The 225932-nt window shown below is 64.7% G+C and carries 203 protein-coding genes, 1 tRNA gene, 1 other RNA gene and 6 pseudogenes (1 of these 211 running past the window's edge); 122 read left to right on the top strand and 89 right to left on the bottom strand.

The genetic code is table 11. The annotated features are described in order from the left end of the window. Positions 1 to 21: 21 nt before the first annotated feature. Positions 22 to 1152: a site-specific DNA-methyltransferase gene (locus tag I6F33_RS15245; protein WP_275970751.1), complete on the bottom strand. Its 1131-nt coding sequence runs from the start codon at positions 1150 to 1152 to the stop codon at positions 22 to 24. 418 nt (positions 1153 to 1570) lie between these two features. Here I6F33_RS15245 and I6F33_RS15240 point away from each other — a divergent pair, with 418 nt between their 5' ends. Continuing rightward, a complete protein-coding gene (locus tag I6F33_RS15240; RefSeq protein ID WP_036006315.1) occupies positions 1571 to 2512 on the top strand; it encodes a neutral zinc metallopeptidase in 942 nt (313 codons plus the stop codon). Between the two features lie 35 nt (positions 2513 to 2547). Beyond that, positions 2548 to 3111, top strand: a complete 564-nt coding sequence (moaB, locus tag I6F33_RS15235) for a molybdenum cofactor biosynthesis protein B (protein ID WP_036037229.1) — start codon at positions 2548 to 2550, stop codon at positions 3109 to 3111. A gap of 191 nt (positions 3112 to 3302) precedes the next feature. On the opposite strand, the gene I6F33_RS15230 is transcribed toward moaB, so the two are convergent. Together I6F33_RS15230 and I6F33_RS15225 are read right to left on the bottom strand one after the other, a co-directional pair. Further along, the gene (locus I6F33_RS15230) at positions 3303 to 4262 is read right to left on the bottom strand and encodes a helix-turn-helix domain-containing GNAT family N-acetyltransferase (RefSeq protein WP_225143145.1); all 960 of its coding nucleotides are present in this window, start codon (positions 4260 to 4262) and stop codon (positions 3303 to 3305) included. A gap of 63 nt (positions 4263 to 4325) precedes the next feature. Then, the gene (locus tag I6F33_RS15225) at positions 4326 to 4901 is read right to left on the bottom strand and encodes a glycosyltransferase (protein ID WP_225127822.1); all 576 of its coding nucleotides are present in this window, start codon (positions 4899 to 4901) and stop codon (positions 4326 to 4328) included. Positions 4902 to 5154: 253 nt separating this feature from the next. On the opposite strand from I6F33_RS15225, the gene I6F33_RS15220 reads away from it, so the two are divergent. Continuing rightward, positions 5155 to 5997 carry an RMD1 family protein gene (locus tag I6F33_RS15220; protein ID WP_225143143.1) on the top strand — a complete coding sequence of 281 codons (843 nt, stop codon included), beginning with the start codon at positions 5155 to 5157 and terminating at the stop codon, positions 5995 to 5997. A gap of 88 nt (positions 5998 to 6085) precedes the next feature. Here the strand turns inward: I6F33_RS15220 and I6F33_RS15215 are convergent, their stop codons facing one another. Together I6F33_RS15215 and I6F33_RS15210 are read right to left on the bottom strand one after the other, a co-directional pair. Beyond that, entirely contained in the window at positions 6086 to 7258 is a 1173-nt protein-coding gene (locus I6F33_RS15215) for an acetate/propionate family kinase (protein WP_225143140.1), read from the bottom strand. Between the two features lie 2 nt (positions 7259 to 7260). Next, a complete protein-coding gene (locus I6F33_RS15210) occupies positions 7261 to 9675 on the bottom strand; it encodes a phosphoketolase (RefSeq protein WP_225143138.1) in 2415 nt (804 codons plus the stop codon). Between the two features lie 210 nt (positions 9676 to 9885). Between I6F33_RS15210 and I6F33_RS15205 the strand changes: the two genes are divergently transcribed. The 4 genes from I6F33_RS15205 (at position 9886) to I6F33_RS15190 (ending at position 14179) form a co-directional block, all read left to right on the top strand. Continuing rightward, positions 9886 to 11049 carry a PA0069 family radical SAM protein gene (locus tag I6F33_RS15205; protein ID WP_225114537.1) on the top strand — a complete coding sequence of 388 codons (1164 nt, stop codon included), beginning with the start codon at positions 9886 to 9888 and terminating at the stop codon, positions 11047 to 11049. Positions 11050 to 11073: 24 nt separating this feature from the next. Beyond that, the gene (locus I6F33_RS15200) at positions 11074 to 11529 is read left to right on the top strand and encodes a VOC family protein (RefSeq protein ID WP_225143136.1); all 456 of its coding nucleotides are present in this window, start codon (positions 11074 to 11076) and stop codon (positions 11527 to 11529) included. A gap of 77 nt (positions 11530 to 11606) precedes the next feature. Continuing rightward, entirely contained in the window at positions 11607 to 12464 is an 858-nt protein-coding gene (locus I6F33_RS15195; RefSeq protein ID WP_225143134.1) for a ribonuclease HII, read from the top strand. 206 nt (positions 12465 to 12670) lie between these two features. Then, positions 12671 to 14179 carry a glycosyltransferase family 39 protein gene (locus I6F33_RS15190; protein WP_225143132.1) on the top strand — a complete coding sequence of 503 codons (1509 nt, stop codon included), beginning with the start codon at positions 12671 to 12673 and terminating at the stop codon, positions 14177 to 14179. 122 nt (positions 14180 to 14301) lie between these two features. On the opposite strand, the gene I6F33_RS15185 is transcribed toward I6F33_RS15190, so the two are convergent. Beyond that, positions 14302 to 15117: a uracil-DNA glycosylase family protein gene (locus I6F33_RS15185; protein ID WP_225143131.1), complete on the bottom strand. Its 816-nt coding sequence runs from the start codon at positions 15115 to 15117 to the stop codon at positions 14302 to 14304. Positions 15118 to 15252: 135 nt separating this feature from the next. On the opposite strand from I6F33_RS15185, the gene I6F33_RS15180 reads away from it, so the two are divergent. The 3 genes from I6F33_RS15180 to I6F33_RS15170 all read left to right on the top strand — a co-directional run bounded on the left by I6F33_RS15180 (position 15253) and on the right by I6F33_RS15170 (position 19969). Then, complete coding sequence (locus I6F33_RS15180; protein ID WP_225143129.1) at positions 15253 to 16914, top strand: electron transfer flavoprotein-ubiquinone oxidoreductase; 1662 nt, start codon at positions 15253 to 15255, stop codon at positions 16912 to 16914. Between the two features lie 289 nt (positions 16915 to 17203). Continuing rightward, positions 17204 to 19000, top strand: coding sequence for a tetratricopeptide repeat protein (locus tag I6F33_RS15175; protein ID WP_225143127.1), 1797 nt, complete (start codon positions 17204 to 17206; stop codon positions 18998 to 19000). 84 nt (positions 19001 to 19084) lie between these two features. After that, positions 19085 to 19969, top strand: coding sequence for a 4-(cytidine 5'-diphospho)-2-C-methyl-D-erythritol kinase (locus I6F33_RS15170; RefSeq protein WP_109144972.1), 885 nt, complete (start codon positions 19085 to 19087; stop codon positions 19967 to 19969). Here I6F33_RS15170 and I6F33_RS15165 read toward each other — a convergent pair. From I6F33_RS15165 to I6F33_RS15145, 5 genes are all read right to left on the bottom strand, one after another. Further along, positions 19966 to 20841, bottom strand: a complete 876-nt coding sequence (locus tag I6F33_RS15165) for an alpha/beta fold hydrolase (protein WP_225143125.1) — start codon at positions 20839 to 20841, stop codon at positions 19966 to 19968. The two genes, I6F33_RS15170 and I6F33_RS15165, sit on opposite strands and share 4 nt — an antisense overlap. Next, positions 20834 to 21466, bottom strand: a complete 633-nt coding sequence (locus I6F33_RS15160; protein WP_225143123.1) for a LysE family translocator — start codon at positions 21464 to 21466, stop codon at positions 20834 to 20836. Before I6F33_RS15160 ends, I6F33_RS15165 begins: the two co-directional genes overlap by 8 nt. A 44-nt stretch (positions 21467 to 21510) precedes the next feature. Further along, positions 21511 to 22773 carry a beta-ketoacyl-ACP synthase II gene (gene fabF / locus I6F33_RS15155; protein WP_225143121.1) on the bottom strand — a complete coding sequence of 421 codons (1263 nt, stop codon included), beginning with the start codon at positions 22771 to 22773 and terminating at the stop codon, positions 21511 to 21513. Position 22774: 1 nt separating this feature from the next. Further along, positions 22775 to 23290 carry a helix-turn-helix domain-containing protein gene (locus I6F33_RS15150; RefSeq protein ID WP_225143119.1) on the bottom strand — a complete coding sequence of 172 codons (516 nt, stop codon included), beginning with the start codon at positions 23288 to 23290 and terminating at the stop codon, positions 22775 to 22777. A 383-nt stretch (positions 23291 to 23673) separates the two neighbouring features. Further along, positions 23674 to 24681, bottom strand: coding sequence for a polyprenyl synthetase family protein (locus I6F33_RS15145; RefSeq protein ID WP_036006386.1), 1008 nt, complete (start codon positions 24679 to 24681; stop codon positions 23674 to 23676). A gap of 133 nt (positions 24682 to 24814) precedes the next feature. On the opposite strand from I6F33_RS15145, the gene I6F33_RS15140 reads away from it, so the two are divergent. From I6F33_RS15140 to glyS, 6 genes are all read left to right on the top strand, one after another. Further along, positions 24815 to 25042: a DUF2007 domain-containing protein gene (locus tag I6F33_RS15140; protein ID WP_008562067.1), complete on the top strand. Its 228-nt coding sequence runs from the start codon at positions 24815 to 24817 to the stop codon at positions 25040 to 25042. Beyond that, positions 25035 to 25799, top strand: a complete 765-nt coding sequence (locus I6F33_RS15135) for a tRNA1(Val) (adenine(37)-N6)-methyltransferase (protein WP_036006371.1) — start codon at positions 25035 to 25037, stop codon at positions 25797 to 25799. Before I6F33_RS15140 ends, I6F33_RS15135 begins: the two co-directional genes overlap by 8 nt. A 216-nt stretch (positions 25800 to 26015) precedes the next feature. After that, positions 26016 to 26924, top strand: coding sequence for a S49 family peptidase (locus tag I6F33_RS15130; protein WP_036006373.1), 909 nt, complete (start codon positions 26016 to 26018; stop codon positions 26922 to 26924). Positions 26925 to 27028: 104 nt separating this feature from the next. Then, positions 27029 to 27220: a hypothetical protein gene (locus tag I6F33_RS15125; RefSeq protein ID WP_036006375.1), complete on the top strand. Its 192-nt coding sequence runs from the start codon at positions 27029 to 27031 to the stop codon at positions 27218 to 27220. Between the two features lie 213 nt (positions 27221 to 27433). Next, complete coding sequence (locus tag I6F33_RS15120) at positions 27434 to 28372, top strand: glycine--tRNA ligase subunit alpha (RefSeq protein WP_036006377.1); 939 nt, start codon at positions 27434 to 27436, stop codon at positions 28370 to 28372. After that, the gene (gene glyS / locus I6F33_RS15115; protein ID WP_225143117.1) at positions 28372 to 30471 is read left to right on the top strand and encodes a glycine--tRNA ligase subunit beta; all 2100 of its coding nucleotides are present in this window, start codon (positions 28372 to 28374) and stop codon (positions 30469 to 30471) included. Before I6F33_RS15120 ends, glyS begins: the two co-directional genes overlap by 1 nt. Before the next feature lie 275 nt (positions 30472 to 30746). Here glyS and I6F33_RS15110 read toward each other — a convergent pair whose 3' ends face one another. Beyond that, positions 30747 to 31100 carry a DUF1236 domain-containing protein gene (locus I6F33_RS15110; RefSeq protein ID WP_036006381.1) on the bottom strand — a complete coding sequence of 118 codons (354 nt, stop codon included), beginning with the start codon at positions 31098 to 31100 and terminating at the stop codon, positions 30747 to 30749. 223 nt (positions 31101 to 31323) lie between these two features. On the opposite strand from I6F33_RS15110, the gene I6F33_RS15105 reads away from it, so the two are divergent. Both I6F33_RS15105 and ppdK read left to right on the top strand, forming a co-directional pair. Next, positions 31324 to 31479 carry a DUF3096 domain-containing protein gene (locus tag I6F33_RS15105; protein WP_008562090.1) on the top strand — a complete coding sequence of 52 codons (156 nt, stop codon included), beginning with the start codon at positions 31324 to 31326 and terminating at the stop codon, positions 31477 to 31479. 96 nt (positions 31480 to 31575) lie between these two features. Further along, the gene (gene ppdK, locus I6F33_RS15100) at positions 31576 to 34491 is read left to right on the top strand and encodes a pyruvate, phosphate dikinase (protein WP_036024905.1); all 2916 of its coding nucleotides are present in this window, start codon (positions 31576 to 31578) and stop codon (positions 34489 to 34491) included. A gap of 170 nt (positions 34492 to 34661) precedes the next feature. Here ppdK and I6F33_RS15095 read toward each other — a convergent pair whose 3' ends face one another. Beyond that, the gene (locus tag I6F33_RS15095; protein WP_225143115.1) at positions 34662 to 35936 is read right to left on the bottom strand and encodes a multidrug effflux MFS transporter; all 1275 of its coding nucleotides are present in this window, start codon (positions 35934 to 35936) and stop codon (positions 34662 to 34664) included. Between the two features lie 232 nt (positions 35937 to 36168). Further along, positions 36169 to 37998, bottom strand: coding sequence for an aminopeptidase P family protein (locus I6F33_RS15090; protein ID WP_225143113.1), 1830 nt, complete (start codon positions 37996 to 37998; stop codon positions 36169 to 36171). A gap of 187 nt (positions 37999 to 38185) precedes the next feature. Here I6F33_RS15090 and I6F33_RS15085 point away from each other — a divergent pair, with 187 nt between their 5' ends. Then, on the top strand, positions 38186 to 38365 hold the full coding sequence (locus I6F33_RS15085) for a hypothetical protein (protein ID WP_036037320.1): 180 nt from the start codon (positions 38186 to 38188) through the stop codon (positions 38363 to 38365). Positions 38366 to 38404: 39 nt separating this feature from the next. Here the strand turns inward: I6F33_RS15085 and I6F33_RS15080 are convergent, their stop codons facing one another. Next, on the bottom strand, positions 38405 to 39292 hold the full coding sequence (locus I6F33_RS15080) for a 50S ribosomal protein L11 methyltransferase (RefSeq protein ID WP_225143111.1): 888 nt from the start codon (positions 39290 to 39292) through the stop codon (positions 38405 to 38407). Between the two features lie 154 nt (positions 39293 to 39446). Here I6F33_RS15080 and I6F33_RS15075 point away from each other — a divergent pair, with 154 nt between their 5' ends. Beyond that, complete coding sequence (locus I6F33_RS15075; RefSeq protein WP_036006397.1) at positions 39447 to 39611, top strand: Flp family type IVb pilin; 165 nt, start codon at positions 39447 to 39449, stop codon at positions 39609 to 39611. A 274-nt stretch (positions 39612 to 39885) separates the two neighbouring features. On the opposite strand, the gene I6F33_RS15070 is transcribed toward I6F33_RS15075, so the two are convergent. After that, the gene (locus I6F33_RS15070) at positions 39886 to 41496 is read right to left on the bottom strand and encodes an NAD(P)/FAD-dependent oxidoreductase (protein ID WP_225136592.1); all 1611 of its coding nucleotides are present in this window, start codon (positions 41494 to 41496) and stop codon (positions 39886 to 39888) included. Positions 41497 to 41726: 230 nt separating this feature from the next. On the opposite strand from I6F33_RS15070, the gene I6F33_RS15065 reads away from it, so the two are divergent. After that, on the top strand, positions 41727 to 44006 hold the full coding sequence (locus I6F33_RS15065; protein ID WP_225143109.1) for a fused MFS/spermidine synthase: 2280 nt from the start codon (positions 41727 to 41729) through the stop codon (positions 44004 to 44006). Between the two features lie 106 nt (positions 44007 to 44112). Here the strand turns inward: I6F33_RS15065 and I6F33_RS15060 are convergent, their stop codons facing one another. The 4 genes from I6F33_RS15060 to I6F33_RS15045 form a co-directional block, all read right to left on the bottom strand. Continuing rightward, the gene (locus I6F33_RS15060; protein WP_225143107.1) at positions 44113 to 45108 is read right to left on the bottom strand and encodes a glycerophosphodiester phosphodiesterase; all 996 of its coding nucleotides are present in this window, start codon (positions 45106 to 45108) and stop codon (positions 44113 to 44115) included. A 37-nt stretch (positions 45109 to 45145) separates the two neighbouring features. Next, the gene (locus tag I6F33_RS15055; RefSeq protein ID WP_225143104.1) at positions 45146 to 45955 is read right to left on the bottom strand and encodes a L,D-transpeptidase; all 810 of its coding nucleotides are present in this window, start codon (positions 45953 to 45955) and stop codon (positions 45146 to 45148) included. 163 nt (positions 45956 to 46118) lie between these two features. After that, on the bottom strand, positions 46119 to 46880 hold the full coding sequence (locus I6F33_RS15050; protein ID WP_036006407.1) for an ABC transporter permease: 762 nt from the start codon (positions 46878 to 46880) through the stop codon (positions 46119 to 46121). Further along, positions 46877 to 47800 carry an ABC transporter ATP-binding protein gene (locus tag I6F33_RS15045; protein WP_036006409.1) on the bottom strand — a complete coding sequence of 308 codons (924 nt, stop codon included), beginning with the start codon at positions 47798 to 47800 and terminating at the stop codon, positions 46877 to 46879. The genes I6F33_RS15050 and I6F33_RS15045 overlap by 4 nt, the downstream gene beginning before the upstream one ends. Before the next feature lie 285 nt (positions 47801 to 48085). On the opposite strand from I6F33_RS15045, the gene I6F33_RS15040 reads away from it, so the two are divergent. Next, entirely contained in the window at positions 48086 to 48805 is a 720-nt protein-coding gene (locus tag I6F33_RS15040) for a hypothetical protein (protein WP_036024916.1), read from the top strand. A gap of 30 nt (positions 48806 to 48835) precedes the next feature. Here the strand turns inward: I6F33_RS15040 and I6F33_RS15035 are convergent, their stop codons facing one another. Further along, on the bottom strand, positions 48836 to 50014 hold the full coding sequence (locus I6F33_RS15035) for a cytochrome P450 (protein WP_225143102.1): 1179 nt from the start codon (positions 50012 to 50014) through the stop codon (positions 48836 to 48838). 16 nt (positions 50015 to 50030) lie between these two features. Next, positions 50031 to 51239, bottom strand: a complete 1209-nt coding sequence (locus tag I6F33_RS15030) for an ABC transporter substrate-binding protein (protein WP_225143100.1) — start codon at positions 51237 to 51239, stop codon at positions 50031 to 50033. Positions 51240 to 51346: 107 nt separating this feature from the next. Here I6F33_RS15030 and I6F33_RS15025 point away from each other — a divergent pair, with 107 nt between their 5' ends. Beyond that, positions 51347 to 51826, top strand: coding sequence for a MarR family winged helix-turn-helix transcriptional regulator (locus I6F33_RS15025; RefSeq protein ID WP_225143098.1), 480 nt, complete (start codon positions 51347 to 51349; stop codon positions 51824 to 51826). A 41-nt stretch (positions 51827 to 51867) separates the two neighbouring features. On the opposite strand, the gene I6F33_RS15020 is transcribed toward I6F33_RS15025, so the two are convergent. Further along, positions 51868 to 52719 (bottom strand): alpha/beta fold hydrolase, encoded by an 852-nt coding sequence (locus I6F33_RS15020; protein ID WP_036006423.1) that lies wholly within the window; start codon positions 52717 to 52719, stop codon positions 51868 to 51870. A 123-nt stretch (positions 52720 to 52842) separates the two neighbouring features. Between I6F33_RS15020 and I6F33_RS15015 the strand changes: the two genes are divergently transcribed. Together I6F33_RS15015 and I6F33_RS15010 are read left to right on the top strand one after the other, a co-directional pair. After that, complete coding sequence (locus tag I6F33_RS15015) at positions 52843 to 53457, top strand: ABATE domain-containing protein (protein ID WP_036006426.1); 615 nt, start codon at positions 52843 to 52845, stop codon at positions 53455 to 53457. Between the two features lie 149 nt (positions 53458 to 53606). Next, on the top strand, positions 53607 to 54542 hold the full coding sequence (locus tag I6F33_RS15010) for a LysM peptidoglycan-binding domain-containing protein (RefSeq protein ID WP_225143097.1): 936 nt from the start codon (positions 53607 to 53609) through the stop codon (positions 54540 to 54542). A 208-nt stretch (positions 54543 to 54750) separates the two neighbouring features. Here the strand turns inward: I6F33_RS15010 and I6F33_RS15005 are convergent, their stop codons facing one another. Beyond that, on the bottom strand, positions 54751 to 55824 hold the full coding sequence (locus tag I6F33_RS15005) for a tartrate dehydrogenase (RefSeq protein WP_225143095.1): 1074 nt from the start codon (positions 55822 to 55824) through the stop codon (positions 54751 to 54753). Between the two features lie 272 nt (positions 55825 to 56096). Between I6F33_RS15005 and I6F33_RS15000 the strand changes: the two genes are divergently transcribed. After that, entirely contained in the window at positions 56097 to 57014 is a 918-nt protein-coding gene (locus I6F33_RS15000) for a LysR family transcriptional regulator (RefSeq protein WP_109144957.1), read from the top strand. 47 nt (positions 57015 to 57061) lie between these two features. Continuing rightward, on the top strand, positions 57062 to 57886 hold the full coding sequence (locus I6F33_RS14995; RefSeq protein ID WP_225114912.1) for an aspartate dehydrogenase: 825 nt from the start codon (positions 57062 to 57064) through the stop codon (positions 57884 to 57886). Between the two features lie 4 nt (positions 57887 to 57890). Here I6F33_RS14995 and I6F33_RS14990 read toward each other — a convergent pair whose 3' ends face one another. From I6F33_RS14990 to I6F33_RS14950, 9 genes and pseudogenes are all read right to left on the bottom strand, one after another. Further along, on the bottom strand, positions 57891 to 59195 hold the full coding sequence (locus I6F33_RS14990; RefSeq protein ID WP_225143092.1) for a sorbosone dehydrogenase family protein: 1305 nt from the start codon (positions 59193 to 59195) through the stop codon (positions 57891 to 57893). A 139-nt stretch (positions 59196 to 59334) separates the two neighbouring features. Next, a complete protein-coding gene (locus tag I6F33_RS14985; RefSeq protein WP_157284748.1) occupies positions 59335 to 59544 on the bottom strand; it encodes a hypothetical protein in 210 nt (69 codons plus the stop codon). A gap of 133 nt (positions 59545 to 59677) precedes the next feature. Beyond that, positions 59678 to 60304: an isoprenylcysteine carboxylmethyltransferase family protein gene (locus I6F33_RS14980; protein ID WP_036006440.1), complete on the bottom strand. Its 627-nt coding sequence runs from the start codon at positions 60302 to 60304 to the stop codon at positions 59678 to 59680. Positions 60305 to 60330: 26 nt separating this feature from the next. Beyond that, a complete protein-coding gene (locus tag I6F33_RS14975) occupies positions 60331 to 61362 on the bottom strand; it encodes an NAD-dependent epimerase/dehydratase family protein (protein WP_225143090.1) in 1032 nt (343 codons plus the stop codon). 28 nt (positions 61363 to 61390) lie between these two features. After that, positions 61391 to 61909, bottom strand: a complete 519-nt coding sequence (locus I6F33_RS14970; RefSeq protein WP_225143087.1) for a DUF962 domain-containing protein — start codon at positions 61907 to 61909, stop codon at positions 61391 to 61393. Between the two features lie 171 nt (positions 61910 to 62080). Continuing rightward, the gene (locus I6F33_RS14965) at positions 62081 to 62746 is read right to left on the bottom strand and encodes an OmpA family protein (protein ID WP_225143085.1); all 666 of its coding nucleotides are present in this window, start codon (positions 62744 to 62746) and stop codon (positions 62081 to 62083) included. Next, positions 62746 to 63162 carry a hypothetical protein gene (locus I6F33_RS14960; protein ID WP_036006450.1) on the bottom strand — a complete coding sequence of 139 codons (417 nt, stop codon included), beginning with the start codon at positions 63160 to 63162 and terminating at the stop codon, positions 62746 to 62748. The genes I6F33_RS14965 and I6F33_RS14960 overlap by 1 nt, the downstream gene beginning before the upstream one ends. Before the next feature lie 88 nt (positions 63163 to 63250). Beyond that, positions 63251 to 63537, bottom strand: a pseudogene (locus I6F33_RS14955) (type II toxin-antitoxin system HicB family antitoxin). Positions 63538 to 63545: 8 nt separating this feature from the next. Then, on the bottom strand, positions 63546 to 66125 hold the full coding sequence (locus tag I6F33_RS14950) for an ATP-dependent helicase (RefSeq protein ID WP_225143083.1): 2580 nt from the start codon (positions 66123 to 66125) through the stop codon (positions 63546 to 63548). Between the two features lie 236 nt (positions 66126 to 66361). Between I6F33_RS14950 and I6F33_RS14945 the strand changes: the two genes are divergently transcribed. Further along, a complete protein-coding gene (locus tag I6F33_RS14945; RefSeq protein WP_036006471.1) occupies positions 66362 to 66535 on the top strand; it encodes a DUF1328 domain-containing protein in 174 nt (57 codons plus the stop codon). 64 nt (positions 66536 to 66599) lie between these two features. Here the strand turns inward: I6F33_RS14945 and I6F33_RS14940 are convergent, their stop codons facing one another. Next, entirely contained in the window at positions 66600 to 67106 is a 507-nt protein-coding gene (locus I6F33_RS14940; protein ID WP_225143081.1) for a thioesterase family protein, read from the bottom strand. 87 nt (positions 67107 to 67193) lie between these two features. Here I6F33_RS14940 and I6F33_RS14935 point away from each other — a divergent pair, with 87 nt between their 5' ends. From I6F33_RS14935 to I6F33_RS14925, 3 genes are all read left to right on the top strand, one after another. Continuing rightward, positions 67194 to 68618, top strand: a complete 1425-nt coding sequence (locus tag I6F33_RS14935) for an FAD-linked oxidase C-terminal domain-containing protein (RefSeq protein ID WP_225131712.1) — start codon at positions 67194 to 67196, stop codon at positions 68616 to 68618. 100 nt (positions 68619 to 68718) lie between these two features. Then, on the top strand, positions 68719 to 70023 hold the full coding sequence (locus I6F33_RS14930) for a Spy/CpxP family protein refolding chaperone (RefSeq protein ID WP_225143079.1): 1305 nt from the start codon (positions 68719 to 68721) through the stop codon (positions 70021 to 70023). A 34-nt stretch (positions 70024 to 70057) separates the two neighbouring features. Further along, the gene (locus tag I6F33_RS14925) at positions 70058 to 70423 is read left to right on the top strand and encodes a hypothetical protein (protein WP_036006488.1); all 366 of its coding nucleotides are present in this window, start codon (positions 70058 to 70060) and stop codon (positions 70421 to 70423) included. A 51-nt stretch (positions 70424 to 70474) separates the two neighbouring features. On the opposite strand, the gene I6F33_RS14920 is transcribed toward I6F33_RS14925, so the two are convergent. Next, positions 70475 to 71944, bottom strand: a complete 1470-nt coding sequence (locus tag I6F33_RS14920) for a caspase family protein (protein ID WP_225143077.1) — start codon at positions 71942 to 71944, stop codon at positions 70475 to 70477. 187 nt (positions 71945 to 72131) lie between these two features. On the opposite strand from I6F33_RS14920, the gene I6F33_RS14915 reads away from it, so the two are divergent. Next, positions 72132 to 73109 carry a hydroxyacid dehydrogenase gene (locus I6F33_RS14915; protein ID WP_225143074.1) on the top strand — a complete coding sequence of 326 codons (978 nt, stop codon included), beginning with the start codon at positions 72132 to 72134 and terminating at the stop codon, positions 73107 to 73109. Positions 73110 to 73115: 6 nt separating this feature from the next. On the opposite strand, the gene I6F33_RS14910 is transcribed toward I6F33_RS14915, so the two are convergent. Further along, entirely contained in the window at positions 73116 to 74282 is a 1167-nt protein-coding gene (locus I6F33_RS14910) for an ABC transporter substrate-binding protein (protein ID WP_225143072.1), read from the bottom strand. 288 nt (positions 74283 to 74570) lie between these two features. Here I6F33_RS14910 and I6F33_RS14905 point away from each other — a divergent pair, with 288 nt between their 5' ends. The 3 genes and pseudogenes from I6F33_RS14905 to I6F33_RS14895 all read left to right on the top strand — a co-directional run bounded on the left by I6F33_RS14905 (position 74571) and on the right by I6F33_RS14895 (position 81122). Beyond that, entirely contained in the window at positions 74571 to 77000 is a 2430-nt protein-coding gene (locus tag I6F33_RS14905; protein WP_225114923.1) for an EAL domain-containing protein, read from the top strand. Between the two features lie 88 nt (positions 77001 to 77088). Then, positions 77089 to 78384: an MFS transporter gene (locus tag I6F33_RS14900; RefSeq protein WP_225143222.1), complete on the top strand. Its 1296-nt coding sequence runs from the start codon at positions 77089 to 77091 to the stop codon at positions 78382 to 78384. Between the two features lie 156 nt (positions 78385 to 78540). Beyond that, positions 78541 to 81122 (top strand): annotated as a pseudogene (locus I6F33_RS14895) (EAL domain-containing protein). 52 nt (positions 81123 to 81174) lie between these two features. On the opposite strand, the gene I6F33_RS14890 reads toward I6F33_RS14895, so the two are convergent. The 3 genes from I6F33_RS14890 to I6F33_RS14880 form a co-directional block, all read right to left on the bottom strand. Next, positions 81175 to 81396, bottom strand: coding sequence for a hypothetical protein (locus I6F33_RS14890; RefSeq protein WP_036006506.1), 222 nt, complete (start codon positions 81394 to 81396; stop codon positions 81175 to 81177). Between the two features lie 51 nt (positions 81397 to 81447). Next, complete coding sequence (locus I6F33_RS14885) at positions 81448 to 81690, bottom strand: transcriptional regulator (protein WP_225114925.1); 243 nt, start codon at positions 81688 to 81690, stop codon at positions 81448 to 81450. 96 nt (positions 81691 to 81786) lie between these two features. Then, complete coding sequence (locus I6F33_RS14880) at positions 81787 to 81996, bottom strand: cold-shock protein (RefSeq protein WP_109145937.1); 210 nt, start codon at positions 81994 to 81996, stop codon at positions 81787 to 81789. Here I6F33_RS14880 and I6F33_RS14875 point away from each other — a divergent pair. Further along, a complete protein-coding gene (locus tag I6F33_RS14875; protein WP_225143070.1) occupies positions 81977 to 82309 on the top strand; it encodes a hypothetical protein in 333 nt (110 codons plus the stop codon). The two genes, I6F33_RS14880 and I6F33_RS14875, sit on opposite strands and share 20 nt — an antisense overlap. Here the strand turns inward: I6F33_RS14875 and I6F33_RS14870 are convergent. Beyond that, a complete protein-coding gene (locus tag I6F33_RS14870; RefSeq protein WP_109144943.1) occupies positions 82306 to 82917 on the bottom strand; it encodes a TetR/AcrR family transcriptional regulator in 612 nt (203 codons plus the stop codon). The two genes, I6F33_RS14875 and I6F33_RS14870, sit on opposite strands and share 4 nt — an antisense overlap. A gap of 130 nt (positions 82918 to 83047) precedes the next feature. On the opposite strand from I6F33_RS14870, the gene I6F33_RS14865 reads away from it, so the two are divergent. The 4 genes from I6F33_RS14865 (at position 83048) to I6F33_RS14850 (ending at position 89827) form a co-directional block, all read left to right on the top strand. Continuing rightward, complete coding sequence (locus I6F33_RS14865; RefSeq protein ID WP_109144942.1) at positions 83048 to 84277, top strand: cytochrome P450; 1230 nt, start codon at positions 83048 to 83050, stop codon at positions 84275 to 84277. A 133-nt stretch (positions 84278 to 84410) separates the two neighbouring features. Next, the gene (locus I6F33_RS14860; RefSeq protein ID WP_225143068.1) at positions 84411 to 88100 is read left to right on the top strand and encodes an AsmA-like C-terminal region-containing protein; all 3690 of its coding nucleotides are present in this window, start codon (positions 84411 to 84413) and stop codon (positions 88098 to 88100) included. 334 nt (positions 88101 to 88434) lie between these two features. Next, on the top strand, positions 88435 to 89553 hold the full coding sequence (locus I6F33_RS14855) for a DUF2336 domain-containing protein (protein ID WP_225143066.1): 1119 nt from the start codon (positions 88435 to 88437) through the stop codon (positions 89551 to 89553). A 31-nt stretch (positions 89554 to 89584) separates the two neighbouring features. Beyond that, entirely contained in the window at positions 89585 to 89827 is a 243-nt protein-coding gene (locus I6F33_RS14850) for a hypothetical protein (RefSeq protein ID WP_225143065.1), read from the top strand. A gap of 51 nt (positions 89828 to 89878) precedes the next feature. On the opposite strand, the gene I6F33_RS14845 is transcribed toward I6F33_RS14850, so the two are convergent. The 10 genes from I6F33_RS14845 to ssrA all read right to left on the bottom strand — a co-directional run bounded on the left by I6F33_RS14845 (position 89879) and on the right by ssrA (position 99554). Beyond that, positions 89879 to 91585: an ATP-binding protein gene (locus tag I6F33_RS14845; protein ID WP_225143063.1), complete on the bottom strand. Its 1707-nt coding sequence runs from the start codon at positions 91583 to 91585 to the stop codon at positions 89879 to 89881. Continuing rightward, complete coding sequence (locus I6F33_RS14840; RefSeq protein ID WP_225143061.1) at positions 91582 to 93096, bottom strand: ATPase domain-containing protein; 1515 nt, start codon at positions 93094 to 93096, stop codon at positions 91582 to 91584. The genes I6F33_RS14845 and I6F33_RS14840 overlap by 4 nt, the downstream gene beginning before the upstream one ends. A gap of 228 nt (positions 93097 to 93324) precedes the next feature. Next, positions 93325 to 93822, bottom strand: a complete 498-nt coding sequence (locus tag I6F33_RS14835; RefSeq protein ID WP_225143060.1) for a GNAT family N-acetyltransferase — start codon at positions 93820 to 93822, stop codon at positions 93325 to 93327. Between the two features lie 197 nt (positions 93823 to 94019). Then, complete coding sequence (locus I6F33_RS14830; RefSeq protein ID WP_225127759.1) at positions 94020 to 95891, bottom strand: ferrous iron transporter B; 1872 nt, start codon at positions 95889 to 95891, stop codon at positions 94020 to 94022. Between the two features lie 37 nt (positions 95892 to 95928). Continuing rightward, a complete protein-coding gene (locus I6F33_RS14825) occupies positions 95929 to 96204 on the bottom strand; it encodes a FeoA family protein (protein ID WP_036006563.1) in 276 nt (91 codons plus the stop codon). Between the two features lie 115 nt (positions 96205 to 96319). Continuing rightward, positions 96320 to 96571 (bottom strand): ribbon-helix-helix domain-containing protein, encoded by a 252-nt coding sequence (locus I6F33_RS14820; RefSeq protein ID WP_025038043.1) that lies wholly within the window; start codon positions 96569 to 96571, stop codon positions 96320 to 96322. Further along, on the bottom strand, positions 96568 to 96756 hold the full coding sequence (locus I6F33_RS14815) for a DUF4169 family protein (protein WP_036006566.1): 189 nt from the start codon (positions 96754 to 96756) through the stop codon (positions 96568 to 96570). The genes I6F33_RS14820 and I6F33_RS14815 overlap by 4 nt, the downstream gene beginning before the upstream one ends. A gap of 275 nt (positions 96757 to 97031) precedes the next feature. Further along, positions 97032 to 98465 (bottom strand): class II fumarate hydratase, encoded by a 1434-nt coding sequence (gene fumC, locus I6F33_RS14810; RefSeq protein WP_057026499.1) that lies wholly within the window; start codon positions 98463 to 98465, stop codon positions 97032 to 97034. An 88-nt stretch (positions 98466 to 98553) separates the two neighbouring features. Further along, positions 98554 to 99072: an SspB family protein gene (locus I6F33_RS14805; protein WP_036006568.1), complete on the bottom strand. Its 519-nt coding sequence runs from the start codon at positions 99070 to 99072 to the stop codon at positions 98554 to 98556. A gap of 115 nt (positions 99073 to 99187) precedes the next feature. Further along, positions 99188 to 99554, bottom strand: a transfer-messenger RNA (tmRNA) gene (ssrA, locus tag I6F33_RS14800). Positions 99555 to 100155: 601 nt separating this feature from the next. Here ssrA and I6F33_RS14795 point away from each other — a divergent pair. The 10 genes from I6F33_RS14795 (at position 100156) to I6F33_RS14750 (ending at position 109651) form a co-directional block, all read left to right on the top strand. Beyond that, the gene (locus I6F33_RS14795; protein ID WP_036006570.1) at positions 100156 to 100917 is read left to right on the top strand and encodes a tripartite tricarboxylate transporter TctB family protein; all 762 of its coding nucleotides are present in this window, start codon (positions 100156 to 100158) and stop codon (positions 100915 to 100917) included. A 7-nt stretch (positions 100918 to 100924) separates the two neighbouring features. Continuing rightward, the gene (locus tag I6F33_RS14790) at positions 100925 to 102439 is read left to right on the top strand and encodes a tripartite tricarboxylate transporter permease (RefSeq protein ID WP_036006571.1); all 1515 of its coding nucleotides are present in this window, start codon (positions 100925 to 100927) and stop codon (positions 102437 to 102439) included. Positions 102440 to 102577: 138 nt separating this feature from the next. Continuing rightward, positions 102578 to 103558 (top strand): tripartite tricarboxylate transporter substrate binding protein BugD, encoded by a 981-nt coding sequence (locus tag I6F33_RS14785; protein ID WP_036006574.1) that lies wholly within the window; start codon positions 102578 to 102580, stop codon positions 103556 to 103558. Positions 103559 to 103731: 173 nt separating this feature from the next. Beyond that, complete coding sequence (locus tag I6F33_RS14780; protein ID WP_225114695.1) at positions 103732 to 104526, top strand: thymidylate synthase; 795 nt, start codon at positions 103732 to 103734, stop codon at positions 104524 to 104526. 6 nt (positions 104527 to 104532) lie between these two features. Beyond that, the gene (locus I6F33_RS14775; RefSeq protein ID WP_036006580.1) at positions 104533 to 105018 is read left to right on the top strand and encodes a GNAT family N-acetyltransferase; all 486 of its coding nucleotides are present in this window, start codon (positions 104533 to 104535) and stop codon (positions 105016 to 105018) included. Then, a complete protein-coding gene (locus I6F33_RS14770; RefSeq protein WP_109144932.1) occupies positions 105018 to 105527 on the top strand; it encodes a dihydrofolate reductase in 510 nt (169 codons plus the stop codon). The genes I6F33_RS14775 and I6F33_RS14770 overlap by 1 nt, the downstream gene beginning before the upstream one ends. A gap of 153 nt (positions 105528 to 105680) precedes the next feature. Next, positions 105681 to 106817 carry an FtsH protease activity modulator HflK gene (hflK, locus tag I6F33_RS14765; RefSeq protein ID WP_036006585.1) on the top strand — a complete coding sequence of 379 codons (1137 nt, stop codon included), beginning with the start codon at positions 105681 to 105683 and terminating at the stop codon, positions 106815 to 106817. Further along, complete coding sequence (hflC, locus tag I6F33_RS14760) at positions 106814 to 107710, top strand: protease modulator HflC (RefSeq protein WP_225143058.1); 897 nt, start codon at positions 106814 to 106816, stop codon at positions 107708 to 107710. The genes hflK and hflC overlap by 4 nt, the downstream gene beginning before the upstream one ends. A gap of 72 nt (positions 107711 to 107782) precedes the next feature. Continuing rightward, positions 107783 to 107989, top strand: coding sequence for a DUF2065 domain-containing protein (locus tag I6F33_RS14755; protein ID WP_025038031.1), 207 nt, complete (start codon positions 107783 to 107785; stop codon positions 107987 to 107989). 144 nt (positions 107990 to 108133) lie between these two features. After that, positions 108134 to 109651, top strand: coding sequence for a Do family serine endopeptidase (locus I6F33_RS14750; protein ID WP_225141601.1), 1518 nt, complete (start codon positions 108134 to 108136; stop codon positions 109649 to 109651). Between the two features lie 144 nt (positions 109652 to 109795). Here I6F33_RS14750 and serB read toward each other — a convergent pair whose 3' ends face one another. Further along, a complete protein-coding gene (gene serB, locus I6F33_RS14745) occupies positions 109796 to 110701 on the bottom strand; it encodes a phosphoserine phosphatase SerB (RefSeq protein WP_074448134.1) in 906 nt (301 codons plus the stop codon). 11 nt (positions 110702 to 110712) lie between these two features. On the opposite strand from serB, the gene miaA reads away from it, so the two are divergent. The 8 genes from miaA to ilvC all read left to right on the top strand — a co-directional run bounded on the left by miaA (position 110713) and on the right by ilvC (position 118686). Continuing rightward, positions 110713 to 111654: a tRNA (adenosine(37)-N6)-dimethylallyltransferase MiaA gene (gene miaA, locus I6F33_RS14740; protein ID WP_225137973.1), complete on the top strand. Its 942-nt coding sequence runs from the start codon at positions 110713 to 110715 to the stop codon at positions 111652 to 111654. A 327-nt stretch (positions 111655 to 111981) separates the two neighbouring features. Beyond that, positions 111982 to 113757 (top strand): acetolactate synthase 3 large subunit, encoded by a 1776-nt coding sequence (locus I6F33_RS14735; protein ID WP_225143055.1) that lies wholly within the window; start codon positions 111982 to 111984, stop codon positions 113755 to 113757. A 4-nt stretch (positions 113758 to 113761) separates the two neighbouring features. After that, positions 113762 to 114733 (top strand): threonine dehydratase, encoded by a 972-nt coding sequence (locus I6F33_RS14730; RefSeq protein ID WP_225143053.1) that lies wholly within the window; start codon positions 113762 to 113764, stop codon positions 114731 to 114733. 22 nt (positions 114734 to 114755) lie between these two features. Beyond that, the gene (gene ilvN / locus I6F33_RS14725; protein WP_018640841.1) at positions 114756 to 115298 is read left to right on the top strand and encodes an acetolactate synthase small subunit; all 543 of its coding nucleotides are present in this window, start codon (positions 114756 to 114758) and stop codon (positions 115296 to 115298) included. A 3-nt stretch (positions 115299 to 115301) separates the two neighbouring features. Continuing rightward, on the top strand, positions 115302 to 115997 hold the full coding sequence (locus I6F33_RS14720; RefSeq protein WP_036006616.1) for a class I SAM-dependent methyltransferase: 696 nt from the start codon (positions 115302 to 115304) through the stop codon (positions 115995 to 115997). A 49-nt stretch (positions 115998 to 116046) separates the two neighbouring features. Further along, a complete protein-coding gene (locus I6F33_RS14715) occupies positions 116047 to 116922 on the top strand; it encodes an EamA family transporter (RefSeq protein WP_036006618.1) in 876 nt (291 codons plus the stop codon). A gap of 8 nt (positions 116923 to 116930) precedes the next feature. After that, positions 116931 to 117533 (top strand): LysE family translocator, encoded by a 603-nt coding sequence (locus I6F33_RS14710; RefSeq protein ID WP_036006650.1) that lies wholly within the window; start codon positions 116931 to 116933, stop codon positions 117531 to 117533. Positions 117534 to 117666: 133 nt separating this feature from the next. Continuing rightward, positions 117667 to 118686, top strand: a complete 1020-nt coding sequence (ilvC, locus tag I6F33_RS14705; protein WP_036006621.1) for a ketol-acid reductoisomerase — start codon at positions 117667 to 117669, stop codon at positions 118684 to 118686. 243 nt (positions 118687 to 118929) lie between these two features. Here the strand turns inward: ilvC and I6F33_RS14700 are convergent. Further along, positions 118930 to 119532 (bottom strand): annotated as a pseudogene (locus I6F33_RS14700) (hypothetical protein); the annotation flags it as partial. Between the two features lie 105 nt (positions 119533 to 119637). Here I6F33_RS14700 and I6F33_RS14695 point away from each other — a divergent pair. Both I6F33_RS14695 and I6F33_RS14690 read left to right on the top strand, forming a co-directional pair. Further along, on the top strand, positions 119638 to 120291 hold the full coding sequence (locus I6F33_RS14695; RefSeq protein ID WP_225141606.1) for a TetR/AcrR family transcriptional regulator: 654 nt from the start codon (positions 119638 to 119640) through the stop codon (positions 120289 to 120291). A 210-nt stretch (positions 120292 to 120501) separates the two neighbouring features. Next, positions 120502 to 122214, top strand: coding sequence for a sulfatase-like hydrolase/transferase (locus tag I6F33_RS14690; RefSeq protein WP_225127745.1), 1713 nt, complete (start codon positions 120502 to 120504; stop codon positions 122212 to 122214). 70 nt (positions 122215 to 122284) lie between these two features. Here I6F33_RS14690 and I6F33_RS14685 read toward each other — a convergent pair whose 3' ends face one another. Both I6F33_RS14685 and I6F33_RS14680 read right to left on the bottom strand, forming a co-directional pair. Beyond that, a complete protein-coding gene (locus I6F33_RS14685; RefSeq protein ID WP_225143051.1) occupies positions 122285 to 123841 on the bottom strand; it encodes an ABC transporter permease/substrate-binding protein in 1557 nt (518 codons plus the stop codon). Next, complete coding sequence (locus I6F33_RS14680) at positions 123838 to 124620, bottom strand: ABC transporter ATP-binding protein (protein WP_225143048.1); 783 nt, start codon at positions 124618 to 124620, stop codon at positions 123838 to 123840. Before I6F33_RS14680 ends, I6F33_RS14685 begins: the two co-directional genes overlap by 4 nt. 278 nt (positions 124621 to 124898) lie before the next feature. On the opposite strand from I6F33_RS14680, the gene I6F33_RS14675 reads away from it, so the two are divergent. The 15 genes from I6F33_RS14675 to I6F33_RS14605 all read left to right on the top strand — a co-directional run bounded on the left by I6F33_RS14675 (position 124899) and on the right by I6F33_RS14605 (position 141070). Beyond that, a complete protein-coding gene (locus I6F33_RS14675; RefSeq protein ID WP_225132242.1) occupies positions 124899 to 125717 on the top strand; it encodes an ABC transporter ATP-binding protein in 819 nt (272 codons plus the stop codon). Continuing rightward, the gene (locus I6F33_RS14670) at positions 125717 to 126505 is read left to right on the top strand and encodes an ABC transporter permease (RefSeq protein WP_036006641.1); all 789 of its coding nucleotides are present in this window, start codon (positions 125717 to 125719) and stop codon (positions 126503 to 126505) included. Before I6F33_RS14675 ends, I6F33_RS14670 begins: the two co-directional genes overlap by 1 nt. 151 nt (positions 126506 to 126656) lie before the next feature. Continuing rightward, the gene (locus tag I6F33_RS14665; RefSeq protein ID WP_036037483.1) at positions 126657 to 127682 is read left to right on the top strand and encodes an ABC transporter substrate-binding protein; all 1026 of its coding nucleotides are present in this window, start codon (positions 126657 to 126659) and stop codon (positions 127680 to 127682) included. 28 nt (positions 127683 to 127710) lie between these two features. After that, positions 127711 to 128415, top strand: a complete 705-nt coding sequence (locus I6F33_RS14660; RefSeq protein ID WP_225143047.1) for an NUDIX hydrolase — start codon at positions 127711 to 127713, stop codon at positions 128413 to 128415. A 93-nt stretch (positions 128416 to 128508) separates the two neighbouring features. Next, positions 128509 to 129831: an ABC transporter substrate-binding protein gene (locus tag I6F33_RS14655; RefSeq protein WP_036006653.1), complete on the top strand. Its 1323-nt coding sequence runs from the start codon at positions 128509 to 128511 to the stop codon at positions 129829 to 129831. Positions 129832 to 129843: 12 nt separating this feature from the next. Further along, the gene (locus I6F33_RS14650; RefSeq protein ID WP_036037489.1) at positions 129844 to 130611 is read left to right on the top strand and encodes an ABC transporter ATP-binding protein; all 768 of its coding nucleotides are present in this window, start codon (positions 129844 to 129846) and stop codon (positions 130609 to 130611) included. Between the two features lie 3 nt (positions 130612 to 130614). Continuing rightward, entirely contained in the window at positions 130615 to 131319 is a 705-nt protein-coding gene (locus I6F33_RS14645; protein ID WP_036025019.1) for an ABC transporter ATP-binding protein, read from the top strand. Positions 131320 to 131324: 5 nt separating this feature from the next. Further along, on the top strand, positions 131325 to 132206 hold the full coding sequence (locus I6F33_RS14640) for a branched-chain amino acid ABC transporter permease (RefSeq protein ID WP_036006719.1): 882 nt from the start codon (positions 131325 to 131327) through the stop codon (positions 132204 to 132206). Then, on the top strand, positions 132203 to 133222 hold the full coding sequence (locus I6F33_RS14635) for a branched-chain amino acid ABC transporter permease (protein ID WP_036006667.1): 1020 nt from the start codon (positions 132203 to 132205) through the stop codon (positions 133220 to 133222). Before I6F33_RS14640 ends, I6F33_RS14635 begins: the two co-directional genes overlap by 4 nt. After that, complete coding sequence (locus I6F33_RS14630; RefSeq protein WP_225143044.1) at positions 133182 to 134111, top strand: polyphosphate kinase 2 family protein; 930 nt, start codon at positions 133182 to 133184, stop codon at positions 134109 to 134111. The genes I6F33_RS14635 and I6F33_RS14630 overlap by 41 nt, the downstream gene beginning before the upstream one ends. Continuing rightward, positions 134108 to 135145 carry a patatin-like phospholipase family protein gene (locus I6F33_RS14625; protein ID WP_225143042.1) on the top strand — a complete coding sequence of 346 codons (1038 nt, stop codon included), beginning with the start codon at positions 134108 to 134110 and terminating at the stop codon, positions 135143 to 135145. Before I6F33_RS14630 ends, I6F33_RS14625 begins: the two co-directional genes overlap by 4 nt. Positions 135146 to 135909: 764 nt before the next feature. Continuing rightward, the gene (locus I6F33_RS14620; protein WP_225143040.1) at positions 135910 to 138234 is read left to right on the top strand and encodes a mechanosensitive ion channel domain-containing protein; all 2325 of its coding nucleotides are present in this window, start codon (positions 135910 to 135912) and stop codon (positions 138232 to 138234) included. 206 nt (positions 138235 to 138440) lie between these two features. Then, positions 138441 to 140093: an NAD-dependent malic enzyme gene (locus I6F33_RS14615; RefSeq protein ID WP_074448138.1), complete on the top strand. Its 1653-nt coding sequence runs from the start codon at positions 138441 to 138443 to the stop codon at positions 140091 to 140093. 199 nt (positions 140094 to 140292) lie between these two features. Beyond that, complete coding sequence (locus I6F33_RS14610) at positions 140293 to 140811, top strand: septal ring lytic transglycosylase RlpA family protein (protein WP_036025042.1); 519 nt, start codon at positions 140293 to 140295, stop codon at positions 140809 to 140811. 103 nt (positions 140812 to 140914) lie between these two features. Continuing rightward, complete coding sequence (locus tag I6F33_RS14605; protein WP_167361678.1) at positions 140915 to 141070, top strand: hypothetical protein; 156 nt, start codon at positions 140915 to 140917, stop codon at positions 141068 to 141070. Positions 141071 to 141389: 319 nt separating this feature from the next. Here I6F33_RS14605 and I6F33_RS14600 read toward each other — a convergent pair whose 3' ends face one another. The 3 genes from I6F33_RS14600 to I6F33_RS14590 form a co-directional block, all read right to left on the bottom strand. Next, positions 141390 to 141710 (bottom strand): hypothetical protein, encoded by a 321-nt coding sequence (locus tag I6F33_RS14600; RefSeq protein WP_036006679.1) that lies wholly within the window; start codon positions 141708 to 141710, stop codon positions 141390 to 141392. 84 nt (positions 141711 to 141794) lie between these two features. Then, positions 141795 to 142067, bottom strand: coding sequence for a hypothetical protein (locus I6F33_RS14595; RefSeq protein WP_036006682.1), 273 nt, complete (start codon positions 142065 to 142067; stop codon positions 141795 to 141797). Positions 142068 to 142204: 137 nt separating this feature from the next. Then, positions 142205 to 144892: an alpha/beta hydrolase fold domain-containing protein gene (locus I6F33_RS14590; RefSeq protein ID WP_225143038.1), complete on the bottom strand. Its 2688-nt coding sequence runs from the start codon at positions 144890 to 144892 to the stop codon at positions 142205 to 142207. Positions 144893 to 145083: 191 nt separating this feature from the next. Here I6F33_RS14590 and I6F33_RS14585 point away from each other — a divergent pair, with 191 nt between their 5' ends. Both I6F33_RS14585 and I6F33_RS14580 read left to right on the top strand, forming a co-directional pair. Further along, positions 145084 to 145332 (top strand): hypothetical protein, encoded by a 249-nt coding sequence (locus I6F33_RS14585; protein WP_036006688.1) that lies wholly within the window; start codon positions 145084 to 145086, stop codon positions 145330 to 145332. A gap of 77 nt (positions 145333 to 145409) precedes the next feature. Continuing rightward, positions 145410 to 146894: a carboxylesterase/lipase family protein gene (locus tag I6F33_RS14580; RefSeq protein ID WP_225143036.1), complete on the top strand. Its 1485-nt coding sequence runs from the start codon at positions 145410 to 145412 to the stop codon at positions 146892 to 146894. Between the two features lie 7 nt (positions 146895 to 146901). Here the strand turns inward: I6F33_RS14580 and I6F33_RS14575 are convergent, their stop codons facing one another. Further along, a complete protein-coding gene (locus I6F33_RS14575; RefSeq protein ID WP_036006694.1) occupies positions 146902 to 147081 on the bottom strand; it encodes a hypothetical protein in 180 nt (59 codons plus the stop codon). Between the two features lie 154 nt (positions 147082 to 147235). Here I6F33_RS14575 and I6F33_RS14570 point away from each other — a divergent pair, with 154 nt between their 5' ends. Next, positions 147236 to 148030 carry a class III extradiol ring-cleavage dioxygenase gene (locus tag I6F33_RS14570; RefSeq protein WP_036006697.1) on the top strand — a complete coding sequence of 265 codons (795 nt, stop codon included), beginning with the start codon at positions 147236 to 147238 and terminating at the stop codon, positions 148028 to 148030. Between the two features lie 176 nt (positions 148031 to 148206). Here I6F33_RS14570 and I6F33_RS14565 read toward each other — a convergent pair whose 3' ends face one another. From I6F33_RS14565 to glgC, 3 genes are all read right to left on the bottom strand, one after another. Beyond that, positions 148207 to 148467, bottom strand: a complete 261-nt coding sequence (locus tag I6F33_RS14565; protein WP_025037992.1) for a SemiSWEET transporter — start codon at positions 148465 to 148467, stop codon at positions 148207 to 148209. Between the two features lie 221 nt (positions 148468 to 148688). Continuing rightward, positions 148689 to 150143, bottom strand: a complete 1455-nt coding sequence (glgA, locus tag I6F33_RS14560; RefSeq protein ID WP_225143034.1) for a glycogen synthase GlgA — start codon at positions 150141 to 150143, stop codon at positions 148689 to 148691. Further along, a complete protein-coding gene (gene glgC, locus I6F33_RS14555) occupies positions 150140 to 151402 on the bottom strand; it encodes a glucose-1-phosphate adenylyltransferase (protein ID WP_036006706.1) in 1263 nt (420 codons plus the stop codon). Before glgC ends, glgA begins: the two co-directional genes overlap by 4 nt. Positions 151403 to 151743: 341 nt before the next feature. Between glgC and I6F33_RS14550 the strand changes: the two genes are divergently transcribed. Continuing rightward, positions 151744 to 152205: a hypothetical protein gene (locus I6F33_RS14550; protein WP_109144913.1), complete on the top strand. Its 462-nt coding sequence runs from the start codon at positions 151744 to 151746 to the stop codon at positions 152203 to 152205. A gap of 119 nt (positions 152206 to 152324) precedes the next feature. On the opposite strand, the gene I6F33_RS14545 is transcribed toward I6F33_RS14550, so the two are convergent. Then, positions 152325 to 153305: an ABC transporter substrate-binding protein gene (locus I6F33_RS14545; RefSeq protein WP_225143032.1), complete on the bottom strand. Its 981-nt coding sequence runs from the start codon at positions 153303 to 153305 to the stop codon at positions 152325 to 152327. A gap of 476 nt (positions 153306 to 153781) precedes the next feature. On the opposite strand from I6F33_RS14545, the gene I6F33_RS14540 reads away from it, so the two are divergent. From I6F33_RS14540 to I6F33_RS14505, 8 genes are all read left to right on the top strand, one after another. Beyond that, positions 153782 to 154882, top strand: a complete 1101-nt coding sequence (locus I6F33_RS14540; protein WP_225143029.1) for an ABC transporter substrate-binding protein — start codon at positions 153782 to 153784, stop codon at positions 154880 to 154882. Beyond that, positions 154860 to 155882, top strand: coding sequence for an ABC transporter permease (locus tag I6F33_RS14535; protein WP_109144911.1), 1023 nt, complete (start codon positions 154860 to 154862; stop codon positions 155880 to 155882). The genes I6F33_RS14540 and I6F33_RS14535 overlap by 23 nt, the downstream gene beginning before the upstream one ends. Then, positions 155876 to 156673 carry an ABC transporter ATP-binding protein gene (locus I6F33_RS14530; RefSeq protein WP_036006715.1) on the top strand — a complete coding sequence of 266 codons (798 nt, stop codon included), beginning with the start codon at positions 155876 to 155878 and terminating at the stop codon, positions 156671 to 156673. The genes I6F33_RS14535 and I6F33_RS14530 overlap by 7 nt, the downstream gene beginning before the upstream one ends. Next, entirely contained in the window at positions 156667 to 157839 is a 1173-nt protein-coding gene (locus tag I6F33_RS14525) for an acyl-CoA dehydrogenase family protein (protein WP_074448139.1), read from the top strand. The genes I6F33_RS14530 and I6F33_RS14525 overlap by 7 nt, the downstream gene beginning before the upstream one ends. A gap of 20 nt (positions 157840 to 157859) precedes the next feature. After that, entirely contained in the window at positions 157860 to 158960 is a 1101-nt protein-coding gene (locus tag I6F33_RS14520; RefSeq protein ID WP_225143028.1) for an LLM class flavin-dependent oxidoreductase, read from the top strand. Continuing rightward, complete coding sequence (locus I6F33_RS14515; RefSeq protein ID WP_225143027.1) at positions 158957 to 159895, top strand: ABC transporter substrate-binding protein; 939 nt, start codon at positions 158957 to 158959, stop codon at positions 159893 to 159895. The genes I6F33_RS14520 and I6F33_RS14515 overlap by 4 nt, the downstream gene beginning before the upstream one ends. A 332-nt stretch (positions 159896 to 160227) precedes the next feature. Then, entirely contained in the window at positions 160228 to 161073 is an 846-nt protein-coding gene (locus I6F33_RS14510; protein WP_225143026.1) for a CmcJ/NvfI family oxidoreductase, read from the top strand. 113 nt (positions 161074 to 161186) lie between these two features. Continuing rightward, positions 161187 to 162356, top strand: a complete 1170-nt coding sequence (locus I6F33_RS14505) for a Gfo/Idh/MocA family protein (protein WP_225143025.1) — start codon at positions 161187 to 161189, stop codon at positions 162354 to 162356. A 199-nt stretch (positions 162357 to 162555) separates the two neighbouring features. Here I6F33_RS14505 and I6F33_RS14500 read toward each other — a convergent pair whose 3' ends face one another. Both I6F33_RS14500 and I6F33_RS14495 read right to left on the bottom strand, forming a co-directional pair. Continuing rightward, positions 162556 to 163866, bottom strand: coding sequence for an ABC transporter substrate-binding protein (locus tag I6F33_RS14500; protein ID WP_225143024.1), 1311 nt, complete (start codon positions 163864 to 163866; stop codon positions 162556 to 162558). A 145-nt stretch (positions 163867 to 164011) separates the two neighbouring features. Further along, positions 164012 to 165245, bottom strand: a pseudogene (locus I6F33_RS14495) (SMP-30/gluconolactonase/LRE family protein). A 182-nt stretch (positions 165246 to 165427) separates the two neighbouring features. Between I6F33_RS14495 and I6F33_RS14490 the strand changes: the two are divergent. The 5 genes from I6F33_RS14490 (at position 165428) to I6F33_RS14470 (ending at position 169798) form a co-directional block, all read left to right on the top strand. Beyond that, positions 165428 to 165691 (top strand): hypothetical protein, encoded by a 264-nt coding sequence (locus I6F33_RS14490; protein WP_057026371.1) that lies wholly within the window; start codon positions 165428 to 165430, stop codon positions 165689 to 165691. 385 nt (positions 165692 to 166076) lie between these two features. Next, positions 166077 to 167639 carry a 2-isopropylmalate synthase gene (locus I6F33_RS14485; RefSeq protein WP_036037552.1) on the top strand — a complete coding sequence of 521 codons (1563 nt, stop codon included), beginning with the start codon at positions 166077 to 166079 and terminating at the stop codon, positions 167637 to 167639. Between the two features lie 118 nt (positions 167640 to 167757). Then, positions 167758 to 168762 (top strand): TRAP transporter substrate-binding protein, encoded by a 1005-nt coding sequence (locus I6F33_RS14480; RefSeq protein ID WP_225143023.1) that lies wholly within the window; start codon positions 167758 to 167760, stop codon positions 168760 to 168762. 198 nt (positions 168763 to 168960) lie between these two features. After that, the gene (locus tag I6F33_RS14475) at positions 168961 to 169557 is read left to right on the top strand and encodes a Spy/CpxP family protein refolding chaperone (RefSeq protein WP_109144901.1); all 597 of its coding nucleotides are present in this window, start codon (positions 168961 to 168963) and stop codon (positions 169555 to 169557) included. Between the two features lie 165 nt (positions 169558 to 169722). Further along, positions 169723 to 169798, top strand: a tRNA-Lys gene (locus I6F33_RS14470). A 389-nt stretch (positions 169799 to 170187) separates the two neighbouring features. On the opposite strand, the gene I6F33_RS14465 is transcribed toward I6F33_RS14470, so the two are convergent. Together I6F33_RS14465 and I6F33_RS14460 are read right to left on the bottom strand one after the other, a co-directional pair. Continuing rightward, a complete protein-coding gene (locus I6F33_RS14465) occupies positions 170188 to 170424 on the bottom strand; it encodes a hypothetical protein (RefSeq protein ID WP_036025141.1) in 237 nt (78 codons plus the stop codon). Positions 170425 to 171407: 983 nt separating this feature from the next. After that, entirely contained in the window at positions 171408 to 171749 is a 342-nt protein-coding gene (locus I6F33_RS14460) for an H-NS family nucleoid-associated regulatory protein (RefSeq protein ID WP_074448231.1), read from the bottom strand. 722 nt (positions 171750 to 172471) lie between these two features. Here I6F33_RS14460 and I6F33_RS14455 point away from each other — a divergent pair. From I6F33_RS14455 to I6F33_RS14385, 15 genes are all read left to right on the top strand, one after another. Then, on the top strand, positions 172472 to 172942 hold the full coding sequence (locus I6F33_RS14455) for a hypothetical protein (RefSeq protein ID WP_225114734.1): 471 nt from the start codon (positions 172472 to 172474) through the stop codon (positions 172940 to 172942). Between the two features lie 1721 nt (positions 172943 to 174663). Then, the gene (locus tag I6F33_RS14450) at positions 174664 to 174873 is read left to right on the top strand and encodes a hypothetical protein (protein WP_036008144.1); all 210 of its coding nucleotides are present in this window, start codon (positions 174664 to 174666) and stop codon (positions 174871 to 174873) included. A gap of 104 nt (positions 174874 to 174977) precedes the next feature. Then, positions 174978 to 175484 carry a prepilin peptidase gene (locus tag I6F33_RS14445; RefSeq protein ID WP_050996277.1) on the top strand — a complete coding sequence of 169 codons (507 nt, stop codon included), beginning with the start codon at positions 174978 to 174980 and terminating at the stop codon, positions 175482 to 175484. 1 nt (position 175485) lies between these two features. After that, positions 175486 to 176454, top strand: coding sequence for a Flp pilus assembly protein CpaB (gene cpaB, locus I6F33_RS14440; RefSeq protein ID WP_036031705.1), 969 nt, complete (start codon positions 175486 to 175488; stop codon positions 176452 to 176454). Further along, positions 176454 to 177656 (top strand): AAA family ATPase, encoded by a 1203-nt coding sequence (locus tag I6F33_RS14435; protein WP_225143022.1) that lies wholly within the window; start codon positions 176454 to 176456, stop codon positions 177654 to 177656. Before cpaB ends, I6F33_RS14435 begins: the two co-directional genes overlap by 1 nt. Then, positions 177653 to 179035 carry a CpaF family protein gene (locus I6F33_RS14430; protein WP_036008135.1) on the top strand — a complete coding sequence of 461 codons (1383 nt, stop codon included), beginning with the start codon at positions 177653 to 177655 and terminating at the stop codon, positions 179033 to 179035. Before I6F33_RS14435 ends, I6F33_RS14430 begins: the two co-directional genes overlap by 4 nt. Beyond that, positions 179032 to 179964: a type II secretion system F family protein gene (locus tag I6F33_RS14425; RefSeq protein ID WP_225143021.1), complete on the top strand. Its 933-nt coding sequence runs from the start codon at positions 179032 to 179034 to the stop codon at positions 179962 to 179964. Before I6F33_RS14430 ends, I6F33_RS14425 begins: the two co-directional genes overlap by 4 nt. Beyond that, positions 179961 to 180869 carry a type II secretion system F family protein gene (locus I6F33_RS14420; RefSeq protein ID WP_036008129.1) on the top strand — a complete coding sequence of 303 codons (909 nt, stop codon included), beginning with the start codon at positions 179961 to 179963 and terminating at the stop codon, positions 180867 to 180869. Before I6F33_RS14425 ends, I6F33_RS14420 begins: the two co-directional genes overlap by 4 nt. Before the next feature lie 2 nt (positions 180870 to 180871). Beyond that, entirely contained in the window at positions 180872 to 181519 is a 648-nt protein-coding gene (locus I6F33_RS14415; RefSeq protein ID WP_057026672.1) for an isoprenylcysteine carboxylmethyltransferase family protein, read from the top strand. Between the two features lie 30 nt (positions 181520 to 181549). After that, on the top strand, positions 181550 to 182044 hold the full coding sequence (locus I6F33_RS14410; RefSeq protein WP_225114733.1) for a hypothetical protein: 495 nt from the start codon (positions 181550 to 181552) through the stop codon (positions 182042 to 182044). Between the two features lie 8 nt (positions 182045 to 182052). Then, the gene (locus I6F33_RS14405; protein WP_225143020.1) at positions 182053 to 183426 is read left to right on the top strand and encodes a pilus assembly protein TadG-related protein; all 1374 of its coding nucleotides are present in this window, start codon (positions 182053 to 182055) and stop codon (positions 183424 to 183426) included. Beyond that, positions 183426 to 183842, top strand: coding sequence for a TadE family protein (locus tag I6F33_RS14400; RefSeq protein WP_225143018.1), 417 nt, complete (start codon positions 183426 to 183428; stop codon positions 183840 to 183842). The genes I6F33_RS14405 and I6F33_RS14400 overlap by 1 nt, the downstream gene beginning before the upstream one ends. Before the next feature lie 452 nt (positions 183843 to 184294). Beyond that, complete coding sequence (locus tag I6F33_RS14395; protein ID WP_225143016.1) at positions 184295 to 185950, top strand: type II and III secretion system protein family protein; 1656 nt, start codon at positions 184295 to 184297, stop codon at positions 185948 to 185950. 14 nt (positions 185951 to 185964) lie between these two features. Next, positions 185965 to 186369, top strand: coding sequence for a hypothetical protein (locus I6F33_RS14390; protein ID WP_036008116.1), 405 nt, complete (start codon positions 185965 to 185967; stop codon positions 186367 to 186369). A gap of 202 nt (positions 186370 to 186571) precedes the next feature. After that, positions 186572 to 186988, top strand: coding sequence for a tetratricopeptide repeat protein (locus I6F33_RS14385; protein WP_036008114.1), 417 nt, complete (start codon positions 186572 to 186574; stop codon positions 186986 to 186988). A 37-nt stretch (positions 186989 to 187025) separates the two neighbouring features. Here the strand turns inward: I6F33_RS14385 and I6F33_RS14380 are convergent, their stop codons facing one another. From I6F33_RS14380 to I6F33_RS14340, 9 genes and pseudogenes are all read right to left on the bottom strand, one after another. After that, the gene (locus tag I6F33_RS14380) at positions 187026 to 187796 is read right to left on the bottom strand and encodes a hypothetical protein (protein ID WP_109145690.1); all 771 of its coding nucleotides are present in this window, start codon (positions 187794 to 187796) and stop codon (positions 187026 to 187028) included. Between the two features lie 691 nt (positions 187797 to 188487). Next, a complete protein-coding gene (locus I6F33_RS14375; protein ID WP_083235141.1) occupies positions 188488 to 189501 on the bottom strand; it encodes a TetR/AcrR family transcriptional regulator C-terminal domain-containing protein in 1014 nt (337 codons plus the stop codon). Then, complete coding sequence (locus I6F33_RS38320; RefSeq protein ID WP_225143220.1) at positions 189498 to 190154, bottom strand: TetR/AcrR family transcriptional regulator C-terminal domain-containing protein; 657 nt, start codon at positions 190152 to 190154, stop codon at positions 189498 to 189500. Before I6F33_RS38320 ends, I6F33_RS14375 begins: the two co-directional genes overlap by 4 nt. Positions 190155 to 190184: 30 nt before the next feature. Continuing rightward, positions 190185 to 191762 (bottom strand): annotated as a pseudogene (locus I6F33_RS14365) (DHA2 family efflux MFS transporter permease subunit); the annotation flags it as partial. Beyond that, positions 191759 to 192787: an HlyD family secretion protein gene (locus tag I6F33_RS14360; protein ID WP_141697701.1), complete on the bottom strand. Its 1029-nt coding sequence runs from the start codon at positions 192785 to 192787 to the stop codon at positions 191759 to 191761. The gene I6F33_RS14360 and the pseudogene I6F33_RS14365, both read right to left, overlap by 4 nt. 105 nt (positions 192788 to 192892) lie before the next feature. Next, positions 192893 to 193540: an NAD(P)-dependent oxidoreductase gene (locus tag I6F33_RS14355; protein WP_036041924.1), complete on the bottom strand. Its 648-nt coding sequence runs from the start codon at positions 193538 to 193540 to the stop codon at positions 192893 to 192895. Between the two features lie 317 nt (positions 193541 to 193857). Then, positions 193858 to 194787, bottom strand: coding sequence for an MBL fold metallo-hydrolase (locus I6F33_RS14350; RefSeq protein WP_225143015.1), 930 nt, complete (start codon positions 194785 to 194787; stop codon positions 193858 to 193860). Positions 194788 to 194883: 96 nt separating this feature from the next. Continuing rightward, on the bottom strand, positions 194884 to 196101 hold the full coding sequence (locus I6F33_RS14345; protein ID WP_225130245.1) for an NAD(P)/FAD-dependent oxidoreductase: 1218 nt from the start codon (positions 196099 to 196101) through the stop codon (positions 194884 to 194886). Between the two features lie 1153 nt (positions 196102 to 197254). Continuing rightward, positions 197255 to 198100 (bottom strand): AraC family transcriptional regulator, encoded by an 846-nt coding sequence (locus I6F33_RS14340; protein ID WP_225143218.1) that lies wholly within the window; start codon positions 198098 to 198100, stop codon positions 197255 to 197257. Positions 198101 to 198591: 491 nt separating this feature from the next. On the opposite strand from I6F33_RS14340, the gene I6F33_RS14335 reads away from it, so the two are divergent. Next, on the top strand, positions 198592 to 199524 hold the full coding sequence (locus I6F33_RS14335) for an AraC family transcriptional regulator (protein ID WP_225143013.1): 933 nt from the start codon (positions 198592 to 198594) through the stop codon (positions 199522 to 199524). 27 nt (positions 199525 to 199551) lie between these two features. On the opposite strand, the gene I6F33_RS14330 is transcribed toward I6F33_RS14335, so the two are convergent. Together I6F33_RS14330 and I6F33_RS14325 are read right to left on the bottom strand one after the other, a co-directional pair. After that, positions 199552 to 200412, bottom strand: a complete 861-nt coding sequence (locus I6F33_RS14330; RefSeq protein WP_225143011.1) for a catalase — start codon at positions 200410 to 200412, stop codon at positions 199552 to 199554. Positions 200413 to 200604: 192 nt separating this feature from the next. Further along, positions 200605 to 200850, bottom strand: a complete 246-nt coding sequence (locus I6F33_RS14325) for a hypothetical protein (RefSeq protein WP_109142908.1) — start codon at positions 200848 to 200850, stop codon at positions 200605 to 200607. A 154-nt stretch (positions 200851 to 201004) separates the two neighbouring features. Between I6F33_RS14325 and I6F33_RS14320 the strand changes: the two are divergent. Further along, positions 201005 to 201196, top strand: a pseudogene (locus tag I6F33_RS14320) (type III glutamate--ammonia ligase); the annotation flags it as partial. Between the two features lie 14 nt (positions 201197 to 201210). Here the strand turns inward: I6F33_RS14320 and I6F33_RS14315 are convergent. Beyond that, a complete protein-coding gene (locus I6F33_RS14315; RefSeq protein ID WP_249789893.1) occupies positions 201211 to 202314 on the bottom strand; it encodes a murein L,D-transpeptidase family protein in 1104 nt (367 codons plus the stop codon). Here I6F33_RS14315 and I6F33_RS14310 point away from each other — a divergent pair. Further along, positions 202254 to 202742, top strand: coding sequence for an energy transducer TonB (locus tag I6F33_RS14310; protein ID WP_225143009.1), 489 nt, complete (start codon positions 202254 to 202256; stop codon positions 202740 to 202742). The genes I6F33_RS14315 and I6F33_RS14310 overlap by 61 nt on opposite strands. A gap of 129 nt (positions 202743 to 202871) precedes the next feature. On the opposite strand, the gene I6F33_RS14305 is transcribed toward I6F33_RS14310, so the two are convergent. Next, the gene (locus I6F33_RS14305; protein WP_225143007.1) at positions 202872 to 203732 is read right to left on the bottom strand and encodes a helix-turn-helix domain-containing protein; all 861 of its coding nucleotides are present in this window, start codon (positions 203730 to 203732) and stop codon (positions 202872 to 202874) included. 211 nt (positions 203733 to 203943) lie between these two features. Here I6F33_RS14305 and I6F33_RS14300 point away from each other — a divergent pair, with 211 nt between their 5' ends. Genes I6F33_RS14300 through I6F33_RS14275 form a run of 6 tightly spaced genes read left to right on the top strand, consistent with a single transcriptional unit; the run spans position 203944 to position 211005 of the window. Next, positions 203944 to 205521, top strand: a complete 1578-nt coding sequence (locus I6F33_RS14300; RefSeq protein ID WP_225133261.1) for an ABC transporter substrate-binding protein — start codon at positions 203944 to 203946, stop codon at positions 205519 to 205521. Then, the gene (locus I6F33_RS14295; protein ID WP_225143005.1) at positions 205518 to 206519 is read left to right on the top strand and encodes an ABC transporter permease; all 1002 of its coding nucleotides are present in this window, start codon (positions 205518 to 205520) and stop codon (positions 206517 to 206519) included. Before I6F33_RS14300 ends, I6F33_RS14295 begins: the two co-directional genes overlap by 4 nt. Then, positions 206519 to 207352, top strand: coding sequence for an ABC transporter permease (locus I6F33_RS14290; protein WP_225143003.1), 834 nt, complete (start codon positions 206519 to 206521; stop codon positions 207350 to 207352). The genes I6F33_RS14295 and I6F33_RS14290 overlap by 1 nt, the downstream gene beginning before the upstream one ends. Then, positions 207349 to 209037 (top strand): ABC transporter ATP-binding protein, encoded by a 1689-nt coding sequence (locus I6F33_RS14285; RefSeq protein WP_225143001.1) that lies wholly within the window; start codon positions 207349 to 207351, stop codon positions 209035 to 209037. Before I6F33_RS14290 ends, I6F33_RS14285 begins: the two co-directional genes overlap by 4 nt. After that, positions 209034 to 210329 carry an ArgE/DapE family deacylase gene (locus I6F33_RS14280; RefSeq protein WP_225142999.1) on the top strand — a complete coding sequence of 432 codons (1296 nt, stop codon included), beginning with the start codon at positions 209034 to 209036 and terminating at the stop codon, positions 210327 to 210329. The genes I6F33_RS14285 and I6F33_RS14280 overlap by 4 nt, the downstream gene beginning before the upstream one ends. Positions 210330 to 210369: 40 nt before the next feature. Continuing rightward, on the top strand, positions 210370 to 211005 hold the full coding sequence (locus I6F33_RS14275) for a pyridoxamine 5'-phosphate oxidase family protein (RefSeq protein WP_036029306.1): 636 nt from the start codon (positions 210370 to 210372) through the stop codon (positions 211003 to 211005). Positions 211006 to 211159: 154 nt separating this feature from the next. Here the strand turns inward: I6F33_RS14275 and I6F33_RS14270 are convergent, their stop codons facing one another. Together I6F33_RS14270 and I6F33_RS14265 are read right to left on the bottom strand one after the other, a co-directional pair. Then, positions 211160 to 211393 carry a hypothetical protein gene (locus I6F33_RS14270; protein WP_036008072.1) on the bottom strand — a complete coding sequence of 78 codons (234 nt, stop codon included), beginning with the start codon at positions 211391 to 211393 and terminating at the stop codon, positions 211160 to 211162. A 9-nt stretch (positions 211394 to 211402) separates the two neighbouring features. After that, positions 211403 to 211657: an EamA family transporter gene (locus I6F33_RS14265; RefSeq protein ID WP_225142997.1), complete on the bottom strand. Its 255-nt coding sequence runs from the start codon at positions 211655 to 211657 to the stop codon at positions 211403 to 211405. Positions 211658 to 211904: 247 nt separating this feature from the next. On the opposite strand from I6F33_RS14265, the gene I6F33_RS14260 reads away from it, so the two are divergent. Beyond that, entirely contained in the window at positions 211905 to 212762 is an 858-nt protein-coding gene (locus tag I6F33_RS14260; RefSeq protein WP_225142994.1) for an SDR family oxidoreductase, read from the top strand. A gap of 64 nt (positions 212763 to 212826) precedes the next feature. Here I6F33_RS14260 and I6F33_RS14255 read toward each other — a convergent pair whose 3' ends face one another. After that, complete coding sequence (locus I6F33_RS14255; protein WP_225142992.1) at positions 212827 to 213342, bottom strand: ferritin-like domain-containing protein; 516 nt, start codon at positions 213340 to 213342, stop codon at positions 212827 to 212829. 87 nt (positions 213343 to 213429) lie between these two features. Between I6F33_RS14255 and I6F33_RS14250 the strand changes: the two genes are divergently transcribed. The 4 genes from I6F33_RS14250 to msrA all read left to right on the top strand — a co-directional run bounded on the left by I6F33_RS14250 (position 213430) and on the right by msrA (position 217516). Continuing rightward, on the top strand, positions 213430 to 213624 hold the full coding sequence (locus tag I6F33_RS14250; protein ID WP_036029310.1) for a hypothetical protein: 195 nt from the start codon (positions 213430 to 213432) through the stop codon (positions 213622 to 213624). A gap of 484 nt (positions 213625 to 214108) precedes the next feature. Then, a complete protein-coding gene (locus I6F33_RS14245) occupies positions 214109 to 216430 on the top strand; it encodes a molybdopterin guanine dinucleotide-containing S/N-oxide reductase (RefSeq protein ID WP_225142990.1) in 2322 nt (773 codons plus the stop codon). A 20-nt stretch (positions 216431 to 216450) separates the two neighbouring features. Next, a complete protein-coding gene (locus I6F33_RS14240; protein ID WP_036029314.1) occupies positions 216451 to 216873 on the top strand; it encodes an OsmC family protein in 423 nt (140 codons plus the stop codon). Between the two features lie 127 nt (positions 216874 to 217000). Next, positions 217001 to 217516 carry a peptide-methionine (S)-S-oxide reductase MsrA gene (gene msrA / locus I6F33_RS14235; RefSeq protein WP_036008049.1) on the top strand — a complete coding sequence of 172 codons (516 nt, stop codon included), beginning with the start codon at positions 217001 to 217003 and terminating at the stop codon, positions 217514 to 217516. A gap of 70 nt (positions 217517 to 217586) precedes the next feature. Here the strand turns inward: msrA and I6F33_RS14230 are convergent, their stop codons facing one another. The 7 genes from I6F33_RS14230 to I6F33_RS14200 form a co-directional block, all read right to left on the bottom strand. Continuing rightward, the gene (locus tag I6F33_RS14230) at positions 217587 to 218747 is read right to left on the bottom strand and encodes an MFS transporter (RefSeq protein ID WP_225114627.1); all 1161 of its coding nucleotides are present in this window, start codon (positions 218745 to 218747) and stop codon (positions 217587 to 217589) included. A 116-nt stretch (positions 218748 to 218863) separates the two neighbouring features. Beyond that, positions 218864 to 220090 carry a Zn-dependent hydrolase gene (locus tag I6F33_RS14225; RefSeq protein WP_225142988.1) on the bottom strand — a complete coding sequence of 409 codons (1227 nt, stop codon included), beginning with the start codon at positions 220088 to 220090 and terminating at the stop codon, positions 218864 to 218866. Continuing rightward, positions 220083 to 220868: an ABC transporter ATP-binding protein gene (locus I6F33_RS14220; RefSeq protein WP_225142986.1), complete on the bottom strand. Its 786-nt coding sequence runs from the start codon at positions 220866 to 220868 to the stop codon at positions 220083 to 220085. The genes I6F33_RS14225 and I6F33_RS14220 overlap by 8 nt, the downstream gene beginning before the upstream one ends. Further along, on the bottom strand, positions 220865 to 221638 hold the full coding sequence (locus I6F33_RS14215) for an ABC transporter permease (RefSeq protein WP_036008029.1): 774 nt from the start codon (positions 221636 to 221638) through the stop codon (positions 220865 to 220867). Before I6F33_RS14215 ends, I6F33_RS14220 begins: the two co-directional genes overlap by 4 nt. Before the next feature lie 61 nt (positions 221639 to 221699). Continuing rightward, positions 221700 to 222644, bottom strand: coding sequence for an ABC transporter substrate-binding protein (locus tag I6F33_RS14210; RefSeq protein WP_225133239.1), 945 nt, complete (start codon positions 222642 to 222644; stop codon positions 221700 to 221702). A 105-nt stretch (positions 222645 to 222749) separates the two neighbouring features. Continuing rightward, positions 222750 to 223475: a histidine utilization repressor gene (hutC, locus tag I6F33_RS14205; protein ID WP_036008026.1), complete on the bottom strand. Its 726-nt coding sequence runs from the start codon at positions 223473 to 223475 to the stop codon at positions 222750 to 222752. Continuing rightward, positions 223472 to 224830 carry a formimidoylglutamate deiminase gene (locus I6F33_RS14200; protein WP_225142984.1) on the bottom strand — a complete coding sequence of 453 codons (1359 nt, stop codon included), beginning with the start codon at positions 224828 to 224830 and terminating at the stop codon, positions 223472 to 223474. The genes hutC and I6F33_RS14200 overlap by 4 nt, the downstream gene beginning before the upstream one ends. Positions 224831 to 224917: 87 nt before the next feature. On the opposite strand from I6F33_RS14200, the gene hutI reads away from it, so the two are divergent. Continuing rightward, on the top strand, positions 224918 to 225932 hold the 5' portion of the coding sequence (hutI, locus tag I6F33_RS14195) for an imidazolonepropionase (protein WP_225142982.1). The gene runs 200 nt beyond the window's last position; the window shows 1015 of its 1215 coding nt (coding positions 1–1015); the start codon lies at positions 224918 to 224920; its stop codon lies off the right edge, out of view.

The following is a 225932-nucleotide window of genomic DNA, read 5'->3' as shown; positions in this document are numbered from 1 at the left end:
GGAATGACTTAGGAGAGGAAACTACTCCGCCGCCATTCCCGCGCGGATCTCGGCGCGGAGCTCGTCGATCAGCTTGAGGCCCTTCTTGGTCTCGACGTGCCAGAAGGTCCAGCCGTTGCAGGCCTGCGCGCCTTGCGCCACCGCGCCGATCCGGTGGATCGAGCCGACCTTGTCGCCAAGCATGATGGCGCCGTCGGCGCGCACCAGCGCCCCTAACTTCTTCTTGGCGTCGAACAGCTTGGTGCCGGGCATGATCATGCCGCGCTCGATCAGCTCGGAGAACGCAACGCGCGGCGCCTCGCGCGCGGTCATGAACGGGGCAAGGCTTTCTTCCGGCAACGGTTCGACCTTGGCGATGCGCGCCTCGGCCGCCCTGGCGTAGGTCTTGTCGCGCTCGAAGCCGACATAGGAGCGGCCGAGGCGCTTGGCGACCGCGCCGGTGGTGCCGGTGCCGTTGAACGGGTCGATGACGAGATCGCCGGGCTTGGACGAGGACAGCAGCACGCGCGCCAGCAGGCCTTCCGGCTTCTGCGTCGGATGCACTTTCTTGCCGTCGGCGCCCTTGAGGCGCTCCTCGCCGGTGCAGAGCGGGATCAGCCAGTCGGACCGCGCCTGCACGTCCTCGTTGGCCGCTTTCAGCGCCTCGTAGTTGAACGTGTAGCCCTTGGCTTTTTCGTCACGCGCGGCCCAGATCATGGTTTCGTGCGCGTTGGTGAAGCGGCGGCCGCGGAAATTCGGCATCGGATTGGTCTTGCGCCAGACGATGTCGTTCAGCAGCCAGAAGCCGAGGTCCTGCATGATGGCGCCGACGCGGAAGATGTTGTGATAGGAGCCGATCACCCAGATCGTCGCCGACGGCTTCATGGCGCGGCGTGCGGCGAGCAGCCAGGCGCGGGTGAAGTCGTCGTAGGCGGCAAACGAATCGAACTTGTCCCAGTCGTCGTTGACGGCATCGACATGGGATTCGTCGGGACGCTTGAGGTCGCCCTTGAGCTGCAGATTGTAGGGCGGATCGGCGAACACCAGGTCGACGCTGCCTGCCTGCAGCTTCGACATCTCGGCGACGCAATCGCCGACGATGATGCGATGCGAAGGGGACTCAAAATTTGTGCGGGGCGCCCTTGCAGACGCCCCGCGACGCGACTCTACCATGACTCAAGAACTCTGACTCAGGCGACGCTGTCGGCGACGCGGGACCAAACAACCGACTGGCCGTTACATTGAAGGGGCAAAGTAAAAATCGACTTAACCCGCCGCTTTCGTGAGCGCTCCTCGCATCATCGTTCGCGCACACATTGCTGCGCGCATTCGCCTTGTTTTACAGTGCATTTCGTACTTGCGCGGTTCGCTGGAGCGATCGTGGCGGGAAAAAGGCTGTAAATTTCTCTCGGAAAAAACTGCTCGGTCCTCGGAAAAATTTGCTGGCATCGACAGGCTGTCGCACTAGGCAATTTTTGCCGGCCACGATATTGATAAAAGCAACGGAAATTTTACGTATGTGGCGCGTTGAGCTTTCGCGTTTCTGTGCGCCGTCGAAACTTGAATCAGGGACCCCAGAGGAAAGGCCGCCATGCGCTACGATGACTTCCGCCGCAGCGACGACATCGAGGATCGTCGCGACGAAGGTGGTGGCTTTGGCGGCGGTGGAGGCGGCGGGTTCGGCCTGCCGATGGGCGGTGGCGGGCTTGGCATCGGCACCATCATCATCCTCGGCCTGGTCGGCTACGCCTTCGGCATCGATCCCCGCATCCTGATCGGCGGCGCCGAGATCCTCTCCGGCGGCGGCCATGCGCCGACCTATCAGACCGATCGTCAGGCCTCCTCCGGCAAGCGCGGCGCGCCGACCGACGAGATGGGCAGCATGATCTCCGGCATCCTCGGCGAGCTCGACGATCGCTGGAGCGAGATCTTCCAGGCCAACGGCCAGTCGTACACCGGTCCGAAGATCGTGCTGTTCCGCAACGCCACCAATGGCGGCCGCTGCGGCATGGCGCAGTCGGCCATGGGGCCGTTCTATTGTCCGCCCGATCGGACCATCTTCCTCGACACCGCCTTCTTCCGCGAGGTCGAGACCCGCTTTCGCGGCTGCTCCGGCAAGTCGGCGTGCAATTTCACCACCGCCTACATCATCGCGCACGAGGTCGGCCATCACATCCAGAACCTGCTCGGCATCATTCCGCGCGTGACGCGGCTGCAGCAGCAGGTCGGCTCGAAGGCCGAGGCCAATGCGCTCCAGGTCAAGGTGGAGTTGCAGGCCGATTGTCTGTCCGGCGTCTGGGTCAACCGTGAGGCGAAGAAGCGTCCGAACTTCCTCGAGCCCGGCGACATCGAGGCCGCGCTGACCACGGCAAGCGCGATCGGCGACGACACGCTGCAACGCCAGGCCACCGGCCGTGTGGTACCCGACTCCTTCACCCACGGCTCGGCGGCGCAGCGCAAGCAATGGTTCATGATCGGGTACCAGCAGGGCACGGTCCAGGCCTGCAACACGTTCGGTGCGGGGGCGTTGTAACGCGTCAGCCCCGGAAAGACGAGCGAGGGTGAAGAATGGCCTCCATCGACGAATCCAAACAATTCATCCCGCTCAACATTGCGGTGCTCACGGTGTCCGACACGCGCGCGCTTGCGGACGACAAGTCCGGTCAGACCCTCGCCGATCGTCTCACCGCTGCGGGTCATCATCTTGCCGCGCGCGAGATCGTCACCGATGATGTCGAGGCGATCCGCGCTGTGATCCGCCGCTGGATCGCCGATAGCGGCATCGACGTCGTCATCACCACCGGCGGCACCGGCTTTACCGGGCGCGACGTCACGCCCGAGGCGATCGAGCCGCTGTTCGAGAAGCGCATGGACGGCTTCTCGATCGCCTTCCACATGCTGAGCCACGCCAAGATCGGGGCGTCGACGATCCAGAGTCGCGCCACCGCGGGCGTCGCGGGCGCGACCTACATCTTCTGCCTGCCGGGCTCGCCCGGCGCCTGCCGCGACGGCTGGGACGGCATCCTGGCGGCTCAGCTCGACTACCGCACGCGCCCCTGCAATTTCGTCGAGATCATGCCGCGGCTGGACGAGCATCTGCGCCGGCCGAAGGCGCAGGGCGCGACGGTGTGAGTTCTTGCTTTTCTTCCCTTCACCCCTTGTGGGAGAAGGTGGCGCGAAGCGCCGGATGAGGGGTTCTCTCCGCGCGCACCAATGCTTGTGGAGACATACCCCTCACCCAAGCGAGCTTGCGTTTGCTAGTTGATATGCCCTCTCTCGCAAGGGGAGAGGGCGCAGCAACGCGCATCTCGCTCGCTGCGAGATCAGAGATCCAGCTCCCACGTCTCGCCGACCAGGTCGGCACCGAAGCTGTGATGCGGCTCCGTCGCGACCAGCTTGAATCCCGCGCTTTGATAAATCCCGCGCGCAGCCACCAAAATGCTCTGCGTCCACAGCGTCATCTTGCTGTAGCCGCGCTCGCGGGCGCCCTGGATGCATTGCTCGACGAGGGCGCGGCCGACGCCGAGGCCCCGTGCTTTCTTCTCAACCTGCAACAGGCGGAGTTTGGCGATCTCGTCCGTGGCCTTGACCAGGAACACCGAGCCGACCGGCTCGCCACCGACCTCCGCGATCCAGCAGTGCTCGCGCGCGGCGTCGTAATTCCTGATGAACTGTGCGCAGATCTCGGCGACCAGCGCCTCGTAACTGATGTCCCAATTGTAGTCCGCAGCATAGGCGGCGCCCTGGCGGGAGATCACCCAGCCCATGTCGCCGACGCGATGGCTGCGCAGCATGAAAGAGGCGGGCGAGCTTCGGCGTTGCTCCAGCACGGCCTCGATCGTGGCCATCGCCTGCGTGAGCCGGGTCGCATCGCCAGGCGAAAGCTGAGCCAGCATCGCGGCGACCTCGTTTTGCGAGTCCAGGTTCAGCTTGGCGAAAGCCTGCCGGCCTTTGGCGGTCAGGCTGAGCTGGTACTGCCTGCGGTCCGCGGGCAGCGGCTTTCGCGTGATCAGCCCCTTCTCGTCGAAGCTCTGGACGATGCGGCTGAGATAGCCGGGATCGAGACCGAGCTCGTGTCCGATCTCTTTTGCGGCAAGGTCGTCGCGATGGGCGAGCTCGTAGAGCACCCGTGCCTCGCTGAGCGAGAACGGACTCTTGCCGAGGTGCTGGTCGAGCACACCGAGCTTGCGGGTGTAGAAGCGGTTGAAGGCGCGAACCGCTGCGACGTGGTCGTCGGCAGCCTGTTCGGCCACGGCGCTTGACGGCAAAGCTTTCGATAGCATGGGATCACCTCGATATTTGCCATTGTCAATTAATTGATTGACGTTGGCAAGTATCTCGGCGCTTCAGCCGACCATGACAATCCGGCTGCGCAGCATGGTCCGGGACGACCGGCCGAGCCGCCGGAGCAGCCGCGCCTCGGAATGCCGGGCGTGGGGCGGGTAGCCGCCGATCCGGTCGTAATGATCGCGCGCGATCAGCAGCCCTTGATCGCCGAGCGGACCGACGAGCCTGCGCGCCACCGCCCAGAGAACGTCGCGCACTGCGGTATTTGCGTAAGGCGAGCGGGCATAGCGGAACACCGCGGCACGATCCCGGCCGCTGGTGGCGACGGCTTGGATGAACTGGGTCGTTTCCTCGATCCAGCCCGTTTCCAGCACCGCGCCGGCAGGCAGGAACATCAGCCAGGGCGATCGGGCCTGGCGCGCGCCGGCAGCGAGCGCAGCGCCTTGCGAATGCCCTTCGAAGCCGATGAAACGGCAGCCCGCGACGTCGGCAACGCGCTCGATGACGCCGTTGCGCGTGCCGTCGACCAGAAGCACTTCCCGGATTACGCCGGCTGTGGCGCCGGGCACTAGCGCGGCCAGGGTTGCGACCGCCGTCTGCTCGACACCTTCGGTCGGAATGATGACGCTCAGCATGATTGAGGCTTCAGTTTCCGCACTTCGGGAGAAGCGTAGCGTTGCATGATGTTGTCATAAACCCGTCGCGCTGCCGAGTGCAACTTTCGGAAGGGGCTTCGGCGTGCGATGGTAAACTGCCGCGAGTTCATCGCGGCCAGATGTGCCAGGCGCGGGCTGGTAATATTGCCGAATGTTTCGGCACAAGCCGATCCTGACGGTATTAACCCCGAATGCTTCGTGGCGACGTTTCGCTGCCCGGGAGAGACCTTGCATGAACGCCGATCACCTCGCCGTTGGCACCGCGCCAACATCGCCGAAGCAGGAGGGCGCGCCGACCTTGCGGATCCGGGCGCTGATGCTGGGCGACCGCATCAACGCGTCTGGCCTCGAGATCGGCACGCTGGTGTCCTCGACGCCGGCCGCCTTCCGCGTTCATGCCGGCCTTGCCGTGATCTTTCGCTACGGCGTCGTCGTGCTGATCGGGCTGTTGCCGTCGGAGGAGAAGGTCCTCGTCGACAACCTGAGATCGCGCGTGACCGGAGAGTTCAGCCCCTACGAGGAGGAGATCGCGCAGGCGCAGCTCTGCAACGAGGAAGCCGGCGAGACGATCCAGCCGGGCGGGCCGATCTGCCTCGCCAAGTTCTCCGACGACCGGCTGCTGCTGGTTGCGGACGCACTCGCCAAAAGCACGTCGCTGGCGCGCGATGAGCGCCGCGTCGCCGCGGTGTTCGACGTGATCGAGCCGTTTGCACGGGAGCTCGCCGAGCGCGGTCGCACGCCGCAACGGCGCAAGGGCATCCTGCAATTGATCGGCAACGCGCTGCTGGTGCAGCAGCGGGTCGCCGGCCGCGTCGCGGTCGCCGAGAAGCCCGACGTGCTCTGGGAGAAGCCCGAGCTCGACCGGCTCTATTCGCGCCTGGAGGACGAATACGAACTGAAGGAGCGCCTCGACACGCTCGAGCGCAAGCTTGCCGCGGTGTCGGAGACCGCCAACGCGCTGACCGATATCATCGACACCCAGCGCTCGCTCCGCCTGGAGATCGCCGTCGTGGTGCTGATCCTGATCGAGGTCGCGATGGGGACTTTTCAGCTCCTGACCGGCCGCGGTCACTAAGCATGATGAGATCAGGTTTGATTGCTATAACGTGAGTGCACTCCCTCTCCCGCTTGCGGAGAGGGTGTTTTCGCAACGGGATAACGCCCTAGATCAGAGCCGCGCAATGGCGCGCGATCATCATCTCTTCGTTGGTGGGGATGACGAAGACCTCGACCATGCTGTCGTTGCCGTTGATGCGCTCGCGCGCGGCATCGTTGCTTGCGGCGTCGATGCGCGCGCCCATCCAGGCGAGACGCTCGCCGATCGCGCCGCGGATCTCCTTGGCGTGCTCGCCGATGCTACCGGTGAAGATCAGGCAGTCCAGGCCGCCGAGCGTGGTCGCCATCATCGCGACCTGCTGCGCCGCACGGAACGTGAAGAGGTCGACGGCCTCACGCGCCGCAGCCTCGCGGCTCGCCAGCAGCGTGCGCATGTCGGCGGATATCCCTGAGACGCCGAACAGGCCTGACTCGTGATAGAGCAGGTGCTGGACATTCTCGACCGACATGTTCTCGTGCTGTTGCAGATAGAGCAGCACGCCCGGATCGATCGCACCGCAGCGCGTGCCCATCACGAGGCCGTCGAGCGGCGTCAGCCCCATCGTGGTGTCGATGCTGTGGCCATCGCGCAGGGCGCAGAGGCTGGCGCCATTGCCGAGATGCGCGATGACAGTGCGCTTGGCCACGAGCTCCGGCGCGACCTCGGCCAGGCGTCCCGCGACATATTCGAACGAGAGGCCGTGAAAGCCGTAGCGCCTGATCCCACGCGCCTCGAATCGCCGGGGAATGGCGAAGCGGCTCGCCGGCGGCGCGAGGCCGTGATGGAAGGCGGTGTCGAAACACGCGATCTGCGTCAGCCCGGGCCGGATCGCCGCCAGTGTGCGCACCGGCGCGAGGCAGCGCGGCTGGTGCAGCGGCGCCAGCGGCGTCAAGGCCTCCAGTTTCGCAATGATGTCGTCTGTCAGGACCTCCGGGCCTGAATAATCCGGCCCGCCGTGGACGATGCGATGGCCGATGGCCCGCAGGCTGCGTCCACCGAACCGGTCCTCGATGAAGGTGAGCACGTCCGCGAACAGATGGCCGCGGGCTCCGTCAGGCGCCTGATTGCTTGTCTCGAACAGGTCTTCGCCCGTGGGGCCCTTCACCACCAGCCGGGGTTTGGCCTCGTGCTCGTCGAGCAGGCCCTTGCAGAGCAGGGCAGGCTCGGCCGCCGCGACATCGAACAGGCCGAACTTGATGCTCGACGATCCCGCGTTGAGGACGAGGACCGTGTCCGACATCGCTAATCGCCGGCCTCGGCCGGCGTGTTGCCGCCGGCGCTGTTTTGCCAGACCCAGTCACGAATCTCAGGCATGTCTTCACCGTGCTCGCGGACATAACGGGAGTGTTCGATCAGTCTGTCGCGGAATTGCTGCTTCACCTGAGCGGCCTTGGTCGCCAGTCCCGGCACGCGTTCGATCGCCTCGATCGCGAGGTGGTAGCGGTCGAGTTCGTTGAGCACGACCATGTCGAAGGGCGTCGTCGTGGTGCCCTCCTCGGCAAAGCCGCGCACATGCATGCCGGCATGGTTGGTGCGATTATACGTCAGCCGGTGAATGAGATAGGGATAGCCGTGATAGGCAAAGATCACAGGCTTGTCGCGCGTGAACAGGCTGTCGAAGTCGCGGTCGGACAGGCCGTGCGGATGCTGCTCCCTCGGCTGCAGCGTCATGAGGTCGACGACGTTGACGACGCGGATCTTCAAGTCCGGCAGCGCCTTGCGTAGGAGGTCGACGGCAGCGAGCGTCTCCAGCGTCGGCACGTCGCCGGCGCAGGCCATGACGACGTCGGGCTCGCCCTTTCCGTCCTCCGTGCCCGCCCAGGTCCAGATGCCGATGCCGGCATCGCAATGCGTCGCCGCGTCCTGCATCGACAGCCATTGCGGCGCTGGCTGCTTGCCGGCGACGATTACGTTGATGCGGTTATAGGTCCGCAGGCAGTGGTCGGCGATCCACAGCAGCGTATTGGCGTCCGGCGGGAAGTAGATGCGGACGATGTCGGCCTTCTTGTTGGCGACGAGATCGACGAAACCGGGGTCCTGATGGCTGAAGCCGTTATGGTCCTGGCGCCAGACATGCGAGGTCAGCAGATAATTGAGCGAGGCGATCGGACGCCGCCACGGCAGCTCCCGCGTCACCTTCAGCCATTTGGCGTGTTGGTTGAACATGGAATCCACGATGTGGATGAAGGCCTCGTAGCAGGAGAAGAAGCCGTGCCGTCCGGTGAGCAGATAGCCCTCCAGCCAGCCCTGGCAGAGATGCTCGCTCAGCACCTCCATGACGCGGCCGTCCTGGGCGAGGTGCACGTCGTAAGGCTCGGTGGGCTCCATCCAGACGCGTTCGGTGGCTTCGAACACGGCGTCGAGCCGGTTCGATGCCGTCTCGTCCGGGCCCATGATGCGGAAGTTGCGCTCCTTCGCGTTGAGGCGGATGACATCGCGCAGGAATTTGCCGAGCTCGCGCGTCGCTTCCGCAACGACTTCGCCGGGCTGCGTCACCTCGATCGCGAAGCTGCGGAAGTCGGGCAGCTTCAGCTCCTTCTTCAGCACGCCGCCATTGGCATGCGGATTGGCGCCCATGCGCCTGACGCCTTCGGGCGCAAGCGCCTGAAGCTCGGCAACGAGCGCGCCGTTGCCATCGAACAGCTTTTCCGGCTCGTAACTGCGCATCCAGTCTTCGAGCACCTTGAGATGCTCCGGGTTCTCGCGGCAGCCTGCGACTGGCACCTGATGCGCGCGCCAGAAGCCCTCCACCTTCTTGCCGTCGACCTCCTTCGGGCCGGTCCAGCCCTTGGGGCTGCGCAGCACGATCATCGGCCAGCGCGGCCGCTCGACGGTTGTGCGGCCGTCGCGGGCATGTTGCTGGATCGAGCGGATGCTGGCGAATGCAACGTCGAGCGCATCGGCCATGGCCTGGTGCATCAATTTGGGATCGTCGCCGCTGACGAACAGCGGCTCGTGGCCGAACCCGCGGAAGAGGTCGCGGATCTCCGCGTCCTGCATCCGTCCGAGCACGGTGGGGCCCGCGATCTTGTAGCCGTTGAGATGCAGGATCGGCAGCACCGCCCCGTCATGGGCAGGGTTCAGGAACTTGTTGGAGTGCCAGGACGCAGCGAGCGGCCCGGTCTCGGCCTCGCCGTCGCCGACCACGCAGGCGACAATCAAATCCGGGTTGTCGAATGCGGCGCCATAGGCGTGCACCAGCGCATAGCCGAGCTCGCCGCCCTCGTGGATCGAGCCCGGCGTTTCCGGCGCCGCGTGGCTCGGGATGCCGCCGGGGAAGGAGAACTGCCGAAACAGCTTGCGCAATCCATCCGCATCGCGCGCGATCTCGGGATAGATGTCGCTGTAGCTGCCTTCGAGATAGGTGTTGGCGACCATGCCCGGACCGCCATGGCCGGGACCGCAGACATAGATCACGCTGACATCGAGCGCGCGGATGACGCGGTTGAGATGGGCATAGATGAAGTTCAGCCCCGGCGTCGTGCCCCAATGTCCGAGCAGACGCGGCTTGATGTGCTCGGGCCGCAGCGGCTCGCGCAGCAGCGGATTGTCGAGCAGGTAGATTTGCCCGACCGAGAGGTAGTTGGCGGCGCGCCAATAGCGATCGAGCAGATCGAGGTCGCTGCTCGCTTCGGCCGTTTTTTGTTGGATTGTCATGTTCCTGCCGACCTTCACTTCGCGATCGTCACCAACCCGGTTCCGGGGCGATCGATCCGTCGGGCATGAAACGGGATGGTCGTGACGGCTGTGTTGCGTGAGGTCAAAGGCAGGCGCGCGAAGTTTGGGCAGCTCTACTGTGCATGGGGTTGTTTTCACGTTTTTGGTTTGTGTTCTTGATTTGTTCCTATGTCGTGCTATCTTGGCTGCATGAGTCCAGCATCCTCTCATGCTCTCAAGCACCCGCCGGTCACGGCGCCCTCCGAGCCGGCGGGTGCGCCTTCAGATTTCCCCGAGCTTGGCGTCGCCATCGACCGCGCGCGACGGCGAGGGCGGGGCGCGCAGTCCAACGCCAGCGGCCGTTACGAGGCCGAGGCGCGGGTCGCTTTCGACGACGGCTGGCAGAGCCTCGACGAGCTGCCGCCGTTCAAGACGAGTGTCGCCGTCGACACCTCGCGCAAGGTGATCACACGCAACGATTCCCCCGACATCGGTTTCGACCGCTCGATCAATCCCTATCGCGGCTGCGAGCACGGCTGCGTCTATTGCTTCGCGCGGCCGACCCACGCCTATCTCGGCCTGTCGCCGGGGCTCGACTTCGAGTCAAAACTGTTCGTGAAGCCCGAGGCGCCTTCGCTGCTCGAGAAGGAGCTTGCGGCTCCCGGCTACGAGCCGCGGATGATCGCGATCGGCACCAACACCGATCCCTACCAGCCGATCGAGCGCGAGCGCAAGATCATGCGCGGCATTTTGGAAGTGCTGGAGCGCGCAGGGCATCCCGTCGGCATCGTCACCAAGTCGGCGCTGGTGCTGCGCGACATCGACATTCTCCAGCGGATGGCCAAGCGCAACCTCGCCAAGGTCGCGATCTCGGTCACCTCGCTCGATCCGAAGCTGGCGCGCACGATGGAGCCGCGGGCCTCGACGCCGCCGAAACGGCTGGAGGCGCTGAAGCAGCTCTCGGACGCCGGCATTCCCACCACGGTGATGGTCGCGCCCGTGATCCCTGCGCTGAACGATTCCGAGATCGAGCGCATCCTCGACGCCGCCGCCCATGCCGGGGTCAAGGAGGCTGCCTATGTGCTGCTGCGGCTGCCACTGGAGGTGCGCGATCTCTTCCGCGAATGGCTGATGGCGAACTATCCGGACCGCTATCGTCACGTCTTCACCCTGATCCGCGACATGCGGGGCGGGCGCGACTACGACGCCAAATGGGGCGAGCGGATGAAGGGCACCGGACCGATGGCTTGGACCATCGGCCGCCGCTTCGAGATCGCCTGCGAGAGGCTCGGCCTCAACAAGCGGCGCTCCAAGCTGACCATTGATCACTTTGCGCGGCCGAAGCGGAACGGTGATCAGCTCAGCCTGTTTTGAGCGGACACGTGCAAGAGGTGTCGCATGCTCAAGGAACTCGCGGTGCCGGTGCCGCGGCTGACCGTCATCACGCTCGGTGTGAACGACATCCGCGCCAGCATCGCCTTCTACGACGCGCTCGGTTTCTCGCGCCGGCTGAAGGAGACCGGCGAGGCGGTTGCGTTCTACGACACCGGCGGTCCGGTGCTAGCGCTTTATCACTGGGATCGGCTCGCCGCAGACGCGTCCTCGGAGGACCAGCCGAGGCCCACGACCTTTCGCGGCATGACGCTTGCCTGGAATTGCGTGACCCGCGAGGAGGTCGACGAGGTGCTGGCATTCGCCGTCGAGAAGGGGGCCACCTTGCTGAAGGCGGCGCACGCGACCGATTACGGCGGCTATTGCGGCTATTTTGCCGATCCCGATGCACATGTCTGGGAAGTCGTGGTCGCACCCGGCATCGAGGTGGGCGAGGACCGGCGGGTGCATCTGGCGGAGTAGGGCGGGCGGCCTGAATAACGGGAATATCGTGGGTTCCCGGTTGCGCTGGCGAAGCCCCCTGGCGCACGATCCCGGCCATGATTCGGGACCCCTCCGCCAAGACCCCAGCCAAAGCCGCGCCGAAGAAAAAGGCCGCGCCGAAGGCTGTGCCCGCCAAGGCGGCAAAGATATCTGCGGCCGATGCTGCGAAGGTTCCTGCCGGCAAGAAGGGCATCATCGCCGTTGCTCCCCCGAGCTTCCGCCGCGAGCGCGCGCTGATCAAGCGGGGCGTCTGGCCGGTCGCGGGCTGTGACGAGGCCGGCCGCGGCCCGCTCGCAGGTCCCGTGGTGGCCGCCGCGGTGATTCTCGATCCCGACCGCATTCCGCGCGGCATCGACGATTCCAAGCGCCTGACCGCCGAGGAGCGCGAAAAGCTGTTCGACAAGATCTGCGCCACCGCGCAGGTCTCGGTCGCCGTCGCCTCGCCGGCGCGAATCGACCGCGACAACATCCTGCGCGCCTCGCTGTGGGCGCTGAAGCGCGCCGTGGTGGCCCTGCCCGAGGCGCCCAGGCACGTCTTCGTCGACGGCCGCGACCGGCTCGACACCGCATGCGACTGCGAGGCCGTGATCGGCGGCGACGGTATCGTGCTGTCGATCGCCGCGGCCTCCATCGTCGCCAAGGTCACCCGGGATCGCTTGATGTGCGCACTGGCGCAGGACTGCCCGGGCTACGGCTTCGAGCAGCACAAGGGCTATGCCGTCCCCGAGCATCTCGACGCGCTTGATCGCCTCGGCCCTTCCATCCACCACCGTAGCTTCTTCGCTCCCGTCGCCGCCGCCCGCGCCAAGCACATGCCCTGGACCGTCGAGCCGGTGCAGGACCTGTTCTCGGTGACTGAGGTCGAGGTGCAGGTCGAGGCGAGCGTCGAGATCGACGCTTCCGTAAGTCTCTAGCGATCCTCCTACAGCTTTCCCATCCGTCATGGCCGGGCTTGACCCGGCCACCCACGTCTTACCAGCGGCACGAAGAACGTGGATGCCCGGGACAAGCCCGGGCATGACGAACTGCGGCGGTTGCCACAACCCGTGACGCCCTTTATCAAAACAGACGTGAGCGAATAGGGCCGGCTGGACGGGTTGGCTGCACCTTCGGACGTTGCATGCGGTTTACCTCCCTGGTCATCGAGCTCATTCGCGCCCGGCCGCGGCTGATCGTTTGGATTGCGGTGCTGCTGCAGGCTGCGATGTGGCTGTTCGTGGCGCTGGTGTTCTACCGCAGCCCGCCCGGCACTCTCGCGACCCTTCTGGCCTTCGGCAGGGAATACCAGGTCGGCACCGATCTCGGCCCGCCGCTTGCCATCTGGCTCGCCGACATCGCCTATCGCGCCGCCGGCGGCCACATGCTCGGCGTCTATGTGCTCGCCCAGCTCTGCGAGATCGCGACCTTCATCGCGCTCTATCATCTCTCCCGTGCCGTGGTCGGCTCGCAGCAGGCGGTGCTCGCCGTGCTCCTGACCATGACGGTGCTGGCCTTCTCCTCGTCCGCGCTGGACTTCGGTCCGCTGATCCTGGCACGGCCGCTCTGGGCGCTCTTGCTGCTGCACTCCTGGCAGATCATCGGCCAGCGCCGCGGTAATGCCTGGTTCGCCTGGTCGATCGAAGCCGGCCTCCTGCTGCTGACGACGCCCGCCGCGATCTTCCTGCTGCTGCTGATCGTCGTCTTCGCGGTTACGACCGCCGGCGGCCGCCGGACGCTGCGCGGGCTCGATCCGCTGTTCGCGCTAATCGTCGTCGCCGTGCTGGCGCTGCCCTATGCGGTCTTTCTGATGCGGGCCGAGACGCTGGCGCTGCCGGCCTTGCCGCCAGTCGCCGAGCTCAACGCCCGCGCGCTGCATGCGGTCTGGCTGCTCGGCGGCCTCGTGCTCGGGGCGGCGGCGATCCCGGCGCTGACCTTTCTCAACACCGGAATGTTCGCCGGCAAGGGCGAGGAGCCGCCGATCATCTACCGCCCGCCGGTCGAGCCGCTCGCGCGCAACTTCGTCTATTTCTTCGCGTTCGCTCTGCCGCTCGGCGCAGTGCTGATCTCCGGCCTGCTGGGGCTCGATTCCGTCGTCGGCGGCCCCGGCGTCGTGCTGATCATGACGGGGCTCGCCGTGGTCGTCGCGGCCGGCGATCTCATCGCGATGCGCCGCGCGCGCATGCTCCGCATGGTCTGGGCCGCCGCCGTTGCCGCGCCCGCCGCCGGCGTGGTGCTTGCCGTCCTGTTCCTGCCCTGGACGGGCACTAGCGAAATTGCGACCTCGATGCCGGCGCGCGCGATCTCGGACTTCTTCGACGAGAGCTTCGCCCGCCGCACCAACCATCGCCTGCGCGCCGTCGCCGGCGAGACCCAGCTCGCCAGCCTGATCGCGCTGCATTCCGGCCGGCCGCATTTGTTCATCGACGCCGCCCCCGCGCGGACGCCGTGGATGAGCCAGACCAAGTTCAGCGAGACCGGCGGCGTCGTGGTCTGGCGCGCCTCCGATACCGCGGGCACGCCGCCGCCGGAGATCCTCAAGCGCTTTCCCGGCATCGTGCCGGAAGTCCCGCGCGCCTTCGAATGGCTGGTGACCGGCCGCCAGCAGCTGTTGCGCGTCGGCTGGGCCATCGTGCGGCCGAAGGGGACGTAGGTCGGTGTCATTCCGGGGCGCGGCGAAGCCGCGAGCCCGGAATCCATTCATCCACCAACTCTGCCGCTCGATGGATTCCGGGCTCTCGCTTCGCGAGCCCCGGAATGACGGCGTGGGCGTCGTTACACGGCGCCCTGCGCCAGCGCCTTCGCAATCGCCCGCAGATCCTGCCAGGCCAGCCGCTTGTAGGCCGGCGAGCGCAAGAGGTAGGCCGGGTGAAACGTCGGCAGCGCGCGGATCACCCGCTGGCCGGTGTCGTAGTCGAACCAGCGCCCGCGCGTGCGCATGATGCCTTCGCGCGTCGACAGCAGCGTCTGTGTCGAAGGATTGCCGAGCGTCACCAGCACGTCGGGGTTCACCAGCTCGATCTGGCGCTGGATGAAGGGCAGGCAGATTTGCGTCTCCTGCGGCGTCGGCGTGCGGTTGCCGGGCGGCCGCCAGGGAATGACGTTGGCGATGTAGGCGGTGGTGCGGTTGAGGCCGATGGCTCCGATCATCAGATCGAGCAGCTTGCCGCTGCGCCCGACGAAAGGCAGTCCCTCGATGTCCTCGTCGCGGCCCGGCGCCTCGCCGACGAACATGATGCGCGCCTGCGGGTTGCCGTCGGCGAATACGAGTCGCGTCGCGGTGTGCTTCAACGCGCAGCCCTCGAAATTTTGCATCAGCTCGCGCAGCGCCTCCAGGGTCGGCGCGGTGCGTGCGGCTTCGCGTGCCGAGGCGATGGCGACGTCCGGTGCAGGCGCGGCTTCGCCGCGCATGACCGCGGGCGCGGCGACCGGCCGCGGCGCTTCGGCTGGCGGGGCCGCGCGCGCGCTGGGTGGCGGCGCATCGATTTCCGCCAGGCGGTCTATCGGTTCCTCCGCGAGCGTGCAGTCGACACCGGCCTCCAGATAGAAGGCGAGCAGCTCTCGGACGGTGGGTGCGGGTTCGGGGATCATGGCAAAGTCTGACTTTTATATCACCTTGGGCGGCCTTGCATCCCGGCGGAACGCGATTCCGAGGTTGTCCTACCCGGAAAAATCGGAAACAAGAGGGCGCAAACGACCAAGGACCGTCTCAAGGGCTGAGATCAGATGAGCACCGAAGAACTTCCCCCGCGCGAATCCATGGAATTCGACGTCGTCATCGTCGGCGCCGGCCCGTCGGGTCTGTCGGCCGCGATCCGGCTCAAGCAGCTCAACGCCGAGCTCAACGTCGTCGTGGTGGAGAAGGGCTCCGAGGTTGGTGCGCACATCCTCTCGGGCGCCGTGATCGATCCCGCGGGCCTCGACAAGCTGATCCCGGACTGGCGCGAGGATGCCGACTGCCCGCTGAAGACGCAGGTCAAGGACGACCGCTTCTACTGGATGACCGGCGGCGGCGCGATCAAGCTGCCGAATTTCATGATGCCGCCGCTGATGAACAATCATCACTGCTACATCGGCTCGCTCGGCAATGTCTGCCGCTGGCTGGCGCGCAAGGCCGAGGCGCTTGGCGTCGAGATCTATCCGGGCTTTGCGGCGGCCGAGGTGCTCTATGACGAGGAGGGCAAGGTCAAGGGCATCGCCACCGGCGACATGGGCATCGGCCGCGACGGCAAGCCGAAGGATTCCTTCACCCGCGGCATGGAATTGCTCGGCAAGTACACGCTGTTCGCCGAAGGCGCCCGCGGCAGCCTGACCAAGCAGCTCATCAACAAGTTCGCGCTCGACGCCAAGAGCGAGCCGCCGAAGTTCGGCATCGGCCTCAAGGAGGTCTGGCAGATCGATCCCGCCAAGCACCAGAAGGGCTTGATCCAGCATTCATTCGGCTGGCCGCTTGACCTCAAGACCGGTGGCGGCTCGTTCCTTTATCACTACGACGACAATCTCGTCGCCGTCGGCTTCGTCGTGCATCTGAACTACGACGATCCCTATCTGTCCCCATTCGACGAATTCCAGCGCTTCAAGACCCATCCCTCGATCCGCGGCACCTTCGAAGGCGCCAAGCGGCTCGCCTACGGCGCGCGCGCGATCACCGAGGGCGGCTATCAGTCGGTGCCGAAGCTGAGCTTCCCCGGCGGCGCGCTGATCGGCTGCGCGGCCGGCTTCGTCAACGTGCCGCGCATCAAGGGCGTGCACAATGCGATGGGCACCGGCATGCTGGCTGCCCAACATGTTGCGGCCGCGCTCGCCGCCGACCGCGCCAATGACGAGCTCGTCGAATACGAGAACGCCTGGCGTTCCTCATCGGTCGGCAAGGACCTGTTCCTGGTCCGCAACGTCAAGCCATTGTGGTCGAAGTTCGGCACCGTGCTCGGCGTCGCGCTGGGCGGCTTCGACATGTGGTGCAATACGCTGTTCGGCGCCTCACTGTTTGGCACGCAGTCGCACGTCAAGCCCGACCGCGCCACGCTCGATTCGGCCAAGAGCCACGCGCCCAGGAACTACCCGAAGCCCGACGGCAAGATCACGTTCGACAAGCTGTCCTCGGTGTTTTTGTCCAACACCAATCACGAGGAGGACCAGCCGATCCATCTGAAGGTCACGGACATGAACCTCCAGAAGACGTCCGAGCACGACGTCTATGCCGGCCCCTCGAACCGCTATTGCCCGGCTGGCGTCTATGAATGGATCGAGGAGGGCTCCGGCCCGCGCTTCCAGATCAACGCCCAGAACTGCGTTCACTGCAAGACCTGTGACGTGAAGGATCCCAACGGCAACATCACCTGGGTTCCCCCGGAGGGCGGCGGCGGCCCGAACTACGAGGCGATGTGAGGAGATCGCACGGGTGACCAGGCGCACGTTCCCGTGAGGACGAGGCTGCGGCGACCCGCCGCGGCCACGATAAGGCCATAGTGGCGGCGTCTTGGGGCGCTGGCGCGGTTTCAATGGGCCGGTTTGGGCGTGCGGAGGGGATCTTCCCGGGTCCGAATCCTTGCGGCGAAGCGCCAAAAGCGGCATTGTCGGCCTGACGGTTCCGGGCCCGGATGTCACCGGCCGCGTTCGCTTGCGATACGGTCTTCTGCTGCAAACCCAGGCACCACCCAACTCAAGGCGAGCCCTGATGTTTTCAAATCGTTTCAACCGCTGGACTGCTGCCGCCATCGCCCTCATGGGCACCGCGATCGCGACGGTCCCCGGCGCGGTCCTGGCGCAGACGCCGGATCATCCGGAAAACACGGCGGCGCAATTTCCGACGCGAAACGATCTGAAGTCGCTCACCGGCGCCGGCAGCTATCTCGCCGCCCGCCATGCTAGCGTTGAGCGCGACGCGACCTCGGCCGCCGCATTCTACCGTTCGGCGCTCCGCACCGATCCCAAGAACAACGAGCTGCTCGACCGTGCCTTCATCTCGTCGGTCGCCGACGGCGACATCGAGGAGGCGGTCAAGCTCGCCGAGCGCATCCTCACCATCGACAAGACCAACCGCGTCGCCCGTCTCGTCGTCGGCGTGCACGATCTCAAGCTGAAGAAGTACGTCGCGGCGCAGACCAACATCAACCAGTCGATCCGTGGTCCGATCACCGATCTCGTCGCCACGCTGCTGTCGGGCTGGGCCGCCTATGGTGCGGGCGATGCCAAGGGTGGTGTCGCCACCATCGACAAGCTGACAGGTCCGGAATGGTATCCGCTGTTCAAGGATCTCCACACCGGCATGATCCTGGAGCTCTCCGGCAAGGAGAAGGACGCCGGCACGCGCTTCGAGCGCGCCTACAAGCTCGACGATTCCATGCTGCGCGTGACCGAGGCCTATGCGCGCTGGCTGTCGCGCAACAAGGATTCCGCCGCGGCTACCAACATCTATCAGGCCTTCGACAAGAAGCTCGCGCGCCATCCGCTGATCCAGGAAGGCCTGCGCGAAACCAAGGCCGGCAAGAAGATGCCGCCGCTGGTCGATTCCGCGCAGGCCGGCGCCGCCGAAGCGCTCTACGGCATCGGCGCGACGCTGACCCGCCGAGGTGGCGAGGATCTGGCGCTGGTCTATCTCCAGCTCTCGCTCTACCTGCAGCCGACGCATCCGCTGGCACTGCTGTCGCTCGCCGATCTCTACGAATCGGTCAAGCGGCCGAAGATGGCGATCAAGGTCTACGAGCGCGTGCCCGCCAACTCGCCGCTCAAGCGCAACGCGCAGATTCAGCTCGCCATCGATCTCGATTCCGCCGACCGCACCGACGAGGCGATCAAGATCCTCAAGGGCGTCACCTCGGAGGATCCCAAGGACCTCGAAGCCATCATGGCGCTCGGCAACATCGAGCGCGGCCGCAAGCGGTTCGGCGATTGCGGCGCGACCTATTCACGAGGCATCGAGGCGCTGCCGCCCGGCAACGACAAGGCCAACAGCGTCTGGTACTATTATCGCGGCATCTGCCAGGAGCGCTCCAAGCAATGGGCCAAGGCCGAGGCCGACATGAAGAAGGCGCTGGAGCTGCAGCCCGACCAGCCGCACGTCCTCAACTATCTTGGCTATTCCTGGATCGACCAGGGCGTGAATCTCGACGAAGGCATGAAGATGATCAAGCGGGCCGTCGAGCAGCGTCCCGACGACGGCTACATCGTCGATTCCCTCGGCTGGGCCTATTACCGCATCGGCAATTTCGAGGAGGCAGTGAAGAACCTCGAACGCGCGATCGATCTCAAGCCCGAGGATCCGACCATCAACGACCACCTCGGCGACGCCTATTGGCGCGTCGGCCGCACGCTGGAGGCAAAATTCCAGTGGTCGCATGCGCGCGATCTCAAGCCCGAGCCGGAAGAGCTGCCGAAGATCGAGGCCAAGATCGCCAACGGCCTTCCCGACGACAATTCGAACTCTTCTGCGGCGCAGGCCGAAAAGAAGAAGGACGACGGCAGGGGCGGCTAAGCTAGGCGCATGATCCGGAAAAGTGTGGAGCGGTTTTCCGATCAGATCATGCGCAAACAAGTGAGTCTTGGGGGCTGATCGCCAATGTCGGCGTTGATTGAAGAGGGACGGGCGAAGGTCAATTTGAGCCTTCGCGTCGTCGGCCGTCGTGCCGATGGTTATCATGATCTCGAAAGCGTGGTCGCGTTTGCCGACTGCGCCGACCGGCTCACCTTGGAGCCGGGCGGGGAGCTGAAGCTCACCACGACTGGGCCGCTGGCTGCCGCCTGCGGCGACACAGCCGACAATCTCGTGCTCAAGGCCGCCAAGCTCCTTGCCGAGGCGATCCCTGGCCTGCAGCTGGGCGCCTTCGCGCTCGACAAGGTGCTCCCCGTTGCAGCCGGCATCGGCGGCGGCTCGGCGGATGCCGCGGCCGCGCTGCGGCTCCTGGCGCGTCTCAACGATCTGTCGCTCGATGATCCCCGCATTCAGAAGGTCGCGCTCGCAACCGGCGCCGACGTGCCGGTGTGCCTCCTCTCGCGCGCCTGCGACATGACCGGCGTCGGCGAGCAGCTGCTGCCGCTCGCGCTGCCGAGCATGCCTTGCGTCATGGTCAATCCGCGTGTGCCTGTCGCCACCAAGGACGTGTTCCAGGCGCTGGGCCTGCGCAACGGCGAGCTCCTGGTCGGCGTCACCGACGTCATCCGCGCACCGGCCTGGCCCGGCGAAGGCGGCTCGATTTCCGATTGGGTCGAGGTTCTCGACACGGTCGCCAACGATCTCGAAGCACCCGCGCTGCGGATCGAGCCTGTGATCGGCGAGGTGCTGGACGCCTTGCGCGATTCCGCCGGCGTCAAGCTCGCCCGCATGTCCGGCTCGGGCGCGACGTGCTTTGCGATCTACGGCGCATCTGAGGAGGCACATGCCGCGGCCGAAACGATCCGGCGCGATCACCCCGCCTGGTGGGTGCATGCGGGCACGTTGAGCTAGCCTTCGTCCTCATTGAGCTCGAGAAACCGCCGGATCTCACCCAACACCTCCTGCGGCTTGTCGTGCTGCAGCCAGTGTCCCGCCCCGGCAATAGTCTTAACGCTCGCGTTCTGGAAGTATCGCTCCAGGCCGGCGGAGCGAGCGCCCGCTAGAAAGCTTTCGCCGGCATTGAGCAGCAGCGTCGGGCACGTGATCCGCGACCACAGCTCGATGTGATCGTCGGGCCAGAGCCGATGTGGCGCGGAGGCGCGCTGATAGGGATCGAATTTCCAGCTGTAGCTGCCGTCCTCGTTCTGCCGCGCGCCATGCCTGGCGAGATGCAGCGCGAGGTCCCGTGACAGGCGCTTGTTGTGAAGCACCATCTGTGCGGCCGCGTCCTCGAGGCTCGGATAGCGGCGCGGGGTGCGGTCGTGGAGCTTGTCGAGCTGGCCGACCCATCTGCCGATGCGCTCATGCGCCGGCGGCTTCGGTGTGTCCGGCAACATGGTCACGCCGTCGAGGACGACGAGCCTCGTGACCTGTTCGGGGAATGCGCCCGAAAAGATCAGGCTCACCATGCCGCCCATCGAATGGCCGATCAGGGTGACCTGAGACGTGGCTAAGGTGCGAACCAGCTGCACGAGATCGTACACGTATTCTGTCAGCGCGTAGCTGCCGCCTCTCGTCCAGTCGGAATCGCCGTGACCACGCAGGTCGGGCGCGACGACGCGAAAATGCGGTTGCAGCGAGCGCGCGATGTGATCCCAGCTGCGGCAATGATCGCGGCCGCCGTGCACCAGGATGGCGACCGGTGCACCCTCGTTGCCCCAGTCGGCGTAGTGCAGCCGCAGGCCGTGCGATTCATAGAAGCGGCTTTGCGGGGCGCTAGCCATTGGCCGGCCGCCGCGCCAGGGCGAGCGAGAGGCCGAGGCCCGCGATGAAGACGCCGGAACCTCGTGTGAGGCGACGCATCAGAAGCGGCCGTCCGGTCAGCTGCGCGCGCGTCGCGGAGGCCATCAGCACCACCACGACATCGGCGAGCGTGTTCAGGGCCACGGAGATCGCACCCAGCAGGATGAATTGCAGCGTCGGGTTCGAGTCCGACGGATCGAGAAACTGTGGAATGAAGGCGAGGAAGAATGCCGCGGTCTTCGGATTGAGCGCTTCGACCAGCACGCCGTCGCGAAACGCGCGCTTGTCGCCGATCGGCTCGCTCCCGAGCGGCAGGTTGTTGCCGGCGCTGCGAAACGTCTTGATGCCGAGCCAGACCAGATAGAGCGCGCCGACGAACTTCACGGCGGCAAACAGCTCCGCGCTGGCCAGGATGATGGCGGAGATGCCGAGGCTGCCCGCGACCACATGAACCAGTCCGCCCAGCGCCGTGCCCGCGGTCGAGGCGAAGCCGCTGCCACGCCCCTCCGACAAGGTTCGCGCCGCGACGTAAAAAATGCCAGGGCCGGGAACGGCGGCAATGAGGAGAGCTGCGGCCAGGAACAGCCAGAAATTCGTTTCGATCATGCCGTTTTCGTAGCGAAGCCGGCGGCGATTGCAAGACCTCTTGCTTAGCCCAGCCGGCGCAAGATCACGCTGGCATTGACCCCGCCGAAGCCGAACCCGTTGGAGATGGCATGCTGCATCGGCATTGGCCGCGCGCTGCCTGCGACGATATCGATGCCTTCGGCGCCCGCATCGGGGTTTTCGAGATTGAGCGTGGGCGGCGCGATCTGGTCGCGCAACGCGAGCACGGTGAAAACCGCTTCCAGCCCGCCGGCGGCGCCGAGCAGGTGACCCGTGGCCGATTTGGTCGCGCTCACGGCAATGCCGCGGTTGCGGCCGAACAGCGCGCCGATGGCGCCTAGCTCGCTTTCGTCGCCGGCCGGTGTCGAGGTCGCGTGCGCGTTCAGGTGCTGCACATCCGCGGGCGCAAGCTTGGCCTGCCGAAGCGCGATCTCCATGGCGCGGCGGGCACCATCGCCATCCGGCGGCCCCGAGGTCATGTGATAGGCGTCCGCGGTCGTGCCGTAGCCGACAATCTCGGCGATCGGCGTCGCGCCGCGCGCCTGCGCATGCTCCAGCGCCTCGATCACCAGGATGCCGGCGCCTTCGCCCATCACGAAACCGTCGCGGTTGCGATCGAACGGACGCGAGGCGCGCGCAGGCTCGTCGTTGAAGCCGCTCGACAGCGCGCGAGCGGCCGCAAAGCCGCCGAGACTGACGATATCGATGCAGGCCTCCGCGCCGCCGCAGATCGCAACGTCAGCTTCGCCTGATCGGATCATGCGCGCGGCATCGCCGATCGCCTGCACGCCGGCGGCGCAGGCCGTGACGGGCGCGCCCAGCGCGCCCTTGTAGCCGTACTTGATCGAGACGTGGCCGGCGGCGAGATTGGCGAGGAACGAGGGGATCGTGAACGGCGACAGCCGGCGCGCGCCGCGTTGCGCGGTGATGCGCACCGCCTCCGCCATGGCGGGAAAGCCGCCGACGCCGGAGGCGATGATCGTCGCGGTGCGCCCGAGCGCGCCAGCATCCTGCGGCGTCCATTTCGCCTGCGCGACGGCTTCTGCCGTCGCGAGCAGCGCGAACAGGATGAAGCGGTCCATCTTGCGCTGATCCTTGGGCGCGGCAGCCTGCGCCGGATCAAAACCGCCTTCGGCATCATCGGTCTTATCGGGCACGAGGCCTGCAATGCGCGCCGGCAGCGCCTCTGCCCATTCCGGCAACAGGCGCAGCCCGCTTTGCCCGGCGAGCAGCCGCCGCCACGTCAATTCGACGCCGCAGCCAAGCGGCGACACCGCGCCCATTCCCGTCACGACGATACGACGCATGTCAGTCTCCAGCCGGCGCGACGGCCGGGTTCATGGCCTTGAGCGAAGCAAGCCGTGCGCGCATGCCGCGGCTGGCGCGGGGACCTGCGACGACGACCGCATTGGCGAGCGTGATCGGGCGCTTGTCGGCGGCATCGACCACAATCGGCTCGAGCGGGCGGACGTCGCTCCGGTTCGCCAGCAGGATGGATTCGCCTTTCGGCGCCAGATGCTTGTTGCCCCAGGCGAGCAGCGTAGCGATCACGGGGAAGAAATCCCGCGCCTTATCCGTCAGCACATATTCGTAGCGCGGCGGGCGCTCCTGATAGCGGCGACGCACGAACATGCCGCTTTCGGTGAGATGCGAGAGCCGCCGCGACAGGATGTTCGGCGCAATGCCGAGGCTTTGCGAGAACTCGTCGAACTTCGTCGCACCCTGAAATGCATCGCGCAGAATCAGGATGCTCCACCATTCGCCGACCGTCTCCACCGCGCGGCCGACCGGGCATTCCAGGATCGAAGGGGATTTGGGCTGCATGGCGGGCAAGATAGGTCAGTAACTTGCAAAATGCAAGTGACCGCGCGGGGAGCCATGTGGAGCGAGTGAGGCTGGATTCTGCTGGTGAGATGAAGCGCGCTCTCGTGCCCCGGACGCAGCGCAGCGCCTCTTAGCGGTGCTCTGCAGAGCCGGGGCCCATATTGATCATGATTGCGGATGTCGCATGGGTCCCGGCTCTGCGCAGCAGCGTTTCACGCTGCAGCGCGTCCGGGACACGAGAGCAAGCGGTGCCGTCGCGGCGTACTCCGTCATTGCGAACGCAGCGAGGCAATCCAGACTGTTTCCGCGGCGGGATTCTGGATTGCTTCGCTACGCTCGCAATGACGGGTGCAGGGAGCGCGCAAAGCGTGAGCGTCAGTCGCCTAATGCGATCTTGCCAAGCAGAACGCCACGACCTGCTCCAGCGCGCTCTTCATCGGCGAGGGCGGGAACAGCGCCAGCGCATCCACGGCCATGGCGCCGTAGTGCTGGGCGCGGATCAGCGTGTCCTCGAGCGCGCGGTGCTTGTTCATCAGGCCGATGGCGTGATCGAGATCGGAATCGCCGATCTCGCCGCGCTCGAGCGCGCGGATCCAGAAGGCGCGCTCGGTGTCGTTGCCGCGGCGGAAGGCGAGCACGACGGGCAGCGTGATCTTGCCTTCGCGGAAATCGTCGCCGGTGTTCTTGCCGAGCTTGGCGCTCTTGCCGCCGTAGTCGAGCACGTCGTCGACGAGCTGGAAGGCGATGCCGAGATTCATGCCGACCGAGCGGCAGGCAGTCTGCTCCGCCTTCGGGCGGTTCGCGATCACGGGGCCGACCTCGCAGGCGGCGGCGAACAATTCGGCGGTCTTGCCGCGGATCACGGCGAGATATTCGTCCTCGGTGGTCGCGGTGTTCTTGGCGGCGGCGAGCTGCATCACCTCGCCCTCGGCGATGGTGGCGGCCGCCGCGGAGAGGATGTCGAGCGCGCGCAGCGAGCCGACCTCGACCATCATGCGGAAAGCCTGGCCGAGCAGGAAGTCGCCGACCAGCACGCTTGCCTCGTTGCCCCAGAGCATGCGCGCCGACAGCTTGCCGCGGCGCATCTCGCTCTCGTCGACCACGTCGTCGTGGAGCAGGGTGGCGGTGTGCATGAACTCGACGCTGGCAGCTAACTTGATGTGGCCGTCACCGGTGTAGCCGGCGAGATTGGCCATGGCGAGCGTCAGCATCGGGCGCAGGCGCTTGCCGCCCGAGGAGATCAAGTGGTTGGCCACTTCAGGGATCATGGTCACGTCGGAGCCGGTCCGCGACAGGATCGTGGCATTGACGCGCTCCATGTCGGGAGCGACAAGGGCAACCAGCTCTTCGATCGACGCGCCGGGGGTTTCGAAAGGTACGATGACGGCCACGCCGGTCTCCAATATTTGCCCCGGAAGGGCTATTCTGATGGAAATACAATAGAAACTGGCGACGGATGCGGCAAGGGCCGCGGAACCATTGACATTTGCCGCGTTAGCCACTTTCAGGCAGGAGACCTCCGTTTTGCGTGAACTGGTTCGGACCAACGATATGGTGCTGGTGTCGGCGATTGGCGCGCTGCTCGACGGCGCCAACATCCATCATCTGGTGCTGGACCAGAACATGAGCATCATCGAGGGGTCTCTCGGCATTCTGCCGCGGCGGATCCTGGTTCATGAGGACGACGCCGAGGAAGCCAGGGCGCTCCTCACCGAGGCAGGCCTCAGCCACGAACTGCGCGGCGATGATTGAGGCCGCGGATATTACCGAGGACGCGTTTCTCGGTGGGCAGTTGCGCTTGATGCAGAAGCGGTCAGGCCACCGCGCCGGGCACGACGCCATCCTGCTGGCAGCAGCGACCGACGCTAAGGCGGGTGACCGCGTGGTCGAGCTTGGCGCCGGCGTCGGCACGGCGGGCCTTGCGCTGGCGCGGCGCGTCGCGGGGATCAGGCTGAGCCTCGTCGAGATCGATCCGGAACTGGCGCAGCTCGCGCGGGCCAACGCCGCCGCGAACGCGATTCCTGCCGAGGTCATCGTGCTCGACGTCACCGCCGACGCGCAGGCGTTTGCAGCGAACGGACTTCTGCCCGACGGTTCCGACGCCGTATTGATGAACCCGCCCTTCAACGACCCCGCACGCCATCGCGGCTCGCCGGATCAGGCGCGCCACACCGCGCATGTGGCGAGGGAGGAGACGCTGCATGCGTGGGTGCATGCAGCCCGGCGCATTCTCCGATCGAGCGGCGTGCTGACCCTGATCTGGCGCGCGGACGGAATTGGCGACGTCGTGGCAGCGCTGTCACGCGGCTTCGGCAGCCTCGCGATCCTGCCGGTTCATGGCGAAGCGGGAAAGCCTGCCATCCGGGTGCTGGTGCGCGCAGTCAAAGGCGGCCGGGCACCGACGCAATTGCTGCCGGGCCTCATGCTCAACGAGGAGTCAAACGTGCCGAAGAAAGAGGTGAAGGATATTCTGGAGGGGAGGGCGGCGTTGCCGCTGGCGAGGCCGTGACGGCTTATTGCGGAAGCGATTCCGTCTGCTGCTCTTGCGGCGACGTAAAGTGAAGCGCCGTGAAAAGCGCACCGATCAGCAGCAACAGCAGATAGATCTTCATGGCGTTTCCTTCCGCTGCCTATTGCAGCTTCCCAACGCGGATTCTGCAAAACACGTTCCTGGCACTTTCAATGACACTCGCGTGATAAGAAATGGTTAATCAGAGGTAAGGCCATGGCCGAACAATTGAACGATCGTGAGAGTTCCGGCCTGGCCGACAAGCTCATGCAATATCTGCCGGCGCGCTTTCGTCCCGGCACGGCGGTCGTGCCGGTGGTGCGGCTGTCCGGTGTGATCGGTGCGGTGACGCCGCTGCGTCCGGGCCTGACGCTTGCCGGCGTCGCGCGGGTGCTCGAGCGCGCGTTTTCCTATCGGCACGCCAAGGCCGTGGCGCTGGTGATCAACTCGCCCGGCGGTTCGCCGGTGCAGTCGCGCCAGATCTACTTGCGCATCAAGCAGCTCGCCGCGGAGAAGAAGCTGCCGGTGCTCGTGTTCGTCGAGGACGTTGCGGCCTCCGGTGGTTACATGATCGCCTGCGCGGGCAACGAGATCATCTGCGATCCCTCCTCGATCCTCGGCTCGATCGGCGTGGTCGGCGGCAGTTTCGGTTTTCAGGAGGCGATCAGGCGGCTCGGCATCGAGCGGCGCCTCTACACCTCGGGCGAGCACAAGGCGATGCTCGACCCGTTTCTTCCGGAAAACCCTGACGACGTCATGAGGCTGAAGGCGATCCAGCGCGAGATCCACCAGATCTTCATCGCGCTGGTCAAGGAAAGCCGCGGCGCCCGGCTGAAGGGAGCGGACGACACGCTGTTCACGGGCGAATACTGGGCGGGGGACAGCGCGATCGCGCTGGGGCTCGCCGACAGCATCGGCGATCTCCGCTCAACTCTTCGTGCCCGTTATGGTGAGAAGGTTCTCACCCCCGTGATTGCGCAGCCGACCGGGCTGCTCTCCGGCCTTTTGGGCCGGAAATCGCCCGGCGCGGGGCAGCTTTCGGCCCTGGAATCAATGGCCGGGCTGCCGGACGAGCTGATCTCGGCGGTCGAGACGCGGGCGATTTGGGCGAAATTCGGGTTCTAGGTCTCGCGCTCCCGCGCCATTTCGCCCGGGCGGCGCCAATTGCGGCGCAGGTCCATCTGCGCAACAATGCGTGTGGGGGCTGAGCATGAGACGAGGATCGACCGATGCCGCCGTTCGTCGCTTTCGCGGGCGTCCTGGGCGGGCTTGCCGTGGTCCGCTGGGCCTACAAGACCGCCATCCGGATCAACCAGGAGCTGGAGGAGATGCGCCTGTCGCGCGTCACCGAGGCCGCCCGCATGGGGGATATCCAGACGCTGAAGCGTGACCCCGTGACCGGAGCTTACCGGCCGGGTTAGGGCACACCTCCACGCGTTCGTCATTCCGGGGCTCGCGAAGCGAGAACCCGGAATCCATCCGAACCACGGAGTGAGCGGCGCAATGGATTCCGGGCTCGCCCTGCGGGCGCCCCGGAATGACGCCCGAATCCGGCCCCTTCGCCTTGATTCCCATCCCCGCCGTCGATACGGTCCCGCGCGATTCAAAACCCCCCGCGAGAGCCCGATCTGACGATGGACGCCTCATTGCCCGCCCATATGCGCCCCGAACGCTCGTTCCAGGGCTTCATCCTCGCGCTCCAGCGGTTCTGGGCCGAGCAGGGCTGCGTGATCCTGCAGCCCTACGACATGGAAATGGGCGCGGGCACCTTCCATCCGGCGACCACGCTGCGCGCGCTCGGGCCAAAGCCGTGGAACGCCGCCTATGTGCAGCCCTCGCGCCGGCCCAAGGACGGCCGTTACGGCGAGAACCCGAACCGGATGCAGCACTATTACCAGTTCCAGGTGATCATGAAGCCGTCGCCGCCGAACCTTCAGGAGCTGTACCTGAAGTCGCTCGCCGCGATCGGCATCGATTCCGCCGTGCACGACATCCGCTTCGTCGAGGACGATTGGGAGAGCCCGACCCTGGGCGCCTGGGGCCTCGGGTGGGAATGCTGGTGCGACGGCATGGAGGTCAGCCAGTTCACTTACTTTCAGCAGGTCGCCGGCTTCGAATGCGCCCCGGTCGCGGGCGAGCTCACCTACGGGCTCGAGCGCCTCGCGATGTATGTGCAGGGCGTCGACCGCGTCTACGACCTCAATTTCAATGGGCGCGACGGTGATCAGAAGGTCACCTATGGCGACGTGTTCCTGCAGGCCGAGCAGGAATATTCGCGGCACAATTTCGAATATGCCGACACCGCGATGCTGTTCGAGCAGTTCAAGATGGCGGAAGCTGCCTGCAAAAAATATCTCGACGCCGGCTGGCGCGACGGCGGCAACCGGAAACAGCATCTGATGGCGCTGCCTGCCTACGACCAGTGCATCAAGGCGAGCCACGTCTTCAACCTGCTCGATGCCCGCGGCGTGATCTCCGTGACCGAACGGCAGAGCTACATTCTGCGCGTGCGCGAGCTGGCAAAAGCTTGTGGCGAGGCCTGGATCCACACTGAAGCGGGCGGAGCGGCCTGATGCCCGATCTTTTGCTTGAACTGTTTTCCGAAGAAATTCCCGCGCGCATGCAGGCGAAGGCGGCGGACGATCTGCGCCGCATGGTCACCGACAAGCTGGTTGCCGAGGGCCTGGTCTATGAGGGCGCAAAGGCGTTCGCGACGCCGCGCCGCCTTGCGCTCACCGTGCACGGCATCCCAGCGCGCCAGCCTGATCTGAAGACCGAGCGTCGCGGCCCGAAGGTCGGCGCGCCCGATGCGGCCGTGCAGGGCTTCCTCAAGGCAACCGGTTTGAAGTCGTTGGACGAAGCCAAAATCCAGCGCGACCCCAAGGGTGATTTCTACATCGGCTTGATCGAGAAGCCCGGCCGCGACGCGATCGACGTGCTCGCCGAGATCCTGCCTGTCATCATCCGCACCTTCCCCTGGCCCAAATCGATGCGCTGGGGCGCGCGCTCGGGCAAGCCCGGCTCGCTGAACTGGGTGCGTCCGCTGCACGCGATCACCGCGACCTTCGGCCTCGAGACCGAAGAGCCCGATGTCGTGACGTTCGAGGTCGACGGCATCGAGAGCGGCCAGACCACTTACGGTCATCGCTTCCTTGCGCCGGCGCCGATCTCCGTGCGCCGCTTCGAGGACTACGAGGCTAAGCTTCTTGCAGCAAAAGTCGTGCTCGACCCCGAGCGCCGCAAGGACGCCATCCTCACCGACGCCAAGCAGCTGGCCTTCGCGCAAGGTTTTGAGCTGGTCGAGGACCAGAACCTGCTCGACGAGGTCGCCGGCCTCGTCGAATGGCCGGTCGTGCTGATGGGCTCGTTCGAGCCGGAATTCTTGAAGACTCCCGACGAAGTCATCCGCGCCACCATCCGCAACAACCAGAAGTGTTTCGTGGTGCGCGACCCCAAGACGGGCAAGCTCGCGAGCAAGTTCATCCTGGTCGCCAATATCGAGGCGACCGATGGTGGTGCGACCATCATCGCCGGCAACGAGCGCGTCATTCGCGCCCGGCTGTCGGATGCGAAGTTCTTCTACGAGACGGACCTGAAGATGAAGCTCGAGGGCCGGCTGCCGAAGTTCGATCAGATCGTGTTTCACGAGAAGCTCGGGACGCAGGCGGAACGCATCATGCGCATCGAGCGCCTGGCCGCCGAGATCGCGCCGCTGGTCGGCGCCGATGTCGCCAAGGCGACGCGCGCGGCGCATCTGGCAAAGGCAGATCTGCTGACGGAAGTCGTCGGCGAATTCCCGGAAGTGCAGGGCCTGATGGGCAAATACTATGCGCTGGCTCAGGGCGAAGACGCCTCCGTCGCCGCGGCCTGCGAGGAGCACTACAAGCCGCAAGGGCCTGCTGATCGCGTTCCGACCGATCCGGTCAGCGTCGTGGTGGCGCTCGCGGACAAGATCGATACCCTGGTTGGGTTCTGGGCGATCGACGAGAAGCCGACGGGCAGCAAGGACCCCTATGCGCTGCGTCGTGCGGCGCTGGGCGTGATCAGGCTGATCGCCGAGAACGCGCTGCGTCTGTCGCTCATAAAGGTGGCGGGATCAGCGCTCGCCGGCTTGTCGGTGAAGCCGGCCGATGCCTCGAAGCTTCCGAGCGATCTGCTCGCCTTCTTCGCCGATCGCCTCAAGGTCCAACTCCGCGAGCAGGGCGCGCGCCACGATCTCGTCGATGCCGTGTTCGCGCTCGGCGGCCAGGACGATCTCCTGATGATCGTCCGCCGCGTCGAGGCGCTCGGAAAATTCCTCGACTCTGACGACGGCAAGAACCTGCTCGCCGGCACCAAGCGCGCCAGCAACATCCTCAGCATCGAGGAGAAGAAGGACAAGCGCAGCTTCGACGGCGCGCCGGATGCTGCGCTCTACAGCCTCGCTGAGGAGAAGGCGCTGGCCAAGGCGATCGGTGAGGTGAAGGCGGAAGCCAGCGCTGCGGTGGCCAAGGAAGACTTCGCCGCCGCGATGAGCGCGATGGCAAAGCTGCGTCCGCCGGTCGATGCCTTCTTCGACAAGGTGCGCGTCAATGACGACGATCCCAAGGTGCGCGAGAACCGCCTGAAGCTCCTCAACGAGATCCGCAGCGCCACGCGCGCGGTGGCGGACTTCTCGAAGATCCAGGATTGAGGCGCGGTTTGCGGCAAACACCGCTGTCATTCCGGGGCGCGCGTGGCGCGAGCCCGGAATCCATAACCACGATCGTGAGTATGGATTCTCAGGTGCGCAATTGCGCACCATAGCCCACGCCTCCGGCGTGTCCCGGAATGACGGCTGCTGATGTGGCTTGCCCAAAGAAGCCCCGCCCGGCGGGGGGAGGACCGGGCGGGGCCTGATGTCCGATTTAACACTGCTCGCGCCAGCCTGATGTGACGCGCCGGACATCGAATGGAGCGGCTGCGTCTTTAGTCCAGCACCTCGACGATGCGGCGCGAGCGCGGCTCGACCAGCACGGTTTCGCCGTTCACGACGGTGTAGCGATAGGTCGTGGCGCCGAAACGTTGCGGCACGTCATAATAGGTGACGCCTGCCTCGGGTAAGGTGGTGCCGACCACCACGCGATCCGGAATGCGGAAGGGCGGCACACGTTGTTCAACGACATATTCGCGGAAGGCGGGCCGTTGTTCGACGGCAATCGTCGGCGCGCCGTCGACCATGGCGGGCGCGCGTCCAATCGTGACATCGCTTTGCGCCTGCGCCGCAAGGGGCGCGCCGGTTGCGGCCGCGAGCGCTGCGAGAGCAAAAATCCTGTTCCGCATGGACAACTCCTTCGACGTGATTCTGCGGGCGCGCGAGCGGCGCGACCGGTTGCCAATGCGTGCCTCAAGCCAATGTTCCGGGAAAAGGCATGCCGCATTCGCGGCAATTTCGGGCAGTTTTCGTGAGGCCGGAACTCGCAGCAGCCCTTGCGCATCTCTACTCCCGGAACCCATCCGGTTATGATCCGCGCGCGATTCGCCTCACCTCACAGAAAGATAGTTCATGCACATCACCGTCGCCCACATTTCGCCGATCCTGTCGTTGATTGCGGGCGTGCTCATCCTGATCATGCCGCGGCTTCTCAACCTCATCGTCGCGATCTTCCTCATCGTCAACGGCGCGATCGGGCTCGGGCTCCTGAAGTGGCTCCGCTTCTAGGCGTTCACTTTTCGGAACTGTCCGTCTTGCGCGGGCCCGCCCAAAGTGGTGTAAGGCCCGCGATTTCCCATTCCTCTCGCAGGTTGTGTGCAAGCTATGGCCAAAGCCGCCTCGAAGCCTTCTAAAACTGCAGCGAAATCAAAGCCCTCCGCCAAGGCGAAGGCCGCGCCGGCGGCCCGCAAGGCGCTGGCCAAGAGCGCGCCGAAGCCGGTCGCCAAACCCACTGCAAAGCCGGTGGCAAAGGCAATGACCAAGGCGGCTTCGCCGAAGGTTGCCGCGAAGCCTGCGCCGAAGAAGGTTGTGCCTGCCAAGGCGGCGCCGGCAGCGGCGAAGGCCGGCAAATGGGTCTACACGTTCGGTGACGGCAAGGCCGAGGGCCGGACGGAAATGCGCGACCTGCTCGGCGGCAAGGGCGCCAACCTCGCTGAGATGGCCAATCTCGGCCTGCCGGTGCCTCCGGGCTTCACCATCCCGACCTCGGTCTGCACCTATTTCTACGAGCACGACAAGACCTACCCGAAGGAACTGAAGCCGCAGGTTGAGAAGGCGCTCGACTATGTCGGCAAGTTGACCGGCAAGGTGTTCGGCGACACCAGGAACCCGCTGCTCGTCTCGGTGCGCTCCGGCGCGCGCGCCTCGATGCCGGGCATGATGGACACCGTGCTCAATCTCGGCCTCAACGACCAGACCGTGGAAGCGCTGGCCGAGCTGTCGGGCGACCGCCGTTTCGCCTATGACAGCTATCGCCGCTTCATCACGATGTATTCCGACGTGGTGCTCGGCTTCGAGCATCATCACTTCGAGGAGATCCTCGACACCTTCAAGGACAGCCAGGGCTACACGCTCGACACCGATCTGTCCGCCGAGGACTGGGTCGAACTGGTCGGCAAGTACAAGGACGCGGTCGCACGCGAGACCGGCAAGGAATTCCCGCAGGATCCGCACGACCAGCTCTGGGGCGCGATCGGCGCGGTGTTCTCATCCTGGATGAACGCGCGCGCGGTGACCTACCGCAAGCTGCACGACATTCCGGAATCCTGGGGCACCGCGGTCAACGTGCAGGCCATGGTGTTCGGCAACATGGGCGAGACCTCGGCCACGGGCGTTGCCTTCACCCGCAACCCCTCGACCGGCGAGAGCAAGCTCTACGGCGAGTTCCTGATCAACGCACAAGGCGAGGACGTGGTCGCGGGCATCCGCACGCCGCAGGACATCACCGAGGAGGCGCGCAAGGAGTCGGGCTCCGACAAGGCGTCGATGGAAGCGGCGATGCCGGAAGCCTTCAAGGAGCTGACGCGGATCTACACGCTGCTCGAGAAGCACTACCGCGACATGCAGGACATGGAGTTCACCGTCGAGCAGGGCAAGCTCTGGATGCTCCAGACCCGCGGCGGCAAGCGCACCGCCAAGGCCGCGCTGCGTATCGCGGTCGAGCTCGCCAATGAGGGCCTGATCTCGAAGAAGGAAGCGGTGACGCGGATCGATCCGGCCTCGCTCGACCAGCTCCTGCATCCGACCATCGATCCCAACGCCAAGCGCGACGTGATCGCAACCGGCCTGCCGGCTTCGCCGGGTGCGGCCTCCGGCGAGATCGTGTTCTCCTCGGACGAGGCGGCCAAGCTTCAGGGCGACGGACGCAAGGTGATTTTGGTCCGCATCGAGACCAGCCCGGAAGACATCCACGGCATGCACGCCGCCGAAGGCATCCTGACCACGCGCGGCGGCATGACCTCGCACGCGGCGGTGGTCGCGCGCGGCATGGGCAAGCCCTGCGTCTCCGGCTGCGGCACAATCCGCGTCGATTACGGCCGCGGCACCATGAGCATCGGCTCGCGCACCTTCAAGACCGGTGATGTCATCACCATCGACGGCTCGCTCGGCCAGGTGCTCGCCGGCCGCATGCCGATGATCGAGCCGGAGCTGTCCGGCGAGTTCGGCACGCTGATGAATTGGGCCGACCAGGTCCGCAAGATCGGCGTCCGGGTCAACGGCGACACGCCTGACGACGCGCGCACGGCGATCAAGTTCGGCGCGGAAGGGATCGGTCTCTGCCGCACCGAGCACATGTTCTTCGAGGAGACGCGCATCCGCACGGTGCGCGAGATGATCCTCTCCGAGGACGAGCAGTCGCGCCGCGCCGCGCTGGCAAAACTGCTGCCGATGCAGCGCGCCGACTTCGTCGAGCTGTTCGAGATCATGAAGGGCCTGCCCGTCACGATCCGGCTTCTGGATCCTCCCCTTCATGAATTCCTGCCGCACACCCATGCCGAGGTCGAGGAAGTGGCACGCGCCATGAACACCGACCCGCGGCGCCTCGCCGACCGCGCCCGGGAGCTCTCGGAGTTCAACCCGATGCTCGGCTTCCGCGGCTGCCGCATCGCCATCGCCTATCCCGAGATCGCCGAGATGCAGGCCCGCGCGATCTTCGAGGCGGCGGTCGAGGCGCAGAAGCGCACCGGCAAGGCCGTCGGCCTCGAGGTGATGGTGCCGCTGATCGCGACCAAGGCCGAGCTCGACCTGGTCAAGGCACGGATCGATGCCACCGCACAGGCCGTGATGCGCGAGACCAACACCAAGCTGGCCTATCAGGTCGGCACCATGATCGAGCTGCCGCGCGCTTGCCTGCTCGCGGGCGAGATCGCGCAGTCGGCCGAGTTCTTCTCGTTCGGCACCAACGACCTGACGCAGACGACCTACGGCATCAGCCGCGACGACGCGGCGAGCTTCCTCGGTCCCTATGTGGCGAAGGGCATCCTCACGGTCGATCCCTTCATCTCGCTCGATCAGGAAGGCGTCGGCGAGCTGGTCAAGATCGGCGTCGCCCGCGGCCGCAAGACCCGCACTTCGCTCAAGGTCGGCATCTGCGGCGAGCACGGCGGCGATCCCGCCTCCGTCGCCTTCTGCCACCATATCGGTCTCGACTACGTCTCCTGCTCGCCCTACCGCGTGCCGATCGCGCGGCTTGCAGCGGCGCAGGCCGCGCTCGGCAAGGCGATCGCGAGCCAGGCGTAAGCCGAAACACAGACTTGAATTGAGAGAGGCGGGGCCCAGCCCCGCCTCTCATTTTTGGCACTGCTCTCTCCGCGTCGTCATTGCGAGCCACCGGGCAAAGCGCGGCCCGATGACAGGCTCCACAAAGCAATCCAGAAGCGTTCCGCAGAGGGGACTCTACTCGGCGCCCCTCACATCATCCCCGTCTCGTCCTCCTCGGCCTGCCCGATCAGCGCCTCGCTCGCTACCGCCTCGCGGCGGGGCACGACGAACATCATCACGCAGGCGCAAAGGATCGAGATCGCGAGGACCGCTGAGGTCAGCGGCAGCGTCGTTGCGGAGTGGCCGCCGAGATAGGCGCCGAACTGCGACATCAGCGCGCCAACGCCTTGCTGCAGGAAGCCCATCGCGCCCGAGGCGGTGCCGGCCGCTTCGGGACGGATGCTGATGGCGCCGGCGGCGGAATTCGCCATCACGAAGGCATTGCCGGCCATCACGATCATATGGGTGCCGAACAGCCAGGCGGGCGCCTCGTTCCAGCCGACGAAGCTCCAGATTAGGTTCGCAAGGCTGCCGCAGAGTTGCAGGGCGAGCCCGAACCAGATCAGCTTCTCCAGCGAGTGGCGCGGCGCAAAGCGCACGCAGAGCAGGTTGCCGACCAGAAACGCAAAGCCCGTCGTTGCGAACCAGGCGCCGTATTCGGCGCTGCTGCGGCCCATCTGCGTCACCACGATGTAGGGCCCGCCGCCGGCGAAGGTGAAGATGATCTGGGACGCCAGCACCTGGCACATCACATAGCCGACGAAGGCGCGGTTGCGGATGAGCATGCCGATATCGCCGCGGAATCCGCTGCCGGCGGCGCGGCTGCGGCGGGTCTCAGGCAGCGCCAAGGCGATCCCGACGGCAACGACGATGGCGGCGATGGTGATGGCATAAAAGATCGCGCGCCATCCCAACGCGGTCTCGATCAGGCCGCCGGTGAGCGGCGAGACCATCTGCCCGATCATCAGCGCCGCGACCACGAGGCTGATCATCGGGGCGACGCGGTCGCGCTCGTAGATGTCGCGGATGATGGCCCGGCTGATCACCATGCCGGATGCGCCGCCGAGCGCCTGGAAGAAGCGTGCGGCGATCAATTGCGGCAGGGTCTCGGCGAAAATGCAGGCGACGCTGGCCGCCACCATCAGTGCAAGTCCTCCGAGCAGCACCGGACGCCGCCCGAACCGGTCCGACAGCGGGCCCATGATCAGCTGCGACAGCGCGATGCCGACCATGTAGAGCGACACCGTCATCTGCGCGATCGAGATGTCGCTGCCGAAATCCGTCGCCAGCACCGGCAGCGCCGGAACCAGGATGTAGAGCGAGATCGGTGCGACCCCGGTCATCACCACCAGCAGCAGCAACACCAGACGCGAGGTCGCGAGGTTGCCGGCCGCTTCGGGCGGCTTGCTGATGATGCCGTGCATCGCCGGACACTAGCCGCATCGCGTTGCGAGCGAATACGCTCATTTCGGCATACGGCTATGCGCGAGGCGTCAAGGCGCTGGGCCTGTAGGGTGGGCAAAGACGCGCTCTTTGCGCGGCGTGCCCACCATTGCTGCCGTCACCCGGAGATGGATGGTGGGCACGCATCCGCCTCCGCTCTTCGAGCGGCAGCGGATGCTTTGCCCACCCTACGCAGGCAGTCTTATGACGGAGTTAGAGCTTCAGCTCCGCCGTGGCCTGATCGAGCCAGGTCTTCGTCGCCTCGTCCAGCGCCGGCCGCACGTCGTCCCTGACGCGCGCATGGTACGCGTTCAGCCAATCGAGCTCGTCGCGGCTCAGCATCGCGACATCGATCAGACGGCGGTCGATCGGCGCCAGGGTCAGCGTCTCGAACGCGTTCATCGGCTTCTCGGCACCCTTGATGTCGGCGGCGACGACCAGCTCGAGATTCTCGATGCGGATGCCGAAGCCATCGGTCTTGTAGTAGCCGGGCTCGTTCGACAGGATCATGCCGCGCTTCAACGGCGTGGTGCCGAGCTTCGAAATTCGTGCCGGTCCTTCGTGCACCGAGAGATAGCTGCCGACGCCGTGGCCGGTGCCGTGCTCGAAATCGAGCCCGACGGCCCAGAGATATTGCCGCGCCAGCGTGTCGAGTTGCGCGCCCGTGGTGCCGTCCGGAAAGACGGCGCGCGCGATCGCGATGTGGCCGCGCAGCACGCGGGTGAAGCGGTCGCGCATCTCATCCGTCGGCTCGCCGACCGCCATGGTGCGCGTGACGTCGGTGGTGCCGTCTTCATATTGCGCGCCGGAATCGATCAGCAGGAGATCGCCGGGCGCGATCCGCCGGTTGCTCTTGCGGGTGACGCGGTAATGCACGATGGCGCCGTTCGGGCCGGTGCCGGAGATGGTCGGGAACGAGACGTCCCTGAGCGCGCCGGTGTCGCGGCGGAAGGTTTCCAGCGCCTCGACCGCGTCGATCTCGGTGAGCTTGCCGCTTGGCGCCTCGCGATCGATCCATGCGAGGAAGCGCGCCAGCGCCACGGCGTCGCGCAAATGAGCCGTCTTGGTGCCCTTGATCTCGGTCGCGTTCTTGACCGCCTTGAGCAGTGCAACCGGATCGCTGCCGCGCACCGGCTTGCCGCCGGCCCCGCTGATCAGGCGGCTGAGTGCGTCGGCCGCTGTGGCATTGTCGAGCGCAATGGCCGCACCGCTCTTGGCCAGCGCCATCAGCGTCGGCGCCATGGCGTCCGGTTCGCGCACGTCAGCGGACTGCTCGAGATGGTCGCGTGTGAGGTTGGAGAGCTTCCGGTGGTCGATGAAGATGGTGGGACGGCCGTCCTTCGGCACCAGCGCGTAGGACAGTGGCAGCGGCGTATGGGCGACGTCGGCGCCGCGGATGTTGAAGGTCCAGGCCACCGCGTGACTGTCCGACAGCACCAAGGCATCGGTGCCGAGCTTGGCGATCTCGGCCCTGATCTGGGTCAGCTTCTCCGCTTCAGTGATACCGGCGTGCTGAAGGCTGTGCACCGCGACGGGGGCGATCGGCGGCTGCGGCCGGTCCTGCCAGATCGCGTCGATCGGATTGCTGTCGACCGCGACCAGCTCGGCCCCGGCCTTGGTGCAGGCGGCGGACAATCGCTCGGCTGCCGAAAAAGTGTGCAGCCACGGATCAAATCCGAGGCGGTCGCCGGCTTTCAGATGCGCCGCCACCCAGCTCTCCGGCGGCGGGTCGATCAGCGATTCCACTACCCATGCCTTGGCATCGACCTGCTTGGCCGCCTGCAGCGTGTAGCGGCCGTCGACGAACAGCGCAGCCTCCTGCGGCAGAACCACTGCTAGTCCCGCCGAGCCGGTAAAGCCGGTCAGCCAGGCGAGCCGCTCTTCCGATGGCGGCACATATTCGTTCTGCTGCTGATCGGCACGTGGCACGACGAAGCCGGTCAACTTGCGACGGGCAAGTTCTTCGCGAAGTGCGGCCAGTCGTGCCGCCAACGCGACGCCGGCCTCCGGCTCCTCGAATGTCTGGAAGTGCGCTTCGAACATGGTGGATCACTTTAGGATCATGGAGATCAGTCCGCAATGTAGACGCATTTGCGTCGCATCTGGCATGGACTGTGCTTGAAATAGTTCCATTCGAATTGAGTGGAGTAAAGGATGCGGCAGTTGCGCTTCGTCCGGATAACAGGGAAATTCGAGCGGGTGGTTCATCTCAACGGCGAGGGGACACACAATGCCAGCGTTCACCTTTGAGAAGATTTCGCCGCCGGCGCGCCGCGCTCCGACAGCGGCAGTAACAAAGAAGCCGCGCGGCCTCATCAGCCAGATGATCGACCGTTTCGCCGAGCGCCGCGCCAAACGCGCCTTGCGGGGCAAGCGCGCGTCACGCCGCGACGAGAAGCCGGCCGAGTAGCGCGGCGAGGGAGCGCACCGCCGTCGCGACGCGGTTAGTTCATCCCACCTTCCTCAGCAGCAGACTGCTCCACCCCTCGATGCGCAGATGCTTCACCGGCACGAGGCCGCGGGCGCGATAGGCGGCGATCACGGCGGGCGCCTGGTGCGTCAAGAGGCCGGAGAGGATGACGGGGGCGCCAGGCGCAAGGTGCCGCGTCATCGGGCTTGCCAATTGCCGCAACGGATTGGCAAGGATATTGGCGAGCACCAGGTCGAACGGGCCTGCACGCGCAAAATCTGGCGCGGCAAAGCCGGTCGCGCGGATCACCCGCACATGGTTGCCAACTTCGTTCAGCGTGGCGTTCTCGGCGGCCACCCGGACCGATGGCGGATCGATGTCGGAAGCGAGCACCGCGCGATGCAGCGCCTTCGCCGCCGCGATCGCCAGCACGCCCGTGCCGGTGCCGAGATCGAGCAGGCTCCTTGGGCGGGAGCTCTTCAGGACATGGTCAAGCAGAAGTAAACAGCCGCGCGTCGTGCCATGGTGACCGGTGCCGAAGGCGAGCGCCGCCTCGATCTCGATGGCAAGCTTGTTCGGCGCCACACGGTCGCGATCGTGGCTGCCGTGCACGACGAAGCGGCCGGCCGGCACCGGGACCAGATCTTCAAGGCTGGCTTTGACCCAGTCCTTGGCTTCGACAGTGTCGAAGACGAGCGTCGCCGCGATCTCATTTCCTGCTGAAGTTGCAACGAGTTCGCGCAGCCATGCCTGATCGGGCGCTGCGGCGAAATGCAACGTGACGTCCCAGCGTCCGTCAGGCCGCTCGAACGCGGCGACCGCCGCATCGCCGTCGAAAAAGACCTCGGTGAGCACGTCGACGACGCGCTTGGCGTCGGCTTCGCTGCCGATCGAAAAGCTGGCGCGATAGGTCGGGGAAGGCTGCATTCAGGGTTCCGTCGCGTTCAATTTTTGGAACTTTTGCTGCCCAGTTTTCCGACAAGTTGAGGTTCCCATATTAACGCGCCTGCAGTGTGTGGCCCGTATATTTTCGGATGTACAAGCAAGTCCACGCAGCTTTGAATTGAAACGGAGGCGAGTCTTGAAGCGCATGATTCAGAAGTTCTGGTCGGATGAGTCCGGTGCAACCGCGATCGAATACGGCCTGATCGCCGCGGGTATCGCCCTGGCGATCATTACCGTGGTGAACGGCCTGGGCACCACCATGAACGAGAAGTTCACTTCGATTAGCACCTCCTTGAAGTAATTTCCGCCGCCATTTTCCAGCGGGGGCTATTTTCTTCAAAGGCTGTTCCTGATCACCGCCCGCTAGGGGTTTCCCCTGGCGGGCGAGGTCGTTTTTGCCGCCCGACTTCACAGCTTATCCGCCTGCTTGTCCGGACTTTATCCACCACTTTTCCCCTGATCGCCTCGCCGATTTCCCACCGGCTTTCCCCAGGATCGCTCCTGGCCGTATCGCCCAGGCCTCCTCTGGCCGCTCACAGGCCTTTCGACAGCCTGTCCACCGCCAATCCACAGCCCTATCCACGGCTCCCGAACAGGGCGCGGTGATCCCGCAGGATGGCCTGCGCGGCGTTATGGCCGGGGGCGCCGGTGACGCCGCCGCCGGGATGGGCGCCGGATCCGCAATGGTAGAGGCCTCTCAGCGGCCCGCGATAATCGGCGTGGCCCAGCATCGGCCGCGCCGAGAACAACTGGTTCAATGTCAGCGCGCCGTGGAAGATGTCGCCGCCGAGCAGCCCGAATTGCCGCTCGAGGTCGAGCGGAGACAGGATCTGACGGCCGAGCACGCTCGCCGCGAAGCCCGGGGCGTACTTATCCACCGTCGCGATCATGAGATCGGCGACCTCGTCGCGATGGTCATCCCACGACTTTCCATCGGGAAGCCTTGGGGCGACATGCTGGCAGAACAGGCTCGCGACATGCTTGCCGGCCGGGGCCAGCGTGTCGTCGAGCGTCGAGGGGATCAGCATCTCCACCACGGGCTCGCGGCTCCAGCCCTGCGCGCGCGCGTCGAGCCAGGCGCGATCCATATAGCCGAGGCTCGGCGCCAGGATGATGCCGGAGGTGAGGTGATCGCCCTCGCCTGAGAGCGCCGTGAAGGAGGGCAGGCGGTCCAGCGCCACATTCATCCGGAAGGTGCCGGAGCCGTTCTTCCAATGCCGGATGCGGGCGAGGAAGTCCGCAGGCAGAGCATCGGCCGCGATCAGGCGCGTGTAGAGCAGCTTTGGATTGACATTGGCCGCGACATATTTCGCGCGGATCGCAGAGCCGTTCTCCAGCACGATTCCGACGGCGCGGTCGCGCTCGACGATGACCTCGCGCACACCGGCATCCGTGTCGATCACGACGCCACGGTCGCGTGCCGCGCGCGCCATCGCCTGCGTGATCGCGCCCATGCCGCCGATGGCGTGGCCCCACACGCCCTTCTTGCCGTTCACCTCCCCGAACGCGTGATGCAGCATCACATAGGCCGAGCCGGCGGCGTAGGGGCTGGCATAATTGCCGACGATGGCGTCGAAGCCGAACAGCGCCTTGACCAGATCGTGCTCGAAACGTTCGTCCAGCATCTCGCCGGCCGAGCGCGTGAACAGATCGAGCAGGCTGCGGCTTTGTTCCAGCGTCAGGCCGCGCAGAATGTTGGCGCTCTGCAAAGCGTTCACGGCCTCGCGGACCGCGTTGGTGCCAAAACCGTCGAGCAGGTTCGGCGGCGCGCGGAGCACGAACCGCCTGAGCACGTCGGCAATGTCTTCCAGCTCGCGCGCGAAGCCGTCGAGCGCTTCCGCATCATGCGCGCTGAGCCGCGCCACCGAGGCTTTCGTTCGCCCCTCGCCGGTGAGGAGATAGCTGCCGTCCGGCGCGGGCAGAAAATTCTGCGCACGCCGCTCGACGATGCGCAGGCCCTGCTCGGCAAGCTTGAGGTCACGGATCACCTGCGGATTGAGCAGGCTCACGGTGTAGGCGGCGACAGAATTGCGAAAGCCGGGGTGAAACTCCTCCGTCACCGCGGCACCGCCGACCACCTTGCGCCGCTCGACCACGCGCACGCGCAGGCCCGCCATCGCCAGATAGGTCGCGCAGGTGAGGCCGTTATGTCCCGCGCCGATGATGATGACGTCCGTATCGGTCATGACTTCCTTGGCTTAATTCCGGGGCTACTCGGCAGAGCCGAACTATGATGCGGGCTCCGCACCGGAGAATCTCGAGGTTCCGGGTTCGATGTCGCGCGTCGCATCGGAACGACATCTCTATATCAGGCATTCCTTGCTGCAACATCACGCCACACTTTATTGCCCGTCCAGGCGCCTTGTGCTCCATTGCGCGCGATCCGGCGCCCGCCGGGGTTTGAGCCGGAGCATTCATGGATTCGATCGTGCAACCCGCCGCCACGGAGCAGCCGTCGTCGTCGCGCAACCGGCTGCTGCTGACGATCTACACTGCTGCGATCTTCGTCAGCGCGCTGCTGCTGTTCTCGGTGCAGCCTCTGTTCACCAAGATGGTGCTGCCGCGGCTCGGCGGCTCGCCGGCGGTGTGGTCGGTGGCCATGGTGTTCTTCCAGTCGCTGCTGCTGGCCGGCTATGCCTATGCGCATCTGCTGATGCAGGCGCGGAACCGGATCGTCCCCGTCGCAGTACATCTGGTGCTGCTGTTTGCCGCCTTCGCCACGCTGCCGCTCGGCATCGCCTCCGCCTATGGCGAGCCGCCGGCTTCGGGCTACGCAGTCTGGCTGCTCGCCCTGTTCGCGGTCTCGATCGGGCTGCCGTTCTTTGCGCTCGCCGCGAACAATCCGCTGCTGCAGGCCTGGTTCGTCCGCACCGGCCATCCGGCCGGGCACGATCCCTATTTCCTCTACGCATCCTCCAATATCGGCAGCTTCCTCGCGCTGTTGTCCTATCCGTTCCTGCTGGAGCCGATGTTCACGCTGCAGATGCAGAACCGGTTCTGGACCGGTGGCTATGGCCTGCTGATCCTCCTCATCGGCGCCTGCGGCGTGCTGTTGTTGCGTTCGCCGAAGTTGGCGCTGACCGACACGCGGGCCGAGGACGTGAATGCACCCGCGCCCGGCCTCTTGACGCGGCTGCGCTGGATCTTCCTCGCCGCCGTGCCGTCGGGCCTGCTCATCGCCGTCACCGCGCACATCTCGACCGACGTCGCGGCGGCGCCGCTTTTGTGGGTGCTGCCGCTGTCGCTTTACCTCTTGACCTGGGTCGTCGTGTTCCAGTCGCGGCCGCTGCTGCCGCACAAATGGATGCTGATGCTCCAGCCGGTCGCGATTGCGGGCGTCGTCGTCCTGCTGGCTTTCGGCGGCGAGCAGAACCTGCTGCTGACCCTCGGCGGACATCAACTCTGCTTCTTCGTCATCGCCATGGCCTGCCACGGCGAGCTGGCGCGGACGCGGCCTGCCGCCAAATATCTCACCGGCTTCTATGTCGCGTTGTCGTTCGGCGGCATGGTCGGCGGCTTGTTCGCGGGGCTGGTTGCGCCCTTCACCTTCTCGTGGATCGCCGAATATCCGATCCTGATCGCGCTTGCCGCGCTGTGCCGTCCGTCCGCGAATGAGCGGCTGGCCGCAATCGTCAAATGGTACTGGCTGGCGCTCGCCGCGCTCGCGGTGGCGCTCATCGCGCCGTCATATACGACCGGTGGCCTCTCGACCTGGTTCGAGGATCATCGTGTCTGGGTCGCCGGCGCCGTCGGCGTGCTCGCCGCGCTGCTCGCGCTGATCCTCAATGCCGGGCGCTGGAAGATCTTTGCCACCGTCGTGCTGGCGCTGGCGTTGATCCGCGTCTATCCCGCGGACGAGGGTCGCGTCACGACCGTGCGCAGCTTCTTCGGCGTGCACAAGATCGTGGTGACGCCCGGCGGCTATTTCCACGTGCTGATGCACGGCACCACCATTCATGGCGCCGAGCGTTTCCGCAACAATGACGGCACGCCTGTTGCCGGCCGGCCCGAGCCGATCACCTATTACCACAAGGACGGCGGCATCGGTCAGGCCGTCAGCGCGATCCGCGAGCGTAAGGGCGCGCCGCTGAAGGTCGCCGCGATCGGCGTTGGCTCCGGCACGCTCGCCTGCGCCGCCGAGCAGGGGGAGGACTGGACCTTCTTCGAAATCGACCAGTCCATGGTCGATGCGGCGCGTGATCCCAGGAATTTCCGCTACATCTCGAGCTGCATGCCCGACATGAAGCCCGTCATCGGGGATGCGCGCCTCACCTTCGCCAAGGAGCCCGACGGCGCCTATGATCTCGTCATCGTCGACGCCTATTCGTCCGACGCGATCCCGATCCATCTTGCGACCGAAGAGGCGATGAAGATCTACAAGGACAAGCTCGCGCCGCACGGTGCCGTGGTGATGCACGTCTCCAACCGGCATCTGGACCTCGAAACCGTCGTCGTCGGTATCGCGGACGCCAATGATCTCAAGAGCTGGGTCTTCAACGAGGATTCCGGGCGCGATGGTGACTACATCTTCTCCACCGACGTCGTCATCTCCGCGCGCGAGGAGGCCGACATCGGCAGGCTCGCGTCCTCCAAGCAATGGGAACAGACCGAAGCCGACGACAGGGTGCGGGTCTGGACCGATGACTATTCGAACATCCTGGGCGCGCTGTATCGGCGTTGGAAGGACGGCGAGTAGGGCTCTCTTCGTAGCCCGGATGGAGCGAAGCGCTATCCGGGGGCGCTCCCGGCGTGGTACTGTCCCGGATTTCGCTGCGCTCCATCCGGGCTACGAGGCATCGCAACTACGGCACCACGGGCGTCCCCACCGGCAGCGCAATTCCCTTAGCGCCGGCCACCTCTCGTAATAGATCCGGTCTGTCCGAGATGATGCCGTCGACGCCGAGCTCGATCATGTGCGTCATGTCTTCACGCTTGTTCACCGTCCAGACCACGACGCGCAGTCCGAGCGCGTGGGCCTCGGAGACCAGAGGCGCGGTCACGTCGCCGAAATAGGGCGACCAGATCGCGCCGCCCGCAGCCTTGATCGTGCGCGGCAGCGAGCCGGCGTGATCGGCCGGGTTGAACCCCGCCGTCCAGTTTGTCGCCTTGTCGAGCGCTACCGTCGGAGCCAGGCTGCGCTGGATCGTCAGGTACGCGGTCGGGATGTTCGGCGCCTGCTGCTGGACGCGACGCAAGGTTCGCCAGTCGAACGACTGGATCATGACGCGATCGGAGACTCCCTCGGTCTCGATCACCCCGAGCAGCTTCGCGACGAATTCTTGCGGATCAAGCGTTTCATCGGGACGGTTCGGATCGATCTTGGTCTCGATGTTGAAGCGCACTTGCCTGTTGCCGGACTTGCGCACCAGCGCGAACAGCTCGCGCAAGGTGGGAATGCGAGTCCCCGGGACGGCACGCTGGCCCGGAAATTGTTTCGCATAGGCACTGTCCGGCCGAATCTGGCCGACGTCATAGGTCCTGATCTCGTCGAGCCGCAATTTCACGAACGGCGTGCCGGGCGGAGCGATGTAGGCGCCATCGGGCCGCCGTGCGAGATCGGGATTGAGCCCGCGCTCATGCGCGACGATCACTTCGCCGTCGGCGGTGACGCCGACGTCGAGCTCCAGCGTGTCCACGCCCATCGTCAGCGAATGGGCGAAGGCGGGCAGGGTGTTTTCCGGCAGCAGCGCCCGCCCGCCGCGATGCGCCTCGAGGTCGAAGGCCAAATCAGATCCCGTGGCTTGTCCGGCAGTGAGCAGCGAGAGCAGCACCGGGATTGTCGTGGCACGTGATGGCATGGTGCCTCGACGGTTAAGGCAGTTGATGGTCGCCGCGTCAGTTCTGATAGTAGTAGCCGCGCGGCTGATAAACCTGCCGCGGCTGCGGCTGATAGTAATAGCCCTGCTGGCCGTAGCCCTGGTCGTAATAGGGCCGCGGCTGCTGCTGATAGACCTGCGCGTCGTAGAGCGGGCGGGTGGCCGAGCGCGGCGCCGGATAGCGCGCGCCGGTGTCGCTGCCGTCGGCCGGGTAGATGTAATTGTCGTCCTGCGGCATGTAGCGCCGCGCGGGCTGCGCCGGCGGGGTCAGGTCCACGGGGGCGCCGGTGGTGGCGTATTGGTCTTCGGCCGGCTGCGGGGCGCGGGCGACCGCAGTGTTGTTGCGGCCGCGCGGATTGCGCGCCAGCGCCACCTGTGCCGAGCCGGTCAGCGTCACCGTGGTGTTGAGCACGCCCTGCTGCTGCACCAGCGCATAGAGCGTCGAGGCATTCTGGCGCGACAGGCGCACGCAGCCATGGGATGCCGGCGAGCCGAGCCGGCCGACCGAGTCCGTGCCGTGGATGGCGTGCCCGACCTTGGTGAAGAAGATCGCGTGCGGCATCGGCGCGTCGTCGAATTCCTTGGAGTAGTGATCCTCTTCCATGCGGAAGGCCCGGAAGGCGCCGTTCGGCGTCTCGCGCGAGGGGAGGCCGGTCGACACCGGCCAGCGGTAGCGCGCGACCCCGTCGACGGCGACGGTCATCTGCTGATTGTCCTTGTCGACGGTGATCTCGACCTTGGCTTGCGCCGTGCCCGCGCTCATAAGCATCAGGGACGTGAAAGCAATAAAAAACGAACGCATCTGACTTCTGGCCTCCGGCCTGTTCATGCTTAGCGCCGCGGCTCTCCGTCCCCCGGCGTGCATTATGCCTGCAGCCCGGCGTTGGTTCCAGCGGCCAGCCTGTCCATCGTTAACGTGATGGCAGGCGTAAGCAAGGCCGCTTTGTGCCGCGCCGGCCGGCGGCGCTGACATTTTCGCGAGCGCCGCGTGGTCAGTTCTTGAGCCGGTATCCGGTTCGGAAAATCCACCAGATCACGACCAGGCAGATCACCAGGAAGGCCAACGTCATGCCGATGCTGACGGACACGCTGACGTCGGCGATCTCGTAAAAGCTCCAGCGGAAGCCGGAGATCAGATAGACGACCGGGTTGAGCAGCGCGACCGTGCGCCATGTCGGCGGCAGCATGTCGATGGAATAGAAGCTGCCGCCGAGGAAGGTGAGCGGCGTCACCACCAGCATCGGAATCATCTGCAGCTTCTCGAATCCGTCGGCCCAGATGCCGATGATGAAGCCGAACAGGCTGAACGTCACCGCCGTCAGCACCAGGAAGGCCAGCATCCAGACCGGATGCTGGATATGCAATGGAACGAAGAGCCCGGCGGTCGCCAGGATGATCAGGCCCAGGATGATCGACTTGGTGGCGGCGGCGCCGACATAGCCGAGCACGATCTCGAAATAGGAGATCGGCGCCGACAGGATCTCGTAGATCGTGCCGGTGAATTTCGGGAAGTAGATGCCGAACGAGGCGTTGGCGATGCTCTGCGTCAGCACCGAGAGCATGATCAGGCCCGGCACGATGAAGGTGCCGTAGCTGACGCCCTCGACCTCGCTGATGCGCGAGCCGATCGCAGCGCCGAACACCACGAAATAGAGCGAGGTCGAGACCACCGGCGAGACGATGCTTTGCAGCAGTGTCCGCCAGGTGCGCGCCATTTCGAACAGGTAGATGGCGCGAATGGCGCGGTGGTTCATGACGTCCTCACGAGGTCGACGAAGATGTCCTCGAGCGACGATTGCGTCGTGTCGAGGTCGTTGAAGCGGATGCCGGCGGCGCGCAAATCGCCGAGCAGGCTGGTGATGCCGGTGCGCTCGCCCTGGGTGTCGTAATCGTAGACCAGCGTCGCGCCGCCGTCGCAGAGCTCGAGCTCGTATTGGCTGAGGCTTTCCGGCAACGCCGTCACCTTGTTCTGCAGATGCAGCGTCAGCCGCTTCTTGCCCAGCTTCTGCATCAAGGTGGTCTTGTCCTCGACCAGCACGATCTCGCCCTTGTTGATGACGCCGATGCGGTCGGCCATCTCCTCGGCTTCCTCGATGTAATGCGTGGTGAGGATGATGGTGACGCCGGATTGCTGAAGCCCGCGTACCACCTCCCACATGCCCTTGCGCAGCTCGACGTCGACGCCGGCGGTCGGCTCGTCCAGGAACAGGATCTGCGGCTCGTGCGACAATGCCTTGGCGATCATCACGCGGCGCTTCATGCCGCCGGAGAGCGTGATGATCTTGTTGTCCTTCTTGTCCCACAGCGAGAGGGCCTTCAGCACCTTCTCGATGTGATCGGGGTTCTTCGGCTTGCCGAACAGGCCGCGAGAGAAGCTCACGGTCGCCCACACGCTCTCGAAGGCGTCGGTGTGCAATTCCTGCGGCACGAGGCCGATCAGCGAGCGCGCCTTGCGGTAGGAGGTCTGGATGTCCTCGCCGCCGACCAGGACGCGGCCTTCGCTCGGATTGGCGATGCCGCAAATGATCGAGATCAGCGTGGTCTTGCCGGCGCCGTTGGGGCCGAGCAGCGCAAAAATCTCGCCGCGCTTGATGTCGAGATTGACGTTCTTGAGCGCCTTGAAGCCGGACCCATAGGTCTTCGACAGATTGGCGACGGAGATGATGGAAGACATGATGGCCGCGAGGCTGAGGAGCAAAGGCTGGGGAGGGGGCCGGACCATCCAGGAGGACAGGTCGGCGGAGCCCTGAAATAGGAACGCCATTGTCCCTCCGCAATTCCCCGGAGAAAAATGGTCTCAAAACAGGCGCTTTAGTGGCATGTTCCGGGCAAGTGTTGCGCGATGGTCACGGCTTGCTGCTAAGATTGGCGCTCACGCGCCTCTTTGTTGCGTCTGCGAGCGCGCCGTGGCTACGATTCCGGCCAATCGCGAAGCGTATTGTCTCCAGGGAAAAGATCGATGAGACCGAACGGCCGTCACACCGCCGGCGCCAGCCAATTGTCCGCCCTCCGTGTTTGGGCGATGGGCCTGCTCCTGCTGTCAGCTGTTGCCATCAGCCCGACCACCGCCAAGGCCGCGCCGAGCCAGGCCGCGGCGGCGACCACGCATGTCTATCTGCTCCGCGGCGTGCTCAACATCTTCTCGCTCGGCCTCGACACCATCGGCGCCCGGCTCCAGGCGCAGGGCGTTCCGGTGACCGTCGCCAATTTCGTGTCCTGGTCCTCGCTCGCCGATGAAGCGGCGGCTGCCTACAAGGCCGGTCGGCTCAAGACCATCATCCTGGTCGGCCATTCCTCGGGTGCGACCGCGCTGCCCGACATGATCGCCAAGCTCAACCAGCTCGGCGTGCCCGTGAAGCTCGCGATCGGCCTCGACTCCGTGTTCAAGACCAAGCTCTCGACCGGCGCGGAACGCTACATCAACATCTATATCGGCGATGGCCCCGGCGAGCCGGTGCGGGCCGCGGCCGGGTTCCGCGGCAAGCTCGACAATGTCGACATCCGCGGCAGTGGCGTCGGCCACATCTCGATCGACAAGAACGAGGCGATCCAGCGCCGCGTCATCGCCGAGATCGACGCCGCCATCATGCGCTCGCGCGCCCCGGCTGCGCGAGTCGCCGAACCCGCTGCGCCGCGGCCCGCACGCGCGGCGGCGGCAACGGATCCGGCGAGGAATTGAGCCGTCGCGCATCCTGCCGCGTGATGCCGCCTAAGCTGGCGTCACGCGAACCGGCATGCTCTCCAGCCCGCGCAGGGAATTGTTGAGCCTGCGCTTCGGCTCCGCCGCGAGCTCGATCGTCTTCACGCGCCTTGCGAGCTCGCCGAAGATCAATTCGCCCTCCAGACGCGCGATCATCTGGCCGACGCAGGCGTGTATGCCTGCGCCGAAGCCGACATGGCCGGTCGCAACCCGCTCCACGTCGAAACGGCCCGGCTTGTCCCAGCGCGCGGGATCGCGATTGGCGGAGGCCATGAACAGCAGCACCTTGCGGTGCGCCGGGATCACGCCGCCGCCGATCTCGGCATCGCGCGAGGTGGTGCGAAAAAACGTCTGCACCGGTGAATCGTAGCGAAGGCCTTCCTCGAAGGCGTTGCGCGCCAGCTCTGGTTTCTCGTGCAGCTTGCGATATTCGTCCGGATGAGTGGCGAGCGCGAGCAGGGTATTGCCGATGCCATTGACGGTGGTGTCGATTCCTGCCGTGAGGAACGGCCGCACCAGATGCGTCGCCTCGTGCTCGGTGATCTCGCCCTCATCGGCCGCCTGGTAGATCATCATGCCGAGGCTGTCGGGCCGTAGCGCATCGCGCGCACAACATTCCATGATCCAGCTCTGCGCCGCGAGACCATCCTTCCGCGACGCCGCGAGGATCTCGTTCTCCGGGCCGAAGCTGTTGAATACGAACGTGCTCCAGGCGAGCAGCTTCTCGCGCCCATCGGGGCGGATGCCGATCGCGTCCGGAAACACCTTCATCGGATAGGCTTCCGCAAGATCGGTCACGGCATCGAACGTGCCTTTGTCGATCAGCTCCGAGACCTTCCTCTCTGCTTCGCGCTGGAACGTCTCGCGCAGCTTCCTTGCGACGCCCGGAGATAGCGTGCGGCCGAGCACGCGGCGGCCCTTGTCGTGGTCGGGTGGATCGATCTGCAGGGTCAGCGGCTTTGGCAGCGCCGGGTTCATCCCGTTCAGCCCGACGCCCTCGCCACTGATGAACGTTTTCCAGTCCTTCAGGGCCGCTTCGACCTCGGCATTGCGGGCCATGGCCCACACGCCGTAGCGTTCCACCTCGAACACCGGCCCGATTGCGCGCAGCGCCTCATAGGCGGGATAGGGATCCGTCAGAAAGCCGGGCGCGAACGGATCGACCGGACTGGATGCAATGCCGCTCATGGTCAGCTCCGAACCGCTATTGCTTTGCGAGCGGGCACTGACCGTCACTCTCGGACCGGAACGCGTCCTCGCCCTTGATCGTGGCAACGACCTTCAGCAGATCCCAGGACGAATTCGATTCCTCGGGAGCCTTGACCTGCAACAGGTAGAGCGGATGGATCTTGCGGCCGTCCTTGCGGATGTAGCCCTTGCCGAACAACTGATCGTCGGTCGGCATCTGCTTCATCGTTGCGACCACGGCCTTGCCGTCCTTGGCGCCGCCGGCCTTGTCGACCGCCTTGAGGTAGTGGATGACCGAGGCATAGACGCCGGCCTGCATGTCGTTCGGATAGGCCTTCGAGGGAATGCGTTCGGCGAAGCGCTTCGCGAAAGCACGCGTGCCGTCGGTCAGATCCCAGTAGAACGGATTCATGATCTGCGCGCCCTGCGCAAACTTGAGCCCAAGCGCGGGAAGGCCGTTCATGCCGAGGATCAATCCGACCAGCTTGTGATCCTTCGTCAGCCCGAACTCGGCGGCCTGCTTCATCGAGGTGATGGTATCGTCCCCCGCATTGGCGAATGCGATGACGCTCGCGCCCGACGCCTGGGCCTGGAGCAGGAATGAGGCGTAATCAGCCGTGCCCAACGGATGCCGCACGCTGCCGAGCACCTCACCGCCGGACGCTTTCACGGCTTCCGCGGCCTGCTTTTCCAGATCATGGCCGAACGCGTAATCCGCGGTGATGAAGAACCATTTCTTGCCGCCCTGCTGCACGATGGCCTTGCCGAGGCCGCGCCCGTAGGAATAGGTGTCGTAGGTCCAGTGCACGGTGTTTGGCGTGCACTTCTCGCCGGTCAGCAGCACCGTGCCGGCGCCCGAGCCGATGAAGACCTTGTTCTTCTCGGCGCTCATGCCGGCCACGGCGAGCGCAATCGACGAGTTCGGAATGTCGAAGACCGCATCGACGCTCTCGTTCTCGTACCAGCGCCGGGCGATACCGATGCCGATGTCCGTCTTGTTCTGATGGTCCGCCGCAACGACTTCCACCGGCTTGCCGGCGGCCTTTCCGCCATAGTCCTCGACGGCCATCTTGGCGGCGACGACCGAGCCGATGCCCTGATAGCTCGCGAACGGCCCCGATTGATCGTTCAGGATGCCGATCTTCACGACGTCCTGGGCCAAGGCCGGTGCGGCGGTCAGCACCGCGGCCACCATGCACAGTTTATGCAGGAATTTGCTGTTCATTGTGTCCCTCCCATGGGCGGTCTTGGTGCCGCTCTATAATAGTTATATTTTATAGCTATTTTTGAGAGTGTCAATTCGGCCGACTTGTGGCCGCCGGATCTAGGATCATGAGCCCGAAAGCAGTCAGACCCGGAGCGAAGCCCGCTCAACCGTCGGAGACGTCACTGGACTTGCGCGCGCTGCAGCGCACGCCCGGCTTCATGCTGCGGCTCGCGCAGCTGAAGTTCTTCCAAGGCTTCTACGAGGAGTTCGCCGCACTGGGCCTGACGCCGGCGACCTACGCGATCTTCGTCGTCATTCGCGACAATCCGGGCGTTCCCCCCAGCAGCCTTGCCAGCCTGCTCCGCCTGCGCCTGCCGAACCTGATCAAGATCCTGAACGAGCTGGAATCGTCCGGCTTCATCAAGCGTAACCGCTCGAAATCCGACCGCCGCGCGGTCGAGTTGATGCTTACGCCGAAGGGCGCCAAGCTCATTCAGGACGGGGCAAGCCTGACGGGGCCGTATAATCGGAAGATGCTGGCTCCACTAAGCGAGGCCGAGCAGCGCACGCTGCTCGACCTCTTGAACCGGATGCTACCGCTTTAGGACAAAGCTGCGGCGTTGCGCACCTCTCGCAGCCGCTCCCGTCATTTCAAGAACGCGCGAATGCTCTCCGCAATCTCCTTCGCATGCGTCTCCAGCGCGAAATGGCCGGTGTCGAAGAACTGCACGACCGCATTGGGATTGTCGCGCTTGAACGCTTCGGCGCCGGGCGGAATGAAGAATGGATCGTTCTTACCCCAGACCGCGAGGAATGGCGGCTTGTGCGCGCGAAAATAGTCCTGGAATGACGGATAGAGCGCGACGTTGCTCTTGTAGTCGCCGAACAGGTCGAGCTGCACATCGTCCGAGCCCGGACGCGCGAGATAGAAATTGTCGAGGTTCTGTCCGTCCGGCGACACGGTCGCTGGGTCGGAGACGCCATGGGTGTACTGCCAGCGCGTCGCCTCCGGCGTGAGGAAGGCGCGCAGCGCCTCGCGGTTGGCAGGCGAGGGATCCTGCCAATAGGCCTTGATCGGAGTCCAACCGTCGCTGAGGCCGTCCTCATAGGCGTTGCCGTTCTGCGAGATGATCGCGGTGATCCGTTCGGGGTGACGCAGCGCAAGTCGGAAGCCGGTCGGCGCGCCGTAATCGAAGACGTAGATCGCGAAGCGATCGAAGCCGATCACTTCGGTGAAGCGCTCGATCACCTGCGCGACATTGTCGAAGGTGTAGCGGAAGGTTTCGCGCGAAGGCATGTCGGACTGGCCAAATCCTGGAAGGTCGGGCGCGACGATGTGGAATTTGTCGGCAAGCAGCGGAATCAGGTCGCGGAACATGTGGCCGGCGCTGGGGAAGCCGTGCAGCAGCAGCAGCTTCGGCGCGCCGACAGGGCCGGCCTCGCGATAGAACACGTTGAAGCCATCGACATCGGCGGTGCGGTAGGTAGTCGGGGTCATGACCGTCTCCAGCTAAGTAACCGTTTGCGTGCTAGTATGGAGGTTACGTAAGGGATGAGTAACTTGTCAATGGCTGGTTTACAGGTTACTTATGGATTGCACTTTCCAGGCTGAGGAACGTTCATGGACAGACCGCCCGCGATGTTCGTCGCCGACTCGCTCGGCCTCGACTTCCTCAACTCGGTCGCAACACCGGTCGATGCGCCTGTCGACTGGATCGACGATGGCGCTGGCCTGATCGACTGGCTTTCCCAGGCGAAGCTGGTGCCGACGAAGGAGCTGGATGCGCTGAAAGCGCGCGCGAGGCCAGTTGAGCTCGACAAGGTCGCCGATCAGGCCCGCGACTTGCGTGAGTGGTTCAGGGGCTTTGTTCTGGGGCACGCGGGCCGGCCGCTGACTGCGAAGGCGCTGCACGAGCTCGGCCCGTTGAACAGCATCTTGGCGCGTGATGAGGCGTTCTTGCAAATTGCGCCGCGCCGTGGCCAGGAAGGTCTTGCGCTGCAGAGGACGCGGCGCTGGCAATCAGCCGGAGCCCTGCTGCTGCCGATCGGCGAAGCCTTGGCGAAGTTCGTCTGCGAGGAAGACTTTTCGAACGTGAAGGCGTGCGAGGGCCACAATTGCACGATGCTGTTCGCCGATCACACCCGCAGGCGCGCACGGCGGTGGTGCACCATGGCGGTCTGCGGCAACCGCGCCAAGCAGGCCGCGCATCGCAGCCGGCTCAAGAGCAGGCAGTGATGGGCCGGGAGCGGTCCCCCCGGTGACGGAGCCTTGATGCGCGCGGCGGTGCGTCGCGCTTCGGTTCCGTGCCCCAAAATCCACCCAATCGATGGTCACTAAGCCGGTCAGGGGAGGCCCCTGCCTCCCGTGGTGGGACTGCTGGACTGATGATTCATTCGAGGCGACTCCTCGCGCTGGCAGCAGTGGTGCTGCTCGCCTTGAGCAGTGGCATGGCCGCTGCTACTCCCCCCAAGTCCAAGACCAACGCGACCGCCCCCGCCGCGCCTCCGCCGTTCGAGCCGTTGCCGCCGCCAAAAATCTACCTGTTCCGCGGCGCCATGGGTCCCATCTTCTCGACCGGCATGGATCGGCTCGAAGAGAAGCTAACGAAGGCCGGCTTCTCGGCCAACGTCTACGAATTCACCATCTGCCGGTGGATCGGCGATCGCGCCATCTCCAGCTATAAGGAATCGCCGGCGCCGATCGTGCTGATGGGCCATTCCATGGGCGGGCTGTGCTCGATCGTCATCTCCGAGATGGCGGCCAAGGAGAACATCCCGATCAGCCTCGTCATCGCCATCGATCCCGCGCAAGCGACCGGCGATGTCCCCCTCAACGTCGAGCGCTTCATCAACATCTTCCTGTCCGACAGCGTGCTCGGCGGCGGCGACGTCGTGGCTGTTCCCGGCTTTCGCGGCCATTACGCCAGCTATGACCTCAAGCGGAACGCGCGCGTCACCCACATCAACATCGAGAAGTCCGACGATATCCATCGTCAGATCGTCGAGATGGTGACGCAGCTGCCGCGCATTCCGCCGCAAACGCAGGCCGATGCCGTGCCGCTGCGCTATCTCGTGCCGGCGGACACGCTGGTCGAATTGTGGGACAGCGGCGTGCGGGTGCCGGTGCGCCGCGGCGACACCATGGAGAGCATCGCAGCAGCAAACCGCGTGCCGCTGTGGACGCTCGCGCAGAGCAACTCGCTGCCCGAGAACGCGCAGCTGACGCCGGGCCAGACCATCATCGTCCCCCGCCATCTGACACCGCCCGAGCCGGCCGCCGCGATGGCCACGCCGCCGGCGTCACCGGCGGCGCGGAGGTAGGGGCCGTTATCTTGCCGCAGAAGGCGGTGCGCTCCCTCTCCCGCTTGCGGGGGAGGGTTGGGGAGGGGGTCTCTCCTCGATCGAGGACCCCAGAGAAGAGAGCCCCCACCCGCCGCGCTCTGGCGCGCAATTGCGCTGCCGAGCGCGTCGCCCTCCCCGCAAGTGGGAGAGGTGCAGCGAGTCCTTGGCGACACTCGATCCGATAAGACTAAACATTCGATTCGTGGATCGCATCGATCACGGCGTCCGTGACCTCCTTCGTGGTCGCCTTGCCTCCGACATCCGGCGTCAGCACGCCCGCGGCGCAGACACGCTCGACGGCGGCCATCAGCCGTAAGGCGGCATCCTTCTCGCCGAGATGCTCGAGCATCTGCGCGCCGGTCCAGAACGTCGCGACCGGGTTGGCGATGCCCTTGCCCGTGATGTCGAACGCCGAGCCGTGGATCGGCTCGAACATCGAGGGGAAGCGGCGCTGCGGATCGATGTTTCCGGTCGGGGCGACGCCGAGGCTTCCAGCCAGCGCGCCGGCGAGATCGGAGAGGATGTCGGCGTGGAGATTGGTTGCGACGATGGTGTCGAGGCTCTTCGGATGCAGCGTCATGCGCACCGTCATGGCGTCGACCAGCATCTTGTCCCAGGTCACGTCAGGGAATTCGCCGGCGACCTCGGCCGCGATCTCGTCCCACATCACCATGCCGTGGCGCTGCGCGTTCGACTTGGTCACGACGGTCAGCAGCTTGCGCGGGCGCGACCGCGCGAGCTGGAACGCATAGCGCATGATCCGCGTGACGCCGACGCGGGTGAAGACGGCGACTTCGGTGCCGACCTCTTCCGGCAGGCCCTTGTGGGCGCGGCCGCCCATGCCGGCATATTCGCCTTCCGAGTTCTCGCGCACGATCACCCAGTCGAGATCGCCGACGCCGACATTGCGCAGCGGCGAGGCGACGCCCGGCAGGATCTTGGTCGGCCGCACATTGGCGTATTGGTCAAAACCCTGGCAGATCGGCAGGCGCAGGCCCCACAGCGTGATGTGGTCGGGCACGTCGGGGGCGCCGACCGCGCCGAAATAGATCGCGTCGAACTTCTTCAGCTCGCTGAGGCCGTCCGCCGGCATCATCACGCCGTGCTTCTTGTAATAATCCGAGCCCCAGTCGAACGTCTTGACGTTGAAGGCGAGATCGCCACTGCGTTTTGCGAGAGCCTCCAGCACGCGGACGCCGGCCGAGATCACCTCGGGGCCGATGCCGTCGGCGGGGATGGCTGCGATCGAATGGGTGCGCATGGGAAGGCTCCGTTTGAGAGATCGCGCCGGCATATCCGGCCGTCGGCGTCGCTGGCGAATCTAGACGGGAGTGCCGGGCAAACTCAATCGGCGCTGGTTTATACAAAAAAATGATATAATCATCGGGAGGTCGCCACGGCGTCATGGCCGGGCTTGACCCGGCCATCCACGCCTTTCCCCGCGGCCCAAGAACGTGGATGCCCAGGACAAGCCCGGGCATGACGACCTCGCGCAAGTCTCAAGCGCCGTCGGGCGAGGCGAGAGGACGGCGAATGGAATTGCATCAGCTCCGATGCTTCGTGGCGACGGCCGAGCAGCTGCATTTCGGCCGCGCGGCGCAGCAGCTTCAGATGCTGCCCTCCGCGCTCGGCCGGCAGATCCGGCTGCTGGAGGAAGACCTGGGCACTCGGCTGTTCGCGCGGACCACGCGCGCGGTGTCGCTCACCGAGGACGGCACGACGCTGCTGCGCGATGCCCGCACCATCCTCGCCAAGGTCGAGGCGGTCGAGAGCAACCTGCGCAATCGCTCGCGCGCGGGGACCGCGCGGCGGCTGCGGGTCGGTGCTATCGACAGCGCGGCGGCCGGACTGTTGCCGCCGCTCCTGCGCGATTTCCGCGTCAGGCATCCTGACATCGCGGTGCAGCTCCTCGAAGACAAGACTGTCCGGCTGCTGCCGAAGATTTTGACCGGCGCGCTCGATCTCGCCTTCGTCCGTCCGCCTGACCGGCCGGACAAGCGGCTCGAATTCCGCGGCCTGCTCCAGGAGAGCGCGATCGTTGCGTTCCCGCGGCGGCACGCGCTGGCCGGGCGCAAAGCGATCACGCTGGCGGATATCGCCGACGAGGCGATGCTGGTGCCGGACCGGCGCTCGCGGCCGCACAGCCACGACCTCACCATAAAGCTGTTCGAACAGGCCGGCCTGACGCCGCGCATCGTTCAGGTCGCCGACGAGAAGCAGACCATCATCAACCTCGTGGCAACGAAGCTCGGGGTCGCGATCGTGCCGCGCTGGACCGCACGGATGGCGGTGACCGGTGTGCGCTTCGTGCCGCTTCGACTGAGGCAGAGCGGGCCGGTGGGCCGGTTGCCGCTTGCCGCCGCCTGGCTGCGCGGCTCGCGCGATCCGGCCCGCGATGCCATGCTGGCGGTTCTGGAAGCCCGCCTGCGCAGCTATGCGCGGGAGGCGTGAGCGGCTATGACATCGGCCAAGACAGAGGCCAGGACAGAGGGATGGTGATGACGGATCAGACGGCTTCAGGCGAATTGCGGGTGGCCATTGCCGGGCTGGGCTCGATCGGCACCAAGATCGCGACCGCACTCGATCAGGGCATCGAGGGCCTGTCGCTCGCGGCCGTGGCCGTGCGGGATCCCGCCAAGCATCAAGCCTTCATCGACGGCTTGCGTCGCCCACCGACAATCCTGCCGCTCGACCAGCTCGGCGAGGCCGCCGACATCGTCGTCGAATGCGCGCCGAGCAGCCAGCTGCGTGCGATCGTCGAGCCTGCGGTGAAGCGCGGCAAGGCCGCGGTGGTGGTCAGCGTCGGCGGCTTGCTCGACAATTTCGATCTGGTCGATCTCGCCCGCGCCAATGGCGGCCGTATCCTGGTGCCGACCGGCGCGCTGATCGGCCTCGATGCCGTCAACGCCGCCGCAATCGGCACCATCCATTCCGTGAAGATGGTGACCCGCAAGCCGATCGACGGCTTGAAGGGCGCGCCGTTCATCGTTCAGAACAACATCGACATCGACAATCTGCGCGAACCGCTGAAGCTGTTCGAGGGCAGCGCGCGCGAAGCGGCAAAGGGCTTTCCGGCCAACGTCAATGTCGCCGTTGCGTTGTCGCTCGCGGGCATCGGGCCCGATCGCACCGAGATCCAGGTTTGGGCCGACCCGACCGTGACGCGCAACGTTCACCGCATCGAGGTCGAGGCGGACTCAGCGCGCTTCTCGATGGGCATCGAGAACATCCCGTCCGAGAATCCCAAGACCGGCCTAATCACCGCGTTGTCGGTGATCGCGCTGCTCCGCAAGCAGCGCGCCACGCTGTGCGTGGGGACGTGAGCTCCTACGCCCCCGTCACGCGCCAGATCACGTTGCCGACGTCGTCGGCCATCAGTAGCGATTTCCTGTCGGGACCGATCGCGACGCCGACCGGGCGGCCGTAGGATTCCTTCTCGTCCGGCGACAGGAAGCCCGACAGGATGTCGCGATCGGGGCCGGACGGCTTGCCGTTCGCGAACGGGATGAACACCAGCTTGTAGCCGGACAGCTTGCTGCGATTCCACGAGCCGTGCTGGCCGATCACCATGCCGTCGCCGAAGCCGGGCAGGGTGCCTGCGGGCATCCAGCACAGGCCGAGCGAAGCGGTGTGGCCACCGAGCGCATAGTCCGGTTGAATTGCCTTGGCAACCATCGCCGGATCCTGCGGCACGCGGTCGTCCACCGTCTTGCCCCAGTAGCAATAGGGCCAGCCGTAGAAGCCGCCGTCGCGCACGGAGGTGAGATAGTCGGGCGGCGTCTCGTCGCCGAGGCCGTCGCGCTCGTTGACGACGGTCCAAAGCACGCCGGTCGTCGGCTCCCAGGCAAGGCCCACGGGATTGCGCAGGCCGGCCGCAAAGATGCGATGCGTGCCGGCGACGAGATCGAGCTCGTAGACCGCGGCGCGACCTTGCTCGACCTCCATGCCCATCTCGGCGATGTTGCTGAGCGAGCCGACGCCGGCATAGAGCTTCTTGCCGTCGGGACTGGCGAGCAGGCTGCGCGTCCAGTGGCCGGCGGGCTTGAATGTCGTCAGCCGCTTGCCCGGTGCTGTGATGCGGTCGGCGTCGGCAACGTAAGGAAAAGCCATCACGCCGTCGGTGTTGCCGACGTAGAAAGTGTCGCCGACCAGTGCCATGCCGAACGGCTGGCTGAGGTTCTCCATGAACGCGCCGCGAATCTCCGCAACGCCGTCGCAGTCCTTGTCGCGCAACAGCGTGATGCGGTTGGCGGAGACGCCGAGCGCGGCGGCGCGCCGCATCGTCGCCTGCATCGCATAGTGGAACACGCTGCGCGGGGCGCCGGCGATCTGCGTTGCCTCCGCGATCAGCACGTCGCCATTGGGCAGCACCTCGATCCAGCGCGGATGGTCGAGACCGGTCGCGAACGCATCGACATTGAGCCCGGGTGCAGCGATCGGCTTCTGTCCGTCGCGCCAGCCGCGTGCGGTCGGCATCTTCAAGGTCGGGATCGCGCCTTGCGGTTTCGCTTCGGGAATGGCGGGCTTCTCGCCCCAGGCGGGCGCGGGCTCGGTGCCCGTCATCTTGCGCCATTGCAGCGCGATGCCGCCGATGAAGGCGACGAACTGCGCGAAGATGCTGGAAAACGTCATGACAAGCCCCCGGTTGCGCGCGCATCCAACTGGCTGACGGGGCCGACGTCAACCTGTGCGGAGCTCAGCAGGGGCCTATTCCCGTGGAATGGCAGCCGATCGAATTTGCATGGGACAGGTCGCGGCGTCGGCCCGGAGATCAACGGCCGATCTGCCGCTCCAGCCGTCGTGCCACGCGAAAATCATCCAAGTGACGGATGTTCGGCGCCAGCGCCGCTTCCCTGGAGAGCAGATGATAAACCCGCGCCACCGTGCGCTGCTTCTGCTTCGTACGCCCGGGGGGCAGCGCCCGCGCCTTGCGGACGGCGGCGATCGCGTGTGCGCGAAAATAATCGTAGGCGTCCGACATGGCTCGATGCTCTGCGGCCGTTGACAGATGTCGAGGGCTAACGGACCAGCAGAGGTGTGGTTCCTTGGCGAGTCGGATCGTGCACTCGTGCCCCGGACGCAGCGCAGCGCGTCCGGACAGGAGAGTGACGCCCTCACCGCGGCGACGTGAACGGAATGATCATCGGAACGCGACGGCAATAGGCTCCATAGGCGTCCTCGCCGAGCTCCTTCGAGAGGAACACCTCTTCCATCCGGCCCTTCTGCCACATACCGAGCGAGATCAGGATCGCGCCGAGGATCGTCGTCACCAAGCCGATCGCAACGCCGGTCACCAGCATGCCGAAGATTAGGCCGGTGTAGATCGGGTGGCGGACGATACCGTAAGGGCCGGTGTCAATGACGCGGTGGTCTTCCTTCTGGGTGATGGTGTTGGACCAGAATTTTCCGAGATGCAGCCGCCCCCACCATGCGAAAGCGATGCCGGCGACGGAGAGGACCGCAGCGATGATGATGCCGGTGTTGCCGAGCACCCAAAGCGGCTTCCAGCCCATGGCTTCCGCAATGAACGGCGTGTACAGGATGCCGCCGACCAGGATCGGCAGGCGATAGCGCTGCGACTCCAGCGTCATGACCTGCTTCTTGGTCTGCCCCTGCCAGAACGAGGCGCCGACCCAGCTGACCAGAAAAGCGAGCCAGATCAGGGCGAGCAGTTGCGTCGGCCAGGTCGTGGTCCAGCCACCCCAGGCGACAGAGAGAAGCTTGCTGAAATCGAAAGACATGAAGGTTCTTTGCGTTTGAAGCGGCGTCAGCTCGCGCGCGAGGACAGCGCGTGATGCTTGAGGGCGCCGGAGGGCTGCTGGCCGTTGCGGGCGAGCAGGTGGGTGATGGTTTCGCGCAAGACGGGCTCGATCGGACGCGGCGAATAGCCGAGCTCGGTACGGGCTTTGCCGATCGGAAGATCGCTCGCGGCGAGCGCGATCCGCACGCCCTCGGCGGTGCCGTTGGGCGGCCGGCGCGTGATGTGGTCGGCGATGTATTCGAGCATGATCGCGGAGAGCTCGGCGATCTTGCCGGGTACGACGACGGGAAATTGCCGGCGTCCGCTCATCGTCGACATCATGCGCAGGATGTCGCCGAGCGGGACGCAGTCGCCGCCGAGGATGTAGCGCTGCCCGAGGCGGCCGCGTTCCATGGTCAGGACCAGGCCCATGGCGACGTCGCGGACGTCGACCAGATTGACCAGGAAGTTGAGGTGCGGCTGCACCTTCTTCTGCAGGAAGTACCAGAGCATCGCGGTCGGCGGTGTCAGATGTTGGTCGGCGGCGCCGATCGGCATGGTCGGCGTGCCGATCACCAGCGGGAAGCCCGCTTCTGCCGCTTTGGCGGCATGATGCTCGGCGAGCGATTTCGACCGGGTGTAGGCGCCGGGCATTGCCTCGGCCGGCTGCAGCGCCTCTTCGGCGGGAACGCCCTTGAGGTCGGAATAGGGGAACAGGATCGATTCGGTCGAGCAATGCAGGAAGCGCGAGACGCCGCGCTTCATCGCCGCCGCCAGCACGATCTCGGTGCCGCGGCAATTGACCTCGTGAAAGTCCTGCTTGTTGGCGACCCACATGCCGGGCAGGCCGGCGAGGTGATAGACCTGATCGCAGCCGGCGATCGCCGCATCGACCGCGGCACAGTCCAGCACCGAGCCGTGGACGTGCTCGACATCCGCGTTCGCCGCGCTCGGCACACGGACATCGAGAACGCGGACCCGCTGCCCACGGGCGCGGAGCGCTTCTACGAGGTGATGTCCGATGAAGCCACTGCCACCGGTAACCAGGACGAGAGCCATGCAGTAGGTTGCTGTTTCGCTTCGAGCGTTATCGGGTTGAAAGGGAATTGGCCGGAAGAGGCGCCAGAATCGCGGCAAGGTCGCGACGGAAACCCAGTGCAATGAATAATTTTGCCATGACGAACATCGGTCCAAGCAAAAGATGCGACGGGAACGTGAACAACGAGGCCTCGCGCCCCTCAAAAACCTTGTGGCCGATGGTCTGTGCGGCGAAGCCGAGCACCACCAGCGTCGCGAAAATCGCCCACATCGTCGCGGTGCCGACTTGCGCGGCGATGGTCGTCGCAATCGAAAACAGTACGACGGAGACGGCCAGAATGCCGAGCCCCAGCGCCGCGTCGAGCAGCAGCCAGTAGATCAAGACCGGCACGGCCAGGATCACTGCCAGGCTGACGTTGAAACCGAACAGCGGAAGCTTGACCAGCGTCAGCGGCAGCACGGCGCCGGTGAACAGCAGCAGGATGCCGACCACATGCATCGCCGTGTTGCGGGGATCGCGATGGTACTCGACATAAACGGCAAGTTGGCGCTGGAAAAAGCCACCCATTTCGGTCTCATGCGGCACGGGGTCGGGAAGGGCGAACAGAGGCTATAGCACTGGACCGAGCGGTGCACAAACCGGCACTTTTGTCGCGTGAAACCGTGCGCGCGCGCCCGGGACAGGCTGCAAAATAGTCCGCACTACAAGGGGTTCCGTCAGCTGCGGAGCCGCCTTCGCTCAGCGCTTCTTGGCGGGCTTTTTGGCCGCAGGCGCTGGCGTCGCAGCCGGACGCGGCTCCTCCGGCAGCTTGGCATAAGTCAGGATCTGCAACTGGCCGTTGACGGCGGAGGTCGGCTTGGCCCGGTCGAGAAACTGCTCCTCGCCGAGGCCGATCGGATGCAGCCGCTTGGTCGAGATCTTGAAGGTGTTCACCAGCACATCACGGATTGCATCGGCCCGGCGCTGGCTCAGGATCGCATTGGCCTCGCGCGTCTTCGAATTGGATTCGACGTGGCCGACGATCAGGAAAGTGTAGGGCAGCAGCGAGGAATGAACCAGCGCGTCCGCAATGCGGCCAACGGTCTGGTAGGACGCCGGCTGGATGATCGGCGTGTCGGCGTCGAACTGGATCTGCGCATTGAAGGCCGGCAGCTTGGCGAGCTCCGGCGCGATCAGCGGCCGGTTCACCGGCCCCGGATCGTTCTTGATCCTGGTCTTGGCGCGCTCCATGACCTGCTGCTTCAGCGCGGGCAGGTCGACCTCGGCGGCCTCTTCGAAATGGTTCAGCTTCGCGACGATGTCGTCGCGGGTCGGCGCCGCCGTCTGCGCGCCGGCGGGGCCCGCGAGCAAAGCGAGGCCCAGCGTCAAGCCCAGTCCTGCGGTGGCGAGCCCGTTCGCGCGCATCAGCGATACCCCGCGTCGTCAACGGCCTTCAGGCAGTTGTTGCTGATGCCCTTGGGCGTCGAGACCAGGCACGGGATCGACTTGCTGGTCTCCTTGGTCGAGCCGCCGCAGACTTTGACGATCTCGCGCTGGCAGGCGTTCGCCACGGTGACGCGCGCGGCGACGCGCTTCTGGATGGCGTCGAACACGCCGAGATAGTCGCTCGTGCATTGCGGCGAGAGCACGTCGCGATTGCGCGACAGGCATTCCTTCAGCCGGTTCGAATCCGGGTTGACGCCGCGGCAATTGGCGACGATTTCCGCCCCGCAGCTCGCCGCCAGCTTGCCGATCGAATCGCCAAAGCTCATGGTCTCCGCCGCCGCAAGCGACGGCATCCCCAATGCAAGCACGATCAATGTGACGGAGCCCCGGACCATGGGTTGCATCTGATACGGGGAAGTTCGCGGCGGTCAAGGGGCGTTCGGGCGAGAACTGTCGAGAGTTGCGCAGTGCGGCGAACAGTCCTCACTCGGCCTCAGCGAGGGGCGGCCAGTCGACCAGGGCGACGGTATGGTTCCTGAGGTCCTCGGCAACTCCGGATCGGCCTTGAGCTCATCCAGCGTCCGCGGCGGGGGCAGCTGGCGCCTGTCCGCGGTCAGCTCCTGCGCATAGAATGCGAGCGCCTCGGGCGCATTCTCCAGGGCCTCCTCGACGTCGTCGCCGCCGGAGATGCAACCGGGCAGGTCCGGAAACCACAAGCTCACGGTTTCGTCCGGGTCGGCGTCCTCGATGATGGCAACGTACTGAGCCATATCGGGTCTCACGCCCGCTGCACGAAACTGTCCACGACCTTCTTCTCGCCGGCCTTGTCGAAGGCGATGGTGAGCTTGTTGCCGTCGATCTTGGTGACGCGGCCATAGCCGAATTTCTGGTGGAAGACGCGGTCTTCCAGCGAGAATTCGGACGTCGTGCCGGTCGATTTGGCGACCAGCTCGCCTTCGATCGTCAGGGGCCCGCGCCGGCGCGAGGCGAAGCTGCCGAAATCGGGGCCGGATAACGAGGAGGTCGAGAACGTCGCGGCCTCTTCCTCGAAGCCGCCGCTTCGGCCGCCGCCATTGCGACCGCCGCCGCGATTCCGGTTCGCCTGGGCGCGCTGCCAGCCCGGCGTCGAATAGCTGGAGCCGAACGCCTCCATGTCGTCGAAGCGCGAGGCGCCGTAGCCGCCGCTGCCGCCCCATCCGGAGCCGCCTTTGGATTCCGTGATCTCGACATTGGCCGCCGGCAATTCGTCGAGGAAGCGCGACGGGATCGTGGTCGACCAGGTGCCATGGATCCGGCGATTGGTCGCGAAATAGATCTTTGCGCGGCGGCGGGCGCGGGTCAGACCGACATGGCCGAGCCGGCGCTCTTCTTCCAGGCCGGCGCGGCCCTGTTCGTCCAAGGTGCGCTGGCTCGGAAACAGGCCTTCCTCCCAGCCGGGCAGGAACACGTTGTCGAATTCGAGCCCCTTGGCCGAATGCAGCGTCATCAGCGACACCGCGTCGTCCTCGGCGCCACCCTCGCGGTCCATCACCAGCGAGATGTGCTCCAGGAACCCTTGCAGGTTCTCGAACTCCTCCATCGAGCGCACCAGCTCTTTCAGGTTCTCCAGCCGGCCCGCGGCGTCCGCCGAGCGGTCCTTCTGCCACATCTCGGTATAGCCGCTCTCGTCGAGCACGATCTGGGCGAGATCGGTGTGCGCGGTGACCTCGCGCTGGGCACGCCAGCGGTCGAACTGCACGATGAGATCGCGAAGCGAGCCGCGCGCCTTCGGCTTCAGCTCGTCGGTCTCGACCACGGCGCGCGCCGCCTCGAACAGGGGAATGCGGCGCTTGCGGGCGTGGTCGTGCAGCATCTGCACGGTGGCGTCGCCGAGCCCGCGCTTGGGCGTATTGACGATACGCTCGAAGGCGAGATCGTCGGCCGGCGAATTGATGACGCGCAAATAGGCCAGCGCGTCGCGGATTTCGGCGCGCTCGTAGAAGCGCGGGCCGCCGATGACGCGGTAGGGCAGGCCGAGCGTGACGAAGCGGTCTTCGAACTCGCGCATCTGGTAGGAGGCGCGCACGAGAATGGCGATCTCGTTGAGCTTCTCGCCCTGGCGCTGCAGCTGCTCGATCTCCTCGCCGATGCCGCGGGCTTCCTCTTCCGAATCCCATGAGCCCGTGACGGTGACCTTCTCGCCGTCCTGGTCCTCGGTGCGCAGCGTCTTGCCGAGCCGGCCTTCATTGTGCGCGATCAGGTGCGAGGCGGCGGCGAGGATGTGGCCGGTGGAGCGGTAATTGCGCTCCAGGCGGATGACCTTGGCGCCCGGGAAATCGTGCTCGAAGCGCAGGATGTTGTCGACCTCGGCACCGCGCCAGCCGTAGATCGACTGGTCGTCGTCACCGACGCAGCAGATGTTTTTGGTCTTCTCCTTCTCCCCGCTTTCGGGGAGAAGGCCGGGATGAGGGGGAGTCTCCACGAGCTCGGTGCTTGGAGAGTCCCCCTCACCCGCATCGCTTCGCGATGCGACCTCTCCCCGCAAGCGGGGAGAGGTGGAAGACGGCGCCTGCGACAGCAGCCGCAGCCAAAGATACTGTGCGACGTTCGTATCCTGGTACTCGTCGACCAGGATGAACTTGAAGCGCTGCTGGTACTGCCTGAGGATATCCGGGTGCTCGCGGAAGATGCGGATGTTCTCCAGCAGGAGATCGCCGAAGTCGGCCGCGTTCAGGATCTTCAGCCGTTCCTGGTAGCTCGCATAGAGTTTGCCGCCCTTACCATTGGCGAACATCGCGGCTTCGCCCGACGGTACCTGTGAAGGCATCAGGCCGCGGTTCTTCCAGCCGTCGATCAGGCCGGCCAGCATCCGCGCCGGCCAGCGTTTCTCGTCGATGTTCTCGGCCTGCAGCAGCTGCTTGAGCAGCCGGACCTGGTCGTCGACGTCGAGCACGGTGAAGTTCGACTTGAGCTGCGCCAGCTCGGCATGGATGCGCAGGATGCGGCCGCCGATGGAGTGGAAGGTGCCGAGCCATGGCATGCCTTCGACGGCGTGGCCGAGCATTTGGCCGAGCCGGTGCTTCATCTCGCGCGCGGCCTTGTTGGTGAAGGTCACCGACAGGATTTCGGCCGGGCGGGCGCGGCCCTGGCTCAAGATGTGCGCGATGCGCGTGGTCAGGACGCGGGTCTTGCCGGTGCCGGCGCCGGCCAGCACCAGGACCGGGCCGTCCAGCGTCTCCACTGCCTCGCGCTGCTCCGGATTGAGCCCGGCGAGGTATTTCGGGCCCACCGAGGCGCGCGCACGCGCGGCGATGCCGCCGGCTGCGGGCTGGTGGTCGGGTACGGCTGTGATCTTGCTCGGCTCGGTCATGCGAATCATCGGCCCCACGATGGCACCGCGGGGTGGTGGAAGGGAGCCTTCTTAACAGGGATTGGTGCCTATATGGGGCGCCGGGCCGGGTTTTCCACGTGCGCGGCAGGCCGATTTGTTCCAGCTGAGCCAGCGAATTTCGCTCCCGCCGGGACCGGAACTATCGTTCTCGCGTCGAGATTGTCAGGACAGGTGGCGCGGCCAGCCGCGTCGATCGCAGACAACATCAAGACGAGGGTTTGACCATGCTAGGCTGGGTTGTGACGTTTCTGGTTATCGCACTGATCGCCGGCATCCTGGGCTTCGGCGGCGTCGCCGGCGCTTCGATCGAGATCGCCAAGATCATCTTCTTCATCGCAGTCGTTCTGTTCCTGGTCTCGGCCGTCGTCGGCCTCGCCCGCGGCCGCAACAGAATATAGCTGCGATGTTCACCTCTCTCCGACGGGGAGAGGTGAACACAGGCGGCAGACGGCGCCTGAGCCACTAACGCTTCGAGGGCATCGCCACGCTCCGGCCGATGCCCTCGGGTCGCGTCAAGGCGCTGTGGGACTTGGCAACTCCAGCAATGCGCTGCTGGATGTCGGGCGGAAACGGCGCAACGCGCCGCGCATTCATGTCCATGTGCAGCGACATGTTCTCGGACGTCGCCGACAGCCAGCCCTCGGTGCCGTGCCTCATCTCCTCGAATGTGTGCAGCCGCTTGTCATCGGTGTCGAGCAGCCAGACTAAGATCTGCACGGGATCGCCGAGATGGATCTCCCGCAAATAGCGCACGTGGCATTCGGCGGTGAAGGTCGAGCCGTGGCGCTCTGTCTTGTAGACCGGGCCAATCCCGAGCTCGAGCCAGAACTCGTCGATCGCGCGGTCGAACATCACGTTGTAATAGGCCATGTTGAGATGGCCATTGTAGTCGATCCATTGCGGCTCGACCTGCATGATCGAGGAGCGAAACGGCTCTGCGTTCGGCGCTGTGGCGGCAATCTCCGGCATGTGTCCTTCCCAAGCTATGCGTCCGGTCCCTTGACTTGACCGGTTATATGTCCTTTGCCACGGTCTCTTCTCGTCGGGAGGAATTCCGTGGGTACGACCATCACCAATAATCCGCCGCGGCCGGAGCCGAAAGCCCTCGCAAGCGCGCTGGAGCAGCTTGCCGCGCGCTTCGGCAACCGCCTCATCACCTCGCAGGCCGTGCGCGAGCAGCACGGTCATACCACCACCTGGATCCCCAACCAGCCGCCTGATGGCGTGGTGATGGCGCAGGAGACCGCCGACATCCAGGACGTAGTGCGGATCTGCGCCAAACATCGCGTGCCCGTCATTCCCTTCGGCACCGGCACCTCGCTCGAAGGCCAGGTCAACGCGCCCGCCGGCGGCATCTCGATCGACCTGCGCGACATGAACAAGGTGCTCGCGGTGCATGCCGAGGACCTCGACTGCGTGATCCAGCCCGGCGTCACCCGCAAGGCACTGAACGAACATCTGCGCGACCAGGGCCTGTTCTTCCCGATCGATCCCGGCGCGGATGCCTCGCTCGGCGGCATGGCCTCGACCCGCGCCTCCGGCACCAATGCGGTGCGCTACGGCACCATGCGCGACAGCGTGCTGGCGCTGAAAGTGGTGCGCGGCGACGGCGAGATCATCACCACGGGCACGCGCGCCAAGAAATCGTCCGCCGGCTACGACCTGACGCATCTGTTCGTCGGCGCCGAAGGCACGCTCGGCATCATCTCCGAGCTGACCATTCGCCTGCGCGGCATCCCCGAGACGATCGCGGCCGGTGCGGTGTCGTTCGAGACCGTCCACGGCGCCTGCCAGGCCGTGATCCTGGCGATCCAGACCGGCATTCCCGTCGCGCGCATCGAGCTGCTCAATGCCGCGCAGGTCAAGGCCTGCAACGCCTATTCCAAGCTGACGCTGCCGGAGACGCCGCTGCTGCTGATGGAATTCCACGGCAGCGAGATCGAGGTCGCCGAGCAATCCAAGGCGTTCGGCGAGATCGCGAGGGACTGCGGCGGGGGCGATTTCTCCTGGACCACCAAGCCGGAGGACCGCACCAAGCTGTGGCAGGCGCGGCACGATGCTTATTGGTCGGTGAAGGCGCTGCGGCCCGGCGACAGCATCGGCGTGGTCGCGACCGACGTCTGCGTGCCGATCTCGCGGCTCGCCGACTGCGTCAGCGAGACCGAGGAGGATCTCAAGCGCCTCAATTTGCTGTCGCCGATCGTCGGCCATGTCGGTGACGGCAATTTCCACTGCTCGCTGGTGTGCGACACCAACGACGCCGACGAGATGGCGCGCGGCGAGGAGTTCATGCATCGTCTGGTCGAGCGTGCGCAGGCCATGGACGGCACCTGCACCGGCGAACACGGCATCGGCCAGGGCAAGCAGAAATATCTCGAGGCCGAGCTCGGCCCCGAGGCGCTCGATGCGATGCGGGCGCTGAAGCAGGCACTCGATCCGCTCAACATTTTCAACCCCGGCAAGATCGTGCCGGAGGCATAAGGCGGCGCCCTCCGGAACCGGGAACTTTCGGCAATCCTGCCGGTTCCAATTCCCGCCAATTTCCGATGCTCAATGGCAGGGCTTTGCGCGGGAGGGTGCGATGGTGCGACCGGTCATGGGAATTGCCGCGGTGGCCTTTGCCTGCATGCTTGCGGGGGCCGCGTTCGCGAAGGGCGGACACGGCGGCGGCCATGGAGGTGGCCATGGAGGTGGGCATGGCGGCGGGCGCGGCGGCGGTCACCACGGCGGCCATGTCCGCGGCCACGGCGGCGGGCATGCGCATGGCGGGCATCATCGCGGGATGCGGTTCACAACCGGCGCCCGGCGTGGCGGCCCGAACTTCGGTCAGATCCGCAATGCCGCGATACGGCCGGCGAACTTCCGCAACGCCTGGAACGCCAGCGCCTTCCGCAACGGCCGGCTGATCAGCAATCCGGCGGCCCGCGCGCAGATTGCCGCGGCGGCGGCACTCGCCGGCTGGAGCGGTGCAAGCAGCGGATGGTGGCAACATCCCGGCGGCGGCTACGGCTGGGTCGGGCCGCTGTTCTGGCCGTTCGCCTATAACGATCTCTACGATTACACAATCTGGGGCGACGGGCTCGGCTTCTGGGGCTACGGGTATCCGGACATCTATGCCGGCATTTTCGGCCCCTATGGCTATGATCGGCTGTCGGCTTATCTGCCGCAGCAGCCGCAGGGACGGCGGCGGGCGCGCAGCGCGCCGCTCGATCAGCTCTGCGGCAGCGATCGGCGCGCCATCGTCGGCCTGCCGATCGATCAGATCGCAGCCGCGGTGCAGCCGACGAACGCGCAAGGCGCTGCTCTCGATGCGCTCGGCAACGCCTCGGTCGACGCGGCAGCGCTGATCCGCACCTCCTGTCCGACGCAGGCCGCGGCGACGGCGCCCGGCCGGCTCGCCGCCATGCAGCAGCGGGTTGAGGCGATGCAGAAGGCCGTCGATTTGGTTCAGCCTGCGCTGGACCAGTTCTATGGTTCGCTCAACGACGAGCAGAAGGCGCGCTTCAATGCGCTTGCCGACGATCAACGTCGTGCCGCGGCATCGAACAATGCGGGCGGATCGTCGGTGCAGACTTGCAGCCCGTCCGCCGCGTTCGATTGGCCCGGCGCCACGATCGAAGAACGGCTTCGTCCCACCGACACCCAGCGCGGGGCGCTCCAAGTGCTCCAGGACACCAGCGCCAAGGTCAGCGCATCGCTCAAGGCGTCCTGCGAGCCCAATGAGGTGATGACGCCTCCGGCCCGCATGGCCGCGATCCGCAAGCGTCTCGATGTCATGCTGGACGGAATCAAGTCGGTGCGGGCGGCGCTCGATGATTTCTACGCCACGCTCAACGACGAGCAGAAGGCGCAGTTCGAGGCGATCGGCCCGCGCCGCATGTCCTGAACGCCGTGAGCAATTGAAGACTATTGGTGGGGCAATGAAGTGGTTCGCGAGGCGAGAGCCGGCAGACGTCTGGGACGAGCCGATCGGGGGGCCGCTCGGCGACATCGACGCAGCCGACCGGATTCGCAACATCTGCCAGGCTGCGCGGGCGATCGCCGAAGCCGCCGGCGCTTCGGCGCCGACCAGCACGCGCGAGCGCTATGAGCGCGCAGCCCGCGCTGCCATGGAGATCGCGATGAAGATCTCCGACGATCTGATGCGCGACGACGCCGTGCGCCGCATCGTGGATCTCTGCATGAAGGCTGAGGACATCAAGACGGCGCAGATCTTGTCGCGTGCGATCCAGGCAGGCTGGATTCGAGAAGCCGTGCTCCGGGACCATCCGGCCCTGTCGCAATGAGTTCGGCTCGCGCGATTGGCGCGAGCCGAATGTTGCTGGTGACGGACCGGCTCAGTATCTGCGGTAGCCACCGCTGTTATGGTCGCCGCCGCGGCCGCCCATTCCCATGCCGAGGCCGATCCCCACGCCGATGCCGATGCCCTGCATCACGGCCTCCGGCGGCGGGCCGCGATCCGGCGGCGGCGCGCGCTCGTAGACCACTTGCTCGGACGGCGGCCGTCGCTTGGGCGGCGTCTCGACCACCTTGCGCTTCGGCGGGGTCTCGTCGACGCGCTTCTTGATCACGGGCGGGACCGGCGTTGCCGGGGTCGCGGGCGTCGAGCACGGGCAGGTCGGCGCCATCGCGACCGCGACGGGCGTCGCCGCGGCGGCCACGGGCACGGTGTAGTTGCGGTTCTGCACGCGCAGCAGCAGCCGGCGCGCGGTTGCCGCGAGATCGCTGTTGTCCCAGTTCGCGAGGTATGCCTCGAACGAGGCGCGGGTGTTGATCGCGGTGGCACGCTCCCACGCCAGCATCTGGCGACGCCGCTCCAGCACGGTGCGAAGGCGCGGCGTGCGGGTGTCCTGGGCATACAGCTCGATATAGGCCTGATACGCCTCCACGGTGTCCTCGGTGATCACGAGCTCATAGGCGACCATGGCCGGCTTGCCCTGCAATGTCTTGCGCCAGTCCGCGACGTTGCGCGTGCCGCCGGCGAGCGCCATGGCGGATGCGCCGGGAAGAGCGGGCGTGCTGCCGCCGCTCTCGCCGAAGAACCTGAAATCGGTGGTCAGCGAGGAGCTTTCCCAGGGGATCTGCCGGCCGTCGGTCGACTGCGCCACCGCGACGCGGATGCGCTTGAACATCTCCTCGATCGGCAGGTTCGGCTGCTTGGCGACCGTCAGCACGGCCGTCGTGTAGGGGCTGTCGAGGCCGTTGCCGTCCTCGGCCTCGGCGCCGGGCGAGGTCGAATAGGAGATGAACGAGCCGGGCGCGCCGGCCTTGGTATCGACGATCGCAAGGCCGTGGCCGGCGCCGCTGAGCGCGGGGAACGGGTTGTTGCGGCAGGCATCAAGCATGAAGATGCGCGCCCGCGTCGGCAGCGCGCCGAGCGTGTTGAGCATGTCGTTCAGCCGCACGCCCTGCAGCGGGATGTCGGCCTCGCGCTTGGGATCGAGATCGACAGGCACCAGATAGTTCTCGCCGTCGATCTGAAGGCCGTGGCCGGCATAGAACACCAGCGCGACGGTGTCGGGGCCGCTGGCACTGACCTTGCCGGCGAAGTCCGAGATCGCCGCGCGCATCTCGGTCTGCGCCAGATTGGCCGCCGTGGTGACGGTGAAGCCCGCGCTGCCGAGCAGCTCCGTCATGCCCTTGGCGTCGTTGGCGGCGTTCGGCAGCTCCGGCACGGTGCGATAGGCCGATTGGCCGATCACCAGCGCAAGCCGCGCTTCGGCGGCCGCGTCCGTGGGCGTCACCAACTGGGTGAGTGCGAGAAGGCCGGACGCAAGAAGCAAATTCGAAAAGACTGGACGGCGCATGATGTCACCTCCAACGGCAATGCGCACGATGATGTCACTATTTCTAAGTCCGCGCCATGAGGGCGTCTGTGCGCTGGATCACGCAGGGGCCGCGGCAAAATGGGGCAGGGTATCTGCCGGAGCCGTCCTTGTGCTAGACCTTTCGACCGCGCTGACGCGGGCATTCTGCCAGTGAGGGAGGCTTGTCGTGAAGGTCCTGCTCGCGCACACCCCGGAGATGCGGCGCAATTATTACGGCGATCGCAGCCTGAACGGCCTGCGGGCGGCCGCCGAGGTGATCCTGCACGAGAAGGATGAGCCGCTGGACGCCGCCGGCCTGGTGCGCGCAGCCAAAGACGCCGACATCATCGTCGCCGACCGCATGACCGAAGGGCGCGGCGAGATCTTTGCGCAATTGCCGCGTCTGCGGGCCTTCGTCCGCTGCGCCGTCGACATCCGCAATGTCGCCGTGGATGCGGCCTCGCAAGCCGGCGTGCTCGTGACCCGCGCCGGGCCCGGCTTCGTGCAGGCCGTGGCCGAGCTCGCGCTCGGCTTCATGGTCGATCTCTCCCGCGGCGTGTCGCGGACCACCGCAGATTACCAGGCAGGCCGCAAGCCGGAAGCACGGATGGGCCGCCAACTCTCCGGCAGCCGGATCGGCATCATCGGCTACGGCAGCATCGGGCGCTACCTCGCCGAGATCGCAAAAGTGCTGCGCATGGAGGTATTGGTCTCCGATCCCTTCGTAACCGTCAGCGATGCCGCGATCCGGCAGGTCGATCTCGACGAGCTCCTCGCCGCATCGGACTATGTCGTCTGCCTCGCCATCGCCAACGAGCAGACCGAAAACCTGATCGGGGAGGCGGCGCTGGCGCGCATGCAGAAGCACGCCGTCTTCATCAATCTCTCGCGCGGCAATCTGGTCGACGAGGCCGCATTGGCAGGCGCGCTGCGTGAGGGCCGCATCGCCGGCGCCGCCATGGATGTCGGCCGCGCGCCGGACCAGATGCCGACGCCCGATCTTGCCAAGCTGCCGAATGTCATCGCGACGCCCCATGTCGGCGGGCTGACGCCGCAGGCCATCGAATACCAGTCGCTGGAGACCGTGCGACAGGTCGAGGCCATCGCGAGGGGAGAAATCCCGCAAGGCGCCGTCAACGCCGATCGCTGGACGCGGCGGCCGTGAAGGGTCTTAGAGCCGGTCCACCGCCTTGAACGTCCCGTCCTTCTGGATCACGGTCAGGAACACCTTCGGCGGCGTGTCGAGCATGCGTGTGCCGACGGTGACGATGCTGCCGCTGATGTCGAAACGGCCGGTATCGTTGATGGCGCGCAGCAGGCTGGCGCGGGTCGGATTGGGGCCGGCCTTTTCCAGCGCCGCGGCCGCAAGCCGGCCGGACAGATAGCCTTCCAGCGACACGAAATCCGGTGTCAGCGTCGGGTCGAACGCCTTCTGGGCCGCCTGGTAGTCGGCGACGAGCTTGAGCGAGCGGTCCCAGGGAAACGGCACCACCTGCGAGACGATGACGCCGTCGCCCTCAGGGCCGAGTTCCGCGGCGAGCGCAACGGCGCCGACGAAGGAGATGTTGACGAAGGTTGGACGAGCGCCGCCGCGGCGGGCGAGCTTGATGAACTCCGCGCACGGACCATAGGTCCCGACCATGACGATGGCTTCGGGGTCGGCGCGCTTGATCATGCGCCAGGCCTGGCCGACCGCGCGGGTGTTGCGCTCGTAAGTGCCCTCGGCGGCGAGCTCGAGCCCGCGCTTGGCGAGCGCCCGCTTCACGCCGACAAGCCCGTCGCGGCCGAAGGAATCGTCCTGGTAGAAGATGCCGATGCGGGTGAACTTGCGATCTTCGGTGAGATGCTTGATCCAGGCTTCCGCCTCCGCGCCGTAGCTGGCGCGGATGTTGACGACGTTCGGAAGCTCGAGATCGCGCAGGAACTCGGCGCCGGTGAACGGGCCGATGAAGGGCACGTTCCTGGAGCTGGAGATCGGTATCGTCGCCATCGCGGTCGGCGTGCCGACCGCACCGATCAGCGCGAACACCTTGTCGTCGTTGATCAAATGCAGCGTCTGCGCCACCGAACGGTCGGGGTCGTAGCCGTCGTCGCGGCTGATGAGCTGGAGCTTGCGGCCGTGAATGCCGCCCTTGGCATTGACCTCGGTGAATGCGGCGACGATGCCTTGCCGCATGCGCTGTCCCAGCGCAGAGGACGGGCCTTCCAGCGCCGCGGCCTGGCCGAACAGGATTGCATCCTCGCTGATGCCGGCCTCGTTGCCCCTCGCAACCAGCGTGGTCGCGGCCAGAAGCGCGATGGTCAGAACGACGGATCTCGCTGATCGAATTCGATGCATCGGGAGGCTTGCCGGATCCTTGAAAGAAACCTTGCGCAACATAGCCTTGCGAGGCTGAATAGCTCGCTAAGCGCCACGGCGCAGAGAGGCCGTATTGCACCGGGGAAAACCGGCAACTTATGTCGAGAAAGCCGGGATCGCTCGTGCACTTCGTTAACTAGTTTCCGCATTGCGGTACGGCTGGTTTCCGAAATTGTGCACTTCTTAACCGCCGTCTTGTTCCGATAGCGGCACCGGCACCTCAACCAGAGGTTCGGTTCGTCGCGGACAGGGGACGGCGGCTTCAAGATGGGCGGTCGCGATCAGAACGATCAGGATCGGAGACGTAGAGGCGGATGGTGGCGTGCCGCGCCGCTGCTCGGGCTCTATCGTCCTGCGCTCGTCGCGGTTGGCGTTGGCCTGCTGTTCTCGATCGTGGGCGCTGCCGCCGTCGCGCGGTGGGAAGATCGCGTCAACAGGATCGAGTTCGAGAACGCAGCCGAGACCCAGGCGATCGTCCTGCAGAACGGCATGAACGAGTACATATCGAGACTTCTCGCGCTGCGCACGTTGTTCGAATCGACCAACGAAGAAGTCACCCGCAGCGAATTCGAGACCTTCAGCGCCCGCCTGTTCGAGCGTCACCCCGGCATGCTGCGCATCTCCTGGTTGCCGCGGATCAACCGCAAGGAGCGCGCGGATTACGAGGCCGCGGCGATCCGGGACGGTGTGTCGAGCTATCACATCAAGGCGCTGCAGGGCGAGAGCTTCGTCATCGCGCCGCAGAGTGACGAATATTTTCCGGTGTTCTACTCGACGCAGCCGAAGACCTCGTCGGTCTACGGCATGGACTACACGACCGTTCCGGAGCGACGGGCGGTGCTGGAGCGCGCGCGCGACAACGATCGCGTCGCAGCCATGCGCACGCGCCTGTTCGGGCCGAAGGACAGCGACCGGCCGTCCTATGTCCTCGTCGTCGTTCCCGTCTACGCCAAGGGAACCTCGCGCGAGGAGATCGCGGACCGGCGCCGCAATATCGCCGGCGTCGTGGTCGGCGTCTTCGACCTGCCGCTGCTGATCCAGTCTATCCGCGTGACCACCGGAGCCAGCCCCGCGGTCAGCATGACGGTCTTCCCGCCGTACACGGCGCAGATCGTCAGCCTCGAGCAGATGCTGCCGGATTATGCGTCGGCCGCCTCGGCGCTGCGGTCGATGCGGGACATCGCGCGGACCCTGCACTGGTCGGGCAGTCTCAAGATCGGCGACACTGATTGGCAGGTGCGGGCGGTTCCGACCGCCGGCGGTCCGCTGGCGACGACTTACGACCGCGCGGTTGCGGTCCTCGTCGTCGGCATGCTGCTGACGCTGTCGCTGTCGACCTATCTGATGCTCGCCAGCCGCAATTCGCGGCGGCTGTCGCTGGCGAACCGGCGCGTGCTCGAGCTTGCCCAGACCGACATCCTCACGGGATTGCCGAACCGCGCCTTTTTCCTCACCCGGCTCGACGAGATGAACGGCAAGTTGAGCGTGAGGGGCGAGCCCTTCGCGATCCTGATGCTCGACCTCGATCGCTTCAAGAACGTCAACGATTCCCTCGGCCACGCGGCCGGCGATGCGCTGCTGCGCCAGGTGGCGCAGCGGCTGAAATCCGCGCTGCGCGCCAACGACGTGCTGGCGCGGCTCGGCGGCGACGAATTTGCCATCATCCAGCAAGCCGGCGAGGACCAGCGCGCCTGCTCGACCGATCTGGCGGCGCGGATCGCCAAGCTCGTGAGCGAGCCGTTCCTGCTGCCCGGACACCGCGTCGAGATCGGCACCAGCATCGGCATCGCAATTGCGCCGGATCATGGCAGCGATCAGGAGCAGCTCCTCAAGAAAGCGGATCTCGCGCTCTATCGCTCGAAATCGGCCGGCCGCAACTGCTTCACTGTTTATGATGAGGCGATGTCGGCCGAGCTGGAGGCCCGCAATACGCTGGAAGGAGATCTGCGCGACGCCATCGCGCGCTGCCAGCTGGAGGTGCACTATCAGCCGTTCGTCGACGCCCTCAGCGGCGAACGACGCGGCTTCGAGGCGCTGGTGCGCTGGCGGCATCCGACGCGCGGCCTGATCCCTCCGGACCAGTTCATTGCGCTTGCGGAGGAGACCGGGCTGATCGTGCCGCTCGGCGAATTCGTGCTGCGGCGCGCCTGCGCGGACGCAGCCGGCTGGCCTGCCGATCTCATGATCGCCGTCAATCTTTCGCCGATCCAGTTCAAGGAAGCCGAGCTGTTCGACATGATCTGCGCGGCGCTCGCCGATTCCCGCCTGCCGCCGCAGCGGCTCGAGATCGAGATCACGGAATCCGTGCTGCTGGAGCGCGGCAGCGAGAATCACGCCTTCATGGAGCGGCTGAAGCAGCTCGGGGTCGAGCTCGCGCTCGATGATTTCGGCACCGGCTATTCCTCGCTCAGCTACCTGACCGCGTTCCCGTTCGACAAGATCAAGATCGACAAGTCGTTCATTCGCAATCTGACGCAGCAGCCGCGCTCTTCCGCCATCATCTCCTCGATCGTGACGCTGGCGCGCGGACTGGACATGTCGGTCACGGCCGAAGGCGTCGAGACGCGCGAGGAGTTCGACCGGCTGAAGGCGCTCGGCGTCAATTTTGCGCAAGGCTATCTGTTCGGCCGGCCGCATCCGATCGAGCGGATCCTGTTCGACGCGCCGGTCAAATCATCACGGCTCGACGCCGCCTGAGCGCGCCCGAGGCATGCGCGAAAAGCGCTTGACCCGGACATCCCCAGATGGTCCGAAGAACCGTCTAGGGATGAAACAAGCACACAACATGCGGCTTCCGTTCTTCTACGGCTGGATCGTCGTCGCCGTGACCTTCGTCACCATGGCGATCGGCGTCAACGCGCGCACCGCCTTTTCGCTGTTCTTTCCACCCATCATCTCCGAGTTCGGCTGGGAGCGCGGCGTCACGGCGGGTGCCTTCTCCTTCGGCTTCGTTGTGTCGGGCGTGGTCAGCCCGCTGATCGGCCGCCTGATGGACCGCGCCGGTCCGCGCGCGGTGATGGAGCTCGGGGTCGTGCTGATGGGCGGCGGCCTTTTGCTGGCGCCGCTGACCAGCGCGCCGTGGCACCTCTATGTCACCATCGGCGTTATGGTCGGTGCCGGCAGCGTCTGTCTCGGCTATTCCGGCCAGTCGCTGTTCCTGCCGAACTGGTTCATCCGCAAGCGCGGCTTCGCCATCGGTATCGCTTTCGCCGGCGTCGGTATCGGCTCGGTGACGCTGCTGCCATGGGCGCAGCACATGATCGAGCAGACCGGCTGGCGCACCGCCTGCACCGCGATGGGCCTGCTCGTCCTGATCGCGCTGGCGCCGATCAACCTGCTGCTGCACAAGCGCCCGGAGGACATCGGGCTCCAGCCGGACGGCGATGCCGCCCCCGCCGCAGGCGCGGCAAGCCCGGTCTCCAACGTGGTCGATCACGTCTGGGTCAACACCGACTGGACGCTGCGGCGCGCCGTCGCGACCGCGCGGTTCTGGTGGATCGGGCTCGGCTATTTCTGCGGCCTGTACATCTGGTATGCGGTGCAGGTGCACCAGACCAAATTCCTGCTCGATATCGGCTTCAGCCCCGGCGTTGCGGTGTGGGCGCTCGGCATGGTCAGCCTGCTCGGCATTCCCGGCCAGATCGTGCTGGGGCACGTCTCCGACCGCATCGGCCGGGAGTGGGTGTGGGCGATCAGCTGTGCGGGTTTCGTCGTCTGCTTCGCCGCGCTGATCGCGCTGAGATATCAAGCTTCGCTCTGGCTGGTTTATCTGATGGTGTTCACGCAGGGCGCGCTCGGCTACGGCCTCACCTCGATCATGGGCGCGGTGGTGTTCGAGATCTTCCAGGGCAGGCACCAGGGCAGCATCTTCGGCACGATCATGCTCGCGGCGCTGGCGGGCGGTGCGGCCGGACCGTGGCTGACCGGCGTTCTCTATGATCGCGCCGGGGACTACACGCTGGCTTTCGCCCTCGCGATCGTCATGAGCGGGCTGTCGGCGCTCGCGATCTGGCGGGCGGCGCCGGGCAAGGTGCGGGCAGTGGCCGGCCGGCTGCACAAGCTTAAAACGGCATCCGAATAGGTCCAGTAAGCTTCAAGATACCTTCGGCGTTTTCGCGAAGCGTTAATCATGCCGCCTCTTGGCGCGGCGCGACGGAACTGCAAAAACGTCTTGGACACCATCGCAGCGTTAACCTCTCGCCGATTGCCGCATTTCCCGATGCCGCTGGTCCAGACGATGTCCGCCTCCGATCACCTTTCGACAGAAATTCCTGACGTGCTGCGCGCCGCGCTCGAACGCGCCGACGACGGCATCGTCATCGTCGATGAGGCGCATCGCATCACTCACTTCAACCCCGCCGCGGAACGGATCTGGAAGCTCGCCGCCGCCGAGGTGCTCGGCCGCGATGCCGCCGTCCTCACCCTCAAATGTCTCAAGGCCGGTGCGACCGCGGATTTCCGCGAGGAGATCAGCCTCGTGCGGCGCGACGGCAGCCGTATCAAGGCGCAGGTCGCGATGTCGTCGGCGACGGTCGACGGCGCGACCCATCACATTGTGTTCGCGCGCGACGTCACCCTCGATGCCGAACGCCGCGCCAGGATCGCACTTCTCCACGCGGTCTCCGACCAGACCAACCGCGTGGTGATCATCACCGATGTCGAGCAGAACATCGTCTACGTCAATTCCGCGTTCACGGCGCTGTTCGGCTATACCAGCGAGGAGGCCGAAGCCCGCCGCGCGGGCGAGCTCATTGCCGGCCGCCACACCGATCGCAAGGCGATTGCGAAGCTCGTCAAGCGGCTGATGCATGGCGGCCAGCGCGACGAGGCCGAGGTGCTCGTCTACGACAGGGATGGTGAGGAGATCTGGGTCTCTGCCCGGATCGACGCCTTCCGCGACAAGAAAGGCCGGGTCAAGCACATCTTCGCGCTACTCGAGGACATCACCGAATCCCGGCAGCTGCGCTCGCTGCAGCAACTGATCATGGCGGCGCTCGCCGACGAGGCGCCGATCACCGAGATCGCCGATCGGCTGTGCCGCCGCGTCGAGCAGATCGCGCCCGGCGTCGTCTGCTCGCTGCTGCACGTCGATGCCGCCGGCTTGCTCCATCCGCTGGGCGGCCCGAGCTTGCCCGAGGACTATTCCCGTTCGCTCGACGGCATCGCGATCGGTCCCGAGGTCGGCACGTGCGGAACCGGAGCCTTCTACGGCATTCCGGTTCTGGTCGCCGACATCGATGCCGATCCGCGCTGGCAGCCCTACAAGGCGCGGCCGCTCGAAGTGGGCTTGCGCGCCTGCTGGTCGACGCCGATCAAGGCCAAGGACGGCCGGGTCATCGGCACCTTCGGTTTCTATTATCGCGAACCGCGGGCGCCGAGCAGATGGCACCGCCAGATCGTCGATGCCTGCGTCAACCTCGGCGCGTTCGCGATCGAGCGCAAGGAGGCGCGCGCCGAAATCGCGCGGCTCGCCTATCACGACATGCTCACCGGCCTGCCGAACCGCGCGCAGCTGCGCCACCTGATCACGACCGCGATCAATGCCTGTCCGACCGGAGGCCATGTCGCGCTCGCCTTCCTTGACGTCGATCATTTCAAGGACGTCAACGACACGCTCGGCCACGCCGCCGGCGACGAGCTCTTGATCCTGCTCGCGCAGCGCCTGCGCGAGCAGATCGGTCCCGACGACATGCTGGGACGGCTCGGCGGCGACGAATTCGTCATCCTGCTGCCGCAACGCAATGCCGAGGCCGCTGAGCGCATCGCGGCCGGGATCACCGAGGCCCTGTCCGCACCGTTGCGGCTCGGATCGAAGCTGATGCCGATGTCCGCCAGCATCGGAATCAACTCTATCCGGATCACGCCACCGACATCGACACATTGATGCAGCAGGCGGACGCCGCCATGTACATGGCCAAGCAGGCCGGACGCTCGACGCATCGCCTCTTCAGTGCCGAGATGAACGTGCTCGCGGAGCAGCGGCTGGCGCTGATCGCGGCGTTGCGCCGCGCCGTCGCGGAAGGTGTGCTGAGCCTCAGCTATCAGCCGCAGATTCGCAGCTGCGACGGCGCGATCCACGGCGTCGAGGCGCTCGCGCGCTGGCGCGATGCCGTGCTCGGCGACGTCTCGCCGGCAAAGTTCATCCCGCTCGCCGAGGAATGCGGGCTGATCGAGCAGATCGGTATGTGGTCCGTGCGCGAGGCCTGCCGTCAGATGGCGAGCTGGCGCCGCGCCGGGCTCAACATCCCCTGCGTCTCGGTCAATCTGTCGCCGATCAATTTCCGCAACGTCACGCTGGCCGCGCGGCTCAAGGACATCCTGGCCGAGCACGATCTGCCGCCGGATGCGCTGATGCTGGAGATCACCGAAGGCGCGTTCATGCAGGACGGAGCCGCGGCGCTGGAGACGATGAACGCGATCCGCGAGCTCGGCGTCGGCCTCTCGGTGGACGATTTCGGCACCGGCTATTCCAGCCTCAGCCGGCTAGCGCATCTGCCGATCCGCGAGCTCAAGATCGACCGCAGTTTCATGCGCGACATCGAGCAGGACGCGGGCGCGCTCGCGATCGCCACCGCCGTGGTCCGCGTCGGCCAGGGCCTCGGCATGAGCGTGGTCGCCGAGGGGGTCGAGACCGAGGGGCAGCGCAAGACGCTGGCCGAGCTCGGCTGCGACATCGTCCAGGGCTTCCTCTACGCTCCCCCGCTGCCGCCGGTCGCCTTCGAGCGCTGGCTGATCGAGCATTGCGCCGAGCAGGCGAGGGCGATGCTGGGGCGGCTTGACCTTGTGGCGGACGAGGTTGCCGTGAAGCAGTCGGCGTAGCCGCCTTTGAGCGGTAGGAACGCATCAGCGACCGGCGGCAGAACGGCCTTCGCTAGAGCATCGAAAGCACGACAATGCCTTCCTCGAGCTCTCCTGAAGCCAGGCGCGCCCGCGCCATGCGCTCGAACTCCGTGCGATGCTTCTGTAGATAGCTGAAGGCCTGCTTCTGCGTGTTGAATGTCGTTGCAAGCCGGCACATCTGCCGATTTGCGCCGGACGCGAGAAAGAATGTGATGGTTCCGTGATCTGGCTTTATGCGAGGCACGATCTGCACTCTCCGGCATGGGATCGGCACTTCAGATTTCGCAGGCGGCGTTGAAGACGGCTATCGCGCCAACTTCCTTGTCCGCTTCTTGAGCTTAGGCACCGGCAAAGTCGATCGAAGAGCTTCATCGGCCGCTTCCCTCGCCTGGCGCGCCTCTCGAAGTCGCGCCATGTTCTTGCGAACCTCGATGGCTTGCCTTTCCACGTCCGCCAATGCCCGCGCGCCCTCTTCGGCGGCCAGGCGCTTGCGATCGGAACGTGTAATGCTTTCGGGTGACGGCTCTGCCGGCTTCTTGCTGCTCATCGTTCACCCGGATCCGCAAAGACTAAACCCGCTCAATCCAGGGATTGAGCGGGCAAAGCGACCGTTTCAGTACATCCGTGAAACGGCGCAACGATCTCAAGCCAGCGAGAGGTTCTCGGCGCTGACTTTGCCTCGCATCTTGTCGGTCTTGATCTCGAAGTTGACCTGTTGGCCTTCGCCGAGACCGGCAAGCCCAGCCCTTTCAACGGCGCTGATGTGAACGAACACGTCGTTGCCACCGTCGTTTGGCTGGATGAAACCGAAGCCCTTTTGGCCGTTAAACCACTTGACCGTACCTGTCGTCATTTTCTTCTCCAAAGCGCGCGAGCGCATCCCGCGCGACGATCGCGCGGTTACCTTCAACTTCGTCGATGTCTTTGGAAAAGGAGCCCGCGGGCGCATTCAACAAGGCACAGCGGCTAATCGAACGACTTCAATATATACGAGTTTCATGCATTTGCAAGGAGCGAAGCCAGTTTGTTTGCTGCGAGGCCATTCTTCTGTTCCGATCGCGGCGCTTTGCTGTGTCGGTCGATCTGCGAGCAAGGCGTTATCGATTGACCGAACAGGTCTGCTGACGATCAGCCTATCGGCGCGGCTGCGCCGCCCGCGCCGCTAGGCTGAGGCCAATCCCGTCCTCCGCCGCAAATCCGTGATCGCGCGCAGGAAACTGTCGGCCGGCGTCGTCTCGGGGTCGATCAGCCGGTGCAGGCGAAAGCCGTCTTCCAGCGCGAGCACGACGGAGGCGATCCAGGGCGGGTTCAGATTGACGTTGCGCCCGTTGCTCTTCGATGTCGCCTCGATGATGTCGGCGACCAGCCTGCGCCGCGCGCGCAGGCGTTTGGCGAGCTCCGGGCGGCGCTTTTCGGCCCGCGCCACGAACAGGATCATCTCCATGTGCAGCAGGGGCGAGCGGCCGAGCGGATCCTGGCGGCTGCGGTCCATCGTCTTCAACGCCGCGATGAAGTCGTCGAGATTGTCGTGCTGCGCCAGGATGTCCATGTTGCGCCGGATCGACTGCGCGACATGGTCCTCGAGCATGGCGATGATCAATTCGTCCTTGCTCTTGAAGTTCGAATAGAACGCGCCGCGGGTGAAGCCCGCCGCCGCCGCGATCGCCTCGATGCTGGCGCCGCCGATGCCGTCCGCCTCGAACACGCGCGCGGCCGCCTCGAACAGCGCCTCGCGCGTGTCGTCCCTGGTCGGCCTGGTTCTCACCCTTGACATCGGCGCAGCTTAGGGCAGAATGCAACTCGATACAACAATGTATCGAGTTGATAATTTACAGGGATGGTTACGCCGGGCGATGGGGCAGCCTTGCGTATGCGTGTCGTGCGGCAACCGATCCGAGGTCACCATGAACGAGCAAGTGCAACCCGCTGGCGGACCGCTGTTCAACCCGCTCTCGCCGGATTTCATCCGCGATCCCTATCCGCACTATGAGCGGCTGCGCACGGTCGATCCGATCCACGTGACGCCTTTCGGCCAGTACGTCGCCAGCCGGCACGCCGAGGTCAGTCTCGTGCTGCGTGACAAGCGCTTCGGCAAGGATTTCGTCGAACGGACCACGCGCCGCTACGGCCCGGAGATCATGAAGGAGCCGGTGTTTCGCAGCATGAGCTACTGGATGCTGCAAGCCGATCCGCCGGACCACACCCGGCTGCGCGGCCTCGTCGTGAAGGCCTTCACCGCCCGCCGCGTCGAGGACATGCGACCGCGGATCCAGGAGATCGTCGACCAGGCGATCGATGCCGTGATCGAGCGCGGCCACATGGACCTGATCGAGGATTTCGCCTTCCGCCTGCCCGTCACCATCATCTGCGACATGCTCGGCATCCCCGAGGAGCATCGCGAAGTGTTCTACAAGAGCTCGCGCGACGGCGGACGGCTGCTCGACCCCGTGCCGCTCTCGCCCGAGGAGATCCGCCAGGGCAACGCCGCCAACTTGATGGCGCAGATGTATTTCCAGCAGCTGTTCGAGCTGCGCCGCAAGAATCCCGGCGACGACCTCATCACCCAGCTGGTGCAGGCCGAGGAGGACGGCAACAAGCTCACCAACGAGGAGCTGACCGCCAACATCATCCTGCTGTTCGGCGCAGGCCACGAGACCACGGTCAACCTGATCGGCAACGGCCTGCTCGCGCTCCACCGCAACCCGGATCAGCTTGCGCTCCTGAAAGCGAAACCGGAGCTGATGACGAACGCGATCGAGGAGTTCCTGCGCTATGATTCCTCGGTGCAGATGACCGGGCGCGTCACGCTGGAGGAGATCGAGGACCTCGGCGGCGTGACGATCCCCAAGGGCGAGACCGTGCTGTGCCTGCTCGGCTCGGCCAACCGCGATGGCGCGGTCTACCCCGACAGGCCCGACCGGCTGGACGTCACCCGGGCGAACGTCAAGCCGCTGTCGTTCGGCGGCGGCATCCATTTCTGCCTGGGGGCCCAATTGGCGCGGATCGAGGCCGAGATCGCCATCGCCACGCTGCTGCGGCGGCTGCCGGATTTGCGCATCGACGACATCGAGACCCCGGAATGGCGGCCGACCTTCGTGCTGCGCGGGCTAAAGCGGCTGCCGGCGAGCTGGTGAGGGGGCTTGCGCGTTAACCTCCGCGCGCAACAGTCGCTGTGACTTCGCCATACTTCCCCCTATATAAGGGGCTGTTCCGGCGCGCCTGAGGCTCTCAGCTTCGGCCCAGGCCGGTTTGGCCGAGGGGAGACCCGTGCAGACGACGCTGCTCGGATTGGCGATTGCCTTCATCATTGCGCTGCTGGCCGCGCTGATCGGGCCTTACTACATCGACTGGAACCAGTTCAGGCCCCAGTTCGAGGCGGAGGCCGGCAAGATCATCGGCGTGCCGGTGCGGGTGGCGGGCGAGCTCGATGCGCGGCTGTTGCCGGCGCCGACGCTGCGGCTGCGCGGCGTCACCTTCGGCGGCAACAACGATCTCGGCCGCCTGCGCGCCGACAAGCTCGATGTCGAGTTCAGCCTCGGCTCCCTGATGCGCGGCGAATGGCGCGCCACCGAGCTTTCGGTCGGCGGCATGGCGGTCGATCTTGGTCTGGACGCGCGCGGACGGGTCGATTTGCCCTCCACCGCGAGCGGCACCTTCAACCTGGCCTCCCTCGCCATCGAGCGGCTGAACCTCACCGGCCGCATCGCCTTGCACGATGCCGCCAGCCGCTCGACGCTGGAATTGAACGACATCGCCTTCTCCGGCGATGTGCGCTCGCTCGCAGGCTCGGTGCGGGGCGACGGCAGCTTCACCGCGCGCGGCGTGCGCTACCCGTTCCGTGTCTCCTCCGGCCCCAGCGCCGACGGCAGCGCCACCCGTCTCCACCTCAACATCGATCCCGGCGAGCGCGCCATCCTCGCCGATCTCGAGGGCGTGCTCGCCTTCGACAATCGCCAGCCGAAATTCGAGGGCGCGCTGACTCTCGCCGTGCCCGCGGCCAGGAAGGCGGGCGAGGCGGGGCCGACGCCCTGGAAGCTGGCGACCAGGCTCAAGGCCGATCCGGCCGGCGCCAAATTCGAGCAGATCGACGCGAGCTTCGGCCCGGAGGACACCGCGCTGAAGCTCGGCGGCGTCGGCGACCTCAGGTTTGGCGCATCGCCCTTGCTGCGCGCGGTGCTGTCGGCGCGGCAGGTCGATGCCGACAGGCTGACCGCCAAGGATGATGCCGATCCGCAGCGCGTCCTGCCGGCGCTGCGCGCAGGGCTGGCGGCGATCCCGCAGGTGCCGATCCCTGCCCAGATCGAGTTCAATGCCGATCAGATCATGCTCGGCGGCCGTCCGCTCCAGAACATCGCGACCGAGCTTGCGACCGACGGCCGGTCCTGGACCTTCCGGCGGCTGGAGCTGCGCGCGCCGGGCATGACGCAGGTCTCGCTCAATGGCGCGGCTCCCGGCGCCGACAGTTTCAGCGGCCGGCTCAGCGTTGAATCCCCGGATCCCGACACGCTGGTGGCCTGGCTGCAGGGCCGCAGCGAGATCACCCGCCGCAGCACGCGGCCGCTGCGTCTCGCGGGCGACGTCACCATCGCACCCAATCATCTCGCCATCGACAGGCTGAAGGCCGACATCGATGGCGGCGCGATCGAAGGCCGCATCGTCTTCGTGCAGACAGGCGCGAGCAACGGCTCGCGGATCGATGCGGACCTCAGGGCCGACCGGCTCGACCTCGATGCCGCCACGAGCTTCGTGCGCGCGCTGGCGGGGCCGCAAGGCGAATGGCCGGAAGAGGCAAAGCTCTCGCTCGATATCGGCCGCGCGATTTCCGCCGGCCAGGAGCTGCGGCCGTTCGCAGCCAGGCTCGCCTACAGCCCGGCGTCGCTGTCGCTGGAGCAGCTGCGCTTCGGCCAGGGCGGCGGCGTGACCTCGGAGGCGAGCGGCAGCTTCGACCGCACCAAGACGACCGGCAAGCTCGCGCTGAAATCCTCGGCCAATTCGCTGCGCGAGCTCACCGCGCTGGTCGAGCCGTTCGCGCCCGCGCTGCGCGCGCGCCTCGATGCGCTCCCGTCCTTGCCCGGCGCGACCCGTCTCAAGCTCGATCTCAGCCTCGACAAGAACGCCGAGCATGCCGATCGCAGCAATGCCCGCTTCGTGCTCGACCTCGACGCACCGCAGCTCAAGACGACGGCGACCCTGGCCGCGCAGACGCCGGCGGCCGCCATCGGCGGTATCGACCTCGAACGCCTGCGCAACAGCGACTTCACGCTGGACGCGAAAGTGGCGGCGCCGCAAGCCGGCGCCTTGTTGGCACTGCTGGGGCTCGACCGCATCGTGGCCGCGGGCGAGGGCGCCTCGCAATTCGAAGGACGGTTGAGCGGAGCCTGGCGCCGTCCCTCGCAATTGAACGCAAAGCTCAGCGGCGGCGGGCTCGATGCCGACGCGCAAGGCAGCGTCGAATGGTCGGAGTCCAAACCGTCCGAACCCAAATCGTTCGAGCCCAAATCGTTCGAACCGAAGGCGAGCGTGAACCTGCGCGTGCGCAACGCCAATCTGGCGCCGCTGCTCGGGACCAGCCCGGCCGGCAAGTCGGCGCAGAACGTCAGCCTGTCCTCCCGCCTCACGCTCTCCGGCAATCGCCTGACCTTCGGCGATCTCGACGGCAATGCCGCGGGCTCGCATCTGCGCGGCCATGTTTCGGTGACGCTCGATCAGGACAAGAGCATCGACGGCGAGGTCGGTCTCGACTCGCTCGATCTGGCGCCGGCGCTCGCAATCGCCGTCGGCGCAGCCGGTCGTGAGTCCGGCGAGCCGCTCAGCGCAGGATTGGTCAGCGGCTGGCGCGGCCGCATCGCCTTCCAGGCCTTACGCGGAACGTTGCCCGGCGGCATCGAGCTGCGCCCCTTCGGCGGCACGATCCGGAGCGACGGCCAGTCGCTCGCATTCGATGCGCTCAAGGGCGGCGTCGGCGGCGGCGACATGTCCGCAAGCCTGGACGCGCGCAATGGCGCGGGTGGGCTTGCGCTGAACGCGCGCATCGAGCTCAGCAACGTCGATGCGGCGGCGCTGCGCTATCGCGACCTCGCCCTGCCCAAGGGGCGCGCCTCGGTGCAGATGGCGCTGACCAGCCAGGGCCGCAGCGTCGCGGCCTTGACCGGTGCGCTCGCCGGGAACGGCACGGTGACGCTCGAATCCGCCGAGATCGCCGGCCTCAATCCGCGTGCGTTCGAGATCGCCATCCGCGCCAGCGACGGCGGCCAGGTCAATGACGACAACCGGCTGCGGCAGCTCGTCGAGCCCGCGCTGTCGGCGGGGCGCATCGCGGTGCCCTCGGCGCAGATTCCGTTCACGATCCGCGACGGCCGCCTGCGCATCGGCGCAACGCCGCTGGAAGCGAAGAACGCCCGCGCCATCGTCTCCGGCGGCTACGACATTCCGGCGGACCAGGCCGACATCCGCGCCAGCCTGACGCCGATCATGACGGGGCTTTCCGGCGCCCCGCCCGAGATCCAGCTGTTTGCGGCAGGCCCGCCCGACAGGCTGAGCCGTACCATCGACCTCGCACCGCTGTCGTCATGGCTTGCGGTGCGCACGATCGATCGCGAGACGCGGCGGCTCGACGCCATCGAGCGCGGCGAGCCGCCGCCGGCCACCGCTGCGCTGCCGACGCTGGTGTCCCCGGAGATAGCGACCGAGCAGGCGCCACCCAACGTGCCGCTGCCGGGCCAGGACCCGCGTCGCGCGCCGGCAAAGCCCAGGGTGGCGCCGACCCCGAAAGCTCCGCAGGCCGCGCCCGCCGCGCCAAGCCCCTCACTGACAAGCCCTTCACTGACGAGCCCGCCGCTCGCGAGCCAGCAGCTCGCGCCGCTCCCTCCGGCCATCGACGTGAAGCCCGCCCCGGGCCCGCCGCCCGCCAAGCCCAGGCCGAAGCCGCCGCTGGTGCTGACGCCGCAGAATCCGTAGACGGCGCTATCTAAAGCGCTCCGTTGCCGATGCTCGTCATGCCCGGGCTTGTCCCGGGCATCCACGTTCTTTGTGCCATGCGGCAAGGCGTGGATGGCCGGGACAAGCCCGGCCATGACGCGGAGAGGTTTCAGTGCCCAAAGCTTCTCGGCTCTTGCACAACAGTAAATCCATTCCCTCGCATTTGACGGAATTTTCGTCGGCAAAACTGATTTGCCGACTTTACTGAATTCTCGCGTTTCATCTCTAGCGTGGGTTCCCAGAGGAATTCGGCGTCGCGCCGCGAGCGGCGGGACGGCTCGCCAACGGGCTGCCAAGAACTGGGGTGATCGAGATGAACGGGGCGAAATCGCTTCTGCAGGATCTGGACGACGCGATCGCGCGCGGCACCGACGAAAGCCGGTCACGCGCATTATGGCATGCGACCGACATCCTGATCACCGGCCGCTACAGCGACGACGAGATCAGCATGTTCGGCGAGGTGATCGGCCGGCTCGCCGACGAGATCGAGGTGGCAGCGCGCGCGCAGCTCTCCGAAGTGATGTCGGCCTGCGATCACGCCCCGCTCAACGTCATCGAAAGGCTCGCCCTCGACGACGAGATCGCGGTTGCCGGTCCCGTGCTACGCGATTCCAACCGCATCGACGAGAAGATGCTGGTCCAGAGCGCCATGACCAAGGGCCAGGCGCATCTGCTGGCGATCTCGCAGCGCCAGTCGATCGGCGAAGCCGTGACCGACGTGCTGGTCAAGCGCGGCAACCAGGAGGTCGTGACTTCGGTCGCCAAGAACGAGGGCGCGCGCTTCTCCGGCTCGGGTCTCTTGCACATGGTCCGCCGCGCCGAGGGCGATTCGATCCTTGCCGAGCAGCTCGGCCTGCGCAAGGACGTGCCGCGCCACATCTTCCAGCAGCTGATCGCGAAAGCCTCCGAAGACGTCCGCCGCCGCCTCGAGACCGAGCGGCCCGAGATGATGTCGCAGATCCAGAGCTCGGTCACCGAGGTCACCGGCGATCTCCAGTCCAAGTTCGGCCCGTCCTCGCGCAGCTATTTCGTCGCCAAGCGCGTGGTCACGACGCAGTATCGCCAGGGCAATCTCAACCAGGACTCGATCTCGAACTATGCCCGCCAGCATCGCTTCGACGAGGTGCAGATCGGCCTGTCGCTGCTGTCGGCGCTGCCGGTCGACGTGATCGAGCGCGCGCTGATGGACCGCAACCGCGAGATGATCCTGGTGCTGTGCAAGGCGCTCGACTTCTCCTGGGACACGACGATGTCGCTGTTGTTCCTCGGCGCCAAGGATCATCTGATCACGGCGCGCGAGCTCCAGGACAACGAGCGCGAGTACGGCCGGCTCAAGATCGAGACGTCGCGCAGCATTCTGAAGTTCTACCAGTCGCGCAAGACCGGCGCGGGTGCCGATGCGGGCCGTCAGCCCGAACTTCAAGTCCACTGACAGGTCCACTGAGGAGAGGGGAGTACCTGCAATGTTACCTCAATTCGGCACCGCCGTTCGCAAGAAGAATCTCGCCAATGCCGGCGCCACCGATCTCGGCGGCGCAGCTTCGGACAAGGCCTCGGTGGACGCCGCCTGGCTCGTGCTGGAAGCCGCCAACGACCTCGGCGACCACGCCGCGGTGGACGCCTGCCGCCGCGTTATCGACGCCGAGCTGAACGGCACGGCGGCCCGCAGCGCCGACGTCGATCTCGTGCTGGGATATTTCCGGTAAGGCTCCGGAGATCGCGCTCGGAGTTGAGCGCAGCGAAGTCCGGAGGGACTCTCAGCACGAGTTGGAGCGTTTGGCGCCTGCATCGCGCCGAAGACTTGACTTCGCCGCGGCCAAGGCTGCAGCCAGCTCATCGATGTGATAGGGCTTGGGCAGGATCTCGATACCAGCGCTTTCCGCTTCATGGACCGAGGCTTCGGCGTAACCGCTGGTCAGCAATATCGGTATGTCGCTTCGTCTTGTCCTGATCTCGCGCGCAAGCTCGACCCCGTTCATGCCGCCCGGCATCATGATGTCGGAGAAGATCAGATCGATGGGACGGCCATCCGCCAGGGCACCAAGCGCTGCCGCGGCGCTGGAGGCGCGCGTGACGTCGTAGCCGAGCTGGCCCAGCATCTCGCTGACCAGCGCGGCAACCTCGTTATCGTCTTCCACCAGCAGGATCCGGCCCTGATTGCTCTTCTTGGGCCTCGCCCTGGTGAGATCGACGAGATGTCGCGGGCTCGACGGAGCATCGAACGATCGCGGCAGGTACAGCTCGATGCTCGTGCCGCGGCCGACCTCCGATTGAATGCGCACCGTGCCTTGCGACTGCGTCGCAAATCCATGGACCTGCGCGAGCCCAAGCCCGGACCCTTTGCCGACGTCCTTGGTCGTGAAGAACGGCTCGAAGACGCGCGAGAGAATCTCCGGAGGCATACCGATGCCGGTATCGATCACGGATAGCCGGACGTAGTCGCCGGAGATCTGATCGTCCTTGAGATCGGGCAGGTTTTCTCCGCGCACGATGATCGTGCCGCCGTGGGGCATGGCATCGCGGGCGTTGACGGCCAGGTTGAGAATGACCAGCTCGAGCTCGCCGGGGTCGACCTCGACCGGCCAAAGCTGCTCCGGAAAGTCGAACTCGACGTGGACGTCGCCTCTCAGGCTGCGATCGAGCAGTTCGCGCATTCCGCCGATCTGCGCGGCGACGTCGACGGGCTGCGGCCGCAGCTTCTGCCGCCGAGAAAATGCCAGAAGCTGCTTGGTCAAGCTGGCACCGCGCTGCGCGGCCTGGATCATCCCATCCATCAGGCGGCGACGGCGGTTCGGATCCGTCTGGCGGTCGAGCATGTCGAGCCCGCCGGAAATCACCATCAGCAGATTGTTGAAGTCGTGGGCGACACCACCGGTGAGCTGGCCGATGGCCTCGATCTTCTGGGCCTGCCGAAGCGTTTCCTCGACCCGGGCGCGCTCCTTCATCTCGAGCCGAAGCTGCTCGTTGGCTTCTTCCAGCGCCCGGGTCCGCTCGATCACGAGCTTCTCGAGCTCCTGCGCCGTCTGTTCGCGCGCTTCCAGCAAGGCCCGGATTTCATATTGGCGCCGGCGTGCCCGCATCGCCGATTGGATGGCGCTGGTCAGCGTGATCGGCTGAACCGGCCGCTCGAGCAGCGACACGTTGCGGAGAAGCTCGACGATACTGCGTCGCCACGCGACGACCGCGGGCCGCTCCCGGTGACTGGTGAGAACGACGAAGGGCAGATCGGACCACGGCGGCTGGCCGGCGATCCACTGCGCCAGCGCCGCGGTGTCCTTGCCGAACAATCCTTCCTCGGCAAGAAACACCGTGCCGACGCCTGCCGTCATTTCGGTGACGAGTTCGGCCAAGTCCCGGCAATTGACCGCCTCGAGGTTCGCGTTGCGCAAAAGTTCGGCCGATGCCGGCCCGTCGCGGCCCACCGGGGCGAAGACGAGAACGCGGTGATCGCGCTGCGCGCTCATTCGAGCGGCCCTTCCGGGAGGGCCGTGCCGGTATAGCGCGGATTGCCGGAAAAGATGCCGCTGAACTCATGAAGAGGCGGGCCCAGCTTGATCCCGCTGCTGCCGAGCCGGAATTCGCGGATGCCGTGCTCGTGGCCGCCGCTGCGCTTCTTGACGACCGACAAGGCGCGCCGAACCGTTCCGGCGAACTCGAAATAGCGCAGCATCACGACTGCATCGCTCAAATAGCTGAGGTCGAGCGGCGTATCCATGGGACCGACAAGCCCATGCTGGGCGAGGATGAGGATGGTGAGCACGCCCTGCTGGGCCAGGTAGCTGAGCAGTTCGTGCATCTGCAGGACGAGGAAACGTTCATCCGGCATCGCGTTCAGATAACCGTTCAAGCTGTCGATGACGATGATGCGGGCATTGTCGACCTCGACGCTCCGGCGGAGCGTTGCCGCGAACTCACCCGGCGACAATTCGGCCGGATCGATCTGCTGAAACCGGATCTTTCCGGAGGCGAGATGTTTGTCCAGCGGCAGCCCGAGCGCTCTGGCGCGGGCCTCCACCGTTCCGCGCCCTTCATCGAAGGCGAAGAATACGGCGTGCTCGCCGCGTTCCGCCGCCGCGATGGCGTAGGTCAGCGCAACTGACGACTTGCCGACGCCGGCCGCGCCGAGGAGAAGTGCGTTGGTGCCGCGCTCGAGCCCGCCTCCCAGGAGCTGGTCGAGCTCGGGGTTGCCGCTGGTCACCATCTCACCGTCGAATGATCTGTGATGCTCGGCTGCGACGAGCCGGGGAAATATCCGCAGCCCCCCTTGCGCGATCGTAAAATCGTGAAAGCCGCCGCGAAAACGGATGCCGCGCATCTTGATCACGCGAAGCCGCCGCCGCTCGGCACCGTAGTCGATGGCCAACTGCTCGAGCATCACTACGCCGTGCGCGATCGAATGCAGTTGCAGATCGTCCTGGGACGATGAAAGATCGTCGAGTAGCACGACGGTGCAGTTGCGATTGGTGAAGAAGTGCTTCAGGGCCAGAACCTGGCGCCTGTATCTGAGCGGGTTCTGCGCCAGCAGCCGCAATTCGGACAGGCTGTCGAGCACCACGCGGGTGGGATTGATCCGTTCGACCTCCTTGAAGATCAGACCCGTGGTCTCACTCAGCTCCATCTCGGCGGGATGAAAAACCGTGAGCTCGCGCTCGGGATCGAGCGTCGTTTCCGGCGGCACCAGCTCGAAGATGTCGACGCCGTCCAGTGACCAGCCGTGCCGCCGCGCCACCACAGTGAGCTCGCGTTTGGTCTCGGAGAGAGAAATGTAGAGAACGCGTTCGCCGTCGCGCACGCCCCGAAGAAGGAATTGGAGCGCAATCGTAGTCTTGCCTGTGCCCGGCCGGCCTTCGTAGAGATACATCCGGTTGGCATCGAGGCCGCCGCCAAGGATGTCGTCCAGCCCTTCGCTGCCGGTTGACACCCGCGGCAAATCCTTGAAGTCGCTGCCTGGGGCAGCGGAGGATTGACCGGTCATGAACCCCCCTTACGCGTATCTTCCCAAAGCTCCATGCGCTCCAGGCGCATGCCGGAGCCGGATGACTGAAAAGGTCCGTCTAAGGAACTCCGATGCCGGGCCTGAGTTCCCGCCCGACTGGCGGTCCGGCGACCGGTTCGTTGCCGCTCAGACTGTGCCGACCCGTGGATGGTGTCGGTTCAAAAATGAACACAAACGGTCCGCTCGCGGTCCATCCCGTTGCTGCTCTCACTGCCGGATGCGGTAGATCACGACGTCCTCGCCGTGACGGTTCGTGCTTCGCTCGAGCTGGTAGTTCGACTTCTCCAGCACGCGCCGCGATGCACCGTTCCCGACATACACAATGCCGATGAGAGACGGCAGTGCGAGCTGTGACAGCCCGATGTCCGTCAGCGCGGTCGCGATCTCGCTGGCAAATCCTTGGCCCCAGAATTCGCGCTTGAACGCGTAGGCGATTTCGACCTCGTCGACGTCGTCCACGAGAATGTGCCGAATGCCCGCCCGTCCGGCGAAGGCCCCGTCCTTCGTTCGCAGCGTCCAGAGTCCGAAGCCGTGCTGGTCCCAATGGGCCATGTTGGTTGCGAGATAAGCCCTCGTGACCTCGGGCGTCCGCACCCCGCCGAGATAGCGGGAGACCTCGGCGTCGCGATGCAGCGCGACGAGGTCGGCGAGGTGATCCTCGCGCAACCGCTCGGCGGTCAGGCGGTCGGTGGTGAATTGGTCCACGGCAACAGATCGCCGCTTCCGAGGCGTCTCGTCGTTCATGCTGCTATCGCTGCGGGCTGATCGTGACGTCATGCCCCTGTTTTGCCCGACGGGTCAACGGGCGACGGCCGGATCGTTGCCTTGCGCGTAACTCATTGATTTCACGACCCCCGGTCTACTGTGCATGGGGTTGTTTTCGCAGTTTCGTTTTGGAAGGGCTACCCCGCCCCCAGCGCGACGGCGACGTTGTACGTCACGAGGCTCGCCGCATAGGCCAGCACCAGCATGTAGGCGAAGGTGGCGCCCATCCAGGCCCAGCTGCCGGTCTCGCGCCGGATCACGGCGAGCGTGGAGGCGCATTGCGGGGCGAAGATGTACCAGGCCAGCATCGACAGCGCGGTGGCGAGCGACCATTTTGTCGCCAGCACCTGGCCGATCTGCTCGACCGCTTCGTTGCCGCCCTCGATCGCATAGACGGTGCCGAGCGCCGCGACCGCGACCTCGCGCGCCGCCATGCCCGGGATCAACGCCACCGCGATCTGCCAGTTGAAGCCGACGGGGGCGAGCAGGGGCTCGAGCGCCTTGCCGATCATCGCCGCCAGGCTGAACTCGATGGCCGGCCCGGTCGCGCCCGCGGGCGGCTGCGGGAAGGAGGCCAGGAACCAGATCAGCACCATCATCGAGAAGATCGTGGTGCCGGCGCGCTGCAAGAACATCTTGGCGCGGGTGTAGATGCCGATCACGATGGATTTCAGCCGCGGCATCTTGTAGTCCGGCAGCTCCAACATGAACGGCGCCGGCACAAAGTCGCGCAGCATGAAGAACTTGATCACGAACGAGACCAACAGCGCGCTGATGATGCCGGCGGCATAGAGGCCGAACATCACGAGGCCCTGCAGGTTGATGAAGCCCCAGACGTCTCTGGCCGGGATGAAGGCGGAGATGATCAGCGTATAGACCGGAATGCGCGCCGAGCAGGTCATCAGCGGCGCGATCAGGATCGTGGTCAGCCGGTCGCGCTTGTTGTCGATGACGCGCGTCGCCATGATGCCGGGAATGGCGCAGGCAAAGCTCGACAACAGCGGAATGAAGGCGCGGCCGTGCAGGCCGGCGCCGCCCATGATGCGGTCCATCAGGAACGCCGCGCGCGCCATGTAGCCGAAATCTTCCAGGAGCAGGATGAACAGGAAGATGAGGATGATCTGCGGCAGGAACACGATGACGCTGCCGACGCCGGAGATCACGCCGTTCTGCAGGAAGCTTTGCAGCAAGCCGTCGGGCAGGGTGGCCTGCACCAGCTCGCCGAGCGAGTCGAAGCCGGACTTCAGCAGCTCCATCGCCGGCTGCGCCCAGGCGAACACCGCCTGGAACATCACGAACAGGATCAGCGCCAGCACGATCAGCCCGCCGACCGGATGCAGCACGATCGCGTCGATCCGTGCGGTCCAGGTGTCGGGGCGAGCAGGCAGGCTGACGCAGTCGGCGATGATACGGTCGGCCTCGCGTTGGGTGGCACGCAGCTCGGAGACGCCGAGCGCGCGCCAGCTGTTCTCCACCGGCTCGGCGGCGAGCTCCGCGGAAATCTCGTCGGTCAGCTTGAGCAGGTCGGCCGTGCCGCCCTTGCGCACCGCGATCGAGGTGACCACGGGCACTCCGAGCTCCTTGGCGAGCCGCTTGACGTCGACCGTGATGCCGCGGCGGCTTGCGATGTCGAACATGTTGAGCACGAGGATCATCGGCCGCCCGGTGCGCTTCAGCTCCAGCAGCAGGCGGATGGTCAGGCGCAGATTGGTGGAATCGGCGACGCACAGCACGAGATCGGGCAGGGTCTCGCCGGAGGCCTTGCCGAGCACGAAGTCGCGGGTGATCTCTTCGTCCGGGCTGCGGCCGCGCAGCGAATAGGTGCCGGGCAGGTCGACCACGGAGACCTGGCGGCCGAGCGGGGTGACGAAGAAGCCTTCCTTGCGCTCGACCGTGACGCCGGGATAGTTCGCGACCTTCTGCCGGCTGCCGGTCAGCGCGTTGAACAGCGAGGTCTTGCCGCTGTTGGGCGTGCCGACCAGGGCGAGATGCAGCAGCGGTGCTTCCATGGGATCAAGGGCCTGCGGGGCAGATTGCGGTCGCGCGTCAGGCGACGATGATGGCCATGGCTTCGCGACGGCGGACCGCGATCGTGGTGCTATCGACCCGCACCGCGATCGGATCGCGCCCGACCAACCCCTCATGCAGGATCTCGACCCGGGCGCCCTCGACGAAGCCGAGTTCGATCAGGCGGCTCTCGAGCTCGACGTCCGAAAGCGCCGAGCCAGCCTCTTTGGCGGCAAGGTGTTGGATGACGCCGGTATAGCCGCGCTGGGCCAGACCCAGCGGCATGTGCGAACGCGTATCAGTGGTGTCGGTCATGCCCTGTATTTTCAACGCCGGGCATTGAGGTCAAGCGTGCCCGCGCGCCGAAGATGCACCTTAGAGCGATTTTAAAGTGCAGAGGCCGGGGCGCCGTCGCGGGCGCCCCCGACGGCTACTGGGCCGGGACCTTGTCCGGCTGGGCGGCCATGGCGCGGCTCTTGAAGTAGTCCAGGACGAACAGACGGATCGCCGACGACAGATTGCCCTGCTGGCGGTTGTTGTCGATCTCGCCGACCAGCTCGGACAACGTCATGTTGCGCAGGCCGGAAATCTCTTTCATGCCGTTCCAGAACGCCTCTTCCAGGCTGACGCTGGTCTTGTGGCCGGCGACAACGATCGATCGTTTCACGACCGGCGACTTCATGGCTGCTCCTCGCGATCGATCCGGTGCTGGTCCAGATTCTCCTTGGCCTGGTCCGCCCGCTTCGCCTCGGACGACCGTTCCGCCTTCGTGCGCCCGAACTTCGCCCGGTTGGCGTCCGCCTGCTTCGCCGAGGCTTCCCGCTCGACGCGCTTCCTGAAACGATTCAGGTTGATGACGTTCCCCATGCCGCGTCTCCATCATCCGCTCCTCTTCAGGCAGGATGAAACATTCAGAAACAGGGCGCCACATTGCGCCGCAGAAGACTTGATCGCCATTCGCTCGTCCTCGTCAATCGGCCCTTGGGCCATCAAACGATGAATTTCGCCCCGTCGAGGGCAGTGGAGCTGCGTAACACGCCGCCCCGCCGCAACATTGACGGTAATCAAATCCCGCCCCCAAAACCGCATATTTTTGGGCGCCGAGCGTCCGTATCATTACGGATGGCTATCGGAATTCGGAATCATCCCGGGCTGATCATCTTCTCAGCGCGCACCAGGCGGTCGAACTCGTCGGCCGAGACGAAGCCGAGCCGCAGCGCCTCCTCCTTCAGCGTGGTGCCGTTGGCGTGCGCCGTCTTGGCCACCTTGGCGGCGTTGTCGTAGCCGATCTTCGGAGCCAGCGCCGTCACCAGCATCAGCGAGCGCTGCATCAGCTCCTTGATGCGCTTCTCGTCGGCGCGGATGCCGCTGACGCAATGCTCGGTGAAGGAGCGCGCGGCATCCGCCATCAGGCGGATCGAATGCAGCATGTTGTAAGCCAGCACTGGCTTGTAGACGTTGAGCTCGAAATGACCCTGGCTGCCCGCGACCGTGATCGCGGTGTGATTGCCGAACACCTGGCAGCACACCATGGTCATCGCCTCGCACTGGGTCGGGTTGACCTTGCCCGGCATGATCGAGGAGCCGGGCTCGTTCTCCGGCAGGATCAATTCGCCGAGGCCCGAGCGCGGGCCGGAGCCGAGCAGGCGGATGTCATTGGCGATCTTGAACAGGCCGGTCGCGACCGAATTGATGGCGCCGTGCGCCAGCACATAGGCATCGTTCGAGGCCAGCGCCTCGAATTTGTTGGCGGCGCTGGTGAAGGGGAGCTTCGTAATCCCGGCAACGTGCTTTGCGAACAGCTTGGCAAAGCGCGGCTTCGAGTTGAGGCCGGTGCCGACGGCTGTGCCGCCCTGCGCTAGCGGATAGAGGTCCTTCACCGCGATCTTGAGCCGGGCGATGCCGCTTTCGACCTGCGCGGCATAGCCGGAGAATTCCTGACCGAGCGTCAGCGGCGTCGCATCCTGGGTATGGGTGCGGCCGATCTTCACGATCTTCGAAAACTCCCTCTCCTTCTTGCGCAGAGCGCGCAGCAACTCGCCGAGGGCAGGGACGAGATCGGCATTGATGCGGCTTGCCGCCGCGATGTGCATTGCGGTCGGGAAGGAGTCGTTCGACGACTGGCTCATGTTGACGTGATCGTTGGGATGCACCGGCTTCTTGGCGCCGAGCTCGCCGCCGAGCAGCTCGTTGGCGCGGTTGGCAATCACCTCGTTGAGGTTCATGTTGCTCTGGGTGCCCGAGCCGGTCTGCCACACGACAAGCGGAAAATGGTCGTCAAGTCTGCCTTCGATCACCTCGCGCGCAGCGCGGATGATGGCGTTGGCACGGCGCCGATCGAGCAGGCCGAGCTCGAGATTGGACTGCGCGGCGGCGAGCTTGACCATGCCGAGTGCATGCACGAGTGAGATCGGCATGCGGTCGGTGCCGATGCGGAAATTCTGGCGCGAGCGCTCGGTCTGCGCCCCCCAATAGCGGTCGGCGGCGACCTCGATGGGACCGAAGCTGTCGGTCTCGGTGCGGGTTGCGGGGCGGGCAGTCTTCGAGCGGGACGCTTTGGCCATGAGCACATCCATTCTGCCGCGCGAAACGCCGCGCGGCCTGTTCATGTGCTCTTCTATATAGACAGTTGGCCGGGCGCGATGGCTCTGCGCCCAACCTAGATCATTTCTTGCGGAAACGATCGAGCCGCACGACCTCGGCGCCGCCCTGGCTCGGCGGCGGCGACTCGTCGGCAGCTTCCGGCTTCTCCGCGGCAGGTGCCGGGACCGATACGGCCGATGGCGCGGGTGCTGCCGGCAGATTGTCCGGCGCGACCTCGGCGACGTCGGAGGTGTCGAACTGGAGGCCGAACTTCACGGACGGATCGAGGAAGCTCTTGATGGCACTGAATGGCACCACCAGCCGCTCCGGAATGCCGCCAAAGGACAGGCCGACCTCGAAACGATCCTCGAGCACGGTCAGGTCCCAGAACTGGTGCTGGAGGATGATCGTCATCTCCTCCGGATATTGTGCGAGCAGCCGCGGCGAGAGCTTCACGCCTTCGGCCTTGGACACGAAGGTGATGAAGAAATGATGCTCGCCCGGCAGGCCATGGGCCGCGGCATCGGTCAGCACCTTCCGCAGCACGCCGCGCAGCGCATCGCGGGCCAGCACATCGTATCGGATATGATCGGTCGCCATGGTGGTCCTGTTGCATCCAAGCAGCCGAACCCTGCCGATCCGACTCGCCAAGTCGCAATAGTACCGCGCCTGACGGGCGAGCAGGAGTCCCCGCCGGGGAAGAATCAAAGAGTAAAGTGGAGGCTTCTGTTGCCAGGTGCCTCCGAACCCCGCCTAGCGGAGCTTAACCCGCTAGGACTTTAGAGTGGTCTTTCAAACTGCGTTACGCAGCCTGAGCAACCGGAGCAAAGTTGTCGTTGGCAACTATTGCAGTAGCCCGATAACGGCGGAACAATACCGGGAAAAAGTACGCCCTTTACGCCCTCGTCGATCCTATTTCGCCCCCGCCAAAGCCCAGCTTCGGGCACGCCCGATGGTGGGCTTTGGTGGAGGCGCCGGGTACCGCCCCCGGGTCCGAATGGTTTATTGCGACGACCGTTTATTTCCATAGCCGGCGAACCGGCACCCCCAATATAGGGGGCAAAGCTTTCGAAAAACAGAGGGTTGGAGGCGCGATCCCGCGGTTCCCTTTGGATAGGCTTCGGAGTGCCGGGCCTATCGCGGCTCTGGCCTTTGCCAGAGGTCGCCAGCCCGATGTGCCGAATCCTTGCGCATAATGAAACGCTGCTGCTCCAGCGAACGGACAATGTCAGTCTCAGCGACGTTCAATTTCCTGCGGCGGAAAGTAGCAGCGTGACGAGCCGCAAGCCGACTAGGCGCTGATCTCCACTTCGGCCCGATCTCGCTCTTCGCCGTCGCCGCTGCGCCGGCAGTGCGCGAGACCCACTGCACCGCGGTTGAGGCGAAGCACCAGAGGCCGACCAGGACACCGGTCCGACCTCGCAGGACTTGCCAGGTCCGAACGCTTATCGTGACGTTAATCGGGCCGATCCAGCAATTGCTGCACTGCGTCTGACCGCGATGGTTGCAGTGGTCGCGTCCATCTCGCGCATCAATCCCCTCTGGCTTTTGCTTGCCGCGGCGTGTTGGGTTTTGCTGGCATTGTCTGATGAAAATCGCTAGGCAGTGATCCGGGCGGGTATCCAGTTCCAGCCGATTTAGAACAACAGTGCTCGTGACTTACAGGTCGCGGAGGAGACAGGCATGGCCGACACGATGGGCCACTCAGCGACGGCCACCCGAAACACCCGGGTGGCGCTCGGCTTTTGTCTGCTGGCGATTGCGCCGCAGATTTTCGAATTGATCTGGTCGATCGGGACGATTTTCGGCTGGGGGACCGGCCGCGGTCCGGCGGCGGTCGTCACCGGTCATGCGACGGCGCTGCTGGCCGGCGCGCCGAGCGCCCTCTTCGGATCATTCGGCGGCGGCGCCAAGAAGATGTCGTCCGAGGTGCTGCTGGCGCTGATCTATTCCTATCCGCTGTTTGCGGTGGCGATCCTCACCCTGTTTATGACCATCCGCTCGGCGCAAGATTATGTCGGTGGCGTCGTGCTGATGGCCGTTGCCCTGTTTGCGCTGTGGGCATCGAGCGATTTGCAGGGCATGCGTGGCTTCTCCTTCGGTGCGGGCACTGCGCCACGTATGTTCGGCGGGCTGCTGGTTGCCCTGTCTGCCGGTATCGCCTTGACCGGCCTGATCACGGAGGGACCGGCGCTTGCGCATTATTCCTGGCGCGGGCCGCTGTTCGTGGTGGCGGCGATCCTGTTCTTCGCCCTGTCGATCCGGTCCCTCGGTCTCGTTGTCACGGCCTTCTCGAGCTTCATGATCGCGGCGACGGGCTCGCACGAGACGCGCTGGCTGGAAGCGGTGATCGTCGGCGCCTGCCTGACGGTCGGCTGCGCAATCCTGTTTCCCTATGTGCTCGGGCTGCCGATGCCGATGTATCCGCGTTTCCTGATCCAGTGAGGGCGTGATGGATATCTTTGCCAATCTTGCTCACGGCTTCGCCGTCGCGTTCACCCCGATCAATCTCCTGATGTGCCTGATCGGCGCCCTGGTCGGAACGCTGGTCGGCGTTCTCCCTGGCATCGGCACCATCGCCACCGTCGCGATGCTGCTGCCGATCACTTTCGGGCTGCCGCCGGTCGGCGCGCTGATCATGCTCGCCGGCATCTATTACGGCGCGCAATATGGCGGCTCGACCACGTCGATCCTGGTCAACATACCCGGTGAGGCGACATCGGTCGTGACCGCCATCGACGGTCACCAGATGGCCAAGCAGGGCCGCGCCGGTCCGGCGCTCGCGATCGCCGCGATCGGCTCGTTCTTCGCCGGCTGCGTTGCGACCATCCTGATCGCACTGCTCGGCGCACCGCTGACGAAACTCGCGCTGGCGTTCGGTCCGGCCGAATATTTCTCGCTGATGGTGCTCGGCCTGATCTTCGCGGTGGTGCTGGCCAAGGGCTCGGTGCTGAAGGCGATTGCGATGATCGTGTTTGGACTGCTGCTCTCAATGGTCGGTTCGGACATCGAGACCGGCGCCTCGCGCATGGCCTTTAACATTCCCGAGCTCGCCGACGGTCTCGGCTTTGCGACCGTGGCGATGGGCGTGTTCGGCTTTGCCGAGATCATCCGCAACCTCGACCACGGCGCCGAAATGAACCGCGATCTGGTGCAGCAGAAGATCACCGGACTGATGCCCACCAGGAAGGACCTCGGCGATGCGACGCCGCCGATCCTGCGCGGCACCGTGCTCGGCTCGATCCTCGGCATCCTGCCCGGCGGCGGCGCGGTGATCGCGTCCTTCGCGGCCTACACGCTCGAGAAGAAGCTCTCAAAGACCCCGTCCCGGTTCGGCCGCGGCGCGATCGAGGGCGTGGCGGGGCCGGAGAGTGCCAACAATGCCGCGGCACAGACCTCGTTCATTCCGCTGCTCACCCTCGGCATCCCGCCGAACGCGGTGATGGCACTGATGGTGGGCGCGATGACCATCCACGGCATCGTGCCCGGTCCGCAGGTGATGCAGAAGCAGCCGGATCTGGTCTGGGGCATGATCGCTTCGATGTGGATCGGCAATCTGATGCTGATCATCATCAACCTGCCGCTGGTCGGAATCTGGGTGCGGCTGTTGCGCGTGCCCTATCGGCTGATGTTCCCCTCGATCGTGATCTTCTGCGCGATCGGCATCTATTCGGTGAACAACGCGCCGGTCGACGTCATCCTCGCGGGCGTCTTCGGTCTCGTCGGCTATTGGCTGATCAAGCACGATTTCGAGCCGGCGCCGTTGCTGCTCGGCATGGTGCTGGGACCGCTGATGGAGGAGAATCTGCGCCGGGCGCTGCTGATCTCGCGCGGCGACTGGAGCGTGTTCCTGACGCGCCCGTTGTCGGCGGTGCTGCTTGCGGTCGCGGCAAGCCTGCTCGTCCTTACGGTGCTACCTGTCTTGCGCGCCAAGCGCGACGAGGTGTTCACCGAGTCCGAGAACTGAGGTCGTGCGCGCCGAGTCGGCTCGGTCCTGCGTCGGCGCGCCGCATTCGGAAGTCGAATCGACTTGTGTTACGGCTTTGTGAAATGGAAATGCCGGCCTTTGGGCCGGCATTTTATTGTGTCCAAAGGGAGGATCGCCATGACGTTCATTCGCGCGCTTACAGGCGCATGTGCAGCAGCGATAGCATCGCTGGGCGCCTTCATCGCAACGGCTGAGGCGCAGACCTATCCGACGCGCAACATTACCGTGATCGTCCCGTTCGCAGCCGGCGGGCCGACTGACGTGATCTCACGCATCGTCACCGGGCACATGGCGCAAACGCTGGGGCAGAGCATCATCATCGAGAACGTGGTCGGTGCCGGCGGCACCACCGCCACGACGCGTGCCGCGCGTGCGGCCAACGATGGCTATACGCTGATCACCGGGCATATGGGCACGCATGCCGCCTCCGTGCCGCTCTATCCGAAGCTGGCCTATCACCCCGAGAAGGACTTCGAGCCGATCGCATTGCTGGCCGGCACGCCGATCCTGATCCTGGCGCGCAAGGACTTTCCGCCGAAGGATCTCAAGGAGTTCGTCACCTATGTGAAGGCGAATGCCGAGAAGGTGAATGCCGCGCATGCAGGCGTCGGTTCGGTTTCGCACGTCTCGTGCGAACTCCTCCACTCCATCCTCGACATCAAGCCCGTCGGCGTGCCGTTCAACGGCACGGGACCTGCGATGAACGCGCTGGTGGCGGGTCAGGTCGACTACATGTGCGACCAGATCGTCAACGCCGTCCCGCAGATCAATGCCGGCACCATCAAGGCCTATGCGATCGCCACGGCCGAACGAAACCCGTCGCTGCCGAACGTGCCGACCACGGCGGAAGCCGGCCTGCCGGCATTCCAGGCTCAGGCCTGGAACGCGATGTTCGCGCCCAAGGGAACCTCGCCCGCGATCGTGGCAAGCGTGAACGCCGCCGCCGTCAAGGCGCTCGACGACGAGACGGTGAAGAAGCGCCTGCTCGAGCTCGGCAGCGTCATCCCCGCGCCGAAGGACCGAACCCAGGAGGCGCTGGCGACCCTCGTCAAGAGCGAGATCGCGAAGTGGAGCCCGGTGCTCAAGCCGGCGAATTAAGCGAAGGCGATCAAGGCGCTAGGCGAGGGGCGGAACGCTGAGTTCCGCCCCTTGCCGTTTGTGCCGGGAACACTCACTTTTCCGGGTATAATCGACGGCGACAGCGAATCGCCGCTGTCGTAGCGCGGGGGGTGTCGTTAAGTTCGCCGCCTCCCCAAAGGCTCAGTCGCAACATGCACCAGTATCAGGACCTGCTCGAGCGGATTCTTTCCGACGGCGCCGAGAAGACCGACCGGACCGGCACCGGCACGCTCTCGGTGTTCGGCCACCAGATGCGCTTCAATTTGTCGGCCGGCTTCCCGATGCTGACGACCAAGCGGCTGCCGCTCAAGGCGATCGTGCATGAACTGCTCTGGTTCCTAAAGGGCGACACCAACATCAAATATCTGCGCGACAACGGCGTCACCATTTGGGACGAGTGGGCGGACGCCAATGGCGATCTCGGCCCGGTCTACGGCCATCAATGGCGCTCCTGGCCCACGGCCGACGGGCGCAGCATCGACCAGATCGCCAATGTCATCGACATGATCAAGCGCACGCCTGATTCCCGCCGCCTGATCGTCACCGCCTGGAATCCGGCCGACGTCGAGAAGATGGCGCTGCCGCCCTGCCACCTGCTGTTCCAGTTCTATGTCGCGAACGGCAAGCTGTCCTGCCAGCTCTATCAGCGCTCGGCCGACGTGTTTCTCGGCGTGCCCTTCAACATCGCCTCTTACGCGCTGCTCACCATGATGGTCGCGCAGGTCACAGGCCTGAAGCCCGGCGACTTCGTGCACTCGCTCGGCGACACTCATCTCTATTCCAACCATCTGGAGCAGGCGAGGCTGCAGCTCAGCCGCGCGCCGCGCGCGCTGCCGGTGATGCGGATCAATCCTGAGGTAAAGGACATCTTCTCTTTCCGCTACGAAGACTTCGAGCTCGTCGGCTACGATCCGCATCCGCACATCAAGGCGGAAGTGGCGGTCTAGCGCCCTATGTCGCTCACCATCCGCCGTGCACGGCCCGAGGAAGCCGGGCTCGTTCTCTCCTTCATCCGCGAGCTCGCCGAGTACGAAAAGCTGTCGCACGAGGTCGAAGCGACCGAGGCTGACATCGCCGACGCACTGTTCGGCGAGAGGCCGCAGCTCTATTGCGCGATCGCGGAGTGGAACCGTGAGCCGGTCGGCTTCGCGGTGTGGTTTCTCAATTTCTCCACCTTCAGCGGCCGTCACGGCATCTATCTCGAAGATCTCTATGTGCGGCCGTCGCATCGGGGCAAGGGCCTCGGCAAGGCGCTGCTGGCCTATCTCGCCAGGGAATGCGTCGACAGCGGCTGGTCGCGCCTGCAATGGGCGGTCCTCGACTGGAACGCACCCTCGATCGCGTTCTACAAGTCGATCGGCGCGGTCATGATGGACGACTGGACGCTGTGCCGGGTCACCGGGCCTGCGCTGACCCAGCTTGCCGGGAGCTCTGCCTGATGGAGATCGTCTTCGTCGTCGCCATCGCGGAGAATGGCGTCATCGGCGCGGGCAATGCGATGCCGTGGCGATTGAAGTCCGATATGGCGCGCTTCAAAGCGCTGACGATCGGCAAGCCGGTGATCATGGGCCGCAAGACCTTCGAGACCCTGCGCCGGCCGCTGCCGGGCCGCACCAACATCGTGGTCACGCGCGATCCGGCCTATCGCGCCAATGGGGCCATCGTCACGACATCGCCAGCGGATGCGGAGGCAGTCGCGCGCGGCGACGCTCTGCGGCGTTCGGTCACTGAGATCGCGGTGATCGGCGGCGCCGAGATCTACCGGCAATGGCTCGGTCGTGCCGATCGTCTGGAGATCACCGAAGTGCACGCGCGCCCAGAAGGGGACACGCATTTTGAAATCGACAAGGCGGAATGGGACGAGGTCGAACGCATCCGCCATCCGGCCGGCCCCGACGACAGCGCCGACCTGTCCTATGTGACATATCGTCGGCGGCGCGGCCATTAACCGCTTTTGCCAATGTTTACATTGACTTTTTCGTGCCCGAGCATAGCTCGGAAGACGGTCAGGGCTGCGTTGTAAGGGACTTGCCTGTCCCCTATAAAGCCGGACCGGACAAAGCGGGCGGTGGCAATTCCACCCTGCCGAGGAGAACGTCGAATGCCGTGGAAGAATCAGGGCGGTGGCCCGTGGGGCTCGGGTCCAAAGGGACCGTGGGGCTCAGGCCCGCAACCGGTCGGGCCGAGGCCGCCGGATCTGGAAGACCTTCTGCGGCGCGGCCAGGACCGCCTCCAGCAGATCATGCCGGGCGGTTATTTCTCCGGCATCGGCATCACGCTGATCATCCTGCTGATCGTCGCATTCTGGCTGCTGTCGGGCTTCTTCCGCGTGCAGTCCGAAGAGCTCGGCGTGGTGATGCGTTTCGGCAAGCACGTCCGCACCGTGCAGCCGGGTCTGAACTATCATCTGCCTTATCCGATCGAGACCGTGCTGCTGCCGAAGGCGCTGCGCGTCAACACCACCTCGATCGGCATGACGGTGATCGAGGATCCGGCGCGGCGCGGCCGCTCCATTCGGGACGTGCCGGAAGAGAGCCTGATGCTGACCGGCGACGAGAACATCGTCGACGTTGATTTCACCGTGCTCTGGCGCATCAAGCCGGACGGTGTCGGTGATTTCCTCTTCAACATCCAGAACCCCGAGGGTACCGTGAAGGCGGTCGCCGAGAGTGCGATGCGCGAGGTGATCGGCCGGTCTCAGATCCAGCCGATCCTGACCGGAGCGCGCAACGTCACAGAGCAGAACGTGCACGAGCTGATCCAGAGGACTTTGGACAGCTATGGTGCCGGCATTCAGATCACCCAGGTGCAGATGCAGAAGGTCGATCCGCCCGCGCAGGTGATCGACGCCTTCCGCGACGTCCAGGCGGCCCGCGCCAATCAGGAGCAGCTGCAGAACGAAGCGCAGACCTATGCCAACCAGGTTGTCCCCCAGGCGCGTGGACGCGCGGCCAAGATCCAGCAGGATGCCGAAGGTTACAGGGAACAGGCTGTCGCCGAGGCCAAGGGCCAGAGTGCACGCTTCCTGAAAGTTTACGAGGAATACAAGAAGGCGCCCGACGTGACGCGTGAACGGATCTACCTGGAGACGATGGAGCGCGTGCTCGGCGGGGCCGACAAGCTCGTCTATGACGGTGGCCCCTCGGGCCAGGGCGTCGTGCCCTATCTGCCGCTTCCCGAACTGGCGCCAAAGCGGCCACCTACGACCGGTCCGCAGTCCAGCGGAGGCACCCGATGAAGTCTCCGGTCACAGGTTTTGTCACGCTGCTCTCCCTCCTGTTCGTCGTGATCGTCGGCTATATGTCGTTGTTTACCGTGCAGCAGACCGAGCAGACGATCGTGCTCCAGTTCGGCAGGCCGGTCGACGTCGTCACCGCGCCCGGCCTGCACTTCAAGGCGCCCTGGAACTCGGTGATCAACATCGACAAGCGGATTCTCGATCTGGAGAACCCGTCGCAGGAGGCGATCGCCTCCGACCAGAAGCGGCTCGTGGTCGACGCCTTCGCGCGCTACCGCATCAAGGACGCACTGCGCTTCTATCAGAGCGTCGGCTCGATCCAGGCCGCCAACATCCAGCTCACCACGCTCCTAAACGCGGCGCTGCGCCGCGTGCTCGGCGAGGTCACCTTCATCAACGTGGTGCGCGACGACCGCGAGAAGCTGATGCTGCGCATTCGCGACCAGCTCGACCGCGAGGCCGATGGCTACGGCATTCAGGTCGTAGACGTCCGGATCCGCCGCGCCGACCTGCCGGAGCAGAACAGCCAGGCGGTCTACCTGCGCATGAAGACCGAGCGTGAGCGCGAGGCCGCCGAGTTCCGGGCACAGGGTGGGCAGAAGGCCCAGGAGATCAGGTCCAGGGCCGACCGCGAGGCGACCGTCATCATCGCTGAGGCCAATTCGCAGGCTGAGCAGACCCGTGGTGCGGGCGATGCCGAACGCAACCGCCTGTTTGCAGAAGCCTACGGCAAGGACGCCGACTTCTTCGCGTTCTACCGGTCGATGACGGCCTATGAGAACGGGCTGCGTTCGAACGATACCCGCTTCCTGCTCCGGCCGGAGTCGGATTTCTTCCGGTACTTCGGTAGCCCCTCCGGCAGGACGGCTACCGAGACGCAGGCGAAGCCGTAAGCCAGACAAAGGGCGGCGGATTTCGCCGCCCTTCGTCCAGACAAGAACAGCATAGCGGGAGGTTCCATTCCGATGAGGTCCATTGCGTTCGCCGACTTCCTCATCGGCCTAGGCATCCTGTTCGTCCTCGAAGGCTTGATGTTCGCGGCCAGTCCAAACTGGATGCGCAAAGCCATGAAAAGCGCCATCGCCACGCCGGACAACATCCTGCGGGCGGTCGGGATCGGCTCGGCCGTGGCCGGCCTGGTCCTGATCTGGGTTATGCGGCGCCCGATTTAGGCCTTCGGCCCAACGCCAAAGTGAAGGCGCCAGACTGGTTTTCGCCGTATTATCGGGCTCTTGAGGCCCGATAAGCTCCGCGCTTGCGCCGCGCCCCCGTTAGAGCGCAGTCTGGCGCCGAATCCCTTTTGCCTGGAGATCACAATGACTGCTGCCACCATTGCCCCGTCCCGCTCGCGCCGCCGCGCGCGATTTGGTGTTCGACTTGGGCTGGTTGCGCTCGCCATCGGTGCTTGCGGCGCGTTTGGCGCGCCGGCTCATGCGCGTGGACCGGATGGCATCGCCGACGTCGCCGAGAAGGTGATCGACGCGGTCGTCAACATCTCGACCTCGCAGAACGTCGAAGCCAAGGGCGGGGGCAGCAACTCGATGCCGCAGCTGCCGCCCGGTTCACCCTTCGAAGAGTTCTTCGACGATTTCTTCAAGAACCGCCGAGGGCCCGGCGGCGGCAGCAAGGGCGGCGAGAACAGCGCGCCGCGCAAGACCAATTCGCTCGGAAGCGGTTTCATCATCGACACCGCGGGCGTCGTCGTCACCAACAACCACGTCATTGCGGACGCCGACGAGATCCACGTCATCCTCAACGACGGCACCAAGATCAAGGCCGAGCTGGTCGGCGTCGACAAGAAGACCGATCTCGCTGTGCTCAGGATCAAGCCGACGAAGCCGTTGGTCGCGGTCAAGTTCGGCGATAGCGACAAGCTGCGCCTCGGCGACTGGGTGGTCGCAATCGGCAATCCCTTCAGCCTGGGAGGCACGGTGACTGCCGGCATCGTCTCGGCCAAGAACCGTGACATCTCCTCCGGGCCGTACGACAGCTACATCCAGACCGACGCATCCATCAACCGCGGCAATTCCGGCGGCCCGCTGTTCAATCTCGACGGCGACGTCATCGGCGTCAACACGCTGATCATCTCGCCGTCCGGCGGCTCCATTGGCATCGGCTTTGCCGTGCCGTCGAAGACGGTGGTGGGCGTCGTCGACCAGCTCCGCCAGTTCGGCGAGCTGCGCCGCGGCTGGCTCGGCGTGCGCATCCAGAGCGTCACCGACGAGATCGCCGAAAGCCTCAACATCAAGCCCGCGCGGGGCGCGCTGGTCGCCGGTGTCGACGACAAGGGCCCGGCCAAGCCCGCCGGCATCGAGCCCGGCGACGTCGTCGTCAAGTTCGACGGCAAGGACGTCAAGGACCCGAAGGACCTGTCCCGCGTCGTCGCCGACACCGCGGTCGGCAAGGAGGTCGACGTCGTCATCATCCGCAAGGGCAAGGAAGAGATCAAGAAGGTCACGCTCGGCCGCCTGCAGGATCCCGACAAGGTGCAGGCCGCCGTGAAGACCGACGAGCCGGCGCCGGAGAAGCCGGTGACGCAGAAAGCGCTGGGCCTCGATCTTGCTACACTGAGCAAGGATCTGCGCACGCGCTACAAGATCAAGGACAGCGTCAAGGGCGTGGTCGTCACCAATGTCGACACCAATTCGGACGCCGCCGATAAGCGTCTGTCCGCCGGCGACGTCATCGTCGAGGTGGCGCAGGAGGCGGTGTCGAGCGGCGCCGACATCCAGAAGCGGGTCGATCAGCTCAAGAAGGACGGCAAGAAATCGGTGCTGCTGCTGGTCTCGAACGGCGAGGGCGAGCTGCGGTTCGTCGCGCTGAGCGTGCAGTAGTGGGCGCTGTTCGCGCCACATTCAACTGTCATGCCCCGCGAAGGCGGGGCATCCAGTACGCCGCGGCTTCTCGGTTCTAGCTTCGCTGTCTCTGGAATACTGGATCGCCCGCCTTCGCGGGCGATGACAGAGAGAGGGGAGGCTTTACCCCTCCACGAACTCGTCCCGCCGATACCCCTGCGCATACAGCAGCGCAGTGAGATCGCCGTGATCGATCCGCGCGGCCGCGGCGGCAGCCACCGCCGGCTTGGCGTGATAGGCCACGCCCAGACCCGCGGCCTGGATCATCGCGAGATCGTTGGCGCCGTCGCCGACCACGACCGAGTCGATGTCGTCGAGATCGAACGATTCCATCAGGTCCACCAAGGTCGCGAGCTTCGCCGCGCGGCCCAGGATCGGCTCCTTCACTTCCCCGGTGAACTTGCCGTCGCGCACGACGAGCTCGTTGGCGCGGTTCTCCTGGAAACCTATCTTGGCGGCGACCGCGCTCGTGAATAGCGTAAAGCCGCCAGAGACGAGGCAGGTATAGGCGCCGTTCGCGCGCATGGTGGCGACCAGCTCGCGGCCGCCCGGCGTCAGCGTGATGCGCTTGGCCAGGACTTCGTCGACCGCGCTGGCGGGCAGGTCCTTGAGCAGCGCGACGCGCTCGCGCAGCGCCGGCTCGAACTCGATCTCGCCGCGCATCGCACGCTCGGTGATGGCAGCGACATGCGCCTTGACCCCGACGAAATCGGCGAGCTCGTCGATGCATTCCTGGCCGATCATGGTGGAATCCATGTCGGCGAGAAAAAGCTTCTTGCGCCGGAAGCCGACAGGCTGCACGACGATGTCGATGGGCAAATCGCCGCGGAGCTCGCGGAGCCGCTGCTCGATGGCGTTGCGGTCGCCTTCGAGGTTACTGTCCGCGCCGAAGGGGATGTCGACCGCAACCCCGTCGAACAGCCAGTGCGCGGGCGCCGCCTGCGGCAGCACGGCGCGGGCGCCATCGACGATGGTCGAGTCGAGCGCGGGATTGTCAGGGTTGCAGATCAGCGTGGCGACGAGGGACATTTGAGGTTTTCGTGAGCGAGGGGTATTCCAGCAAGGCCGTGCTTATCGCAGGCCCGACCGCCAGCGGCAAGTCGGCGCTGGCGCTGGAGCTTGCGCGTGCCGCCGGCGGCGTCGTCATCAATGCCGATTCCATGCAGGTCTATCGTGACCTCCGCATCATCACGGCGCGGCCGACCGCAGCGGACGAGGCGCTCGTGCCGCATCGTCTCTATGGCCACGTCGATGCCGCCGTGAATTTCTCGGCCGGTGCCTGGGTAAGCGATGCGGCGAAGGCGCTCGACGAGGCGAGGGCGCAGCGACAGCTGCCGATCTTCATCGGCGGCACCGGGCTCTATTTCAAGGCGCTGACCACAGGTCTCTCCGCGGTGCCGCCAATCCCCGCCGAGCTGCGCGAGGATGTGCGCGCGCGGCTGGAACGGAACGGCGTCGAAGCGCTGCACGCGGAACTCGCAGTCCGCGATCCGCGCGCGGCCGAGCGATTGAACCTGCGCGACCGCACCCGCATCGCCCGCGCGCTCGAGGTGATCGAGGCAACCGGCCGTTCGCTGCTCGATTGGCAGCGGGAGGGACAGCCACCGCTGCTGCCCAAGGACAGATTTCGCGCGGTCTTCCTCGCGCCCGAGCGTGACGAGCTCTATGCCCGCATCGATGCCCGTTTCGATGCCATGCTGGGCGCCGGCGCGCTCGAGGAGGTCGAGCGGCTCGCCGCCAGGCATCTTGATCCGCTGCTGCCGGCAATGAAGGCCCATGGCGTGCCATCCTTGATCCGGCACCTGCGCGGCGAACTCAGCCTGGAGGAGGCTGCCAGCATTGGCCGCGCCGATACTCGCCATTACGCCAAGCGGCAATTCACCTGGTTCCGGCACCAGCTGCCGGACTTCGAATGGGTGAGGCCGGAGCAAGCGAGCGGATGGCTCGCCGCGGCCGTGCCGGCGGAACGGCGCACCGACTGACGCGCTTTTGTGCCGGGTTCCCGAATTTACCTCTCGCCGAACCCGGGGAACACCGCTACACTGCCGAAATCGCGCGGGAACGGCCGCATTGCCTTGACATCCAAGGTTTGGCCGCTATGTTTCGCGCAACCTTTGGGAAGCCGAGCGCCGCCATGCGTAACATTATTACCAAACTCCTTATCGCCGTCGTACCCAGGCACACCGCCGGGGGTGGCTAGCTGCCATCCACATGACAGGCGGTGTGCATGGGCCCTCTTCGGGGCCTTTTTTATTTCCCGAACCCGACACGAATGAAGCCGCTGACAACAGCGCATCCGGAGCAAGCCAATGAGCGACAAGAGCCACGATCCGAACCAGATGACCGGCGCCGCGATGATCGTCCGCGCACTCATCGATCACGGCGTGACCAACATTTTCGGCTATCCCGGCGGCGCGGTGCTTCCGATCTATGACGAGATCTTCCAGCAGAGCGAGGTCCAGCACATCCTGGTCCGCCACGAACAGGGCGCGGGCCATGCCGCCGAGGGCTATGCGCGTTCCACCGGCAAGCCGGGCGTTGCGCTGGTGACCTCCGGCCCCGGCGCCACCAACATGGTGACGCCGCTGACGGATGCCCTGATGGACTCGATCCCGCTGGTCTGCATCTCCGGCCAGGTGCCGACGCATCTGATCGGCAACGACGCGTTCCAGGAATGCGACACCGTCGGTATCACGCGTCCCTGCACCAAGCACAATTGGCTGGTGCGCGACGTCAACGATCTCGCCAAGGTGCTGCATGAGGCCTTCTACGTCGCCACCTCGGGCCGTCCGGGCCCGGTGCTGGTCGACGTTCCCAAGGACGTGCAGTTCGCCACCGGCACCTACCATCCCCCGCGCAAGTCCGACGTGCACCGCTCTTACGCGCCGCGCGTGAAGGGCGATGCGACGCAGATCCGCAAGGCGGTCTCGCTGCTCGCGAACGCCAAGCGTCCCGTGATCTACAGCGGCGGCGGCGTCATCAATTCCGGCTCCGAGGCGACCCAGCTGTTGCGCGAGCTGGTTGAGGTCACCGGCTTCCCGATCACCTCGACGCTGATGGGCCTCGGCGCCTATCCGGCGTCGGGCAAGAACTGGCTCGGCATGCTCGGCATGCACGGCACCTATGAGGCCAACATGACCATGCATGATTGCGACGTCATGCTGTGCGTCGGCGCGCGCTTCGACGACCGCATCACCGGCCGCGTCGATGCGTTTTCGCCCGGCTCGAAGAAGATCCACATCGACATCGATCCGTCCTCGATCAACAAGAACATCCGCGTCGACGTGCCGATCATCGGCGATTGCGGCAACGTCCTCGGCGACATCCTCCAGGTGTTCAAGGCGGAGGCGAAGAAGCCTGACATCAAGTCGTGGTGGCAGCAGATTGCGCAATGGCGCGCCCGCAACTCGCTCTATTACAAGAAGAGCAGCGACGTCATCCTGCCGCAACACGCGATCCAGGCCTTGTTCGAGCAGACGCGCGGCAAGGATACCTACATCACGACCGAGGTCGGCCAGCATCAGATGTGGGCGGCGCAGTTCTACGGCTTCGAGGAGCCGCATCGCTGGATGACCTCGGGCGGTCTCGGCACCATGGGCTACGGCCTGCCGGCCGCGGTCGGCGTTCAGGTGGCCCATCCCGACAGCCTCGTCATCGACATTGCCGGCGATGCCTCGGTGCAGATGACGATGCAGGAGATGTCGACGGCGGTTCAGTACGAGCTGCCGATCAAGATCTTCATCCTGAACAACCAGTACATGGGCATGGTGCGCCAGTGGCAGCAGCTGTTGCACGGCAACCGGTTGTCGCATTCCTATTCCGAAGCGCTGCCGGATTTCGTCAAGCTCGCGGAGGCCTACGGCGCCGTCGGGCTTCAGGTGCACAAGCCGGCCGATCTCGATGGCGCCATCAAGGAGATGATCTCGGTCAAGCGCCCGGTGCTGTTCGACTGCCGCGTCGCGGCGCTCGAAAACTGCTTCCCGATGATCCCCTCCGGCAAGGCCCACAACGAGATGCTGCTGCCGGAGCAGGCCAACGACGAGGCGACTGCGAAGGCATTCGCCGGCGGCAAGGCGTTGGTGTGACGCCATGTTCGACCTGAACGAACTCGAGCGCGCACATGCGATCGTGGGGCAGGCGGTGCCGGCGACGCCGGCGCATGCTTGGCCGTTGCTCAGCCGCCGGCTCGGCACCGCGGTCGTGGTCAAGCACGAGAACCACACGCCGACCGGCGCCTTCAAGGTGCGTGGCGGCCTGGTCTATCTCGATCGGCTGAAGCGAGAGCGGCCGAACGTGCCGGGCATCATCTCGGCCACCCGCGGCAATCATGGCCAGAGTCTTGCTTTCGCGGCGCGGCGTCACGGCGTGCCCGCCGTGATCTACGTGCCAAAAGGCAATTCGGTTGAGAAGAACCATGCCATGCGCGCGTTCGGCGCCGATGTGGTCGAGCACGGCGACGATTTCCAGCTGGCGCGCGAAGAAGCCGGGCGCCGCGCGCAGTTCGAAGGCCTGCACATGGTGCCGTCGTTCCACCCTGACCTCGTGCTGGGGGTGGCGACCTACGCACTGGAACTGTTCCGCGCGGTGCCCGATCTCGACGTGCTCTACGTTCCGATCGGGCAGGGCTCCGGTATCAGCGCCTGCATCCTGGTGCGCGACTTGCTGGGCCTGAAGACGGAGATCATAGGTGTGCAATCGACCGAGGCGCCGTCATATGCGCTTTCGTTCGCGGCCGGCAAGGTCGTAACGACCGAGACCAGTGACACGCTGGCCGATGGCGTGGCGACACGCTTTCCGGACGCGGAAGCTGTTGCGCTTGTTTGCAAGGGCGCCTCGCGCATCGTCCAGGTTACGGACGATCAGATCGCGCTCGCGATCCGCGCCTATTGGACCGACACGCACAATCTCGCCGAAGGCGCCGGTGCTGCCGCGCTGGCGGCGGCGCTGCAGGAAAAGAGCAAGCTGAAGGGCAAGCGCGTCGGTCTCGTGCTGTCCGGCGGCAATATCGATTTCGATCTGTTCCGCCGTTGGGTCGGGACGGATGCGCCGGCGACGGCGTGACGGAGAGACAGAGGGGACGACAATGAACCAGCCCGCATCCGCCTATTTCATCGAGGACCGTCACGATCCCAACGAGACGCATACGCTTGCGGTGCTCGTGCAGAACGAGCCGGGCGTGCTCGCGCGCGTCATCGGCCTGTTCTCGGGGCGCGGCTACAACATCGAGAGCCTCACGGTCTCGGAGACCGAGGCCCAGAAGCATCTGTCGCGGATCACCATCGTCACCACGGGCACGCCGATGGTGATCGCGCAGATCAAGAACCAGCTCGACCGCATGATCCCGGTGTACCAGGTCGTCGACATGACCCAGACCAAGCGCTCGATCGAGCGCGAGTTGGCGATGGTCAAGGTGCGCGGGCAAGGCGAGCATCGGGTCGAGGCGCTCAGGCTGGCGGATGCGTTCCGCGCCCGTGTGATCGACGCCACCACCGAGAGCTTTGTGTTCGAGATCACAGGCAATACGGACAAGATCAATCAATATATCGATCTGATGCGCCCGCTCGGCCTCGTCGAGGTGTCGCGCACGGGTGTTGCCGCGATAGGTCGCGGGCCTGAAGGGATGTGAGCCATGTTGGCGCGCGACTGGTACTACAACGAGCGGAACCGGATGGGGATCGAGCCCGCTGTGGCCTCGATCTACGACAACCATGACGATGCCGATCTGCGCGCGCGCGCCGCGCTGAAGATGCTCGGGGTCCAGCGCGGCTGGCGCATCGCCGATATCGGCTGCGGCAACGGCGTGCTCGCCACCGAAGCGGCGTTGATGGGGGCCGACGTCGACGCCATCGACATTTCGCCGGCCATGCTGGCGCTCGCCGAGATCTACGCCCGCGACCGCAAGGCGCCCGTGCGCACCCAATCCGCCGGCCTGCTCAGCTTCGCCTACCGGCCAGAATCCTACGATCTCATCGTCAGCGAGTTCACGCTGCACCACCTGCCGGATTTCTGGAAGGCGGTGGCGATGTCGCGGATTTTTCGCGCCCTCAAGCCCGGGGCGACATTTTATCTCCGCGACATCGTTTACTCATCGATGCCCGACGCGATCGAGCGTGACGTCGAGCAATGGGCCGACTTCCAGATCAAGAACCACGATTTCTCCCGCGAGGGCGTGGTGACTCACATGCGCGATGAATATTCCACCTTCGGCTGGGTGATGGAGCGGATGCTGACCGACGTCGGCTTCACCCTGGTCGCGGCCGACTACCACGCGCCGATGCACGGCACGTATCTGCTGCGGAAACCGAAAGCCGGCGAGCAAGGCTAGACCAGAACAACAAACAGGGCTGCGAGACAAAGCAGAACCGGAAACAACAATGAAGCCGGCCGACATCCTCATCGCCGTCATGGTGGCGATCATCTGGGGGCTTGCCTTCGTGGCGAGCCGGATCGCGCTCGACGAGCTGTCGCCGGAGTTGATGACGGCGTTACGCTTCACCATCGCCGCGGTGCCGTGCCTGTTCATTTCCAAGCCGAAGGTCGCCTGGTCACTGCTGGTCGCGATCAGCTTCACGCTGTTCCTCGGCCAGTTCCTGTCTCAGGCCTATGGTATCGCCCACGGCGTGCCGGTGGGTTTGACCTCCGTCGTGGTGCAGAGCCAGGCGCTGTTCACGATCGGCTTTGCCGCGCTCGCGTTCGGTGAGCGGCCGACGCCGGTGCAGACTCTGGGGATCGTCGTTGCCGCGGCGGGCCTTTTGATGATCTGCGGCACCGTCGGCTATGATTTCAGCGTCGGCGCCTTCGCGGTTCTGATGGTCTCGCCGCTCAGCTTCGCCATCGGCAATCTGTTGCTGCGCGGCGCCCGCGGCGTGCCGATGTTCGATCTCTTCGCCTGGCTCTGTCTCGCCTCGGCCGTGCCGCTGTTCGTGCTGGCGCTGATCGCCAACGGTCCGGCGCCGACCTGGACGTCGCTGACGCACATGTCGCTCACATCGGCGCTCTGCATGCTGATGCTCGGCGGCATTTCCACCAGCATCGCCTATTGGCTATGGGGCCGCCTCTTGCGCGACTATCCGGCTGCACAAGTGGTGCCGTTCGCACTGCTGGTGCCGTTCGTGGGCTCGGCGGCCTCCAGCATCGTGTTCGGCGAACGGTTCGGGCCGCTGCGCCTCGCCGGCATGCTGACCGTGATCTTTGGGATCGCCGTGATGGTGCTGGCGAAGCGCCCGCAAGTTCTACCGAAGACTGCGTGAGGGTGATGATGACCTACTCGCTGCTCTACGCCTTCCTCGTCTTCATGGTCGTGATGTATTTCACGCCCGGGCCGAACAACATCATGCTGCTGTCCTCCGGCCTGACCTACGGCTTCCGGCGCACCATCCCGCACATCGTCGGCATCGTGCTCGGTTTCGCCTTCATGGTCGCCGCGGTCGGCCTCGGGCTCGGCTCCGTGTTCCTGGCCTATCCGATCCTCCAGACCATCCTGAAATATGCCGGTGCCGCCTATCTGATCTATCTCGCCGCTGTGATCGCCATGGCCGGTCCGGCCAAGCCGGGCGAGGAGAATGGCCGCGGCCCCATGACCTTCTGGGGCGCGGCCATGTTCCAGTGGATCAATGCCAAGGGTTGGGTGATCGTGATCGGCACCATCACTGCCTATGCGGCGATCGCCCAATTCCCGCTCAACATCGCCATTCAGACCGTGATCAGCCTCGTCGTCGGCACGGTCTCGACGGTAGTCTGGGCGCTATTCGGTACCGCATTGCGGCCGGTTCTGACTTCCGAGCGGCTGGTCCGCGCCTTCAACATCCTGATGGCGATCCTGCTGCTGGCCTCCCTCTACCCCGTTTTCATGGATGCATGATGTCGCGGATTTCCATGCAGAAACGGGTTTCCCTCAGGGCTGAAAATGCTCTAGACAGCCCCCGAAATCCGCAAATTTCACCCTTCGGACACTGACCATTGGCCGATTTCGGCCCTGAACGAGGAAACGACCTATGCGTGTTTATTACGATCGCGACGCCGACCTGAACCTGATCAAGGGCAAGAAGGTCGCCATCGTCGGCTACGGCAGCCAGGGTCACGCCCATGCGCTCAACCTGAAGGATTCCGGCGTAAAGGAAGTCGCCATTGCGCTGCGCAAGGGTTCGGCTTCGGCGAAGAAGGCGGAAGCCGCCGGCTTCAAGGTGCTGGAAGTTGCGGAAGCTGCCAAATGGGCCGACCTCGTCATGATGCTGACCCCGGACGAGCTCCAGGGCGACATCTACCGCGAGCACTTGCACGACAACATGAAGAAGGGCGCTGCCCTGGTGTTCGCGCACGGCCTCAACGTTCACTTCAACCTGCTCGATCCGCGTGCCGACCTCGACGTGCTGATGATCGCGCCGAAGGGCCCCGGCCACACTGTGCGCTCGGAATATCAGCGCGGCGGCGGCGTGCCCTGCCTGATCGCAATTGCGAAGGACGTCTCGGGCAACGCCCACGACCTCGGCCTGTCCTACGCCTCCGCCATCGGCGGCGGCCGCGCCGGCATCATCGAGACCACGTTCAAGGAAGAGTGCGAGACCGACCTGTTCGGCGAGCAGGTGGTGCTCTGCGGTGGCCTGGTCGAGCTGATCAAGGGCGGCTACGAGACCCTGGTCGAAGCCGGCTATGCGCCGGAGATGGCCTATTTCGAGTGCCTGCACGAAGTGAAGCTGATCGTCGACCTGATCTATGAAGGCGGCATCGCCAACATGAACTACTCGATCTCCAACACCGCCGAGTACGGCGAGTACGTCACCGGCCCGCGCATCATCACCGACGAGACCAAGAAGGAGATGCGCAAGGTTCTGGCCGACATCCAGGGCGGCAAGTTCGCCCGCGACTGGATGCTCGAGAACAAGGTCAACCAGACCTCGTTCAAGGCGACCCGTGCCAAGCTCGCCGAGCACCCGATCGAGGAAGTCGGCGCGAAGCTGCGCGACATGATGCCCTGGATCAAGAAGGGCGCGCTGGTCGACAAGAGCAAGAACTGACGTCTGCGCCGTCATTCCGGGTTCGCGCTCAGCGCGCGCCCCGGAATGACGAGCGAAATTCAAGCTTCGCTCGCCAAGCCAAATCTTGGACCTTGGCGGCTATGGTCGAGCGAGATCGCAAACAGCGGTCTCGCTCTTTTCGTCTCGGCGAGACATCGCTCTCTCATTCTTTCCGCGGCCTGAAGCGCAGTTGAGCGGCTCGGCTCCTGCCAAATACGGCGTCGCATCAGCCCGCCGGGACGGTCTGCCACGCGGATCGCGGGCCATCGCAATCATGCGCAGCGCCAGCACGATGAGCAGCGGAAGCAGGAAGGCGGCATAGAGCGGCATCGTCGGCACGCGCTTGCCGAACGAGACCATGAACTGGAGCCAGAGGTAATAGCCGCCCACAAGGTGCAGGGCCCGCCAGGCGCGCGGGCCGATCAGTGCGGCGGTGCGGTCGAACGATGTCGCGCCCATTGCGATGATGAAGCCGTAGCCGATGCCGCCGAAGACGTAGGAGGCTGCCGAGGTGGCCTCGGCAAATCCGGCCGGATCCATCCCGGCAAACGTCATGATCGCCGCCGCGTGGATGGCGTGGGAGGCCGCGAAGCTAAGGCCCAGATAGCGACGGTTGCGCTTCTGCCAGCGCGTCCAGGCATTGGGCCACAGCCGCGCCAGCGCCGCGGCGCTGAAGGCGAGGCAGAACAACAGGAGCGAGCTTCGCGCCGTGAAGCGGATCACCGTGCGAACGCCCTCGACCTCGAACTGCCGCATCGAGGCGATCCATAGGCTGAGTGCGACGAGGCTCACGCAGAGAACGGCCAGCAGGCGCCAGCCTTCGAGCCAGCTTCGACGTTCGGACATGGCGACCTCCCTCTCTATGTAATCATCGATTACATTTGGCGTGAATGCGCCGTCAACGGTGTAATCATTGCTTACATTCACGTTCGGGTGAGGCTAGAAGGATCCATGCCTGTTCGTCAGCCGTCCAAGCCGCGCGTCCGCCGCCCTGCCACGGAAGCCCGGCCGTACCATCACGGCGACCTCCGCCGCGTGTTGATCGATGCTGCGCTGCAACTCGCAGCGGAAGGCGCCGAAGTCTCGGTGCGGGAGGCTGCGCGCCGAGCCGCGGTGTCGCCGGGGGCGCCGTTCCGACACTTTCCCAACCGCGATGCGCTCATGGCAGCCGCGGCCGAGGAGGCACAGCGGCGCTTTCGCGCCGAGATCGATGCGGCGCTGCGCGAGGCTCCGGCCGCCGACCCGCTCGCCCGCTTCCGCGCCTTCGGTCTCGCCTATTTGCGTTGGGCCATGCGCAATCCCGCGCATTTCGAGATCATCTCGACCGGGCGCTATTTTGCCCATGGCAGCTCGCCGGACCTGACACGAGACAACGCCGAGCTGATCGCGCTAACGGAGCAGATGCTGGTCGACGCGGCAGAGCAAGGCCTGCTGCGGTCGGCCGACCTCAAGCGTATCCAGGTCGCCGGGCGCGCCCTCGTCTACGGTTTCGCTCGGATGAATCTCGACGGCCATTTCCCGCGCTGGGGCGTCGGGGAGGGCGAGATCGAGCGGATGGCGGAGGGGGTGATCGACCTGTTCATCGCAGGTATCGCAAAGCCCTAGCGGGCCAGCGGCTCTGGTCGATGCCGTACGGCGCAGCCCGCTAACATTAAGCGAAGGTCGGACCGCGCCGCGCGTTGCCTCTCCTTGATCATTCCGTTACAGTTTTATGACACGGTGCAGGCTTCCGGCTGCTCCGGACGCCCTGGCTGTTTTTGGGTCGGCCAGCCAGGCTTGGCATCACCGCGCCGGACCAGAAGTTGCGTGTCGTCGATGGCGTCCGCGCCCAATCCAGGTCCTTCTGCCACGACGGCCGTGCTGGCGAGCGTCGCCGCGCTCGGCATCTGGCGGCTGCTCGCGGTTGCAGCGCCGCATCTGGCGGCACTCGCCCTGATGTACGAGACCGAGACCGATTTCGGCTCGCGCCTGTCCTTCGCGCTGGCCTGGGGCATCCTCAACTTCTTCTGGATCACGCTGCTGCGTCGCCCCGCGCTGTCGGGTGCGCTGTCGCTGACCATGGTGGTCGTGCTGGTGCTGCTGTCGCGGCTCAAGCACGACGTCGTGCAGATGACGGTCAACTTCATCGACCTGATGATGATCGACCGCGACTCCGTCGCGTTCCTGTTCACGATCTTCCCGAACTTACGCTGGTCGGTGATCCTGGCCGGTCTGGTCACGCTGCCGCTGATGTATGCGCTGTGGTGGCTCGATCCGTTCCGCATCCGCCGCCTGCCGGCGCTCGCCTGCAAGCTCGCCTGCCTTGCCGCCCTGGTCTGCTATTCGCTCTATCACCCGGACGAGGCCTGGCGCGGCTATTACGACGACGGCTATCTCTCGAAATTCTTCCGCTCGGGCGTCACGGCCGTCTCCGATTTTGCGCAATACGGCTTCATGGAGGCGTCTGCTTCGACCGGCGAGCGGCTCAACATGCCGCTGGTCGATGCCTGCCACCCGGCTGGCCGCCGGCCCAACATCATCATGATCCATGATGAATCGAGCTTCGACATCCGCGCCGCCCAGGGCATCAAGGTGCCGCCGCGCTATGGCGACTATTTCAAATCGTGGGACGGCAAGCAGCGCACGTTCCTCGCCGAGAGCAATGGCGGGCCGAGCTGGTTCACCGAGTATAACGTGCTCGCAGGGCTTTCCTCGCGTTCATTCGGCCGCTTCGCCTATTTCGTCACGCGCATCGCCTCGAACCGGGTCGAGCGCGGCCTGCCGCTGGCGCTGCGCCGCTGCGGCTACGACACGCTGTCGCTCTATCCCGCCCATGGCGGCTTCATGGGCGCGCGCAGCTTCCAGATGACGACGGGAATCGAACGCTTCCTCGATTCCAAGGATCTGGGCGCCAAGGGTGTCGAGCCCGACAGCTTCTTCTACGACAAGGCGCTTCAGCTGATCGGCCAGCAGCCGCCGAACAAGCCGCTGTTCGCCTTCATCTATCTCGGTGCCAACCACTTCCCCTGGGAGACCCGCTTCCGTCCCGATCTGCTGCCGAATTGGCGCGCGCCGGGCAATGTGCCGTCCATCGATGAATATCTGCGCCGCCAGACTATGAGCGCCGAACAGTACAAGGCGTTCGTTGCCGGTTTGAAGAAGACCTTTCCCGGCGAGCCATTCCTGATCGTGCGCTACGGCGATCATCAGCCGGAGTTTGCGGCTGCCATCCTCGAGCCCGGGCTCGACGAGGGCGCCATCGGCAAGAAGCTCGACGCCTACGATCCGCGCCTCTACGCGACCTATTATGCCATCGACGCCATCAATTTCGAACCGGTCGGAAGCCAGGCCGTGATGGACACGATTGACGGTCCCTATCTGCCGCTGGTGGTTCAGGAAGCCGCCGGCATCCCGCTCGACCCGTCCTTTGCCGAGCAGAAGGAGATCATGCTCCGCTGCAAAGGCATCTTTTACGGCTGCAAGGATGGCGCCGAGGCGCGGCGGCTGAACCGGCTGCTGATCGACGCGGGGATGATCCGGGGGCTGTAGCCTCTCGCTTGGATCGCGGACGCAACTCTTCGACCGTCACCCCTGAGGTGCTCATCAAGCGGCGGCGGACCTACTGTTTGATCTTCTCCCACAACCACTTCGCCACCGCATCGGGCGATGAATTCGCATCGTTGCCGCTGGCGCGCAGGTTCGCCTCGCGCATGGTGGCGATGTCGATCTTGCCGAGCAATGGCTTGAGCGCCGCCTGCAGTCGCTCGTCTCCGGCGCGCTTCGGCGCGAGCAGCAGGATCGCGTCGTAGGGCGGGATCGCGTGTTTGGGATCGTCGAGCGCTGTGAGCTCGTATTTGGCGATCAGGCCGTCGCTGGTGTAGCCAGCGATGACGTCGACCTCGCCGCTGGCAACGGCCGCATACATGAAGTCCGGCTGCATCTGGCGCTGGGCGCGGAACTGCAGCCCATAGGCCTTTTGCAGGGCAGCCCATTCGGGCCGCGAGAAGAACTCGTAGTCGCCGGCAATCGACAGCGTGGCCGAATGTGCGGCGAGATCGGCGACGGTTCGGATGCCGAGCGCATCGGCGCGTCGTCTTGGCATCACCAGCGCATAGGCGTTCTCGAAGCCGAGCTCGCCGAGCAGGGTGATGTCGTCCTTGGCGAGCGCCGTCTTCAATTCCGCCACCAGTTCTGCGCGCGGCTTGATGTCGGTGCGATGCAGCTGGTTGGCCCAGAGCGTGCCGGAATAGTCGACATAGAGATCGATGTCGCCGGCCTTCAGCGCCCCGAAGATCACACTGGAGCCGAGGCCGGAGCGTGCGGCCGCCGAGAGGCCCGCCGCCTCGAGGCGGTCCCTCATCAATGCCGACAGGACATATTGCTCGGCGAAGGTCTTGGCGCCAACCACATAGCCTGACGACGAGCGCCCCATGGTCGGCACCAGCGTTGCTGCAACCAGCGCCGCGATTCCGAGCGCCCCGAGACCGCTGCGCACACGGCTGCGGCGGCGCAGGCCGCTCTCGATCAGCCCAAGCAACTGGTCGACTGCGAGCGCGAGGAGAGCGGAAGCCACGCAGCCGAACAGCACGAAGACCCAGTTCTGGGTCTGGAGGCCGGCAAAGATGTAATTGCCGAGACTGGTCTGCCCGATCGGCGTCGACAGCGTCGCGGTGCCGATCACCCACACCGCCGCGGTGCGGATGCCGGCCATCATCACCGGTAGCGCGAGCGGCAGCTCGACGATCAGCAGCGATTGCCGCGCGGTCATGCCGACGCCCTCGGCAGCCTCGATCAGCGCGGGATCGATGCCGTTGAGGCCGGTGATGCCGTTGCGCAGCACCGGCAGCATCGAATAGAGCGCCAGTGCCAGCATCGCCGGCAGGAAGCCGAACGCGGAGAAAGATACGCCGAACCAGGCCAGCGTGACGGAAGCAGCCAGCAGCAGCAGCGGATAGAACAGCGCGAGCAGCGCCAGCCCGGGTACGGTCTGCACGATGCTGGCCAACGCGAGCAGGATGCCGCGTGGCGCCGGACGGTTGCGCGTCAGGATCGCCAGCGGCAGGCTCACGGCGAGGCCAAGCGCGAGGGCGGCGAGGCTCACCCGCACATGGTTGCCGAGGTAGTCCGGCAGATGCGACAGCGCCTCGCCCCAGCGCGGATCGGTGAAGAGGCTCATGCCGCACCGCCCATCGGCAGCAACGCATTCAGCCGCTCGACCTGGCGCCGCGGGGTACGCAACAGCTCGAGCACGTAATCGTCGCTGCTGCTCGATAGCTCCGCAGCCGTACCCTGTGCGAGCAATCGTCCGCCGCGCATCACCGCGATGCGGTCGGCGAGCAGGAGCGCCTCGGTCATGTCATGGGTGATCATCACGGTGGTCAGGCCGAGCTTGCGGTGCAGCGCGCGATAATCGTCGCCGAGCGCATCGCGGGTGAGGGGATCGAGCGCGCCGAACGGCTCGTCCATCAGCACGATGCGGGGCCTTGCCGCGAGCGCCCGCGCCACGCCGACGCGCTGGCGCTCGCCGCCGGAGAGCGCCTCGGGCAGCCGGTCGCGATGCGTTGCGCGGTCGAGCTGCACCAGCTCCAGCAGCTCGTCCACGCGGCCCGCAACGGCCGCAGCCGGCTCGCCGAGCAGCTTCGGCGTGATGCCGATATTGTCGGCGACGCTCAGATGCGGAAACAGCCCGCCGCTCTGGAAGACGTAGCCGACCCGGCGCCGAAGCGCGACCGGATCGACATTCTGCACGTCCTCGCCTTCGACGGTGATGGTGCCGCTATCGGCCTCGATCAGCCGGTTGGCGAGCCGCAGCAGCGTGGTCTTGCCCGAGCCCGAGCCGCCGACGATCGCCACAAACTCGCCCGCCGCGATGTCGAGCGACACGTTATCGACGGCTGCAAGGGAGCCGAAGCGCTTGGTGACGTGCTGGTAGCTGATCGCCAGCTTGGAAGACATCGTGGGAGAGCTCTCTTTTCTCTTACCCTCCCCGAGGGGGAGGGTCGATCGCGCGCAGCGCGAGCGGGGTGGGGTGATCTGTCGACGCGGGCAGTATTCGACGCGGAGAAACCGTCACCCCACCCCGGTTCGCATTCCGCTTCGCTTCATGCGCACCGACCCTCCCCCTCCAGGGGAGGGTGAGAGCACGGCAAGTCCCCATGCGTAGCACGCTTGGCGGCTTGATTGAACTTGGCCGCACGAGCGGCTAAGGCATCGGCCTGAGTTGGAGGAAGCACATGACGACGCCCACGGCAGTGGCGCTGGAAGATGCCAAGGTTGCGTTCCGGCTGGGGGACGGCCGGGTCTATACGGCGGTGGAGAAGGCCCATCTCGCGGTGGCACAGGGCGAGTTTGTCGCCATTGTCGGGCCCACAGGGTGCGGAAAATCGACGCTGCTCAACGTCGCGGCGGGCCTGCTCAAGCCCGCCGCGGGCAGCGTCAGGATTTTCGACCAGCCATTGGCGGGGCTGAATCGGGATGCCGGCTATTTGTTCCAGGCTGATGCGCTGTTCCCCTGGAAGACTGCGCTCGACAATGTCGCGATCGGACTCGAGGTCAAGGGCACGCCGCGCGCTGAAGCCTTGTCGCAGGCGCAGAAATGGTTGACCGCCGTCGGCCTCGGCGCCTTCGCGAACCGCTATCCGCACATGCTTTCGGGCGGCCAGCGCAAGCGCGTGGCGCTGGCGCAGGTGCTGATCCGCGATCCGAAGATCCTGTTGATGGATGAGCCGTTCGGGCCGCTCGATGCGCAGACGCGCCAGGTCATGGGCAATCTGCTGCTCGATCTGTGGAGTGCCGACCGCAAGGCCGTGCTGTTCGTCACCCACGATCTCGAAGAGGCCATCGCGCTCGCCGACCGCGTCGTGATCATGTCGGCGGGGCCGTCCTCGCGCATCATCGGTGACTGGCGCGTCGGCCTGGCCCGCCCGCGCGACATTTTCGAGGTGCGCCTCGACAAGGAATTCCATGCGCTCCATCGCGAGATCTGGAGCGTGCTGAAGGATGAGGTGATGAAGGGGTACGCACAGTCCACTCAGGCGGCGGAGGTGGTCTGATGTCGCGCACGACGCTGTTTGCGCTGCAGATCCTGGTCGCTGTCGTCGGCTTGGTGCTGTGGCAGGTGCTGTCGACCGTTCCCGTGTTCGGCAAGATCCTGCTGCCGCCGTTCTTCTTTTCCAACCCGTTGGACGTGTTCAGCCAGATCGTGAAATGGTTCGCCTCCGGCGTGATCTGGAAGCACCTCGGCATCACGCTCGCGGAATCGATCCTCGCCTTCGTGATCGGATCGCTTGGCGGCGTCCTGGTCGGCTTCTGGTTCGCGCGCCAGCCGCTGGTCGCCGCGGTGTTCGACCCCTATGTGAAGATGGTCAACGCCCTGCCGCGTGTCGTGCTGGCGCCGATCTTCGCGCTGTGGCTCGGGCTCGGCATCTGGTCCAAGGTCGCGCTCGGCGTCACCCTGGTGTTCTTCATTGTCTTCTTCAACGTCTATCAGGGCGTCAAGGAGGTCAGCCGGACCGTGCTCGACAACGGCCGCATGCTCGGCATGAGCGAGCGGCAGCTGATGCAGCATGTCTATTGGCCGTCGGCGCTGTCGTGGATGTTCTCGTCGCTTCATACCTCCGTCGGCTTCGCCGTGGTCGGCGCGGTGGTCGGCGAATATCTGGGATCGGCGGCCGGGCTCGGCTATCTGATCCAGCAGGCCGAGGGCATCTTCGATGTCGCCGGCGTGTTCGCCGGCATGTTCGTGCTGTCGGCCTTCGTCATCCTGATCGATTTCGGCGTCACCTTGGTGGAGCGGCGCCTCCTGGTGTGGCGGCCGGCCGCGTCGGACGGGCGGGGGTAGGAAGCAGGTCTATTTGATCGCGTCGTTGCGATCGCGGACGTGTGTTGGGCACCGCTATTGCGCCGAGGGGCTGATGGCCAGCCCGCTCAGGCGGAGCTTCTCAAGCCAGGCCCGCTGCTCTATGGTGCCGGCGGCCGAACGGAGGAAACCAATGAAGAACACCATTGCCAGGCTCGCCGGCGCACTGCTCGCGCTGACGCTCACCACCTCGCTTGCCGCGGCGCAAAGCAAGGTCACCATCGCGGTCGGCGGCGGCTCCTGCCTGTGCTATCTGCCGACGGTATTGGCCAAGCAGCTCGGCGAATACGAGAAGGCCGGCGTCAGTGTCGAGCTCGTCGACCTCAAGGGCGGCTCGGATGCGCTCAAAGCCGTGCTCGGCGGCAGCGCCGACGTGGTCTCCGGCTATTTCGACCATTGCGTCAACCTCGCCGCCAAGAAGCAGGAGCTGCAATCCTTCGTGGTCTATGACCGCTATCCCGGCCTCGTTCTGGTGGTCGCGCCCTCGCGCACCAACGACATCAAGTCGGTCAAGGATCTCGCCGGCAAGAAGGTCGGCGTCAGTGCGCCCGGCTCCTCCACCGACTTCTTCCTGAAATACATGCTCAAGAAGAACGGGCTCGATCCCACCAGCGTCGCCGTGATCGGGGTGGGCCTCGGCGCCACTGCGGTGGCCGCAATGGAGCAGGGCCAGATCGACGCGGCGGTGATGCTCGATCCGTCCGTGACCGTGCTGCAGGGCAGCCACAAGGATCTGCGTATCCTCTCGGACACCCGTACCCAGAAGGACACGCTGGAGACGTTCGGCGGCGAATATCCGGGCGGCGCGCTGTATTCGACCGTGGCCTGGATCAACGGCCATGAGAAGGAGGCGCAGGCGCTCACCAATGCGATCCTCGCCACGCTCGCCTGGATCCATTCGCATACGCCGGAGGAGATCATGGCGAAGATGCCCGAGCAAACCGTCGGCAAGAACAAGGACCTCTATCTTGCCGCACTGAAGAATACGATCCCGATGTATTCCGAGACCGGCAAGATGGACCCGAAGGGCGCCGACGCCGTGCTTGCAGTGTTCAGCGTCGGCTCGCCCGAGGTGGCGAACGCCAAGATCGACGTCAGCAAGACCTTCACCAACAAATTCGTCGAGCAGGCCAAGAAGACAACGGGGAGCGCCAAATAGCCGACGCCATGGCGTGGTATCAGGCGTCATGACGTCACCGGTCATACATCGCGTCGCGACGCTCGATCTTGCGGTGCGGCCGATCGTGTGGCCGTTCGCCGAGGAACGGCGCGCCGAGATCGCGGCGCATTTCGCCGAGAAGCAGCGCGAGCGGCCGAAAATCTGGAACGGCCGCGTCCTGCTCGGGCGTGACGCCGTGTTCAACGACGGTCACCTGACGGCGACCTATTTCGAGACGGATTTCGCAAGCTTCCTCGCCTGGCGCGACTGGGGCTTTCCCGACAAGGCCGTGTTCAACGGCTTCGGCATGGGCGCGCTGCGCGCCTCCGACGGCGCCTTCATCATGGGCGAGATGGCGCCCCACACCGCCAATGCGGGCCGCATTTATTTCCCCTCGGGAACGCCGGATCTCGACGATGTCAGGGACGGCGCGCTCGACATTCCCGGCAGCGTCGTCCGCGAGGTCGGCGAGGAGACCGGCCTGACCGCGGCCGACTATCGGATCGAGCCGGGCTGGCATTGCGTGGTCACGGGCCCCACGATCGCGATGTTGCAGGTCATTAACCTGGACATTCCGGGCGATGTGGCTCGCGCCCGGATCGAAACCAACCTTGCGCGCGAGACCGAGCCGGAGCTGTCCGCTATTCACCTCGTGCGCGGGACCAGCGATCTCAGGCCGTCCATGCCGCGATTTGTCACGGCCTTCGTCGAGCAGCAGTTCGCAGCGCGCTGATGCGCGAGGCTTGACATCGCCGCGCGCAGCCCATGTGATGGGCCGAAGAATTGCACCAAGAATGCAATGCACAAATCGTCCAGGGAGGTTTTGATGCGCCTGCGCATGGCTGCCCGCTTGGTACGTGGGCTGTTGGTCGCGATATCAGCGACGGGCTTGGCGGTGTCTGCCGCGGCCCAAGACAAGGCTCAAGAGAAAAAGCTCAAGATCGGCGTCATCTACGACCTGACCGGCCCTCTCGCCGGCGGCGGTTCGGAGCTGCAATATACCGGCGCAAGGATCATGCTGGATCAGTACAGCGCGAAAGACGTCGAAGGCTACAAGATCGAGGCGATCTATGCCGATGCTCAGAGCAAGCCGGATATCGCCATCAATGAAGCGATCCGTTTGATTGAGCAGGAAAAGGTCGACATGCTGCTCGGCTTCTTCTCCTCGGCGCAATGCGTGCCAGTGGCAGCGCGGGTCGAGCAGCTGAAGAAGTTCATGTGGATCACGACCTGCATTTCGTCGGCAGTGCTGGAGAACAAGAACTACAAATACGTCTTTCGCCCGCAGGCCTCCGGCGACCAGTTCGGCATGATGACGATGGACTTCATCGCGCAGAACGCGAAGGAAAAGCTGGGCAAGGACCCGAAGGACCTGCGGGTCGCCATCATCCACGAGGACGGCGCCTACGGCGTCGACGTTGCCAAAGGCAACGAGGCCGGTGCCAAGAAGGCCGGCTTCAACATCGTGCTCAGAGAGGGCTATTCGGCGACGGCCCCGGATCTGTCTGCGCTGGTCACCAAGCTGAAGCGGGCCAAGCCGGATGTGGTGTTCCATACCGGCTATAATCCCGACATCACCCTGTTGCTCCGGCAAGCCCGCGAACAAGGGCTGAAGTTCGGCGCATTGGTAGGACATGGCGCCGGCTACGGGGTCTATGAGAAGCTGAAGGAAGGCCTGGGCGCCGACGTAAACTATGTCTTCAACACCGATCCGATCTCGATCTGGCTCGCCAACCAGAAGAGCATGGATCCGAAGCTGCCGCCGATCATCAAGGCGGTCGGCGAGGAGTTCGACAAGCGCAAGCCGGGTGTCGCCATCCGTTCGGCCCATGTCGGCATGGCTGCGTCCAACACCTATTTGTTCCTGAACGACGTGCTGCCGCGAGCGATCAAGAAATATGGCGGCGTAGATCCCGATTCCCTGCGCAAGGCAGCACTGGACACCGACATACCCGAAGGCGGCACCATGCTCGGCTTCGGCGTCAAATTCCACGGCGAGGGCTCGCCAATGGCCGGCCAGAACGAGCGCTCGTTCCCGGTCGTGATCCAATACGTCGACGACAAGTCCTATGTGGTGTGGCCCAAGAGCCAGGCGCAGCGCGAGGCCGTGCTGCCGCTGCCCAAGGGCACCACCTACAGCAACCAATAGCGGGGTTCTGCGGTGTTGGAAGTCAGCGGATTGGTGAAGCGGTTTGGCGGCTTCACCGCCGTGAACAACGTCTCGTTCCGGGTCGATCAGGGCGAGATCCTCGGCCTGATCGGTCCCAACGGCTCGGGCAAGAGCACGATCTTCAACATGCTGTCCGGCACGCTGGCGCCGACCTCCGGATCGATCCTGTTCGCCGGGCACGAGATTGCGGGCCTTGCGCCGCACCGGATCATCAACAGCGGCATCGGGCGAACCTTTCAGATCCCGCGGCCGTTCCGCCGCCTCAGCATTTTCGAGAACGTCGCGCTTGCCGGCTTCTACGGCCAGGGCCGCCACAGCCGCGCCAAGGCGGAGGAGGCGGCCGAGCGGTCGCTGGCGATGGTCGGCCTGCCGACCGATCGCCATGCTAGTGTCGATGGGCTTGGCGCAGCGGGGCTGAAGAAGCTGGAGCTGGCGAAGGCGCTCGCCACCGCGCCAAAGCTATTGCTCGCCGACGAGAGCCTCGGCGGTCTCGACGAGGCCGAGATGGACCAGGCTGCGGACATGCTGCGCAACATCCGCGACGAGCTCGGCATCACCATCATCTGGGTCGAGCACATCATGGGCGTCCTGATGCGCGTGGTCGACCGCGTCATGGTGCTCGATCACGGCGAGAAGATCTCGGAAGGCCTGCCGAGCGCGGTCGCGGGCGATCCGCGCGTCATCGAGGTCTATCTCGGCACCGACGCCGAGACCACGCAGGCCGCGGCCGCCGAAGCGCGCCGCCGCGCAGGGGGCTAGGTGATGCTGGAGCTTCGCGGCCTCAATGCCGGCTATGGCACCTTCCAGGCGCTGTTCGACGTCAACCTCGACGTGAAGGCCGGCGAAGCCGTTGGCGTCATCGGCCCCAACGGCGCCGGCAAGACCACCCTGATGCGCGTCATCTCCGGCCTGATCCGTCCCTCGCGCGGATCGATCAGGATGGAGGGCGTCGACCTCGTCGCGACGCCGTCGCACAAGATCGTCAGCCTCGGCATTGCGCATGTGCCGGAGAACCGGCGGCTGTTTCCGCAGCTCACGGTCGACGACAATCTCAAGATGGGCGCCTTCATGAAGGAGGCGCGGGACCACTACGCCGAGCGGCTGGAGGTGGTGTTCGACCTGTTCCCCCGCCTGAAGGAACGCCGTCACCAGATGGCCGGAACCATGTCCGGCGGCGAGCAGCAGATGTGCGCCATCGGCCGCGCGATGATGTCCAATCCGAAACTGTTGCTGCTCGACGAACCCTCGGCGGGGCTCGCGCCGGTGGTGGTGCAGCAGGTGTTCGAGTTGGTGAAGCGGATCCGTGCCAGCGGGCTGACGGTGCTGATCGTCGAGCAGAACGTGCAGCAGGTGCTGAAGGTGGTCGACCGCGCCTATCTGATCGAGGCGGGCACGATCCGCGCCTCCGGCACCTCGGCCGAGATGCTGGCGAGCGACACGGTCAAGGAAGCTTATCTCGGGGTGTGATGGGCATGCAGGCGTTCCTGGACGTATTCGACATCTACCTGCTGGAGGCCGTCATCAACGGCATCCTGCTCGGCGGCGTGCTGGCGCTGCTTGCGCTGGGGCTCAACCTGATCTTCGGCGTCATCGACGTGACCTGGATCTGCTACGCCGAGCTCGTCATGATCGGCATGTACGGCATGTATTTCATGGTGCAGTATTACGGCGTCAGCTATTTCGTCGCTGCCCCGCTCACCATCCTGCTGGTCGCCGTGCTTGGCGCGGCGCTGCACTACTTGGTCATCGCGCCGCTGCTGACGGCGCCTCCGATCAACCAGCTGCTCGCGACCGGCGGGGTGCTGTTCGTGCTGCAGAGCTTTGCCACCGTGGCTTTCGGCATCGACTTCCGCAATCTCGGCATCCGCTTGCCGGTGCTCGCCTTCGGCGACATGAATTTCAGCTACGCACGGCTGCTCTCGTTCGTCGCCGCGCTGGTCGGCATGGTTGCGGTCTATCTGTTCATGACCCGCACCTTCACCGGCACCGCGATCCGCGCCATCTCGCAGGACCGACAGATCATGGCGCTGATGGGCGTCGACACCAAGCGGATCTACTTGATCACGTCGGCGCTCGGCGGCGCGCTCGCCGGCCTCGCCGCCTGCCTCCTGGTGCTGCAATACGACGTGCATCCCTTCGTCGGTCTGTCCTTCGGGCCGATCACCTTCCTGATCTGCGTGCTCGGCGGCCTCGGCAATTTCATCGGCGGGTTCATCGCCGCCTTCGTGTTCGCCGAGATCATCTCGCTCGGGGGCCTGTTCTCCGACCTCGAATGGGGCTATGTGCTCGCCTTCGCGTTCTTCATCGTCATGATGTTCATCCGGCCCGCGGGCCTGCTTGCGAGGCGCCGATGATGGGGCAGGGGCGGCTTGCTGCATGGGGCGTGGGGCTGGCGGCGCTGGTCGCGCTGCCCTTCGTCTATCGCGATCCCTATCATCTGCACATCCTGGTGCTGATCCTGATCTGGTCGTTCGCCTATACGTCCTGGTCGATGATGGGGAGGTTCGGCCTCGTCTCGCTCGGCCATGGCGGCTTCATGGGGATCGGCGCTTACGTTACGGCGCTGTTGTGGAATCACGCAGGGTTGTCGCCCTGGATCGGCATTCCCATCAGCATGGCGGCGGCCGGCGCGCTGGCGATGATCGTCGGCTATCCCTGCTTTCGCTTTCGTATCACCGGGCATTATTTCGTGCTGGTGACGCTGGCGCTGTCAGGCATCGTGCTCCAGGTCATCACCGCGACGCGCGACTATACCGGCGGCTCGCTCGGCTACACCCCGAACCGCGCGTCCGGCAACAGGCTGCTGGCGCTGCAATTCGACGACAAGACCACCTGGTACTTGATCGCGCTTGCGGTCTGGCTGTTCGGCATCGTGGTCTGGCACTGGGTCGACCGCAGCATGGCGCGTTATGCGCTGGAGGCGATCTCGGAGGACGAGGATGCTGCGGCCGCGGCCGGTGTCGACGTCACCGCCGAGAAGCTGAAGATCACGCTGCTCAGCGCGTTGATGACGGCTCTGGCGGGCGCGATCTACTGCCAGTACCAGATGTTCATCACGCCCGACACGGTCAGCGGCATCGCAGTCTCGCTGCAGATGGTGTTCGCCGCGATCGTCGGCGGGCTGTTCGTCTCGCTAGGTCCGACCGTGGGCGCCATCATCACCATCCTGCTGGCGGAAACGCTGCGCATCGGTTTCGGCACCAAGGCGGTTGGCTGGGATAATCTCGTCTACGGCGTGCTGCTCGTGCTTTTCATCATATTCCTTCCCAAGGGCATTCTTGGTAGCTTGCTCGACCGATTGAAGTTGCAACGCAAGGTGCCCCGCGCTCATGAGCAAAAAGCCGTCCCAGTCGCTCGCCCAGGAGCTTGACCGCTACATCACGCCGTTTCGCTACGATGGCTCGGGCAAGTTTCACCTCAAGGACCACAAGACCGACGAGAAGGGCGATCTCGACAAGGAGAAGGCGCAGGCGATCCTCGATGCCAACAAGAAGCGGCTGATCGCGTTTCAGGAGAAGCTCTACGCGCAGGACCGCTGGTCGCTCCTGATCGTATTCCAGGCGATGGACGCCGGCGGCAAGGATTCTGCGATCAAGGCGATCTTCGAGGGCATCAATCCGCAGGGCTGCGAGGTCACGGCCTTCAAGGCGCCGAGCAGCAAGGAGCTCGACCACGACTTCCTCTGGCGTCATGCGGTCGCGCTGCCCGAGCGCGGCCATATCGGCATCTTCAACCGCTCGCACTACGAGGAATGCCTGGTGACGCGCGTACACCCCGAGATTCTCGCCAAGCAGAAGCTGCCGCCGAAGCTCGTCACCAAGAACATCTGGAAGGAGCGGTTCGAGGACATCTCCGCCTTCGAGCGCTATCTCTGCCGTAACGGCACCGTGGTGCTGAAGTTCTTCCGCAACCTGTCCAAGGAAGAGCAGCGCGAGCGCTTCCTCGCGCGGCTGGACGATCCGGCCAAGCAGTGGAAGTTCTCCATGGACGACATCAGGGAGCGTGCGCTGTGGCCGCGCTACCAGGCGGTCTACCAGGACATCGTCCGGCACACGGCGACGTCCCATGCGCCCTGGTATGTCGTGCCCGCCGACCACAAATGGTTCGCCCGCGTCGTGATCGGCTCGGTGATCAATGCCGAGCTGGAAAAGCTCGACCTGCGCTTCCCCCGTGCCGACAAGGCCTCGCTGGAGGAGTTCAAGCAGGTGCGCAAGGCGCTGGAGAAAGAAGGCACGGGAGGCAAGAGGCAAGCAAAGTGACAGCCGGCGGGACCACGAACTGCAAGAACGTCAACTTCGCGCTCCAGGGCGGCGGCGCGCACGGCGCCTTCGTCTGGGGCGTGCTCGACCAGGTGCTCGAGGACGGCAGGCTCGCGATCGAGGCGATCAGCGCGACCAGTGCCGGCGCGATGAATGCGGTGGCGATGGCCTCGGGCATGGCGCACGGAGGCGCGGAGGCCGCGCGGGAGAGCCTGCACGCATTCTGGTACGAAGTGTCGCGCATGGACATGGCGTACGATCTGATGTCGCTGCTGAACCAGTGGATCCAGGCCCTGAAGCTGCCGCCGGAATATCATCCGGTCCACGCCTTCATCCACACGCTGACGCACACGCTGCCGCCGAACCTGCTCAATCCCTTTCAGTTCAATCCGCTCCGCGCGCTGCTGCAGCGCGTGATCGATTTTGACCGGCTCAATTCCTCGCCCGAGGCGCCGCAGCTGTTTCTCAACGCCACCAACGTCCGCACCGGCAAGATCAAGGTGTTCCAGAGCCCGCTGCTCACGGCGGACACCGTGCTCGCCTCGGCCTGCCTGCCGCCCTATTTCCAGGCCGTCGAGATCGATGGCGAGCATTACTGGGACGGCGGCTATCTCGGCAATCCCGCGATCTATCCGTTGATCTACCGCAAGGGCAGTCACGACGTCGTCATCGTGCAGGTGACGGCGATCCGGCGCGACGAGCTGCCGGCCAGTGCCGCGGACGTCCTCCACCGCATCAACGAGATCAGCTTCAATTCGTCCTTGATGCGCGAGATGCGCGCGATCGCTTTCGCCACCCGGCTGATCGACGACGGCGAGCTCGACAGCAACAAGCATAGCCGCATGTACATGCATTGGATCGGCAACGACGCGCTGATGTCGCAGCTCGGCACGGCTACGCAGTTCCACCCCGAATGGAGCCTGTTGTGCCGCCTGCGCGATGAGGGCCGCGCGGCGGCGCGCAAGTGGCTGGCGCGAAACTTCGACCAGATCGGAAAGGCCTCGACGGTCGACCTCGCGGAGATGTTTCTCTAAATGGCCGGGTGGCCATCGAGCAAAAGTGTGAAAACAACCCCATGCACAGTAGCCGGGCGTAGTGGAATCGATGGCTTATCGGCTCTCATCATTCGCGATGCGGATTTCACGAAATTCGTTTGCATCGTCGGGCAAAACAGGTGCATGATGTCACCATGCCGGCCGTCTTCGGAAATCCCTCACCTCGCGCGGAAGCGATTTGCACAGCGGAACTCGGATCGTCAAATGTGATCGTCAGATCATTGATCCCGCTTGACAGTTTTGTGTCGCAGGGGGACCATGCCCATGGTCGCAAACAAGCGACGCGCAACGTCCACCTCATGAGCAAGGGGAGGTCTATGACACCACCTCCGCAAATCCAGCCGCGTTAATTGCGATGGAGCTCGTTCGGACTATCGCATAGCGGCGGAAACCGCGAACGGCACGCCGGGACAAGGTTTAGCGGGCTGCATCAGTGAGGCAAAGCCCCTACCTTCCCGGCGCTGTATTTTGATCGTGTCGGATGGCCGTGAAGGCCGCCGCACCAATTTTTTTGACACCCCGCTCGTCTCAATCCTGCTGGTTGATCCGCAAACGATCTTTGCGCGCGCTGACGGGACGTCAGCTCCCGATCCTGCGCTGCGGCAAATGCCAAGAGAATGTCGTCCCAAAGGCCAACTTCCGACACAGGCGGGGGCGAATAGCGCCGATCCGACATGACGGATGTGCTTCGGCGGTGGCGGCCACGCTACCTGCGAGCACATTCACTTTTCCAGGGAATCTGCGTGTCGCAAAAGCTTGTCCCGGCGCTTCTCGCCGCTCTTTTCCTTGCGATCTCTTCTCTCTCCTGCGCCCGCGCCGATGCGCCGGCCGCGAACGGTGCCGCGGCGCTATCGCCTGACGAGGCGAAGCGTGCGTTGGACACGCTTCAGGACGACAAGAAGCGCGCGCAGATGATCGATACGCTCCGTGCAATCGCCAACGCGTCTGGTCCGCAACAGGCCGCGCCGCAGCCGAATTCGCCGATCCCGCTTTCGGCCGACGGCCTCGGTGCGCAGCTCATGCTGACGGTCTCGGAGGAGATCGGCGAAATCTCGCGTGAGATCGCCGGCATCGCGCGGACGCTCACGCATTTTCCGGCGTTCTACTACTGGATCGTGCGCACCGCGAACGATCCCGCGGCTTACAATCTTCTGATCGAGATCGCCTGGAAGCTGGCGCTGGTGCTCGGCTGCGCGCTCTCGGCCGAATGGGTGATCTTCCGCCTGATCCGCCGGCCGGTCGCGTTCCTGGAGGGGCGCATGCCGCAAACCGCGCGCCTGCCGGCACCCGCGCTGCCGCTTGCCGATCCGCCACCGTCAGTCGTCGACGTTACGCCGGCACCTGAAATGCAGGAGCGACGCCACAGCCTTGCGCGGGTCTGGCAGATCATGCTGCGCCTGCCCTTCGTGCTCGGGCGTTTCGTGCTCGAGCTGCTTCCCGTGCTCGTCTTCGTCGGCGTCGCCACCGCGCTGCTCGGGACGGAGATCGGAGAACCGACAACCGTCCGCCTCGTGATCCTCGCCGTCGTCAACGCCTATGCGTTCTCGCGCGGGCTCATCTGCCTGGTCCGGGCGCTGGCGGGGCCGTTCGGCTTGTTTCCGGTGCGCGCGGAGACCGCCGCCTATATCGAGATCTGGGCGCGCCGCATCGTCGGCGTCGGCGTCTCCGGCATCGCCTTTGCCAATGTGGCGCTGCTGCTCGGCCTGCACCGCGCCGGCTACGCCGCGCTGCTGCGCATGGTGATGCTGGTCGTGCACCTCTTCATCGCCGTCATCATCCTGCAATGCCGCCGCCAAGTCGCCGATGCCATCCGCGCCCCGGCGGAGCGGCAGGGCATTGCGGCTCGTTTGCGCAACCGCATCGCCGGCGGCTGGCACTATCTTGCCATCGCGCTCGACCTCGCGCTCTGGGCGGTGTGGGCACTCAACATCCGCAACGGCTATTCGCTGCTGCTGCAATATTTCGTCGGCACCATCGCGGTGGCGCTGGTCACGCGTATCGTCATCATGCTGACGCTGAGCCTGATCGACCGCGGCTTCCGCATCCGGCCGGAGATCCTCCAGCGCTTTCCTGGCCTCGAGATCCGTGCCAACCGCTATCTGCCGCTGCTCCGCAGGATCGTATCCAGCGTGATCGCCTTCATCGGTTTCGTGGCGGTGCTCGAGGTCTGGGGCGTGGACGCGATCGTCTGGTTCTATGGCGGCCAGATCGGCAGCCGGCTGATCTCGGCCGTGGTGACCATCGGCCTTGCCGTGTTGATCGCTGCGGCGATCTGGGAAGCCAGCAATGCGCTGCTGGACCGCCAGATCAATACGCTGTCGCGGGACGGGCACTATGCCCGTGCCGCGCGGTTGCGCACCTTCCAGCCGATGCTGCGCACCGCGCTGCTCTGCCTGATCGCGACAATCGTCGGCCTCACGGCGTTGAGCGAGATCGGCGTCAATGTCGCGCCGCTGCTGGCCGGCGCCGGCATCGTCGGCATTGCGATCGGCTTCGGCTCGCAGAAGCTGGTGCAGGATCTCATCACCGGCCTGTTCCTGCTGCTGGAGAATACGGTGCAGGTCGGCGACAGCGTCAGCGTGTCGGGGTTGTCGGGCGTCGTCGAGAACGTCTCGATCCGCACCATCCGTCTGCGCGCGGGCGACGGCGCCGTGCACATCGTGCCGTTCAGCGCAGTCACGACCATCACCAATGCCAGCCGCGGCGCCGGCAACGCTTCGGTCAGCGTCAACGTCGCCTACAAGGAAGACACCGACCGCGCCGGCCAGATCCTCAAGGACATCGTCGATGAGATGCGCCGTGAAGCGGACTTCCGCGCGCTCATCCGCGGCGACCTCGAGCTGTGGGGCGTCGACAAGGTCGATGGCGCGATGGTGTCGATCGTCGGGCAGATCCGCTGCACCGAGGCCGGCCGCTGGCCGGTCCAGCGCGAATTCAACCGCCGCATGAAGCTGCGCTTCCAGCAGAACGGGATCGAGGTCGCATCGCCGGTGCAGACCATCCTGATGCACATCGCGCCGCCGGCGGACAGCGCTGCCAATCTGACGCCCCGGCGGGCGGCGGGATAAGCAGTCCCAAATTCCGGCCTGCCTTTATTTGCGGGTCCGCCAACGCGCGCCCCGGTTGGCGCGTTAAACCTTTTCGCGCGCAAGTGCCAGGCGTTTGCAAAATCTGCTGCGGTGCGAGATCACGATCGCGGCCGGAGTCTCCTTGATCTCGACTGAACGCTGGCCGACAATGGTCGTGGTTCAATAAGAAACTCCTTGGGGGAATCGTGAATAGACCTGCTCGGGTCAGCGCCCATTCGACATCATCCGACACCGCGCACGGCATGACGCTGCTGCGCGACCCCCTGCTCAACAAGGGCACGGCCTTCACGGAAGCAGAGCGCGCCGCACTCGGCTTGCGCGGCCTGTTGCCGCCCTGCGTGCTGACGATGGAGACCCAGGCTCAGCGCGTGCTCACCAATCTGCGCACGCTGCCGACGGACCTGGAAAAATACGTTGCCCTGAACGCGCTGCATGACCGCAACGAGGCGCTGTTCTTCCGCGTCGTCGTCGACAATATCGACGAGATCCAGCCGATCATCTACACCCCGACGGTCGGGCTTGCCTGCCAGAAATACGGCCTGATCTTCCAGCGGCCGCGTGGCATGTTCATCTCCTCGCGCGACCGCGGCCAGATCGCGGAGATCCTGAAGAACTGGCCCTACCAGGCCAGGCTGATCGTCGTCACCGACGGCGAGCGCATTTTGGGACTTGGCGATCTCGGTGCCAACGGAATGGGCATCCCGGTCGGCAAGCTATCGCTCTATTCGGCCTGCGCCGGCGTGCATCCGGAAGCGTGCTTGCCGATCGTGCTCGATGTCGGCACCAACAACGAAGAGCTGTTGAACGATCCCTATTATCTCGGCCTGCGCGAGCGGCGGCTGACGGGCGAGGCCTATGACAGCTTCGTCGACGAGTTCATGCAAGCCGCGCGCAAGACGTTCCCGGGCGTGCTGATCCAGTTCGAGGACTTCGCCAATCATTCGGCGTTCAAGCTGCTGCACAAATATCGCGACGAGGCCTGCGTCTTCAACGACGACATCCAGGGCACCGCGGCGGTGGCGCTCGCCGGCCTGTTCTCGGCTCTGCGCATCTCCGGCGGCAAGCTGAAGGATCAGAAGATCCTGTTCCTCGGCGCGGGCGAGGCGGCGACCGGCATCGCCGACCTCGTGGTCTCCGCCATGATGGCGGAAGGCGCGTCCGAGGCGGACGCGCTTCGCCGCAACTGGCTGGTGGATTCCCGCGGTCTCGTCGTCAGCGGCCGTGAAGGCCTTTCTGGCCATAAGCTCCGCTATGCCCATGCCGGTCAGGCGCCGATCGCCGACTTCCTCACCGCCATCAAGACGCTGAAGCCGACGGCGATCATCGGCGTCGCCGCGGTCGGCGGCGCCTTCACGCCCGACGTGCTCAAGGCGATGGCCGAGCTCAACGAGCAGCCGATCGTGTTCGCGCTCTCCAACCCCACCTCGAAAGCCGAGTGCTCGGCGGAGGATGCCTATCGCTACACGGAGGGACGCGCGCTGTTCGCCTGCGGCAGTCCGTATGATCCGGTCAAGCTCAACGGCCGCAGCTTCGTGCCGCGCCAGGGCAACAATTCCTACATCTTCCCGGGCGTCGGCCTCGGCGTCATCGCCAGCCGCTCGCGCCTCGTGACCGACGAGATGTTCATGGCGGCGGCCCACGCGCTCGCCGATTGCGTCGGCAAGGAGGACCTCGCTCAGGGCAGCCTCTATCCGGCACTGCCGCGTATCCGCGAGGTCTCCGTGCGCATCGCGGCGGCGGTTGCGGATGTGGCCTATCAACGCGCGCTCGCCGACGGACCCGCGCCCAACGACGTGAAGGCCCTGGTCCAGTCGCAGATGTACGAGCCGAAGTACTAGAAATCGGGCCGCGCCGAAAACGCGGCTCGCGGGGCGTATCGGGCTGATCCTTCGCTGATCTGTCCCGATTCTGAACAGGTCACTGTGGTGGAATCGCCACAGCTGGCGCGAAACGAAGGCGGCCCCAGAGCCGCTTTTGTTCCGACAAGGTTCTGCCCTCATTGCCCACCGAAACTTGGGGTTGTTCGGAGGGCGCATCATGTCTCGCATTGCAAGTGCCGAAACTGCCCGGATGTCGCTGGCGAGCTCGAGCCGGTTATTGCTCGCGGTCTTGGGCGCCGCATCGCTCGCTGCCTGCTCGCAATCGCCGGTCGGCCGTCAGAAAGCCGATCTCGCCGGAACGACCCGGCAAGCCGCGGTCGAGCGCCCGCACCGGGTGGCGGCGCTGCATCCACGCCCGATCAGCCGGGCGCGCGTCCCCGCCCGCGACGCAAAGCAAACCGCTTCGCACGGCATCGCCAGCTTCTATTCGGATACGCAGACCGCGAGCGGCGAGAAGTTCGACAGGAACGAATTGACCGCGGCGCATCCCACCCTGCCGTTCGGCACCAAGCTGCGCGTTACCGAGACCTCCTCCGGCCGTTTCGTTACGGTCAGGGTCAACGATCGCGGGCCCTTCGTGCGCGGACGCGTGGTCGACATCTCGCCGTCGGCCGCCGAGGCGCTCGGCATGGTCGACAAGGGCATTACCAATGTCAGGCTTGAAGTCGTGCAATAGGGCGCCACGCGTCGCGACCGTGCGGGCGCGCTTAACCGGCTGTTAGCGGCTTCTCAAGCACCATGGCTGTCCGCACAATTCGGGGCTTTGGGGGAGGCGACGCTTGAACACGATCCAGCATCTCGAAGATCAGGCTGCGCGTGCCGAGCGGCTCGCCAAACGGATCACGGATACGCTGACGATCGAAAAGCTGCTGACCTTCGCGGGCGAACGCCGCCGCGAGATCGAGGTCATCGCCGGCAAACGCCGCCGCAACTGAAGCACGATGCGATCAGGTTCGATTGCTACAAGGGAGGTGCACTCCCTCTCCCGCAAGCGCAGGGCTATCGGATATGACTTGTGGCGGCGGCCTGCGCGCACGCCTCGTCCTTCGAGACGGCGCTGACGCGCCTCCTCAGGATGAGGCTAATCAGCATCAGTGCTCGTTGAAACTGCTGCCGCGCACTCCGCCCTCATCCTGAGGAGCCCGCCCAAAGCGGGCGTCTCGAAGGATGGCCGCAGAGAAAAACTCCCAAATGCGATAGTCATTCCCGCAAGCAGGGAGGGAGCGCACCTCCGTCCTTTTCGGCAAGTGAGCTTCATTTCATCGCGCTTTGGGAATGGCTTTCGATGAAGTCGCTGAGATAATCGGGGAGCTCTATTCCATAGATGTCGCAGCGTGCGCGGATCTCGCCGGCGACGTCGCACGAGATATCCTTCATCCAGTGCTCGAGCGTGTTGAACGAGATCACCTTGATCGGGTCATTGAAGCAGCCGGCGACGAGCTCGCCGATCGTGGTGTCGAGATCGCTGCGCTCGATGCGGATTTCGGTCGCCTCGTCACGGCGATCAACCACCACGAACAGGGTCTGGTCCGCTCCGTAAGGCACGATCGGTGATGATACGCCGGCGTCAAACATCTCGAGGCGCTCACGTCATTGCTTTGATCCCTGACAACGGGAAGAACCGGAAGAAGGTTCCTGCTCGCACGCTTGTGAAGGGCGTCAGAGAAATTCTCTCAAGCGCGACAGCTCGAGGACGTGTTCGGGGGAGAGGATCTCGGTGACGAGCGGCGGCTGCGCTACGGTGCGGATCTCGTAGAGGTGCCGGGTCGTCGCCGGTTTCTGCATGAAAGCCGAGATGCAATCGTCGAGCGTGCCTTCGATGAGCTGGTAGGGCTCCCGGTCAGGCTGGCGCTGATTGGCAAGTGATGGCCATTTATGCAGCACCGCAAGCGCGCCGAAATTGACCTTTGAATCCCCGACCACGTCCCCCATTGCCCTGCCTCACGCAAAACACGACCCCAGCACACGTGCTCGCGTGCCGGGGCCCATACATCTGTCGCTGCATCTCAATGCCACAGGTCAGCCAACGCGGCAGCCGGGAAAAGGTTCCCGGCCGCCTCGTGGCTGCGTCAGCTCGCGGCGGCCGCGATCTCGTGCCGCGGGCTGGCGTGACCATCTCCGTGACCGTCACTGCCGCTGATCTTGGGCGGCAGTCCGGCGAAGCGCCGCAAGGCTTCCGCCATCTGCACCCGTCCCGACACGCCTGTGATCACCACGTCCACCATCGCAAAGGACGAGTGGAAGTGGCCGCGCGCCTTCAATTGCTCGACCGGCACGCCCGCTGCGGCCATTGCCTCGGCATAGGCGATGCCCTCGTCGCGCAGCGGATCGAACTCGCAGGTGACCACGAGGGCCGGCGGCAGGCCGGCAACCTTGCCGCGCAGCGGGGCGACCCGCGGGTCGGTGCGGTCCGCCGGCGAGCAATAGAGGTCCCAGAACCAGTACATCAGAGAGCGCGTCAGGAAGTAGGCGGTCCCGTTTTCGTTGTAGGAGGGCCGATCGAAGCTGCAGTCGGTGACCGGGCAGACCAGAAGCTGGCCGGCGATCGAGGGCCCGCCGCGGTCGCGCGCGAGCTGGCAGGTGACGGCCGCAATGTTGCCGCCGGCGCTCCAGCCGGCGACCAGCACCGGGCCCGGCCTGCCGCCGAGCTCGGCGGCGTGCTCGGCGATCCAGCGCGTGGCCGCATAGCCGTCCTCGGCCGCGGTCGGGAAGCGATGCTCCGGTGCGTGGCGATAGCCGACGCTGACGAACATCATGCCGGTCCGCCGCACCATGTCGCGGCAGAACGGCTCGTCCGATTGCTCGTCGCCGAGCACCCAGCCGCCGCCGTGGAAATAGACCACGACCGGATGCGGTCCCGGCGTTGCCGGCTTGTAGACGCGGTAGGGCAACGCACCGCCGGCGACGGGCAGGGTGCCGTCGACGATCTCGCCGATCGGCCGCCCCGCAGGCCGGCCCTTGTTGAACTCGTTGACGAAGGCGCGGGCGCCGAGCGCGCCCATCGACTCGATCGGCGGCAGGTTGAGCGAGGCGAGCAGGTTCAGCACCAGCCGCACGTCCGGCTGCAGGCGCACCACCTCGCCGTCGTTGCATTGGATGGCGCCATCGGGGCCGGTGAGCTTGAAGCCGAGCATGCCGCGGCTGACCACCTCGTCGCAGATGCTGCGATAAGGGCCGACGCCGCCGGTATAGGGCATCAGCCCCTGCACCTTGCCGGGCACGTTGGCGCCGGTGTACCAGGTGTTGGCGAGCCGGTGCAGCGTCAGCATCGAGCAGTCGGCCATGTGCCTGTTCCAGCCGGCCTGTGCCGTCTCGGTCGGCTCGATCGTGGTGAAGCCGGCATCGCGCAGCGATGCAACGCGATCGACCACCCAGTCGACATGCTGCTCGATCGACACCGCCATGTTCGACAGCACCGACGGGCTTCCGGGTCCGGTGATCATGAAGAAGTTCGGGAAGCCCTCGACCGTGAGGCCGAGATAGGTCTGCGGCCCCTGCGCCCAGACATCGGACAGCGACTTGCCACCGCGCCCGGTGATCGGATGCACGGCACGGATCGCGCCGGTCATGGCGTCGAAGCCGGTTGCGAAGACGATGACGTCGACGTCGAAGCTGCGGCCGTTCGTGGAAATGCCGCTCGCGGTGATCGCCTTGATCGGCTCCTTGCGCAGATTAACCAGCGTGACGTTCGGCCGGTTGTAGGTTGCGTAATAATTGGTCTCGAGGCAGGGGCGCTTTGCGCCGAACGGATGGTCGTCCGGCATCAGCGCCGCGGCGGTCTCGGGATCCTTGACGGCGACGCGGATCTTCTCGCGGATCAGGTCCTGGACGATCTTGTTGCCGTCGACGTCTACGGCCTGGTCGGCCCAGAGCTGCGTCAGGATGTGGACGAGGTCGCCGGCGGCCCAGGCGCGCTCGAACCGCTCGCGGCGCTCGGCATCGCTGAGCTGCCAGCTCACGACCGTCTGCTGCGGATAGGGCACGCCGGCCATCGACTGCCGCGCCTGCTCGCGATAGGCCGCGCGGTCGCTCTGCAACAGGCTCATGCGGTCCGCGGGCGCAGGGCCGTTGTGCGCCGGCAACGCGAAATTCGGTGTGCGCTGGAACACCGTCAGATGCGCAGCCTGCTCGGCGATCACAGGGATCGACTGGATCGCCGAGGAGCCCGTGCCGATCACGGCGACGCGTTTTCCGGTGAGATCGACGCCGTCATGCGGCCAGCGCCCGGTGAAATAGACCTCGCCCTTGAAGTCCTTGACGCCGTCGATCTCCGGCGGCTTTGGCGCGGAGAGGCAACCGGTCGCCATGATGTAATGGCGGCAGGAGACGGGTGGCCCATTGTCAGTGGTGATGAGCCAGCGCTCCGACGCTTCGTCCCATCTGGCTTCGGTGACCTTGGTCTTGAAACGGATATCGCGGCGCAGATCGTAGCGATCGGCGACGAAGCCGAGGTAACGCAGGATCTCGGGCTGGGTCGCGTATTTCTCCGACCAAGTCCAGGCGGTCTCGAGCTCCGGATCGAACGTGTAGCTGTAATCGATGGTCTGGATGTCGCAGCGCGCGCCCGGATAGCGGTTCCAATACCAGGTGCCGCCGACATCGCCGGCCTCGTCGAGCCCGACTGCCGAGAACCCCGTCTTGCGCAGGCGATGGAGAAGGTAGAGGCCGGCAAATCCGGCGCCGACCACGGCAACATCGACCTGCTGAGCGGTTCCGCGCCCATCGGAGGCACGTGTGGCAACCATTGCGTCAGGCATGGTATTCCTCCCGGATGTCTTGTTTTGGCGGCAGGCTATCGCCGCAGGCTCAGCTTGTCATTACAGCAAGTGCAATCTTAGGGTGGTCGTTTGCGGCGGCTTCGTGACCGCGCGAAGGTTGTGGCACCACACGCACCGCGATGCACAATGGCCGTGATCGCCCGGGGTAATCAGCCATCGTCCTTCTGTGTATGCTTGCGCTTACAAGCCACGCGTACCGCCCGGGCGTCATGACAGAGTTGAGTGAACGCACCAAAGCGAACATGGACGTCGTCCTCGAGCAGACGTGCCGGCAATTGCCGCATGGCGGCGATCACGACAGCCGCAGGTTCATCGCCGAGCGCCTGATCGAGGCGGCGCGGGCGGGACACTCCACGCTCGGCGAGCTCGGCATCGTCGCGCGCCACGCGCTCGCGGAGCTGATCGGCAAAGGCGGTTAGGCTCAAGGCGCGAGGCTTGCCTTGCCGACGGCTCTGGACATAACCTGCCGAAACCCTTTATCGAGATCGTTGCGAAGATGCGGGCCTTGCTTGCATTCGTTGCGGCTATTGCAGTCCTGTGTGGCGCCGGCCCGGCGGTCGCCCAGCCGGTCGGGCAGTTTCCATTCGCGCTGACGCGTGAAGGGCAGATGCTCGGCGCCGTGGAAGGCGAGGTGGCCTCGTTCAAGGGGCTGGCTTACGCGGTGCCGCCGCTCGGCGCGCTGCGCTGGCAACCGCCGCAGCCGACGACCGAAAGCTCGGAGATGCGCACCGCCTACGATTACGGCGCGCCGTGCCTTCAGCCGGCGCTGCCGGCGGCGAGCGAGGATTGCCTGACGCTGAACGTGTTTCGTCCTTTCGGGGTCGACGGCCCGTTGCCGGTGATGGTGTTCATCCATGGCGGCGCGTTCGTCACGGGCACCGCGAACGATGCGCTGTTCGTTGGCGCCAAGCTGGCGCAGGCGGGCCTCATCGTGGTCACCGTGAATTATCGCCTCGGCGCGCTCGGCTGGCTCTCGCATCCCGCGCTGTCGGACGCCGGCTCCGGCAATTTCGGCCTGATGGACCAGATCGCCGCGCTGCACTGGGTGCACGACAATATCGCGGCGTTCGGCGGCGATCCTGATAACGTCACGTTGTTCGGCAGCGATGCAGGCGCGACATCGATTGCGCTGCTGATGCTGTCCGCGCAAGCGCGCAATCTGTTCCACAAGGCCATTCTGCAATCGGTGCCCGGCCGCGCGCGCCTGCGTTCGGCGGAAGAGGCGGAGGCCATCGGCCGGCTCTTCGTGGCCGCGCTTTCGCCGAAGACGGATCTGCGCGCGGTCGAGCCGCGGCGCCTGCTGGCCGCCGAGAAACAATTGCTGGAGACATCGCCGCGCAGCTTTGCACCGATGATGGATGGACGTCTCGCGACCGAGGACCTCGCCGCAGGTTTTGCCGCCGGACGCCAAAGCCGCATTCCCCTGATCATCGGCTCGAACGAGGATGAGACCGGCCTGGAGAACGAGACCGCGATCAAGGGGGAGCTTGCGCCGCCGGGCGCGGGCGACGGCGAATTGCGCAAGCTCTATCCCGATCTCGCCAGTCCTTCGGATCTCGCGGCAAGAATTTACACCGACAAGGTCTTTTCCGAGCCGGTGCGGCTGCTGGCACGTCTGCACGCGGCAGGCGGCGCGCCGACCTTTCGCTACCGCTTCGCCTATGTGCCGGAGGCCAGGCGCGCCAATCCGGACGTCGGCCACGGGCGCGAGCTGCAGTTCATCTTCGGTGCGGAAGGCGTGCCCGGTGCGGGCATCCTGTCGCGGCGCGACCGCGAGGTCGCAGGCCGCATGCGCGCCTATTGGATAAACTTCGCCCGAAGTGGCGATCCCAATGGTCCCGACCTACATGGTCCCGACCTGCCACGCTGGGACGCAGCCAGCGGCGATCGCCTGCTGCTGATCACGAACGATGGCATCGCGAGCGGCGACGATCCGATCGCGGATCGTCTCGACCGGCTCGCAAATGAGGGCCGGAGATGAAGCGGATTTAAGCCGCGAGCTCGACGCGCGGCGCCGGGCTGAGCCGGTCTTCCTCCAGGTAATCCATCGCGCCGTCCTTCTCGACCGCATAGAACTGCTGGCCATCCCGCGACTTGAAGGCGGCGCGGACGACACCGCGGCGGCCCTTGTCACTGTTGACGACGTCCCCCAGCGCAAACTTCCTCATCGTACGTCTCACTTGTCTTCAGGCCGACTGCTTCGGCCCAGCGGGGATTCTGGGCGGCAAATCGTTAACGACTTGCTAACCATGCCGCTTTGCCTATGCTCATCGCCGATCGTGCGGACCGCTCGCACGTGCCTGTTGTCAACGAGACGAGCCGATGACGCGACTTCCGACCCTGTTCCTGTCGCATGGCGGCGGCCCCTGGCCCTTCATGGAGGACAGGCGGGTGCAATATGCCAAGACCGCCGAGGCGTTCGCGAACTTGCCGCAGCTTCTGCCCGAGAGGCCGAAGGCCGTGCTGGTCATCACCGGGCATTGGGAAGCCGACGCCTTCACGGTGTCGACCTCGCCGCATCCACCGATGGTCTACGATTATTACGGTTTCCCCGAGCATACCTACCACATCAAATATCCGGCGCCGGGCAAGCCCGAGCTTGCCGCGCAAGTGAAGGCGCTGCTCACGCACGCCGGCCTCGATTGCCGCGAAGATCCCGACCAGGGTTTCGATCACGGCACGTTCGTTCCGCTCGGGCTGATGTATCCGAATGCCGACATGCCGATCGTGCTGCTGTCGCTGAAGTCCAGCTATGACGCGGCCGAGCACGTCAAGGTGGGGCAGGCGATCGCATCCTTGCGCGACGAAGGCATCCTGATCGTCGGCAGCGGCCTGACCTATCACAACATGCGCGGCTTCAACCGTCCGGAGTCCAAGCCCGTCTCGTATGATTTCGAGGCCTATCTGAACGAGGCGATCAGCAACCCCGATGCGGCGCGCCGCAATGCCATGCTGGTCGATTGGGAGAATGCGCCGAGCGCACGCCTTGCACATCCGCGCGAGGACCATCTGCTGCCGCTGATGGTGGCGGCCGGTGCTGCGGGAAGCGACGTCGGACGGCGCGTCTTCGTCGACGAGGTCGCGCATGTGGCGATGGCCTCGTATGTGTTTGGATGAATTCTTCTACCCTCTCCCCTTGTGGGAGAGGGTGGATCGCCGCGAAGCGGCGAGACGGGTGAGGGGTCTCTCTCCGCCGGGGAATCTCGCGCAATGAACTCGTGGAGCGAACCCCTCATCCGGCGCTTCGCGCCACCTTCTCCCACAAGGGGAGAAGGAAGAGGAGCGTCGCAACTTCACCCGTATCTCAGCTTCATCACCAGGATGCCACCGGCGAGCAGCATGGTGACGGCGTTCGAGGCGATCAGGGGGCCATCGCCCGAGAGCAGGCCGTAGATGAGCCAGAGCGCGAGGCCCAGCACCATCACCAGGAACATGCCGAGCGAGATGTCGCCGGTGGAGCGGGTCTTCCATACCTTGATGGCTTGTGGCGCGTAAGCGACGGTGGTGCAGGTGGCGGCGGCAAAGCCGATCAGCTTGATCATGAGCGGGTCCATGCGCGCTCTATAGCATGGATTCGACGACGGTCACGCTTCGGGCGGCAGTCTGCGCGCGCCTCGTCCTTCGAGACGGCGCTTGCGCGCCTCCTCAGGATGAGGCTCAGCAGCACCGAACTTGTTGCCGCGTTCTCCGTCCTCATACTGAGGAGCCCGCTGGAGGCGGGCGTCTCGAAGGATAGGCTACGAAAGCCACTATCAAACGCGACCGGCTTGCAGACTCACGCGCGCGCCTCCATGAGGCTGCGGTACAGCGCGGCATAGTCGCCGGCGCGGTTGCGCCAGGAGACGTCGGTCGCAAGGCCGCTGCGTTGCAGGCGGCGCCAGGTCAGCTTGTCGTGGAAGGCGGTGTTGGCCTTGCGCAGCGTGCCGGCGAGGGCATCCGCCGTCACGGGGGCGAATTTGAAGCCGGTGGCATCGTGGCCGGACGCGTCGGCCTCGCCGATATCGACGATGGTGTCTTCGAGGCCGCCGACGCGCGAGACGATCGGCACGGCGCCATAGCGCAGCGCGCAGAGCTGGGTTAGGCCGCACGGCTCGAAGCGGGACGGCACGATCAGCGCGTCCGAGCCGGCCTGGATCAGGTGCGCCAGGATTTCGTCATAGCCGATCACGACGCCGATCCGGCTTGGATTGGCGCGGGCCGCGGCCTGGTAGCCATCCTGCAGATCGCGGTCGCCGCTGCCGAGCAGCGCGAGCTGCATGCCTTCGCGCAGGATGGTCGGGATGGCCTCCATCAGGAGATCGAGCCCCTTCTGCCACGACAGCCGGCTGATGACGCCGAGCAGCGGCGCTTCGTCCGAGGAATCGAGGTTGAACTGCTGCTGCAGCACCGCCTTGTTCGCGGCCCGGAAGGTCAGGTCTTCCGCGCCGAAGCGGTAGGCGATGTGGGGATCGGTTTGCGGATTCCAGACCTCGGTGTCGATGCCGTTGAGGATGCCGCTCAGCACGTTGGATCGTTCACGAAGCAGGCCGCCGAGGCCCATGCCGCCTTCGTCGCTCTGGATTTCCTTCGCGTAGGTCGGCGATACCGTGGTGATACGATCGGCAAGGCTCAAGCCGGCCTTCAAGAAGCTGATGCCGCCGAAATATTCCAGTTCGTTGACGTTGAAGGCATGCCAGGGCAGGCCGATCGATCCGATCAGCTCAGGGGCGAACTTGCCCTGGTAGGCCATGTTGTGGATGGTCATCACGGTGCCGGGCCGCGGACGATTGTCGTAGTGCAGATAGGCCGGCGCGAGCCCCGCCTGCCAGTCGTGGGCATGCACGACATCGGGCACGAAGGCCGGCACGAGGCCGTGGCCGATATCGGCCGCCACGCGCGACAGCGCGGCGAAGCGCACGCCGTTGTCCGCCCAGTCGACGCCGTCAGTGGTGACGTAGGGGTTGCCCGGCCGCGCATAGAGATGCGGCACGTCCAGCACGAACAGATCGAGCCCGGCATGCGAACCCGCCAGCAGCCGGCCGGGACCGCCGAAATAATCGGGCCAGCGCCGCAGTTCCTCTGTGCCGGACAAAAGGCGCATCACGTCGGGATAGCCCGGCAGCAAGGTGCGCATCTCGACGCCATGCGCCTTCAGCGCAATCGGCAGCGCGCCCGCAACATCTGCGAGGCCGCCGGTCTTGACGAGGGGATAGACTTCAGAGGCGACCGCGAGGACGCGAACAGGCGTCATGTATTGAGCCTGTCGATCATCGGCTGGGTGATCAGCGAGATGCCCTGCTCGGTGGTGCGGAAGCGCTTTCCGTCGAACTCGGGATCCTCGCCGACGACGAGCCCTTCCGGGATCTCGACGCCGCGGTCGATCACGACGTTCCTCAAGCGGGCGCCGCGGCCGACACTCACGTAAGGCATGATCACGGCATTCTCGACATTGGCGTAGGAGTTGATGCGCACGCCGGTGAACAGCAGCGAGCGGCGCAGCGACGCGCCGGAGATGATGCAGCCGCCGGAGACCAGCGAGCTCACCGCCTGGCCGCGCCGGCTCTCCTCGTCATGGACGAATTTCGCCGGCGGCGTGATCTCGGCATAGGACCAGATCGGCCAGGCGCGGTCGAACAGGTCGAGCTCGGGCACCACGTCGGTAAGGTCGATATTGGCGGCCCAATAGGCATCGACCGTGCCGACGTCGCGCCAATAGGCGCGAGTGTCGCTGCCGGAGCGGACGCAGGAGGTCGAGTACTGGTGCGCCATCGCGCGGCCGTTCTTGACCAGGTAGGGAATGATGTCCTTGCCGAAATCGTGGTTCGAGTTCGGGTCCTCGGCATCGCGCTTGAGCTGGTCGAACAGGAATTTCGCGTCGAACACGTAGATGCCCATGCTGGCGAGCGAGACGTCCGGCTTGCCCGGCATCGGCGGCGGATCCTTCGGCTTCTCCAGGAACTCCTGGATCCAGCCGTTCTCGTCGATATGCATGATGCCGAAACCGGAAGATTCGGTCCGCGGCATTTCCAGGCAGCCGACGGTGACGTCGGCGCCGCTCTCGACGTGCTGGCGCAGCATCACCTCGTAGTCCATTTTGTAGATGTGGTCTCCGGCCAGCACGACGATGAAGCGGCAGGCGTGGGATTCGATGATGTCGATGTTCTGGTACACCGCGTCCGCCGTGCCGACATACCACATGCTCTCGGAGACGCGCTGGCTGGCGGGCAGGATGTCAAAACTCTCGTTGCGTTCGGGGCGGAAGAAGTTCCAGCCCATCTGAAGGTGCCGGATCAGGCTGTGCGCCTTGTATTGGGTCGCCACCGCGATACGGCGGATGCCGGAGTTCACCGCGTTCGACAGCGCGAAATCGATGATGCGGGACTTTCCGCCGAAATAGACCGCCGGCTTGGCGCGGCGGTCGGTCAGCTCCAGCAGGCGGCTGCCGCGTCCTCCGGCCAGGACAAACGCCAGCGCCTGACGGGCAAGCGGCTCGGGTCTCGCGGCACTCATGTGATCCTCCCACAACTCTGGCGCTCGCGAGAAGCCTCCCGGCCGCGCACATTGGAACCGATAGTAATGGCACGAATAGTAAATCGTGAAGGTGGTTGTTGGTTGCGAATGCACGGGAAGCTTAATGCCTTGCCGGGGTGATCGGGCCTCAGCCACCGTCGCGCGGCTGTCACAGGCGATGACGTCGCCGGGCACCGGTTGATCAGAACGGAGGCAAGCGTCTTGTGCGGTGCACGCAAACTCCAGGCTTTGAAATTCAATGCTTTGACTTGGCGCAAGGATGTCCGATCATGACGCTGCGATCCTTTTTCCAAGCGAAAGGTCAGACAGGGAGTAGGACGATGAGGATCTGGAAGACGGCGATTGCCTGTTCATTGGCCGGGGTGGTCATGGTGGCCCAGATCGGGCAGGCCACGGCGGCCCCGATGCCGACCAACGTTGCGACGATGAAGGCTGCGGCCGGTGATAATGTCACACCGGTGCATTGGCGTGGCAGCGGCTGGGGCTTTGCCCTCGGTGGTCTCGCAGCCGGCGCGCTCATCGGCGGCGCCATCGCCGCGGGGTCTCCTTACGGCTACGGCTATTATGGCCGGCCCTATTATGGCGGCTACGGCTATGGATATCCGGGCTACGGCTATGGTTACGCCCCCGCCTATTACGGCGGCTACGGCTACGCACCGGTCTATCCGCGATACTATCGGCCGTACCGTCCGTATTACAGCTATGGCTATTACCGGCCGTACCGGGTTTATCACCGCCCGTTCGGTGTTTATCCCCGTCCCTACTACCGCGCCTATTGGTGAGCACCGCGCGGCTAGAATGACAGCCACACGATCAGGCTCATGCATGCAACATGCATGAGCAGGATCGCGGCGAGATGCAATGGCGGGCTTGAGGTGAAGCCTGTGCATCCCGCCGTCGCCTAATTCGATCCCGCGGCCGCAGCCGTGAAGCTGCGGTCGACGGCTTTGCTGACGTCGAGCTTCTTCGGCAGGATGCCGTAGCGCGTCGCGCGGTCGGAGGCTTCCTGCACCTCCTTGACCACGTTCTCGTCGATCACGATCGGGCCGGTGCGCTGCGCGGTGTAGGCCGACAGCAGCACGTCCTCGGGCAGCTTGGTCAATTCGGCCGTGTTCTTGGCGTATTCGGCGACATAGTCCAGCGACCACAGTCGCGCCTTGTTCAAGCGCTGCACCAGATCCTGCACCGCCGCGCGCTTGGTGGCGATGGCGTTGTCGGAGGCGACGATGAAGGTGATGGTCGGCGTCAGCCCTTCGCCGTTGGCGATGACGCGAGCCTTGTCCTTCAACGTCGCGAACGAGACGTAGGGCTCCCACACCGCCCAGGCGTCGATCGAGCCGGCGAGCAGCGCGATCTTGGCATCGACCGGGCCGAGCGGCGCGAAGGTCGCATCCTCCAGCTTGATCGCTGCCTTCTCCAGTGTCGCATCGATCAGGAACTGGCCCCAGCCGCCGCGTGTGCCGGCGAGCCGCTTGCCCTTGAGGTCGGCCGCCGATTTGATCGGCGAATCCTGACGCACCAGGATAGCCTGCGTCTTCGCATCCGAGCGCGTGCCGCCGATCGCCTTGATCGGCGCGCCCGCGGCATAGACCGAGAGGAACGAGAGATCGCCGGTGTAGCCGACGTCGAGCGCGCCGGCATTGAGCGCTTCGAGGATCGGCGCGGCCGCGGGGAATTCCGACCATTCGATTCTGTAAGGCAGGTCCTTCGCATAGCCGGAGATTTCGAGCAGCGAGCGATTGCCGCCCTTCTGGTCGCCGACGCGCAGCACGACAATGTCGGCGGCGAGCGATGCGGCAGCGGTCGATAGCGTGATGGCGGCGGCGAGCAGCGAGGTGGCGAGCCGGCGTGTGATGGAATGGTCGTGAGAGTTGATGCTCATTGGATCCGTCTTGTTGCGTTGCTCACGATGCGTGAGCGAACGGTGCAGCGAGACGATCAAGTCTATGAGCGCGCGGTGCGCCGTCAATGAAATGGCCAACCGTATTGTGCGTGCTTCAGGCAATGACGTTTCAGCGGGCCGGCGCTTTCGAGAATGCGCAGCGTGCGCGGCAGACGCTGCACAGGGATGCAGCAGGCGATGGAGTCGCGGTTGACCCTGCGTGCCTATGCATCTGCGAAAATCCTTTCATCGCTTGCCCATGCGCGGATGGAGAGAATGTCTTCCCTTCGCGCAACATTCGAAAATCCATTTCATTGACGATGCCGCGAACGCGCCGCATGATTTGCGCATCGCATCAACACGGCGCGCCAAGCGCCGACGGAACAATTTTCTCTTAGACGCAGCTCCGCACGGAACATGCGCAACGCGACCCGTTGCGTACACGGCGGAGCCGTGCCAGCGCAGGAGCCAGGCCGATGAACAACGATAACCAGCGCAGCGGGTCGAAACTCGACCGGCGCCACCTGCTTCAGGCAGGGCTTGCCGCCGCCTTCGCAGCGCCGCTCGGCGCGCTGGGCGCGCAGGCCTTCGCACCGCGCGCCATCGCGCCGGGTGTCGACTTCTCCGAGTTTCCGCTGTGCCGCACGGCCTCTGACGCACCCGCGCTCACTGGCGCGCCGCGCAAGCTGAAGCTGTCGTGGAATGCCGGCGCCGTCTGCCTCGCGCCGGTGCCGGTCGCGATCGAGCACGGCTTCTTCAAGAAGCATAATCTCGACGTCGAGCTCGTCAACTATTCCGGCTCGACCGACCAGCTGCTCGAGGCCATCGCGACAGGCAAAAGCGATGCCGGTCTCGGCATGGCGCTGCGCTGGCTGAAGCCGCTGGAGCAGGGTTTTGACGTCAAGATCGCCGCGGGCACCCATGGCGGCTGCATGCGGGTGCTGTCGCGCACCGATTCCGGCGTCTCGAAGCTGACCGACCTCAAGGGCAAGATCGTCGCGGTCGGCGATCTCGCCGGTCCCGACAAGAACTTCTTCTCGATCCAATTGGCCAAACTCGGCATCGATCCGGTGAAGGACGTCGACTGGCGCGCCTATCCCGGCAATCTGCTCAACGTTGCCGTGGAGAAGGGCGAGGTGCAGGCGTTCCTGTCGTCCGATCCGCTCGCCTATCTCTGGCTCAAGGACACACAGTACAAGGAGGTCGCCTCAAATCTCGATGGGGAGTACCGCGAGAAGAGCTGCTGCATCCTCGGCCTGCGCGGCTCGCTCGTGCGCGAAGAGCCTCAAGTCGCGCGCGCCATCACCCAGGCGCTGCTCGATGCTGCGATGTTCACCGCGCAGAATGCGACGCTCGCGGCGAAATCGTTCCAGCCCTATGCGCCGAAGGCGGCGACGCTCGCCGATATCGAGGGCATGGTGCGCTACCACACCCACCATCATCATCCCGTCGGCGAGATCTTGAAGCGCGAGCTCAAGGCCTACGCCGACGACCTCAAGAGCGTGCAGGTCTTCAAGCAGAGCACCGACACCGCCAAATTCGCGGAGCGCATCTATGTCGACGTATTCGCTGTCTGACGGCCTTGCCTCGGGCGCGCCGCGCACCTCGCGCGTGCCGCTGCTGGCGAGCTGGATCCGGGAGTCCGGCGCCGGCGTTCTCGCCAGCGTCGCCTGGATCGCCCTCGGCCTGTCCTGCCTGTGGTGGCAGGATGTCGGCGATTGGTCGCGCACGCATTCACTCGGCATCGCCGCCTTCATCATCGCGGCGCTCGCGCTGTTCGGCACCGTCGGGGCCGACTATCTGGGATCGGCAGGACAGGCGCTGCACAAGCGCGCGCCATGGCTGGTCGCGCTCGGGGTGTTCCTGACGGTGTGGGAGGTCGCGACGGCAAAATTCGCCTGGCTGCCGCTGCCGTTCTTCCCGCCGCCGCAGGCGATCATCGAGGTCTATACCGACGATCTGCCGAAGCTGCTCGACAGCGTCCTTGCCTCGATCAAGCTCCAGCTCGGCGGCTATCTGATCGGCGCCACGATTGGCTTTCTAACCGGCGTCTCGATCGGCTGGTCGCGCGCGGTCGGTTATTGGGTGCATCCGGTGCTGCGCTTCATCGGCCCACTGCCGGCGACCGCCTGGCTGCCGATCGCCTTCTTCACCTTTCCGTCGAGCTGGAGCGCCTCGACCTTCCTGATCGCGCTGGCAACGGGCTTCCCGGTTACCGTGCTGACCTGGTCGGGCGTCGCGAGCGTCAGCAACGCCTATTACGACGTCGCGCGCACGCTGGGGGCAAAGCCTTCGTTCCTGGTGCTGAAGGTCGCGATCCCGGCCGCGTTGCCGCACGTCTTCGTCGGCCTGTTCATGGGGCTCGGCTCGTCCTTTGCCGTGCTCGTCGTCGCCGAGATGATCGGCGTCAAGGCCGGGCTCGGCTGGTACCTGCAATGGGCGCAGGGCTGGGCCGCCTACGCCAACATGTATGCAGCGCTGATCGTGATGTCGCTGCTCTGCTCCGGCGCAATCACGCTGCTGTTTGCGATCCGCGATCGCCTCCTGGTCTGGCAGAAGGGGACCGTCAAATGGTAGCCACAGCTCTCGCCGAAGCGGTCACGCATCCGGCCACCGGCGCCGCGCTCGATATCGAGCAGGTCAGCCACGCCTTCGACATCGACGGGACCGAGCTGCCGGTGCTGAGCGACGTCAGCATCTCGGTCGAGCCCGGCGAGTTCGTCGCGCTGCTCGGCCCGTCCGGCTGCGGCAAGTCGACCTTGCTGCGGCTGATCGCCGGCCTCGACAAGCCGAAGGCGGGAAGGCTGCGGGAGGACGAGGAGCGCATCAGGAACCCGCATCCCTCGCGCGTCGTCGTGTTCCAGGATCCGACCCTGTTTCCCTGGCGGTCGGTCTGGGACAACGTCGCCCTGGGCCTTGAGGCCCAGGGCATTTTGAGGAGCCAGCGCCAGCGCGTCGATGACGCGCTTGACCTCGTCGGGCTTTCGCCGTTCCGCAACGCCTATCCGCACCAGCTCTCCGGCGGCATGGCGCAGCGCGTCGCGCTGGCGCGGGCGCTGGTCAACGATCCCAAGATCCTGATCCTGGATGAGCCCCTGGGGAAACTGGACTCGCTGACCCGCATCACCATGCAGGCCGAGCTCGTCGCGCTCTGGCAGCGCAAGGGGTTCACCACGCTGCTGGTGACGCATGATGCGGAGGAGGCGCTGGTGCTCGCCAACCGCGTCATCGTGTTCAGCGATCGTCCCGCGCGGGTGAAGGCCGATATCCGCGTCGACCGTCCGTATCCGCGCCATCGCGGCGATCCGTATCTGGCCGACCTGCGTCGCCAGATCCTCGGGCTGTTGGGGTTAGATGCCACATGGTGACCTCCATAGCCAAGGGCCGCACGGCTCACAGCGAGCCCGACTACATCGCCCGCGCAGCGACGCTTGCCACAAGCTTTGCGGCGCGCGCGGCCGAGCACGACCGGCTCGGCAGCTTTCCCTTCGAGAATTTTCGCGAGCTCTCGGAGGCAGGCTTGCTGTCTCTGACGGTGCCGGCGGTTCATGGCGGCGCCGGTGCCGGCGCGCGCTATGCCGCGCGCGTGCTCGGCATTCTCGGCAAGGCCGATCCGTCGACCGCGCTGGTGCTGTCGATGCACTACATCAATCATCTCGTGATGGCGCGCAGTCCGAACTGGCCGGCGCGACTGTCGCGCAAGCTCGCGCGCGAAAGTGTTGAGGGCATCGCGCTCATCAACGCCCTGCGCGTGGAGCCGGAGCTCGGCTCGCCTGCGCGCGGAGGGTTGCCGGCGACGATCGCGCGGCGCACCGAAACCGGCTGGCGCCTCTCCGGCCACAAGATCTACTCGACGGGATCGCCGATCCTGAAATGGTACCTGGTCTGGGCGCGCACCGACGAGGCGGAGCCGCGCGTCGGCCAGTTCCTGGTGCCGGCGGGCCTGCCGGGCACGCGCATCGTCCAGACCTGGGACCATCACGGCCTGCGCGCCAGCGGCAGCCACGACGTCATCTTCGACGACGTCGTGGTCCCGCTCGACGCCGAGGTCGATTTGCGCAAGCCGGCGGACTGGCGCACGCTCGACGTTACGCAGCAGACTGTGCACACCGTCTTCATCGCCGCGATCTACGACGGCGTTGCCCGCGCCGCGCGCGACTGGCTGATCAATTTCCTGAAGCAGCGCGTGCCTGCCAGCCTCGGCGCGCCGCTGGCGACCTTAGCCCGCGCGCAGGAGATCGTCGGGGCCATCGAGGCGCGGCTTGCGGTCAACGCACGTTTGATCGACACGGCTGCCCGCGACTTCGACGATGGCGTCGATCTCTCTGCCGGTGAATCCAACGTCATCAAGCTGACCGTGACCAACAACGCCGTTGCCGTCGTCGAGGACGCGCTGTCGTTGACCGGTAACCACGGGCTCAGCCGCGCCAATCCGCTGGAGCGGCATTATCGCGACGTGCTGTGCGGCCGCGTGCACACGCCGCAGGATGATTCCACGCGCATCGGTCTCGGCCGCCTCGCACTCGGCCTCTAGGGATCAACAGGGAGACGATCATGTCGATCGAGTTCATCGGCTTCATCAGCAACAACAATTCGTCCGAGACCATCGTTCGGGAAGGATCGGTGCTCAATCCGACCCATATCGAGACGGTGGCGAAGGCGCATGAGAATGCCGGCTTCGACCGCGCGCTGCTGGCGTTTCATTCGACCTCGCCCGATGCGCTCCAGGTCGCCCAGCACGTGCTCAATCACACCGAGAGGCTCAACGTGCTCATCGCGCAGCGGCCCGGCTTTACCGCCCCGACATTGCTGGCGCGGCAGTTCGCCGTGCTCGACCAGTTTTCCCGCGGCCGCGTCGCGCTCCATGTCATCACCGGCGGCAACGCCACCGAGCTGCGGCAAGACGGCAACACTCTCGACGACAAGGACGAGCGCTATGCCCGCACCTCTGAATTCCTCGACGTGCTCAAGCTGCAATGGAGCAGCGACAAGCCGTTCAGCTACAAGGGCAGGTACTACCAGGTCGAGAACGCCTTCTCGCAGGTGAAGCCGTATCGCCCCGAAGGCATCCGCGTCTATTTCGGCGGCGCCTCGGATGCGGCGATCGACGTCGCTGGCAAGCATGCCGACACCTTTGCGCTGTGGGGCGAATCCTACGCGCAGGTGCGCGATATCACCTCGCGCGTGCACAACGCCGCGGTGCGGCAGGGGCGGCCGACGCCGCGCTTCAGCCTGTCGGTGCGGCCGATCATTGCACCGACCGAGAAGCAGGCCTGGGAGAAGGCGGAGGAAATTCTCGCGCGCGCCACCGCGCTCCAGGACAAGACCGGCTATCGCAAGCCCGGTGACGGGCATGCCACCGCCGGCGCACGGCGCCTGCTCGCGCTTGCCGATCAGGGCAGCCGCATCGACAAGCGGCTCTGGACCGAGATCGCAAAGCTGACCGGCGCCAACAGCAACACCACGGCACTGGTCGGCACGCCCGAGCAGGTTGCGGAGGTCTTCGGTGACTATTACGATCTCGGCATCAGCCATTTCCTAATCCGCGGCTTCGATCCGCTGATCGATAGCATCGAATACGGCCGGGAGCTGATCCCGCTGACACGCGAGCTGGTCGCCAAGCGCCAGGCCGTTCGCGGCGAGGCCGCAGAATGATCCGCCTCATGTTGGCCGGCGCGCTGCTGTTCGCTTCGTTCGAAGTCGCAGCTGCGCAAACCACGCTCCGTGTCGGGGACCAGAAGGGCAATGCGCAGGCCGTGATGGAAGCGGCCGGCGTGCTCAAGGATGTGCCCTACAAGATCGAGTGGAGGGAGTTTCCGGCGGCGGCACCGCTTCTGGAGGCGCTCAGCGCCGGTGCGATCGAGACCGGTCTCGTTGGCGACGCGCCCTTCACCTTCGCGGCCGCCTCCGGTGCGCCGGTCAAGGCGATAGCCGCCATCAGGCAGACACGCGAGGGCCTCGCCATCCTCGTGCCAGAGAACTCCGCGATCAAGAGCTTTGCCGATCTCCGCGGCAAGAAAATCGCAACCGGTCGCGGCTCGATCGGCCATCAGCTGATCCTTGCTGCGCTGGAGAAGAACGGCTGGAGCGCGAGTGACGTCCAGATCGCGTTCCTGGCGCCGTCCGACGCCAAGATCGCCTACACGCAAGGCTCGGTCGATGCATGGTCGACCTGGGAGCCGTATGTGAGCCAGGAGGAGGTGCTGTTCAAGTCGCGGCGCGTCATCACCTCGGAAGGGCTGACGCCGGGGCTGAGCTTCCAGGTAGCGCGGCCCGACGCGATCAGGGACAAGCGCGCCGAGCTGACCGATTTCATCCGCCGCCTCACCGCGGCGCGGGCCTGGTCGCTAAACAATATCGACAGCTATGCCGCGACCTGGGGCAGGTTGATGAACATCCCCACCGCCGTGCCGCAGAACTGGCTGTCACGCGCCAAGATCAGGATCGCGCCGATCGATGACGGCGTGGTCAAAGACGAGCAGGCGACGATCGACCTCTATTTCCGCTGGGGCCTGATCAAGCAGAAGCTGGATGCCGCGGAGATCGTCGATCGCTCGTTCACGGACGCGATCGCGAAGGTGGGGTTGTAGCCTTTACGCAACTCTCGTGTCCCGGACGCGCTGCAGCGTGAAACGCTGCTGCGCTGAGCCGGCCCCATGGCGCACCGATTGCGTTTGGTTAGATGGGCCCCGGCTCAGCAGCGCACCACTTCGTGATGCGCTGTGTCCGGGGCACGAGACCTCTCAAGCGCTCAAGCATCCGTGAAGCAGGAAGACAACTTCCAACTTGATCGCGTTCCTCGAAACAATCCTCCTGCCCATAGCGCTCGCGACAACACCCTTATTGCTATTTGCGCCGCAGCTCTTGCGGCACGGCGCACTCCCGCAAAGATCAATCCGACGACCACATCGGGAGACCGGCCATGGGCCTGCAAGAAACAAAAATCGAATCGCTTCCCTTCGTCACCGCCGAACTCAATTATCTCGCACCGATCGACGGCAAGCCGCGCACCTACGCGTTCGATCCGCCGCCGGGTGAGCCGAAAACCACCTCGCTGCCGGAGCCGCATCAGGTGCCGATCTTCGATGCGCGGCTGATCGCGCAGAACTTCTCGCTGGATCGCGAGGGCTTTGCGTTGGTGCGTCATCCGACCCAGGTGAAGGATTTTTACAACGACGAGGAAATCCGCAGCGTCTACTATCCAGCGGTCGAGGCGTTCCTGCGCGCGACGCTGACGGCCGACCGCGTCGTCATCTTCGACCACACCGTGCGCAAGCGTGTCGAAGGCGCGCCGGATATCCGCGACGGCGGCCCGCGTCAGCCGGCCACGCGCGTCCATGTCGACCAGACGGCAATCTCCGGCGCCAACCGCGTGCGCGAGCATCTGCCTGATGAAGCCGACGAGCTGCTGAAGGGGCGCGTGCAGGTGATCAATCTGTGGCGGCCGATCCGCGGTCCCTTGCGGGATTCACCGCTCGCCATGGCCGACGGCACCACGGTCAAGCCGGAAGACCTCGTCGCTTCCGACCTGATCTATCCCAACCGCCGCGGCGAGACCTATTCGGTGAAATACAATCCGAACCACCGCTGGTTCTATTTCCCGGAGATGACGCCGGATGAGGCGCTGCTGCTGAAGTGCTACGATTCCGCAACCGACGGCCGGACCCGTTTCGGGCCGCATACCGCATTCGTTGATCCGACCACGCCGGCCGATGCTGTGCCCCGCGAGAGCATCGAAGTCCGCACGCTGGTGTTCCACCGGCAGTAACAACGTGTGATGGCCCTGCCGGGTCCATGCATCATGGGCGCGGGCGTCGTTCAGGTCTCGGTGGATTAGGCGTCCGAGCGCGCTATAGTGCCGCCCAATGCAAAGGGGGCGCTATGACAAGGATCAGGGTAGGACTCGTCGGCTGCGGCTTCGTGTCGGAGCTGCACATGTATGCGTTCCGGCGCGTCTATGGCGTTGACGTCGAGGTCGCGGCGGTTGCTGCCCGCGGCGACAAGGTTGTCGCGTTTGCCGGGCATCACAATATCCCGCGTGTTTACCGCAGCTTCGCCGAGCTGATCGCCGACCGCGATCTCGACGTCGTCGACATCTGCACCCCGCCCAATCTTCACGCCGAGATGATCGTCGCCGCCATGCAGTCCGGCAAGCACGTCATCTGCGAAAAGCCGTTCGCCGGCTATTTCGGCCGCGAAGGCGATCAGCAGCCGATCGGCAAGCACGTGCCGAAGGCGCTGATGTATGAACGCGTGATCGAAGAGATGGACAGGACGCGGGCCGCGATCGAGCGCACGGGCAAGCTCTTCATGTATGCCGAGGACTGGATCTACGCGCCGGCCGTAACCAAGACCGCCGAGATCATCAAGGCGACCAAGGACAAGATCCTGTTCATGAAGGGCGAGGAGAGCCATTCCGGCTCGCACGCCGCGCATGCCGCGCAATGGGCGATGACCGGCGGCGGCTCGCTGATCCGCATGGGCTGCCATCCCCTCTCGGCCGTGCTGTATCTGAAGCAGGTCGAAGCCAAGGCGCGCGGCGAGCGCATCCATGTGGCCAGCGTCACCGGCGATGTCGGCAACGTCACCGCCGGGCTCAAGCCGGAGGAGCGCAGCTACATCAAGGCCAATCCCGTCGATGTCGAGGACTGGGGCACGCTCACCGCCACTTTCTCGGACGGCACCAAGGCGACGGTGTTCTCCGGCGACATGATCATGGGCGGCGTGCGCAATCTGATCGAGACCTATACGAGCGGCGGCTCGCTGTTTGCCAACATCACGCCCAACAATCATCTGATGAGCTATCAGACCAGCGAGGAGAAGCTCGCTTCCGTCTACATCACCGAGAAGGTCGACCGCAAAGCCGGCTGGCAATATGTCTGCCTCGAGGAGGAATGGACGCGCGGCTATTTGCAGGAGATCCAGGACTTCATGGAATGCGTCGCGACGGGCCGCCAGCCGCTGTCGGACCTCGCGCTGGCCTATGAGACGATCAAGGTGAACTACGCAGGATATTGGGCGGCGGAGGAGGGGCGGCGGGTGGTGTTGTGAAAGCAACGTGTCTCCGCAGGCACGCTTCCCTTCTCCCCTTGCGGGAGAAGGTGGCGCGAAGCGCCGGATGAGGGGTTGTTTCCGCGCATCCCAATGAGAGTTGAACACGCGGAGGGAGACCCCTCACCCGTCTCGCCGCAACGCGGCGAGCCACCCTCTCCCGCAAGGGGAGAGGGTGTACACTGCCCGTGCCGCCCCCTCACGCCCCGTAGGTCGAGCCCTTCGGCAGCGGGAAGACCGGGTCCTGCGTGCGGATGTTGGTCGGCCACACGACGGAGATGTGCGCGCCGGCGTTCTGCATCACGACCGGCGTCGAACGTTCGTTCTGGCCGGAGAGCGGCGTGCCCGGCGGGAAGAATTTCACGCCATAGCCCTGGATCGTGCCGCCCGCGGGGATGTCGACGTCGAGCGCCGCTTTCCGGATCGCCTCGGGCTCGAAGCTGCCGTACTTCTCCTTGGCGACAGGCAGCACGTTGTTGAGCAGCACCCAGGTCTGGTTGAAGCCCATCGAGCAGTGCGGTGGCACGTCGGTGGCGCCGGTCTTGGCCTGGTAGCGACTGACCATGGTCTTGATCAGATCGCCCATGCCGGGCGCGAGCTTGGCGGGATCGAGCAGCTGTGCCGGCACCGGGTCGATGTTGCAGAAATTGTCGATGTCGGCGCCGAACGTGGCGCGCAGCTTGTCGAGTTGGCTGTAGCCGGCACCGGCTCCGAACAGCATCTTGAAGCGCAACCCGCTCTCGCGGGCCTGGCGCAGGAACAGGGTGATGTCAGGGTTGTAGCCCGCGTGCGAGATCACGTCGGCCTTGGCCCGCTTGATCTTGGTCACCAGCACCGAGAGATCGGGCGCCGAGGCCGAGTAGCCTTCGCGCAGCACCACCGGAATGCCGGCCTCTTTCGCATAGGCTTCGTCAGCGGAGGCAACGCCGACGCCATAAGGGCCGTCCTCGTGGATCAACGCGACCTTGACCTCCTTCGGGTCCACGCCGAGCTTGGCTTTGGCGTGCTCGGTGAGGAAGCTTGCAAAGGCCTGGCCGTATTGATCCGAATGGATCTGCGCGCGAAATACGTGTTGCAGGTTCTTGTCCTTGAACACGGCGGTCGAGACCGCGGTCGTGATCCAGAGGATCTTCTTTTGCTGCTCGACCTTGGCCGCGAGCGGCACCGCATGCGAGCTGGCATAGACGCCGTTGAGGATGTCGATCTTCTCTTGGCTGATCAGGCGTTCGGCCTCGTTGATCGCAACGTCCGGCTTGCTCTGCGAATCCGCGGCGACCGGAGCAACCTTGTATTTGCCGCCGACACCGCCTTTCTCGTTGACGAGGTCGATGGCGATCTGCGCGCCGATCGAGGAGGCGACCGAGCCGCCGGCGGCGAAGGGGCCGGTGAGGTCGTAGATCAGGCCGATGCGTATAGTCTCGGCTTGTGCCTGGGCGCGTGTCCAATCGAGGCTGAGTGCGGCGGCGGCAGCCGCCGATGTCTTCAGCAGCTGCCTGCGTGAAGTCGGCATCCTATCCTCCCTCAAAACCGTCGTTCGATCTTGTTGTTGTTCGCAAAGTATGGGGAGCGGGGCGGCGGAAAGTCAATATCGCGAAAGTCGAGGTTCTTCGGCGCCGGCGCTTCACGCCGGCGCGTTCGTTCGTGGGTGGTGCCGGTCAGCCCGGTCCGGCGCCTTGCGTCGCCGTGTACACGGCGTAGAGCGATTGGCTCGCGGCCATGAACAGGCGGTTGCGCTTGGGGCCGCCGAAGCAGACGTTGCCGCACACTTCCGGCAGACGGATGCGGCCGAGCAGCTTGCCCTCCGGCGACCACACCGTGACGCCGCTGTAGCCGACGGCGCGTCCGGCATTGCTGGAGGCCCAGAGATTGCCGTTGACGTCGCAACGCAGGCCATCCGGCCCGCACTTCACGCCGTCGATCACGCAATCGGTGAACTTCTTCAGGTTCGAGAGCTTGTTGTCGCTGCCGACGTCGAACACGAAGATCTCGCCCTTGCCGCCGGGGCCGGTGTCGCCCGGTCCTTTGCCGGTCGAGGCGATGTAGAGCTTCTTGTAGTCGGGCGAGAAGCAGAGCCCGTTCGGGTCGGGCACCTGGTCTTCGGTGACGACGAGGTCGATGCGGCCGGAGGGATCGATGCGATAGCAATTGGTCGGCAGCTCGCGCTTGCCCGGCACGAAGCCGGCCGGCTGTCCGATCCGCGGATTGAGCTTGCCGCCTGCATTGCTCGGGCCGCCCGCGACGTCGGGCTCGCCTTCGTAGAGCTGGCCGCCATACGGCGGATCAGTGAACCAATAGCTGCCGTCGGGATGCGCGGCGATGTCGTTCGGCGAGTTCAGCTTCTTGCCCTGGTAGGACTCGGCGAGCACGGTGGCGGTGCCGTCATGCTCGTAGCGCGTCACCCGCCGCGTCAGGTGTTCGCAGGAGAGCTGGCGGCCCTGGAAGTCGAACGAGTTGCCGTTGGAATTGTTTGAGGGCGAGCGGAACACGCTGACGCGGCCGTCGTCCTCGGTCCAGCGCATTTGCCGGTTGTTGGGAATGTCGCTCCACAAGAGATAGCGGCCCTGCGCGCTCCACGCCGGGCCTTCCGCCCAGAGCAGCCCGGTGTAGAGACGCTTGATCGCGGTGTTGGGCTGCGCGAGATCGTTGAAGGACGGATCGACCGCGATGATGTCGGGGTCCCAGAAATAGGTTGTCGGCGCGCCGCCCGGGCCGAAGTCGCGCGGCGGCGTCGTGATCGTCGTCGGCGGTGCGGCAGGCCCGGTCTGGGCCAGCGCGGGGCCCGCCAGCGTGGCCGCGGCGCCGAGCGCCAGCCCCCCCGACCAGCGTTCGTCGTGAAAGCGCAGCATCGTGCGCACGCTGCTCCTGCTCAGGAGCCTCCTGGCGTGTCATCGTATCCTCCCGGTTACGTTCGGCCGGCCGGTTGATCCGGCCAAGCGCGGCGAAGGTTAGTCCGGTCCGCGTCCGGTTGCGAGAGGCAGACTTGAAACCGCGGCGTGATCGCAGGTCGCAATTTCGTCACCTTCGAGTGCGTTTGGATTGCAGGGCGCTAGCGGGGGATAAAGCCGGAGCTCATTGTGCAAGTCGTCATCCTGGTCATCCTTCTCTCACTCGCGTTTGCGGCCGGCTATTTCACGCGGGATTACGTCTCCCGAAAAAGGCGCGCGGAGGCACGCCGCTGGCGCGAGTACGCTGAGCCGGACTGGCTCTCAGCCAATGCGCCGGCCAACACCAACGAGATCGCGAAGACCGGCACCGCTGCGCCCACCGGCGAGCTCGGCCAAATGCTGAACCGTTGGGAGAACAGGGCGCGCGCCCGCCGCACCGGCACGGCCTAGGCCTACCCTTTTAGGTCATCTATGTTGACCCTCTTTTTGGCGTTGCAGTTGCGGCCATTTCTCGTCTAGAAACGGCCACATCGGGCCTCTCCCGAAACCAACCGTCAACGGTTTTGACCGAGGATTTGAGGCTCTACAGGGTCTGGCAATGCTGATTCGCGGCCAAATCGAGGGGATTTCGGGGGAGGTGGCTCTGGCCGCCGCCGCGATCCCGGCTGCGCTGCTGCCCACCCTCATTGGCGGCCTTCTTCTTACTTGCCCCTGAGGGCCGGCTGGGCGCCATGCGCCTGGGCGCTCAGGGGTTGGTCGAGATCAACGGACACCTCAAGCGCCAAGGGACTGAAACGGCTCTGAACGGCGCAAACGCTCAAAAGGAAATCTAGGAATGGCCACCGTGAACAAGTCCGAGAAGGACCGCGTCATCATTTTCGACACCACGCTGCGCGACGGCGAGCAGTGCCCCGGCGCCACCATGACCTTCGAGGAGAAGCTCGAGGTCGCCGAACTGCTGGATGATATGGGCGTCGACGTCATCGAGGCCGGCTTTCCGATCACCTCCGAAGGCGACTTCCAGGCGGTCAGCGAGATCGCCCGCCGCTCCAAGAACGCCGTCATCGCCGGCCTGTCGCGCGCCCATCCCGCCGACATCGACCGCTGTGCCGAAGCCGTGAAGTTCGCCAAGCGCGGCCGCGTCCACACCGTGATCGCGACCTCGCCGCTGCACATGCGGGTGAAGCTGAACAAGACCCCGGAGCAGGTGATCGAGACCTCGGTCGCGATGGTCGCGCGCGCCCGCAACCAGATCGACGACGTCGAATGGTCGGCCGAGGACGGCACCCGCAGCGAGATGGACTTTTTGTGCCGCATCGTCGAGGCCGTGATCAAGGCCGGCGCCACCACGGTGAACATCCCCGACACCGTCGGTTATACGGTGCCGGAGGAATATACCCACTTCATGAGGACGCTGATCGAGCGCGTGCCGAACTCGGACAAGGCGGTGTTCTCCGTGCACTGCCATAACGATCTCGGCATGGCGGTCGCCAACTCGCTGGCCGGCATCACGGGCGGCGCGCGCCAGGTCGAGTGCACCATCAACGGCATCGGCGAGCGCGCCGGCAACGCCGCTCTCGAAGAGATCGTTATGGCGATCAACGTGCGCAACGACAAATTCCCCTACTGGAACAAGATCGACACGACGCAGCTGACCCGCGCCTCGAAGCTGGTCTCGGCGGCGACCTCGTTCCCGGTGCAATACAACAAGGCGATCGTCGGCCGGAATGCCTTCGCCCATGAGAGCGGCATTCACCAGGACGGCGTGCTGAAGGACGCTTCGACTTACGAGATCATGCGCCCCGAGATGGTGGGCCTGAAGCAGTCGTCGCTGGTGCTGGGCAAGCATTCCGGTCGCCACGCCTTCGTGCACAAGCTGGAGGAGATGGGCTACAAGCTCGGTCCGAACCAGTTGGAAGATGCGTTCACGCGGATGAAGGCGCTGGCCGACCGCAAGAAGGACATCTACGACGAGGACATCGAGGCGCTGGTCGACGAGGAGATGGCGGCCTCCCACGACCGCATCAAGCTGACCTCGCTGACGGTGATCGCCGGCACCCACGGTCCGCAGCGCGCGACCATGAAGCTCGACGTCGACGGTCAGATCAAGATCGAGGAAGCCGAGGGCAATGGCCCGGTCGACGCCGTCTTCAACTGCATCAAGCGCCTGGTGCCGCACGAGGCCAAGCTCGAGCTGTACCAGGTGCACGCAGTCACCGAGGGCACCGACGCGCAGGCGGAAGTGTCGGTGCGGCTGGCGCAGGACGGCCGCTCGATGACCGCACGTGCGGCGGACCCGGATACCCTGGTGGCTTCGGCCAAGGCCTATCTCGGCGCGCTCAACAAGATCGTCATGAAGCGCCAGCGCGACAATGTGACGACGGCGGCGGCGAGCTGAATGGCTGCCCTGCTAAGGGACAATAGCGGCTGTGTAAGCGAGCCGCTATTGATGCAGCCGGCATAAGACTGGCCACCCGGCGCCGCCGGGCGGCTCAAACAAACGACAGGGAGAGACCATGCGCACCTCGGCGATCGCCGCCTCCATCGCGGTTCTGGCACTTGGCTTGAGCGGGCCGGCATCGGCCCAATCACCGATCATCATCAAATTCAGCCACGTTGTCGCCACCGACACGCCGAAAGGCAAGGGCGCGGAGAAGTTCAAGGAGCTCGCCGAGAAGTATACCGGCGGCAAGGTCAAGGTCGAAGTCTATCCGAACTCGACGCTCTACAAGGACAAGGAAGAGCTCGAGGCGCTCCAGCTCGGCAGCGTGCAGATGCTGGCGCCGTCCAACTCCAAGTTTGGGCCGCTCGGCATCCGCGAGTTCGAGGTGTTCGACCTGCCTTACATCCTGCCCGACATCAAGACGCTGCGGAAGGTGACGGAAGGGCCGCTCGGCACCAAGCTGCTGAAGCTGCTGGATGCCAAGGGCATCACCGGCCTTGCCTATTGGGACAACGGCTTCAAGCAGATGAGCGCGAACAAGAAGCTGATCACGCCGGCCGACTATCAGGGCGTGAAATTCCGCATCCAATCCTCGCGCGTGATCCAGGCCCAGTTCAAGTCGCTCGGCTCGCTGCCGCAGGTGATGGCGTTCTCGGAAGTCTACCAGGCACTCCAGACCGGCGTGGTCGACGGCCAGGAGAACACCTGGTCGAACATCTACACCCAGAAGATGCACGAGGTTCAGAAGTACATCACCGAAACCAATCACGGCTACATCGGCTACGTGGTGATCGTGAACAAGAAATTCTGGGACGATCTGCCGGCCGACATCCGTGACCCATTGTCAAAGGCGATGAAGGAGGCGACCGAGTTCAGCAACGCGCAGTCGCAGAAGGAGAACGATGACGCGCTGGCCGAGATCAAGAAGAGCGGCAAGAGCGAGATCATCAAGCTGACGGCCGATCAGGACGAGGCGATGCGCAAGGCGATGGAGCCGGTCTACAAGGAGGCCGCGGGCCGCATCGGCCAGGCGCTGATCGACGAGTTCCTGAAGGAAGCCAAGAGCCCGACGAACTGACCTCGACGGGCGACCCCAACGAAGGGCTTCCGCGCAGCGCACGGAAGCCCTTTTTGTTGCGAATTATTTTTGTTCGCATCTGAACGGACATTCACGGCAGTTACATCTCTGCAAGGACGCCCTTCCTGTCCAAGTTGTAAGTTGCGCGTCAGCCCCCTCGCGCTCATCCTTACGGGCACCTTTCCAGAGGAGGTCAGGATGAAGAAATTCACCATCGCAGCCATCGCCGTGCTCAGCATCGCCGGCTCGGGCGCGGTCTACGCCCAATATCATCGCCCGTGGATGGAGCACGTCCGCCACATGCGCATGAACCCCGAGGACCGGGCCGCCTTCGTCGATGCGCGGATCGCCGCCGTCCATGCCGGGCTGAAGCTGAACGCAGACCAGGAGAAGCTGTGGCCGCCGGTCGAGGCGGCGGTGCGGGAGTTCGCCAAGCTGCGCATCGACCGCGCCAATGCGCGGATGAATGCCGGGCCGGGCGATGCCGACAGGGCCGAGGATCCGATCGCCCGCCTGCGCCAGCGCGCCGAGGACATGGGCGCCAGCTCCGCCGCCCTGAAGAAGATCGCCGATGCCGCCGATCCGCTCTACAAGACCCTCGATGAGGGCCAGAAACGGCGTCTCGCCGTGCTGACCCGGCACCGCGGCCCGTTCGGCGGCGGCGAGGACGGCCCGCGCCACCACCACTTCAAGGAGCGCATGGACCGCATGATGGAACGGGGCATGGACCACTTCCACCACGACCGCTTCGACCGTGACCGCGGTCCCGACCGGGACCGGGAGGGCCGGCTCTGAACGGACCGGTTCTCAGGCCGTAAACCTGGCGAAGCCGCTGGAATCCAGCGGCTTTTCGCATTTTCGGGGCTGCGGACGAGACCTTGGAAAACTTGCGTCCGATCGCTTGCCAGACCCGGAACGCTTTGCTAAACGACCGGCCTCGCAAGGCCTTGACCGCCTTTCGGGCGCATAGCTCAGTTGGTAGAGCAGCTGACTCTTAATCAGCGGGTCCCAGGTTCGAGCCCTGGTGCGCCCACCACCTTTAAGCCCGCAGGGGCTTTTTTAAATTCTTCGATAGAGCAAAGCGCGTCTGGTGCGACGTTTTTGTTGGAGTGGACACGGCCGGTTTGCTATTCGGTGTTTCTCTAGTTTCTATATCTTCACCCATTCGATACAGCGCGCAGATCCGATGGGACAAGTCGGTCACGTGCTTGTCGTAGATTAGGAAATTGGAGCGGGCAGAACGGACGGTGTGTTCTGTCCGTCGCAGCAAGATACCGCTTGCTGCAGAACCAGAACCAGAATGTTCCGGATCTGGGCCCGCGAAGCGCAATGCGCAGTTCGATGCTGCGGCGCAGCGATCGCTGGCGGAGTCATACGCAAGATCCTTTATGCACGCACGAACTAGCCGGCTTAACCTCTTTCGCGTCAGCCGCGCTTTCGCTGAGAGGGTAACGTAAATTCCACGACCTCGTGCTTGTCGCACGGATCAGGTGGCTGATTTTTCTTCACGATCAGCTCGAGCTCGAGAGCCTCGAAGGCGAGCTCATCCGCCAAGCGCTTGAACAGCTCGCGCTTCTCTATGTCCGTCGCCCGCTGACTCATCAGCGTAAATTCTCTCGCGTCAGCGCGGACCTTTTCCAAACGTCGTCGGAGGTCCTTCATGTGTGCCGGCGTAGCTTTTAATATTATCCTCGGCCCGAACAATCAGTTTGCTTTTTCGGATTCACCGGGAGTCAACTGCCGAAACTCGATACTGGTTCGATGCGGACCGCCAAATTCGTCGCTCATCGTGCTGCGATATTTGGCCATGCTCCATGACCCGGCCCCTGTTCAGGGACTGCGGGCTGAGGTCGGCCGTCCTGGCTGATGAGCTATCTCTGTCCGGCTCTCGCCCGATGATGCACAGAACGGGCATACCTGAAGGGGCATGAATGTTCGAAAGCGCACAGACGCGAGTGTTGCGCCCGACTAGGCTGCGAGCGATCCTGGGCGTTCGCGAAGCGCTCAGGGCCTGATGGCATCGGCGGATGCCAAATGTGCCGGCTGCAGCGAAACGGTTCCGTCCGCGAACGCAGTGTTGCCGGCTGCGTGCCGGGCATGAGGCAGGAGTAAGCTCGGCAGATTAGATCAACGATGGTCGTTCTCGTGCGTAGTGTCCTTCTCATAGTGGGAATATGGCTGCTGGTGAACGTTCTGTTCGTTGTAGCTGTCCTGCCCTCGCGCAGACCGGCACCTACTCGGCACGCAGCAATTCCATCTCCGGCGACGATCAACACGACGGCCGGTCGCTCGGATGGTCGCGAACCACCACTCCTGCAGCGCGGGATGACTCCAGTTGCAATCAGAGTTCTTTTCGTCGTCCTCCTCCTTCCAGCCCTTCGAGCGTGGAATGCGGTTAGGCGGCACTTCAGAGAGCATCACGACTAGAGTCGGGCCATCGTGCGCTTGAGTTCTCGTCGATGTCTTCACTGCGCCGCGGGCCCCCCGAGCGATTCAGCGAGACCGTCAGCCGGATCGCAAGTGCGGTCGCTACGGCCAATGGCTCCAACCATAGTCATGACCCGCGTTAAAACGATAATGTGAAAATCTCAGATCGGGAAACAGCCGGCGCCAGCATTCCCAACCCAAAATGCCGCAATCGGCGCTCAATTTGTCTGGCGCTTTTGAGCTGAAGCCTGATCGATCAGGAAATCGTCCAAGTCTCGGCCGCTTCGAAGCTGCGGCCGCAGCCATCGCGGCTGCCTGCCACGACCCGACCATGTCTCCGCTGGGTTCTTCGGATTGCGATATTTGGGACGGACGGGCGGATATGGACGACGGCGCTTGTAATTGAGCCGTGTGACCTCGCTGGCCAGTCTAATGCTGCGCAGCCTTTCCTCCAAACGTGCTTTTTGCACCAACATTTTCTGAGTGAGTTTGGCGGCGACCTCTTGGTGAAGGGTCCAGAGCTCGTCAACGGAGAGCGAATTAAAATGCGCGGTGTTCATGGCTCCAATCCGAATCTTGGGCAGAAGGCCCGGGCACACAAGTCGGGAATCAGGGAGCAGGCAAGCCGCCAGTTAAATATTGATCGCACAATCCACATTTAAATCCGCTAGGTGGCAGGGAGAAAGGCGCGACGATGGCAATATCGCGATGGAGTATTTAATTCGTAGCGGGGGTGTCCACCTATCGCGACATCCACGAACTCATCCCTCGGCAAGTTTTGCTTTGGTGTTCGGGAACGGGCGCAACTATCGCAATCGACCGGGCGGCTACGCCGCGGATCGAGGCCCGGCGCAACTCAGATGACCGATGAATCCATCGGCCTATCCTTGTTGCAGGCATCCCTGGAGTGCTGGACCGGCATATAAATTAGGTGGCCAAGAATACCATTAATTCATCGCGTTGCCCGATTTAAGCCGCATGGGGGCCGTTGTCGCCGCTAAGGCTCAAGCGGGGGCGCACCCGGGAGTTTCCGATGTCCGGACATTTGCGATTGTACTTCGCCAGTTTGCTCCTTGTCGGAGGTTTTTCGGCGACGCCTGCGTCTTCCAATCCTCTAACCGACTTCTTCAATACTGCTACGTCCCAACCCACGGTAACCACCCCTCCGCCGCAAGCCGAATGCGCGCCGCGTCCCGGTACCTCGACCAGTGGCGGACAGCATTGGGTCTACCGAACGGACGGTCGTCGCAGATGCTGGTTCCTGGCCGAGGGCATCGCGACGGTGAAGAAACCCATTCGGGCTCCCGCGGCCAAAGACCGTAGCGCCAGTTTCGACGAGAACCGGACCACGCAGACCACGCGGAGCGTGATCGTTGATGCGCGCGCGGAGTTGCTGCGCTCTGCACCGCCCGAGCAATCCCAGACGCCTGTAACGGAAATGCAGGTAGCAGATGCCACTTCCGATCTCGGCACGGGTGCTACCCTGATGTCGGCGGCTCCCGTCGGAGATATTCCCCGCAACCAGCTCAAGCACGAACACTCCGTGCCGGATCAAGTCAACGTTGGGCAGTTTCTCGCCGCCGCGCCTGCCGACCCACCTCAAGATATGCCGCTGGGCCCGCGCACTGCAGAGGGGCACGACGAAGCGCGCAGCTGGACGGGCTGGCTCGGTGGGCTGCTGATGACGCTTGGTGGCCTCTCGCTCTTAAGCTCGAGCCACACGCTTCGGCACGCAGTGAGACTACGCCACTGAGGTGGCGACATACGAGGTACTGCCGCCGCGCGACCGACGGATTGAACGAGCACGTATCGCCGAACTGCCACACGTACAATGGTTCCGTTGCATCGCACTTAGTTTGGCGCTGCCTTAACCGGACATTCGGGTACGATGATCGTCACCTTTTTGGATCGGACGGCATCATGCGGTATAAGGTTTTCGTGGTGGACGGCAGCCGGCAAGTGATCTGCACTGCAAAGCTCGACTGTATTGACGAGCAGGCGGCGAGACGCCGAGCCGAGCAAATGCATGACGAGCACGACGTTGAGCTTTGGGAAGGCGATCGGCTCGTTGCGGTGTTCCGAAGTGCAACGTCGAGTGAAAGTCGGAGCTAACGCCCGACCCTGAATGGGCGGCCGGTCTCGCCGCCGAGTTCGTTCAAGTGTTGTGAGGCACCCCGGCCTGGCTGGTTGGCGACGCGTCGTAGCGACGTCATCGCCGAGGCTCGCTAGGCGCAGATGAAAGCCGCCTAGTCCTCTTTCAAGGTAGAGGTGGACGCGAGGAACGCGGGCAATCCGTGCATCGACCGCGCGAGTGAGCCGGGTTATCCTCGGATCCGGCGGGTCTCTAAACGGCTCTAGCTATGCCGCTCGCTTTGGTACGCCGCCTTCTGCCGATTGGTTTTGTTTCTAGATGTCGGAGCTTACTTCGAAGTTTCTCCACCTCTCTGAGCTCCTCCAGAAGCGCCTGGTGCCGTTCGCTCAGAACAGCACTAGAAGAAATTTGACGCGTACTCGACATCACATGCCTCAGAAAAGGACTTAACTAGGAAGTCGACGAAAACGGAAGACAAAGAACGCCCGACTGAAGCTCAATGAGCTAAGGCCGCGGCGGCCAGATGTTCCCAGTACTCTGCCTCTGCAAGCAATTTCCAGCTTCGCGCAGGTTGGAGTACAGCAGTCTGACGGCAAAGCAAGGCCATTGCGCGAAAGCGGCGGGCAGCTTCCATTCCAACCTCCCAGGTTTTCTTTTCCCCAACATATTTTTTAATTTTGTGATGGAGTCATCATGATTATATACAATAATAAAATAATCGGTTGTTTTGCTTTTCCCGCACCCAGGGCAGATGCGCCGGCTACCGAGCCCGTAACAATGATGACGGGTCCTGGCTGCGCGCTACGCTCTAGAGCGTACCACCATCCCGCGATGGTCCGCCTCGCAAGGTGGGGTCCAGGAGCCCCTATGATTGCGGCACACCGGTGCAACTGACGGGAATCATGCGGCTGCAAGGCAGCGATCAGTGCGATCGGAATCTTCGAACGGATCACCTCACCCGTCGTGACAGATGTGCTGCGTCGCGCCTTCGCACGTCGCGAAATCTGCTCCATGTGCGCGGGCCAGGGGCGCAGCATCCGGTCGATTATATCGCCCTCACATGATTACCTATTAATCTTATTATAGCGCTGCTCATCCGTAATAATCCGGTGATTGCTTACCGACTCCAGCCAGCGCTCTGCCCAGGATCCGATTGTTGGTTCGGCCTATCGTATTTGATTTACGGCGCTTTTGTCGATTCTGAGATTGTTGTGACGGCTCGCTTCGCAGTGCGTCGATTTAAAATCGGAATTATATATTAAATGTTGACGCTAATAAGTATTTAATGAATAGTTTGTCGCTGGCGGGGCCGGAGATAAATCCGCAGCCGCTGAAGTTGCCAAGGTGTCTGAAAAATCCATCTTGAAAGAAGGGATTCCTCTATGTTGCATCATTTCATCGAGACCAAGGAAGCGTTGAAGCGTCTGCGGACGGACCAGGACGGCGTGGTGTCATTCGAGTACATCATCGTCGCGGTTTGCATCATCGGCGCAGTGTCAGCTGTGTTCGGCGTTGGGGCCGGCGGTGCGATCGGAACCGCGCTGACAGGCGGGATCACCGCGATCACCACCGCTTTTACTGCGGCAGTCTGATACGGCCGTCCGGCCAGAGGGGGGCATCGGAATGTGTCCCCCTCCGAATGTTATTTCTCTCCATTCTTATTGTTGCTGTGCCTTCCCACCACCCTGAGGCATGCATGAGCTGGGTTTCTTCCATCGTCTCGATACTGGAAATCTCGTTGTTGCTGTATGTCGCAACGCTCGACGTCGCGACCCGCACGATCCGAAATGACGTCTGTCTCTTGCTGGCGCTGCTCGGGATCGCCCGTCAGCTTGCCAGCCCAATGCAACTTGCCGAATCCCTCATCGCCGCGACGCTCCTGTTCCTGCTGCTGCTCGCGCTCTACCAGCGTGGCGGGATTGGCGGGGGCGACGTCAAGTTACTGGTAGCTTTGGCCATTGGCCTGCCGCCGACGGGCTTGATTGAGTTGCTGGCGGTAACCGCGCTGGCCGGGGGCGTTCTTGCCCTGGTGCATCTGGTGATGCGCGTCCTGCCATATCCGAAATTGGCGCCGGTCGGTTCGTCGCTCGCACGGCGCGTCTACGCGATCGAGCGCTGGCGCCACGTGCGACACGCGCCCCTGCCTTACGGGGTGGCCATAGCGTGCGGTGGCATCTGGACCATCTCGAGCAGAGGATTTTGACATGTCATCCACGTTGCGCCTCTCGATCATCCTGGTGCTCTTGCTCGCAACCACCGCATTCGGGCTGATCGCCTACAACATGAACCTGCCGAAACAGGTTCCGGTAACGGTTACGGCGCAAGGGCCGGCGCCTCCTTCGACTGTCGGGTATTTTGTCGCGGCACGTCCGCTGTCGAAAGGTACATTGGCCCGCGAAGAAGATTTCGCCGTGCGCTCGGCGTCGCCTGAACGCCTTCCCGCAGGGGCGATCCTGGAAACACCGGACTCGAAGGCCGGACTTCCCGGCTCTCTGGTCCGCAAGTTCGTCGACGCTGGCAGTCCCATCACCTTGCAGGACGTATTGCGACCTCGGGATCGTGGCTTCCTGGCCAGCGTCCTGGCACCGGATAGCCGCGCGATCAGCATCAAGGTGGACGAGGAGTCTGGCGTGTCGGGGCTGATCAGGCCGGGTGATCATGTTGATGTCTTGTTGACCCAGGTGTTCGAGAAGGCAGATCCCGCGCGCCGGGCCCTGAGCGAGACCGTTCTAGGAAACGTTCGAGTCATCGCGATTGACCAGGAAATCATGCAGGGTGGCCGAACCGTAAGCTCGGTAGCCGGCTCGGTGGCCGGCAAGCAAGCGCAGACTGTATCGTTGGAGCTTGCCCCGGACCAGGTCAAGAAGATCACGGTCGCAAGGCAGCTCGGAACGCTTTCCCTGGCGGTGCGGGCCGCAGTCGAGCAGTGGGATACGGCGGACACTGGCGCCATGTCCAGCTGCGATGTGTCGCCGGAAATCGCCCGCCAAAATGCGATTGCCGGCCGGACAGCAGCGGTCGTTGTTCATTCCGGTGGTCAGATAAAACAATACTCCGTCAGGAAACAGGAATCTGCCGACGGCGACGTTCCGATCAACTGCGACGGGTCGGAAGTGTCCCGCCGCGGAGCGACGATGGTGGTTCAGGCAGGCAAGTTGCTGGAGAAACGTTGATGAGCGTTAACATAGCGGCCCTCAGCACTCCTGAAGAAGCGACGTCTGTTGTCGCCCGCAATCGAATCGTCTGCTTCGTCAATGACGAATTGAGTGCCGCGGCTCTGCGCAAGGGCCTTGAAGGCAGCAATATTTCGATCAAGCGGGGCACGATCCGCAATGCCATACGGATGCTCGAAACGGACACCGAACTATTCGCCCTGGTGACGGACATCAGTGGTATCGATGATCCATTTGCCGAACTGGAGCGGCTGGCCGGCGTCTGTCCGCCCGATGTCCGGGTGGCTCTGATCGGTGAAAGCAGGGAGATCACCTTCTATCGCGCGCTTATGGAACTCGGCCTGACCGAGTACCTGCCGAGACCGATCACGCGGGACATGGTGCTGGACCAGCTGCGCCCAAAGCTGCTGGGCGATCGTGCGCCGGCGCCGACCGACCGAGGCGGGCATGTGATCTCGATCTGCGGCGCGCAGGGCGGTGCCGGCGCAACGAGCATCGCCATCAATCTTGCGCTGCAACTGGCGGAGACCACCAAGGCCAAGGTCGCGCTGCTCGATCTTCATCTTCAAGGCGGCGAAACAGCGGTGATGCTGGGTGTTCAGCCCGGACCAGGCCTGCGCATCGCCCTGGAGAACCCGATGCGGGCGGACACGTTGTTCCTCGAGCGCGCCGCAATCGCAGTCAACGAGCGGGTTAGCCTGATTTCCGCCGATGAGGAGCTGGACGCTCAGCTCGACATCACCGAAGCGGGCGTGAGGCACGTCCTTGGCCTGCTCCGCCAACGATTCAACTACATCGTTGTCGATGTCCCGGTCCCGTTTCCGTCATCCATCCATCCGGTGATTTCTCTTTCCCGGCACGTGCTGGTGCTGCTGGAGGCGGAGGTGACCGGACTTCGCAATGCCCACGCACTGCGGGCCGCCGTCACCAACATTGCCGGCAGGGATCGGGTCTTCACCTTGCTGAACCGTGCCAATCGCCCGGGGGGCCTTCCCAGGGCCGCGGTGGTCAAGGCGTTGGGGACAGAGCCTGACATGGTCGTACCCGATCTCGGGAAGGGCATGACCCAGGCGGTCAATCTCGGAATTCCCGCGCTGAAGCACGTATCTGCACTGCGACGCCATCTCGCGCCGATCGTACGGGAGATCACGGGGATTGGCGCCGAGCAGAAGGGACGGCTGAGGAGGCTGCTGGGGCTATGAGAAAGTTTGGTAGGCGCGACGAGGAAACGCCGGTTCGCTTGCCTGCATCGACGCCGAGCTTGGCTGCAACGACGCCAAGCGTGCCTGCATCAACCTCAAGGCGCGACGAGGCTTCGATTGACCGGCCGGTGATGCCAGCTTCGCTGCGCGAACGCGTCATTGAGCAGATTGAGCCATCGGTGGCCGCAACTGTTTCGCGTGACGTCCTTCGGCGCCAGATCGAGGAAATCATCCATGGCATCGCCAATGAGGAACGGCTCGAACTGTCGGGTCGCGAGCAGCTTCAACTGGCGGACGAGATTGCCGACGACATGACCGGCTATGGGCCGCTGCGTCCGCTTCTGCTCGATCAATCGATCAACGACATCATGATTAACGGGCCGAGCAACGTTTATGTCGAACGAGCCGGCAAGCTGGAGCGGATCGCGGTGCGCTTCCGCGACAATGATCACATCGCATCGGTGGCCCAGAAAATTGCCGCGCAAGTTGGACGGCGCATCGACGAATCCAGTCCGATGGTGGATTGCCGCTTGTCCGACGGCAGCCGCGTCAACATCATCTTCCCGCCGCTGGCGATCCACAGCCCCTGCATCTCGATTAGAAAGTTTCCGAGCCGCCGCCTGGATATCGCCGCACTGATCGAAAACGGCTCGATGACCGCAGCCGTCGGACAATTGCTGGAGATTGCCGCCCGGTGTCGGCTCAATGTCCTGGTCTCCGGCGGCACCGGGTCCGGCAAGACGACGCTGCTCAACGCCATGAGCCAGTTCATCGATCACAGCGAACGCGTCGTCACCATCGAGGATGCGGCGGAGTTGCAGCTCCAGCAGCCGCACGTGATCAGCCTGGAGACCCGGCCTCCCAGCCTTGAAGGCACGGGGCAGGTGACACAGCGCGATCTGTTGTGGAATGCGCTGCGCATGCGTCCTGACCGGATCGTCGTGGGCGAGGTGCGCGGCGCCGAAGCGTTTGACATGCTGCAGGCGATGAACACCGGCCATGATGGTTCGATCTCCACGGTCCATGCCAATAGTGCTCGCGACGCCCTGACCCGCATCGAGAACATGGTGCAGATGGGGCAGGTGAATCTGCCGTCGCGAGCCATTCGAACTCAGATCGTCGCTGCACTGGATCTCATCGTGCAAGTCGAACGCATGCGCGATGGGCAACGTCGCATTATCCAGATCAGCGAGGTGATGGGGCTGGAATCGGATGTGATCACCACCAATGACATCGCAACATTCGAATACCAGGAGGAGGACGACAATGGGCGGATCTCGGGCACTTACCGGGCCACCCTTGCAGTCCCGAAATTCAAGAGCCGTCTCGTCTATTTCGGGCTCGATCGCGCCTGGGCCGAGGCAGTGAGGCAGATATGATACCTGAGGCCGTGATCGTCGCTGTTCTGGTGCTCGCGATGTGCGCAGCCGTCGGCTCGTTATGGCTCGACGGCCGGGAGCGACGTATGGCCCGCCGGCTGGCGGTCGCTCTACCGGCCTCCCATCCGGCTAGCCTGCCATCCATTCGCCGGGCGGAGACCGGCTCCCGATATCTGCTTCTCCACCGTTTGGCCAATTACAGGCCCGAGATGGTTCACGCCTGGCATCCGGCGTATGTGCTGCTTGCTGCCGCTATCGCCGTAGCAGCGATCTTCTACGCTAATCGCCTGCTGGGATTTTCCGTTTTCTACGTGTCTGTCGCGGCTGCGGTTGCCGCCGTGGTAGTCGTGCGAGGTCTGTTTGGCTGGCAGCAACGTCGGTTCGCCAGTCAACTTTTCCGGCAGCTGCCTGACGCCATTCAGCTGGTGACGAGTACGGTTCGATCGGGTCTGCCTGTGCACGAAGCATTTCGCACCATCGCGCGCGAAATGCCGCAACCGACGTCTGGACAATTTGCAATCGTGTGCAGCGAAATGAATCTGGGAAGACCTCCGGAGGAAGCCGTCGAAGGCGTCTATCGGCGAACGCAAGTGGCAGAGTATGCGATGTTTGCGGTGACACTTGCGGTTCAATTGAAGTCCGGCGGCAGCTTGGCCGAGACCTTGCAGACGCTGGGCGACACGGTGAGTCAGCGTGTTGCGCTCGCTGCTCGCGCCAAGGCGCTGGCGGGAGAAGTGATCTTTTCCTCGCGAGCACTCACGATCTCGCCCCTGATTGCCGGAGCATTGCTATACGCGGCCAATCCGCAGAACGTCGATCTGCTGTTCACTGACCCGACCGGAAACAAGCTTCTGGCTTACGCGGTAGTCTCGGTGCTCATCGGGCATCTGGTGATAAGTTGGATGGTCAGGCGGGAAACAGAACTATGACTTTTGGTCTCGGGCTGGCGGCCCTCGCAGTCGTAGCTGGAACGGCGGCCTTCATGTTGATCATCCGCGAACTACACGTCCGTGCATTGGACACGCGGGTCTCAAACGCCGTGATGGGTATCCCTTACCGTTCAGCCCCCTTCAAAGACCTGACCGGTTGGTTCTCGTGGCTGGGCATGCGCTATCGGCGCTTCTACGCCGAGGAGAATCTGGAGGAGCTACGAACGGTCCTCCACTCATCTGGATTCAATCATCATAGAACCTTGCCGATCTGGATCGGCATCAAGATCGTCAGCATGTTCGCGCTGCCGGTCATTGCGCTGCTTCTGGCGCAACTTTCGGGAAGGAGACCTGCCGACGTGCTGGTCTTCACGCTGATGGGTGTGGTGATCGGAATCTTGGGTCCGCGATTGGCTCTGTCGGTGATGAAGCGGCGCTTTGATGCTGCCATTCGGCTGGGCACGCCGGATATGATCGATTTGCTGATCGTGTGCAGCGAGGCGGGAATGGGCCTGGAAAGCGGGCTGGGGCGTGTCGCCGAAGAAATGAAGTCGACCAATCCTGCCATGGCCTGGGTGTTGCACCGACTCCTTGATGATCTCCGGATACTGCCAAGCCGCGTCGAAGCATTCGAGAATTTGGCGGTCACTTCGGATGGTCTTCGCCGGTTCGGCACGATGATCAGCCAGAGCTTGCAGTACGGAACGCCGTTGGGCCAGGCGCTGCGCAGTATCGCGCTCGACCTGCGGCGGGAACGCATCACCAAGCTGGAAGAAAGGGCGCACAAGTTGGGCGCCAAGCTGACCATTCCGATGGTGCTGTTCCTGCTCCCAGCCATGTTCGTCATCATGGGGGGAAGTCCCGTTCTTCACCTCGTGCGTTCGTTCGCCAGCTTCGGAAAGTAGCCATGAGCACAATTGCCCTCTCCAAGAGCGGATCTTACGACCGGATCATGCGGCTGCTTGGCAGCTTGTGGTTCTTGTTGCTGGCTCTTTGCGTCGCCGTCAGGATTGGGGCGTCGCTGCACGATCCGTGGCCCTCGCTCTTGTCGAGCTTTTGCCTCGGCATCTTCTACATGCTCCTGGCACTGTTGATCATGACGCGCTCACCGGCAAAGGCGCATGCCGACGGCCTGCTTCCAAGAATAGCTGCCTTCGTCGGCAGCTATCTGCCGTGGTCGATCAGCTTCCTCGGCAAAACCGACGACACGTTGCCCAACCTGGCATCGACCGCCTGTGTGCTGGTCGGCACGATCATGATGCTTGTCACGATCCGACATCTGGGTCGGTCGTTCAGCCTGGTGCCGCAGGCGCGCTCGGTGGTCCAGACCGGACCCTATCGATGGATCAAGCACCCGCTCTATGTCGCCGAAGAAATCGTGGTGCTGGGCGTCGTGCTGCAATACCTGACACCGGTCACGGTGATGGTCCTGGTCCTGCATATAGGCATTCAGGTCTGCCGAATCCTTTACGAAGAAGACCTGCTTCGGCGCAATTGCCCCGAGTATTCGAGTTACGAAGCATCACGTTGGCGAGTGATTCCTTACGTTTGGTGAGCGGCTATGCGTGGCCGGATTGTGGTGGACATGGTTCAGATCGCTGCGGCTCGGGTGACGCGATCGCACGTGGCAAGTCCCCGTGGAGGCAGGCGCGCGTATCGTAAAGGGTCCTTCGTCGCCGATCAGCGCGGCGCCGTCGCGTTTGAGACAGTCATCGTTTACATTTTCATGGTGTCGTTCCTGCTGATGCCGCTTGCCGACGTCGCTGCCGCGGGCTTCCGGTTTATCTCTGCGTGGTCGGCCTTGCGCTCATTCGGACAATACATTCAATACAAGAGTCCGCCCGACCCGGCGAACCCGGGGACCTGGGTGTCGACGCTGCAGACAACGGTCGCCGGGCATACCATCGGCAACATCCAGGTCATGTGCGGAAGCACAGCCTGCAACTCCGGCAACCTTGGTTTGACTCCCAAGTACTTTACGTTTTCGACGACCGTCACTTTGGCCCCGATTGTGTTGACGTCGGTGCTGTGCCCCAGCAGTTGCACGTACACGCTGCCTTACTCCGAACGTTTCCAGTAGGTGTTCTCATGCGCAGTCTGCTCCGTTCCAGACGAGGCTCGGCCGCATTCGCAACAGTCATCGTGCTGATTCCGCTCATCGGCGTGGTCGCACTCGGGGCCGAGGCGGGATCGTGGTACGTCACCAGGCAGCACGCGCAGAATGCCGCCGATGCCGCGGCCTACTCGGGCGCCCTGCGACTTGCATGCGGCAATGCTGGTGTGCTCTGCGATACATCAGTGGATTATCAAGCAAAGGAATTCGCGGCGCAGAACGGGTTCTGCAACTCCGGTGACACGGCCTATCCGGGCACCAACTGTGCGACAAGCCTTCCAGCAGGAATCTCGCGGGCCGTGCAGATCGATATCGGCAGCTACAGTGCGGGTGCGTTCACAGCGCCGCCCGCAGGAGGCGGCGGTAACGCCGTTCGCGCCATGGTCAGCCAGCAGCAGCCGGCCTACTTGTCGGCAGTGCTGGGTCTGACGACCGTCAACATCCCCGCTCAAGCCATCGCTCTGGTCGAACTGCCGAGCAAGGTGTGCGCCTTGGCGCTCGGACCTGATCCGAACGGCGGCGGAGGGGCGCTTAAAATCGCCGGTAACGTCAGCAATAACGGGACGGGTTGCCCGATAATGTCGGATGCCAGTGTTCAGTTTGCCAGCACTGCCTCTTTCACCGGTTCGGGATGGGCCGTCCTTGGTGTAACCGGATGTAGTCCGGCGAACACCTGCGCCAATCCGGGCGTTACGCACAACTACTTTATGCCGTACGCCAACAATCCGCTCAGCAAATTGGACAGCCAATCGTTCAACAGCTTGACCTCGAGCGGGAGGCCAAACGACTTGGCATGCAGCGGTACGTTGGTGCCCAATACCCCGCCGAGCAGCACTAACCTGTACCGCAACCTAGCGTGCACGACCGGGGACGCGGTAGATTTTAGTCCGGGCACGTACTTCTTCTACAATGGCACGATAAGATTCAATGGCGGAACCATCACTTGCAGTGCCTGTAGGCCCTGGCCACCGGCAGGCACGGGCGAAGGCGTCACTCTGGTATTACTCGGGGATTCGAGCATTTCCATCTCTGGCGGCGCCAGCGTTGAGCTGTCCGCTCCCTACACCAACACCTTCTCTTCCGATCTGAACGGCGTTCTGATTGATGATCAGGCGCCGAGCAAGAGCAGTAATAAAGTCAACATCACCGGCGGTACGGTAAGGCTGGGTGGTGCGATGTATTTCCCGCATGTCGACGTGACCTGGAACGGAGCGACACAAAGTACCAATACGACCTGTTCACAAGTGATCGCCCAGACACTCACCATGGGCGGTGGCGGCTTCCTGAGCACGGATGGATGTAATCCGGTCACCGTCCCTTACACCCAAGTTGTCCGCTTGGTGCAGTGATGAGAAAGCTCGATCAGCGGGGCATCGCATCGTTCGAGTTCATCCTCGCCTTTGTGTCCCTTTTTATGTTGATCTTCGCCATCTTCGATCTCGGACGCTATGCGATCACGATGCAGTCCTTGCGGACGCTCGCGAGCGCCGGGGCCCGAGCGGTCATGATCAGCTGCTACACGCCCGCCTTGCTTCAAAGCCCGCCTCAGTCGCCGTCAATCTGCGGGGGCGATCCCATGTCCACGACCGCAAAGCAGACTGCCGCGCCGTTCCTGTATCGCGGCGGTCTCACGCCGACGCTGAGCGTGGCATCCAGCGGCAGCAATTTGACCGTGACCGCTTCTCAAGCCGGCTTCACGATGCTGATGCCGATATGGGGCACAGCACTCAATGCGCCGAGCGCGTCAACGCAGATTCCCTTTTAGGCAAAATATGGCAATGTGCCTTACCCATCTTGGCCGACATCGCCTCGGGTCGGCGCTCGAGCTGGACAAACCCCTCGGAATCGTACTGCACCAAAGCAATCTGAGTCTGGCCAAGTGCCGTTTGGAGACGACGAGCCGACGCCGTTCGATCGTGAGCCACGACGGAATCTCGCGCAAACGTGGTCGTGCTGCAGCAGTTCTGAACGGAGCTGCAGAGAGAAATGATGCGCGCCCGCAACATTGGAAAGTTTTCTTTGCCACTTGAGGCTGTGCGGGAAGCGTCTCTTCTTGCAAGCAGGCAGCATCAAGGACGATGATCTTGGAAACGCGAAGTAACGAATTGTAGTCGGACATCTTGTAAGCTCTGCGGCGTGGTGCGCAGAGGGGAACTATTGGGGATGTCGAGCACGTAGATTTGCGGGGGAGCCGCGGATCGCAGTTGGGGGACTCGAATGGGTGGCGATCGCATTTCAGGTAAGATAAGGGAGCTTCTCGCCTTCAGCGTGATGGGTCTTGGCGCGGCGCTCGCCTCCTTTGCGTCCGCTGACCGCGCGATGGCGGCAGACCGGCGGGGCTCCTCCGGCGGCGGCGTCTTCGTCAGCGAAATGAACGACGTCCAACGGGTCAAGGTGGTGGTCAACAAGTCACGCACCTTCAAGGTCGATACGGCTTTCGCAACTATCGTGGCCGGCTCGCCCGACATTGTGGACGTGAAGTCGCTCAGCGATCACCTGATCTACGTCCAGGGCAAGCAGACCGGCACCACCAACGTCATCCTGCTCGACTCCTCGATGAAGCAGATCGGCATCCTCGACGTCGAGGTCGTGATCGATACCGGCAATCTCCAGCAGAACATCCGCAGCAGCACTGGCGGGCACGGGATCCGCGTCTCGGCTTCCGAGGGCCAGGTGGTGCTCAGCGGAACGGCCGCCGATGCGGTTACGGCCGAGCGGGCCATGGCGATCGCCACCAGCACAGTCGCGAAGGGGGGCACTGTCGTCAACGCGATGAGTGTCGCGGCGCCGCAGCAGGTGATGCTGGAGGTGCGTTTTCTCGAGGTCACCCGGGATGCCGGCCGCGACCTCGGTGTGAACCTGTACGCAGCGAATGCCAACGGGACCAACGTCGCGAATACGGGACGTGGCAATTTGAGCACTACGGCGGGCCGGCGACCGATTGGTGGTATCAACACCGCTAATAGCCCCCTGGGCGTTGGCGGCGGCCAAGTCGGTGCCCCCCCAACCGGCAGCCTGCCGTTACTCGGAACAGCTGGTACGCTTCTTGGCACAGCGGGCGGCATAGCTCCGGTCCCGTTCGGAAGCTTGTTGACCAGCATCGTCCGAACCAGCAATGGCGGTTCGGTGGACTTGTTGATCTCTGCGCTGGAAACCAAAGGATTGGCTCGCAGGTTGGCCGAGCCGAACTTGACCACGCTTTCCGGAGATGCAGCGCGCTTCCTGGCCGGTGGTGAGTTTCCAGTGCCGATTCCGAACACGACCGCAGCCGGCTTTCCGACCATCACCATCGATTACAAGAAGTTCGGTGTCGAACTGGCCTTTGTCCCCACCGTGCTCTCGCGGGGGGTCATCAACCTTCGGGTGGAGCCGTCGGTCAGCGAGCTTGATTTCGCCAATGCAGTGACGATTCAGGGGACGACAGTTCCGGCGTTGACCCGCCGCGATGCACGGACCACGGTGGAGCTGCGGGACGGCCAGAGCTTTGCGATCGCCGGCTTGCTGCAAACCCGCAACCGTCAGGACGTTTCGCAATTGCCCTGGATCGGTTCGGTGCCCGTGCTTGGAGCCTTGTTCAGCAGCAAGTCGTACCAGCAGGAGGAAACCGATCTCGTCATCATCGTGACGCCGCGCCTGGTCGCACCGGCCGCGCCCGGTCAGCAATTGGCGTCACCGCTCGACTCCCGCCTTCCGGCCAACGACGTCGATTTCTTTCTCAATGGCCAGATGGAGGTGCGCAAGCGTTACAATGACTACGTCAACTCCGGAGGCGACGTTAAAGGACCCTATGGTCACATCATCGCTCCCGAGGTCACTGCGACCATTCCGGCACCGGCTGTTGCGAACCAGCCCGTCGTAAAAACGCTCAACTGAGAAGGAAGCGGGAGATGACCATCAGGTATCTGGCTCTGTTCGCACCGCTGCTGCTCGGGGGATGTTACGGGGTGGCCGGTCATGACGAGGTGGACCGCTATTTCCAGCGTTCAGACACCATCACGATGAGTGCCGGCAATGCCAAGGAGGTCAACGCGGTCACCCACACAATCCATCCATGGCCGCGAAACGTCGGTGATCGCAGGATCACGTACGACGCCCGGCGCGTGGGCGCCGCCGTGACTCGCTATGGCAACACGAAACAGCCGGTGGATCAGCTTCCCGACATCGGCGATGCGACGAAACAAATGGGCGTGCGGACTGCCCCAACCCAGAACGTCAACATAGAAGGATTGGGGGCTGGATCGACTGCTGGAGTATCAGTGCCGGTTGGTGGAGTAGGCGTAGGCGGCAGGTAACGATTTTTAGTGCGTGGTTTTGGCGATGTTGTTTGCGAACGGCGCAGTGAAGTTGCTGCGACGTGCGGGGGACCAAGGGGTTATGCGACGTATCATCTTCATGCTGACCTGTTGCTGGTTGGGGATCGGCCTTGCGGGGTGTGATCATACGCTGAGGCAGGCTGCCGTCGTCGCTCCCGTCGAGCCGCCTGGGGGGGACCCCGTGCAGGAGCCGACGGACGTCAAATATTATCCCTCGGACGAGCCGGTACGGCTGGGCTTGGAGCATTTCAACCGCGGCAGCTACGGGTTAGCCAATCGCTATTTCAGGGATGCGGTCGAGAAATCGCCGAAGGACGTGACGGCCTGGGTTGGACTCGCGGCGAGCTATGATCGGATACGTCGCTTTGATCTCGCCGATCAGGCCTATGCCCAAGCGATCCGGCTGGGCGGCGAAACCGTGCAGGTCCTGAACGACCAGGGATATTCGTACATGCTGCGCGGCAATCTGAGTGCGGCGCGCCGAAAGTTCGAGAAGGCCTATTCGCTCGATCCAGGCAACCCGGTTATCGCCAATAACCTCGAGCTTCTCAATGGCAGCCGGCGGTTCATTGAAAGACCACCGAACAACCAGCCTTAAGATGGCGATCGACTACTGCGATCGCGGCCAGTTCTCGTCAATTGGGCCCAATTACAGCATCAGCGTGACGGCTGCCGCTGCGGACGATGACAACAACGCCATTGCGAACGGTAAATCTCGCGCCGAGCAGCTTCCGCACCTTGTCCGTGATCGGAGAGGAAAAGGGAACGGTTTCTCCCACGACGGGATCGCCGACCTTTGTAGTCTCAGTCGCGGGGCCAGCAACTGGTGCAGGCTTGATATAGTCTCGGACAAGCTGAATCTCTTCACGTGACAGGATGAGCGGAGCCTGGTCGCGTTGGATCTCCGACGGCGGTTTGGGTATTCCACGGCTTGCCTTTTCGCGCATCTCGTTCGTGCTTGCGATCTGATCGAGCCTGGCTACGCGTAGCTTGAGTGCGATGATATCACGTTGCAGTGTTGCGATCTCCAATTTGCGCGCGTTGACCTGCATGAAGACAATGATCGCGCAAACGCAACTCACGACGAAGCCGACGCTCAGCAGTGCGATCAACCAGCGCTCGAAATTTCCCGTAGACCCCCCGGTCGTTCGGGGGAGTTGATCGCGCTGGAGATGGCGCCGCCAGATGCGACGTGCTCGGTCGATCCAATTGGTAGAGCCCGTTACACCGGTCCCCGCCCGGCCCGACCCAAAATGCGCGGGTGACGAGGCGGCTTTCTCTCGGGCCGGTTCAACGGACGACGACGTGTCGACTTGCTCAAGCCCAAGATTGTCGGCGACGCGATCCGCCGTCGTCAGATGCGCGGCAGGGTGGAACGGATCCATCTGCTTATCGAGCCGGCCCATCTCCGCTCTCCATGCAGCCATCTATCAACTTCGCCAGTTCCGCTGACGCGGCGGAATGAGGGTACCCGAGGATTCGATCAATCGGAACGGAAAAGGCTCCAATCCGCCGCGTGAGCCGCTCCAACGGTAGCTTGCAAGAGACACGGCGCCAACCAGGGTCTACCCCGCGGATGCTCCGACCGCGCGGATGTTAGCCGGTGAAATGCAGCACTTTGATCGTGCGACGAACGCCCACTTTCAGTCGGATAAGCCCGGTCGTGCGACCAGCAAGTCATTGATCGTTCTCAACCCAAGGCTGACTCTTAATCAGCGGGTCCCAGGTTCGAGCCCCGGTGCGCCCACCAAGTTCTTCAAGGACTTGCCCTCGCGAACCGTTTGAGACGACCGAACTGAAACGGTTTTTCAAACGGTGATTTTGGCGACCAATCGGCGGGGCCACTCTCGGCATTGTGATCTACTTTACCCGCCGAGGCGGAGGCGAAGCCGACTCGAAGGCCGCCCGACAGAACCGCTTTCAACGTTCTGTCTGGATTAGAGCCGGCCGACATAGCCGGCATCTTCCCACTTCGTTTCTTGTCGTCGGCGACGCATGGGGGCAGCTGCGCCGCGCTGCGAGTATGTAGAGAGACCGGCGCATCCTGGCCATGGCAACCCCACCTCACAGCAGGATTGTCGCTGCGAGTGGCACCAGTCATGCCGTCAATGCCGCTCGCGCAACGATTCCTGTCCTCTCGTCAGGCTCGGCGCCGTCGAGAAAGACTTTCACCGCGGTGCGAGCGCGCAAATCGATGTCGGAAAGCGTTGGTACGTCGCCGAGCTGAAGCACGGCCTCCAGATGGACGTTTCCATGGAGCATCCCAAGAAACTGGCGGGCGCCGGCTTCGCAATGTGCTAGATCGATTTCTCCGGCCTGCTTCGCTTTTGCCAGAATTTTCGTAAGGACCGCGATGGCTGGCGTAGGTCCATGTTGCGCGTAGGCCCGTGTCGCATCGGGGTAGCGGTCCGCTTCAAGTATGGCTGTATAACAGACCTCCAGCAACGACGGCGTCATCATCGTTTCGAGGAGATTGCGCCCAATGATGATGAGTAGTTCCCTGAGTGGCAAGGAAAGCTGGTCGGCACTGACACTCAGCGCGTTGGACGAGTAATGGCTGACGACTTTGGTGAACTGGTCGACGAGAAGTTGCTGCACGTTCTCGCGCCGCGTTGACCTTTCGCGCAGTAGCTGCCGGTAGAGACCGTGCGGTGTCCATGTCCAGCTCGGTCGGCCGAGCAAGAACGCCGAGAGAACCGCGCAGTTCGACCAACCGCGAAGCTGGCTCGCCTTGCCCGGGACCGCTTCGCGGACCCGCAGGATATCGCCCGTCGCACCCCACCGAAGAAATCTGACGGCATCGGCCGGTGGCAGGATCGTCACCATCATGCGCGTCCACCACGGCTCAACGAGCAGCCAACTCCCCGTGCTCGTGGGCCGCATGGCAAAGACATGCTTATGCCTGTGATGGACGAAGCGATGCCACCATTGCCGGCGAAGGCCGGGCACGAAACAGACGATCCAGTCGGCGGGGTCGACTGTCACCAGGGACCCATTATCGTCGATGCTGTTCGCCAGGTCCGCCGGGACGTCGCCGACGACCTTCAGTCTTGAAGGGCTCTCGCTCGGGCCAGACCATCTTGACCGGCCAATATCATTGGCTGCGCTCATCGCTTCCTGCTCCTCGTGCTCCCACATCCATGAATGAAGCTTTCGATACTGGCTCTGACGCGGTCGGCGGCTGGGGCTTCGAGGCTCATTGCCGGAGTCAGCATCAGCGCCTGGTAGAGCGGTTCTCTCAATAGTCCCAGCAGTTGCTCGGCGTATAGCTGAGCGTCCGATATCGACAGGATCCCCCGCTCATCTGCTGCGGACAGAAACTCCCGTAGCTTGAGTGTGACAATCGCTTGTCCCGCCTCGTGCACCCGCTTCTTCAGCGCAGGATTGCGTGCACCCTCGTTCATCATCATCCGAACGAACCCGACCAGGGTGGTCGAGTACTCCTCCCAGGCAACGCGGCCGAACGCGATGAGTGTTTCGCGTGCATCATCTACGGTGCCGGGGTGCGCTCTCCTCACCAACGGCTGCGATATGAGGGAGGCTTTGTGTTCGGCGATCGCGACAATGAGATCGTCGACGCTCTCGAATGCCGATAGAATGTCTTCCCTCGAGTATCCGCTTCGATCCAAGATATTGTCGAGGTGAGCGGGCGCGCCGCTCGGATTGGCGAGAGCCTCGCTGACCGCCAGCACGATCTCGGCGCGAGGGTCTGGCCTCGACACGGCATTGGCTTGGCGGGAGGGTTTCGACGCGGGGTATGTCATGTACGGCTCCTCGGTTCGGGCTAACTGCGCCGCGCGCTTCTTCGCGTGCAGGGCAAACGCGATCTTGATGGTGACCAGCACCGGCGCAGCGATGACGAAAAGAAGAGCGATGGCAGCGAACGCGGTGTCGAAAGCGATCACCGTGGATTGACCGGTGAGGGCTCGACCCAACAGACCCATCGCAGTCCGGCCGGCGGCCACGCTGTCCATTCCTCGTGCTGCGAGCATGGCACTCGTCGCTCCCAGCCGCTCGCTGACCGCGGGAAGGCCTGCGGTGACACTCGCGCCAAGCACCGTGGCATTGGTGGTGACATTGTGGTCGATCATGGTCTGGAGCCCGGCTACCCCCATGAGGCCACCGAGCTGGCGCCCGGCGTTGAAAAGACCGATGCCGGACGCTCGATTGTGGTTGTTGAGGTCGCTGAAAGCGATAAGGGTGATCGACAGGAAGAGGAAGCCAAGTCCAAAGCCGCGTAGCAGGATGGCGGCCATCATGTCGTCGGCGCCACTTTCGCTGGTCGAGCCGGACAGCATCCACATCGCGGCCATGATCATCAGGATTCCGAACGGCACCGTGGCGATAGGGGGAGCGCCCCTGACCTGCATGAGAAAGGCAGCAATGAGGAGCGCGCCGACGAAAAGCGCGCCGCTCGGCAAAAGGAGCTGGCCGGCCTCACTTGGCGTGAACGCGAGTACGGACACGGCAAACGACGGGATCAGGAACGCGCTGCCGAACAAGGCGGCACCGGCGACGAAACTGACGATAAAGGCGACGGAAAAATCGTTCGACCGGAACAAGGTGAAATCGAACAGGCCTTGGCTTTTGGCCATCGCCTGTTGGCCGAGAAACGCCAGCAAGGCGGCTGCGCCGATCACGGTCAGCCACGCGATGCGAGGCTCCTCGAACCAGCGCCATCGGCTGCCTTGGTTGAGAACATAGGTGAAGCAGAAGAATGTGACTGAGATCAGCAAGAAGCCGACCCAGTCGAACGGAAGGCGCGCAGCCGCAACGGGCCTGGGGCCGTCTGCGATCAGCAGAAGTCCGATAGCGGCGAGGGCTACCGGAATAACGCCGAAGAAGATCCATGCCCACGACTGGCTGTCGATCAACCATCCCTGGAGCGCCGGAGCGATGGTCGCAGGAGCGACCACGGACCCCATCGCAAACAGAGCCTGAAGGATCGGCTGGTAGGATCGCGGATAGGCGAGGAAAATGATCGACTGTCCCGCGACAAGCAAGGTGCCGCCGGAGAAGCCCTGTATGATGCGGAGTGCGACCAGCAGATCTAACCGATACGTGATGGCGGCGATTCCGCAGGCCGTGCCCATGACCAGCGTCGAACCGATCATCAGGCGGCGCGGACTGGTGCGTGTCATGAGCCAGGAGGCGGCCATGAACCCGACTAGCTTTGTTGCGGTGTATCCGATGTCCAGCCAGGCGAACTCGTCGGGAGTCGCATGGGTGTCGCCAATGATGTCGTTGCGTCCGAGCGACAGGACGGTGCTTGCGATCGCCTCCGTCAGAGTGGCGAGCACGATGCCTGCGACAAGAATGCTTCCTGCCGCGCGCCTGTCGTAGCCTGGCGTGGCGTCGGCGATCGCGGTCATGTGCCGCTTCCTCGATCTATTTCAACACGCGCCGACAGGCCAGGCACGACGCGGCCGGGCAATGGATTTCTGTCGAAGCGGATTTTCACAGGCACCCGTTGAACGACACGAATGAAGTTCCCCGTCGCATTGTCAGCGGGGAGCAGGGTGAACGCAGAACCGCTGCCGGGCGCAAAGCTGTCCACCACACCTTCAATCGTCTGGTTCGGATAGCCGTCCACCTTGATGCGGGCGCGCTGACCGGGCCGGATATGTTCGATCTGGCTTTCCTTGAAGTTCGCCACCACCCACACGTTCTTGACCGGAACGATATCGAGCAAGGAGGTGCCCGGCGTGACAAGCCGGCCGACGCGAACCTGGCGGTTGCCGACGACGCCGTCGACCGGCGCATGCACCACGGTGTGGTCGAGATCGATCTGGGCGAGATCGCGTGCGGCGTGCGCTTGCGCCACTGCAGCAAGTGCAGCTTCGCGCTGGCTGGCAAGGACGGCGATGCGTGCCCGCTGGGCCTCCACCGTTGCCGCCGCCGCCGACACGCCCGCCTCGGTTCTCGATAACGCCGCATCGCTTTCATCGACCTGCGCCTGGCTGATCGCGTTGGTGCGGATCAGTTCGCGGCGGCGATCGGAGGCCTTGCGCGCCAGATTCATCTCGGCCACGCTCGCAAGTCTTTGAGCTTCGGCCTGCCGTATCAGGGCATGCTGGAGTTGGATCTCCGCATCGACATTGGTGAGGCGGGCTTGGGCGGCTTCGACATTGGCCTCGGCTTGCGCCAGGCGTGCGCGGTAGTCGCGATCGTCGATCCGGAATAGGACGTCGCCTGCACGAACGGTCTGGTTATCCTGAACCTCCACGGCCGTGACGTAGCCTGCAGCCTTCGGCGCGAGCGAGGTCATTTCGCCGCGAATATAGGCGTTGTCGGTGAATGTCTCGTTCGAATGGGCATACGCCCAGCCACCAGCCACAAGCACGACAGCGCCGAGGCACAGCACCAAGCCGACCGCCTTCTTGTTAACATGCACCACGATACCCTCCTGCAACGGTTGTTGTCGCTGACAGCTCTGCCAATTCACTCGCTTTCCGGCCGCCACCGGCGGAGATCGCGGTTTCACCGCAATTCGTCGCCAAACCTAGTTGCGCACCGTTATGGCCTTCTTGTATGTCGCGGGATCATCGAGGATCTTGACCAAATACTCGGCCACGTCCGCGCGGGTGGCTGTTGAGGTGATATTCCAGCGCAGATCGGTCCCGGCCTTCAGGTTTCCGCGAGCACGCTTGAATGTCAGCGTCGCCGGTCGAACGATCGTCCAATCGCAGTCACTCTCCCGGACAGCTGCCTCCTGCGCCTCCTTGTCTGCCATCACCTCCTTGAGTGCGAGCTTGACCATGAAGCCTGCGCCAAAACTCCCGGTGCGGTAGCTCTCACCGACACTCACCGAGCTCTCAACGATGAGTCGGCCCTGGCCTGGAGGCATGGCGGCCAGAATGTTCTTGGTTCCCACCGAGCAAACCGGGACACCGGGCTGGCGTCGACCCAGATCCTCCTTCGCCTGAGGTACCATCCCCAACGTGCAGATCACCGCATCCGCACCTTGGACCGCAGATGCCACCGAGGCTGCATCCATTGCATCGCCCTTGACGATTCTGAGATTCGGATGCGTCAAGGGCATGCGCTTTGGGTCACGGACAAAGGCGGTGACGACGTGACCCGCGGACAAGGCGGACTCAACGACGAGCCGTCCTGTCGACCCCGTTGAACCAAAGACAACGACGTTCATCACACTCTCCCATCGCGCGGCTGCGAGGCGCGATCGCCGTGCGGAGGGTCCGTGAAGCCAGCAGCATCTTTGCGCGGACACTCAGGTTGCGCCAGGGTCATCAACGGGAGCGCGCACTCACTGTGGTGTGGGACTTCCTCGACATGCATGTTCATGCAGAAGGCGCAGCCGTTGAGCTGCGAAGCACGCACGGTCTCGCGTTTCATCGAGGTCGAGCTCCAAAAGGATTTTGAGTGAGCGGGCCGCGCTCCGGCGCTGGTAGCGCGGCCCGTATCGAATGAAGCGCTTACGAGGCGTCTCTCGATCGAACTGTACGATCAGTAGTCCCAGAAGACCGGCACCCAGCGAAAGGCGTCGCCGTCGACTGCCACATGTCCGACGGACGGGAACGGCAGGTGAGTGGCCACCAGCAGTCCACCGGTCTCAGCCAGTTCCCGCAACAGACTGATACGAACGCGGGCCGACTCGTCGGGATCGTGTTCGAAGCCGTTGTACCAGTCGGGGTGCTCGAACCCGACCGCGAACACGAGGTCGCCGGCGAACGTCAGCCGGTCGCCGCCGGACGCCACGCGGACCACGCTGTGCCCGGGGGTGTGGCCGCCGGTGCGAGTGACGATCACTCCCGGTGCCACCTCGTACTGCTCCTCGAACGGCCGTAGCTGGCTGCGGTACTCTTTCACGAACCGCTTGGCGGTCGATCGAAGCGCGTCCGGGAAACCCGGCGGCATGGCGACGTGGGAGAAATCGGGCGCCTCCCAGAACTTGACCTCGGCGGCCGCCACGTGGATCCGCAGGTCCGGACGTAGCTGTTCCTTGACCCCTTCGACGAGCAGCCCACCGATGTGGTCCATGTGCATGTGGGTCAGCACCACGTCGGTCACGGACGCAAGATCGATGCCGGCGGCCTCCAGTCGCTTGATCAATTGCCCGGCGCGCGGCAAGTGCAAGTCCGGGTCGAGCCCAAGCCCAGCATCGACGAGTATGGTCCGGTCGCCGCTACGCACCACGACCACATTCAGCGCCCAATCGTAGGCGTCGGGCGGCAGGAACATGTCTTTCAGCCAGGTCGCCCGGACGGCCGGGTCGATGTTGTGTGCCAACATTGCGGTTGGGAGCGGTAGCACGCCGTCGCTGACGACCAGCACGTCAATGTCGCCGACCTGCACCGCGTAGCGCGACGGAACCAATTCGTTGGACCCCGGTCCACTGCGGTGTGAGGTGTTGGCTAAGCTCGTGTCGACGTCCATGCTCGATCTCCTGTTTCATGTTCAAGGTACTGGCTGATCTCGGTTGAGTTGGCCGCGCAGCCAGCGAGAAGCGGCGGCCCGTTTCGCGTGAAGCATCTAGAAGAAGCCACTCACGTCAGTCACACGCTCCGGATCGGCAGCGGCCAGCGCGGCGGCACGCTCGGGCTGCGGCGGATAGATCCAGACGGTGTTGATCTCCTGCTTGGTCTTCTTGGCGACCTCGCCGACCATCGCCACCTTGCGTTCCCAGCCAACGGTGAACAGCGCACCGGCTTCGCCGAGGTCGAGGCAGGTGACATAGCCCTTCTGGTGATAGGGCTTGGTCGGAACGCCCAGCAGTTCGGCGGCGGCGTTGTTGCCGGCAAAAGCGCCCATTCGCGTGGCGTGCTGACACGACATCAGCGCGTAATTGCCGATATCGTCGCTTGCGGCCCTGGCGGCATCGCCGGTAGCGAAGACACCTGGCACTGATGGCACGCGCAAATCCCGGTCGACCAGTAGGCGGCCGAAATTGTCGCGCTCGGCCGGGATCTGCTGGGTCAACGGTGCCGCGCGAATACCTGCCGCCCAGATCACGGTCTCGGCCTCGATGTGCTCGCCGTCGGAAAGCGTGACGCCGGATTCGTCCAGCGATGTAATGCCGGCGCCAAGCCGGGTCTCCACGCCGAGCTTGCGCAGGGCCTCTTCGATGACAGGACGGGGGCCTTCGCCCATATCAGGCGCGATCGCCTTGTTGCGGTCGACGATGATGACGCGCGTCTTGGCGTCCTTGCCGAGGATTCCGCGCAGTCGCGAGGGCATCTCGGTGGCCGCCTCGATGCCGGTGAAACCGCCGCCGGCAACGACAACCGTGTCACGCCCGTTCGCCGCCGGCCGTTTCGCCAGGCCGTGCAAATGCTTGTCGAGGGCAATTGCATCATCGAGCGAGTCGACGCTAAATCCGTGCTCGCTGAGGCCCGGAATGTTCGGACGGAATAGCCGGCTGCCGGTCGCCACCACCAGCCGGTCGTAGGAAAGGGTCTTCTTCGCACCCTTGGTGGCGACGATGCCCACCGTGCGGGATTTGGCGTCGATGGTTTCGGCGCTGCCTTGCACGTAAGTAACATCGACGGCCTTGAGCACATCCAGCAGCGGCGCCGTCAGGGTCTCGGGCTTCGGTTCGTACAGCCGCGGCCGGACCACCAGCGTTGGCTCTGGCGCGACCAGCGCGATCTCGAGCTCCTCGGGCGAAACGCCCTGGATATCGCGCAGGCGGGCTGCGGAAAGTGCGGCGTACATGCCAGCGAAGCCGGCTCCTATGATAACAAGTCGCATGTGATCTACTCCTTGGTTTGATTTTCTCGGTAGTGCACCGCCGCTTCTCTTTGGCGGCAAGCATCCTCCGATCGACGTCGACGCGAACAGGCGGACAGAAGACCGGCGGACCTATGGTAGGCAGTTCGGTTCCGAAGACATCGGCATGGGGTTTTCACAAGCCGCGCGGCAGCCTCCGAAAGGGGATGCCCAGCCACGGTTAAGGGTCACGGGCAAAGCTGGGCTCGGGCCCCAGTTCTGGTAGGGGAGCTGGGCGCCTACTTTGGACATGATGGAAATCACGGGACTGGTCCGTTGCACGGCCTGCGCTGGAATTTCCTCCCCCGCTGCTGAAGTGAAGCGAACTCCCAACGAAAGTCCGTACACGAGTGCGGTCACGAAGCCTTTTCGGCGTGAAGTGATTGCAAGCCGGTCGACCAAGTTCTTCCTGAGCATGTTGTCTCCGTCTGCTGGGGCGTGGGGCACCCTCATGATCTAGCGGACCGAAGATGCGACTGCGCCAGAGCGATTGCTGTACCTGCAGAGCGATTGCTGCTAACGCATGCGGCGTTGCGCTAGGGCTTTCGCCAAGCCAATCGCTGAACGCCACGGCGAGGGCGTACGAGACCGCGTAGCCGAGCTCCGCCGCCAGCGAAAAAAAACCATGCGTCGGCGACTTGCAGCATGTTCATGGTTATCGAGCGGTACTGTGGCGCAGCCGAACGGGCGGCGAGATCCCGGTGCTTTCCTTGAAGGCTCGGCAGAAGTGGAAGCTCGACAGGCCCGCCTCGCGAGTGAGACATCGGTATCGATGTCCGCGCAAGTGTTCGCCGGTGCGGCGGCATTGCCATCGGCGACAACGCGTCAATGACCGGCTGGATCGCGGTCCAAGAGATCGCAGGGGATGCCGTGCCGGACAACGCGCTCGACTGTTGTCTGCGGATTACAGCATCATGTTTCAAGAACCCGGGAATACCCATCGCGAGGTTGAGCCCGGTCGATGAGTGTCATCGTGCGAGAACGCGCCGCTCCAAATACCGCCGATATCCCACTCACCGCTAGAACCGCAGTGATGCCGTGGGGGAGAGCCATGGACGTGGTCGGCCATAAGTGCGACTGCGTCGTGGACATTTCCCGCTGTGGGGAAAAGCTTGTTACGGTAGAACGAATGCCGTCAACGCTTGTGACGTCTCCAGTCGCTTGGCGTTTCGCCGGTCAGTTTCTTGAATGCCGCGGCGAAGGCGGTCTGGGAGGAGTAGCCGAGGGCCGCCGCGATCGAGACGACGGATTCATCGCTATCGCGCAGCATGCTCATGGCCTGCTCGAGCCGGTACTGGCGCAGCCAGGCATGAGGCGAAAGCCCGGTGCTTTCCTTGAAGGCACGGCAGAAATGAAAGCGCGATAGACCGGCATCCGAAGCCAGCGCCGCGAGCGAGACGTCCGAATCGCTGTCCGAGCGCAAGCGGTCGGTGGCACGGAGCAGGGCCTTCGGCGAAAGCCCGCCCATTGTTGGCTGGATCGTCGTTGGCGAGCCGGTGTGCGCAGCCAGAAGACGCGTGGCCAGGAGGTCTATTAATTGGTGCCTGAACAGCGTATCCAGCGCCTCATTGCTCTCCAGGACATCCGTCGCGCTCAAGATCAATCGGGACGTAATGGGGTCGTGATGCGCCGTTCGCTCCACGAGGTCGATCGGTGTGGCGGTGTTGGCTTCGTCAGCGACGCGCTTGAGCACTGCGTGAGGAAGATAGAGCTGAACGACATCAACAGGTTTCGGAATATCCCATCGTGAGCTTGATCCTTCCGGAATGATTATCAATACACCGGGCCGAAACGTTCCGATCGCAACCGATCTGCCTGTCCGACGCTCCATGCGCTGCATCGAGCCGTTGTAAGCCATGATGACGTGATGGCTCATAGGCTCGACGACGTCGTGCAATGGCTCATGTTTCCAGTGAGCGATCGCGCTCCCAGAGGGGTCCAAAGCCATGCTGAGTGGTTTGGTGTGAAGCACGCGTGCCATCTCAACATCGGCAGGACGGCGGTCGGCAACCTGCAAATAACGCTGCTGCGCGCCGGAAGCGTCTGGCTGATTTTGTTGATGTGAATGATCGCGCAAGATTGGCTGGCTCATGAACCTGTCCTAGCTTCGAGGAGCATCGTTGAGCGTTCGGCGCGCGTTCTAAGCGGGTAGAGGCCCAGCGTCTTTCTCAAAACTCCCATGCTTTGCCTGATCTTGCTGTAAGCTGATGCTAGGTGCCCGCGCCGCGATTAAAGTCGCAATCAGCGCGGCGGACGGTGGCGGCTAGCTGCTGTCGAAATAGGCAGTCGACGCCGGAGCCGTCGTAAGCGGCAGCGAATGGACAAAATCGCTGACGTTCTCGAGCAGACATCGAGCTTTGTGTCACGAAACTGCCACGACGAAACTGGACGACCGTGCGCTAGCGTCAGATAATGGTTCACGAAACCACGTGCGGGCGCTTGTCAGTCCAACTTCGCTGAGAGAGTTATCCTATGACCCAGGCGAGCGCCTTCGGCCGGAAGCTCGGGCAGTTTTTGCACCTGAAGGATGCGCCGCCCTCGCTAATAACGAGGTCACTGCGCGGGGTGGAGCTCGCGGTCACCGAAACCCGGGATGACAATCCAGTGCCGGGTCTTTCCGGTTCCTTTACCGCGGAGGATGCTTTCGTCGTCAGCCTCAAACTTCACGATTATCCCGACTGCGAACTCTGGGAAAATGGCAAGTGCGTGATGAAAGCGGATGTTCCCGCGGGAGCGACCTATCTGTACGATCTCAAGCGCGATCCGCGCTACGTGATCGACAAGCCGTTCCACTCCCTGTTTTTCTATTTGCCGCGCTCGGCGCTCGACGGCCTCACTGAGCAGCCCCGCATGCCGCGCGTCGGTCAGCTTGCCTGTGAACTCGGCGTAGGCCATGACGACACGGTCGTCCGTCATATCGGCGCGTCATTGCAACAAGCGCTGCGTCGGCCAGACGAGACGAACCAGCTTTTCATCGATCACATGATGCTCGCGCTCACCGCACACGTCGCCCAGGCCTACGGCGGGCTACGTCCCTGCACTGAACCGAATCGCGGCGGTCTTGCGCCGTGGCAGGTCAACCGCGTCTGCGAAAGGCTGGAGTCCGATCTCGGCGGAAAGCTTTCGTTGCAGGAAATTGCGGCCGAGTTCGATCTTTCGATCAGCCACTTTTCGCGCGCGTTTCGCATCTCCACCGGCCTGCCGCCGCACCAGTGGCTGCTGCGCCAGCGTGTGAAGGCGGCCAAGCAACTGATGACGGTTCGCGACCTGTCGCTGTCGGAAATTGCAATATCGGCCGGGTTCGCCAATCAAAGCCACTTCACGAGGGTGTTTTCGTCTGTGGTCGGCGTCAGCCCGGGAACGTGGCGCCGCGAGGCGCAGGGTGCACCGGAAAGCGAGAAGTGATCGGAGCCCCGGCAGAAGCCTTTTCGCTCAGCGACGCGTTGCCTGCGAGATAGCGTAAGCGGCGCGACGCACCGCAAACATCTCGTCCAACGGATGACCGATTCCTTCGGCCAGAGTTGCCGGATTGAACACGGGTTCGTCGCAGGCATCATTTTCTTCGACACCAGTGATCACGATCGTTCCCAGCCGTACCGCTTCGCGTCCGTCCTCATCGGGCCATCGGACGGTCACGTCCATGACCGGGTCGCCCGGACGGTCCAGCAGCGCCATCACACTGAACCTCATATCGCGAGCCGCGATCCGGGATTCGAGGTCGTGCAGCAGCTCGGTGGGTTTTGCGTTGGCTGCGGCCCTGCGCCTCGCCGCCTGTTCGCCGACTGGCGTGACCTTGAACTTGATGAACCTTGTCTCGCCTCTTGAATTGGTCGCGGGAAACGCGTGCACGCCCCAATAGGTTGTTGAGGCAAAGCTTACGGCAGGCGGATGCGCGGCGATGTAGCTCCCCTGATGCAGCGTCTCGGGATTGGCAACTGAAAATGTCTCGACCATTTCCAGATCCGGCTTGCCGTCGGATCCTGGGGTACGTGCTCGAAGGAAAGCCAGCATCTGGTCGGGGGTCCTCGCGAAATGAACCGGGGCACTCTGGGTTAAAATATCCGAGCGCTCGCCATCGCTGCCAAGCCGGAAGCTGAATCCGCGCAATAACAGGTAGTTGGTGTCTGGGCCTTCCGCCACCGAGAAGCGCGCCAGGAGGCGCGAAGGCTTGGTGAAGCTACAGGATTTCGTGATCTCCTTCGCCTGGTCCGATGGGGTATAGGTGCCGCGAACGCATCGGCCATTGGCAAAGCTCGCACGTGACTTTGGCGGAAGGCCGGCAACCGTCTTCATGGCGGCGACTATGGATGCGGAGCCGGCAAGGCCGCGGGGGAACTTGGGCAGGACGGGACCTCGTGATCTAGAGTTGGTAAAGTTCTTGGGCAGGACAACTTGGGCGTCTTTCCCGAATCCTTCCCGCCTTGTCCGTTTCTGCGACAAAGCTTGCCGACGGCAGCATCCCCGATGCGTACCGTTCGCAGGACCTCAGTTCGCTTCTGGTCCGGCGAACTTTGGCCAAGGCTGATGCTTGGCCCGCCATTTCGGGCCAGGGCCACGCATGTAGTGCAGCTCGGGCCGGTAGCTATCGCGTAGGTCCAAAAACAGGTTCTGAAGAATGCTGGCGATGTCGGACACGGTCACAGCCGCCTTCGAGAAAAAAACAGACTTTGCGGACCAGCGCGCAGAAGCCGGTGCGATCACACGAGGACTGACAATGTTTTTCCAGATCATCGTTTTTCTCCGTCCGCTTGGATGTCGGCCGATGATTTAGCGGATCGGGTCTGCTGCTGCGCCAGAGCGATTGCCGTACCTACAGAGCGATTGCTGCTAATGCATGCGCCCGGCCAATCGGTCGGGCCTCCGCAGGTTCCGCGAGACCTTCAGGCACACCGTGACCTCGGCCAAGCGGCTCCCGATGAATCTGCTCGATGCCTTGCGAGCGGTCGAACATTCAAGCGTGCTGCGGGATCATCTCGGGGAGTTCGTACCCGCCTATCTCAAGCTGAAGCATGAGGAGTGGAACGACTACGCACGCCATCTGACCCAATGGGAGCGAGACAACACTCTGGACTGTTGAGTCGCAACAGGTGTTCAGCACTGGCGCGATGGGAAGCCGGCACGCGCCGTATCACACATAGACGATCTGGAGGACCAGGTACCAAACCATTTGCTCGTCAACGAACCATCATTGTCGGTCCAGGGGATCGGTGGCAATTGCGGCAGGTAGGATGCATATGGCATCACTTTCGCAAGCGTCACCCTGCCCGGGTACCGTGCGAGAAAAGCCTTGTTCATTCCGCCGTCGAATCCGCTGTAGATCGGGGCAACTGGCACGTTGTCTTCAAGCAATTGTGCGTACGCGCGCTCGTCGGCGCGCCGTTTTTCCAGCGCCCTTCGCGCGATTTCGGGATTGACGACAAAGGGAGGGCATTTCTCGATCGGATTGAACACGAGAGGGTGCGGCGAACTCGGGGAAGGTTGCGCATCGAACACATAGCGGCGGTTACACACATCCACTTTGGGTTCGAGTTGTGTCGTCTCGAAATGATCGTTGCCGACCTTGAGCATTTCCCAGAAGGGCAGGTTGGGATTGTTTCGATGGCGCGCCAGATTCACCGGTGTCAGGCGAAACGGATAGGCCTGGACCTGGAACGATGTTCGGTCGCCGCGGAATGAGTCACGCGCCAGCGAATAAATCTCGCTGATCTGCTCGTCCGTCATGGCATAGCAACCGCTCGACCAGCAGTCGCCGTGGATCATGAGGAAGCTGCCGTTTCGCTTGTTTGCCCTGTCGAAGCTGTTCGGATAGCCGAGGTTGATCGAGAGATAGAAATTGGAGTTGGGGTTCATCAACTCAGGCGTAACTGTATAAAACCCTTCCGGAGCCTGTCGGTCGCCCTCGTACAATTTCGGCCCGAGATCGCCCGACCACCGGCAGATCGGATAGGTCTTCAGCAATTGGAAACGGCCGGCCGTGTCCTGCTTCCAGACTTCGAGCTCTGCCTCGTCCTTGAAAAGACGCACAAGGATAGGGGAATATTTCGGCATCTTCTTCTGTTCGAGCAGCGCGAGCAGCTCGGCCGGCAATTCCTGCGTCGCCTTGGCGGGCAACGGCTTGCTGCTTTCGCCAAAGCATGTGGCAGGTGCTAAGGCAGCGGCAAAAGCCGCCGCCAGCACAATTGCGTGTCGGACCATGGCGCGTATCACTGCTGTACCTCTGGCCCGCCGCGCGCCGCTATTTCTCAAATCCGACGAACATCGTAGCCTCCTCGACCGACTTCCGCTCCGACACCATCGCATTCGCCGGAAAAGTCTATTCATTCTACCCCCGATGTCGCCGAACCACCGGACGCTGTTTCAGCAGTTCGACGCCGCGCCGGCAAGCACGCGAAGGCGCAACACAAGTCGTTCGATTGCAATACTATGGATCAATCGGACGACATCGTCTACGGAGTGAACGACCTCGAGGCAATGTGCTCTCCGCAAGCCTCGCCGGTTCGGCAGGCTCAGCTGAACTCGACCGAGAGGTGATCGCGCTGGTGCACCGTGCCTCGCCGGTACCGGCACCTTCGGCAGGCGCCAGGCGATCCATCACGGCGCCTGTACGCTTCAGCACGCGATGACACATCATGGTTCTGCTGCAAGATGGTCCCCGCTACGGGCGAACGCACGTGCTGGCGCGACCACCTTTACTACAAGATGGCTGTCTCGGCGCGGCTTTCATCTCGACGAACCGGCGTCGTCGCTAGCGACTAGCGCAGCACGACTTCTTGATCTGTCCAGCGAAGATAATGCCGCGGTGCAGCGCCTAGCTCGCGCTTAAACATGGCGGCGAATGCGCTCGGGCTGTCATAGCCCACGTCCAGCGCTACGCATGTGACGGGTTCGCCTGCGCCCAGGCGTGCCAAAGCTTCCAGGAGCCGCACGCGTTGTCGCCACACTGAAAAGCTCTGACCGGTCTCGCGGCGGAACAGCCTCGTCAGCGTTCGCCGGCTGAGGCTGCATTTGTCTGCCCAGTCGTCGAGCGTGAGGTCCGAGGAGGGGTCGCCAAGCACTGCCTTACAGATCGCCGCAAGGCGGGGGTCCGGTGGCACCTGCACGTGAAGCGTCACCTCCGGCATGTGTGAGATCTCGGCGAGCAGGAGTTCGAGAAGCTTGCCGTCGCGTCCGTCCTGGTCGTAGGTCTGCGGCATCCGCACCGCCTCGTCCATCAGGGCTTCGACGAGCGAGGATGCACGAATCAGGCGGCACGTCTCCGACGTTCCTCGTCGGCGATCAGGCGTGACATAGATCGTCTGGGCCTCGACTTCACCCCAGGCGCGCGACTGATGTACAACGCCAGCCGGAATCCATAAACCATGCCCGGGTGGAACCACAAAATGACCGCGCTCGGTCATCATCGCCGTGACGCCGGTGATCTGCAGGATGAACTGGTCGCGCCGATGCGCGTGCCGCGTGCTGGTGCTCTCGTTCGGATAAGTTGCGGTCATCGCGGCGACCGGCCGCGCGATCGCCTGAAGTTGTCCGGCATAGTTGGCGGCCGCTGCGGGGCCCTCCTGTTTGCTGCAGGTGCGCAATTCGCCAGTCACATCTCGCCGCGCTACGACTTTCACGTGTCGTGAACTCCCGATCCAAGTCCTTTTCTGCAAGGCTCTTATGCATCTTCCGGGCCAGATATGGCCCGATCGCGATGGTTCTTGTCCCCGATCAGGTAGCGCGGGACAGGGCGTTTGGCAACAATGCTCGCGCCGGCCAGATTCGTCAAAGCCGAATACGGCGTCTGGCAAGGTCCTTCTCACGCCGATATGCGACACGGAGAGCTCGATGAACAGACGCGAATTCACCCAGGCCATGCTGGCCGCCGGCGCCGCTATCCCCTTTGGCATCACGCGAGCGGCCGGCCAGACCCGCGGTGGAACACTCAACACCATCATCCAGCCCGAGCCGCCGCTGCTGGTCACCGCCTTCAACCAGCAGCAGCCGACGCTGACGCTCGGCGGCAAGATCTACGAGAGTCTTCTCAAATATGGCGCTGACCTCAAGCCGATGCCGGGCATGGCGCAGTCCTGGGAGATTTCGCCGGACGGGCTGACCTATACGTTCAAGCTGTTTCCCAACATCACCTTCCACGACGGCAAGCCGATGACGTCCGAGGACGTCGTGTTCAGCTGCATGAAGGTGTTGACCGAGACGCATCCGCGCGCGCGGCAGAATTTTGCGCGCGTCGCTTCGGCCGAGGCGCCCGATCCGCTCACCGTCGTGTTCAAGCTGAAGCAGCCCTTTGCGCCGTTCCTCGGCTGCTTTGACTGCACTTCGGCGCCGATCGTGCCAAAGCACATCTATGAAGGCACCGACTACCGCAAGAACCCGCTGAACGACAAGGCGATCGGCACCGGCCCATTCAAGCTGAAGGAATGGGTGCGCGGCTCGCATGTCCATCTGGTGCGCCATGAAGGATACTATCTGAAGGACCAGCCGCACCTGGATGAGATCATCTACCGCATCATCCCGGATTCGGCATCGCGCGCGCTGGCGCTGGAGAACGGCACGGTGCAACTCGCGCAATGGACCGACGTCGAGTTCTTCGACGTGCAGCGCTTCAAGGCGCAGAAGAACCTCGAAGTCACCACCAAGGGCTATGAGTATTTCGCGCCGCACCAGTGGCTCGAGATGAACAACCGCATCGCGCCGATGAACGACAAGCGCTTCCGGCAGGCGGTGATGCACTTGATCGACCGCGATGCGCTCGCCAAGCGGGTCTATTTCGGCAGCGCCAAGGTCGCGACCGGCCCGATCTCGTCCAAGACGAAATTCTACGACGGCAAGGTCAAGCGCTACGACTATTCGATCGACAAGGCCAAGGCGCTGCTCGACGAGATGGGGCTGAAGCCCGACACCAACGGCAAGCGCGCTGAGATCAAATACATCGTGCCGCCTTACGGCGAATCCTATCAGCGCGCCGGCGAGTTCTTCCGCCAGAGTTTTGCCCGCGTCGGCATTGATCTCGTCCTCGTCGGCACCGACATGGCCGGCTGGGCCGAGAAGGTCGGCAACTGGGACTATGAGATGACCCAAAACCTGCTCTACCAGCTCGGCGATCCCGCGCTCGGCGTCTCCCGCACTTACGTGTCGTCGAACATCAAGAAAGGCATCCTGTTCTCGAATACCGAAGGCTATTCCAACCCTGAGGTCGACAGGCTTTTCGACGAGGCCGCGGTCACGCTCGACGAGGCCAAGCGACTGGAGCTTTATTCCAAGGTGCAGCAGATCCTGGTCGAGGACGTGCCGGTCGCCTGGACGCTGGAGCTCGAATATCCCATCATCTACGACAAGGCGTTCAAGAACATCGTGTCGACCGGCATCGGCTCGCACGAAACCTTCGGGTCGGTCTACAAATCGTGATCCGTCTCGGCAGCGTGGCGACGATCGGGCTGATGGCACTGAGCCGGATTGTCCAGCTCGTCGCCGTCATCCTCGTCATCGCCACTTTCAACTTCGTGCTGGTGCGGGCCGCCCCTGGCGATCCCGCCCAGGTCATGGCCGGCCAATCCGGCGCGTCCGATCCGAAGTTGCTGGAAGATCTGCGCAAGGAATATGGGCTCGACAAGCCCTACGCCGTGCAGCTCGCAAGCTATCTCGGCCGCGTCGTCAGGCTCGACCTCGGCTATTCCTACCGCCAGCGCCGCGCGGTGGTCGATCTCATCCTGGAACGGCTGCCGGCGACGCTGCTGTTGACGGTGACGGCCTTCTGCCTCGCGCTGCTGATCGGCACGACCCTTGGCGCGCTCGCGGGGCTGGCGGCGGGCAGCGTGCTCGATACGGTCTTCACCGTGCTGTCGCTGGTGCTTTATGCGACGCCGGTGTTCTGGCTGGGGCTGATGCTGGTGCTGGTCTTCTCCGTGACACTCGGCTGGCTGCCGCCGTTCGGTTACGAGACCATCAACGTCAAGCTCTCGCCGCTGGAGCATGCGCTCGACATCGCCAAGCACATGATCATGCCGGTGACCTCGCTGGCGGCGATCTATCTCGCGATCTATGCCCGGCTGATGCGGTCCTCGATCATCGAGGTCGCCCAGCAGGACTTCATCAAGACCGCGCGCGCAAAGGGCCTGTCCGGGCCCAGCATTGTGGTCGGCCACATGCTGCGCAACGCGCTGGTGCCCGTCGTCACCGTCGCCGGCATGCAGGCCGGCGCGCTGGTCGGCGGCGCCGTGGTCATCGAGACGGTGTTCGCCTGGCCGGGTCTCGGCCGGCTGACCTTCGATGCGCTGCTCCAGCGTGATTATCCCGTGCTGCTCGGCATTTTTCTCATTCTGTCGATCGTGGTCATCGTGCTCAATCTGCTGACCGACCTGATCTACAGGCTGATCGATCCCCGCATGACGACAGGAGCTGCGTGATGGATGCGGTTCGCGCCTTCCTGCGTCATCCTAGCGGCATGGTCGGCCTCGTCGTGCTGCTTGTCGTGGTCGTCATCGCGCTCATCGCGCCCACCGTCTTTCCGGTCTCGCCCTGGGAAATGGTCAGCGCGCCGTTCACGCCGCCCGGCGAGGACGGCCTGCTGCTCGGCGGCGACACGCTCGGCCGCGACGTTGCGGCCGGCGTCGCCTATGGTGCCCGCGTGTCGCTCGTCATCGGCATCGCCTCGGCCATGGCGGCGATGGTGATCGGCGTCACGATCGGCGCAATTTCCGGCTATTTCGGCGGCAAGGTCGATCTCGTGCTGATGCGGGTGACCGAGCTGTTCCAGACCATCCCCGCTTTCGTGCTCGCGATCCTCTTGGTCGCGACCTTCAACCCGTCGCTGCTGACGATCATCCTGACCATCGGCGCCGTGAGCTGGCCGCCGCTGGCGCGCCTCACCCGCGCCGAGTTCCTGCGCCTGCGCAATCGTGAGTTCGTCGAAGCCGCGCTGTGCCAGGGCGAGAGCACCTTGCAGATCGTGCTCGGCCATATCCTGCCCAATGCGATCTCGCCGATCCTGGTCGTGACCTCCCTGACGGTCGCCACCGCCATCCTGCTCGAAAGCGCGTTGTCCTTCCTGGGCCTCGGCGATCCCAATCTGATGTCCTGGGGTTTCATGATCGGAGCTGGCCGCACCGTCATCCGTAATGCCTGGTGGATGAGCGTGTTTCCGGGGCTCGCGATCCTCATCACCGTGCTTGCCATCAACCTGTTCGGCGAAGGTCTCTCCGATGTGCTCAATCCGCGTGTATCGAGGCGCCGGTCATGAGCGACGCCGTGCAAGCCAAGGCACCCGTTCTGTCGGTCGAGGGGCTCTCGATCGCGCTGCCCGAAGGCGGCGATCGCCCGTTCGCGGTCGAGAACGTCTCCTTCGAGGTCAAGCCCAACGAGGTCGTCTGTCTCGTCGGCGAGTCCGGCTCGGGCAAGTCGATGATCGCCCATGCGGTGCTGTCGCTGCTGCCGAAGAGCGTCAATATTGCCGCGGGCGCCGTGACTGTCGCAGGACAAGATCCGGCAAAGCTCGACCGGCAGGCGCTGCGCCGCCTGCGCGGCGGCGAAGCCGCGATGATCTTTCAGGAGCCGTTATCCTCGCTGAACCCGCTCAAGCGGGTTGGCAGGCAGATCGAGGAGATGATCCTCACCCATCAGAAGCCGATGCCGTCGACAATTGAGGTGCACGAACGCGTGCAGCAGCTCCTGACGCAGGTCGGGCTGCCAAATCCAAAGCTGCTTGAGAAGAGCTATCCGTTCGAGCTGTCCGGCGGCCAGCGCCAGCGCGTCATGATCGCGATGGCGATGGCCAACCGTCCGGCACTCCTGGTCGCTGACGAGCCGACCACAGCGCTCGACGTCACCACCCAGCGTCAGATCCTGCGCCTGATCGACGATCTCCGACGCGACCGCGGCATGGGCGTGCTGTTGATCACCCATGATTTTGGCGTCGTTGCCGATGTCGCCGACCGCGTCGTGGTGCTTCGTCACGGCAAGGTGGTGGAGCAGGGGACGGTCGAGGAAGTCCTGCGCAGTCCTAAGGCTGACTACACCCGCGAGTTGATCGATGCCGTTCCGAAGGCGCGGCTCGACGAGATCCGCCGCACCGCGGTCCATCCTACACCGCTGCTCGAAGTCATCGGTCTTGAGAAGGCATTCCGGGTCAAGCGCGGCCTGTTGCAGCCGCCGCGCGAGGTCGTCGCGGCCGACGGCATCTCGCTGACCTTGTACGAGGGCGAGACGCTCGCCGTCGTCGGCGAATCCGGGTCCGGCAAGTCGACGCTCGGGCGCATGATCATGCGTCTGACCGAGCCGGATGGCGGTGCCATCCGCTTCAACGGCCAGGATCTGCGCCAGCTCCGCGGCGAGGCGCTCCGCCAGGCGCGAAAACAGCTCCAGATCGTGTTCCAGGATCCGTTTGCGAGCCTCGATCCGCGCCAGAAGGTCGGCGATGCCATTGCGCGCGGACCAATGGCCTTTGGCACGTCGCGCACGGAAGCGATGGAGCAGGCGAGAAAGCTGCTGGTGCGAGTTGGCCTCAACGCCGTCGCCGCCGATCGTTATCCCCACGAATTCTCTGGGGGCCAGCGCCAGCGCATCTGTATTGCGCGCGCACTGGCACTCAAGCCGCGCGTGCTCATCGCCGACGAAGCCGTGTCGGCGCTCGACGTTTCCGTCCAGGCTCAGGTGCTGGCGCTGCTTGCCGAGCTCCGTCAGGAGATGAAGCTCGCCATGATCTTCATCACCCACGACCTGCGGATCGCCGCGGAGATCGCCGACCGCGTCATCGTGCTCCAGAAGGGGCGCATCGTTGAAGAGGGCGCGACCGCGGACGTTTTCACGGCCCCTCAAGCTGCCTACACACGCGAGCTGCTCGATGCGATCCCGGGCCGCGATTTCTTCGACCAACCGGGCTTTGCCAGCGTGACCGGCACACTAGCGACAGCAAGGATGAGTTCATGACCGACAGCCGTCCCCTTCCAGCCGGCGCGCGCGAGCGCATCGAGGCCGCTGTGGATGCCGCCTTCGACGAGCAGATCGACACCACGATCGCGTTCACGGCGATCCCGAGCACGCGCGCGGCGGAGGCGCCCTGTCAGGACATGTTCGCAAAGCTGTTGCGCGATCGCGGCTACGAGGTCGATGACTGGGTCATCAACCAGGACGATCTGAAGGCGCTGCCGGGCTACGGGCCGGTCGAGACCGACTTCTCGCGTGCCCGCTCCGTTGTCGGCACCTTCCGGCCGGCCAGGGAAGAGGGCCGCTCACTGATCCTTCAGGGCCATTGCGACGTCGTGCCGGCAGGTCCGCTCGACATGTGGGAGCGGCCACCGTTTCAGCCGGTGGTCGAGAACGGTTGGCTCTATGGTCGCGGCGCCGGCGACATGAAGTCCGGTACAATCTCGGCGCTCTACGCGCTCGATGCGATCAAGGCCGCGGGCTACAGGCCCAAGGGCCGCATCCACCTGCAATCGGTGATCGAGGAGGAGAGCACCGGCCTCGGCGCGCTCTCCACACTTCAGCGCGGCTATCGTGCCGATGTCTGCATCCTGCCCGAACCGACCGACGAGAAGCTGATGCGTGCCCAGGTCGGCGTGATCTGGTTCCGCCTGAAAGTGCGCGGGATACCAGTCCATGTCGCACGCGCCGGCACCGGCTCAAATGCGATCAAGGCTGCAATCCACCTGATCCAGAAGCTCGAAGGTCTCGAGGCCGAATGGAACGAGCGCGCGAAGGCGCACCCCTCGTTCAAATCGGTCGAGCATCCGCTCAACTTCAATCCTGGAATCATCAAGGGCGGTGACTGGGCCTCCAGTGTGCCCGCCTGGTGCGATGTCGATTGCCGCATTGGTGTGCTGCCCGGCTGGAAGATCGCCGACGCCCAGGCCGAGATCGTGGATTTCGTCGCCAAGGCGGCGCGCTCGCATCCATTCCTCGCCAACAATCCGCCGGAGATCGTCTGGTCCGGCTTCCTGTCGCCGGGCTACGAGGCGACGGAGATTCAGGAAAGCGAGGCGGTTCTCGCTCCGGTCTACGAGCATGTGTTCGGCCGCAAGCTGACCAGCTTCTCGTCAACCGCACTGACCGATGCGCGCTTCTATGGTCTCGATTTCGGCGTGCCTGCGTTTTGCTTCGGCGCCACGATGGAAGGCGCGCACGGCTTCAACGAGCGCGTCGATCTCGCCTCGGTCAAGCGCGTCACCAAGGCGCTTGCGCTGTTCACCGCGAGCTGGTGCGGCATCGAGGCCAATTAGCCGAAAGAAGGAAACTCACCGCAAAAAGGGAGGTTCGCGAATGGGCAGCCAGGGTGCAGGCGGCAAGCCGCCGGTCAAGACGCAAGAGGATCTGCGCGCGCATTTCGGGCAGCTCAGCCCGCTCGCCGAGAAGAAGGTTCTCAGCCATCTCGACAGGTTCTGTCGCGACTTCATCGCGCTTTCCCCGTTCCTCGTCCTTGCCACCAGCGACGGCAACGGTCATGCCGATGCAAGCCCGCGCGGCGACGCGCCGGGCTTCGTCGCCGTGCTCGACGACAAGACGCTGCTGATCCCGGACCGGCGCGGCAACAACCGCGTCGACACCTTCGGCAATATCATCGCTTCCCCTGGCATCGGCCTGATCTTCCTGGTGCCGGGGATCAACGAGACCCTGCGCGTCAATGGCCGCGCCGAGATCTCGCAGGATGCCGAGCTGTTGACGCCGCTCGCGGTGCAGAACGTGGTCCCAATCATCGGGCTGAAGATCCATGTCGAGGAGACCTATTTTCATTGTGGCAAGGCGCTGATGCGCTCGAAGCTCTGGAATCCGGCTGCTCAGGTCGAGCGCAACAGTTTCCCGACGCTCGGCCGGATCATCGCCGAGCAGACTGTCGCCATCGCGGTCGAAGAGGCCGAGAAGACGATGGAAGAAGGATACCGTACGAGGCTCTACTGAGAATGACCAATCTGATCTAGCGGTCCGCCCTGCAGAAGGTTTCGACGATACGCTACATGCTCGCAGCCTGGCGCCCGTGAAATGTCTGCGAGGTAGGTAGCGAGCGGCAGCACTGAGCGCACAGACGCGACGAATCCGAACGGAAGCGGCATCGTCACGCTGCGAGGAAGAACCCGATGGCCGATGCCACGCTGTTGCCGCCGGCGCGCATGCCCGGAATGGCAACGAGCACTGCGCCGACGAGCAGAATGAGAACTGCAATGAGTTGCCGCTGGGACGGCACGCGCCGTGCGACAAGCAATCCTAGCAGAATGGTGAAGATCGGCAGCGAGCCGTTGGCGAACGCTCCCCCGTATGCCGCCGACGCCCCCTTCAACCCAAAGTACATCAGAATGCTCTATAGCGCGCCGGGACCACAAATTGACATCGACAGGATTGCGTGCAGCGGCAGGTGGCGCGGCCACCAGGCCTTGGCGAACGGAAGAACCAGGGCGCCGGTGACCAGGGACCGAAGTGCGGTCAAATCGAAGGGTGTCAGGCCGGATTGCATGCCGGCCCTCGAGAAGACGAGAAAGCCGGACCAGATGCAGAACACGCCAGCTGCGCTCAGGAGACCGAAAATCCGCTCGTTCGATTTGGCTACAGGTGTCAAGCCCGTGTCCGATGCTTGGGATATCTTAGCGCACTTAAAACACCTGCGAGTTTCAAGATGCTCTCCGCAACATGGTCCTCAAAGGTGACGCCATGGTGAGCGATCCTCGGGAGTTTTTCTAGCCGAGAGTTCCGCAAGCCGCTGTAATCGGATCTCTGGGGTGCGGCCACGCTGTGCGATGACGGAATCAACGCCAGGAACACTTCCGGCGGCGCTCCGTTAGCGCAGCAAACGCCGGGAGTTGTCCATGACCAATTATCCAAAGCCGCCTTATCCTGCGCAGCAGCAGCCGATGCCGGGCTCGACGCGGGCCATGCAGCCGCGCCCGGATCATGGCGAGGAGAGTTACAAGGGCTCCGGCCGTCTTGCCGGAAAGAAGGCCATCATCACGGGCGGCGACAGCGGCATCGGCCGCGCGGTGGCGATCGCCTATGCGCGGGAAGGCGCGGATATCGTCATCTCCTATTTGAACGAGGAGGAGGATGCGGCCGAGGTCAAGGCGCTGGTCGAACGGGAGGGACGCAAGGCCGTCCTGATCCCGGGCGATATCAGCAATCCCGAACATTGCAGCGCCATCGTGCGTCGCACCGTCGAGGAGCTCGGCGGCATCGACATCCTCGTCAACAACGCTGCCCATCAGGCGACGTTCAAGGACATCGCGGATATCAGCGACGACGAATGGCGGCGGACATTCGAGATCAACATCCACGCCATGTTCTATCTGGCCAAAGCCGCCGTCCCCCACATGCGGCCGGGCTCCGCGATCATCAACACGGCCTCGGTGAACTCCGACATGCCGAATCCGAGCCTGCTGGCCTACGCCACGACCAAGGGTGCGATCCAGAATTTCACTGGCGGTCTTGCGCAGATGCTGGCCGGGAAGGGCATTCGGGTCAATGCGGTGGCCCCGGGGCCGATCTGGACGCCGCTGATTCCCTCGACCATGTCGGAGGAAAGGGTCAAGAACTTCGGCAAGCAGGTGCCCATGCAGCGCGCCGGCCAGCCGGCCGAGCTCGCGACGGCCTATGTCATGCTGGCCGATCCGCTTTCGAGCTACACGTCGGGGGCGACGTTGCCCGTCACCGGCGGCAAGCCGTTCATCTGATCCAGGCGATCACCATGGCGGCACCGCACTACCGGCGCCGCCACTCTCAATCAGTCGCTTTCAATCACGCAGCGCTGGACGCCTTGGCGTTGACGCCTTTGCGCAGGGCCACCGTGTTCAGCTTGGTGTTGGCGGCCTTCTCTTCGTTCAGATTGGTGGTGAGGAAGCGCACGATGTCGTCGTGGCCGAGCTCTTCCGCCCAGGCGATCAGCGTGCCGTACCGGCACATCTCGTAATGCTCCACCGCCTGTGCGTTGGCGACGATCGCGGCGTCCAGCACGGCCTTGTCCTCGATCTCGCCGGCGGTCTCGTCGGCTTCCTTGATCAGGCCGTCGATGGCCGGGCAATGCGTGCCGCTCGGCTCCTTGCCGAGCTTGGCGAAGACCTTGTCGAGGCGCTCGACCTGCTTGTTGGTCTTTTCCAGATGCGCCTTCAGCCCGGCGACGAGATCCCTGTTGGTGGCCTTGTCGATCATCTTCGGCAGCGCCTTCAGGATCTGCTGTTCCGCGTAGTGGATGTCTTGGAGCCCGTGCAGCAGCAGGTCTTCCATCGACTGGATGTCCTTGGTGAAGAATCCCATAAAAGACGTCTCCTTTTCACAATGATGGCAGTGGAACGCGGAGCGGCCGCCGCTGTTCCATTCCCGTGTGCAGATCGGGAGAGCCGAATGAGCGATGGAGTGGATCATTTTGTGGGCCTGCTCGGACGTGCGGCGATGGACGTATGGGGCGACATGCCTCGCGACATCCAGGAGGCACTGTTCGAGACCGCGATGAAGGGCCGCGACACCGAGCGTGAGGAGCTGGCGCGATTGCTGCACGAGCGGCATCCGCGCACGCTGCATCCGGCCCGGCCGGGCTGACGCCGGCGGGCTGGGAACGAACATGCGATCTCCTGATTGGTGAATCGGGCGGCGCCACACGGGCTCCAACGTGGACCGCGCGGGGCGCATCGCCCGAGCCTTTCAACCTGTGAGTCGACCGACGTGACTGAGAATATCGGCAAATGGTACGACCCGATTTCGGAGCGGTGGATCGTGCCTCGCCAACCCCACACCATCGCCGCGTTCGATCGGTCGAGCGCGGAGAACGTGCCGGAGGCGAACAAGAGAGAAGAGACGCAGCGGATCTGGAATCTGCTGGTCGATTGCTGCGCACGTGGATGATGCAGCGTCGGCGCCAAAACGAGCGACATGACGCGCTCGACGACGCTCGGGAGTGTCAACGGCCTTGAGGCTGGCTTTGCGCGGGGCAGGTCAGCGTTCCCGTCAACCCTGATCTCGACGACGTCCGGAGCGGATCGGTATATTACCACCCATGCCGACGACGCCGGAATAAGGATCAGAGATGGACGATACGATTGGCTTCCCCGACCCCGGTCTTGACCTGTCGGACGGCTTCAAGCCGCACACCTCGCATTGGGGCGTGTTCTCCGCGCGTCAGGGCGCGGCCGGGTTGGAGGTCAGGGCCTATGCGGGCGATCCCGATCCGAACGGCATCATCGACAATTTTCCGGGCGCGCTCCGCCACCAGGCGCGCATCGCCCAGCCGGCAATCCGCCGCGGCTGGCTCGAGCGCGGGCCGGGCCCGGACGATCGCCGCGGCCGTGACGAGTTCGTCTCCGTCAGCTGGGAGAAGGCACTGGATCTCCTCGGCGACGAGCTTGGCCGCATTCGCGACAACCGCGGACCCGGCGCCGTGTTCGGCGGCTCCTATGGCTGGTCGAGTGCCGGGCGCTTCCATCACGCCCAGAGCCAGGTGCATCGCTTCCTCAATATCGCGTTGGGCGGCTATGTGCGCTCGGTCAACACCTATTCGTCCGGTGCGTCCTCGATGCTGCTGCCGCAGATCCTGGCCGGCTACGAGGACATCACCAAGCGCAACGTCACCTGGGAGCAGATCGCGGCCGAGACCGACATCGTGTTGGCGTTCGGCGGCATGGCGCTGAAGAACTCCATGGTGGCCGGCGGCTCGATCAGCAAGCATGTCGAGCGCGGCGCCATGGCGGCGGCGCGGGCGCGCGGCTGCGAGTTCATCCTGGTCAGCCCGCTGCGCGACGATCTGCCGGTCGAGGCCGGCGCCGAATGGATGAGTTGCGTGCCCGGCACCGACACCGCCCTGATGCTCGGCATCGTCCATACGCTGGTCAGTGAGAAGCTGCACGACCAGGCCTTCCTCGACCGCTACACCGAGGGCTGGGCAATCTTCCTGCGATATCTCAACGGTGAGAGCGACGGGCAAGCCAAGCATGTCGAATGGGCCGCCGCGATCTCAGGCGTCAGTGCGGATGCGATCCGCAAGCTGGCGCGGCGTCTCGCCGGAAAGCGCGCGCTCATCACCGTCTCCCATTCGCTGCAGCGCGCAGAGCATGGCGAGCAGCCGGTGTGGATGGGCATGGTGCTGGCGGCGGTCCTCGGCCAGATCGGCCTGCCCGGCGGCGGCTATGCCTATTCGCTGGGTGCGATCGGCTATTACGGCCGCCGCGTCAACGACGTGCCGGGACCGACGCTGGGGCAGGGCCGCAACGGCGTTGCCGATTTCATTCCGGTGGCGCGCATCGCCGATATGCTGCTCAATCCCGGCACCACGTATCGCTACAACGGCGAGACGCGCACCTATCCGGATATTCGTCTGGTCTACTGGGCGGGCGGCAATCCGTTCCATCACCATCAGGACATCAATCGCCTGCGCAAGGCCTTCGCGAAGGTGGACACGCTGGTCGTGCACGAGCTCGCCTGGACCGCCACCGCCCGCCACGCCGATATCGTGCTGCCCGCGACGATGACGCTGGAGCGCGAGGACATCGGCTATTCCACCAACGATCCCCTGATGGTCGCGATGCACCGGATCGCCGAGCCGTTTGGGCTCGCGCGTGACGATTACGATATCTTCGCCGATCTCGCCGAGCGTCTTGGGGCGCGCGAGCCGTTCACCGAAGGGCGGACGTCGCGGCAATGGCTGGAGCATCTCTACGAGCCGACCCGCGCATCGCTTGCCAAACGCGGCCTCGAAGCGCCGAGCTTCGAAGAATTCTGGGCGCGCGGCAGCCTGGTCGTGCCGCAGCAGCCCGATGACGGCGGCCGGCTACGCCGCTTTCGCGAGGATCCCATCAATCACGCTTTGCCGACGCCGAGCGGACGCATTGAGATCTACTCGGCCAAGATCGCGGGGCACGGTGATGCGGATTGTCCCGGACATCCGGTCTGGCTCGACAAGACCGATGTTCCCAAGCCGGGGGCACCGTGCTTCCTCGTCGCCAATCAGCCGGTGACGCGCCTGCACAGCCAGCTCGATTTCGGCGGACATTCGCTGGGCTCAAAGCATCGCGGCCGCGAGGTCGCGCGCATGAACCCGGTCGATGCACAGGCGCGCGGCATCAAGGACGGCGACATCATCCGCCTGTTCAACGCGCGCGGCGCGTGCCTCGCCGCGGTCCGCGTCACCGAGGGCATCGCGCGCGGCGTGGTTCAGCTGCCGACCGGCGCGTGGTACGATCCGATGGATCCGGAAGACGAGGCGCCGCTCTGCGTTCACGGCAATCCGAACGTGCTGACCCGCGACGTCGGCACCTCGTCCCTGGCGCAGGGCTGCACCGGCCAGTTGACGACCGTCGAGGTGGAGAAGTTCACCGGCAATCTACCGCCGATCCGCGCGTTCGATCCGGTTTAGGCAAACAAGGAGACCTTTAGATGATCCGCAAGGCAACAGCAGTCTGGAAGGGCACTGGTCGCGATGGCACAGGCCATCTGTCGAGCGAATCCGGCGTGCTTGCCGGGACGCCCTATTCATTCAAGACCCGCTTCGAGAACGAGAAGGGCACCAATCCCGAAGAGTTGATCGCCGCGGCCCATGCCGGCTGCTTCACCATGGCGCTCGCCTTCGGCCTGCAGATGGCGGGTTTCACGCCGGACGAGCTCTCGACCGAAGCCGCCGTCACGCTCGAGCCCGAGGGCAAGGGCTTCAAGATCAGCAAATCCGCGCTGACTCTGCGGGCGAAAGTGCCTGGTCTCGACGATGCCGGCTTCGCCCGGCTCGCCGGCGAGGCCGAGAAGAACTGCCCGGTGTCCAAGGTGCTCAACGCCGCCATCACGCTCGACGCCAAGCTGGTCTAGGGCGCGCGCCTGCTTCCGGTCCATCCGGTCCAGGCCACCGCGTGGGCGTCAACGCGCGGCTTTCGGCCGGGCGGCCGAAAGCCTATATGATGGACAAGCTGTTGAGCGATCATTGGGAGCACATCACATGACGACGGAACGCGCAGTTTTGGCCGGCGGCTGCTTCTGGGGCATGCAGGATCTGATCCGCAAGCAGCCGGGCGTGATCTCCACCCGCGTCGGTTACACCGGTGGGCACGTCAAGAACGCCACCTACCGCAATCACGAAGGCCATGCCGAAGCGATCGAGATCGTGTTCGATCCGGCCAGGACCAGCTTCCGGACCATGCTGGAGTTCTTCTTCCAGATCCATGATCCGACCACGCTCAACCGTCAGGGCAACGATATCGGCACGAGCTATCGGTCGGCGATCTTCTACACCAGCGAGGAGCAGAAGCGGATTGCCGAAGACACCATCGCCGACGTCGAGGCGTCCGGCCTGTGGCCCGGCAAGGTGGTGACCGAGGTCGCGCCCGCGCGCGAGTTCTGGGAGGCCGAGCCCGAGCATCAGGATTATCTCGAACGTTATCCTGACGGCTATACCTGCCACTTCATCCGGCCGGGCTGGAAGCTGCCGCGGCGAGCTGCGGCAGTCGGAGGCTAGAGCCTGAAGAAGGTGGCTCGCCGGCTGTGGCGGTCCACCTCCTCATCGGTCAAAGCCGACGCGAGTCCGGTCACGCATCGACATGCAAGGTCCGGCGCTGCTCCGCGGTGACGGTCCGGGCGGTCAACGTGACGAGACCCATCAAGGCGGCGAGCAGCCAGAATGCCAGCGGCAGTCCGCCGAGCTGTGCGACGAAGCCGACGCCGGCAGGGCCCAGCAGGACGCCTGCATAGCCGGCCGTCGTGATCGCCGCGACCGCAAGTCCCGTGGGCATCACCTTTTGTTGCGCCGCCCGGCGGAATAGCACGGGCACGAGGTTCGAGGCGCCGAGCCCGATCAGCAGGAATCCGGCGATGGCGACCGCCGCCACGGGCGCGGTGAGCAGCACCACGAAGCCGGCGATCGCGATGAGGCTGCCCCACAGCAATGTCGTGCGGTCTCCGATGCGCGCAACGATGGCGTCGCCGCTAAGCCGGCCGATCGTCATCGCGATCGAGAACACGATGTAGCCGATGCCGCCTTGGGCCTCGCTGACGAGCCCGGCGCCGATCACGAGCAGCGCGCCCCAATCGAGCATCGCGCCTTCGACCAGGAAGGTGATGGCGCCGAGCAGCGCCAGCAGCAGCACCGATCCATGCGGCAGCACGAACAATGGGCCTTCCTGCACCTGCACCGATCGAAGCAGGCGCGGCCAGGTCACGAGCATCGCGATCAGCATCAGCACGGAGCAGATCAACGTCGAGGCGAGCGCGCCGAGCTGCAGAGAGAGCAGCGCCGTCATCAGCGCGGAACCGGCGAAGCCGCCGATGCTGAACAGGGCGTGGAAGCCGGACATCAGCGGGCGTCGCGCGGCGCGCTCCACTTCCACGGCGTGGATATTCATGGCGACGTCAATGGAGCCGAGTGCGGCCCCGAAGACGAACAGCGCCAGCGCGAGCGTCGCGGGCGACGCCGCGATGGCCAGCAATGGCAGCACCAACGTGAGACCAAGTCCGCCCGCGATGATAATCGGTTTGCTGCCATAGCGCGCGCTGAGCACGCCGGTCAGCAGCATCGCGATCACTGAGCCGATGCCGAGGCTGAGCAGTAGCAGCCCGAGAACGCCGTCATCGACCGCGAGCCGCGCCTTCGCGAACGGCACCAGGGGTGCCCAGCACGCGATGCCGAAGCCCGCAACGAGGAAGGCAAGCCGGGTGGCAAGGCGGGTCGCCGGCCGGTCGGCAGAAGACATGGGAACTCCGGGAAGCAGGGGAGGAGACGGTCGACAGGCCCGAGGATTGCCGCGGCTTTATGGCAGAGCCCTGCTCGAATGGTCGTGGCAGGCGCTCAACGGCTGCATGCCTCGACCTAGCCCCCGAGGATCCGCCGGCACGCCTCGACGAACACCTCTGCGCCCGTCACGATGTCGGCATCCGCCGTGTTCTCGGTCCAGTGATGGCTGATGCCGCCGATCGACGGCACGAACACCATGCCGGCGGGCATGACGGTCGCCAGCATCTGCGCATCGTGGCCGGCCCCGCTCGGCATGCGGATGGAACGGCCGCCGGCGACGGCCTTGCTCGCGGCCTCGATCGCGTCCTGAAAGCTCGCGTTCATCATCGCGGGTGCGCCGGTGCGCAGCTTCGTCACGCTGACCGTGCAGGTGCCGTTGGCACTGGCTTCGTCCGCCATGGTCCGCAGCAGTTGCTCCAGCCGCGCGATGACAAACGGGTCGTCGTCGCGGATCTGGAACAACATCTCCGCGCCACCGGGAATGATGCTCGGTGCGCCCGGATCGAGCGTGATGCGGCCGGTGGTCCAGACCGTGCGCGGGCCGCAGGCGGCGGGGAAACGCTCGTCGATCGCCACGCAGAACTTGGCCAGCGCCAGGCCCGCATCCTTGCGCACCGCCATGCGCGTGGTGCCGGCATGGTTCTGCTCGCCGGCAAAGTTGATCTGGTACTGCCAGATGCCGACGATGGACGTCACGACGCCGATCGCCAGGCGCCCGCTTTCGAGCGTGTCGCCCTGCTCGATATGCGCCTCGAGATAACCGACGTGCCGTCCCGGCTCGGCGGTGATGCGCGGACGCCCCGCCAGCCCCATGTCGGCAAGGGCATCGCGCATGGTGCGGCCGCTGGTGCGGTCGCGCGCGGCATCGATGTCGGCCTCCGTCACCTGTCCGACATAGGAGCGCGAGCCGAGGAAATGACCAAAATGTCCCTCCTCGTCGCACCAGGCGGCAACTTCCACCGCGCCGTTCACCGAAGCGTCGGCATTGAGCACGCGCGCCGCTTCGAGCGCATAGACGACGCCGAGCGGGCCGTCGAGCCAGCCGGCATAGTTCTGGCTTTCCAGGTGCGAGCCCGCCAGCAGTTTCGGTCCGGACTTCGAGCTCGTCCCGAACACATTGCCGATGCCGTCAATCGTCGCGGAGAGCTCGGCCTCGGGCAGCTTCTGGACGAGCCACTCCAGCGACAGCTTGTGCGGCTCGGAGAAGGTCGGCTTGTGCACGCCGGTCTTGTAGGCGCCGAAGGCACGCAGTGCATGGAGGTCGGCGAGAACGCGATGTCCGTCGGCACGAGCGTCAGGCATGTTCGGCAACCTTCAGCGCCTCGGTTCGGATCTCCTCGACCAGCCGTTCCTTCAGCTGGACGAATTCCGGCGTGGTCTTGATCTTGTAGGAGCGGGGATGCGGCAGGTCTACATGAATGTCCGCCTTGATGCGGCCGGGGCGCGCGCTCATCACGATGACGCGGCTGCCGAGGAAGATGGCTTCCTCGATATCGTGGGTCACGAACAGCACGGTCTTCTGGTCGCGTTCCCAGATCCCGAGCAGCATCTCCTGCATCAAGGCGCGGGTCTGGTTGTCGAGCGCGCCGAACGGCTCGTCGAGCAGCAGGATTTTCGGGTCGTTGGCGAGCGCGCGTGCGATCGCGGTGCGCTGCTGCATGCCGCCGGAGAGCTGCTTGGGCCAATGGTTTTCGAAGCCGAACAGCCCGACCTGGCGGATGAAGGCATCGGCGATCTTGTGTCGCTCCGCCTCGGACACGCCACGCTCGCGCAGGCCGAAGGCGATGTTCTCGCGCACCGTCAGCCAGGGGAACAGCGTGTAGGACTGGAACACCATGCCGCGATCGGCGCCCGGGCCGGTCACTTCGCGTCCGTCGAGCGTGACGCGGCCGCCGGTCGGACGGTCGAGGCCGGCGACGATGCGCAGCAGCGTGGACTTGCCGCAGCCGGAGGGACCGAGGATGGTGACGAAGTCGTTGTTGCCGATGGTGAGGTCGGTCGGCTCCAGCGCCCTGGTCGGCGCGTTGCCGTGGCGCGCGGGGAAGGTGCGCGAGACCTGCTCAACCTTAAGAATGGTCATGCGAGCTTCCAGGGAAACAGCCAGGCATTGAACGCCTTGAACAGGAAGTCCGAGATCAGGCCGATCAAGCCGATCACGATGATGCCGAAGATGATCTGGCCGGTGTTAAGCAGCGCCTGGCTGTCGGTGATCATATGACCGATGCCCGAGGACGAGCCGATCAGCTCGGCGACGATGACGTAGGTCCAGGCCCAGCCCAGCACCAGCCGCAGGATTTCTGCGATCTCCGGCGCGGAGGAAGGCAGCAGCACGCGGCGGATGATGCCGCGGTCGCTGGCGCCCAGCGTGTAGGCGGCCTCGACCAGATCGCGCCGCGTGGCGCCGACCGTCACCGCGACCATCAGGATGACCTGGAACACCGAGCCGATGAAGATGACGAGCAGCTTCTGCAGCTCGCCGATGCCGGCCCACAGGATCAGCAGCGGGATGAAGGCCGAGGCGGGCAAATAGCGTGCAAATGAGACGAAGGGTTCGAGGAAGGCTTCGACTGGCTTGTAGGCGCCCATCAGCACGCCGAGCGGCACCGCAATGACCGCCGCGAGTGCGAAGCCGCCGACGACGCGCCAGATCGTCATGCCGATGTCGAACAGGAAACCGTGCTTGGTGAGCAGCTCGAGGCCTTCCTGCACCATGGTGAGCGGATTGGCGAGGAAGGTCTTCGACACATGGCCGCCGAACGTCGCCCACGACCAGAGGGCGACGAACAGCACGAAGAACGCCAGGCCATATGCCGCACGTTGCTTCGATGTCACGGGATCCAGGGGACGCATCAAACTGTATCCGAATGGTGCGCCGGCTCCGCCTGAGGCGGAACCGGCAGCTTGGAGAACGTTACTTGATGAAGCTCGCGTCGTAGAGGTCCTCGACCTTCGGCACGGCCTTGATGATGCCGATCTCGAGCAGGAGCTCGGCGGCCTCCTTGTTGAAGGTCAGGAACTCGCCCGCGAAGAACTTCTGGTTCGCCGCCTTGTCCTGCCAGCGCAGGTATTTCGCCGAGTTGCCGAACTGCTCGGCGGTCTGCTTCACGTCGACGCCCATGATCTCGTAGGACTTGGCCTGGTCCTTGGCGATCATCTCGAGCGCCTCGAAATAGCTGTCGGCGAGCGCCTTGGCGGCCTTGGGATTGTCGGTGAGGAACTTCGGCGTGCAGCCGAACGTGTCCATGACCATCGGATAGTCCAGCGTGGTGGCGATGATCTTGCCCTTGTCGGGCGCGGCACGCACGGTCGACAAGTATGGCTCATAAGTCATCGCCGCATCGTTCTGGCCGGAGACGAAGGCCTGCGCGGCCGCCGCCGGCTCGAGGTTCACCACGGTCACGTCCTTGGTGGTGAGGCCGTTCTTCTTCAGCATCCAGGCCAGTGCAAAGTAGGGCGAGGTGCCCGGCGCGGAGGCGGCGACGGTCTTGCCCTTCAGGTCCTTGATCGCGGCGATGTCGTTGCGCACGGCCATGCCGTCGGCGCCGTAGCTCTTGTCGAGCTGGAAGATCTGCTTGGTGGCGACGCCGTTGGCGTTCCAGGAGATCCAGGTCTCGACCGTGGTCGCCGCACACTGGATGTCGCCGGAGGCGATGGCGAGATGGCGGTCCTTCTGCGGGATCTTCTTGATGGTGACGTCGAGGCCGTTCTTCTTGAAGATGCCGGCTTCCTTCGCCAGCGTCAGCGGCGCGAAGCCGGTCCATCCGGAAATGCCGATGCCGACCTTGACGTCCTGGGCGAGCGCCGGAGTGGAGGCCGCGAGAGCAATGATTGTCGCAAATACTGTCGAATTACGCATGATTATCGTCCTCTTGCCGATCGATGGTTTGACGTTCTGTTGATCTCTGCCGGCCCATATGGGCGGTTCCGCGAAGCGTTGCACGATTTGTGCCGACATATCCTCTCAGCCTCCCTTGAATCGCGCGACAAGGCGGTGAGAGTCACCGGGATAGAGCAGGCGCACGGCGGTGATCGTGCGTGCGCTGCGCCAGGTATAGCGGTCGATCACGAGACAGGGGGCGCCGACGGCGATCGCGAGCGCTTCCGCCGCACGGTCGTCCGCAACGATGGCGCTGATCGTGTGCTCGGCCTCGGTCCATGGGACATGGTGAAGCAGCCAGGAGCCGGGCGGCTCGCGCGAGAAATCCGCGGTCGCGGCGTCAGGAACGGACGAGAGATCGATCAGCCTGTCCTCGACCGCGAACGGGACCTTGTCGGCGCTGTGCCGGCAGGTGATCGCGATCACCTTGTTGGCCTTCTTCACGCCGAGCCGGTCACGGTCGGCGGCCGTCGCCGCGCGCAGCTTGCGGCCGATCAGCTCGTAGCCGTAACTGCGCCCGAGCGCGGTGATCTCGGCGCGGATGTCGGCGATCTTGAGCACCGCCGACTGATGCTGCGGCCGTCGCACGAACGAGCCGGCGCGCCGCCGCCGCTCGATCAGATCGGCCTGCGCCAGCTCAGACAGTGCCTTGTTCACGGTCATGCGCGAGCAGCCGTAGCGCGCGACCAGCTCGTGCTCGAAGGGAATGCGATGGCCGGGCGGCCATTCGCCGGTCAGGATGCGCTGCTCGATGTCGGCGCGGATGCGCTTGTAGAGCGTCGGCCTGTCGGCATCGGTGACGAGGCTCATGCCACGAGCCTCCGCATCGATGCGTTGAAGCGTTCGCGTGCGGCTTGGCGCAATCCATGCTGACCGCGCTCGACCACCTTGTTGCCCCCGGCCCAGACGCAATCGATGGCGGCGCCGCCGGCAGAAAAAACCCAGCCGTCGATGGCCGCATCCTGCGCGCGTCCCGCCAGCGATGGATACGCCGTGTCGAGCGTGACGATATCGGCGCGCGCGCCGGGCACAAGGCCGATGGCCGGTTGTGCCAGCGCCCGCGCGCCGCCGGCGAGCGCCCCGTCGAACAGCGAGCGTCCCGTAGAGCGACCTGCGCCGCCGGAGAGGACGTTGCGCTGGCGGTGCTTGAGCCGCTGGCCGTATTCGAGCTGGCGCAACTCGTCTGCGGCGCCGATCAACACGTTGGAATCGGTACCGATGCCGAAAGAGCCGCCGGCGTCGACGAACTCCCGCGCTGAAAAAGTGCCGTCGCCGAGGCTCGCCTCCGTGATCGGGCAAAGGCCGGCGACCGCGCCCGTCTTGGCGAAAGCCGTCACTTCCTCACTTGTCATGTGGGTCGCGTGAATGAGGCACCAGCGTTGATCGACGGGCGCATGCTCCAGCAGCCATTGAACCGGACGGCAACCCGACCAGGCGAGGCAATCCTCGACCTCCTTCACCTGCTCGGCGGCATGAATGTGCACCGGCCCGCCCTCGGCGAGCGGAAGAATCGCGGCGAGCTCGTCCGGCGTGACCGCGCGCAAACTGTGCGGCGCGATGCCGATATTGGCGCCGGGCAAGGCGCTGATCGCCTGGCGCGAGGCCGTGATCAATGCGGCGAACTGATCGACCGAGCAGATGAAGCGGCGCTGCCCGGCATGCGGCGCTGCGCCTCCAAACGAGCCATGCGCATAGAAAGTCGGCAACAACGTCAGCGCAATGCCCGAGGCTTCGGCGGCCTGTGCAATCCGCGTGGCCGTCTCGGCGGGGTCAGCGTAGGGCGACCCGTCGCGGTCGTGGTGCAGATAGTGGAATTCGCCGACGCGGGTAAAACCCTGCTCGAGCATCTCGACATAGAGCAGCGTCGCCACAGCCGCGACGTCGTCGGGCGTCATCGCCAGCGCAAAGCGATACATCGTCTCGCGCCAGGTCCAGAACGTGTCGGTGGAATCGCCGCGCAATTCGGCAAGGCCTGCCATGCCGCGCTGGAAGGCGTGGCTGTGCAAGCTCGCAAGTCCGGGAAGCGCGATAGCATGGCGCTCGTCGCCGGCGGACGGCGCCACGCCCGGCGTCACCGCGGCGATCGCGCCGGCGGCGATCACCACCTGCACGTCATTGGCCCAGCCGGAAGGCAGGAGCGCGGAAGCGAAATGCAGTCGGGTCATGATCTACACGCCGGCTGGACAGAACCGCCTTACGATTATATGTCTAGACATATAAGTCAAGCATCCCCACGGCGAATGGATACCCGCATGGCAGAGCGCTTCGACCGGATCTGGCACAATGCCCGCCTCGCGACGATGCGGGTCGATCGTCCCGATCTTGGCGAGATCGAGCATGGTGTCATCGCCGCACGCGGCGGTCGCATCGCCTATGCGGGCGCGAAAGCGGATTTTCCCGCCGATGCAGACGCTATCGAGCGGATCGATTGCAAGGGGCGCTGGATCACGCCTGGTCTCGTCGACTGCCATACCCATCTGGTCTATGGCGGCAACCGCGCGCATGAATTCGAGCTGCGCCTGAAGGGGGCAAGCTATGAGGAGATCGCGCGCGCCGGCGGTGGCATCGTCTCGACCGTGGCGGCAACGCGCCAGGCGAGCGAAGCCGAGCTCGTCGCAGGCGCGCTGCCGCGGCTCGACGCGCTGACGGCTGAGGGCGCCACTACGGTCGAGATCAAGTCCGGCTACGGCCTCGACACAGAAACCGAGATGCGCCAGCTCGCGGCTGCGCGCAGCCTCGGCCGTGAGCGGCCTGTTACGATCCGCACGTCGTTCTTGGGTGCGCATGCGCTGCCGGTCGAGGCGGGTGGCGACAAGGATAGTTACATCGATCTCGTCTGCAAGGAGATGCTGCCGGCGGTCGCAAAAGCGGGCCTCGCCGATGCCGTCGATGCCTTCATGGAGGGCATCGCATTCTCCGCCGAGCAGACCGCGCGGGTGTTCGAAACGGCGAGGGGACTTGGACTGCCGGTCAAGCTCCATGCCGACCAGCTCTCGAATCTCGGCGGCGCCGCGCTTGCCGCGAAATTCTCGGCACTCTCGGCCGATCATCTCGAGCACACCGACGAAGCCGGTGCTGCCGCCATGGCGAGGGCCGGCACTGTGGCCGTGCTGCTGCCGGGCGCGTTCTACTTCATTCGCGAGACGCAGAAGCCGCCGGTCGAGACGTTCCGCAAACACAACGTTCCCATGGCGCTGGCGACCGACTGCAATCCCGGCAGCTCGCCACTGACCTCGCTGCTGCTCGCGATGAACATGGGCGCGACAT

It is taken from the genome of Bradyrhizobium sp. BRP20, from assembly GCF_020194215.1.
GTDB lineage: Bacteria > Pseudomonadota > Alphaproteobacteria > Rhizobiales > Xanthobacteraceae > Bradyrhizobium > Bradyrhizobium yuanmingense.
The sequence above is the reverse complement of the archived record's forward strand: the minus strand, read 5'-3'. Positions and strand labels throughout refer to the sequence as shown.

Excerpts from the sequence above, each read along its gene's own strand:
- I6F33_RS14710 (WP_036006650.1), top strand. The coding sequence starts at position 116,931 with ATGACCTACTCGCTGCTCTACGCCTTCCTCGTCTTCATGGTCGTGATG.
- I6F33_RS14795 (WP_036006570.1), top strand. The coding sequence starts at position 100,156 with ATGGCCGACACGATGGGCCACTCAGCGACGGCCACCCGAAACACCCGG.
- I6F33_RS38320 (WP_225143220.1), bottom strand. The coding sequence starts at position 190,154 with ATGACATACCCCGCGTCGAAACCCTCCCGCCAAGCCAATGCCGTGTCG.
- I6F33_RS14670 (WP_036006641.1), top strand. The coding sequence starts at position 125,717 with ATGTCGCGCACGACGCTGTTTGCGCTGCAGATCCTGGTCGCTGTCGTC.
- I6F33_RS15135 (WP_036006371.1), top strand. The coding sequence starts at position 25,035 with ATGATTGAGGCCGCGGATATTACCGAGGACGCGTTTCTCGGTGGGCAG.
- msrA (WP_036008049.1), top strand. The coding sequence starts at position 217,001 with ATGACGACGGAACGCGCAGTTTTGGCCGGCGGCTGCTTCTGGGGCATG.
- I6F33_RS14515 (WP_225143027.1), top strand. The coding sequence starts at position 158,957 with ATGATCCGCCTCATGTTGGCCGGCGCGCTGCTGTTCGCTTCGTTCGAA.
- I6F33_RS15005 (WP_225143095.1), bottom strand. The coding sequence starts at position 55,824 with ATGCGCACCCATTCGATCGCAGCCATCCCCGCCGACGGCATCGGCCCC.
- I6F33_RS15080 (WP_225143111.1), bottom strand. The coding sequence starts at position 39,292 with ATGCAGCCTTCCCCGACCTATCGCGCCAGCTTTTCGATCGGCAGCGAA.
- I6F33_RS14505 (WP_225143025.1), top strand. The coding sequence starts at position 161,187 with ATGACAAGGATCAGGGTAGGACTCGTCGGCTGCGGCTTCGTGTCGGAG.
- I6F33_RS14665 (WP_036037483.1), top strand. The coding sequence starts at position 126,657 with ATGAAGAACACCATTGCCAGGCTCGCCGGCGCACTGCTCGCGCTGACG.
- I6F33_RS14595 (WP_036006682.1), bottom strand. The coding sequence starts at position 142,067 with ATGGGGGACGTGGTCGGGGATTCAAAGGTCAATTTCGGCGCGCTTGCG.
- I6F33_RS15185 (WP_225143131.1), bottom strand. The coding sequence starts at position 15,117 with ATGATCCCCGAACCCGCACCCACCGTCCGAGAGCTGCTCGCCTTCTAT.
- I6F33_RS15025 (WP_225143098.1), top strand. The coding sequence starts at position 51,347 with ATGAGCCCGAAAGCAGTCAGACCCGGAGCGAAGCCCGCTCAACCGTCG.
- I6F33_RS15010 (WP_225143097.1), top strand. The coding sequence starts at position 53,607 with ATGATTCATTCGAGGCGACTCCTCGCGCTGGCAGCAGTGGTGCTGCTC.
- I6F33_RS14530 (WP_036006715.1), top strand. The coding sequence starts at position 155,876 with ATGGTAGCCACAGCTCTCGCCGAAGCGGTCACGCATCCGGCCACCGGC.
- I6F33_RS14925 (WP_036006488.1), top strand. The coding sequence starts at position 70,058 with ATGAAGTGGTTCGCGAGGCGAGAGCCGGCAGACGTCTGGGACGAGCCG.
- I6F33_RS14450 (WP_036008144.1), top strand. The coding sequence starts at position 174,664 with ATGTTGCATCATTTCATCGAGACCAAGGAAGCGTTGAAGCGTCTGCGG.
- I6F33_RS14225 (WP_225142988.1), bottom strand. The coding sequence starts at position 220,090 with ATGCCTGACGCTCGTGCCGACGGACATCGCGTTCTCGCCGACCTCCAT.
- I6F33_RS14960 (WP_036006450.1), bottom strand. The coding sequence starts at position 63,162 with ATGGTCCGGGGCTCCGTCACATTGATCGTGCTTGCATTGGGGATGCCG.
- I6F33_RS15065 (WP_225143109.1), top strand. The coding sequence starts at position 41,727 with ATGGATTCGATCGTGCAACCCGCCGCCACGGAGCAGCCGTCGTCGTCG.
- I6F33_RS14750 (WP_225141601.1), top strand. The coding sequence starts at position 108,134 with ATGACTGCTGCCACCATTGCCCCGTCCCGCTCGCGCCGCCGCGCGCGA.
- hflK (WP_036006585.1), top strand. The coding sequence starts at position 105,681 with ATGCCGTGGAAGAATCAGGGCGGTGGCCCGTGGGGCTCGGGTCCAAAG.
- I6F33_RS14315 (WP_249789893.1), bottom strand. The coding sequence starts at position 202,314 with ATGGTCCGACACGCAATTGTGCTGGCGGCGGCTTTTGCCGCTGCCTTA.
- I6F33_RS14535 (WP_109144911.1), top strand. The coding sequence starts at position 154,860 with ATGTCGACGTATTCGCTGTCTGACGGCCTTGCCTCGGGCGCGCCGCGC.
- I6F33_RS15020 (WP_036006423.1), bottom strand. The coding sequence starts at position 52,719 with ATGACCCCGACTACCTACCGCACCGCCGATGTCGATGGCTTCAACGTG.
- I6F33_RS14540 (WP_225143029.1), top strand. The coding sequence starts at position 153,782 with ATGAACAACGATAACCAGCGCAGCGGGTCGAAACTCGACCGGCGCCAC.
- I6F33_RS14280 (WP_225142999.1), top strand. The coding sequence starts at position 209,034 with ATGACCGACAGCCGTCCCCTTCCAGCCGGCGCGCGCGAGCGCATCGAG.
- I6F33_RS14210 (WP_225133239.1), bottom strand. The coding sequence starts at position 222,644 with ATGCGTAATTCGACAGTATTTGCGACAATCATTGCTCTCGCGGCCTCC.
- I6F33_RS15105 (WP_008562090.1), top strand. The coding sequence starts at position 31,324 with ATGCACATCACCGTCGCCCACATTTCGCCGATCCTGTCGTTGATTGCG.
- I6F33_RS14520 (WP_225143028.1), top strand. The coding sequence starts at position 157,860 with ATGTCGATCGAGTTCATCGGCTTCATCAGCAACAACAATTCGTCCGAG.
- I6F33_RS14340 (WP_225143218.1), bottom strand. The coding sequence starts at position 198,100 with ATGGCACGCGTGCTTCACACCAAACCACTCAGCATGGCTTTGGACCCC.
- serB (WP_074448134.1), bottom strand. The coding sequence starts at position 110,701 with ATGTCCCTCGTCGCCACGCTGATCTGCAACCCTGACAATCCCGCGCTC.
- I6F33_RS14475 (WP_109144901.1), top strand. The coding sequence starts at position 168,961 with ATGAAGAAATTCACCATCGCAGCCATCGCCGTGCTCAGCATCGCCGGC.
- I6F33_RS14695 (WP_225141606.1), top strand. The coding sequence starts at position 119,638 with ATGCCTGTTCGTCAGCCGTCCAAGCCGCGCGTCCGCCGCCCTGCCACG.
- I6F33_RS14775 (WP_036006580.1), top strand. The coding sequence starts at position 104,533 with ATGTCGCTCACCATCCGCCGTGCACGGCCCGAGGAAGCCGGGCTCGTT.
- I6F33_RS14485 (WP_036037552.1), top strand. The coding sequence starts at position 166,077 with ATGGCCACCGTGAACAAGTCCGAGAAGGACCGCGTCATCATTTTCGAC.
- I6F33_RS14805 (WP_036006568.1), bottom strand. The coding sequence starts at position 99,072 with ATGGCGACCGATCATATCCGATACGATGTGCTGGCCCGCGATGCGCTG.
- I6F33_RS14855 (WP_225143066.1), top strand. The coding sequence starts at position 88,435 with ATGAACGGGGCGAAATCGCTTCTGCAGGATCTGGACGACGCGATCGCG.
- I6F33_RS14690 (WP_225127745.1), top strand. The coding sequence starts at position 120,502 with ATGGCGTCCGCGCCCAATCCAGGTCCTTCTGCCACGACGGCCGTGCTG.
- I6F33_RS14845 (WP_225143063.1), bottom strand. The coding sequence starts at position 91,585 with ATGAGCGCGCAGCGCGATCACCGCGTTCTCGTCTTCGCCCCGGTGGGC.
- I6F33_RS14900 (WP_225143222.1), top strand. The coding sequence starts at position 77,089 with ATGCGGCTTCCGTTCTTCTACGGCTGGATCGTCGTCGCCGTGACCTTC.
- I6F33_RS14640 (WP_036006719.1), top strand. The coding sequence starts at position 131,325 with ATGCAGGCGTTCCTGGACGTATTCGACATCTACCTGCTGGAGGCCGTC.
- ilvC (WP_036006621.1), top strand. The coding sequence starts at position 117,667 with ATGCGTGTTTATTACGATCGCGACGCCGACCTGAACCTGATCAAGGGC.
- I6F33_RS14600 (WP_036006679.1), bottom strand. The coding sequence starts at position 141,710 with ATGTTTGACGCCGGCGTATCATCACCGATCGTGCCTTACGGAGCGGAC.
- I6F33_RS14480 (WP_225143023.1), top strand. The coding sequence starts at position 167,758 with ATGCGCACCTCGGCGATCGCCGCCTCCATCGCGGTTCTGGCACTTGGC.
- I6F33_RS14970 (WP_225143087.1), bottom strand. The coding sequence starts at position 61,909 with ATGGGTGGCTTTTTCCAGCGCCAACTTGCCGTTTATGTCGAGTACCAT.
- I6F33_RS14985 (WP_157284748.1), bottom strand. The coding sequence starts at position 59,544 with ATGTCGGACGCCTACGATTATTTTCGCGCACACGCGATCGCCGCCGTC.
- I6F33_RS14460 (WP_074448231.1), bottom strand. The coding sequence starts at position 171,749 with ATGAACACCGCGCATTTTAATTCGCTCTCCGTTGACGAGCTCTGGACC.
- I6F33_RS14260 (WP_225142994.1), top strand. The coding sequence starts at position 211,905 with ATGACCAATTATCCAAAGCCGCCTTATCCTGCGCAGCAGCAGCCGATG.
- I6F33_RS14245 (WP_225142990.1), top strand. The coding sequence starts at position 214,109 with ATGGACGATACGATTGGCTTCCCCGACCCCGGTCTTGACCTGTCGGAC.
- ppdK (WP_036024905.1), top strand. The coding sequence starts at position 31,576 with ATGGCCAAAGCCGCCTCGAAGCCTTCTAAAACTGCAGCGAAATCAAAG.
- I6F33_RS14375 (WP_083235141.1), bottom strand. The coding sequence starts at position 189,501 with ATGAGCGCAGCCAATGATATTGGCCGGTCAAGATGGTCTGGCCCGAGC.
- I6F33_RS14980 (WP_036006440.1), bottom strand. The coding sequence starts at position 60,304 with ATGTCTTTCGATTTCAGCAAGCTTCTCTCTGTCGCCTGGGGTGGCTGG.
- glgC (WP_036006706.1), bottom strand. The coding sequence starts at position 151,402 with ATGAGTGCCGCGAGACCCGAGCCGCTTGCCCGTCAGGCGCTGGCGTTT.
- I6F33_RS14820 (WP_025038043.1), bottom strand. The coding sequence starts at position 96,571 with ATGAAGTCGCCGGTCGTGAAACGATCGATCGTTGTCGCCGGCCACAAG.
- I6F33_RS14885 (WP_225114925.1), bottom strand. The coding sequence starts at position 81,690 with ATGAGCAGCAAGAAGCCGGCAGAGCCGTCACCCGAAAGCATTACACGT.
- I6F33_RS14275 (WP_036029306.1), top strand. The coding sequence starts at position 210,370 with ATGGGCAGCCAGGGTGCAGGCGGCAAGCCGCCGGTCAAGACGCAAGAG.
- I6F33_RS15120 (WP_036006377.1), top strand. The coding sequence starts at position 27,434 with ATGGACGCCTCATTGCCCGCCCATATGCGCCCCGAACGCTCGTTCCAG.
- I6F33_RS15060 (WP_225143107.1), bottom strand. The coding sequence starts at position 45,108 with ATGCCATCACGTGCCACGACAATCCCGGTGCTGCTCTCGCTGCTCACT.
- I6F33_RS15195 (WP_225143134.1), top strand. The coding sequence starts at position 11,607 with ATGATTCGGGACCCCTCCGCCAAGACCCCAGCCAAAGCCGCGCCGAAG.
- I6F33_RS14300 (WP_225133261.1), top strand. The coding sequence starts at position 203,944 with ATGAACAGACGCGAATTCACCCAGGCCATGCTGGCCGCCGGCGCCGCT.
- I6F33_RS14635 (WP_036006667.1), top strand. The coding sequence starts at position 132,203 with ATGATGGGGCAGGGGCGGCTTGCTGCATGGGGCGTGGGGCTGGCGGCG.
- I6F33_RS14445 (WP_050996277.1), top strand. The coding sequence starts at position 174,978 with ATGAGCTGGGTTTCTTCCATCGTCTCGATACTGGAAATCTCGTTGTTG.
- I6F33_RS14325 (WP_109142908.1), bottom strand. The coding sequence starts at position 200,850 with ATGATCTGGAAAAACATTGTCAGTCCTCGTGTGATCGCACCGGCTTCT.
- I6F33_RS14420 (WP_036008129.1), top strand. The coding sequence starts at position 179,961 with ATGACTTTTGGTCTCGGGCTGGCGGCCCTCGCAGTCGTAGCTGGAACG.
- I6F33_RS14720 (WP_036006616.1), top strand. The coding sequence starts at position 115,302 with ATGTTGGCGCGCGACTGGTACTACAACGAGCGGAACCGGATGGGGATC.
- moaB (WP_036037229.1), top strand. The coding sequence starts at position 2,548 with ATGGCCTCCATCGACGAATCCAAACAATTCATCCCGCTCAACATTGCG.
- I6F33_RS14425 (WP_225143021.1), top strand. The coding sequence starts at position 179,032 with ATGATACCTGAGGCCGTGATCGTCGCTGTTCTGGTGCTCGCGATGTGC.
- I6F33_RS14655 (WP_036006653.1), top strand. The coding sequence starts at position 128,509 with ATGCGCCTGCGCATGGCTGCCCGCTTGGTACGTGGGCTGTTGGTCGCG.
- I6F33_RS14780 (WP_225114695.1), top strand. The coding sequence starts at position 103,732 with ATGCACCAGTATCAGGACCTGCTCGAGCGGATTCTTTCCGACGGCGCC.
- I6F33_RS15095 (WP_225143115.1), bottom strand. The coding sequence starts at position 35,936 with ATGCACGGCATCATCAGCAAGCCGCCCGAAGCGGCCGGCAACCTCGCG.
- I6F33_RS14345 (WP_225130245.1), bottom strand. The coding sequence starts at position 196,101 with ATGCGACTTGTTATCATAGGAGCCGGCTTCGCTGGCATGTACGCCGCA.
- I6F33_RS14865 (WP_109144942.1), top strand. The coding sequence starts at position 83,048 with ATGAACGAGCAAGTGCAACCCGCTGGCGGACCGCTGTTCAACCCGCTC.
- I6F33_RS14950 (WP_225143083.1), bottom strand. The coding sequence starts at position 66,125 with ATGATTCGCATGACCGAGCCGAGCAAGATCACAGCCGTACCCGACCAC.
- I6F33_RS14380 (WP_109145690.1), bottom strand. The coding sequence starts at position 187,796 with ATGGGCCGGCTCGATAAGCAGATGGATCCGTTCCACCCTGCCGCGCAT.
- hflC (WP_225143058.1), top strand. The coding sequence starts at position 106,814 with ATGAAGTCTCCGGTCACAGGTTTTGTCACGCTGCTCTCCCTCCTGTTC.
- I6F33_RS15050 (WP_036006407.1), bottom strand. The coding sequence starts at position 46,880 with ATGAACCACCGCGCCATTCGCGCCATCTACCTGTTCGAAATGGCGCGC.
- I6F33_RS15180 (WP_225143129.1), top strand. The coding sequence starts at position 15,253 with ATGAGCACCGAAGAACTTCCCCCGCGCGAATCCATGGAATTCGACGTC.
- I6F33_RS14400 (WP_225143018.1), top strand. The coding sequence starts at position 183,426 with ATGAGAAAGCTCGATCAGCGGGGCATCGCATCGTTCGAGTTCATCCTC.
- I6F33_RS14270 (WP_036008072.1), bottom strand. The coding sequence starts at position 211,393 with ATGTACTTTGGGTTGAAGGGGGCGTCGGCGGCATACGGGGGAGCGTTC.
- I6F33_RS14545 (WP_225143032.1), bottom strand. The coding sequence starts at position 153,305 with ATGAGCATCAACTCTCACGACCATTCCATCACACGCCGGCTCGCCACC.
- I6F33_RS14570 (WP_036006697.1), top strand. The coding sequence starts at position 147,236 with ATGACGCGACTTCCGACCCTGTTCCTGTCGCATGGCGGCGGCCCCTGG.
- I6F33_RS14350 (WP_225143015.1), bottom strand. The coding sequence starts at position 194,787 with ATGGACGTCGACACGAGCTTAGCCAACACCTCACACCGCAGTGGACCG.
- I6F33_RS15045 (WP_036006409.1), bottom strand. The coding sequence starts at position 47,800 with ATGTCTTCCATCATCTCCGTCGCCAATCTGTCGAAGACCTATGGGTCC.
- I6F33_RS15245 (WP_275970751.1), bottom strand. The coding sequence starts at position 1,152 with ATGGTAGAGTCGCGTCGCGGGGCGTCTGCAAGGGCGCCCCGCACAAAT.
- I6F33_RS15070 (WP_225136592.1), bottom strand. The coding sequence starts at position 41,496 with ATGACCGATACGGACGTCATCATCATCGGCGCGGGACATAACGGCCTC.
- hutC (WP_036008026.1), bottom strand. The coding sequence starts at position 223,475 with ATGAGCCTCGTCACCGATGCCGACAGGCCGACGCTCTACAAGCGCATC.
- I6F33_RS15000 (WP_109144957.1), top strand. The coding sequence starts at position 56,097 with ATGGAATTGCATCAGCTCCGATGCTTCGTGGCGACGGCCGAGCAGCTG.
- I6F33_RS14250 (WP_036029310.1), top strand. The coding sequence starts at position 213,430 with ATGAGCGATGGAGTGGATCATTTTGTGGGCCTGCTCGGACGTGCGGCG.
- I6F33_RS15200 (WP_225143136.1), top strand. The coding sequence starts at position 11,074 with ATGCTCAAGGAACTCGCGGTGCCGGTGCCGCGGCTGACCGTCATCACG.
- I6F33_RS14870 (WP_109144943.1), bottom strand. The coding sequence starts at position 82,917 with ATGTCAAGGGTGAGAACCAGGCCGACCAGGGACGACACGCGCGAGGCG.
- I6F33_RS14285 (WP_225143001.1), top strand. The coding sequence starts at position 207,349 with ATGAGCGACGCCGTGCAAGCCAAGGCACCCGTTCTGTCGGTCGAGGGG.
- fabF (WP_225143121.1), bottom strand. The coding sequence starts at position 22,773 with ATGCGTCGTATCGTCGTGACGGGAATGGGCGCGGTGTCGCCGCTTGGC.
- I6F33_RS14390 (WP_036008116.1), top strand. The coding sequence starts at position 185,965 with ATGACCATCAGGTATCTGGCTCTGTTCGCACCGCTGCTGCTCGGGGGA.
- I6F33_RS14995 (WP_225114912.1), top strand. The coding sequence starts at position 57,062 with ATGACGGATCAGACGGCTTCAGGCGAATTGCGGGTGGCCATTGCCGGG.
- I6F33_RS14880 (WP_109145937.1), bottom strand. The coding sequence starts at position 81,996 with ATGACGACAGGTACGGTCAAGTGGTTTAACGGCCAAAAGGGCTTCGGT.
- I6F33_RS14395 (WP_225143016.1), top strand. The coding sequence starts at position 184,295 with ATGGGTGGCGATCGCATTTCAGGTAAGATAAGGGAGCTTCTCGCCTTC.
- I6F33_RS15160 (WP_225143123.1), bottom strand. The coding sequence starts at position 21,466 with ATGATCGAAACGAATTTCTGGCTGTTCCTGGCCGCAGCTCTCCTCATT.
- I6F33_RS15175 (WP_225143127.1), top strand. The coding sequence starts at position 17,204 with ATGTTTTCAAATCGTTTCAACCGCTGGACTGCTGCCGCCATCGCCCTC.
- I6F33_RS14415 (WP_057026672.1), top strand. The coding sequence starts at position 180,872 with ATGAGCACAATTGCCCTCTCCAAGAGCGGATCTTACGACCGGATCATG.
- I6F33_RS14910 (WP_225143072.1), bottom strand. The coding sequence starts at position 74,282 with ATGCATCGAATTCGATCAGCGAGATCCGTCGTTCTGACCATCGCGCTT.
- I6F33_RS15030 (WP_225143100.1), bottom strand. The coding sequence starts at position 51,239 with ATGAACAGCAAATTCCTGCATAAACTGTGCATGGTGGCCGCGGTGCTG.
- I6F33_RS14660 (WP_225143047.1), top strand. The coding sequence starts at position 127,711 with ATGACGTCACCGGTCATACATCGCGTCGCGACGCTCGATCTTGCGGTG.
- I6F33_RS15170 (WP_109144972.1), top strand. The coding sequence starts at position 19,085 with ATGTCGGCGTTGATTGAAGAGGGACGGGCGAAGGTCAATTTGAGCCTT.
- I6F33_RS14335 (WP_225143013.1), top strand. The coding sequence starts at position 198,592 with ATGACCCAGGCGAGCGCCTTCGGCCGGAAGCTCGGGCAGTTTTTGCAC.
- I6F33_RS14220 (WP_225142986.1), bottom strand. The coding sequence starts at position 220,868 with ATGACCATTCTTAAGGTTGAGCAGGTCTCGCGCACCTTCCCCGCGCGC.
- I6F33_RS14790 (WP_036006571.1), top strand. The coding sequence starts at position 100,925 with ATGGATATCTTTGCCAATCTTGCTCACGGCTTCGCCGTCGCGTTCACC.
- I6F33_RS14435 (WP_225143022.1), top strand. The coding sequence starts at position 176,454 with ATGAGCGTTAACATAGCGGCCCTCAGCACTCCTGAAGAAGCGACGTCT.
- ilvN (WP_018640841.1), top strand. The coding sequence starts at position 114,756 with ATGAACCAGCCCGCATCCGCCTATTTCATCGAGGACCGTCACGATCCC.
- I6F33_RS14430 (WP_036008135.1), top strand. The coding sequence starts at position 177,653 with ATGAGAAAGTTTGGTAGGCGCGACGAGGAAACGCCGGTTCGCTTGCCT.
- I6F33_RS14465 (WP_036025141.1), bottom strand. The coding sequence starts at position 170,424 with ATGAAGGACCTCCGACGACGTTTGGAAAAGGTCCGCGCTGACGCGAGA.
- I6F33_RS14410 (WP_225114733.1), top strand. The coding sequence starts at position 181,550 with ATGGTTCAGATCGCTGCGGCTCGGGTGACGCGATCGCACGTGGCAAGT.
- I6F33_RS15225 (WP_225127822.1), bottom strand. The coding sequence starts at position 4,901 with ATGCTGAGCGTCATCATTCCGACCGAAGGTGTCGAGCAGACGGCGGTC.
- I6F33_RS14735 (WP_225143055.1), top strand. The coding sequence starts at position 111,982 with ATGAGCGACAAGAGCCACGATCCGAACCAGATGACCGGCGCCGCGATG.
- I6F33_RS15015 (WP_036006426.1), top strand. The coding sequence starts at position 52,843 with ATGGACAGACCGCCCGCGATGTTCGTCGCCGACTCGCTCGGCCTCGAC.
- I6F33_RS14715 (WP_036006618.1), top strand. The coding sequence starts at position 116,047 with ATGAAGCCGGCCGACATCCTCATCGCCGTCATGGTGGCGATCATCTGG.
- I6F33_RS14355 (WP_036041924.1), bottom strand. The coding sequence starts at position 193,540 with ATGAACGTCGTTGTCTTTGGTTCAACGGGGTCGACAGGACGGCTCGTC.
- I6F33_RS14850 (WP_225143065.1), top strand. The coding sequence starts at position 89,585 with ATGTTACCTCAATTCGGCACCGCCGTTCGCAAGAAGAATCTCGCCAAT.
- I6F33_RS14240 (WP_036029314.1), top strand. The coding sequence starts at position 216,451 with ATGATCCGCAAGGCAACAGCAGTCTGGAAGGGCACTGGTCGCGATGGC.
- I6F33_RS14730 (WP_225143053.1), top strand. The coding sequence starts at position 113,762 with ATGTTCGACCTGAACGAACTCGAGCGCGCACATGCGATCGTGGGGCAG.
- I6F33_RS15130 (WP_036006373.1), top strand. The coding sequence starts at position 26,016 with ATGGCCGAACAATTGAACGATCGTGAGAGTTCCGGCCTGGCCGACAAG.
- I6F33_RS14675 (WP_225132242.1), top strand. The coding sequence starts at position 124,899 with ATGACGACGCCCACGGCAGTGGCGCTGGAAGATGCCAAGGTTGCGTTC.
- I6F33_RS14575 (WP_036006694.1), bottom strand. The coding sequence starts at position 147,081 with ATGAGGAAGTTTGCGCTGGGGGACGTCGTCAACAGTGACAAGGGCCGC.
- I6F33_RS14255 (WP_225142992.1), bottom strand. The coding sequence starts at position 213,342 with ATGGGATTCTTCACCAAGGACATCCAGTCGATGGAAGACCTGCTGCTG.
- I6F33_RS14230 (WP_225114627.1), bottom strand. The coding sequence starts at position 218,747 with ATGTCTTCTGCCGACCGGCCGGCGACCCGCCTTGCCACCCGGCTTGCC.
- I6F33_RS14830 (WP_225127759.1), bottom strand. The coding sequence starts at position 95,891 with ATGGAAGCACCGCTGCTGCATCTCGCCCTGGTCGGCACGCCCAACAGC.
- I6F33_RS15215 (WP_225143140.1), bottom strand. The coding sequence starts at position 7,258 with ATGTCGGACACGGTCCTCGTCCTCAACGCGGGATCGTCGAGCATCAAG.
- I6F33_RS14755 (WP_025038031.1), top strand. The coding sequence starts at position 107,783 with ATGAGGTCCATTGCGTTCGCCGACTTCCTCATCGGCCTAGGCATCCTG.
- I6F33_RS14680 (WP_225143048.1), bottom strand. The coding sequence starts at position 124,620 with ATGTCTTCCAAGCTGGCGATCAGCTACCAGCACGTCACCAAGCGCTTC.
- I6F33_RS14930 (WP_225143079.1), top strand. The coding sequence starts at position 68,719 with ATGGTGCGACCGGTCATGGGAATTGCCGCGGTGGCCTTTGCCTGCATG.
- I6F33_RS14405 (WP_225143020.1), top strand. The coding sequence starts at position 182,053 with ATGCGCAGTCTGCTCCGTTCCAGACGAGGCTCGGCCGCATTCGCAACA.
- I6F33_RS14815 (WP_036006566.1), bottom strand. The coding sequence starts at position 96,756 with ATGGGGAACGTCATCAACCTGAATCGTTTCAGGAAGCGCGTCGAGCGG.
- I6F33_RS14580 (WP_225143036.1), top strand. The coding sequence starts at position 145,410 with ATGCGGGCCTTGCTTGCATTCGTTGCGGCTATTGCAGTCCTGTGTGGC.
- I6F33_RS14825 (WP_036006563.1), bottom strand. The coding sequence starts at position 96,204 with ATGACCGACACCACTGATACGCGTTCGCACATGCCGCTGGGTCTGGCC.
- I6F33_RS14770 (WP_109144932.1), top strand. The coding sequence starts at position 105,018 with ATGGAGATCGTCTTCGTCGTCGCCATCGCGGAGAATGGCGTCATCGGC.
- I6F33_RS15125 (WP_036006375.1), top strand. The coding sequence starts at position 27,029 with ATGCCGCCGTTCGTCGCTTTCGCGGGCGTCCTGGGCGGGCTTGCCGTG.
- I6F33_RS14990 (WP_225143092.1), bottom strand. The coding sequence starts at position 59,195 with ATGACGTTTTCCAGCATCTTCGCGCAGTTCGTCGCCTTCATCGGCGGC.
- I6F33_RS15210 (WP_225143138.1), bottom strand. The coding sequence starts at position 9,675 with ATGACAATCCAACAAAAAACGGCCGAAGCGAGCAGCGACCTCGATCTG.
- I6F33_RS15055 (WP_225143104.1), bottom strand. The coding sequence starts at position 45,955 with ATGAACAGGCCGGAGGCCAGAAGTCAGATGCGTTCGTTTTTTATTGCT.
- I6F33_RS14215 (WP_036008029.1), bottom strand. The coding sequence starts at position 221,638 with ATGCGTCCCCTGGATCCCGTGACATCGAAGCAACGTGCGGCATATGGC.
- I6F33_RS15035 (WP_225143102.1), bottom strand. The coding sequence starts at position 50,014 with ATGAGCGGCATTGCATCCAGTCCGGTCGATCCGTTCGCGCCCGGCTTT.
- I6F33_RS14630 (WP_225143044.1), top strand. The coding sequence starts at position 133,182 with ATGAGCAAAAAGCCGTCCCAGTCGCTCGCCCAGGAGCTTGACCGCTAC.
- I6F33_RS14525 (WP_074448139.1), top strand. The coding sequence starts at position 156,667 with ATGGTGACCTCCATAGCCAAGGGCCGCACGGCTCACAGCGAGCCCGAC.
- I6F33_RS14785 (WP_036006574.1), top strand. The coding sequence starts at position 102,578 with ATGACGTTCATTCGCGCGCTTACAGGCGCATGTGCAGCAGCGATAGCA.
- I6F33_RS14290 (WP_225143003.1), top strand. The coding sequence starts at position 206,519 with ATGGATGCGGTTCGCGCCTTCCTGCGTCATCCTAGCGGCATGGTCGGC.
- I6F33_RS14920 (WP_225143077.1), bottom strand. The coding sequence starts at position 71,944 with ATGCGCCGTCCAGTCTTTTCGAATTTGCTTCTTGCGTCCGGCCTTCTC.
- I6F33_RS14905 (WP_225114923.1), top strand. The coding sequence starts at position 74,571 with ATGGGCGGTCGCGATCAGAACGATCAGGATCGGAGACGTAGAGGCGGA.
- I6F33_RS15240 (WP_036006315.1), top strand. The coding sequence starts at position 1,571 with ATGCGCTACGATGACTTCCGCCGCAGCGACGACATCGAGGATCGTCGC.
- I6F33_RS14945 (WP_036006471.1), top strand. The coding sequence starts at position 66,362 with ATGCTAGGCTGGGTTGTGACGTTTCTGGTTATCGCACTGATCGCCGGC.
- I6F33_RS14975 (WP_225143090.1), bottom strand. The coding sequence starts at position 61,362 with ATGGCTCTCGTCCTGGTTACCGGTGGCAGTGGCTTCATCGGACATCAC.
- glyS (WP_225143117.1), top strand. The coding sequence starts at position 28,372 with ATGCCCGATCTTTTGCTTGAACTGTTTTCCGAAGAAATTCCCGCGCGC.
- I6F33_RS15165 (WP_225143125.1), bottom strand. The coding sequence starts at position 20,841 with ATGGCTAGCGCCCCGCAAAGCCGCTTCTATGAATCGCACGGCCTGCGG.
- I6F33_RS14200 (WP_225142984.1), bottom strand. The coding sequence starts at position 224,830 with ATGACCCGACTGCATTTCGCTTCCGCGCTCCTGCCTTCCGGCTGGGCC.
- I6F33_RS14550 (WP_109144913.1), top strand. The coding sequence starts at position 151,744 with ATGAGGATCTGGAAGACGGCGATTGCCTGTTCATTGGCCGGGGTGGTC.
- I6F33_RS14500 (WP_225143024.1), bottom strand. The coding sequence starts at position 163,866 with ATGCCGACTTCACGCAGGCAGCTGCTGAAGACATCGGCGGCTGCCGCC.
- I6F33_RS14645 (WP_036025019.1), top strand. The coding sequence starts at position 130,615 with ATGCTGGAGCTTCGCGGCCTCAATGCCGGCTATGGCACCTTCCAGGCG.
- I6F33_RS14330 (WP_225143011.1), bottom strand. The coding sequence starts at position 200,412 with ATGAAGACGGTTGCCGGCCTTCCGCCAAAGTCACGTGCGAGCTTTGCC.
- I6F33_RS14685 (WP_225143051.1), bottom strand. The coding sequence starts at position 123,841 with ATGAGCCTCTTCACCGATCCGCGCTGGGGCGAGGCGCTGTCGCATCTG.
- I6F33_RS14610 (WP_036025042.1), top strand. The coding sequence starts at position 140,293 with ATGTCTCGCATTGCAAGTGCCGAAACTGCCCGGATGTCGCTGGCGAGC.
- glgA (WP_225143034.1), bottom strand. The coding sequence starts at position 150,143 with ATGACGCCTGTTCGCGTCCTCGCGGTCGCCTCTGAAGTCTATCCCCTC.
- I6F33_RS15150 (WP_225143119.1), bottom strand. The coding sequence starts at position 23,290 with ATGCAGCCCAAATCCCCTTCGATCCTGGAATGCCCGGTCGGCCGCGCG.
- I6F33_RS15090 (WP_225143113.1), bottom strand. The coding sequence starts at position 37,998 with ATGTTCGAAGCGCACTTCCAGACATTCGAGGAGCCGGAGGCCGGCGTC.
- I6F33_RS14510 (WP_225143026.1), top strand. The coding sequence starts at position 160,228 with ATGGGCCTGCAAGAAACAAAAATCGAATCGCTTCCCTTCGTCACCGCC.
- I6F33_RS14940 (WP_225143081.1), bottom strand. The coding sequence starts at position 67,106 with ATGCCGGAGATTGCCGCCACAGCGCCGAACGCAGAGCCGTTTCGCTCC.
- I6F33_RS14565 (WP_025037992.1), bottom strand. The coding sequence starts at position 148,467 with ATGGACCCGCTCATGATCAAGCTGATCGGCTTTGCCGCCGCCACCTGC.
- I6F33_RS15040 (WP_036024916.1), top strand. The coding sequence starts at position 48,086 with ATGAGACCGAACGGCCGTCACACCGCCGGCGCCAGCCAATTGTCCGCC.
- I6F33_RS15205 (WP_225114537.1), top strand. The coding sequence starts at position 9,886 with ATGAGTCCAGCATCCTCTCATGCTCTCAAGCACCCGCCGGTCACGGCG.
- cpaB (WP_036031705.1), top strand. The coding sequence starts at position 175,486 with ATGTCATCCACGTTGCGCCTCTCGATCATCCTGGTGCTCTTGCTCGCA.
- I6F33_RS15085 (WP_036037320.1), top strand. The coding sequence starts at position 38,186 with ATGCCAGCGTTCACCTTTGAGAAGATTTCGCCGCCGGCGCGCCGCGCT.
- I6F33_RS14590 (WP_225143038.1), bottom strand. The coding sequence starts at position 144,892 with ATGCCTGACGCAATGGTTGCCACACGTGCCTCCGATGGGCGCGGAACC.
- I6F33_RS15230 (WP_225143145.1), bottom strand. The coding sequence starts at position 4,262 with ATGCTATCGAAAGCTTTGCCGTCAAGCGCCGTGGCCGAACAGGCTGCC.
- fumC (WP_057026499.1), bottom strand. The coding sequence starts at position 98,465 with ATGGATGTGCTCATGGCCAAAGCGTCCCGCTCGAAGACTGCCCGCCCC.
- I6F33_RS15220 (WP_225143143.1), top strand. The coding sequence starts at position 5,155 with ATGAACGCCGATCACCTCGCCGTTGGCACCGCGCCAACATCGCCGAAG.
- I6F33_RS15190 (WP_225143132.1), top strand. The coding sequence starts at position 12,671 with ATGCGGTTTACCTCCCTGGTCATCGAGCTCATTCGCGCCCGGCCGCGG.
- I6F33_RS14310 (WP_225143009.1), top strand. The coding sequence starts at position 202,254 with ATGTGGCAGGTGCTAAGGCAGCGGCAAAAGCCGCCGCCAGCACAATTG.
- I6F33_RS14585 (WP_036006688.1), top strand. The coding sequence starts at position 145,084 with ATGCTTGCGCTTACAAGCCACGCGTACCGCCCGGGCGTCATGACAGAG.
- I6F33_RS14965 (WP_225143085.1), bottom strand. The coding sequence starts at position 62,746 with ATGCGCGCGAACGGGCTCGCCACCGCAGGACTGGGCTTGACGCTGGGC.
- I6F33_RS14840 (WP_225143061.1), bottom strand. The coding sequence starts at position 93,096 with ATGACCGGTCAATCCTCCGCTGCCCCAGGCAGCGACTTCAAGGATTTG.
- I6F33_RS15110 (WP_036006381.1), bottom strand. The coding sequence starts at position 31,100 with ATGCGGAACAGGATTTTTGCTCTCGCAGCGCTCGCGGCCGCAACCGGC.